221 protein-coding genes, 7 tRNA genes, 1 pseudogene and 2 riboswitches (1 of these 231 cut by a window edge) are annotated in these 210,715 nt (G+C 49.2%); of the genes and pseudogenes, 118 read left to right on the forward strand and 111 right to left on the reverse strand.

Going from position 1 to position 210,715, the window contains the following annotated elements; translation table 11 throughout:
• From ACTHTQ_RS00565 to ACTHTQ_RS00590, 6 genes are all read left to right on the forward strand, one after another.
• A protein-coding gene (locus tag ACTHTQ_RS00565; RefSeq protein ID WP_440362758.1) for a hypothetical protein crosses the window boundary here: on the forward strand, nucleotides 1–159 show its end. 300 nt of this gene lie to the left of the window's left edge; only the last 159 of its 459 coding nucleotides appear in the window; its start codon lies beyond the left edge, outside the window; the stop codon is at nucleotides 157–159.
• A 44-nt stretch (nucleotides 160–203) separates the two neighbouring features.
• Nucleotides 204–1,139: a surface lipoprotein assembly modifier gene (locus ACTHTQ_RS00570; RefSeq protein ID WP_440362759.1), complete on the forward strand. Its 936-nt coding sequence runs from the start codon at nucleotides 204–206 to the stop codon at nucleotides 1,137–1,139.
• 263 nt (nucleotides 1,140–1,402) lie between these two features.
• Nucleotides 1,403–2,617, forward strand: a complete 1,215-nt coding sequence (locus ACTHTQ_RS00575; RefSeq protein WP_440362760.1) for an MFS transporter — start codon at nucleotides 1,403–1,405, stop codon at nucleotides 2,615–2,617.
• A 284-nt stretch (nucleotides 2,618–2,901) separates the two neighbouring features.
• Complete coding sequence (locus ACTHTQ_RS00580; protein WP_224783472.1) at nucleotides 2,902–3,648, forward strand: hypothetical protein; 747 nt, start codon at nucleotides 2,902–2,904, stop codon at nucleotides 3,646–3,648.
• Between the two features lie 31 nt (nucleotides 3,649–3,679).
• Nucleotides 3,680–4,297 (forward strand): hypothetical protein, encoded by a 618-nt coding sequence (locus ACTHTQ_RS00585; protein ID WP_224783463.1) that lies wholly within the window; start codon nucleotides 3,680–3,682, stop codon nucleotides 4,295–4,297.
• 18 nt (nucleotides 4,298–4,315) lie between these two features.
• Complete coding sequence (locus tag ACTHTQ_RS00590) at nucleotides 4,316–5,503, forward strand: hypothetical protein (RefSeq protein WP_224783464.1); 1,188 nt, start codon at nucleotides 4,316–4,318, stop codon at nucleotides 5,501–5,503.
• 46 nt (nucleotides 5,504–5,549) lie between these two features.
• Here the strand turns inward: ACTHTQ_RS00590 and ACTHTQ_RS00595 are convergent, their stop codons facing one another.
• The 3 genes from ACTHTQ_RS00595 to ACTHTQ_RS00605 all read right to left on the reverse strand — a co-directional run bounded on the left by ACTHTQ_RS00595 (nucleotide 5,550) and on the right by ACTHTQ_RS00605 (nucleotide 9,286).
• Nucleotides 5,550–5,987, reverse strand: coding sequence for a hypothetical protein (locus ACTHTQ_RS00595; RefSeq protein ID WP_241479500.1), 438 nt, complete (start codon nucleotides 5,985–5,987; stop codon nucleotides 5,550–5,552).
• Nucleotides 5,988–6,824: a PHP domain-containing protein gene (locus ACTHTQ_RS00600; RefSeq protein WP_049328905.1), complete on the reverse strand. Its 837-nt coding sequence runs from the start codon at nucleotides 6,822–6,824 to the stop codon at nucleotides 5,988–5,990.
• Nucleotides 6,825–6,889: 65 nt separating this feature from the next.
• Nucleotides 6,890–9,286 carry a penicillin-binding protein 1A gene (locus ACTHTQ_RS00605; RefSeq protein ID WP_440362761.1) on the reverse strand — a complete coding sequence of 799 codons (2,397 nt, stop codon included), beginning with the start codon at nucleotides 9,284–9,286 and terminating at the stop codon, nucleotides 6,890–6,892.
• A 153-nt stretch (nucleotides 9,287–9,439) separates the two neighbouring features.
• Between ACTHTQ_RS00605 and pilM the strand changes: the two genes are divergently transcribed.
• From pilM to aroB, 7 genes are all read left to right on the forward strand, one after another.
• Nucleotides 9,440–10,531 (forward strand): type IV pilus assembly protein PilM, encoded by a 1,092-nt coding sequence (gene pilM / locus ACTHTQ_RS00610; protein ID WP_440362762.1) that lies wholly within the window; start codon nucleotides 9,440–9,442, stop codon nucleotides 10,529–10,531.
• A gap of 4 nt (nucleotides 10,532–10,535) precedes the next feature.
• Nucleotides 10,536–11,159 (forward strand): PilN domain-containing protein, encoded by a 624-nt coding sequence (locus ACTHTQ_RS00615; RefSeq protein ID WP_049328903.1) that lies wholly within the window; start codon nucleotides 10,536–10,538, stop codon nucleotides 11,157–11,159.
• Nucleotides 11,159–11,830 carry a type 4a pilus biogenesis protein PilO gene (locus ACTHTQ_RS00620; protein WP_003684514.1) on the forward strand — a complete coding sequence of 224 codons (672 nt, stop codon included), beginning with the start codon at nucleotides 11,159–11,161 and terminating at the stop codon, nucleotides 11,828–11,830. The genes ACTHTQ_RS00615 and ACTHTQ_RS00620 overlap by 1 nt, the downstream gene beginning before the upstream one ends.
• Nucleotides 11,831–11,845: 15 nt before the next feature.
• Complete coding sequence (locus ACTHTQ_RS00625; RefSeq protein ID WP_003684527.1) at nucleotides 11,846–12,388, forward strand: pilus assembly protein PilP; 543 nt, start codon at nucleotides 11,846–11,848, stop codon at nucleotides 12,386–12,388.
• A 20-nt stretch (nucleotides 12,389–12,408) separates the two neighbouring features.
• Nucleotides 12,409–14,541, forward strand: coding sequence for a type IV pilus secretin PilQ (gene pilQ, locus ACTHTQ_RS00630; RefSeq protein WP_440362763.1), 2,133 nt, complete (start codon nucleotides 12,409–12,411; stop codon nucleotides 14,539–14,541).
• Nucleotides 14,542–14,664: 123 nt separating this feature from the next.
• Nucleotides 14,665–15,186 (forward strand): shikimate kinase, encoded by a 522-nt coding sequence (locus tag ACTHTQ_RS00635; protein WP_003682215.1) that lies wholly within the window; start codon nucleotides 14,665–14,667, stop codon nucleotides 15,184–15,186.
• A gap of 22 nt (nucleotides 15,187–15,208) precedes the next feature.
• Complete coding sequence (gene aroB, locus ACTHTQ_RS00640; protein ID WP_440362764.1) at nucleotides 15,209–16,288, forward strand: 3-dehydroquinate synthase; 1,080 nt, start codon at nucleotides 15,209–15,211, stop codon at nucleotides 16,286–16,288.
• A 129-nt stretch (nucleotides 16,289–16,417) separates the two neighbouring features.
• On the opposite strand, the gene ACTHTQ_RS00645 is transcribed toward aroB, so the two are convergent.
• The 3 genes from ACTHTQ_RS00645 to ACTHTQ_RS00655 all read right to left on the reverse strand — a co-directional run bounded on the left by ACTHTQ_RS00645 (nucleotide 16,418) and on the right by ACTHTQ_RS00655 (nucleotide 19,151).
• Nucleotides 16,418–17,731 (reverse strand): sensor histidine kinase, encoded by a 1,314-nt coding sequence (locus ACTHTQ_RS00645; RefSeq protein ID WP_440362765.1) that lies wholly within the window; start codon nucleotides 17,729–17,731, stop codon nucleotides 16,418–16,420.
• A gap of 29 nt (nucleotides 17,732–17,760) precedes the next feature.
• Nucleotides 17,761–18,438: a response regulator gene (locus ACTHTQ_RS00650; protein WP_070460434.1), complete on the reverse strand. Its 678-nt coding sequence runs from the start codon at nucleotides 18,436–18,438 to the stop codon at nucleotides 17,761–17,763.
• A 146-nt stretch (nucleotides 18,439–18,584) separates the two neighbouring features.
• Nucleotides 18,585–19,151, reverse strand: coding sequence for an NADPH-dependent FMN reductase (locus ACTHTQ_RS00655; protein ID WP_070829674.1), 567 nt, complete (start codon nucleotides 19,149–19,151; stop codon nucleotides 18,585–18,587).
• 136 nt (nucleotides 19,152–19,287) lie between these two features.
• Between ACTHTQ_RS00655 and ACTHTQ_RS00660 the strand changes: the two genes are divergently transcribed.
• Together ACTHTQ_RS00660 and dacB are read left to right on the forward strand one after the other, a co-directional pair.
• Nucleotides 19,288–20,715: an MFS transporter gene (locus ACTHTQ_RS00660; protein WP_440362766.1), complete on the forward strand. Its 1,428-nt coding sequence runs from the start codon at nucleotides 19,288–19,290 to the stop codon at nucleotides 20,713–20,715.
• A gap of 69 nt (nucleotides 20,716–20,784) precedes the next feature.
• Nucleotides 20,785–22,197, forward strand: a complete 1,413-nt coding sequence (dacB, locus tag ACTHTQ_RS00665; RefSeq protein ID WP_440362767.1) for a D-alanyl-D-alanine carboxypeptidase/D-alanyl-D-alanine endopeptidase — start codon at nucleotides 20,785–20,787, stop codon at nucleotides 22,195–22,197.
• A 289-nt stretch (nucleotides 22,198–22,486) separates the two neighbouring features.
• Here the strand turns inward: dacB and ACTHTQ_RS00670 are convergent.
• From ACTHTQ_RS00670 to ACTHTQ_RS00745, 16 genes are all read right to left on the reverse strand, one after another.
• A tRNA-Asp gene (locus ACTHTQ_RS00670) sits at nucleotides 22,487–22,563 on the reverse strand.
• 32 nt (nucleotides 22,564–22,595) lie between these two features.
• Nucleotides 22,596–22,671: transfer RNA gene (locus ACTHTQ_RS00675), tRNA-Val, on the reverse strand.
• A 40-nt stretch (nucleotides 22,672–22,711) separates the two neighbouring features.
• Nucleotides 22,712–22,788 (reverse strand) — tRNA-Asp (locus tag ACTHTQ_RS00680).
• Nucleotides 22,789–22,821: 33 nt separating this feature from the next.
• Nucleotides 22,822–22,897 (reverse strand) — tRNA-Val (locus ACTHTQ_RS00685).
• Nucleotides 22,898–22,966: 69 nt separating this feature from the next.
• Nucleotides 22,967–24,949: a cation:proton antiporter domain-containing protein gene (locus ACTHTQ_RS00690; protein ID WP_440362768.1), complete on the reverse strand. Its 1,983-nt coding sequence runs from the start codon at nucleotides 24,947–24,949 to the stop codon at nucleotides 22,967–22,969.
• A 268-nt stretch (nucleotides 24,950–25,217) separates the two neighbouring features.
• Complete coding sequence (gene fabG / locus ACTHTQ_RS00695) at nucleotides 25,218–25,964, reverse strand: 3-oxoacyl-ACP reductase FabG (RefSeq protein ID WP_004520427.1); 747 nt, start codon at nucleotides 25,962–25,964, stop codon at nucleotides 25,218–25,220.
• Nucleotides 25,965–26,045: 81 nt separating this feature from the next.
• Nucleotides 26,046–26,870: a capsular polysaccharide synthesis protein gene (locus ACTHTQ_RS00700; protein ID WP_440362769.1), complete on the reverse strand. Its 825-nt coding sequence runs from the start codon at nucleotides 26,868–26,870 to the stop codon at nucleotides 26,046–26,048.
• A gap of 6 nt (nucleotides 26,871–26,876) precedes the next feature.
• A complete protein-coding gene (locus tag ACTHTQ_RS00705; protein WP_003684594.1) occupies nucleotides 26,877–27,725 on the reverse strand; it encodes a glycosyltransferase family 2 protein in 849 nt (282 codons plus the stop codon).
• A gap of 121 nt (nucleotides 27,726–27,846) precedes the next feature.
• On the reverse strand, nucleotides 27,847–28,896 hold the full coding sequence (locus ACTHTQ_RS00710) for a hypothetical protein (protein ID WP_049328892.1): 1,050 nt from the start codon (nucleotides 28,894–28,896) through the stop codon (nucleotides 27,847–27,849).
• Between the two features lie 297 nt (nucleotides 28,897–29,193).
• The gene (fabD, locus tag ACTHTQ_RS00715; RefSeq protein WP_440362770.1) at nucleotides 29,194–30,120 is read right to left on the reverse strand and encodes an ACP S-malonyltransferase; all 927 of its coding nucleotides are present in this window, start codon (nucleotides 30,118–30,120) and stop codon (nucleotides 29,194–29,196) included.
• A gap of 9 nt (nucleotides 30,121–30,129) precedes the next feature.
• Nucleotides 30,130–30,477 (reverse strand): DUF1294 domain-containing protein, encoded by a 348-nt coding sequence (locus ACTHTQ_RS00720; protein WP_440362771.1) that lies wholly within the window; start codon nucleotides 30,475–30,477, stop codon nucleotides 30,130–30,132.
• Between the two features lie 51 nt (nucleotides 30,478–30,528).
• A complete protein-coding gene (locus ACTHTQ_RS00725; RefSeq protein WP_440362772.1) occupies nucleotides 30,529–31,491 on the reverse strand; it encodes a beta-ketoacyl-ACP synthase III in 963 nt (320 codons plus the stop codon).
• A 152-nt stretch (nucleotides 31,492–31,643) separates the two neighbouring features.
• Nucleotides 31,644–32,705: a phosphate acyltransferase PlsX gene (gene plsX, locus ACTHTQ_RS00730; protein ID WP_440362773.1), complete on the reverse strand. Its 1,062-nt coding sequence runs from the start codon at nucleotides 32,703–32,705 to the stop codon at nucleotides 31,644–31,646.
• A 122-nt stretch (nucleotides 32,706–32,827) separates the two neighbouring features.
• Nucleotides 32,828–33,352 carry a phosphoribosyltransferase gene (locus ACTHTQ_RS00735; RefSeq protein ID WP_107737733.1) on the reverse strand — a complete coding sequence of 175 codons (525 nt, stop codon included), beginning with the start codon at nucleotides 33,350–33,352 and terminating at the stop codon, nucleotides 32,828–32,830.
• 92 nt (nucleotides 33,353–33,444) lie between these two features.
• On the reverse strand, nucleotides 33,445–33,624 hold the full coding sequence (rpmF, locus tag ACTHTQ_RS00740) for a 50S ribosomal protein L32 (RefSeq protein ID WP_002240035.1): 180 nt from the start codon (nucleotides 33,622–33,624) through the stop codon (nucleotides 33,445–33,447).
• Between the two features lie 33 nt (nucleotides 33,625–33,657).
• Complete coding sequence (locus ACTHTQ_RS00745; protein WP_004520416.1) at nucleotides 33,658–34,161, reverse strand: YceD family protein; 504 nt, start codon at nucleotides 34,159–34,161, stop codon at nucleotides 33,658–33,660.
• A gap of 55 nt (nucleotides 34,162–34,216) precedes the next feature.
• On the opposite strand from ACTHTQ_RS00745, the gene ACTHTQ_RS00750 reads away from it, so the two are divergent.
• Both ACTHTQ_RS00750 and ACTHTQ_RS00755 read left to right on the forward strand, forming a co-directional pair.
• A complete protein-coding gene (locus tag ACTHTQ_RS00750) occupies nucleotides 34,217–34,807 on the forward strand; it encodes a Maf family protein (protein ID WP_308888300.1) in 591 nt (196 codons plus the stop codon).
• A 53-nt stretch (nucleotides 34,808–34,860) separates the two neighbouring features.
• The gene (locus tag ACTHTQ_RS00755) at nucleotides 34,861–35,571 is read left to right on the forward strand and encodes an SAM-dependent methyltransferase (RefSeq protein WP_440362774.1); all 711 of its coding nucleotides are present in this window, start codon (nucleotides 34,861–34,863) and stop codon (nucleotides 35,569–35,571) included.
• A 91-nt stretch (nucleotides 35,572–35,662) separates the two neighbouring features.
• On the opposite strand, the gene yidC is transcribed toward ACTHTQ_RS00755, so the two are convergent.
• The 4 genes from yidC to rpmH form a co-directional block, all read right to left on the reverse strand.
• Nucleotides 35,663–37,309: a membrane protein insertase YidC gene (gene yidC / locus ACTHTQ_RS00760; RefSeq protein WP_440362775.1), complete on the reverse strand. Its 1,647-nt coding sequence runs from the start codon at nucleotides 37,307–37,309 to the stop codon at nucleotides 35,663–35,665.
• Nucleotides 37,310–37,427: 118 nt separating this feature from the next.
• Nucleotides 37,428–37,649, reverse strand: a complete 222-nt coding sequence (yidD, locus tag ACTHTQ_RS00765; protein WP_003684591.1) for a membrane protein insertion efficiency factor YidD — start codon at nucleotides 37,647–37,649, stop codon at nucleotides 37,428–37,430.
• Nucleotides 37,646–37,987 carry a ribonuclease P protein component gene (gene rnpA, locus ACTHTQ_RS00770; RefSeq protein ID WP_440362776.1) on the reverse strand — a complete coding sequence of 114 codons (342 nt, stop codon included), beginning with the start codon at nucleotides 37,985–37,987 and terminating at the stop codon, nucleotides 37,646–37,648. The genes yidD and rnpA overlap by 4 nt, the downstream gene beginning before the upstream one ends.
• A 2-nt stretch (nucleotides 37,988–37,989) precedes the next feature.
• On the reverse strand, nucleotides 37,990–38,124 hold the full coding sequence (gene rpmH, locus ACTHTQ_RS00775; protein WP_002214728.1) for a 50S ribosomal protein L34: 135 nt from the start codon (nucleotides 38,122–38,124) through the stop codon (nucleotides 37,990–37,992).
• 315 nt (nucleotides 38,125–38,439) lie between these two features.
• Between rpmH and dnaA the strand changes: the two genes are divergently transcribed.
• Nucleotides 38,440–40,008 (forward strand): chromosomal replication initiator protein DnaA, encoded by a 1,569-nt coding sequence (dnaA, locus tag ACTHTQ_RS00780; RefSeq protein ID WP_313971126.1) that lies wholly within the window; start codon nucleotides 38,440–38,442, stop codon nucleotides 40,006–40,008.
• 106 nt (nucleotides 40,009–40,114) lie between these two features.
• Nucleotides 40,115–41,218, forward strand: a complete 1,104-nt coding sequence (gene dnaN / locus ACTHTQ_RS00785; RefSeq protein WP_440362777.1) for a DNA polymerase III subunit beta — start codon at nucleotides 40,115–40,117, stop codon at nucleotides 41,216–41,218.
• Nucleotides 41,219–41,358: 140 nt separating this feature from the next.
• On the opposite strand, the gene ACTHTQ_RS00790 is transcribed toward dnaN, so the two are convergent.
• The 6 genes from ACTHTQ_RS00790 to orn all read right to left on the reverse strand — a co-directional run bounded on the left by ACTHTQ_RS00790 (nucleotide 41,359) and on the right by orn (nucleotide 46,168).
• Nucleotides 41,359–41,721 (reverse strand): ACP-like domain-containing protein, encoded by a 363-nt coding sequence (locus ACTHTQ_RS00790; RefSeq protein ID WP_440362778.1) that lies wholly within the window; start codon nucleotides 41,719–41,721, stop codon nucleotides 41,359–41,361.
• Nucleotides 41,722–42,018: 297 nt separating this feature from the next.
• On the reverse strand, nucleotides 42,019–43,605 hold the full coding sequence (locus tag ACTHTQ_RS00795) for an L-lactate permease (protein WP_003684590.1): 1,587 nt from the start codon (nucleotides 43,603–43,605) through the stop codon (nucleotides 42,019–42,021).
• Between the two features lie 332 nt (nucleotides 43,606–43,937).
• The gene (locus tag ACTHTQ_RS00800) at nucleotides 43,938–44,573 is read right to left on the reverse strand and encodes a 7-carboxy-7-deazaguanine synthase QueE (protein ID WP_440362779.1); all 636 of its coding nucleotides are present in this window, start codon (nucleotides 44,571–44,573) and stop codon (nucleotides 43,938–43,940) included.
• Nucleotides 44,574–44,679: 106 nt separating this feature from the next.
• Nucleotides 44,680–45,051, reverse strand: a complete 372-nt coding sequence (locus tag ACTHTQ_RS00805) for a DUF1304 domain-containing protein (RefSeq protein WP_440362780.1) — start codon at nucleotides 45,049–45,051, stop codon at nucleotides 44,680–44,682.
• Between the two features lie 73 nt (nucleotides 45,052–45,124).
• Entirely contained in the window at nucleotides 45,125–45,547 is a 423-nt protein-coding gene (gene queD, locus ACTHTQ_RS00810) for a 6-carboxytetrahydropterin synthase QueD (RefSeq protein WP_003748900.1), read from the reverse strand.
• Nucleotides 45,548–45,610: 63 nt separating this feature from the next.
• Entirely contained in the window at nucleotides 45,611–46,168 is a 558-nt protein-coding gene (gene orn / locus ACTHTQ_RS00815; protein WP_039862353.1) for an oligoribonuclease, read from the reverse strand.
• Nucleotides 46,169–46,301: 133 nt separating this feature from the next.
• On the opposite strand from orn, the gene dxs reads away from it, so the two are divergent.
• Both dxs and ACTHTQ_RS00825 read left to right on the forward strand, forming a co-directional pair.
• Nucleotides 46,302–48,191 (forward strand): 1-deoxy-D-xylulose-5-phosphate synthase, encoded by a 1,890-nt coding sequence (gene dxs / locus ACTHTQ_RS00820; protein ID WP_440362781.1) that lies wholly within the window; start codon nucleotides 46,302–46,304, stop codon nucleotides 48,189–48,191.
• A 65-nt stretch (nucleotides 48,192–48,256) separates the two neighbouring features.
• Nucleotides 48,257–49,657, forward strand: a complete 1,401-nt coding sequence (locus tag ACTHTQ_RS00825; RefSeq protein ID WP_049328547.1) for an L-serine ammonia-lyase — start codon at nucleotides 48,257–48,259, stop codon at nucleotides 49,655–49,657.
• Between the two features lie 78 nt (nucleotides 49,658–49,735).
• Here the strand turns inward: ACTHTQ_RS00825 and ACTHTQ_RS00830 are convergent, their stop codons facing one another.
• Nucleotides 49,736–49,957 (reverse strand): hypothetical protein, encoded by a 222-nt coding sequence (locus ACTHTQ_RS00830; RefSeq protein WP_004519529.1) that lies wholly within the window; start codon nucleotides 49,955–49,957, stop codon nucleotides 49,736–49,738.
• Between the two features lie 8 nt (nucleotides 49,958–49,965).
• A complete protein-coding gene (locus ACTHTQ_RS00835) occupies nucleotides 49,966–50,595 on the reverse strand; it encodes a C40 family peptidase (protein ID WP_003684586.1) in 630 nt (209 codons plus the stop codon).
• 260 nt (nucleotides 50,596–50,855) lie between these two features.
• On the opposite strand from ACTHTQ_RS00835, the gene hslO reads away from it, so the two are divergent.
• Nucleotides 50,856–51,752, forward strand: coding sequence for an Hsp33 family molecular chaperone HslO (gene hslO, locus ACTHTQ_RS00840; protein ID WP_440362782.1), 897 nt, complete (start codon nucleotides 50,856–50,858; stop codon nucleotides 51,750–51,752).
• A 172-nt stretch (nucleotides 51,753–51,924) separates the two neighbouring features.
• On the opposite strand, the gene tyrS is transcribed toward hslO, so the two are convergent.
• From tyrS to ppc, 6 genes are all read right to left on the reverse strand, one after another.
• On the reverse strand, nucleotides 51,925–53,223 hold the full coding sequence (tyrS, locus tag ACTHTQ_RS00845; protein WP_440362783.1) for a tyrosine--tRNA ligase: 1,299 nt from the start codon (nucleotides 53,221–53,223) through the stop codon (nucleotides 51,925–51,927).
• 19 nt (nucleotides 53,224–53,242) lie between these two features.
• Nucleotides 53,243–53,785, reverse strand: a complete 543-nt coding sequence (locus ACTHTQ_RS00850) for a hypothetical protein (RefSeq protein WP_440362784.1) — start codon at nucleotides 53,783–53,785, stop codon at nucleotides 53,243–53,245.
• Nucleotides 53,778–54,593, reverse strand: a complete 816-nt coding sequence (locus tag ACTHTQ_RS00855) for a DNA-methyltransferase (RefSeq protein ID WP_107814076.1) — start codon at nucleotides 54,591–54,593, stop codon at nucleotides 53,778–53,780. The genes ACTHTQ_RS00850 and ACTHTQ_RS00855 overlap by 8 nt, the downstream gene beginning before the upstream one ends.
• On the reverse strand, nucleotides 54,583–55,401 hold the full coding sequence (locus ACTHTQ_RS00860) for a Dam family site-specific DNA-(adenine-N6)-methyltransferase (protein ID WP_440362785.1): 819 nt from the start codon (nucleotides 55,399–55,401) through the stop codon (nucleotides 54,583–54,585). Before ACTHTQ_RS00860 ends, ACTHTQ_RS00855 begins: the two co-directional genes overlap by 11 nt.
• A 2-nt stretch (nucleotides 55,402–55,403) precedes the next feature.
• On the reverse strand, nucleotides 55,404–56,495 hold the full coding sequence (gene ychF, locus ACTHTQ_RS00865) for a redox-regulated ATPase YchF (protein WP_440362786.1): 1,092 nt from the start codon (nucleotides 56,493–56,495) through the stop codon (nucleotides 55,404–55,406).
• An 867-nt stretch (nucleotides 56,496–57,362) separates the two neighbouring features.
• On the reverse strand, nucleotides 57,363–60,065 hold the full coding sequence (ppc, locus tag ACTHTQ_RS00870) for a phosphoenolpyruvate carboxylase (RefSeq protein WP_440362787.1): 2,703 nt from the start codon (nucleotides 60,063–60,065) through the stop codon (nucleotides 57,363–57,365).
• 187 nt (nucleotides 60,066–60,252) lie between these two features.
• Here ppc and ACTHTQ_RS00875 point away from each other — a divergent pair, with 187 nt between their 5' ends.
• The 6 genes from ACTHTQ_RS00875 to ACTHTQ_RS00900 all read left to right on the forward strand — a co-directional run bounded on the left by ACTHTQ_RS00875 (nucleotide 60,253) and on the right by ACTHTQ_RS00900 (nucleotide 65,452).
• Nucleotides 60,253–60,717, forward strand: coding sequence for a cyclic pyranopterin monophosphate synthase MoaC (locus ACTHTQ_RS00875; protein WP_440362788.1), 465 nt, complete (start codon nucleotides 60,253–60,255; stop codon nucleotides 60,715–60,717).
• Nucleotides 60,718–60,766: 49 nt separating this feature from the next.
• A complete protein-coding gene (locus ACTHTQ_RS00880) occupies nucleotides 60,767–61,513 on the forward strand; it encodes a HesA/MoeB/ThiF family protein (protein ID WP_440362893.1) in 747 nt (248 codons plus the stop codon).
• Between the two features lie 185 nt (nucleotides 61,514–61,698).
• Entirely contained in the window at nucleotides 61,699–62,043 is a 345-nt protein-coding gene (locus ACTHTQ_RS00885) for a CidA/LrgA family protein (RefSeq protein ID WP_049328555.1), read from the forward strand.
• Nucleotides 62,043–62,741 (forward strand): LrgB family protein, encoded by a 699-nt coding sequence (locus tag ACTHTQ_RS00890; RefSeq protein ID WP_284675716.1) that lies wholly within the window; start codon nucleotides 62,043–62,045, stop codon nucleotides 62,739–62,741. The genes ACTHTQ_RS00885 and ACTHTQ_RS00890 overlap by 1 nt, the downstream gene beginning before the upstream one ends.
• A gap of 42 nt (nucleotides 62,742–62,783) precedes the next feature.
• A complete protein-coding gene (gene argJ, locus ACTHTQ_RS00895) occupies nucleotides 62,784–64,004 on the forward strand; it encodes a bifunctional glutamate N-acetyltransferase/amino-acid acetyltransferase ArgJ (RefSeq protein ID WP_063076667.1) in 1,221 nt (406 codons plus the stop codon).
• Between the two features lie 77 nt (nucleotides 64,005–64,081).
• Nucleotides 64,082–65,452 carry a chloride channel protein gene (locus ACTHTQ_RS00900; RefSeq protein ID WP_440362789.1) on the forward strand — a complete coding sequence of 457 codons (1,371 nt, stop codon included), beginning with the start codon at nucleotides 64,082–64,084 and terminating at the stop codon, nucleotides 65,450–65,452.
• Nucleotides 65,453–65,527: 75 nt separating this feature from the next.
• Here ACTHTQ_RS00900 and ubiB read toward each other — a convergent pair whose 3' ends face one another.
• Nucleotides 65,528–67,039, reverse strand: coding sequence for a ubiquinone biosynthesis regulatory protein kinase UbiB (gene ubiB, locus ACTHTQ_RS00905; RefSeq protein ID WP_070589717.1), 1,512 nt, complete (start codon nucleotides 67,037–67,039; stop codon nucleotides 65,528–65,530).
• A 207-nt stretch (nucleotides 67,040–67,246) separates the two neighbouring features.
• A riboswitch (glycine riboswitch) is annotated at nucleotides 67,247–67,344 on the forward strand.
• Nucleotides 67,345–67,552: 208 nt separating this feature from the next.
• Here ubiB and gcvT point away from each other — a divergent pair.
• From gcvT to ACTHTQ_RS00990, 17 genes are all read left to right on the forward strand, one after another.
• Entirely contained in the window at nucleotides 67,553–68,653 is a 1,101-nt protein-coding gene (gene gcvT, locus ACTHTQ_RS00910; protein ID WP_440362790.1) for a glycine cleavage system aminomethyltransferase GcvT, read from the forward strand.
• A 147-nt stretch (nucleotides 68,654–68,800) separates the two neighbouring features.
• On the forward strand, nucleotides 68,801–69,199 hold the full coding sequence (gene gcvH / locus ACTHTQ_RS00915) for a glycine cleavage system protein GcvH (protein WP_063068454.1): 399 nt from the start codon (nucleotides 68,801–68,803) through the stop codon (nucleotides 69,197–69,199).
• 106 nt (nucleotides 69,200–69,305) lie between these two features.
• Nucleotides 69,306–69,857 carry a DNA-3-methyladenine glycosylase I gene (locus ACTHTQ_RS00920; protein WP_063076670.1) on the forward strand — a complete coding sequence of 184 codons (552 nt, stop codon included), beginning with the start codon at nucleotides 69,306–69,308 and terminating at the stop codon, nucleotides 69,855–69,857.
• A 108-nt stretch (nucleotides 69,858–69,965) separates the two neighbouring features.
• Entirely contained in the window at nucleotides 69,966–70,439 is a 474-nt protein-coding gene (locus ACTHTQ_RS00925) for a hypothetical protein (RefSeq protein WP_254323261.1), read from the forward strand.
• Nucleotides 70,440–70,511: 72 nt separating this feature from the next.
• Nucleotides 70,512–71,636 carry a hypothetical protein gene (locus ACTHTQ_RS00930; protein ID WP_440362791.1) on the forward strand — a complete coding sequence of 375 codons (1,125 nt, stop codon included), beginning with the start codon at nucleotides 70,512–70,514 and terminating at the stop codon, nucleotides 71,634–71,636.
• Nucleotides 71,637–71,717: 81 nt separating this feature from the next.
• Nucleotides 71,718–74,570 (forward strand): aminomethyl-transferring glycine dehydrogenase, encoded by a 2,853-nt coding sequence (gene gcvP, locus ACTHTQ_RS00935; RefSeq protein ID WP_440362792.1) that lies wholly within the window; start codon nucleotides 71,718–71,720, stop codon nucleotides 74,568–74,570.
• Between the two features lie 224 nt (nucleotides 74,571–74,794).
• Nucleotides 74,795–75,604 (forward strand): bifunctional hydroxymethylpyrimidine kinase/phosphomethylpyrimidine kinase, encoded by an 810-nt coding sequence (thiD, locus tag ACTHTQ_RS00940; protein ID WP_049332169.1) that lies wholly within the window; start codon nucleotides 74,795–74,797, stop codon nucleotides 75,602–75,604.
• A 111-nt stretch (nucleotides 75,605–75,715) separates the two neighbouring features.
• Nucleotides 75,716–76,135: an OsmC family protein gene (locus ACTHTQ_RS00945; protein ID WP_003684499.1), complete on the forward strand. Its 420-nt coding sequence runs from the start codon at nucleotides 75,716–75,718 to the stop codon at nucleotides 76,133–76,135.
• A gap of 261 nt (nucleotides 76,136–76,396) precedes the next feature.
• Nucleotides 76,397–77,110: a GntR family transcriptional regulator gene (locus ACTHTQ_RS00950; protein ID WP_070589703.1), complete on the forward strand. Its 714-nt coding sequence runs from the start codon at nucleotides 76,397–76,399 to the stop codon at nucleotides 77,108–77,110.
• Between the two features lie 72 nt (nucleotides 77,111–77,182).
• Nucleotides 77,183–77,962 (forward strand): DeoR/GlpR family DNA-binding transcription regulator, encoded by a 780-nt coding sequence (locus ACTHTQ_RS00955; protein WP_440362793.1) that lies wholly within the window; start codon nucleotides 77,183–77,185, stop codon nucleotides 77,960–77,962.
• Between the two features lie 105 nt (nucleotides 77,963–78,067).
• Nucleotides 78,068–79,756, forward strand: a complete 1,689-nt coding sequence (locus tag ACTHTQ_RS00960; protein ID WP_440362794.1) for a glutamine--tRNA ligase/YqeY domain fusion protein — start codon at nucleotides 78,068–78,070, stop codon at nucleotides 79,754–79,756.
• Between the two features lie 83 nt (nucleotides 79,757–79,839).
• Nucleotides 79,840–80,742 carry a DMT family transporter gene (locus ACTHTQ_RS00965; RefSeq protein WP_440362795.1) on the forward strand — a complete coding sequence of 301 codons (903 nt, stop codon included), beginning with the start codon at nucleotides 79,840–79,842 and terminating at the stop codon, nucleotides 80,740–80,742.
• A 244-nt stretch (nucleotides 80,743–80,986) separates the two neighbouring features.
• Nucleotides 80,987–82,246, forward strand: a complete 1,260-nt coding sequence (rho, locus tag ACTHTQ_RS00970) for a transcription termination factor Rho (RefSeq protein ID WP_440362796.1) — start codon at nucleotides 80,987–80,989, stop codon at nucleotides 82,244–82,246.
• A 57-nt stretch (nucleotides 82,247–82,303) separates the two neighbouring features.
• Complete coding sequence (locus tag ACTHTQ_RS00975; RefSeq protein WP_440362797.1) at nucleotides 82,304–83,662, forward strand: deoxyguanosinetriphosphate triphosphohydrolase; 1,359 nt, start codon at nucleotides 82,304–82,306, stop codon at nucleotides 83,660–83,662.
• Nucleotides 83,663–83,794: 132 nt separating this feature from the next.
• A tRNA-Arg gene (locus ACTHTQ_RS00980) sits at nucleotides 83,795–83,871 on the forward strand.
• A gap of 12 nt (nucleotides 83,872–83,883) precedes the next feature.
• Nucleotides 83,884–83,958: transfer RNA gene (locus ACTHTQ_RS00985), tRNA-Glu, on the forward strand.
• 394 nt (nucleotides 83,959–84,352) lie between these two features.
• Nucleotides 84,353–84,910: a hypothetical protein gene (locus tag ACTHTQ_RS00990; RefSeq protein ID WP_003748832.1), complete on the forward strand. Its 558-nt coding sequence runs from the start codon at nucleotides 84,353–84,355 to the stop codon at nucleotides 84,908–84,910.
• A gap of 82 nt (nucleotides 84,911–84,992) precedes the next feature.
• On the opposite strand, the gene ACTHTQ_RS00995 is transcribed toward ACTHTQ_RS00990, so the two are convergent.
• The 3 genes from ACTHTQ_RS00995 to ACTHTQ_RS01005 all read right to left on the reverse strand — a co-directional run bounded on the left by ACTHTQ_RS00995 (nucleotide 84,993) and on the right by ACTHTQ_RS01005 (nucleotide 88,323).
• Nucleotides 84,993–86,303, reverse strand: a complete 1,311-nt coding sequence (locus ACTHTQ_RS00995) for an NCS2 family permease (RefSeq protein ID WP_128581961.1) — start codon at nucleotides 86,301–86,303, stop codon at nucleotides 84,993–84,995.
• Between the two features lie 228 nt (nucleotides 86,304–86,531).
• Nucleotides 86,532–87,854 carry a tRNA (N6-isopentenyl adenosine(37)-C2)-methylthiotransferase MiaB gene (gene miaB, locus ACTHTQ_RS01000; RefSeq protein WP_003684389.1) on the reverse strand — a complete coding sequence of 441 codons (1,323 nt, stop codon included), beginning with the start codon at nucleotides 87,852–87,854 and terminating at the stop codon, nucleotides 86,532–86,534.
• Between the two features lie 73 nt (nucleotides 87,855–87,927).
• Nucleotides 87,928–88,323, reverse strand: coding sequence for a hypothetical protein (locus ACTHTQ_RS01005; RefSeq protein WP_049352525.1), 396 nt, complete (start codon nucleotides 88,321–88,323; stop codon nucleotides 87,928–87,930).
• Nucleotides 88,324–88,521: 198 nt separating this feature from the next.
• Between ACTHTQ_RS01005 and hemL the strand changes: the two genes are divergently transcribed.
• On the forward strand, nucleotides 88,522–89,805 hold the full coding sequence (gene hemL, locus ACTHTQ_RS01010; RefSeq protein WP_440362798.1) for a glutamate-1-semialdehyde 2,1-aminomutase: 1,284 nt from the start codon (nucleotides 88,522–88,524) through the stop codon (nucleotides 89,803–89,805).
• A gap of 78 nt (nucleotides 89,806–89,883) precedes the next feature.
• Here hemL and ACTHTQ_RS01015 read toward each other — a convergent pair whose 3' ends face one another.
• The gene (locus tag ACTHTQ_RS01015; RefSeq protein ID WP_003684381.1) at nucleotides 89,884–90,348 is read right to left on the reverse strand and encodes a universal stress protein; all 465 of its coding nucleotides are present in this window, start codon (nucleotides 90,346–90,348) and stop codon (nucleotides 89,884–89,886) included.
• Between the two features lie 186 nt (nucleotides 90,349–90,534).
• Between ACTHTQ_RS01015 and ACTHTQ_RS01020 the strand changes: the two genes are divergently transcribed.
• From ACTHTQ_RS01020 to rpmG, 6 genes are all read left to right on the forward strand, one after another.
• A complete protein-coding gene (locus tag ACTHTQ_RS01020) occupies nucleotides 90,535–91,311 on the forward strand; it encodes a tRNA threonylcarbamoyladenosine dehydratase (RefSeq protein ID WP_440362799.1) in 777 nt (258 codons plus the stop codon).
• 1 nt (nucleotide 91,312) lies between these two features.
• Complete coding sequence (locus tag ACTHTQ_RS01025; protein WP_440362800.1) at nucleotides 91,313–91,774, forward strand: hypothetical protein; 462 nt, start codon at nucleotides 91,313–91,315, stop codon at nucleotides 91,772–91,774.
• A 92-nt stretch (nucleotides 91,775–91,866) separates the two neighbouring features.
• Nucleotides 91,867–92,763: a segregation and condensation protein A gene (locus tag ACTHTQ_RS01030; RefSeq protein WP_049323891.1), complete on the forward strand. Its 897-nt coding sequence runs from the start codon at nucleotides 91,867–91,869 to the stop codon at nucleotides 92,761–92,763.
• A gap of 1 nt (nucleotide 92,764) precedes the next feature.
• Complete coding sequence (gene brnQ / locus ACTHTQ_RS01035) at nucleotides 92,765–94,093, forward strand: branched-chain amino acid transport system II carrier protein (protein ID WP_440362801.1); 1,329 nt, start codon at nucleotides 92,765–92,767, stop codon at nucleotides 94,091–94,093.
• Between the two features lie 250 nt (nucleotides 94,094–94,343).
• Nucleotides 94,344–94,577 (forward strand): 50S ribosomal protein L28, encoded by a 234-nt coding sequence (gene rpmB, locus ACTHTQ_RS01040; protein WP_002216391.1) that lies wholly within the window; start codon nucleotides 94,344–94,346, stop codon nucleotides 94,575–94,577.
• A gap of 30 nt (nucleotides 94,578–94,607) precedes the next feature.
• A complete protein-coding gene (gene rpmG, locus ACTHTQ_RS01045; protein WP_003684373.1) occupies nucleotides 94,608–94,763 on the forward strand; it encodes a 50S ribosomal protein L33 in 156 nt (51 codons plus the stop codon).
• A 228-nt stretch (nucleotides 94,764–94,991) separates the two neighbouring features.
• Here rpmG and nqrM read toward each other — a convergent pair whose 3' ends face one another.
• From nqrM to ACTHTQ_RS01135, 18 genes are all read right to left on the reverse strand, one after another.
• The gene (gene nqrM / locus ACTHTQ_RS01050) at nucleotides 94,992–95,213 is read right to left on the reverse strand and encodes a (Na+)-NQR maturation NqrM (RefSeq protein ID WP_063069108.1); all 222 of its coding nucleotides are present in this window, start codon (nucleotides 95,211–95,213) and stop codon (nucleotides 94,992–94,994) included.
• Between the two features lie 17 nt (nucleotides 95,214–95,230).
• Entirely contained in the window at nucleotides 95,231–96,298 is a 1,068-nt protein-coding gene (locus tag ACTHTQ_RS01055) for an FAD:protein FMN transferase (protein WP_308887175.1), read from the reverse strand.
• A gap of 133 nt (nucleotides 96,299–96,431) precedes the next feature.
• Nucleotides 96,432–97,649 (reverse strand): NADH:ubiquinone reductase (Na(+)-transporting) subunit F, encoded by a 1,218-nt coding sequence (gene nqrF, locus ACTHTQ_RS01060; protein WP_004519569.1) that lies wholly within the window; start codon nucleotides 97,647–97,649, stop codon nucleotides 96,432–96,434.
• 13 nt (nucleotides 97,650–97,662) lie between these two features.
• Nucleotides 97,663–98,256: an NADH:ubiquinone reductase (Na(+)-transporting) subunit E gene (nqrE, locus tag ACTHTQ_RS01065; RefSeq protein ID WP_003684365.1), complete on the reverse strand. Its 594-nt coding sequence runs from the start codon at nucleotides 98,254–98,256 to the stop codon at nucleotides 97,663–97,665.
• 3 nt (nucleotides 98,257–98,259) lie between these two features.
• Entirely contained in the window at nucleotides 98,260–98,886 is a 627-nt protein-coding gene (locus ACTHTQ_RS01070) for an NADH:ubiquinone reductase (Na(+)-transporting) subunit D (RefSeq protein ID WP_003684313.1), read from the reverse strand.
• Complete coding sequence (locus tag ACTHTQ_RS01075; RefSeq protein ID WP_440362802.1) at nucleotides 98,886–99,662, reverse strand: Na(+)-translocating NADH-quinone reductase subunit C; 777 nt, start codon at nucleotides 99,660–99,662, stop codon at nucleotides 98,886–98,888. Before ACTHTQ_RS01075 ends, ACTHTQ_RS01070 begins: the two co-directional genes overlap by 1 nt.
• On the reverse strand, nucleotides 99,655–100,887 hold the full coding sequence (locus ACTHTQ_RS01080; protein ID WP_440362803.1) for an NADH:ubiquinone reductase (Na(+)-transporting) subunit B: 1,233 nt from the start codon (nucleotides 100,885–100,887) through the stop codon (nucleotides 99,655–99,657). The genes ACTHTQ_RS01075 and ACTHTQ_RS01080 overlap by 8 nt, the downstream gene beginning before the upstream one ends.
• A 2-nt stretch (nucleotides 100,888–100,889) precedes the next feature.
• A complete protein-coding gene (locus tag ACTHTQ_RS01085; protein ID WP_101755846.1) occupies nucleotides 100,890–102,233 on the reverse strand; it encodes a Na(+)-translocating NADH-quinone reductase subunit A in 1,344 nt (447 codons plus the stop codon).
• A 337-nt stretch (nucleotides 102,234–102,570) separates the two neighbouring features.
• Entirely contained in the window at nucleotides 102,571–103,989 is a 1,419-nt protein-coding gene (locus ACTHTQ_RS01090) for a sodium:proton antiporter (RefSeq protein ID WP_440362804.1), read from the reverse strand.
• 441 nt (nucleotides 103,990–104,430) lie between these two features.
• Nucleotides 104,431–104,790, reverse strand: a complete 360-nt coding sequence (locus ACTHTQ_RS01095) for a YbaN family protein (RefSeq protein ID WP_049323898.1) — start codon at nucleotides 104,788–104,790, stop codon at nucleotides 104,431–104,433.
• A gap of 13 nt (nucleotides 104,791–104,803) precedes the next feature.
• Nucleotides 104,804–105,400 (reverse strand): DUF1415 domain-containing protein, encoded by a 597-nt coding sequence (locus ACTHTQ_RS01100; RefSeq protein WP_440362805.1) that lies wholly within the window; start codon nucleotides 105,398–105,400, stop codon nucleotides 104,804–104,806.
• Nucleotides 105,401–105,517: 117 nt separating this feature from the next.
• Entirely contained in the window at nucleotides 105,518–106,000 is a 483-nt protein-coding gene (locus tag ACTHTQ_RS01105) for an Lrp/AsnC family transcriptional regulator (protein ID WP_003684427.1), read from the reverse strand.
• A 392-nt stretch (nucleotides 106,001–106,392) separates the two neighbouring features.
• Nucleotides 106,393–106,851, reverse strand: a complete 459-nt coding sequence (locus ACTHTQ_RS01110; RefSeq protein WP_440362806.1) for a pilin — start codon at nucleotides 106,849–106,851, stop codon at nucleotides 106,393–106,395.
• A gap of 113 nt (nucleotides 106,852–106,964) precedes the next feature.
• Nucleotides 106,965–107,498, reverse strand: a complete 534-nt coding sequence (locus ACTHTQ_RS01115) for a pilin (protein ID WP_440362807.1) — start codon at nucleotides 107,496–107,498, stop codon at nucleotides 106,965–106,967.
• An 810-nt stretch (nucleotides 107,499–108,308) separates the two neighbouring features.
• Nucleotides 108,309–110,867, reverse strand: coding sequence for a [protein-PII] uridylyltransferase (gene glnD, locus ACTHTQ_RS01120; RefSeq protein WP_440362808.1), 2,559 nt, complete (start codon nucleotides 110,865–110,867; stop codon nucleotides 108,309–108,311).
• A 19-nt stretch (nucleotides 110,868–110,886) separates the two neighbouring features.
• Nucleotides 110,887–111,183 carry a helix-turn-helix domain-containing protein gene (locus ACTHTQ_RS01125; RefSeq protein ID WP_440362809.1) on the reverse strand — a complete coding sequence of 99 codons (297 nt, stop codon included), beginning with the start codon at nucleotides 111,181–111,183 and terminating at the stop codon, nucleotides 110,887–110,889.
• A 435-nt stretch (nucleotides 111,184–111,618) separates the two neighbouring features.
• Nucleotides 111,619–112,059, reverse strand: a complete 441-nt coding sequence (locus ACTHTQ_RS01130) for a TIGR01244 family sulfur transferase (RefSeq protein WP_440362810.1) — start codon at nucleotides 112,057–112,059, stop codon at nucleotides 111,619–111,621.
• A 78-nt stretch (nucleotides 112,060–112,137) separates the two neighbouring features.
• Complete coding sequence (locus ACTHTQ_RS01135) at nucleotides 112,138–113,889, reverse strand: M61 family metallopeptidase (protein ID WP_440362811.1); 1,752 nt, start codon at nucleotides 113,887–113,889, stop codon at nucleotides 112,138–112,140.
• 331 nt (nucleotides 113,890–114,220) lie between these two features.
• Between ACTHTQ_RS01135 and ccoN the strand changes: the two genes are divergently transcribed.
• Genes ccoN through ccoP form a run of 4 tightly spaced genes read left to right on the forward strand, consistent with a single transcriptional unit; the run spans nucleotide 114,221 to nucleotide 117,824 of the window.
• Complete coding sequence (gene ccoN, locus ACTHTQ_RS01140) at nucleotides 114,221–115,654, forward strand: cytochrome-c oxidase, cbb3-type subunit I (protein WP_191620630.1); 1,434 nt, start codon at nucleotides 114,221–114,223, stop codon at nucleotides 115,652–115,654.
• A 24-nt stretch (nucleotides 115,655–115,678) separates the two neighbouring features.
• The gene (ccoO, locus tag ACTHTQ_RS01145) at nucleotides 115,679–116,290 is read left to right on the forward strand and encodes a cytochrome-c oxidase, cbb3-type subunit II (RefSeq protein WP_440362812.1); all 612 of its coding nucleotides are present in this window, start codon (nucleotides 115,679–115,681) and stop codon (nucleotides 116,288–116,290) included.
• Between the two features lie 4 nt (nucleotides 116,291–116,294).
• Complete coding sequence (locus ACTHTQ_RS01150; protein ID WP_250590641.1) at nucleotides 116,295–116,462, forward strand: cbb3-type cytochrome oxidase subunit 3; 168 nt, start codon at nucleotides 116,295–116,297, stop codon at nucleotides 116,460–116,462.
• 30 nt (nucleotides 116,463–116,492) lie between these two features.
• Complete coding sequence (ccoP, locus tag ACTHTQ_RS01155) at nucleotides 116,493–117,824, forward strand: cytochrome-c oxidase, cbb3-type subunit III (RefSeq protein WP_283120857.1); 1,332 nt, start codon at nucleotides 116,493–116,495, stop codon at nucleotides 117,822–117,824.
• A 530-nt stretch (nucleotides 117,825–118,354) separates the two neighbouring features.
• On the opposite strand, the gene ACTHTQ_RS01160 is transcribed toward ccoP, so the two are convergent.
• The 8 genes and pseudogenes from ACTHTQ_RS01160 to ACTHTQ_RS01195 form a co-directional block, all read right to left on the reverse strand.
• Nucleotides 118,355–118,975: a DUF2238 domain-containing protein gene (locus tag ACTHTQ_RS01160; RefSeq protein ID WP_440362813.1), complete on the reverse strand. Its 621-nt coding sequence runs from the start codon at nucleotides 118,973–118,975 to the stop codon at nucleotides 118,355–118,357.
• 107 nt (nucleotides 118,976–119,082) lie between these two features.
• Nucleotides 119,083–120,072: a phosphatidate cytidylyltransferase gene (locus ACTHTQ_RS01165; protein WP_440362814.1), complete on the reverse strand. Its 990-nt coding sequence runs from the start codon at nucleotides 120,070–120,072 to the stop codon at nucleotides 119,083–119,085.
• A complete protein-coding gene (locus ACTHTQ_RS01170) occupies nucleotides 120,069–120,776 on the reverse strand; it encodes a lysophospholipid acyltransferase family protein (protein WP_254343685.1) in 708 nt (235 codons plus the stop codon). Before ACTHTQ_RS01170 ends, ACTHTQ_RS01165 begins: the two co-directional genes overlap by 4 nt.
• A gap of 63 nt (nucleotides 120,777–120,839) precedes the next feature.
• A pseudogene (locus tag ACTHTQ_RS01175) lies at nucleotides 120,840–121,214 on the reverse strand (hypothetical protein).
• A gap of 2 nt (nucleotides 121,215–121,216) precedes the next feature.
• On the reverse strand, nucleotides 121,217–122,503 hold the full coding sequence (locus tag ACTHTQ_RS01180) for a phosphatase PAP2/dual specificity phosphatase family protein (RefSeq protein ID WP_440362815.1): 1,287 nt from the start codon (nucleotides 122,501–122,503) through the stop codon (nucleotides 121,217–121,219).
• Between the two features lie 4 nt (nucleotides 122,504–122,507).
• Entirely contained in the window at nucleotides 122,508–123,095 is a 588-nt protein-coding gene (locus ACTHTQ_RS01185; protein ID WP_440362816.1) for a hypothetical protein, read from the reverse strand.
• 389 nt (nucleotides 123,096–123,484) lie between these two features.
• On the reverse strand, nucleotides 123,485–125,227 hold the full coding sequence (locus ACTHTQ_RS01190) for a bifunctional alpha/beta hydrolase/class I SAM-dependent methyltransferase (protein ID WP_440362817.1): 1,743 nt from the start codon (nucleotides 125,225–125,227) through the stop codon (nucleotides 123,485–123,487).
• Nucleotides 125,228–125,353: 126 nt separating this feature from the next.
• Nucleotides 125,354–126,154: a PP2C family protein-serine/threonine phosphatase gene (locus tag ACTHTQ_RS01195; protein ID WP_440362818.1), complete on the reverse strand. Its 801-nt coding sequence runs from the start codon at nucleotides 126,152–126,154 to the stop codon at nucleotides 125,354–125,356.
• A gap of 231 nt (nucleotides 126,155–126,385) precedes the next feature.
• On the opposite strand from ACTHTQ_RS01195, the gene ACTHTQ_RS01200 reads away from it, so the two are divergent.
• Nucleotides 126,386–126,670 (forward strand): PepSY domain-containing protein, encoded by a 285-nt coding sequence (locus ACTHTQ_RS01200; RefSeq protein WP_036493072.1) that lies wholly within the window; start codon nucleotides 126,386–126,388, stop codon nucleotides 126,668–126,670.
• A gap of 166 nt (nucleotides 126,671–126,836) precedes the next feature.
• Nucleotides 126,837–128,699 carry a Pycsar system effector family protein gene (locus tag ACTHTQ_RS01205; RefSeq protein ID WP_440362819.1) on the forward strand — a complete coding sequence of 621 codons (1,863 nt, stop codon included), beginning with the start codon at nucleotides 126,837–126,839 and terminating at the stop codon, nucleotides 128,697–128,699.
• 129 nt (nucleotides 128,700–128,828) lie between these two features.
• Here ACTHTQ_RS01205 and ACTHTQ_RS01210 read toward each other — a convergent pair whose 3' ends face one another.
• The gene (locus ACTHTQ_RS01210) at nucleotides 128,829–129,428 is read right to left on the reverse strand and encodes a CDP-alcohol phosphatidyltransferase family protein (RefSeq protein ID WP_440362894.1); all 600 of its coding nucleotides are present in this window, start codon (nucleotides 129,426–129,428) and stop codon (nucleotides 128,829–128,831) included.
• A 71-nt stretch (nucleotides 129,429–129,499) separates the two neighbouring features.
• Nucleotides 129,500–129,545, forward strand: a riboswitch (PreQ1 riboswitch).
• Between the two features lie 3 nt (nucleotides 129,546–129,548).
• Here ACTHTQ_RS01210 and queC point away from each other — a divergent pair.
• Nucleotides 129,549–130,208, forward strand: a complete 660-nt coding sequence (gene queC / locus ACTHTQ_RS01215; RefSeq protein WP_440362820.1) for a 7-cyano-7-deazaguanine synthase QueC — start codon at nucleotides 129,549–129,551, stop codon at nucleotides 130,206–130,208.
• A gap of 94 nt (nucleotides 130,209–130,302) precedes the next feature.
• Here the strand turns inward: queC and ACTHTQ_RS01220 are convergent, their stop codons facing one another.
• Nucleotides 130,303–131,364: a L,D-transpeptidase gene (locus tag ACTHTQ_RS01220; protein WP_313971015.1), complete on the reverse strand. Its 1,062-nt coding sequence runs from the start codon at nucleotides 131,362–131,364 to the stop codon at nucleotides 130,303–130,305.
• A 139-nt stretch (nucleotides 131,365–131,503) separates the two neighbouring features.
• Between ACTHTQ_RS01220 and rlmD the strand changes: the two genes are divergently transcribed.
• From rlmD to ACTHTQ_RS01265, 9 genes are all read left to right on the forward strand, one after another.
• Complete coding sequence (rlmD, locus tag ACTHTQ_RS01225; RefSeq protein WP_440362821.1) at nucleotides 131,504–132,829, forward strand: 23S rRNA (uracil(1939)-C(5))-methyltransferase RlmD; 1,326 nt, start codon at nucleotides 131,504–131,506, stop codon at nucleotides 132,827–132,829.
• 124 nt (nucleotides 132,830–132,953) lie between these two features.
• On the forward strand, nucleotides 132,954–134,429 hold the full coding sequence (locus ACTHTQ_RS01230) for a 23S rRNA methyltransferase (RefSeq protein WP_440362822.1): 1,476 nt from the start codon (nucleotides 132,954–132,956) through the stop codon (nucleotides 134,427–134,429).
• A gap of 23 nt (nucleotides 134,430–134,452) precedes the next feature.
• Nucleotides 134,453–135,556 (forward strand): response regulator, encoded by a 1,104-nt coding sequence (locus ACTHTQ_RS01235; protein WP_440362823.1) that lies wholly within the window; start codon nucleotides 134,453–134,455, stop codon nucleotides 135,554–135,556.
• A gap of 10 nt (nucleotides 135,557–135,566) precedes the next feature.
• Nucleotides 135,567–136,103, forward strand: a complete 537-nt coding sequence (locus ACTHTQ_RS01240; protein WP_003684400.1) for a GTP-binding protein — start codon at nucleotides 135,567–135,569, stop codon at nucleotides 136,101–136,103.
• 1 nt (nucleotide 136,104) lies between these two features.
• Entirely contained in the window at nucleotides 136,105–136,746 is a 642-nt protein-coding gene (locus ACTHTQ_RS01245; protein ID WP_003679679.1) for a hypothetical protein, read from the forward strand.
• Nucleotides 136,747–136,785: 39 nt separating this feature from the next.
• Nucleotides 136,786–137,145: a roadblock/LC7 domain-containing protein gene (locus ACTHTQ_RS01250; protein ID WP_440362824.1), complete on the forward strand. Its 360-nt coding sequence runs from the start codon at nucleotides 136,786–136,788 to the stop codon at nucleotides 137,143–137,145.
• Between the two features lie 98 nt (nucleotides 137,146–137,243).
• Nucleotides 137,244–137,319, forward strand: a tRNA-Asn gene (locus tag ACTHTQ_RS01255).
• Nucleotides 137,320–137,516: 197 nt separating this feature from the next.
• The gene (locus ACTHTQ_RS01260; RefSeq protein WP_308186535.1) at nucleotides 137,517–138,308 is read left to right on the forward strand and encodes a fimb protein; all 792 of its coding nucleotides are present in this window, start codon (nucleotides 137,517–137,519) and stop codon (nucleotides 138,306–138,308) included.
• A 259-nt stretch (nucleotides 138,309–138,567) separates the two neighbouring features.
• Entirely contained in the window at nucleotides 138,568–140,127 is a 1,560-nt protein-coding gene (locus ACTHTQ_RS01265; RefSeq protein ID WP_440362825.1) for a TerC family protein, read from the forward strand.
• Nucleotides 140,128–140,190: 63 nt separating this feature from the next.
• On the opposite strand, the gene ACTHTQ_RS01270 is transcribed toward ACTHTQ_RS01265, so the two are convergent.
• Entirely contained in the window at nucleotides 140,191–141,294 is a 1,104-nt protein-coding gene (locus ACTHTQ_RS01270) for an anhydro-N-acetylmuramic acid kinase (RefSeq protein ID WP_440362826.1), read from the reverse strand.
• Nucleotides 141,295–141,447: 153 nt separating this feature from the next.
• On the opposite strand from ACTHTQ_RS01270, the gene ACTHTQ_RS01275 reads away from it, so the two are divergent.
• Nucleotides 141,448–143,022 carry an inorganic phosphate transporter gene (locus tag ACTHTQ_RS01275; RefSeq protein ID WP_003684438.1) on the forward strand — a complete coding sequence of 525 codons (1,575 nt, stop codon included), beginning with the start codon at nucleotides 141,448–141,450 and terminating at the stop codon, nucleotides 143,020–143,022.
• A 347-nt stretch (nucleotides 143,023–143,369) separates the two neighbouring features.
• On the opposite strand, the gene ACTHTQ_RS01280 is transcribed toward ACTHTQ_RS01275, so the two are convergent.
• The 3 genes from ACTHTQ_RS01280 to secA all read right to left on the reverse strand — a co-directional run bounded on the left by ACTHTQ_RS01280 (nucleotide 143,370) and on the right by secA (nucleotide 147,911).
• On the reverse strand, nucleotides 143,370–143,807 hold the full coding sequence (locus tag ACTHTQ_RS01280) for a ProQ/FINO family protein (RefSeq protein ID WP_440362827.1): 438 nt from the start codon (nucleotides 143,805–143,807) through the stop codon (nucleotides 143,370–143,372).
• A 117-nt stretch (nucleotides 143,808–143,924) separates the two neighbouring features.
• Nucleotides 143,925–145,025, reverse strand: coding sequence for a chorismate synthase (gene aroC / locus ACTHTQ_RS01285; protein ID WP_440362828.1), 1,101 nt, complete (start codon nucleotides 145,023–145,025; stop codon nucleotides 143,925–143,927).
• Between the two features lie 132 nt (nucleotides 145,026–145,157).
• Nucleotides 145,158–147,911, reverse strand: coding sequence for a preprotein translocase subunit SecA (gene secA / locus ACTHTQ_RS01290; RefSeq protein WP_440362829.1), 2,754 nt, complete (start codon nucleotides 147,909–147,911; stop codon nucleotides 145,158–145,160).
• 154 nt (nucleotides 147,912–148,065) lie between these two features.
• On the opposite strand from secA, the gene ACTHTQ_RS01295 reads away from it, so the two are divergent.
• The 7 genes from ACTHTQ_RS01295 to ACTHTQ_RS01325 all read left to right on the forward strand — a co-directional run bounded on the left by ACTHTQ_RS01295 (nucleotide 148,066) and on the right by ACTHTQ_RS01325 (nucleotide 153,936).
• Nucleotides 148,066–148,488, forward strand: a complete 423-nt coding sequence (locus ACTHTQ_RS01295) for a DciA family protein (protein ID WP_440362830.1) — start codon at nucleotides 148,066–148,068, stop codon at nucleotides 148,486–148,488.
• Nucleotides 148,489–148,779: 291 nt separating this feature from the next.
• On the forward strand, nucleotides 148,780–149,358 hold the full coding sequence (azu, locus tag ACTHTQ_RS01300; RefSeq protein ID WP_003684449.1) for an azurin: 579 nt from the start codon (nucleotides 148,780–148,782) through the stop codon (nucleotides 149,356–149,358).
• 85 nt (nucleotides 149,359–149,443) lie between these two features.
• Entirely contained in the window at nucleotides 149,444–149,953 is a 510-nt protein-coding gene (locus ACTHTQ_RS01305) for a hemerythrin domain-containing protein (protein WP_440362831.1), read from the forward strand.
• A gap of 34 nt (nucleotides 149,954–149,987) precedes the next feature.
• Complete coding sequence (locus ACTHTQ_RS01310; RefSeq protein ID WP_440362832.1) at nucleotides 149,988–150,608, forward strand: glucose-6-phosphate 1-dehydrogenase family protein; 621 nt, start codon at nucleotides 149,988–149,990, stop codon at nucleotides 150,606–150,608.
• A 112-nt stretch (nucleotides 150,609–150,720) separates the two neighbouring features.
• On the forward strand, nucleotides 150,721–151,866 hold the full coding sequence (gene dapE / locus ACTHTQ_RS01315; protein ID WP_440362833.1) for a succinyl-diaminopimelate desuccinylase: 1,146 nt from the start codon (nucleotides 150,721–150,723) through the stop codon (nucleotides 151,864–151,866).
• Nucleotides 151,867–151,944: 78 nt separating this feature from the next.
• A complete protein-coding gene (locus ACTHTQ_RS01320) occupies nucleotides 151,945–152,700 on the forward strand; it encodes a methylated-DNA--[protein]-cysteine S-methyltransferase (RefSeq protein ID WP_440362834.1) in 756 nt (251 codons plus the stop codon).
• A gap of 240 nt (nucleotides 152,701–152,940) precedes the next feature.
• Nucleotides 152,941–153,936, forward strand: a complete 996-nt coding sequence (locus ACTHTQ_RS01325) for an ornithine carbamoyltransferase (RefSeq protein WP_440362835.1) — start codon at nucleotides 152,941–152,943, stop codon at nucleotides 153,934–153,936.
• 99 nt (nucleotides 153,937–154,035) lie between these two features.
• Here the strand turns inward: ACTHTQ_RS01325 and ACTHTQ_RS01330 are convergent, their stop codons facing one another.
• The 4 genes from ACTHTQ_RS01330 to hemN form a co-directional block, all read right to left on the reverse strand.
• On the reverse strand, nucleotides 154,036–155,022 hold the full coding sequence (locus tag ACTHTQ_RS01330) for a TraB/GumN family protein (protein ID WP_440362836.1): 987 nt from the start codon (nucleotides 155,020–155,022) through the stop codon (nucleotides 154,036–154,038).
• Nucleotides 155,023–155,060: 38 nt separating this feature from the next.
• Nucleotides 155,061–155,306 (reverse strand): DUF1289 domain-containing protein, encoded by a 246-nt coding sequence (locus tag ACTHTQ_RS01335; RefSeq protein WP_036472649.1) that lies wholly within the window; start codon nucleotides 155,304–155,306, stop codon nucleotides 155,061–155,063.
• Between the two features lie 300 nt (nucleotides 155,307–155,606).
• Complete coding sequence (locus ACTHTQ_RS01340) at nucleotides 155,607–155,939, reverse strand: hypothetical protein (protein WP_003684426.1); 333 nt, start codon at nucleotides 155,937–155,939, stop codon at nucleotides 155,607–155,609.
• Nucleotides 155,940–156,070: 131 nt separating this feature from the next.
• Nucleotides 156,071–157,492, reverse strand: coding sequence for an oxygen-independent coproporphyrinogen III oxidase (gene hemN, locus ACTHTQ_RS01345; RefSeq protein WP_154953201.1), 1,422 nt, complete (start codon nucleotides 157,490–157,492; stop codon nucleotides 156,071–156,073).
• Between the two features lie 162 nt (nucleotides 157,493–157,654).
• Between hemN and fnr the strand changes: the two genes are divergently transcribed.
• Nucleotides 157,655–158,389, forward strand: coding sequence for a fumarate/nitrate reduction transcriptional regulator Fnr (gene fnr, locus ACTHTQ_RS01350; protein WP_039862092.1), 735 nt, complete (start codon nucleotides 157,655–157,657; stop codon nucleotides 158,387–158,389).
• Nucleotides 158,390–158,475: 86 nt separating this feature from the next.
• Here fnr and ACTHTQ_RS01355 read toward each other — a convergent pair whose 3' ends face one another.
• Complete coding sequence (locus ACTHTQ_RS01355) at nucleotides 158,476–159,426, reverse strand: CysB family HTH-type transcriptional regulator (RefSeq protein WP_036472646.1); 951 nt, start codon at nucleotides 159,424–159,426, stop codon at nucleotides 158,476–158,478.
• A 443-nt stretch (nucleotides 159,427–159,869) separates the two neighbouring features.
• Between ACTHTQ_RS01355 and ACTHTQ_RS01360 the strand changes: the two genes are divergently transcribed.
• Nucleotides 159,870–160,631 carry an OmpA family protein gene (locus ACTHTQ_RS01360; protein ID WP_049350983.1) on the forward strand — a complete coding sequence of 254 codons (762 nt, stop codon included), beginning with the start codon at nucleotides 159,870–159,872 and terminating at the stop codon, nucleotides 160,629–160,631.
• 135 nt (nucleotides 160,632–160,766) lie between these two features.
• Here ACTHTQ_RS01360 and ACTHTQ_RS01365 read toward each other — a convergent pair whose 3' ends face one another.
• Nucleotides 160,767–161,195: a DUF4149 domain-containing protein gene (locus tag ACTHTQ_RS01365; protein ID WP_250590574.1), complete on the reverse strand. Its 429-nt coding sequence runs from the start codon at nucleotides 161,193–161,195 to the stop codon at nucleotides 160,767–160,769.
• 98 nt (nucleotides 161,196–161,293) lie between these two features.
• Nucleotides 161,294–161,770, reverse strand: coding sequence for a transcription elongation factor GreA (gene greA / locus ACTHTQ_RS01370; protein WP_003684304.1), 477 nt, complete (start codon nucleotides 161,768–161,770; stop codon nucleotides 161,294–161,296).
• A gap of 344 nt (nucleotides 161,771–162,114) precedes the next feature.
• On the opposite strand from greA, the gene ACTHTQ_RS01375 reads away from it, so the two are divergent.
• Nucleotides 162,115–163,524, forward strand: coding sequence for a PepSY-associated TM helix domain-containing protein (locus ACTHTQ_RS01375; RefSeq protein ID WP_440362837.1), 1,410 nt, complete (start codon nucleotides 162,115–162,117; stop codon nucleotides 163,522–163,524).
• 211 nt (nucleotides 163,525–163,735) lie between these two features.
• On the opposite strand, the gene rplS is transcribed toward ACTHTQ_RS01375, so the two are convergent.
• The 9 genes from rplS to ACTHTQ_RS01420 all read right to left on the reverse strand — a co-directional run bounded on the left by rplS (nucleotide 163,736) and on the right by ACTHTQ_RS01420 (nucleotide 172,643).
• Nucleotides 163,736–164,101: a 50S ribosomal protein L19 gene (rplS, locus tag ACTHTQ_RS01380; RefSeq protein ID WP_003679470.1), complete on the reverse strand. Its 366-nt coding sequence runs from the start codon at nucleotides 164,099–164,101 to the stop codon at nucleotides 163,736–163,738.
• 14 nt (nucleotides 164,102–164,115) lie between these two features.
• The gene (trmD, locus tag ACTHTQ_RS01385; protein ID WP_308887852.1) at nucleotides 164,116–164,865 is read right to left on the reverse strand and encodes a tRNA (guanosine(37)-N1)-methyltransferase TrmD; all 750 of its coding nucleotides are present in this window, start codon (nucleotides 164,863–164,865) and stop codon (nucleotides 164,116–164,118) included.
• Nucleotides 164,865–165,374 carry a ribosome maturation factor RimM gene (gene rimM / locus ACTHTQ_RS01390; protein ID WP_440362838.1) on the reverse strand — a complete coding sequence of 170 codons (510 nt, stop codon included), beginning with the start codon at nucleotides 165,372–165,374 and terminating at the stop codon, nucleotides 164,865–164,867. Before rimM ends, trmD begins: the two co-directional genes overlap by 1 nt.
• Nucleotides 165,375–165,389: 15 nt before the next feature.
• A complete protein-coding gene (gene rpsP, locus ACTHTQ_RS01395) occupies nucleotides 165,390–165,638 on the reverse strand; it encodes a 30S ribosomal protein S16 (protein WP_003679465.1) in 249 nt (82 codons plus the stop codon).
• A gap of 75 nt (nucleotides 165,639–165,713) precedes the next feature.
• Entirely contained in the window at nucleotides 165,714–168,104 is a 2,391-nt protein-coding gene (locus ACTHTQ_RS01400; RefSeq protein WP_440362839.1) for a GNAT family N-acetyltransferase, read from the reverse strand.
• A gap of 55 nt (nucleotides 168,105–168,159) precedes the next feature.
• Entirely contained in the window at nucleotides 168,160–169,557 is a 1,398-nt protein-coding gene (locus ACTHTQ_RS01405) for an ATP-binding protein (protein WP_440362840.1), read from the reverse strand.
• 15 nt (nucleotides 169,558–169,572) lie between these two features.
• Nucleotides 169,573–170,250 carry a two-component system response regulator MisR gene (misR, locus tag ACTHTQ_RS01410; RefSeq protein ID WP_070632537.1) on the reverse strand — a complete coding sequence of 226 codons (678 nt, stop codon included), beginning with the start codon at nucleotides 170,248–170,250 and terminating at the stop codon, nucleotides 169,573–169,575.
• Between the two features lie 207 nt (nucleotides 170,251–170,457).
• Entirely contained in the window at nucleotides 170,458–172,290 is a 1,833-nt protein-coding gene (locus ACTHTQ_RS01415; protein WP_440362841.1) for a Wzy polymerase domain-containing protein, read from the reverse strand.
• Nucleotides 172,287–172,643 (reverse strand): DUF2069 domain-containing protein, encoded by a 357-nt coding sequence (locus ACTHTQ_RS01420; RefSeq protein ID WP_070632531.1) that lies wholly within the window; start codon nucleotides 172,641–172,643, stop codon nucleotides 172,287–172,289. The genes ACTHTQ_RS01415 and ACTHTQ_RS01420 overlap by 4 nt, the downstream gene beginning before the upstream one ends.
• 218 nt (nucleotides 172,644–172,861) lie before the next feature.
• Here ACTHTQ_RS01420 and hisC point away from each other — a divergent pair, with 218 nt between their 5' ends.
• Complete coding sequence (gene hisC / locus ACTHTQ_RS01425) at nucleotides 172,862–173,947, forward strand: histidinol-phosphate transaminase (protein WP_440362842.1); 1,086 nt, start codon at nucleotides 172,862–172,864, stop codon at nucleotides 173,945–173,947.
• Nucleotides 173,948–173,966: 19 nt separating this feature from the next.
• A complete protein-coding gene (gene hisB, locus ACTHTQ_RS01430; RefSeq protein ID WP_440362843.1) occupies nucleotides 173,967–174,923 on the forward strand; it encodes an imidazoleglycerol-phosphate dehydratase HisB in 957 nt (318 codons plus the stop codon).
• A 212-nt stretch (nucleotides 174,924–175,135) separates the two neighbouring features.
• Here hisB and ACTHTQ_RS01435 read toward each other — a convergent pair whose 3' ends face one another.
• From ACTHTQ_RS01435 to ACTHTQ_RS01515, 17 genes are all read right to left on the reverse strand, one after another.
• Nucleotides 175,136–175,576, reverse strand: coding sequence for a phage virion morphogenesis protein (locus tag ACTHTQ_RS01435; protein ID WP_440362844.1), 441 nt, complete (start codon nucleotides 175,574–175,576; stop codon nucleotides 175,136–175,138).
• Between the two features lie 2 nt (nucleotides 175,577–175,578).
• Nucleotides 175,579–176,484: a phage head morphogenesis protein gene (locus tag ACTHTQ_RS01440; protein WP_440362845.1), complete on the reverse strand. Its 906-nt coding sequence runs from the start codon at nucleotides 176,482–176,484 to the stop codon at nucleotides 175,579–175,581.
• Nucleotides 176,484–177,956, reverse strand: coding sequence for a DUF935 domain-containing protein (locus ACTHTQ_RS01445; protein ID WP_440362846.1), 1,473 nt, complete (start codon nucleotides 177,954–177,956; stop codon nucleotides 176,484–176,486). The genes ACTHTQ_RS01440 and ACTHTQ_RS01445 overlap by 1 nt, the downstream gene beginning before the upstream one ends.
• Before the next feature lie 21 nt (nucleotides 177,957–177,977).
• Entirely contained in the window at nucleotides 177,978–179,492 is a 1,515-nt protein-coding gene (locus tag ACTHTQ_RS01450) for a terminase large subunit domain-containing protein (RefSeq protein ID WP_440362847.1), read from the reverse strand.
• Nucleotides 179,489–180,040, reverse strand: a complete 552-nt coding sequence (locus ACTHTQ_RS01455; protein WP_440362848.1) for a DUF3486 family protein — start codon at nucleotides 180,038–180,040, stop codon at nucleotides 179,489–179,491. Before ACTHTQ_RS01455 ends, ACTHTQ_RS01450 begins: the two co-directional genes overlap by 4 nt.
• The gene (locus ACTHTQ_RS01460; protein ID WP_049322364.1) at nucleotides 180,031–180,348 is read right to left on the reverse strand and encodes a hypothetical protein; all 318 of its coding nucleotides are present in this window, start codon (nucleotides 180,346–180,348) and stop codon (nucleotides 180,031–180,033) included. Before ACTHTQ_RS01460 ends, ACTHTQ_RS01455 begins: the two co-directional genes overlap by 10 nt.
• On the reverse strand, nucleotides 180,345–180,665 hold the full coding sequence (locus tag ACTHTQ_RS01465) for a hypothetical protein (RefSeq protein WP_013448349.1): 321 nt from the start codon (nucleotides 180,663–180,665) through the stop codon (nucleotides 180,345–180,347). Before ACTHTQ_RS01465 ends, ACTHTQ_RS01460 begins: the two co-directional genes overlap by 4 nt.
• A 2-nt stretch (nucleotides 180,666–180,667) precedes the next feature.
• The gene (locus ACTHTQ_RS01470; protein WP_440362849.1) at nucleotides 180,668–180,877 is read right to left on the reverse strand and encodes a TraR/DksA family transcriptional regulator; all 210 of its coding nucleotides are present in this window, start codon (nucleotides 180,875–180,877) and stop codon (nucleotides 180,668–180,670) included.
• Complete coding sequence (locus ACTHTQ_RS01475; RefSeq protein WP_009426269.1) at nucleotides 180,870–181,091, reverse strand: hypothetical protein; 222 nt, start codon at nucleotides 181,089–181,091, stop codon at nucleotides 180,870–180,872. Before ACTHTQ_RS01475 ends, ACTHTQ_RS01470 begins: the two co-directional genes overlap by 8 nt.
• Nucleotides 181,069–181,458: a hypothetical protein gene (locus tag ACTHTQ_RS01480; protein WP_440362850.1), complete on the reverse strand. Its 390-nt coding sequence runs from the start codon at nucleotides 181,456–181,458 to the stop codon at nucleotides 181,069–181,071. The genes ACTHTQ_RS01475 and ACTHTQ_RS01480 overlap by 23 nt, the downstream gene beginning before the upstream one ends.
• Nucleotides 181,451–181,789, reverse strand: coding sequence for a hypothetical protein (locus ACTHTQ_RS01485; protein WP_440362851.1), 339 nt, complete (start codon nucleotides 181,787–181,789; stop codon nucleotides 181,451–181,453). Before ACTHTQ_RS01485 ends, ACTHTQ_RS01480 begins: the two co-directional genes overlap by 8 nt.
• A gap of 108 nt (nucleotides 181,790–181,897) precedes the next feature.
• The gene (locus tag ACTHTQ_RS01490; protein ID WP_440362852.1) at nucleotides 181,898–182,401 is read right to left on the reverse strand and encodes a glycoside hydrolase family 108 protein; all 504 of its coding nucleotides are present in this window, start codon (nucleotides 182,399–182,401) and stop codon (nucleotides 181,898–181,900) included.
• A 72-nt stretch (nucleotides 182,402–182,473) separates the two neighbouring features.
• On the reverse strand, nucleotides 182,474–183,481 hold the full coding sequence (locus ACTHTQ_RS01495; protein WP_440362853.1) for a GTP pyrophosphokinase: 1,008 nt from the start codon (nucleotides 183,479–183,481) through the stop codon (nucleotides 182,474–182,476).
• The gene (locus ACTHTQ_RS01500) at nucleotides 183,478–184,557 is read right to left on the reverse strand and encodes a nucleoid-associated protein (protein WP_440362854.1); all 1,080 of its coding nucleotides are present in this window, start codon (nucleotides 184,555–184,557) and stop codon (nucleotides 183,478–183,480) included. The genes ACTHTQ_RS01495 and ACTHTQ_RS01500 overlap by 4 nt, the downstream gene beginning before the upstream one ends.
• Before the next feature lie 61 nt (nucleotides 184,558–184,618).
• Nucleotides 184,619–185,233, reverse strand: a complete 615-nt coding sequence (locus ACTHTQ_RS01505; protein ID WP_440362855.1) for a hypothetical protein — start codon at nucleotides 185,231–185,233, stop codon at nucleotides 184,619–184,621.
• Between the two features lie 176 nt (nucleotides 185,234–185,409).
• Nucleotides 185,410–185,715, reverse strand: a complete 306-nt coding sequence (locus ACTHTQ_RS01510; RefSeq protein WP_440362856.1) for a phage protein Gp27 family protein — start codon at nucleotides 185,713–185,715, stop codon at nucleotides 185,410–185,412.
• On the reverse strand, nucleotides 185,715–186,086 hold the full coding sequence (locus ACTHTQ_RS01515; RefSeq protein WP_440362857.1) for a helix-turn-helix domain-containing protein: 372 nt from the start codon (nucleotides 186,084–186,086) through the stop codon (nucleotides 185,715–185,717). Before ACTHTQ_RS01515 ends, ACTHTQ_RS01510 begins: the two co-directional genes overlap by 1 nt.
• A 117-nt stretch (nucleotides 186,087–186,203) precedes the next feature.
• Here ACTHTQ_RS01515 and ACTHTQ_RS01520 point away from each other — a divergent pair, with 117 nt between their 5' ends.
• The 27 genes from ACTHTQ_RS01520 to ACTHTQ_RS01650 all read left to right on the forward strand — a co-directional run bounded on the left by ACTHTQ_RS01520 (nucleotide 186,204) and on the right by ACTHTQ_RS01650 (nucleotide 201,161).
• On the forward strand, nucleotides 186,204–186,380 hold the full coding sequence (locus tag ACTHTQ_RS01520; protein WP_074897824.1) for a DNA-binding protein: 177 nt from the start codon (nucleotides 186,204–186,206) through the stop codon (nucleotides 186,378–186,380).
• Nucleotides 186,381–186,391: 11 nt separating this feature from the next.
• Entirely contained in the window at nucleotides 186,392–186,676 is a 285-nt protein-coding gene (locus tag ACTHTQ_RS01525; protein ID WP_440362858.1) for a DNA-binding protein, read from the forward strand.
• 35 nt (nucleotides 186,677–186,711) lie between these two features.
• Nucleotides 186,712–187,548, forward strand: a complete 837-nt coding sequence (locus tag ACTHTQ_RS01530) for a hypothetical protein (RefSeq protein ID WP_049322375.1) — start codon at nucleotides 186,712–186,714, stop codon at nucleotides 187,546–187,548.
• A 3-nt stretch (nucleotides 187,549–187,551) separates the two neighbouring features.
• Nucleotides 187,552–189,330 carry a transposase gene (locus ACTHTQ_RS01535; RefSeq protein ID WP_440362859.1) on the forward strand — a complete coding sequence of 593 codons (1,779 nt, stop codon included), beginning with the start codon at nucleotides 187,552–187,554 and terminating at the stop codon, nucleotides 189,328–189,330.
• Between the two features lie 41 nt (nucleotides 189,331–189,371).
• Nucleotides 189,372–190,517: an ExeA family protein gene (locus ACTHTQ_RS01540; RefSeq protein ID WP_440362860.1), complete on the forward strand. Its 1,146-nt coding sequence runs from the start codon at nucleotides 189,372–189,374 to the stop codon at nucleotides 190,515–190,517.
• A 1-nt stretch (nucleotide 190,518) separates the two neighbouring features.
• Nucleotides 190,519–190,752 (forward strand): hypothetical protein, encoded by a 234-nt coding sequence (locus tag ACTHTQ_RS01545; protein ID WP_440362861.1) that lies wholly within the window; start codon nucleotides 190,519–190,521, stop codon nucleotides 190,750–190,752.
• A gap of 10 nt (nucleotides 190,753–190,762) precedes the next feature.
• Entirely contained in the window at nucleotides 190,763–190,903 is a 141-nt protein-coding gene (locus tag ACTHTQ_RS01550) for a hypothetical protein (protein ID WP_254321771.1), read from the forward strand.
• Nucleotides 190,900–191,076 (forward strand): hypothetical protein, encoded by a 177-nt coding sequence (locus ACTHTQ_RS01555; protein ID WP_440362862.1) that lies wholly within the window; start codon nucleotides 190,900–190,902, stop codon nucleotides 191,074–191,076. The genes ACTHTQ_RS01550 and ACTHTQ_RS01555 overlap by 4 nt, the downstream gene beginning before the upstream one ends.
• Entirely contained in the window at nucleotides 191,073–191,267 is a 195-nt protein-coding gene (locus tag ACTHTQ_RS01560; protein WP_049351483.1) for a hypothetical protein, read from the forward strand. Before ACTHTQ_RS01555 ends, ACTHTQ_RS01560 begins: the two co-directional genes overlap by 4 nt.
• Nucleotides 191,264–191,764, forward strand: a complete 501-nt coding sequence (locus tag ACTHTQ_RS01565) for a hypothetical protein (RefSeq protein ID WP_049351484.1) — start codon at nucleotides 191,264–191,266, stop codon at nucleotides 191,762–191,764. Before ACTHTQ_RS01560 ends, ACTHTQ_RS01565 begins: the two co-directional genes overlap by 4 nt.
• Nucleotides 191,748–192,386 carry a hypothetical protein gene (locus ACTHTQ_RS01570; RefSeq protein WP_318250525.1) on the forward strand — a complete coding sequence of 213 codons (639 nt, stop codon included), beginning with the start codon at nucleotides 191,748–191,750 and terminating at the stop codon, nucleotides 192,384–192,386. The genes ACTHTQ_RS01565 and ACTHTQ_RS01570 overlap by 17 nt, the downstream gene beginning before the upstream one ends.
• 11 nt (nucleotides 192,387–192,397) lie before the next feature.
• Nucleotides 192,398–193,006 (forward strand): DUF3164 family protein, encoded by a 609-nt coding sequence (locus ACTHTQ_RS01575; protein ID WP_314052486.1) that lies wholly within the window; start codon nucleotides 192,398–192,400, stop codon nucleotides 193,004–193,006.
• 2 nt (nucleotides 193,007–193,008) lie between these two features.
• On the forward strand, nucleotides 193,009–193,206 hold the full coding sequence (locus ACTHTQ_RS01580) for a hypothetical protein (protein WP_254321765.1): 198 nt from the start codon (nucleotides 193,009–193,011) through the stop codon (nucleotides 193,204–193,206).
• Nucleotides 193,207–193,255: 49 nt separating this feature from the next.
• The gene (locus tag ACTHTQ_RS01585; RefSeq protein WP_254321764.1) at nucleotides 193,256–193,531 is read left to right on the forward strand and encodes an HU family DNA-binding protein; all 276 of its coding nucleotides are present in this window, start codon (nucleotides 193,256–193,258) and stop codon (nucleotides 193,529–193,531) included.
• A 148-nt stretch (nucleotides 193,532–193,679) separates the two neighbouring features.
• The gene (locus ACTHTQ_RS01590) at nucleotides 193,680–194,159 is read left to right on the forward strand and encodes a gp16 family protein (protein WP_440362863.1); all 480 of its coding nucleotides are present in this window, start codon (nucleotides 193,680–193,682) and stop codon (nucleotides 194,157–194,159) included.
• Nucleotides 194,152–194,496 carry a Mor transcription activator family protein gene (locus ACTHTQ_RS01595; RefSeq protein WP_079453739.1) on the forward strand — a complete coding sequence of 115 codons (345 nt, stop codon included), beginning with the start codon at nucleotides 194,152–194,154 and terminating at the stop codon, nucleotides 194,494–194,496. Before ACTHTQ_RS01590 ends, ACTHTQ_RS01595 begins: the two co-directional genes overlap by 8 nt.
• Nucleotides 194,497–194,711: 215 nt before the next feature.
• Nucleotides 194,712–195,845, forward strand: a complete 1,134-nt coding sequence (locus ACTHTQ_RS01600; protein ID WP_440362864.1) for a 2-oxoacid:acceptor oxidoreductase — start codon at nucleotides 194,712–194,714, stop codon at nucleotides 195,843–195,845.
• A gap of 46 nt (nucleotides 195,846–195,891) precedes the next feature.
• A complete protein-coding gene (locus ACTHTQ_RS01605) occupies nucleotides 195,892–196,827 on the forward strand; it encodes a hypothetical protein (protein ID WP_440362865.1) in 936 nt (311 codons plus the stop codon).
• A 45-nt stretch (nucleotides 196,828–196,872) separates the two neighbouring features.
• Nucleotides 196,873–197,139 carry a Gp49 family protein gene (locus ACTHTQ_RS01610; protein ID WP_049322387.1) on the forward strand — a complete coding sequence of 89 codons (267 nt, stop codon included), beginning with the start codon at nucleotides 196,873–196,875 and terminating at the stop codon, nucleotides 197,137–197,139.
• Nucleotides 197,140–197,472: a capsid cement protein gene (locus ACTHTQ_RS01615; protein WP_440362866.1), complete on the forward strand. Its 333-nt coding sequence runs from the start codon at nucleotides 197,140–197,142 to the stop codon at nucleotides 197,470–197,472.
• A 2-nt stretch (nucleotides 197,473–197,474) separates the two neighbouring features.
• Nucleotides 197,475–197,741: a hypothetical protein gene (locus tag ACTHTQ_RS01620; RefSeq protein ID WP_440362867.1), complete on the forward strand. Its 267-nt coding sequence runs from the start codon at nucleotides 197,475–197,477 to the stop codon at nucleotides 197,739–197,741.
• Nucleotides 197,741–198,169 carry a gp436 family protein gene (locus tag ACTHTQ_RS01625; RefSeq protein ID WP_440362868.1) on the forward strand — a complete coding sequence of 143 codons (429 nt, stop codon included), beginning with the start codon at nucleotides 197,741–197,743 and terminating at the stop codon, nucleotides 198,167–198,169. The genes ACTHTQ_RS01620 and ACTHTQ_RS01625 overlap by 1 nt, the downstream gene beginning before the upstream one ends.
• Before the next feature lie 2 nt (nucleotides 198,170–198,171).
• A complete protein-coding gene (locus ACTHTQ_RS01630) occupies nucleotides 198,172–198,675 on the forward strand; it encodes a Gp37 family protein (protein ID WP_440362869.1) in 504 nt (167 codons plus the stop codon).
• Nucleotides 198,675–200,069 carry a phage tail sheath family protein gene (locus tag ACTHTQ_RS01635; RefSeq protein WP_440362870.1) on the forward strand — a complete coding sequence of 465 codons (1,395 nt, stop codon included), beginning with the start codon at nucleotides 198,675–198,677 and terminating at the stop codon, nucleotides 200,067–200,069. The genes ACTHTQ_RS01630 and ACTHTQ_RS01635 overlap by 1 nt, the downstream gene beginning before the upstream one ends.
• 11 nt (nucleotides 200,070–200,080) lie before the next feature.
• On the forward strand, nucleotides 200,081–200,596 hold the full coding sequence (locus ACTHTQ_RS01640) for a phage major tail tube protein (RefSeq protein ID WP_440362871.1): 516 nt from the start codon (nucleotides 200,081–200,083) through the stop codon (nucleotides 200,594–200,596).
• 102 nt (nucleotides 200,597–200,698) lie between these two features.
• Nucleotides 200,699–200,995, forward strand: coding sequence for a phage tail assembly protein (locus tag ACTHTQ_RS01645; protein WP_440362872.1), 297 nt, complete (start codon nucleotides 200,699–200,701; stop codon nucleotides 200,993–200,995).
• Between the two features lie 40 nt (nucleotides 200,996–201,035).
• The gene (locus ACTHTQ_RS01650; protein WP_440362873.1) at nucleotides 201,036–201,161 is read left to right on the forward strand and encodes a GpE family phage tail protein; all 126 of its coding nucleotides are present in this window, start codon (nucleotides 201,036–201,038) and stop codon (nucleotides 201,159–201,161) included.
• Here ACTHTQ_RS01650 and ACTHTQ_RS01655 read toward each other — a convergent pair.
• Complete coding sequence (locus ACTHTQ_RS01655; RefSeq protein ID WP_254321754.1) at nucleotides 201,158–201,433, reverse strand: hypothetical protein; 276 nt, start codon at nucleotides 201,431–201,433, stop codon at nucleotides 201,158–201,160. The two genes, ACTHTQ_RS01650 and ACTHTQ_RS01655, sit on opposite strands and share 4 nt — an antisense overlap.
• A 43-nt stretch (nucleotides 201,434–201,476) precedes the next feature.
• Between ACTHTQ_RS01655 and ACTHTQ_RS01660 the strand changes: the two genes are divergently transcribed.
• From ACTHTQ_RS01660 to ACTHTQ_RS01705, 10 genes are all read left to right on the forward strand, one after another.
• Nucleotides 201,477–203,906: a phage tail tape measure protein gene (locus ACTHTQ_RS01660; RefSeq protein ID WP_440362874.1), complete on the forward strand. Its 2,430-nt coding sequence runs from the start codon at nucleotides 201,477–201,479 to the stop codon at nucleotides 203,904–203,906.
• Nucleotides 203,906–204,802, forward strand: a complete 897-nt coding sequence (locus ACTHTQ_RS01665; protein WP_440362875.1) for a phage tail protein — start codon at nucleotides 203,906–203,908, stop codon at nucleotides 204,800–204,802. The genes ACTHTQ_RS01660 and ACTHTQ_RS01665 overlap by 1 nt, the downstream gene beginning before the upstream one ends.
• Nucleotides 204,799–205,020 carry a tail protein X gene (locus ACTHTQ_RS01670; RefSeq protein WP_440362876.1) on the forward strand — a complete coding sequence of 74 codons (222 nt, stop codon included), beginning with the start codon at nucleotides 204,799–204,801 and terminating at the stop codon, nucleotides 205,018–205,020. Before ACTHTQ_RS01665 ends, ACTHTQ_RS01670 begins: the two co-directional genes overlap by 4 nt.
• 10 nt (nucleotides 205,021–205,030) lie before the next feature.
• A complete protein-coding gene (locus ACTHTQ_RS01675) occupies nucleotides 205,031–206,131 on the forward strand; it encodes a phage late control D family protein (RefSeq protein WP_440362877.1) in 1,101 nt (366 codons plus the stop codon).
• The gene (locus tag ACTHTQ_RS01680; protein WP_440362878.1) at nucleotides 206,115–206,723 is read left to right on the forward strand and encodes a phage baseplate assembly protein V; all 609 of its coding nucleotides are present in this window, start codon (nucleotides 206,115–206,117) and stop codon (nucleotides 206,721–206,723) included. The genes ACTHTQ_RS01675 and ACTHTQ_RS01680 overlap by 17 nt, the downstream gene beginning before the upstream one ends.
• A gap of 78 nt (nucleotides 206,724–206,801) precedes the next feature.
• Complete coding sequence (locus ACTHTQ_RS01685; RefSeq protein WP_440362879.1) at nucleotides 206,802–207,179, forward strand: GPW/gp25 family protein; 378 nt, start codon at nucleotides 206,802–206,804, stop codon at nucleotides 207,177–207,179.
• Nucleotides 207,170–208,312: a baseplate assembly protein gene (locus ACTHTQ_RS01690; RefSeq protein ID WP_440362880.1), complete on the forward strand. Its 1,143-nt coding sequence runs from the start codon at nucleotides 207,170–207,172 to the stop codon at nucleotides 208,310–208,312. The genes ACTHTQ_RS01685 and ACTHTQ_RS01690 overlap by 10 nt, the downstream gene beginning before the upstream one ends.
• 3 nt (nucleotides 208,313–208,315) lie before the next feature.
• Nucleotides 208,316–208,894, forward strand: a complete 579-nt coding sequence (locus ACTHTQ_RS01695) for a phage tail protein (RefSeq protein WP_440362881.1) — start codon at nucleotides 208,316–208,318, stop codon at nucleotides 208,892–208,894.
• Nucleotides 208,895–208,897: 3 nt separating this feature from the next.
• Nucleotides 208,898–209,953 carry a phage tail protein gene (locus ACTHTQ_RS01700; protein ID WP_440362882.1) on the forward strand — a complete coding sequence of 352 codons (1,056 nt, stop codon included), beginning with the start codon at nucleotides 208,898–208,900 and terminating at the stop codon, nucleotides 209,951–209,953.
• A 22-nt stretch (nucleotides 209,954–209,975) separates the two neighbouring features.
• Nucleotides 209,976–210,715 (forward strand): DUF4376 domain-containing protein (locus tag ACTHTQ_RS01705; RefSeq protein ID WP_440362883.1); only part of this gene is annotated, 740 nt, incomplete at its 3' end.

Consider the following 210,715-nt stretch of genomic DNA (forward strand, 5'->3'; position numbering starts at 1 on the left):
TACGATCCCGACATCGCCCTCTTGCCCGCGCCTCGCTCGCCCGCGGCGAAGGCAGATGGAAAACCGCCAAACAAGAATACGAAACCCTGCTGCAACGCCATTCCGACTTCATACGCGGACGGCTTGATTACGCACGCCTGCTTTTTGAAGGCCGTCTGAACCGAGAAGCCTCTTCTGAATTTGCACACATTCAAAACGAAGACTTGCCCGAAGCCGTCAAAGAAAACATCGCCCATTTCCAAGATGCCTTGAACCAACGTCAAAGCTGGAAGGGCAGCCTTTCCATCGGCGCCGTCCACAACAGCAACATCAACGAAGCCAGCGGCAAAACGTGGTGTAAAACCGAAATCGACGGCGAATGCTGGGAAGAATTTTCCGGCGACAAACCCATTTCCGCCAACGGCATCAAATACGAAGCCGCCGCCGTCCGCCGCTGGCAGATTAAAGGACACCACGGCATCGCCGCCCGCGCGCTCGGCTACGGCCGCTTCTACCGCGACCATAAAGACTTCAACGAACACACGCTCAACCTCAGCGCAGGCTACCAATTTGAAAACCACCGCCACACTTTCGCCCTTGCCCCACTCGTCGAATGGAACGGCAGCGGCGGCAAAACCCTCAACCGCGCCTACGGCGTACGCAGCGAGTGGAACCTCGAAAAGGGCGGCTGGACGTGGAACACTGAAGCCGAGTGGAAACACCTCTCCTATTCCGACAAAACCCGCCTGCTCGACGGCAACCTCATCTCCGTTTACAACACCCTGTCCTACTTCCCGTGCAACGACCTCATGCTCTACGGCGGCATAGACTGGCAGCAGCGCAAAGCCAAAGAACCGGTGGACAGCTACCGCCTCATCTCCGCACGGCTGGGCGCGGCAAAAATGTTTGAAGCCGGCTTCAACGCCTCCGCTTCCACCACCTTCGGCATCCGCAGCCACCGCGAAGAAAACGCCGTACTCGAACAACGCCGCCGCGACAAAGAACAAACCTACCGCCTCAGCATAGGCGCGGACCGCTGGAAATTCGCCGGCCTCAAGCACGTCCTCAGCTACAAACACCGCCGCGTTAGCGGCAACACCGACTGGCTGTACAGCTACAAACAAAACGCAGTCAGTCTGTCGCTGGTCAAATCGTTCTAACGCAGGACGCAGAAACACAAAGGTCGTCTGAAAATCGGATTTCGGGTTTTCAGACGACCTTTGCCGTTTTTTATGTGCCGTATTTTTGCCCGTATCCCATTCCCTGCCTTGCGGATAGAAAGAAACTGAAAAACGGCGCGGATAGAGGTTTTGGCTATAATCAAAGCATTAGGAGTTATTTAGCCTGCGTCAGTCCGTTTGTTAAAATCCGTCGTTTTGCCGTTTGATTGAACGGCATTTTCCAATAGAAACAAATCATAACCATGACACACACACAGCAAAAATCCCCTGACCTTTGGCTGGTGACCGCCGCTGCCGCCGCCATCCTGCTGATTACCATCGGCATGCGCATGACTTTGGGACTGTTTGTCCGTCCCGTCGTCGACTCTACCGAGCTGAGTATCCAAGAGTTCAGCCTGATTATTGCCGTTTTCCAGTTGATGTGGGGCTTGTCCCAGCCGCTTTCTGGCGCGCTTGCCGACCGTTTCGGCGCGTTTAAGGTGTTGGGCGGCGGCGCGCTGTTGCTGGCATCTGCCTGTCTGATGGTGCCGCAGATGCCGACTTATTGGGGGCTGATGCTGGCAATCGGGCTGCTTTTTGCATTCGGCACTGGCGCGGGCGGTTTCTCCATCATCATGGGGCAGGTCGCGGCGAAAGTGCCGCCGCACAAACGCGGTTTGGCTTCGGGGCTGGTCAACGCGGGCGGTTCGGCGGGGCAGTTTCTGTTTGCGCCGCTGGTGCAGGGTTTGTTGATATTGCCCGCCGTCGGCTGGACGGGGACGTTTTATGTTTGGGGCGGGATTGCGCTTTTAATCCTGCCGATTTCGTGGTGGCTGGCGGGCGGCAAAAACGCTGTCGCCACACACCATACGTCGTCTGAAAACGGGCAATCGCTGGGGCAGGCAGTCAAAGCGGCGTTTAAAGACCGCAGCTACATCCTGCTGCACTTGGGCTTTTTTACCTGCGGTTTCCACATCGCGTTTCTGGTAACCCACCTGCCCAACGAAATCGCGCTCTGCGGTCTGCCCGCTTCGGTCGCTTCGACTTCGATTGCGATTATCGGCCTGGCGAACATCGCGGGCTGCATTTTTTCGGGCTGGTGTACGGGGCGGTTTTTGGGCAAATACGTTTTGTTCGGACTCTACGCCTCGCGCGTGGCGATGGTGTTGATCTACCTTGCCGCCCCGAGAACCGACGTCAATTTCTACATTTTCGCCGCCGCACTCGGCTTCACTTGGCTCGCCACCGTCGCCCCCACCGCTGCGATTACGGGCAAGCTGTTCGGCATGCGCTATCTGGCGACGCTGTTCGGACTGACGATGTTGAGCCACCAAATCGGCGGTTTTTTAGGCTCGTATATCGGCGGCATCGTGATTTATCAATTCAACGATTACGGCTGGATGTGGTATGCCGACGCGGTGTTGGCGGGGACGGCGGCTTTGCTGAACCTGCCGATACGCGAAAAGAAAACGGCGTAACCCGCTTGAACAAAGCAAAGAACAAAGGTCGTCTGAAAACGGAAAAGCGGTTTTCAGACGACCTTTTTCTATCATTAGTGGGAAACGGTCGATGTGTTTGGCAATCATGGCTTGGGCGGTTTGCTGAAAGAAGGTACTCATGAAAAATCCCCTAAATGTCTTGGTGGGAATTTAGGGGATTTTGGGGAATTTTGCAAAGGTCTCAATTAGCGTGCAAATGTGCTTGCAGTGAAAAAATATTGGAAATAATATCAATGCAAGTAATAATTTTTATCAAGAAGGAGATGAGTGTGAAATTTTTAGCTGCTTTGCTGTGGCCGGCCATGTTGCTGCCCATTTTGTCTCATGCCGATAGCGGCATTCAGACGGTCTCTGTTTCTCAAGCATATGCGGATGACGCAACGGGCTGCGGGCAGCTTTATCCTGTAGAGAGCTTCGAGAATTTGTTCAGACAGATGGCCGGCACGCTGCATAGTGCCTGTTTGCTTGATATGCCGCCTGAAGATTTAGCGAAAAAGTGGCAGATTCCCGTGTACCGGCGCTATCTGCGGCTTTCCGGCCGTTTGCGGCCTGACGGAGAAAAACAGGCGGTACTCAGATGGAAAGACAAGGCAGAGCGGCAGAAATGGCTCAAACACAGGCGGCGTAAGCTAAAACGGCCGACCGACGGCTTTATGGTAGTGCATCAGACCGACTACGACGGCAGTACTTTTTTAGAAATCGAAGCAACGCCTGATTATTTAAAGCATTACCGTTCGCTGTTTCCTGACAACCGTTATCCTGATGATTTGCCGAAACCCTATGTTTCATCTCATATCCTAAGCCCGGTCAGCGTATGCTTTAACAATGGAACAGAACAAGTTTTTCCTAGGTATACGGTAGTAAAACAAGTAGCAGTAGATGAAAACAACCATTTGATCGGGAGTGATAGACATTTGGTTATAAGGGAGGAGAAAGGTGCAGGAATATTATTTCAGCATCCAACAGACAAATGCATTAATGATATTTCCAGCATCTTTCTTATCAGATAGTCGATAGTATTTAATTTTAAAGGTATATGGTATGGCTACAACAGCACAAATCCGGCAGCATTTTTTAAAATTAGGGATGCCTGTTTCGGAAGTTAATCAGATTATTCGGGATTCAATTTTACTGGGGCAAACCCATAACTTTATCAATCAATGGGGGTTAGGGAGTATTCAAGCAAACACTAAATATTCCGGCATATTTTTCCAAAGCAAACTAATTGGCAGTAAAGAAAATAGAAGTATTGTATTCGGTACGGCAGACAAAAGATATCTGACTGCTTCTGATTGGGCTCATGAGTTAGGACATGGTTTGTCGAAAACAATTTCCAAGCTTGATCTTGATATTGATGGAAATCGCAATATAACAGCGAATGAATATGCACGAAGATTTGTTTATGAAGAAGGAAAAGCCGAATACAACCGTTTTCAGTTTGATTTGCGGAACAATCCCAAAGAAACCAAATACGGATCGGATACGGCAGCAATCAAGGCGATGAACCAACAACAGGCTGTTGATTATTTTGCCCATAAAATGAAAACCCAAAACCCCAGCGGCGAGCCCGGCGATACTTATTGGACATTGGCGAAATCAATATTCCTTAAGAAAATCAATCCAAACCTGCTAAACGGTAAAACTCCGGCCGAAAAGTAAAAAATCCTGCAATCAGGAATGGATGAAGCAGCGCCTGACCATCCCAGCAGACTGTTTGGCGTAGGTGACGAGCGGGTTCGCTTTCAGAAAACCGATCCAAATATGCCGCTTAGTCTGATGCCGATGATGACACGTGGAAATCCTATGTTGATGGTGGTATTTGTACCTGCCAACAGCCGTTTGGCAGACGGTACGGTAACGACGGCTGCAAGAACAGCGTTATATTATTCTTCAGGCGGAAAGCAGGGGGCGATTGAATTCGGTATCGGTAGCGCGGGCAAGAGTGTCAGCTTCAACGATAATTTAGTAAATTACTCAAAAAGTGCGTATGCGGCATTGATTACTTCAGCCAGCAGGCTTCATTCCAATGCAGTGAACCGCTTGGCTGCTTTGGTCGAACAGCAAAAATCCGAACAGGCATCAGGAAAAGGCAAAGAAATTCATAATGAAAACGAAGCTTTGAAAGCTTTGCAGGATTTACTGAACAAAGCCAATATTTCACTTGATTTGCAGGGCGGAGTGGATAATCTTCAGCAGAATTTTGACCAAATTGCCAAAAATTACCATACTCCTCTTGCTATCGAGCTGTATGGAGAAGAGTTGCTCACGACTTCGGTGGAGGATGGAGTGAGTTTTGATATGGATGGCGACGGGATGGTCGAACAGACGGCTTGGCTCAAAAAAGGCAGCGGTTTTTTGGTTTGGGATAAAAATGGAGACGGCATGGTAAACGACGGAACGGAGATGTTTGGTGAGGCAACAGTTATGTCTGACGGCAAGCGCGCAGAAAACGGCGTAGAAGCTTTGAAAGATTTGGACAGCGACAATAATAATATCATTAATCAATATGATGAATTGTGGGGCGAGCTAAGAATCTGGCATGACGAAAACAGTAACGGGAAAACGGAGGAAGGAGAGCTTTCTCTATTGTCCGACTGGGATATCCAGTCGATCTCTTTGGATTTTGCAGAAATCAATCTGAAAGATGAAGCCGATAATAAAATATTATTTGAATCAGAAGTGGTTTTGGAAAATGGGGAAAGGCGCAAGGTTGCCGATATTGATTTCCAAAACGACAAAGGAATTTACAATGAGTTGGCAGGTGAAATTTCAGCAGAGACAGCCGCTGATGTCGTGTATCCGACGGAAATTTCAACATCGGTTATACTGCCCGGAGAAAATACTGCATATATCCCGGCCGTATAAACACGTTATCAGATATGGCTTCCAAAGATATGCTGATTTTTTATTTTCAGGTAGCCTGAAAACGCTTGGCCGCCTCTTCCAGCATTTTCCATTCTCCGCCGCTGCCGTGGTAGGTTTCGGCATCAATCTCGAACACGGCTTTGCAGTGTGTGCATTGGAAATAGTGGGTCAGGAAATCGTACCAGCCGTGCAGGCGGCGGTTGCCCTGTGGGTCGGTGTCGATGATGTAACCGCTGCGGGCGAAGGTTTGAACATAGTCGGGACTGATACGCCGGACTTTGGCGTAGGCGAGGGTGATGTCGGCCAGCGTGCCGTCTGCCAGGCGGTCGGCGGCGCGCAGTAGCATTTGCGACAGTTTTTGCGGGGTTTTGATGCGGACGGTGGGACGAAGGTCGGCGCAGTAATCGCACATGGTTCGGGTCTTTCGGTGGGAGATGGGGTGCAGGCTGCTTTTTTGGCAGGATAATCCTTTTGCGTGAGGCATTCAGACGGCCTTAAAGTGTTTCCATACAGGGCGGCATTGTTCGGGTAAGTCGGGACAGGCGCCGAGTATGCCGCCGCTGAAGTCGTTGGGGCGGTGGAAGTCGCTGCCTGCGCTGGCGAGAAAGTCGAAGCGGTCGGCAAGCAGGGCATAGTTGAGGCGGTCGTTTTTACAGCAGTTGCCACTGTGCACTTCAATCCCTGCGCCGCCGAGATTTTTAAATTCTTGAAACAGGTTTCGTTTGGCGGTGGCGGATAATTCATAGCGCATCGGGTGGGCGATAATGGCCATGCCACCCGCGCCTGTAATCGCGGCTACGCAGTCTTCCAGTGTGGCCCATTCATGTCTGACGGAACAGGATTTGCCGTCTCCCAGATATTTGGTAAATGCCTGCTGTTTGTTTTTGACATGGCCTTCGCGGATGAGGAATTCGGCAATGTGGGTGCGGCTGGCCATTTCTTTGTTGGCGGCCAATGCCAGTGCGCCTTCATACGCGCCTGTTATGCCTTTTTTCTCCAGTTTGGCCGCAATGGATTCCAGTCGTTTCAGACGGCCTTTGCGGACTTCGGCAAGTAGATTTTGCAGGGCTTCGTTGTGTTCGTCAAAGTCCAAACCGACAATGTGGATGGTGCGGCCGTGCCAAGTGACGGATATCTCCACGCCGTTGACGAAGGGGAGGCCGAGGGTATCGGCTTCGGTGCGTGCTTCGGCAAGTCCGCCGGTATGGTCGTGGTCGGTCAGGGCGAGCAGGGTGCAACCGTTTTGACGGGCGAGTCGGACAACTTCGGTTGGGGACAACATGCCGTCTGAAACGGTCGAATGGCAGTGTAAATCAATCATGGTTTTGCTTTGAATTTTCTTAAAAAAGGCCGTCTGAACGTTTCAGACGGCCTTGCTTTAGAACATTAGAACAGAGAGTCCAGTTGTTGTCTGTTATTGTTGCCGGTATTGCTTGGCAGAACTGGGGTTTCGTCTGATTCTTCACGAGCTGGCGCAGTGTTGCTCTCGGCACTGCGGCGGTTTTCATTCGGAACGGCACGACGGGCAGGTTGAGCAGGACGCGGAGCAACGCCGCTGTTGTCCAAGGCCAGGTCGGAGCTGGTGGTCATGCGTTCGCGCATATACACTTCGCCGCCGTTTGTAACCACGCCTTCAGGTGCTTTCATCGGTTTGACGCTGGTGCCTTTCAGGGCGAAGCGCATGTATTCTACCCAAACCGGTACGGCGATTGTGCCACCGTAGCCTGCACTGCCCATGCTGCGCGGTTTGTCAAAGCCGATATAGACGGCAGTCACAACGCTAGGGGTGAAGCCGACAAACCATGCGTCTTTGTTGTCGTTGGTGGTACCGGTTTTACCGGCGATGTCGGAGCGGCCCAGTGCGGCTGCACCGCGCGCGGTACCGACACGGACAACGTCCTGCATGATTTTGTACATAATGTAGGCGTTGCGCGGGTCAATGGCTTGAGGTGCGTTTTCACCGGCCACTAACGGCTGCATTTGCGCTCTCAGACGGCCTTGGCTGTCGTAGATTTTGTCGATGACGTGGGCAGATACTTTGTAACCGCCGTTGGCAAAGACGCTGTAACCTTCTGCAATACGCAACGGAGTGGTTTCGCCTGTACCCAAAGCCATAGACAGGCTGGCAGGGATTTCAGATGGCTTGAAGCCGAAGCGTTGGATATATTGTTGCGCGTAGCCGATGCCGATCGACATCAGGATGCGGATGGATACCATGTTTTTCGACGCGGTCAAAGCCTGACGCAGCGTGATGTAACCGGCATAGCGGCCGTCAGAGTTTTTTGGGTTCCACGCTTTACCGTTTGCACCTTTGCCCGGCAGGGAAATCGGCGCATCGTTAATCATGGTGGAGGCAGTCATGCCTTTTGCCAAAGCGGCGGAATAAACAAACGGTTTGAACGTCGAGCCGGGTTGGCGCATGGCTTGAGTTGCGCGGTTGAAGGTTTTGCTGTGGTAGTCGTAGCCGCCGACCAATGCACGGACTGCACCGGTTTTCGCGTCTAAAGACACCAATGCGCCTTGCAACAAAGGCTCTTGAACGACGGTAAAAGTATCGCCACTGCCTTTAACGCGAATGACGGAGCCGCGACGGATGCGGTCATCTCCCATTTTTTCGTTGTTGACGGCACGGGCGGCAAAGCCTAAAGCGTGGCTGTTCAGCGTGACTTTACGGCCGCTTGGCAACTGAATCTGTACACCTTTGCGTGAGGCTTCCAATACAACCGCAGGAATCATTTTATCGACGGTGTAAAGTGTAGAAAGATATTGGCTGACAGTTTCTTCTACGTTATCGCTTTTGCTCAGGTCGATGTAGTTTTCTGCACCGCGGTAGCTGCTGCCGCGGTCGAAATTGCGCAGAACTTTACGCAGGGCTTCGGTGGCGACGCGCTGGTGTGCGGTATCGACGGTGGTATATACCTTGAAGCCTTGTGTGTAGGCATCTTCGCCGTATTTTTCAAACAGCTCTTGACGCACCATCTCGGCAACATACAGGGCATTTTGGTCGATGTTTTGTACAAAACGCTCGTAATGCAACTCTTCTTTCAAAGCCTGATCGCGTTGCTGCAGGGTGATCATGCCTTCTTCCAGCATATTGTTCAGAATATAAGCCTGGCGCAGTTTGGCACGCTCAGGGTTTACAATCGGATTGTAGGCGGAAGGTGCTTTAGGCAAGCCAGCCAACATGGCGGCTTCAGCCAATGTTAATTCATTAACATTTTTATTGAAATAAATTTGGGCGGCAGAGGCAAAACCATAAGCGCGTTGACCCAAATAGATTTGGTTGAAGTACAGCTCCAAAATCTTGTCTTTACTTAAAGACTGCTCGATTTTGTAGGCCAACAGGGCTTCGTTGAACTTACGGGTGAACGAACGCTCGCTGCTCAGGTAGAAGTTTTTGGCAACCTGTTGCGTAATCGTACTGGCACCGGATTGAACACCGCCGGCTATGACGTTGCCGATTGCGGCGCGCGCCACGCCCCAAACGTCCACACCCCAGTGGTCGTAGAAGCGTTTGTCTTCGGCGGCAATCACGGCGTCTTTTAAAATTTTCGGGAAGTCACCGATTTTGGTAAATTCACGCCGTTGTTCGCCGTAAACGCCAATGACTTGGCCGTCTGAAGAATAAATCGTCAGCGGCATTTTTGGTTTGTAGTGTTGTAAAGAGTCCAAAGACGGCAGTTTTGGATAGGTTACCAGAATTGCAATTGCAATCAGACCTATACCGAAAAGAGCCAGTCCTAATAAGAGACCCATACAGGTCGTTATAATCTTTTTAATCATGACTAAGTAATAATTTTGCCATTAATGGCGATAAATAAAGTAAAATGGGAAACGATTTCTATCAGCCACAGTCAATACTGTGTAAAGAATAAGAAGTCCTTTACGGATAACGAAACAGTTACTCACTCCTAAATGATACAGGGAAGTCAAATCATGCGCTTATTTAAAAGCACGAAAGATACCAAAACAGGCAAGGCTTCTAGCGGATTGAACAACCGCTCTGCCATCGGCGTCGACATCAGCCAACATGCCATTAAGATGGTACAACTGACAGGTCGTAGTTTAAACCAAATTCAGCTGGAAAAATACGTTATTACCAAATTGCCTAAAAATATTGTCAAAGGCAACAAAATTCAAGACTACGATCAGCTTGCCACTTACATCCAACATACTTACACACAATTACGCAGTTCTTGCAAAAATATTGTTGCGGCTGTGCCACAAAATTTGGCGACAGTCGAGCAAATTATTTACAACCCGCGTGATACCGATTTGGACTTGGAAGAGTTTGTCGAGGCGGAAGTCGGCCAATTTGCGCCTATTGAAGAAATGAACTACGACTTTCAAGCCGAAGAAGTCGGTTCGGGCCAGCATGTTTTAGCTGTTGCCGCTAAAAAAGACGATGTCGAACCGCGCATTGAAATGTTTGAAAATGCGGGCTTGCCTTTGTCCGCTTTGGATTTGGACTTACTGGCGCAACGCAATGCCTTCGTTTATTGGATGAATACGCATGCTCCCGAAATGGCAGAGGAAAAAGTTGCCGTGTTCGGCATTCATGCGACGCAAATGTATGCCCTGATTCTGCAAAACGGCCGCATTCTCTATAAACAAGAAACTCCGGTCAGCACAGAGCAGCTCAATCAGCTGATTCAGCGTACTTATCGGGTAACGGAAGAAAATGCCGCTCAAATGATGGCTTCCCAAAACAAGCCTTCCGACTACCAGTCTCAGATTGCCGACCGTTTTAATGTGCAGGTTGCGCAAGAAGTTCAGCGGGTTTTGCAATTTTACTATACCACGCAGGCCACTGATTCTTTCGCCAATATCAAACACATCCTGCTGACCGGCTTTACCGCTCAGCAGGCAGGTTTGGCGGAAAGCATTTTCTCGCAAACCAATACGGCAACAGAATACCTGCATCCGATTTCATATGTGGAACGCAGTGCAAAAGTAGAATTGCCGCAGTTTCAAATTGATGCGCCGTCACTGACGTTGGCGTTTGGATTGGCATTAAGGGGACTTTGAGAACATGATCGAATTAACCAGAATCAACCTTCTTCCGTATCGGGAAGAGATTAAACAGCGCAAGCAGCAGCAATTCAAAGTATTGATGCTTGGCGCTTTTGCAGTGGGTTTGGGCTTGGCAGCCGCTACCTATCTCGGTATTGATAGCGCCATCAGCAATCAAGAAGGCCGCAACAACTTCCTGCAAACCGAAATCGACAGACTTGATAGAGAATTGGGCGAAATCGATAAACTTCAGCAAGAAAAAGAAGCCTTCTTGGCCAAGAAGCTGAAAGTGGAAGAGTTGCAGGAAAAACGCTATCAAGCAGCTTATATCCTTGATTCTTTGAATGCGCTTACGCCCGATAATACTTATTTGACTGCGTTGGAAGCAGAAAGCCCGACCAGCTATAAAATTAGCGGCCATGCCGTCAGCGACAATAAAATCGCCGTTATGATGCGCTCCCTGCCAAGTACAGGTATTTTCTTGCAGCCTGAATTGTTGAGCATCAAAAAAGTAGATAACTACCAAGAATTTACTTTGAAATCTTCAATCAACCAAGTGAATACGCCGGCTCCTGCACCGACTGCACAAAGCAGCAGTGAAATAGCCGAACCTGTGGCAGAACCTGCTCCGGAGGCTCAATAATGGCATCTAAAAACCTGAAACAATTGGACGTACAAAACCTGTACCTGCTCAATATGCCTTCAAAACTTTTGCTGGGAGGTTTGTTGATTGTCGGTATGTTGGCGTTGGGCTATGTCGGCGTATTTAAAGATCAGATTGAAACCTTGAATACGCAGGAAGCCAAAGAAGCAGAACTGAAGGAAACCTTTACGCGTAAAAGCATTCAGGCGGCAAGCTTGAACAATTTGAAGGCTGAATTGGCTTCTATCCGTTCTGCATTTGACGTTTTGTTGAAACAACTGCCGACTGATGCGGAAATTCCGAACCTGATTCAAGAGCTGCATCAGGCAGGTTCAACCAACGGACTGCGTTTGGACAGCGTTGCACCGCTCCAACCTGAAAACGATGGTCCGATTCAAAAACTGCCGTATCAGATTTCCATCACGGGCAAATACTCTCAAATCAGCCAATTTACCCGTGATGTAGGCGATTTGTCGCGCATTATTACGTTAGATTCTTTGAAACTCGTGAACGCAGGCGAGGACAAAGAAGGCAAAGGCAATAAAGGCGAGTTGACATTGAGTGCGATTGCGACGACTTACAAAGCCCGTCCGGCCGAAGAGATTGCTGCCGAATTGGCTGCGCAACAGGCACAAGAAGAAGGCAAACCTGCCGAGAATGAGCAAAAATAAAAGAATAGGGAAATCATGAAAAAAATCATCTTACTCTTAAGTCTTCTTCCCTTGGCAGCCTGTACGCAAAGCTATGAAGATTTGACTCAATGGATGACGCAAACCCGTCAGGAAGCAAAATCCAAGATTATTCCGTTTGAAGAGCCGACGGTTACATTGCCTAAGCCATATAGCCCGCCGAACTTTAAAGGCATGAATGCGTTTGATTCACGCCGTTTGGACACTGCTCCTAAAGGCGGCAATGCGCCGGATGTGAACCGTCCGAAAGAAACATTGGAAGCCTTCAGTTTGGAAAACATGGCCTTTGTCGGAACGCTTCAAAGCGGCGGCAAAGTTTCCGGATTTATCAAGGTCAACGACCATGTTTATACCGTTTATCCCGGAAACTATATCGGTCAGAATTATGGCAGAATCCAAAGTATTACTGAAGATAAAATTATCTTGACCGAGCAAGTTGAAGACAGCTACGGCAACTGGGTGTACCGGAAGGCCGAATTGCCATTGAGCAGTAAAGAGGCGGATTCTTCCAATAGCTCAGATAGTTCGAATTCAAATTAATTTAGGGGTCTCACTCGATTATGAAAACCAAGCACATGACAAAATTATTTGCCGGCTTCAGCGTTGCCCTCGCTGTTCAGACGGCCTTTGCAGGCAATATTACCGATATTAACGTTTCTACTTTGCCTGACAACCAAAAAATCATCAAAATCCGTTTCGACAAAGATGTCACCACACCTCATGGTTTTGTAACATCTACTCCGGCGCGTATCGCATTGGATTTTGCCAACACCAATATCCGTTTGCCTCAGCCTGTTTTGGAATATGCCGACCCATTGCTGAATCAAATTACTGCGGCGCAAAACAATGACCGTGCACGCGTGGTTTTGGGTTTGAACAAAATCAGCCAATACAATACTGAGATTCGCGGCAACGAAGTTTGGGTATTTGTAAACGAATCTACTGATCAAACCAATGCGGCCGTTGCAAATGAACGTGCGGCTACTCCGTCTACCGCGCGCGCTGCTCAGACTTATCAAGCCGTTTCAGCAGCCAATATCGATTTCCGCAAAGGCGCACGCAATTCCGGCATTATTGAATTGTCCGCCCCTGGTTTCAGCGGACAGCCGGATATTAAACAGCAGCGCGACCGCGTGGTTGTGACATTGAAAAACCATACTTTGCCGACACAAGCGCAACGCAGTTTGGATGTGGCTGACTTTAATACACCTGTACAAAACGTTACGCTCAAACGTATCGGCAATTCTACCCAGCTTATTATCCGCAACAATAATGCGAATTGGGACATCAATACCAAAGCTTCTTCCGGACGCTTTGTATTTGAAGTATCGCCTAAAGCCGCCAATACCGAATCCGGCGGCTTAAACCACAATGCGAACAAATCGTTCAAAGGCCGTAAAATTTCTTTGGATTTCCAAGATGTAGAAGTTCGTACCATCTTGCAGATTTTGGCAAAAGAATCCGGCATGAATATTGTTGCCAGCGATACCGTCAAAGGCACTATGACTTTGTCCCTGAAAGATGTACCTTGGGATCAGGCTTTAGACTTGGTTATGCAGGCGCGCAATTTGGATATGCGCCGTCAAGGCAACATTATCAATATCGCACCTCGCGATGAATTGTTGGCAAAAGACAAAGCTTTCTTGCAGGCTGAAAAAGAGATTGCCGAATTGGGTCCGCTGTATTCTCAAACCTTCCAGTTGAAATACAAAAACGTGGATGAATTCCGCAAAATTCTGCGTTTGGAAGAATACGACAGCAATAATTCCAACACCCGCAACACTCTGTTGAGCAACCGAGGCAGCGCCTTAATCGATCCGGCCACCAATACGCTGATTGTGACCGACAACCGTGGCGTGATTGAGAAATTCCGCAAACTGATTGATGAATTGGACGTTCCAACCCGTCAAGTGATGGTGGAAGCGCGTATTGTGGAAGCTGAAGATACCTTCTTCCGCAACTTGGGCGTTAAATTCGGTTCCGGTGGTGCGATCGGCCGTACGGCATGGGGCAGCAACTGGAGCAATGCGCAAACCAACTACAATACCAATGCCTCGTTTAACCGTGGCGACGTAGGCTACCGCAAATGGACTTTGGATCCGAATGTCAGTCTGCCGACCGCAGCCGCAGTCAACAGCATTGCGCTGGTGCGTGCGTTCTCGTCCGGCGCATTGGGCTTGGAAATCAGTGCGTCTGAAGAACAAGGTAAGAGCAAAACCATTTCCAATCCGCGCGTGCTGACACAAGACCGTAAAGAAGCCAAAATTGAATCCGGTACGGAAATTCCTTACCAAGAGGCTTCTTCCAGCGGTGCGACTTCGATTACCTTCAAGAAAGCCGTTTTGGGCTTGACCGTAACGCCGAACATTACGCCTGACGGTCAAATTATCATGACTGTGAAGATTAATCGCGATACCCCGATCGACTGTACCGTAGATTCTCTGATGACCAAGTGTATCAACACCAAACACTTGAATACCCAAGCCATGGTTGAAGATGGCGGCACGCTGATTGTCGGCGGTATTTACGAGGAAGAAAGCACCAATGCGGTGAACAAAGTACCTGTTTTGGGCGATATCCCTGTTGTCGGCAATCTGTTCAAATCACGCGGCAAACGTGAAAACCGCCGTGAGCTGTTGATCTTCATCACGCCGCGCATTATGGATAATGTGGGTAACAATCTGCGTTACTGATTTTTAAAATGACAAACAGGCATATCTGCAAAGGTATGCCTGTTTTGGTTTTCAGACGGCCAGAGAAGAAAAGGCCGTCTGAAAAACGACGAACTTTTCCACGAAACCACCATATCGTATAAAATGACCCACATGGAAAAAATCAACGGCAATTTAATTTTAATCGGGCTGATGGGCGCGGGGAAAACCACTTTGGGCAAGCAGCTTGCCCAAATGTTTGAATGCCCGTTTTACGACAGCGACTACGAAATCTGCACTTCTTCGGGCGTATCCATTCCGACCATTTTTGAGATGGAAGGGGAGGAAGGCTTCCGCAACCGTGAAACCAATATGCTGAAGAAGCTCGCTTCCCGGCGCAACATCGTTTTATCGACCGGTGGCGGCTCCGTATTGCGCAGTGAAAACAGGCAGATTTTGCGCCAAAACGGTACGGTTGTTTATCTGCATGCCAGCCCCGAAACCTTGCTGGAGCGTACCCGTTACGACAGCAACCGGCCGCTGTTGCAAGTTGCCAACCCTTTGGCCAAACTGCAAGAGCTGTATGACCAACGCGATACGCTGTACCGTCAAACCGCACATCTCGTCATCGAATCCGACAGCTGTCACAAAACGCTCAAACGCCTGATACAGGCTTTAGGCGAGTAAATACGCTTTGCAAAGGAACCCCATGCGCACCCTGACTGTCCAAACCCCGTCCCATCAATACCCCATCTTTATCGGGCATAAACTGATTGAGCAGGCCGATACACTGCTTCAGCCCTATTTAGGCAAAAAAGCGGCCATCATTACCAACGAAACCGTTGCGCCGCTTTATCTCAAACAGCTTCAGACGGCCTTAGACAGACTGGGCGTGCCGCATTTCAGCATCATCCTTCCCGACGGCGAAGAATATAAAAACTGGCAGACGCTTAACCTGATTTACGATGGCTTGATGCAAAACCGTGCCGAGCGCAAAACCACTTTAATCGCTTTGGGCGGCGGCGTGATAGGCGACATGGTCGGCTTTGCCGCGGCGACTTATCAGCGCGGCGCACCTTTTATCCAAGTGCCGACCACATTGCTCAGTCAGGTCGATTCCTCGGTCGGCGGTAAAACCGCTATCAACCATCCGCTCGGTAAAAACATGATTGGTGCGTTCTACCAACCGCAAGCCGTGCTGGCCGATTTGACCGTCCTGCAAACACTGCCGCAACGCGAACTTTCCGCAGGCATGGCGGAAGTCATCAAATACGGCGCATTGGGCGATGCTGAATTTTTTGCCTGGTTGGAAGAAAATATGGCCGACCTGATGGCGCAACATCAAGAAAAAATGGCAGAAGCCGTTTATCATTGCTGCAAAATGAAGGCTGATATTGTTGCCCAAGACGAAACCGAGCAGGGCATCCGCGCATGGTTTAATCTCGGCCACACTTTCGGCCATGCCATCGAAGCCGAAATGGGCTACGGCGTATGGCTGCACGGTGAAGCCGTTGCCGCCGGTTGCGTCCTTGCTTCCCGTTTGTCGCAAATTTTGGGTAAAACCCAACAAGCCGATACCGACCGCATTGCCGCTTTAATGGAAGCCGCCTCCCTTCCGTCTGCGCCGCCTGTTTTCTCCTTTGAAAAATGGATTGAACACATGAGCCACGACAAAAAAGTCAGCAGCGGCATCATGCGTTTTGTCGGTTTGGAATACTTGGGCAAAGCCAATATCACCGAAATTACCGATATGGAAATCCTCCGCCAAACCTTGCAGCCGTATTTGTGAGGAATGAATGAGGGTTGCTTTAAAATATAAAAAGGCCGTCTGAAAGGTATTTTCAGACGGCCTTTGGTTTTAAAACGTTTTCATTTATCGGATTAAAGCTAGATAAACCAATTTGAGCGGGTCGATTATTTAAAGTGTCTTTTTATCCAACTCGGCAATAATCAGCAAGCCGCTGTCAAAGCGTCGGCTGTCGGCCAGTTTCAGACGGCCTTGATGGCGTTTGACAATGGTGTTTGCGATGGACAGCCCCAGGCCGGTGCCTTGTTGTTCGGTGCCGAGAATGCGGTAGAAGGGGTCGATAACGCGTTGGCGCTCGCTTGGGGGAATACCGGGGCCGTCGTCTTCCACCCAGATGTTGAGGTATTCGGCGGTTTCGTCAAAGCCCAAATCTATGCGGCCGCCTTTGGGGGTGTAGCGGATGGCGTTGTCGGTAAAGGTTTTGATAAGGGTGTAGATTTCGGTGTCGTCGGCGTGGATTTGGCAGTCGTTTTCAACGGCGACGCCGATGTCTTGACCTTTGGCCAGCGCCAGCGGCATGAGTTCCTGCAAGACGCGGCGGAACTGGTTTTGCAGGCTGATCAGGGTTTTGGGGCGTTGGGTTTCGGGGGCTTGGGCGCGTGCGAGGGAAAGGAGTTGCTCGAGCAGGTGGCGGTTGCGCTGTATGCTTTGTTGCAACAGGGCGGACTGCTCGCGCGCTTCGGCGGACAGCTGCATATTGTTGAGCCGTTCTGCCTGAAGGGAAAGGGCGGTCATGGGGCTGCGCAATTCGTGTGCGGCATCGGCAATAAAGCGTTGCTGTTGGCGGACGTTTTCATCGGTACGTTGCAACAGGTTGTTGATGGCGACGACAAAGCCTTGGATTTCGCTGGGAATGTCTTGCGTGTCCATCGGCGAGAGGTCGTTGATTTGGCGCTGTTCCAAATCGTTGGACAGGGTTTTGACGGAACGCATGGCGCGGTGGGTAATCCAGACGGTGAGCAGGATAATCAGGGGTAGGGCGAGGAGCATGGGGAGGATGCTCTGCACGGCGGCCATTTCGGCCAGTTCTTCGCGGTAGTCGCTTTCCTGCATGACGGCGATGCGGCCTTGCTTGGTGTTGCGGGTATAAACGCGGTAGTAATCGTCGTCGTCATCGGCCTGAATGGTGTGCAGGCCGTCTGAAATCTGCTCAGGCAGGCTGACAATGGGGTTGGGCGTATTGGGAAATTGAACGGAAATCTTGTTGTCGTTGTCGAGCGAGTGTTTCTCGTCATCGGCATCGCTCGGGTCGAGATAGTTCGCGACTTGGCGCAACAGGTCGTCTTGAACCTCTTGGGTTTCGTGATAAGTATCGTAATATGAAAATATGCCTGCAAGAATGGAGAGGGGCAGGAGCATACAGATCAGGGCGAGGCTGATCTTAACTTGCAGGGATTGTTTGATGGTGTGGATAAGGCGTTGCATGGTTTGTGTGTTGATATTGTTGTGGTTTTTCAGACGGCCTGGTTGTTTTGTGCAACCAGCCAGCCGACCCCGCGGACGTTTTGAATTGCTTCTTTGCCGAGTTTTTTGCGTAAGGCGTGAATCAGGAAGTCAACGGCGTTGCTTTCGACTTCTTCACCCCAGCCGTAGATTTTATCTTCCAAATCGCTGCGCGACAGAATCATGCCCGGACGCAGTAGCAGGGCTTGGAGGACGGCAAATTCTTTGTTGCTGAGCATGATGGCCTGTTCCTGCCCGACCACTTCTGCCTGATGGGTGGAAGGGTTGAGCGTGATGATGCCGTTGCTCAGTAGCGTTTGCGCCTGTCCGCCGTGTCGGCGCAATACGGCGCGCATACGGGCTTGCAGTTCTGCCATGTCGAAGGGTTTGACGATGTAGTCGTCTGCGCCGCCGTCTAGGCCGTTGAGGCGGCTGTGCAAATCGTCGCGCGCGGTCACGATTAAGACGGGAACGGTACAGCCGCCGTTGCGGATTTGCGCCAATACGTCCAAACCGTCTTTGCCGGGCAAACCCAAATCTAAGAGCAGCAAATCGTATGCTTGCGCCGCCACTGCTGCGGCAACTTCCGAACCGCGGCTGACCCAATCGACAGCGTAGCCGGTGTCTTTCAGGTTGGCACTGACGGCTTGGGCAATCATGGCATCGTCTTCAACCAATAATACGCGCATGGAAGTTCTCCGGAGGATGGGCGGATAGTGATTATAACCGCACTCAATTAGTAAAAATTTAGGAACTGTCGAAAAACTGATTTTTTGCAAAAGATGAGGCCGTCTGAAATTTTGTTTTTCAGACGGCCTGTATGCTTCAATCCCGATTATTTAGGGTTTTTCTCAATCAAGGCGACCAATTGGTCGATATAGCCTTGAACAAAGCCGCGCGCGGATTCGATGAGCTGGCCGTTGTCGTCAAACAGGGTAGGCGAGTTGCCGAGGAACACTTCCGGTTGGCCGGTCAGCGGCATATCGAAATACGAAAGGGCAAGGCGCAGATTTTTTTGCGCGCTATAGCCGCCCATTTTGCCGACTGAATGGCTGATGATACCGGCAGGTGTTTTTTTCCAGGCAACATCGGCATTGGGTTTGGAGCCGATATCGATGGCGTTTTTCAGGCAGGCCGGGACAGTACGGTTGTTTTCGGAAGTCACGAACAATACGCCGGCAGAGGCTTTGATGGTTTCACGGAATTCGGTATAGCTGGACGGAGTAGGGAAGTCGGTAACGGCAGGATCGTCGTAGTCGAAGTTGTACAAAGGCAAATGGCCGATTTCGACGATTTGCGCTTCGTAGCCTTCGGGGAACATGGGAATGACGTTTTGTGCGATTTTGCGTGCAAACGAGCCTTTACGCAGACTGCCGACCAAGATGCTGACTTTCTTTGACATGCTTTTCTCCTGTTTAATAATAAAAATGAAAACAATTCTAAATTTTAGTGTTATCTGGGGAAGCGGTCAAGGTTTCAGACGGCCTGTCAAAATGGTTTATGCTAAAATAACGGTCTCGCTGATATTTCAAATTATTATGCACGCTTCTGATTCACAAGAGGGCGAAACGGCACACGAATACTATGCCGACAATCCCGACTTTCCTGCTAAAACCATTGTCGCCACCTTATTCATCGGCGCATTTTTCGGCTATCTCAACGATACGCTGTTGAATGTCGCGCTCACGCCGATTATGAAGGATTTCGGTGTCGATAAGACCACAGTTCAATGGCTGACGACGGGCTTTTTGCTGGTGATGGGGGCATTTACGCCGATTACGGCAGGCGTGATTCAATGGTTTGAAACGCGCAAAATGGTGCTGTTTACGCAGGCAACGTTTTTAGCAGGATCGCTGATTTGCGCGTTTGCACCGACATTTGGCGTATTGGTGGTCGGTCGGATGGTGCAGGCAGTGTCTGCCGCGTTCTTTGTCCCGCTTCTGTTTAACGGCGTATTGTCGATTTTCCCTCCCAACAGGCGCGGAACGGCGATGGGTGTGATTACCATGATGTTTACCGCCGCGCCTGCAATGGGGCCGACGCTGTCGGGCATCATCATCGACCATACGCATTGGCGCGTGTTGTTCGGCTTTACTGCGCCGTTTATGTTGGCGGCGATGGTGCTGGTGGGCAAATATTTGACGGTCAATTTGAGCAACATCAGCCGTCCGAAAATCGATATGTTGTCGGCTGTGCTGTCGATTGCGGGCTTCGGCGGGCTGGTTTATGCGAGCAGTAATTTTGCCCATATGCCGTTGGTGGAATTTATCCTGCTCTTTGCCGCTTCCGTTGTGCTGGTGGGTTGGTTTGCGCACCGTCAATTCCGTTTGGCTACGCCGTTGTTGAACCTTCGTGCGTTTGAATACAAACAGTTCAGATATTGCGTTGTGATTTTAGCTGGTGCGGTATTCCTGTTCTTAGGCTTGGAACTGATGGTGCCGATGTACACGCAGCAAGTGTTAATGCTGACCGGTACGGCAACCGGCCTGATCCTGATGCCTGCCAGTATTGCCCAAGCGGTTGCCGCGCCGTTGTTTGGCAAATTGTTGGACAAAAAGGGCGGACGTTTTGTCGTCTTGCCGGCAACAGTGATGCTGGTGGTGTCGCTGGCGGTATTGTGGCTGTTTCTGCGGATTGATACGCAAGTGGTAATGTTGACGGCGATGTTTACGCTGTTGGCGCTTTCCGTGTCTGCTTGCGTAACCGGCGAAACCCATGGTCTGAATGCGTTGCCGAAAACGCTCAATCCGCACGGTGCGGCGATTCTGACTACCATCAACCCGATTGCCGGTGCCATCGGCGCGGCGTTTTTCGTCGGTGCAACCAATATCGGTGAGAAACTTTCCAGTGCAGATATGCCGCAACAGGCAATGCTGGACGGTATCCATTTGGCGATGGGTTGCGCTTTGGTTGTCGGTGTTGTGGTCGTCATGTTTGCTTTGCGTTTGAAAGCGCATCAGAAATAAATAAAAGGTCGTCTGAAACGTTCAGACGGCCTAAGTACCTCGTAAGAATTTATAAGATTTTGTAATGCAATGAAATTTAAAAGTATTTTATCAGTTGGCCTGATGATGGCGGTTTGTCCGTCATGGGCTTTGGATTTCGGGCGTATTCCTGAAAATGAAATTTCCGTTTATGTGCAGGAATTGGACAGCGGCAAAGTGATTGCCGAACACCGTGCCGATGAATTGCGCAATCCTGCTTCGACGATGAAGCTGGTAACGGCGTTTACCGCGTTTCGTATGCTGGGCGGCGATTATCGTTGGAAAACGGAGTTTAAAACCAACGGCCCAATCAAAGGCGATACGTTGAAAGGCAACGTGTATTGGGTGGGGAGCGGCGATCCTGTGTTTGACCAGCATGATCTGGTGCAAATGCAGCAACAGATGCGCGATAAGGGCATACGCCATATTGACGGACATCTGATACTCGACCGCAGCCTGTGGGGCGATGTGAAGAATCCGGATGATTTTGCTTCCGATTCTGCCGAAAGTTTTATGACTCCACCCGATCCCAATATGTTGGCGTATAAAACCGTTGAACTCCGTGCTGAAAAAGGGGAAGACGGAAACTTGGTCATCCGTACCAATCCGCCGCTGCCGAATCTGAATATTCAAAACAAATTGACGCTTGAGAATAAAGCAGGGAAGTGCAGTGTTTTAAAAAACCACATGAAGACTTCCTATAAAAACAATACGCTGACCGTGTCGGGCAAGCTGCCGGAAAGCTGCTTGGGTCAAGAGCTGTATCTGAATATGTACAGCATGAAAGAATATGTCGGCAAAAGTTTTGTGAACCAATGGCGTCAACAAGACGGTACGGTTTCAGACGGCCTGACGACAGGTGTTGCGCCTCATGACGCGCATGTGTTGGCAAGCCATCTCTCCAAACCGCTTGCCGATATCCTCACCGATATGAACAAGCATTCCAATAATCTGATTGCCCGTTCGGTTTTCCTTAAATTTGCCGGAAACATGTCTGATTACAAGCTGGCGCAGACTAAGGCAGCCTCTATCGTAAAAAGTGAGCTGGAGGTTGCCGGTATCAATACGGAAGGGCTGGTGTTGGAAAACGGCTCAGGCTTGTCTCGCGTAGAACGGCTCAATGCGCGAATGATGGCGCAAATGTTGGAAAAAGCCTACTTCAGCCCGTTTAAAAACGAGTTTATCAGTACGCTGCCGATTGCCGGTAAAGACGGCACGCTTAAAACACGCTTGAAACAGCCCGGTGAAAACCTGCGCCTCAAAACCGGTACGCTTAAAGATGTCCGTGCATTGGCAGGGTATTGGTTGGGCGAAAAGCCGTTGCTGGTTGTCGTCATTATCAACAGCCAAAAATCAACCGATTATTTACGCGACTTGGATAAGCTGGTGTCTAAAATTGTACAGCCCGGTGGTGAACATTGGATTGATGCTAAAGCTTCCTGTATGATCAGGTATCAGGCTTGATAAGCTAAAAAGGGCCGTCTGAAAATGTATTGACGTTTTCAGACGGCCTTTGTGTAAGAAGGGGAGGCAAGTATTGATGTCTATTTTGGAAGATGATTTAGGGATTTGATAAATAAGCGTTTGGTGTGAATCAGCTTGAGGCGGATGGTCTTTCAGGATTCAAACCATATGTCTGCTTTATTGTGTTGTCCTGTTTATACTATCTAAAAAGCTCGATTTTTTATAAAAAGGCATAGGATACAGACGAAAAAAATACCGGTAAAAACCGGTATTTTTATTTTTAACTTGATGGCGCGGCGGACGGGGCTCGAACCCGCGACCCCCGGCGTGACAGGCCGGTACTCTAACCAACTGAGCTACCACCGCGCATCCATTGTCAGAGACAATGAAAAGGAAAGTGGTGGGTGATGACGGAGTCGAACCGCCGACATTCTGCTTGTAAGGCAGACGCTCTACCAACTGAGCTAATCACCCGAAAAAAGGGAGATACTGAAGAATTAGTATTTTTAAATGATGGCGCGGCGGACGGGGCTCGAACCCGCGACCCCCGGCGTGACAGGCCGGTACTCTAACCAACTGAGCTACCACCGCGCATCCACTGTCAAAGACAATGAAAAAGAAACTTGGTGGGTGATGACGGAGTCGAACCGCCGACATTCTGCTTGTAAGGCAGACGCTCTACCAACTGAGCTAATCACCCATGCGCAAAATTGCGAAGACGCTATTAAACCAAAAAATCCTGATGCGCGCAAGATTTATTTGCCGATAATTAGATATCTCCCTGCAAGCACCAGTTTTCAAAGGAAATAATTTCTTCCTGCTTGCCTGCGACAACCAAAATATCACCGGCTTCCAGAACAAAATCAGGGTCAAGGTCTTGGATTTTTCCGGTATTGCGGCGGATAAACAATAGTTTCAGATAATGTGCTGCCAATGGCAATTCGCGGATGGTTTTGCCGATGGCGTGTGCTTCGCCTTGCAATGGGAAGGCATGGCGGCATACGGCCTTGCTGTCTTCGTCGGAAAAGCTGTCATCATCACTGCCGACAAACAAGTCTTGCAAAGATGCATAGCGGCTGTGACGGATGTGGGTTATGGTTTGATAAACATGGTTGTAGGAGAGGCCGTGGCCCAACATGGCATAGCTTGCCAGAACCAGGCTGGTTTCTTTGGTATCGGAGACGGTTTCTTCCGCACCCATTTCGGTAAAGGTTTTGACGTAATCGTCATTGGTGGCGCGAACATAAACTGGCATGCTCGGATGCATGGACATGATGTTGCCGAGAACATGTTGGGTCTCGTGCATATTGTTCAGCGTGATGACCACCATTTTGGCGCGCCCCAAGCCGGCGGCTTCCAAGACTTCACGGCGTTTGGCATCGCCAAAGGAAACCGGTTCGCCTGCGTTGCGTGCCACTTGTACGCGGGCAATGTCCAAGTCAAGGGCAAAGTAGGGGATGCCTTCTTGCGCCAATACACGGGCAACCGATTGACCGCCGCGTCCGAAACCGATAATCAGGACGTGTTCGGATTTGCTCATGGTTTCCACCAGCATGGAGTGTAAGTCCAAGGCTTTCATGTCCCAGTCGGATTTAACGAAGCGACTGACGATGGCATTGCTGCTGCCTAAAATGAATGGCGCGGCAATCATGGAGAGCAAGACGGCTGCAGTGGCTGCTTGTTCCAATTCGGGCGAAACCATATTGATTTTGCTGGAAATGGCCAGCATCACGAAGCCGAACTCGCCGCCTTGTGCCAAATAAAGCGCACTTTTGAGGCTGTCGCCCACAGGGTTTTTCATGCGTAAAGCGATGATGAAGACGACCAGTGCTTTCAAGACCAACAAGATTGCCAACAAAATCAGGATTTGCTGCCAGTTGCCGATCAGTGCCTGAATATCCAGCTTCATGCCGACGGTAATGAAGAAGAAGCCCAGCAGGATATCGCGGAATGGACGGATGTCGTCTTCTACCTGAATGCGGTATTCGGTTTCGGAAAGCAACATGCCGGCGACGAATGCGCCCAATGCCATAGACAGGCCTTCAAGCTCTGTCAGATAGGCCACGCCCAAAGTAACCAGCAAAACATTGATCATGAAGAGTTCGGACGATTTGCGTTTGGCAACCAGTCTGAACCAGCGCGACATCACTCGGCTGCCGATAACGAACAAAATGCCCAAGGTCAGCAACATTTTCAAACCGGCCAAGCCCAACTCTACCCACAAGTTGCCTTCGCTGCCGCCAGCAAGTGCCGGAATCAGAATCATCAGCGGTACAACGGCAATATCTTGCATCAGCAAAACGCCCATGGCCATTTGACCATGCGGCTGACCCAGCTCGGTTTTCTCCGACAGAATGCGACTGACGATGGCGGTGGACGACATGGTCAGTGCGCCCGCAGTGGCAAACGCCCAGTTAAACGGCGTGCCCATTGCCATCAAAATGCCCATAATCGAGAGCATGGTAATGATGACTTGCAAACCGCCCAAGCCGAATACGAGGCGGCGCATGGCTTTGAGTTTGGGTAGGGAGAATTCGAGACCGATGCTGAACATCAAGAACACAATGCCGATTTCTCCCAAATAGTCGGTAGCGTGGCTTTGCGGAATCAGTTTGAACATACCTGGACCGGCAATAAAACCGACCAAAAGATAACCGAGCATGGAAGGAATGTTGAACTTGCGACAGTAGATAACCGTAATGACGGAAACCAACAGGACAATGACAATCGGACCGAGGGAGAATTCGTGCATAGAGTGGGCGGCCTTTCGTTAAAAGTAGCTATTGTTATATAGGCCGTCTGAAACACGTCGAAAACCGACAGCAAACCCAAATAAAAACGCACAGAACGAACTTTATTTCTGCGATTTGATTTCCCGTATCATGCTTATTTGGACTTACTGTTTCGAGCGTTATCTAACGGATTATTAAGATTATATCAAGATAGAATGTAAAGTAGTGTTTTGGTTGACAAAAAGGGCCGTCTGAAATATTCAGACGGCCTTTAAATCAACAAACGGTTTAAGGCATCAACATGCCGCCGTTGACATGAAGTGTCTGACCGGTAATGTATTTTGCCTGATCAGAAGCCAAGAACAAGACTGCATCGGCAATATCTTGCGCTTCACCGAATTTGCCCAAAGAAGTTTGCGCTTCAAAGGTTTTGCGGGTTTCTTCCGGCAGGGCGCGGGTCATATCGGTGTCGATAAAGCCGGGGGCAACGCAGTTGACGGTAATGCCGCGGCTGCCGACTTCACGCGCCATAGATTTGGAGAAGCCGATTAAGCCTGCTTTTGCGGCCGCATAGTTGGTTTGACCGGCATTGCCCATCACGCCGACAACAGAAGTGATGTTGATGATGCGGCCGGTACGCTGTTTCATCATGCCGCGCAATACGGCTTTGGAGGCGCGGAAGACGGATTTGAGGTTAACCTGCATGATATCGTCCCATTCTTCCTCTTTCATGCGCATCAGGAGGTTGTCGCGGGTAATGCCGGCGTTGTTGACCAGAATATCCAGTTTGCCGAATTCTTTCTCGATGTCGGCAATCAGGTTTTCGATGGTTTCAGGTTCGGCAGAATTCAATGCACGGCCTTCGCCGCCCCATTGTGCCAAGCGTTCGCCGATTGCAGCCGCACCGCTCTCACTGGTGGCTGTGCCGATAACTTTTGCACCGGCCGCAGCCAAAGTATCGGCAATTGCCGCACCGATACCGCGCGATGCGCCGGTTACCAAAGCGATTTTGCCGCTCAAATCTTGTGTACTCATGCTGTTTCCTTTTTGATACTATTTATAACACATGCTGTATAAATAGTAGTTAAATGTTTGGATGTCAACCACGCTATTAATTTAACGATAGTTTTCCAAATTTGGACGTAAAGTATTATCAAGGAGAATTTTATCAGTATATTTCAAGCATAAAGGGTGAAATATATCTCCTAATATATTTGTCCAAGGGATAGGGTATCCGGGGTTATTACCTAGAACGTTACCAGGATTATTCTCCAGTTGCTCAGCGTAATTATCCATTCTATTTAATAGTTCGTTGTACCATTCTTGAGTAAAAGGGGTTTGTTTGCGAAAAATATAGGCGCAATTTCCAGCTATGATACTAAAATAACATTGCATATCTTCGCCAATCTTACCTTCAACAGGTGCTAAGTCTTCTGCTTTAATCTCAGGATAGCCAATAAAATATGCATTACTACAATCTAAAGTGTCAAAAACAGGACTCCAATTGTATTGAGCAGCTTTAATATCACTATAACCTCCACCGTAATGATGCATAAAATAGCAACGTAGATAATCAGCTTTATGTACTAAGGATAAGTATTTGAATGCGTGGTGCAGTGGATACTCAGGTAAAATATATTCTGATAAATTATTTGGAGTAATCAATACCACTTCTACTCCTGAAACTAGTTTCAGAAGCTCAAAATGCGATTGACGGGATTCTGACATTGGATTGTTACCAGTCCAAAAAGTGTAAATTTTTCTAGAAACGGGATCCTTGTCAATTATGAATGTTGTTTGCTTAATAACTTTACTTAGAAAACTATCTGGATAGTTTTCTGATTTATATATATAAGGATTACTTGAAATGAAACGATAATTTGTTTGAAGCTGACGTTGTATTTTCCAAGTATGAAATATTTTTTTTAATATTCGTCTCATTAGCTACTACTCCAAGTAGGGTTGGATTTTTTGATATCTTCTAGGGTTGAACCATTTGTAAAAATATTTTCTCAAAGGATTGTTATATTTTTTTCGTTTTAATTCATATTGTTTTAGTGTGTATGAAGTTAAAAGTTGTAGAAAAATCCCGTTTTCTTTGTAAAAATCATAGTGTTTGTTATAAATTTTTAGTAGGTTGTCTGAGACTTTTATATCAGAGGCTAAATTACTCACTGATGATTCGTCGAGTCGTTGTCGGTAGTAAAATAAAGGTTGATGAATTTGTTTGACTTTCCCACCATTTTTAATGATGGAAATAAACAGTTCCCAATCTTCAATAAAAGTCATGTTGCTATCAAAGCCACCCACTGCATCGTAATCTTTTTTTCGGATTAAGGCGGTAATATAGATGCAGTTCTGCAGTAAAAAGTCTGGTAAGGCAAATTTAGGTAACTTCCATGGTTCATTTCTCGCGCCAAAAAGAAAGGCATCAGTATATACAATTGCTAATTTCTTATCAGCTTCAGCTGCATCTACACATACTTTCAAATAGTCTATTCCCAAAAGATCATCTGAATCTAGACAAACAAGGTAATCGCCACGGGCATATTGAATAGCATGAATACGAGCTTTGACGCAGTAAGTATTTTCTTGTGAAAGTACTTTTAATCTAGATTCTTTTTTTGCTTCTTCATATAGAATTTCTAAGGTATTGTCGTTTGAACCATCATCAATAGCTATAATTTCAAAGTTTTGATAAGACTGGTGATAAATACTTGATAAAGTTTCCTTAATGTAATTAGCTGAGTTATAGCATGGAATAATAATGGATATAAGAGGTTGATGTTTATGCATTTTCGCCCTGTTTTTAATTTTCAGTTAAATTATAAGTTTAATTTCCATGTTAATAGAAATTTAAAAGACATTTATCCCAAAATATGATAGTAAGTTTTTGATTTTTTATATGGGCCTATCATTATGGTTTGACTTTTATATCTTCTATTGGATTTGGAAGCTTTATTTCTTTATATGGTTGAATTTGTAGTATATAACTAATCCAATTTTTAAAACTGTACTTTTGTCGAATTTTCTCATCAATATCAACGTAGGGTTTTGCTAAAAACTCATCTAGTTGTGCAAAATCATATCCATCCCAAACTAGGAAATTATTAGGGTGATAGAAATCATAGTATTTTACTTGTGTATTTGTGGTAATCAGCTTTTGTTTATTTCCTAGTGCTTCGAAAGTGCGAAAAGATAAGCCATTATGCTTATCAATAACAAAGTCAATTAATACTTTCGCATGTTGGGCACGTTTAATATTTTCCTCAAAGCTGATTGTTTTATCAATAAGTGTAATGCTCTCATCAGGGTATATTTTTCTGCCATCTGCGTATCTTTTCCAAAATATATTTATGTCAGTACTCTTATTCCTTGTTTTTGCATAGCGTCCAAAATTAGCAATTACTTTTGCTCGGGAGTCCATATGAACACCTGTGAAGTAGAAATCTACTGTTCTTTCGGGAAGGTTATCTAGCTCATAGTCAAAATAGAAATTTGTTGCAGGAAAGAGATGGTATTCTGAATAATATAAATCATTTGAATCAAAAACATAACATCTATTAAATTCATTTATTAAAGGATAAATTGAAGGAAATCGATGTAAACCGTCAAATTGATAATTAACTACACCATTTTGACTTATTTTATTAAGGAATTGAATAAAATCATTATTGTATATGTCGCCACTAATTAATAAAGCGTAGTCTAATTCGCCAATATTCTTAATTTTCTCTGTAATAATATTCTGTAATGTTGAACATTTCAAATTTTTTTTAGCAGATATATCTTTGTAAATAAATTTACTCCATTTTACTTTTAGCCAACTGGAAATAGAAGGATAACGGAAGTTTTCAAAGTCTTCTGTAATATTAATAACTTTAAAACCATGGTATTTTAAATTCTTATCAATTAGTTTATACAATCCGGATACAGTAGGCATTCCAAATAATATTGTTTTACTCATAACTATTTCTTATATTGATTAGGACTTGTTAAAGGTATTTTCGTAATCAAGTTGCCAATAAGTTAGGCGACTTAATTCCAGTATTTACAATTTTGATATTTATATTCATTCAGGCAGGAGTCTGGCAAAGTTACTTAGTTTGAAATATGCATTAAAAACGGTTATTAAGATGAATCTTCTTGTAAATGCCTATATTTCTGATTTAGGATTTCTTCCCCATCTTTTTTGTTGTTATTTTACTGGTTTATATTCAAGAATTAAAGACGGCCTTTTTGAGGAAGGCCGTCTAAAAACGTTTTAGTGGGCTTCGATAAATGTAGCCACTTGGTCGGCATTGGTCAATGCGCTGCACGCGGCTTCTTTGTTGATGCGTTTGGCGAGGCCAGCGAGGACTTTACCGGGGCCGCATTCGGCGGATTCGGTGATGCCTTCGGAAACAAGTGCGTTGACGGTTTCTGTCCAGCGCACAGGGCTGTACAGCTGGCGTACTAAGGCATCTTTGATTTTGTCGGCATCATCGTAAGAGGCAACGTCAGCGTTATGAATGACGCGGATTTGCGGTTGTTTGATGGTGATGTCTTTCAGTGCCTCGGCAAGTTTTTCCGCTGCAGGCTTCATGAGGCTGCAATGTGAGGGAACGGAAACAGGCAGCGGCAGGGCGCGTTTGGCTCCGGCTTCTTTGGCGGCGGCCATGGCGCGTTCGACTGCGGCGGTATTGCCGGCAATCACGACTTGGCCTGGGGAGTTGAAGTTGACGGCTTCAACGACTTCGCCTTGTGCAGCTTCGTCACAAATGGCTTTTACTTGTTCATCTTCCAAACCCAAAATAGCGGCCATTGCGCCTACGCCTTGTGGTACGGCAGATTGCATGAGTTCGGCGCGCAGGCGGACCAGTTTGACCGCGTCTGTGAAATCCAATGCGCCGGCAGCGACGAGCGCGGTGTATTCGCCGAGGCTGTGGCCTGCAACGACGGAAGGGATTTTACCGCCGGCTTCCAAGTAGGCGCGGTAGGTAGCAATGCCGGCAGCCAGCATGATGGGCTGGGTGTTGACGGTTTGTCCGATTAATTCGGCATCTTCGCCGTTAATCATTGCCCACAGGTCTTGACCCAATACGGCGGAAGCTTCGTCAAATGTGGCTTTAACGATGGCTTGCTCGGCAAAGCCGTTCATCATGCCTAGGCTTTGTGAGCCTTGTCCGGGGAAGAAGAATGCGAAAGACATGGTAATTCCTTATTGGTTTGAATGTTTGAGGGTGTCTGCTAGCAGAAGGAGGGTGGAGACAGTATTGGTTGCAGCGGTCAGCTGGAAGGTGCGGACAAATCCGGGTTTGCTGGTTTTATGCCTGAATGCGAGGCTGCCGCAATAACCACCCGGCCAGCCGCCAAGCAGGTTGAGCAGGTGTAATTTTGCTTCGGGTATGCGTCTGCCGTGGTTGCGTGCGCGCTGTTTGTCTAGGTAGTAAAGCAGGAAAACGTATGCACTCAGTGCGAGATAGGCGATTGCCAGTTTGGGTAATACCATAAACGTTACGCCTAAAAATAAGATGCTGATGCAGAGTGCAAACGTTAGGGATTTCATGGGTTGTGGCAGAAGAGGCCGTCTGAAAGGGATGTTCAGACGGCCCAATCGTTAGTATTTCACCAGAACTGCGCCCCAGGCAAAACCGCCGCCGATGCCTTCGAGCAAGAGGTTTTGTCCGCGTTTGATTTGGCCGTTTTTAATACCGACATCCAGTGCCAGTGGAATGGAGGCGGCGGACGTGTTGCCGTGGTCTTGGACGGTCAAGATGACTTTGTCCATGCTCAAGCCTAAGTGTTTGGCGGTAGAGTCGATAATGCGCTTATTGGCTTGGTGCGGCACAATCCAATCGATTTGATCGGCAGTGTAACCGGCTTCTTCGATAACGTCATCTGCGATTTTAGACAGCATTTTGACGGCAAATTTGAATACGCCGGGGCCGTCCATGCTGATGTAGGGTGAACCGCAAACCTGGCCGTTGGCGATTTGTCCGGGGACGTTCAAAAGGTTGAGGTAGTTGCCATCGGCTTTGAGTTTGCTGTGGATGATGCCCGGTTCGTCAGATGCGCTTAAGACAACCGCGCCCGCACCGTCACCAAAGAGGACACAGGTGGTGCGGTCGTTCCAATCGACGATGCGGCTGAAGGTTTCCGCACCGATAACCAAAGCGTTTTTCGCCATGTCGCTTTTGATGTAGGCATTGGCAGTGGTCAGGGCATACATAAAACCGGCGCACACGGCTTGTACGTCAAAGGCAGGACAGCCGTTGGCAATGCCCAATTTTTGCTGCACGATGGTTGCCGTAGAAGGGAACTGCATATCGGGAGTGGCTGTGGCGACGATAATCAGATCGATATCGTCAGCCTGCAAATTGGCATCTGCTAAGGCGCGGCGCGCTGACTCGGCGGCCAAGTCGCTGGTTTTTTCGTTGTCGTCTGCAATATGGCGAAATTTGATACCTGTACGCGTGGTAATCCACTCGTCGGAAGTGTCCACTTTTTTGGCAAGGTCGTCATTGCTGACGCGGTTGGCAGGAAGGTAGCTGCCTGTACCGGAAATTTTGGCATATTGCATGAGAACGGCCTTTTTAGAGAGTTGATTCAGATAGTCGGGTATTGTAAGCGAAAATGGGAAAATTCCCAATATTAAGAATGAAGTCGGTGATTAAAGATAAAAACAGGCCGTCTGAACATTTTGAAGTTTCAGACGGCCTGTGTATATCAGCCTTAAGCTTCCGTTGCTGGAGTGGCAGCTTCTAGTTCTGCTTTGGCGGCTTCCAAAGCAGTCAACTGGGTGGCTACGCCTTGTTCGATTTGAGCGAGGCCGGCGGATTTGGCTTCGTGATAGGCTTCTTCCAAAGCATAACGGAAGCCGACTTCGTCGGTTCCGCCGTGGCTCTTAATTACAATACCGCGTAAGCCAAGCAGGATAGCGCCGTTAAATTTGCGCGGATCCAATTTGCTTTTCAAACCTTTGAGCGCGGGCAGGGCAGCAATGGCGGCAAGTTTGTTGAACAGAGTGCTTTGGAATTCACGGCGGATGGCACCGCTCATGAATTTAACCGCGCCTTCGATGGTTTTGAGCATAACGTTGCCGACAAACCCATCTGCGACAACGACATCGGCTTCGCCATACAAAACGCTGTTGCTTTCGATATTGCCGATAAAGTTGAGTTTGCTGCTGCTCAACAGTTTAAAGGTTTGTTTGACGGCATCCGTACCCTTGATGTCTTCTGTACCGACGTTCAAAAGGGCGACACGCGGGCTGCCTTTTTCTGGGTGTAACGCGTGTACCAGCTCGCTGCCGATGATGGCAAATTGAACCAGTTGCTCGGGCGTGCAATCGACATTTGCACCTAAATCCAAAGCCAGGGTAACGTGTTCGCTGTCGGAAGGCAGGAATTTGGCGATGGCAGGGCGCTCAATGCCGGGAATGGTTTTGAGGATGAATCGGGCGGTCGCCATCAGTGCGCCGGTATTGCCTGCCGATACGGCGGCTTGCGCGTTGCCTTCTTTGACTTGGTTGATGGCGATGCGCATGGAAGATTCTTTTTTATTTTTCAGCGCGGATTGTGGCGCTTCATCCATTTCGACAACTTGCGTTGCATGGCAGACGGTAATGCGGTCCATAGGCGCGCCTGCCGAGCTTAATGCTTGGCGGACTGCTACTTCATCTCCGACCATAATCAGATGTACGTCGGATTGCTGTTTCAGGAAATCCACTGCACCGGGGACGGTAATCGCAAGGCCTGCATCTCCGCCCATGGCATCTACGGCCAGTGTAATCATGTTGTTCTCCGGTTTGTGTGTTTCAGACGGCCTCAAACAATCGGACAAGCACTCTCATCTGATTTTCAGGAGATTGAATTGAAAATCAGATGAAAAGGCTTGTTGCGACGGTCGTGCCAGATTTATTGGTTTTGCGCGGCCAATTTGTTGTGTTCGTCAATGTCCAGCGCGTCCCAAGGATAGTTGATCCACCAGTCTTCAACGGTAATGCCGCTGAAATAAGGGATACCTTCAGGAATTTTACCGGCTTTGGCTTTGATTTTTTCATGCAATACTGCCACGCCGACAGTGCCGAAATCTTCTTTCAACAATTCGTTCAGGCAGAATTCCATGGTAACGCGGCTGTCGTCCACTTCGTCAACAACCAGTACGTTTTTGCCTTTCAGGGCATCTGGAACGGGATCAAGCCATTGGACTTTTTTCACTTCCTCGGTAACTTGACCTTCGTTATCACTGTCGTAGTAGGCTGTGGTGACGGCGTAAATCGGAATTTCCAAGAAGCAGCGCAACATGCGGGCAGGGATAAAACCGCCGCCGCCAATGGCAATCATGGCATCGTATTTGGTGCCGGAGTTTTGGATTTTTTCCGCCAATCCTTTGATCACGCGGTGGATGTCGTCGTAGGTGTACCAGATTTTACGTTTCATGGTGTGCTTCCGAAGAGGAAAATACAGGGTGCAATGCAAAAAAGCCAGTCATTGCATGGCAATATTCTGGCTTTTTCAGTCAGACGAACGGATTATTCGCCTTTAGCTTTTACCACTTTACGGCCACGGTACATACCGTTTGGAGAAATGTGGTGTGGACGATGCACTTCGCCGGTTGCGCTGTCAACAGACAGAGAAGGCGCAGTCAGAGCGTCGTGTGAACGGTGCATACCGCGTTTAGAAGGGGATTTTTTGTTTTGTTGAACGGCCATTTCAAGCTCCTAGATAAATAAACTGTGTCCTAATTAACTGCTTTTCAAACCTGCTAAAACAGCAAAGGGGTTTGGTTTGTCCCGATTGACTTCGTCCAGTGTTCCATTGTTGCCGCAGTCTTCGTGTCGAGGGGAGAAAGGGAGCGACATCAGGATTTGGTCTTCAACCAGAGTCCGCACGTCAAGCTCTTTTTCGAGCAGCATGCCTTCCAATTCTTCATCGGCAAGCATGGCTTCGTCCAAACTCTCTTCATCGGCAAACAGGACGATACGGCTGGTTTCATCGAGTAGAAACGGCATGGGCGTAATGCAACGCTGGCAAATCAGGGGCATGTCGGCTTTGACGTTTAAATCGAGAAACAGACGTTGCAGCCGGTCGCGACCGCCTTGCAGCGTAAACGACACGCGTGTCTGTTTGTCGGCCGGATAATCGTGCGAACTGACTCGTTCATCCAATTCTTCGAGCAGGAAGCTGCCTTGCAGATTCTGCCCTTCGGCGGCGAAAACTTCTGGGTCAATCAAATTAGGGTATGACATAAACGGAGTATGATATAATTTCGGCAGTCTAACGTCAATGTTTTTAAGTAAAAATATGGAAGTAAAACTGCCTTTGGTTTTAGGGTCGAGTTCGGTTTTCCGCTGCGGACAGCTTCGCCGTTTGGGTATCGATTTTCAGACGGCATTGCCTGATTTTGACGAAACGCCTATTGCGGGCGAGCATGCGGGCGAAACGGCGCTGCGTTTGGCTGAAGGCAAAGCTCGTTCATTGGCGGCAGCTTTCCCTGCCGCGCTGATTATCGGTGCAGACCAAGTCGCATGGTGCGAAGGACGGCAGTTGGGCAAGCCGATGAACGTCGCAAATGCACAACAGATGCTGGCGGACTTAAGCGGAAAACGGATTGAATTTTACAGTGCAATCGTGCTTTTGAATACTGCTACGGGCAAGGTTCAGCATCATGTCGATCATACGGTGGTTGCCATGCGACAGTTGACGCAGGAACAAATCAGCCGATATTTGGAACGCGAGCCGGATGCGGTTTATTGTGCCGGGGCGGCGAAGAGCGAGGGTTTGGGCGCCGCTTTGTTGGAGCGGATTGAAAGTACGGATCCGAATGCTTTGATCGGCCTTCCGATTTTCCGTCTGATTGATTTTTTGAAAAACGAAGGTGTGGAAGTTTTATAGTTTGAGGCCGTCTGAATGTGTTCAGACGGCCTGAGATTTTTTGGAGTTGAAGAATGAAACCGATTTTGTATTTGATTCCTACCCCTTTGGGTGCGCCTGATACGCCATGCCTGTTGCCGCATGAACAACAGGCGATTGTCGGGCTGACGGATTTTGTTGTAGAAGCGGAAAAAACAGCGCGCGCGCATTTGAAGCATTTAGGCGTAACTACGCCTATCCGCGAGCTGAATTTGCAAACGCTGAATGAACACACGGATTTGAAGACTTTGCCGGAATTGCTGAAACCTTTGCAAGAAGGGCGCAGTATGGGCATTGTCAGCGAGGCGGGTTGTCCGGCTGTTGCCGATCCGGGCGCGAATTTAGTGGCGTTGGCGCATAAACACGGTTTTGAAGTACGGCCTTTGATCGGCCCGTCCAGCTTGTTGCTGGCGCTGATGGCTTCGGGTGCAAATGGTCAGAACTTTGCGTTTAAGGGTTATCTGCCGTCTGAAAAAAATGAGCGGATTCAGAGTTTGAAGGCTTTGGAGCAACGTTCGCGCCAGCAGAATGAAACGCAGCTGTTTATCGAAACGCCGTATCGCAACGATGCGTTGTTGGCTGATGCGGTGGAAAACCTGCATCCTGAAACGCGCTTATGTGTGGCTACGGACTTGACCTTGCCGACACAGGAAATCATCAGCCAGACGATTGCGCAGTGGCGAAAAAGAAAAGAAATGCCGAATTTGAAAAAACGCCCGACGATTTTTGTGTTGCATGCCGCTTAAAACTGGATTGGGTTCAATTTCAAACTGTATTTGAGGAAATAAAAAAAGGCCGTCTGAACAACAGACGGCCTTTGTATTGCCTAAACCTTTATCAAGAAACGACTTCGCCTTGTGCACGTTGTTTTTCGATGCTGCGGTTGATATGCCATTGTTGGGCAATGGTCAAGAGGTTGTTGACTACCCAGTACAGAACCAAGCCGGCAGGGAAGAAGAAGAACATGATGGAGAATACCAAAGGCATGATTTTCATCATTTTCGCCTGCATTGGGTCGGTTGACGGCGGATTCAGATAAGTTTGTGCAAACATGGTTGCCGCCATAATCAGGGGTAGGATGTAGTAGGGATCGGGACGGCTAAGGTCGGTAATCCAGCCCAGCCAAGGCGCTTGGCGCAATTCTACGGAGGCGAACAATGCCCAGTACAAGCCGATGAAGACGGGGATTTGCAACAGCATGGGCAGACAACCGCCCAGCGGATTAATTTTCTCGTCTTTGTAAAGCTGCATCATGGCTTGTTGTTGCGCCATGCGGTCATCACCGTATTTCTCTTTAATGGCTTGCAATTTAGGTGCGGCAGCACGCATTTTTGCCATAGAGCGGTAAGAGGCGTTGGTCAATGGATACAGTACGGCTTTGACGATGATGGTCAAAACGATGATTGCCCAGCCCCAGTTGCCGATGATGTTGTGCAGTTGGTTCAAGAGCCAGAAGAGCGGGGAGGCGAACCAGTGTACTTTGCCATAGTCTTTGGCCAGTTGCAGTTTGTCGGCGATGTTGGCGATAACGGAAGTGGTTTGCGGACCGGCATACAGGTTGATGGCGGTTTCGGCTTTTGCGCCGGCTTGGATCGCGGCTAAAGGCACGCTGACGCTTGCACTGTACAGGTTGTCATTGCGGCGTTTGATGTCGATACGGCAATTGCCAGCGGCGCAAACGCTTTGTCCGCCTTTAGGCTGGAGAATCCAAGTGGACATGAAGTGGTGTTCAATCATGCCGAGCCAGCCTGTCGGGGTTTTGCGGATGTATTCGGCTTCGGATTTGCCGGATTTGGCATCGTCGTCCAAATCAGAGAAGCTGACTTTTTGGAAGCCGCCTTCAGGGGTGTAAACCACCGGGCCGACGTAAGAGCGGGTGAAGTAGCCTTGGCCTTCAGGTTCGCTGTGGTCGCGGACGATGCGGTAGTCTGCGCTCAGGTTGACGGGTTGGCCGTTGCTGTTGGTAATGTCAAAGCGGACGTTGACCAAGTAGCTGCCTTTAGTAAAAGTATAAACTTTGTCGATTTTCAGGCCGTTGGTTTCAGGTGCGCTCAGGCGGACTTCAACTTTGTCGCCTTCCAAACTGTATTGTTTTTGCGGAGCGGTAAAGCTGATGCCTTTCAGAACGTTGTTGCCTTGTGCGTCTAAAAGCTCGGATTGGGCGACGTAGGTGTATTCCTTGCCGTCGTTAAACAGGACGAAAGGTTTGTGTTCGTCGCCGGTTGCTTTGTATTGCAAGAGGGTCAGCTGACGCAGGTCGCCGCTTTTCTCATCGATGACGGCTTTAACCGTGTCTGTGGTAACGGTAATAAGAGAGGCCGGGGCAAGCGCGGCTTCGGCAGCGGCTTTTGCCGGAGCGGCGGCCGTTTGCTGTTGCGCGGCTTGTTGCGCCGGATTAGGTTTGGGGCTGGGGAAAAAATGTTCCCAGCCGGCAAAGATTGCCACTGAAATGGCAAAAAACGCCATTAGTCTTTTAAAATCCATAAGAGATTCCTGGAATTGACGGATAGGTAATCGAGATGAAAACTGCTTCAGACGGCATTATATAGAAACCGACGGGAAATTAAAGGAAATCGTGTTCTTTAAATGGTTGACAGCAGCATTATGGAACAGGGTCATGTCCGTGTCCGCCGAAAGGATGGCATCGTGCGATGCGTTTGATTGCCAGCCATCCACCTTTGAATGCACCGTATTTTTTGACGGCTTCGACTGCGTATTGTGAACAGGTCGGGGTATAGCGGCAGCGCGGCGGAATGAGGGGACTGATGCAGTATTGGTAAAAGCGGATGAGTGCAAGGAAGAGCTTGGAAAGCAGGGTATTCATCGGCGTTTTTTCATCAGCTGGGCAAGTTGGTCTCGGGCTTCTGGGGCAGTTTCCCGATTAAACGCCTGACGCACACGCACAACAAAATCATGCGGCGGCAGCTGGTGTTGATTCAGTCTGAACCAGTCGCGGATGACGCGCTTCATATAATTGCGGTTATGGGCGCGTTTGGCAGTCTTTTTGCTGACGACCAAACCAAGGCGCGGATGGCCGAGCGCGTTGTCTGCGGACTGGGAGACTTGCAGCAAATCGCGGCTGCGTCGGTTTTTCAACGCAAAAACGGATGAAAAATCATCCGTTTTTAATAAGCGATACTGCTTCGAGAAGCCGTAATTCAAAATTATACAGCCAGGCGTTTGCGGCCTTTGGCGCGACGGGCAGCCAATACTGCGCGACCACCGCGGGTTTTGGAGCGAACCAAGAAGCCGTGGGTGCGTTTGCGTTTGGTAACGGAAGGTTGATAAGTGCGTTTCATGATGTTTCCTAAAAATTGGTAGATAATTAAACCATGAATTACACTCCAATTTGCCGCTTTTGTCAATCAATATAAAAACTTTTCGTTGGCTAAAGTGTGACAACGGGTTTTATGCATTGATAGAATTTGTGGATAAAATTTTGCGGCGGTTGTGGATAAAAAAGAGCGGAATGGGTATAATTGACCAACCTTGCTTTTCTCTGTGTGCAAGGCCGTCTGAAAGCGGGAGTATCGTAAAAATTTGATTTTTATCGGATTGCCTGTCTGCTCTGCCTTCTTGTATTTCCCAAATCTTCCATTTCCGAGCTTAATCTCATGACGTTAGCTGAATTTTGGCCGCTGTGCCTTCGCCGCCTTCACGAAATGTTGCCTGCCGGGCAGTTTGCGCAATGGATTGCGCCTTTGACCGTGGGCGAAGAAAACGGCGTATGGGTGGTGTATGGTAAAAACCAATTTGCCTGCAATATGCTCAAAAGCCAGTTTGCCGCCAAAATTGACGCCGTGCGTGCCGAGTTGGTGCCTCAGCAGGCTGCTTTCGCGTTTAAGCCGGGCGTAGGTGAGCATTATGAAATGGCGGCTCAGACTGTTGCGCCAGTGCAAGTGCAAGAGGTCATTGAAGTCGAAGAGTGTGTAGAGCCTGTTCAAATGCCTTTGCAAACTGCTGCTGCAATGGAAGAAGATAGGCCGTCTGAAACGGTTTCCAAACCTGCCGCTGCCATGACGGCTGCCGAGATTTTGGCGCAACGCATGAAAAACCTGCCGCATGAGCCTCAAGTGCAAACTGTCGCTCCGGCTGAGTCTAAAGCAGTTGCCAAAGCCAAAACCGACGCGCAACACGATGCGGAAGAAGCACGCTACGAACAGACCAATCTGTCGCGTGACTATACATTTGAAACTTTGGTGGAAGGTAAGGGCAACCGCCTTGCCGCCGCTGCCGCCCAAGCGATTGCTGAAAATCCGGGGCAGGGCTACAACCCGTTTTTCTTATATGGCAGTACCGGTTTGGGTAAAACCCACTTGGTGCAAGCCATCGGCAATGAATTGCTGAAAAACCGTCCTGATGCCAAAGTGCGTTATATGCACTCGGATGACTATATCCGCAGCTTTATGAAGGCTGTACGCAACAACACTTATGATGTGTTCAAGCAACAATACAAACAATATGACCTGCTGATTATCGACGATATTCAGTTCATTAAAGGCAAAGACCGTACGATGGAAGAGTTCTTCTATCTGTACAACCATTTCCACAACGAGAAAAAACAGCTGATCCTGACGTGCGACGTATTGCCTGCCAAGATCGAGGGTATGGACGACCGTCTCAAGTCCCGTTTTTCATGGGGTTTGACTTTGGAACTCGAACCGCCCGAATTGGAAATGCGCGTGGCGATTTTGCAGAAAAAGGCAGAAGCAGCCGGTATCAGTATCGAAGACGAAGCTGCTCTGTTTATCGCCAATCTGATCCGCTCCAATGTGCGTGAGCTGGAAGGCGCGTTCAACCGCGTCAGTGCCAGCAGCCGTTTTATGAACCGTCCTGTCATCGACATGGATTTGGCGCGTACGGCTTTGCAGGATATTATTGCCGAGAAACACAAAGTCATTACCGCCGACATCATCATCGATGCGACAGCCAAATACTACCGTATTAAAATCAGCGATATATTGGGCAAGAAACGCACGCGCAACATCGCCCGTCCGCGCCAAGTTGCCATGAGTCTGACCAAAGAGCTGACCACGCTCAGCCTGCCTTCTATCGGTGATGCCTTTGGCGGTCGCGATCACACGACCGTGATGCACGGTGTCAAAGCGGTGGCAAAACTGCGCGAAGAAGATCCCGAATTGGCACAAGACTACGAAAAACTGCTGATTTTGATTCAGAACTGACCCAATGCAATATTCAGACGGCCTGATGTCAATGTGAGGCCGTCTGAATACAAAAAATATTCTAAAATACCCCAATCAACCGATTTCAAATTCAAAGGAATGGAACATGCTGATTTTACAAGCCGATCGCGACAGTCTGCTCAAGCCGTTGCAAGCCGTTACCGGTATTGTCGAACGTCGCCATACTCTGCCGATTTTGTCTAATGTGTTGCTGGAAAGCAAAGACGGACAAACCAAACTTTTGGCAACCGACTTGGAAATCCAAATCAATACCGCCGGCCCTGAAAGTCAGGCAGGCGATTTCCGCATTACGACCAACGCTAAAAAATTCCAAGATATCTTGCGCGCCCTGCCTGACAGTGCGCTGGTGTCACTGGATTGGGCGGACAACCGTTTGACTCTGCGCGCGGGAAAATCCCGTTTTGCCCTGCAAACCTTGCCGGCTGAAGACTTTCCGTTGATGAGCGTCGGCAGCGACGTCAGTGCGACTTTCTCACTGACTCAAGAAACCTTCAAAACCATGCTTTCGCAAGTGCAATACAGCATGGCAGTTCAAGATATCCGCTATTACCTCAACGGCTTGCTGATGCAGGTCGAAGGAAACCAGCTGCGCCTTGTGGCAACCGACGGCCACCGCCTTGCTTATGCGGCCAGCCAAATTGAAGCAGAACTGCCGAAAACGGAAGTGATCCTGCCGCGCAAAACAGTATTGGAACTCTTCAAGCTGTTGAGCAATCCGTCCGAATCCATCACCGTTGAGCTTTTGGACAATCAAGTACGTTTCCAATGCAATGGCACAACCATTGTCAGCAAAGTCATCGACGGCAAGTTCCCTGACTTTAACCGCGTGATTCCTTTGGATAACGACAAGATTTTCCTCGTATCCCGTACCCAGCTTTTGGGTGCACTCGAGCGTGCCGCCATTCTTGCCAATGAAAAATTCCGCGGCGCGCGACTGTTCCTGCAGCCTGGTTTGCTGAGTGTCGTATGTAGCAACAACGAGCAGGAAGAAGCGCGCGAAGAGCTGGAAATCGCTTACCAAGGCGGAGAACTCGAAGTCGGTTTCAACATCGGCTACCTGATGGATGTGTTGCGTAACATACACTCCGACGATATGCAGCTTGCTTTCGGCGATGCCAACCGTTCAACGCTGTTTACCATGCCGAATAATCCGAACTTCAAATACATCGTAATGCCGATGCGTATTTAATTGGTGTGTGAACAAACAAAAAGAGCGTGTACGGTACACGCTCTTTTTTATAGGCTTGAATCAAAAGGCCGTCTGAAAATTGTTTTCCAGACGGCCTTTCTATCAAACCGAGATGATTCGGTTAAATAGGAAAACTGGGATTAACGTGGACGTGGTTCGCAGTTTTTCACCAGGAATGAGCCGTTAGGGGCGTTCACGCCAACTACTTCAGAAGTAGTGTGGGTGTTTTTGTCGATGAAACCGGCAGACATTACATAGCCTTTACGGTTGGTGAAAGTAGTGCCAGTGCTGTCAGAACGTTTTTTGTCGACAACCAAAGAGGCTTTTTTGCCACCGGCGTTTACGTCAGCAGTAACTGCACGGCCGCTACGGTCAAAGCCGTACATCACGTTCAGTGATTTGCCACCGTCACAACTGTAAGAAACGAAGCCGGCAGGTGCAGCGGCAGCGGAGAAGGAAACAGTAGCCAATGCGGCTGCAGTGATAACAGAAAGTAATTTCATGATCTAAGCTCCATATGAGTGTTGTGTGTTATCTTGCAAAGTGAGAAAGGGTTTCCGTTTGCAGATGAAGCGTATTTTAGGCGTTTTGTCGGTAGTGGCAATTGGGTAAATTGCAAAACAGTGTTTACTTATGGTTACCGGATTGTTTATTAATAGAAAGTTGTTTGTAATTTGGTGTTGCAAAGTGGTTATGCGGGTTGTTGCGGAATATATACATTAATGATTCTTTAAGAAATATAGCGAAAGAATACAAAAAAGGCCGTCTGAATATTCAGACGGCCTTTGATATGAAGCGGTTTAGAAGAAGAAAATTGCAGCCACAGTCACGGCGATGATGCCGTAGATGCTCATCGGGATCACAGTTTTCTTGATGATGGCGCCTTCGGCGTTGTTTACGTTCAACACGCTGCACACGGCGATGATGTTGTTGATGCAGACCATGTTGCCCATTGCGCCGCCGACAGATTGCAGGGCGAGGATGAGGGTAACGGACAGGCCGGTATCAAGCGCGATTTGTTGTTGAATCGGACCAAAGGTCAGGTTGGATACAGTGTTGGAGCCGGAGAAGAATGCACCGATTGCACCCAGGTATGGGGAGAAGTACACCCAGTGTTCGCCAGCCGCATTGGCAAATTCTTTACCGATGATTTTCACCATGGAGTCGTCGCCGCCAACCATCATCAGTTGAACCATAATCAACGCACCCATCAGGGCAAGCAGAGGTTTTTTGGTTTGGTTGAAGGTTGCAGCATAGAAAGACCACGCATCTTTGAATTTGGTTTTGTACAGCAGGATGCAAATCCAAACGGTGAAGACAAATGGAATCCAAGCCGGAACGTAGAGGGTTTGGTAGGAAGCGTTCACGCCTTGGCCGAAGATGTTGCCGAAGGTAATGGTCAGGGAGTCGCTGACGGTGATTTTGGATAAATCAAACGGCAGTTGGAAGCTGAACCATTCTTCTTTGCTGGTCAGCAGGCCTTTGATGCCCAGCTGTTTGATACGGGTGATCACCAGCATGCCGATCAGCATACCCAAAGGAGCCAGTGCTTTGGCAACTTGTGCGAAAGGTACTTTTTCTGCATTCGGGTCTTTGGCGTAATCTTTGCTCAAGCCCCAGCCGCGGTTTGCTGCGAATACGGACACCATCAGGCCGATTGCGCCGGCAACCAGAGATGGGAATTCTTCATTAACCATCGCCAAGGCAACGTAAGGAAGGGTACAGGAGAATACGGCGATACCGATGAAGCCCAAGTTTTTGCGGATTTCAGCCCAAGGTACGATGAAGCTCAAGCCGATCACAGGGATGATGAAACCAGCAAAGAAGTGCATTACGCCGGTTCTCATACCAATTTCCATAATGCTCTTTTGATCCAAGCCCAAAGGCGCGAAGCCGAACCAAGTCGGGGTACCTACTGCACCGAAGGACACGGGTACGGAGTTCATGACCAAAGTGAAGATGGCTACTTTTAATGGGTTGAAGCCCAAGCTCATCAGGATTGGCGCGGCAATGGCGGCAGGTGTGCCGAAACCGGATGCGCCTTCAATCATAAAGGCGAAAGACCAGCCGATAATCATCAACTGGGCAATCGGATTCGGGCTGATGGTAGCCAGCCATTTGCGGATGACGTCGATACAGCCGGTGGTTTCCATCATGCGGTTAAACATAATGGCACCGAAAATCACGGTAATCGGGGTCAGGGTAGAGACGAGGCCGGACGCGGCTGTTGCGTTGAGCAACATGGCGTCGTTGCCGAAATAAAACAGTTTGATGGCATAAATCAGCGCGGCGGTAATCGGCAGCGCGACGTAGGACGGCATACTGTTTTTCTTAACCATCAGCCAGATCAGCAGCACAATGGGAAAAATACTGAGAAAGAGAGCCATGGGATTATCCTTGGGGCAACGGGCACCATAACCGTCAATCAATGGCGGTTTGATGCGATGTGTTGAGTAATAGATGTTTTTCGAATAAGGATTGCCACTTTTTTAGATGCAACCAGTTATCAGGTAAATTGGTTTTACCAATTTATGAAAACTGTTGCACACTTTACGTAATCTTATGTAATCGGTCAAGAGGTTTGTAACAAAAAAGGCCGTCTGAAATTGGGTTTTCAGACGGCCTGAGAGCATTGCCAGTAGTGCATTTGGTCGAATATCGAATGGTATTTACATTCAATATTTTGTAAAGGATTTGTTTTTAATTGATTTCAAACGAATTATTCTATTCCTGCCCATTTATGCGTCTGTACGCTCAGTTGCCAATGGACGGGGGAGTCGGATCGGCTGTTTAATACGCCGATTTGGCGGATGGTGTCGTAGATATTCATCACACCGTCTTGTTCGCAAGGCGAGAGGTAGTAATGTTGGGCGCGGATTTTGCGTTCCATCTCTTGGCAAAACGCAATGACATCGCCGTCTGCAACAATACGCACTTCGTCGGCTTTCTCGATGCAATTAGATTCATATTTGGCGGCATAGCAGGCTTTAGGGCTGGTGGCAACGTAGTCGATTTGCGGCGGCGCGGGGTTGAGGCCGTTGGTTTCGATACACAGAAAATAGCCTTCGGCTTTGAGTGCATTGAGCAGGGTATCCAAATGCGGTTGGATGGTGGGTTCACCGCCGGTAATGATGATGTTGCGCGCCGTGTAGGTTTTCAGACGGTCGAAAATATTGGACAGGCTCATCATGCCGAATTTAAGGTAGTCGGTATCGCACCAGCTGCACGCGAGATTGCATTTGCCCAAACGGATGAAAACGGCGGACATACCTGTATTCCAGCCTTCGCCTTGCAGGCTTTCAAAGATTTCGACAATGCGGTATTGGGGATTGTTTGGTGTGATTTGAATGGTCATGAATGTCGGGTGTGCGGGATTTAATTGTTGTGGTAAAGCGTTTTGAGAAATCGGTTGAGGCAGCCATTCTTTCTGTTAGGTTGAGGGGAAAGAATGGCTGGTGTGTTTAAGCGGTAATGACGGCTGCGGCGGCCAAAAATGCCGGCAAGCCTTGTTTGAGCAAAATGCCTTTGTTGCCGGATGAAAACGCGCCCCATGCGGCGGCGATGAGGACGAAGCCGAGGAACAGAATCGTCGCGCCGTAAACGGCGTTGTCGGGTGCGGCAAAGCGCGCCCATACTAAGCCGATGGCGAGGAAGCCGTTGTACAGGCCTTGGTTGGAAAACAGGGTTTGCACGTGTTTTTGTTCCATAAATTCGTAAGGCATGTTGAACAGTTCCGACGCTTTTTCGCTTGGGATTTGCGTCATTTCGAGCCAGGCGATGTAGAAGTGTTCGACAGCGACGAAAAGGACGAGGAGGGTGGAGAGGAGTTTCATAAAGATTCCTTTTGATGTTTAGCGTATGAGGTATTGATGGGAACAGGCCGTCTGGAAAATAGAGGACAGCAGTTTATTCCCCTTCATATTCCGCACACGAAGTCGGCGTTTCCCATAATTTCACGCTGCACACTTTGACACCGGCGTTTTTCAGACGGCCATACATTTCTACGCTCATGTTTTCGGCTGTGGTACGGCAGGGCAGGCGCAGGGTTTTCATGTTCCAGCCTTCCAAAAGCGCGGCGATTTGGCTTTCGCGTTCGTTGTTGCCGTGATAGATGAAGGCATGGTCGAACGGGTCGGTAATGTGTTGTTTGACGATGGCTTTCAGGTCGGTAAAGTCCATCACCATGCCGTCTTTTGCGCCGCCTTGGATAACGGGCGCGGAGACGGTGATTTCAAGTTTGTAGGTGTGGCCGTGCAGGTTTTGGCATTTGCCGTCATGCCCGTCGAGCATATGCGAGGAATCGAAGGTAAAGATTTTGGTGATTTTCATGAGATGAAGGAAGCCGATGAGGCCGTCTGAACAGTGTAAAACCTGTTTCAGACGGCCTTGGGATTATTGTTCGGAAGGGAGTTTGAGGAAATGCTCGCGATAATGGCGCATTTCTTCGATGCTTTCGAGGATGTCGTCCAATGCCTTGTGCGAACCGCGTTTGACCACGCTTTTGGCGACTGCCGGATTCCAGCGTTTGGCCAATTCTTTCAGCGTGGACACGTCTAAGTTGCGGTAGTGGAAATAGGCTTCCAAACGCGGCATATATTTGACCATGAAACGGCGGTCTTGATGGATGGAGTTGCCGCACATGGGCGTGGATTTCTCAGGTATCCATGCGGACATGAAATCCAACAGGTTTTGCTCGACTTCGGCTTCGGTCAGTTTGGATTCGCGTACGCGTTGGGTCAGGCCGGTGCGGCCGTGGGTGGCGGTGTTCCACTCGTCCATGCCGTCGAGCAATTCGTCGCTTTGATGGATGACGTAAACGTCCGATTGCGCCAGTACGTTCAAATCGGAATCGGTAATGATCATGGCGACTTCGATGATGCGGTCGTGTTCCGGGTTGAGGCCGGTCATTTCCATATCGAGCCAGCAGAGATTGTTTGCGTTTTGGGTCATTTCAGACGACCTTGTGTTTTCAGTTGGCAGTATTATAAAGGATAAAGGTTCGGGCCGTCTGAAAGCATTTGTAACAAGTTGTGCAATCTCTTGATATAATCGTCCGTTACACAAAAAATCACCGCCAAAAATCATGAACCCAAGCCCTTTGCTCGATATTATCGATACGCCTCAGGATTTGCGCCGTCTGGAGAAAAAACAGCTGCCGCAAGTCGCCGCCGAATTGCGCGAATTTCTGTTGGATTCCGTCGGTAAGACGGGCGGCCATTTCGCCAGTAACTTGGGCGCGGTCGAGCTGACGGTGGCGCTGCATTATGTGTACGACACGCCCGAAGACCATCTGGTCTGGGATGTCGGCCATCAAAGCTATCCGCACAAAATCCTCACCGGCCGCAAAAATCAAATGCACACCATGCGCCAATACGGCGGTTTGGCGGGTTTCCCGAAACGCAGTGAGTCGGAATACGACGCCTTCGGCGTGGGGCATTCTTCCACATCCATCGGCGCGGCATTGGGCATGGCCGTTGCGGACAAACAGTTGGGCAACAACCGCCGCAGCGTCGCCATCATCGGCGACGGAGCCATGACGGCAGGTCAGGCGTTTGAAGCCTTGAACTGCGCAGGCGATATGGATGTCGATTTGCTGGTCATCCTCAACGACAACGAAATGTCGATTTCCCCCAATGTCGGCGCGCTGCCGAAATACCTTGCCAGCAACGTCGTGCGCGATATGCACGGCCTGTTGAGCACCATCAAAGCCCAATCGAGCAAAGTATTGGATAAATTGCCCGGTGCGATGGAGCTTGCCCAAAAAGTCGAAAATAAAATCAAAACCTTGGCAGGCGAAGCGGAACACGCCAAACAATCGCTGTCTTTGTTTGAAAACTTCGGTTTCCGTTATACCGGCCCGGTGGACGGCCACAACGTTGAAAATCTGGTGGACGTATTAAAAGACTTGCGCGGCCGCACAGGCCCTCAGTTGTTGCACGTCATCACCAAAAAAGGCAACGGCTACAAATTCGCTGAAAACGACCCTGTCAAATATCACGCTGTCGCCAAGCTGCCGAGCGAAGTACCTGCTCAGGAAGTCAAGCCTGCCGCGGCCAAACCGACTTATACGCAAGTGTTCGGCCAATGGCTGTGCGACCAAGCGGCGGCGGACGAGCGTTTGATTGCCATCACGCCTGCCATGCGCGAGGGCAGCGGCTTGGTTGAGTTTGAACAGCAATTCCCCGACCGCTATTTCGACGTCGGCATCGCCGAGCAACACGCCGTTACTTTTGCCGGCGGTTTGGCATGCGAAGGCATCAAGCCTGTCGTGGCGATTTACTCCACTTTCCTGCAACGCGCTTACGACCAGTTGGTACACGACGTTGCCTTGCAAAACCTGCCTGTTTTGTTTGCTATCGACCGTGCAGGTATTGTCGGTGCAGACGGCCCGACCCATGCCGGTTTGTACGATTTGAGCTTTTTGCGTTGCGTGCCGAACATGATTATTGCTGCACCAAGCGACGAAAACGAATGTCGCCTGCTGCTCTCAACCTGCTATCAGACAAACTCTCCATCTGCCGTCCGTTATCCGCGCGGTACAGGCACGGGTGCAACCGTTTCAGACGGCCTGGAAACCGTTGAAATCGGCAAAGGCATCATCCGTCGCGAAGGCGAGAAAATTGCCGTTATTGCCTTTGGCAGCATGGTTACCCCATCATTGACCGCCGCCGACAAGCTGAACGCCACTGTTGCCGATATGCGCTTTGTCAAACCGATAGATGAAGAGCTGATCGTCCGTCTTGCCCGAAGCCACGATTACATCGTTACCGCCGAAGAAAACGCCGAACAAGGCGGCGCAGGCAGCGCAGTGTTGGAAGTGTTGGCGAAACACGGCATCTGCAAACCGGTATTGCTGCTGGGTATAGAAGACAAAGTTACCGAACACGGCGATCCGAAAAAACTATTAGCCGATTTGGGGCTGAATGCCGAAGCCGTTGAAAAACGCATTGGCGGTTGGATAGAGACTGTTTAAGCTTTACAAACAACAGGCCGTCTGAAATCTTCAGACGGCCTTTTCAGACTATAAGGGAAAACCCCATGATCAGTATTTTCGATATTTTTAAAATCGGCATCGGCCCGTCCAGCTCGCATACCGTCGGCCCGATGAAGGCTGCGGCCGCTTTTGCCGATTTGCTGCATGCCGAAAACTTGGATACGCAAGTGGCGCGCATTGTCATTGAAGTGTACGGCTCGCTTGCCTTGACCGGCATCGGACACGGCACATTCGACGCATTATTGCTTGGTTTGGAAGGCAGCCTGCCGCACGATATTCCGCTTGCAGACATCCCCCAACGCTTGGAACGCATCCGCACGCAGCACGTTTTAAAACTCAACGGCCGTGAAATGGCATTCAATCCTGAAAAAGATTTGGATATCCGCGGCGACAAAGTGTTGCCCAAACATCCGAACGGTTTGAACTTTATCGCCTATAATTCAGACGGCCAGAAGCTGAAAGAGCAGATCTATTATTCGGTCGGCGGCGGTTTTATCGTAACAGACGAAGGGTTTGCACAAGAAGCGCAGGAAAATTCAGACGTGCCATATCCTTACAAAAACTGCGACGAGCTGCTGGCACAATGCCGTCTGAACCAGTTGAATATTTCCGAAGTCGTGTTGGCCAATGAAGCGGCGTTGGCAGGTTGCGATGAAGCGGAAGTACGCCGCCGTGTGGCTGCCGTGGCCGATGTGATGGAAAACTGCATCAAGCGCGGCTTGGGTGCGGAAGGGCAGCTGCCGGGCGGCTTGAACGTCCGCCGCCGCGCGCCGCAGTTGGCGGCCAAACTCAAAGTCCTGCGTGAGAGCGAAATCGTCAATACCCAACTTTGGCCGATGGTGTACGCCATGGCGGTCAATGAAGAAAACGCCGCCGGCGGCCGTGTTGTAACTGCACCCACCAACGGCGCGGCAGGCATCATTCCTGCCGTCTTGCACTATTTCCGCAAATTTAATCCGCACGCCAACCAATCGCGTGTCGAAGATTTCCTGCTGACTGCCGGTGCCATCGGTATTTTGTATAAAACCAACGCGTCGATTTCCGGCGCGGATGTAGGCTGCCAAGGTGAAGTCGGCGTGGCGTGTTCCATGGCGGCTGGCGCATACGCCGAAGTTATCGGCGGTACACCGAAACAAGTGGAAAATGCCGCCGAAATGGCCATGGAACACCACTTAGGCCTGACCTGTGACCCGGTCGGCGGCTTGGTGCAAATCCCCTGTATCGAGCGCAACGGCATCGCCGCCGAAAAAGCCCTCAAGCTCGCTACCCTTGCGCTTTTGGAAGACGGCACAGACAAAAAAGTCTCACTTGATGAAGTGATTCAAACCATGTTGCAAACCGGCCGCGATATGAAGGCAACCTACAAAGAAACCTCACTCGCAGGCCTGGCCATTACCTTGCAGAAAAAAGCCGTCCCAGTATCCGTGCGCGTGGTGGAATGTTAGCAATAGGGTAGGGTCTGGCCAATAAGAAAAGGCCGTCTGAAAAACTTTCAGACGGCCTTTTTTGTATGGATCGAATAACTAACCGTTTTTTTGATAAGGGTTTTCCAGTCCGGCCATTAAGTCGCGGAAGTATTCGCGTAGCTGTTTTTCGGAACAACCCATCAGCAGCGCGTCTTCAAATGCGTCCTGCGCTATTTGGTACAGTTCGTTCAAGTTTTCGGTCATGACTTTGACTTTTTCGGTGCAGGAAACAATCTGACCGTCATCGTCATACCATTTGGGCATTTGCGGCATTGCCATCATGCACCTCAATTCAAGAAACGGGATGGATCGTTTTTCTTCACGCGGCGGCCGAAGGCGTATTTCGCGCTCCAATATTTGTGGCCGAGGCTGGTAATTTCGATACGTTTGCCCGTTCTCGGCGCATGAATGAAATTGTTGTTGCCGATGTAAAGGCCGACGTGGGAAATACGGCCGGGACCCATGGTGCGGAAAAAGACCATGTCGCCCGGCTGCAATTCCGAACGGCTCACGGCAACGCCCATTTGCGCCTGTTCGGCAGAGGTGCGCGGCAGGTTTACACCCATGGCGCGTTTAAAGATGTGTTGCATGAAGCCGCTGCAGTCAAAGCCGGTAGAAGCCGATGTGCCGCCGTAGCGGTAGGCCACGCCGAGCAAACCCATGGCGCTGCCGATCAATTCGTCTGCATTGCCTGAAGGTGCGCGCGTATTGTTGCTTGGAGCGGGGTGTGTATTGACGGGGTGGACAGGGGTTGCCTGACGCGTATTGTCGTAAACGTTGGCGTTGTCGTTGAATTGGTTTAAAACATGCTGACGGGTGGTAATCAGGTTTTCCAAATCATCGGCGTAAGAAAAATTGACGCTCGCGAGCATGGCGACCGAAGTCCAAACTGCTGCGAGCCGGAGTAAAAAATTCATTATAAAAACTTCCGTTTCAGAAGGCATTCCCTGCCGATTGCAGGCACATTGCCGGTTTCTGAGATGTTATCCCGTATCATTCTCTTGTTATCTGCTTGATTGTATTCAAAAACTGTCTTTTTGGCAAAAAAACTGCTGTTATTTTGCGTTAAACCCTTGTTTCCAAACAAACTAGAAAAACATCAAACACGGTTTCGCTTGATTTATCCGCCGCTGCAACCATATAAGCGGCATTCATTGATTTATTTTCAGAGACTGACATGACACAAAATCACAGCGATATCCGTACACGCTTTATCTTCGACGATATGCCTATCCGCGGCATGCACATCCGCCTCGAAAAGGTTTGGCACCACATCGTCAACCAAAAACATTATCCTGTCGCCATCTGTCGCGCATTGGGTGAATTGTTGGCTGCCGGTTCTTTATTGTCTGCCAACCTTAAAAACGAAGGCACGCTGATTGTTCAGGTTCAAGGTCAGGGCCGTCTGAAAATGTTGGTGGTGGAAGCGACTTCTGAAAATACTGTCCGCGCTACCGCGCGTTGGGACGAAACTGCTGAAATCCATGATGACGAAAGCCTGACTGCGCTGTTGGGCGAAAACAGCGTGTTCGTTTTGACCCATCAGCCTAAAGATGCCGACCCATGGCAAGGTGTTGTCCCTCTGGAAGGCGACAGCATTGCGCAAATGTTGGTCAACTATATGAAACGTTCCGAGCAGCTCGATACCTATATTACGCTTGCCGCCGACGACCAAGCCGCAGGCGCATTATTGCTGCAACGTCTGCCGGAAGAAGAATTGGATGATGCCGCGTGGGAGCATGTGACTACGCTTGCGCAAACGCTTACTTCGCAAGAATTGACCGGTTTGGACGCTCATCACGCCCTTTACCGCCTTTACCATGAAACCCCGCCCCGCGTTTTTGAACCGGAGACTATTGAATTTGCCTGCACCTGCTCCCGCGGCAAAGTCAGCGATATGCTGTTGATGCTTGGCGGCCAAGAAGTTGGCGGCGTGGTGGCGGAACAAGGCAGCATTCAAATCGATTGCGATTTCTGCCATAGCAAGTATGTGTTTGATGAAACCGATGTCAACGCTTTGTTTGGCGCAGATGTGGTGAATGCCGTCCGTCAAGAAAATGAACGTTTGCAGTAAGCTGGGGATAAAAGTTTCTTAAGGAAATTGGCTTAATAGAAGGGCAGGTGCAAAACCTGCCCTTTCTTTTTGGAAAACTGAATATCATCAATAGAAAATGCCGTCTGAAAAAAAAGCGTGGCTGATTTCAGACGGCATGATTGTTTTAAACGATGTGTTTAATGTTTAAAGATTATTTCCAAACCAACAAAGCGTGGTTGCGTTTGCCGCGTCGTACGATGGTGTATTTGCCGAAGCGTTTGTGCGCGTCGGTCAGCAGATAGGCATCGTCGGGGCGTTCGGCGGCGTGGTTCGGGTTGTTCGATTCGGCGGCTTGGCCGTTGAGCAATACCGCTTTGCTGTTCACAAAACCGCGCGCTTCTTTGTTGGACGAGGCCAAGCCGGTTTTGACCAAGGCTTCGACGACGTTGAGGTCGTCTGAAACTTCAAATGCGGGCAGGCCGTCGAGTGCGAGCTGTTCGAAGTCGCTTTCCGTCAGGCTGCTTTGGTCTTCGGCAAACAGGCTTTCGGAAATGCGCTGCGCAGCTTGCAGGGCGGCTTCGCCGTGAATCAGGCGGGTCATTTCTTCGGCAAGGATGCGTTGCGCTTCGGGCTTGGTGCCGCTGGCTTGGTCTTTCGCTTCGATGGCGTCGATTTCTTCGATAGACAGGAAGGTGAAGTATTTCAGAAACTTATACACATCGGCATCGGCAACTTTCAGCCAGAACTGGTAGAACTGATACGGCGAGGTTTTCTTCGCGTTCAGCCATACCGCGCCGCCTTCGGTTTTGCCGAATTTGGTGCCGTCGGATTTGGTAACCAAAGGCAGGGTCAGGCCGAATACTTGTTTTTGGTTCAGACGACGTGTCAGATCGATACCGGCGGTGATGTTGCCCCATTGGTCGGAGCCGCCGATTTCCAAAACCGCGCCATGACGTTTGTTCAATTTGGCAAAGTCGTAGCCTTGCAGCAGGGAGTAGGCGAACTCGGTGAAGGAAATGCCCACATCGTCGCGCTCGATACGCTGTTTGACGGATTCTTTGTTTAACATGGCGTTGACGGAGAAATGCTTGCCGATGTCGCGCAGGAAGTCGAGGCAGTTCATGCTGCCAAACCAGTCGGCATTGTTCGCCATAATGGCGGCGTTTTCGCCTTCAAAGCTCAAAAACGGTTTCAGTTGGTTGCGGATGCTTTCTACCCAGCCGGCAACGGTTTCGGCGGAATTCAAGCTGCGCTCCACCGCTTTGAAGCTGGGGTCGCCGATCATACCGGTTGCGCCGCCCACCAAAGCAATCGGCGTATGACCCGCCTGTTGGAAACGGCGCAATGCCAACACGGGCAATAAGTGGCCGATATGCAGACTGTCGGCCGTCGGGTCGAAACCGCAGTAGAGGGCGATTTTTTGTTCGTTCAACAAAGCGTCTAAGGCTTCGATGTCGGTAGTTTGCGCGATAAGGCCGCGCGATTGTAGGTCTTTGATGACTGATTTCATTGTGGTTGTCCTGTGAGAGTTATTTGTGTGGTAATCCGAGCCACTTTAAAGGAATTTCATCAAATAGGTAATGACAGTTCATGGAATAGATGTAATCTAATGTATCTTTATAAACAGGATTTTTGAACCATTCATTCAATACATAAACATATTCGACACGCCAGCCTAAATTCCGTACTAATTTACTATATTGTTTACGTTTGAAATCACAGGTTTGCAGTTTTTCATCTACAGAACCCGGGACTTGCTGAAATTTGATTTCAATGATAAACAAGGTATCCCGCACTATGACAAATAGTGCATTGTCAGGTTCTAAACGTTTGGAAAGATGCTCTCGCCAATTAATATTATATGGTTCCTGTTCTAGAAAGCGATACAGTTCCTGTTTTTTAAAACAGTATGCTAATTTTTCATTTTTAAACCAAATTTCATATCCGGTTTTATTGGTGGAGTTTTTGATTTCATAGCCGTCAATTTGTTCAAATAACTGCTTAATATCTGTTCGTTGTTCAAAATGTAATCCGGTAGTGGTATTACCGCCACCTTTTCCGCCTTTAATCATTTTTCAATCTCTTTTTAGCTAATTCAAAATAATCCGGTTCCCATTCGCATCCGCAAAAATTCCGCCCATTCTTTAATGCCGCAACACCTGTCGTGCCGCTGCCCATAAATGGGTCGAAAATCAAATCTCCGATATTGGAAGCAGCCTGAATACAGCGTTCCGCCAACGCTGTCGGTTTCTGTGTTGGGTGTTTGCCAAATTGTTTCTCTGCTTTGTTCGGCGGAGCAATTTGCCAAACACTTTTCATTTGTTTGCCTCCGTTTTGTGCTTTCATCACTTCATAATGAAAAATATGTTTGGCTTTTTTGTTTTTCTTTGCCCAAAGCAGTGTTTCGGTGGAGTGGGTAAAAAAGCGGCAGGATAGATTGGGCGGTGGGTTGGTTTTTTCCCATGTGATGTTGTTTAAAAGATGGTAACCAATGACTTGCATCAGATAACCTGTTAAGTAAATATTATGCTGTGTGCCGCAAACCCAAATCGTACCGTTTGGTTTTAAAAGTGCGTAGCACAAACGTAGCCATTCTTCGTGAAATTCCAAATCTGCTGCCAAGCCCTTGGATTTGTCCCAGTCTCCTTTGTTTACAGAAACCATTTTTCCGTTTTGGCAAGAGAAACCGTTATTGGAAAGCAGATAAGGAGGATCGGCGAATATCATGTCAAAGCAACCTTCCGGATATTTGTCCAAAATCCGACGCATCACTTTGAAAGTGTCCTCGTTATAAATCACAATGCCGTTTGAAACGTATTTTTTCAGACAGGTATGGTAACGGGTGGCTTCTTCTTTCAGAATATTAAATTCATTTGCCATAAATTGCCAATAATTCGCCTACTTTTTGTCTGCTGCTGCCGTTTGCGGCAATATTTCTTTGTACATCAATGGTTTCTATTCGTGCGCCTTGATATATTTTTCGGGTGAATTCAGTGTCGTGATTGGAAATCAACACACCTTTGGTTTGCTCTGCGGTTTGTTGTGCGATGGTCGCCAAGCGGATTTGATCGTTAAAATCGAAGCCGCCTGTTGCATAAGCAGTAAATGAAGCAGTTTCACTTAAAGGTACATAAGGTGGATCACAATATACTATATCATCGCTGCCTGCCAGCATTAAGGTCGTCTGAAAATCTCCGTTCATCAATTCCATGCGATCAGCTTTACAGATAAACCCCTGCATTTCCGTTTCAGGAAAATAAGGAGATTTATATTTTCCAAACGGTACATTAAATCTGCCTTTGCTGTTGTAACGGCACAAGCCGTTAAAAGCATGACGGTTCAGATAGATAAATATTGCGGATCGTTCGGCAATATCATTGCTGTTGTTGAATTGCTCGCGCAGTTCATAAAAGCGGGCTTCTTGATTATTTGAAGGGGTAAAAAACGAATGAGCAAAGTCAATGAAACTTTGCTTTTCTGATTTCAAAATACGATACAGGTTAATCAAATCGGCATTGGTATCATTCAATATGTAGGCATCAAAATCCAAAGCCAGAGATACAGCCGCCGAACCGGCAAACGGCTCAATCAGACGTTTGCCGGTTCGGTTAGGCAGGTTCTTGTGAATAAAAGGAGCAAGTTTGAATTTGCCGCCTGCCCATTTTAAAAACGGTTTGAGTACTGCCATGTTTACACGTTAAACAAAAAGTGCATCACATCGCCGTCCTGCACGACATATTCCTTGCCTTCCACGCGCATTTTACCGGCTTCTTTGGCTTTGGCTTCGCCGCCGAGCGAGACAAAGTCGTCGTAGGAAATGACTTGAGCGCGGATGAAGCCGCGTTCGAAGTCGGTGTGGATGACGCCGGCGGCTTGCGGGGCGGTGTCGCCTTTGTGGATGGTCCAAGCGCGGACTTCTTTTACGCCGGCGGTGAAGTAGGTTTGCAGGCCTAACAGGTCGTAGCCCGCGCGGATCAGGCGGTTGAGGCCGGGTTCTTCCAAGCCCATTTCGGCGAGGAACTCGGCCTTTTCGTCGTCTTCCAATTCGGCGATTTCGCTCTCCATCGCGGCGCAAACGGCAACAACGGGGGCGTTTTCTTTTTCAGCCAATTCTTTCAGGCGGTCGAGGTGCGGATTGTTTTCAAAACCGTCTTCGGCAACGTTGCCGACATACATAGCGGGTTTGGCGGTCAGCAGGAACAGCGGCTTGAGCATGGCGAGTTTTTCCGCGTCCAAACCGAAGGAGCGGACGGGTTTGCCTTCGTCCAGATGCGGTAGCAGTTTTTTGCACAGCTCGACCAGTTTTTGCGCGTCTTTGTCGCCTGAGCGGGCGCGTTTTTCTTCGCGGACGATGGCTTTTTCGACGCTGGCGAGGTCGGCAAGTGCCAATTCGGTGCCGATGGTTTCGATGTCGGCAATCGGATCGACTTTGCCGGAAACGTGCACGATGTTGTCGTCGTCAAAGCAACGTACGACGTTAACAATCGCGTCAGTTTCGCGGATGTTGGCGAGGAACTGGTTGCCCAAGCCTTCGCCTTTGCTTGCACCTGCAACCAAACCGGCGATGTCGACAAATTCGACGATGGCGGGCTGCATTTTTTGCGGATTGACGATTTTTGCCAATTCGGCCATACGCGGATCGGGGACTTCAACGATGCCGACGTTGGGTTCGATGGTACAGAAAGGATAGTTTGCCGCTTCGATACCCGATTGGGTCAGCGCGTTAAAGAGGGTGGATTTGCCGACGTTGGGCAAACCGACGATGCCGCATTTCAAGCTCATGGTTTTTCCTGAAAAGATAAAAGTTTAACGGCGGATTATAGCATATTGTGGAAGTACTCAAAACAGCCGCAATGCTGGTGTGTTCTTATGATAAAAGGCCGTCTGAAAAAAGAGGCGCAGGCATTCAGCTTATTGTGCTTCCGAAGAATGAGAAAATGAATAAAGCCATTAAATAAAACAAATTTCCGGATAGGAGGCTTAAGATCAAACCCAAAAGAATGCCCAGTACCCAATAAATCATCTGACGGTGTTTCGGGTTGGATGCGGTACGTAACATTTTGAAATACAAAACCAGACAGCCGAACATGCAGATTGTTTGAAACAGAATGAGGGGGAGGCTGTCAATGGCTCCGGAAATCGAATCATGAAGGATGATTATCCCTATGCGTATGCATAAATAAATTAAAGCCGAGCCTGCCGCCGAATGCCCAAAAGGGACGGGCGTGTCGGATGAATCGGGTGTTTTGTGTGGCTGAAGCCTGCCGAATAACAAGATAAATACAATGTCAAACATAATGATATTTGCCTTGGCGTAAGATGTTTTCGTTTTTCAGACAGCCTCAGGAGTGTCTGAAAGCTTATTGTGCGGCGATATGGGGCAGTGTCGCGGTAAGGTATGTCAGTAGGTCGACCATCCATCATGCTGAAGTGCTTGCCATGCTTAAGTGAACACTTTGAATTAGCAGAGGGTTATCTGCTATTTCCCAAAATAGTCCGAAATACAGGACAAGCTTAATGAATAGGGGGAAGAGTGGCAAGCAGGTTGAGAAACGGTATGGGGTTTGCAGGTAAAACCTTTGCTGCGGTTCGCAGTTAGTTTAAAGGCCGTCTGAAAGCTGTTTCAGACGGCCTTTTTTCCGTGCTGCCTTAACCGGTATTGCGCAAACCTTGCGCCACGCCGTTGATGGTCAAGTGAACCATCAGCAGGGCGTGCGGATTGTCGGGCTCTTTGCGCAGGCGTTTGAGCATGGCGACTTGCAGGCCGTTGAGGGCGTTCAAATATGGAATCCTCAAGGCAAGCGAACGGGCGAGGCTGCGGTTGTCGCGCAGGAGCTCTTCGGTTTGCAGCAGGTCGAGCAGTGCTTTGCGGCTGCGTTGGTATTCTTCCTTGATCATGCCGAAGATGACTTTTGCTTTATCGGGCGATTCGCTCAAGCCGGCATAGTTTTCCGCCAAGGTGATGTCGGTTTTCGCCATCACTTGTTCCATGTTGGAGAGCATGGCTTGGAAGAACGGATTGCTTTGGGCATGTTCTCGCAGCGCGGCCAGTGTGTCGGGTTTGCCTTCGCACAAGGTTTCCACTGCGCTGCCGAAACCGTACCAAGCCGGCAGCATGAGGCGGTTTTGCATCCATGAGAATACCCACGGAATCGCGCGCAAGTCCTGAATCCGCGCCAAGGTTTTGCGGCTGGCGGGACGGCTGCCGAGGTTGAGGGTGGCGATTTCCTGAATCGGGCTGGTTTGCAGGAAGTAGTCGATGAAGTCGGGATGGGTAATCAGTTCGCGGTAGTATTTGAACGATACGTCCGACAAATCCTGCATCAGTTTGGCATCAGGGTCTTTTTTGTCCGGCAGGATGCTGGCTTCCAACGTCGCGGCAACCAAGGCTTCCAAGTTGCGTTGGGCATTGCCCGGGTCGGCGTATTTGGCGGTAATGACTTCGCCTTGCTCGGTAATACGGATTTGTCCGGCAACGCTGCCTGCAGGTTGCGCCAAGATGGCTTGGTAAGATGGGCCGCCGCCGCGACCTACGCTGCCGCCGCGGCCGTGGAACAGGCGCATGCGGACATCGTATTTTTTGAAGAGTTCGACCAAGCCCAACTCTGCCTGATACAGACACCATGAGCTGGTAACGTAGCCGCCGTCTTTGTTGGAGTCGGAGTAGCCCAGCATGATTTCTTGGATGTTGCCGCGGCTTTCGAGCAGGGCATCATACCAGTCGAGGCGGAACATGGTTTCCATGACCGGACAGGCGTTTTCGAGCGCTTCGATGGTTTCAAACAGAGGCACGATATTGATGCGGCTGTGCGGTTTGCCGTTTTCCACCACCAACAGGCCGCTTTCTTTCAGCAGCAATGCCAAGGCGAGCAGGTCGCTGGGTTGTTCGCAGTTGGAAATAATGCTTTGTGTAACGGCATCTTCACCAAATTCGTCTTTGATTTTGCGCGCTTCGTTGAAAATTGCCAGTTCGTGGCGGGCATGGTCACTGTATGTGATGAACGGGCTGTACAGCGGACGTTGATGGCTCAATTCGCGTAGCAGGGCGGTTTGTTTTTGCTCTTCGTTCAGGCTGTTGTAGTCTTCCAAGCCTGCGTGTTGGAAAAGCTCGGCAACTACATCGGCGTGTTTGCCTGCGTGTTGGCGCAGGTCGAGCGGCATCATGTGGAAGCCGAATACGGACACGCTGCGGATAATATTGGCCAGACGGCCTTCTGCCAGCAATTGGCTGCCGTTTTCCTGGAGCGAGCGTTGCAGTTTTTTCAGGTCGTTGAGGAACTCTTCGACCGTGGCATAAGGCTCGAGGAAGCCGAATTTGCAACCCATGCCCAAACCGAGTGAGCGTGCTTTGCCCATGGCGCGTGCCATGATGTAGGCGATGGCGCGGCGGTAGGGTTCTTCGGTGCGGGCGATTTCTTCGTCAGGCGAGAGGGTGGCTAATGCCATCACGTCGTCGTTGACTTTGACGCGGCGGATGGAGAGCGGCAATTCGCGGTAGAGTTTGTCGAGTTTGCCACGATAGAAGCGGAACACTGCATCGGCATGCCGTCTGAACGCAAAACGCAAGGTTTCGGCAGAAACGAACGGATTGCCGTCACGGTCGCCGCCGATCCAGCCGCCGATTTTAAGGATATTCGGAACGCGGACACCGGGATAGGCCGTCTGAAAATTGCGTTCCATTGTGCGGTAGAGTTTAGGCAGGGCTTCAAAGAAGCTCATTGGGAAGATGGATACACCGTTGTTAATTTCGTCGTTGACGCTCAATTTATATTGGCGTGTTTCGCTGGTCTGCCACAGGCCCAAAAGGACAGTGTCGATTTCGCGGCGCAACTGAGCCAGCGCTTCGGGGTTGGTGCAGCGTTCGCGTTGCGGCAGCAGCGCGCGGATGCGGCGGTTGAAGCTCAAGACGGTTTGACGTTGCACTTCGGTCGGGTGCGCGGTCAAAACGGCGGTAACGACCGTGTTGTCCAGTTGTTGTTGCACCGCTTTGCCGTTGACTTTTCCGGCTTTGAGCTTGCGCACGGTTTCCGTCAGGCTGCCTTCGGCACTGTTGTGTCCGGCCTCTTCGTGGATTTGGCGGCGGCGTTCGTGGTGTACGTCTTCGGCGATGTTCAAAATCTGCGCGAACAGGCCGCAGGCCAAGGTTAAATCGTGGGTTTGTTGTTCGTCCAATTGCGGCAACACCTTCTCAATCAGGGCAGCACTGTCGTCTGAGGTCGATAATAGCTTAACGGTTTCGACCACCAAAGGCGATGCTTCCTCATGCAGCAGATTGAAAAGAGACTGTTTTAAAAATTCCGCATCCGCTGCCAGAGCGGCATCTTTTGGATTATTCAAGATATGCAGTTGCATGATTTTTCTCTTATTTAAATGTTAATTTGGGTGTATCGTGAATCCATTGTATAGCAGATTTTTATAAACTGCCAATGGTAACACCCGATACATTTCAAACCGGAAAACGGCCGTCTGTATCCGCCGCGTGGTCGCTGTCTGTAAAATGCCGTAAAATATTGCCCATCAAAACAGAGGCGAGAAACCCATGATTGAATTTCCCAACCAACCCGATTTTCCTGAGCAACACACCGCCGTCGCCGTCGGCACTATCAACATGAGCCAGCAGGCGATAAGGATGTTGATAGAGAATGCCACCGAAAAGGCAAGTATCCTGACCATTGCCCGCGTTGCCGCCATTCAGAGCATCAAACAGACTGCCAACCTGATTCCGCTGCACCTGCCCGGCCGCATCATCGGCGTGCAGGTTGATTTCGATATTAACGTTGAGTTGGCCTGCCTGAAGGCCACGCTGACCGTCCAAGCGCACAGCAACGGCAGCATTGCCACCGAAGCCCTGACCGGCCTCAATTTGGCGCTCTTGAGCGTTTACGACATGATGAAAGACGTTGACCGCAATATGATGCTCAGCGGCATCCGCCTAGAATCCGAAACCAGCAGCGAAGGCCGTCCTTTCTTGTTTGACAACGCATACGAAAATATTAATTTCTAAACCATTCAGGCCGTCTGAACATTGGGTTTCAGACGGCCTTATTATTATGATGAACGATCAACAACTCTTGCGGTTCAGCCGCCATATCTTGCTTGACGAAATCGGTATCGAAGGCCAAGAAAAACTCTTGTCCGCCCATGTGCTCGTTGTCGGTTGCGGCGGGCTGGGTGCGGCGGCCTTGCCGTATCTTGCCGCCGCCGGTATCGGCAGCCTGACAATTGCCGATGCCGATACCATCGACGAGACCAATCTTCAACGCCAAATCACGTTTACCGAAGCCGACATCGGTAAAAACAAGGCTTTGGTGATGCAAGGCCGTCTGAAACAAATCAACAGCCAAACACACATTACAGCCATTGCCGAATTTCTCGATGAGGCCAGGCTTGTCGAATTGGCAAACGCCGCCGACATCATCCTTGATTGTTCCGACAATTATCCCACACGCCAAGCAGTCAACCGCGCCTCCGTTGCCACGCGCACGCCTTTGGTTTCCGCAGCGGCCGTCGGCTTTGACGGACAAATCGCCGTGTACCGTCCCGATCTTCCCGATACGCCCTGCTATGCCTGCCTGTTTGATGGCGAACAAGCCAGCGACGGCGCTTGTGCATTGTTCGGCGTTTTTTCGCCATTGGTCGGCGTTATCGGAACGACCCAAGCTGCCGAAGCGCTTAAAGTGCTGATCGGTATCGGTACGCCGTCGCACGGCAAACTTTCTACCTACAACGCGTTGAGCGGAAAATGGCAGCAATACGGGGTGAGACACAATCCCGAATGCCCGGTTTGCGGCGGCCGTTAAAGCCAAAAAGCAGGATAGGGGCTTCAACATTCCTAAGCCAATCCGCTAGAGTAATCATACTTATCTTTCATTAAACTTGAAGGAAGGCGTTTCTTCCCTTTTCAGACGGCCTGTGGCACGATATGATTCAATGATTAATAAATTTTTTAAGGCCGTCTGAAAAAGGATAAGGAGAAACCGGCTTAATGAATATTATTCGTGCCTTATTGGTGGTATTGGGTTGCCTGGCTTTGGGCGAGGCAACCGTTTGGATTTTGGGGTTGAAGCTGCCGGGCAGTATTGTCGGCATGGCTTTGCTGTTTGCCGCGCTTCAGGCGGGCTGGGTCAAATTGTCTTGGGTGGGCGAACTGGCAGACATTTTGATGGCAAACCTGACTTTGTTTTTGGTGCCGCCTTGCGTGGCCGTCATCAGCTATTTGGACGTGATTGCAAACGACTGGTTTTCAATTTTGACGGCCACAATCGGCAGTACGATCTGCGTATTATTGGTGACCGGCAAAGTGCATGAGTGGGTCAGGAGGCGGATGTGATGAATATAGACGGGCTGTTGCGCATGCCCTCGGTCATGCTGTTCCTGACTTTGGCCGTATATGCTTTGGCGGTGCAGATTCGGACGCGCACGGGGAATGTGCTGTGTAATCCGGTATTGATCAGTACGCTGGTGTTGATGGGGTATTTGAAGGTATTTTCCATCGATTACGAGCTGTACCATTCTGCCTCGCGCTTTATTGATTTTTGGTTGAAACCGGCAGTCGTGTTGCTGGCCGTGCCGCTTTATCGAAATTGGGACCGTATCCGCAGCCAGTGGTTGCCGGTGGTGTTGTCGCAGTTGGCGGGCAGCGTGACAGGCATTGTTACGGGTGTGTATTTTGCCAAATGGCTGGGCGCTTCGCGCGAAGTGATTTTGTCGCTGGCTTCCAAATCTGTGACCAACCCTATTGCGATTGAAATCACGGCGTCTATCGGCGGTATTCCGGCGATTACGGCGGCAACGGTGATTATTGCCGGACTTTTTGGACAGATGGCCGGATATAAAGTGTTGAAAGGGGCGTTGTATATGCCTTCTTCAGTGGGAATGTCTTTGGGTACGGCCTCACATGCGATGGGTATTGCGGCATCTTTGGAATACGGCCGCCGTATGGCCGCATATGCCGGCTTGGGCTTGACGCTCAACGGCGTGTTGACGGCGATATTGGTGCCTATCTTGATTCCCTTATTGGGCGTATAGCGTTTAGGCCGTCTGAAAATAGTGTAAACAGGAGAAAATGATATGGCTGTGAATTTGACTGAAAAACGTGCAGACGAATTGTTGGAAATCGACGGCATCCGTCTGTTTACAGGTCGTGCCGGCATCAAGCAACAAGACCGCGACGATTTGACGCTGATGGTGTTGGGCGGCGGACATACGGTGGGCGCAGTGTTTACGCAAAACCGTTTCTGCGCCGCGCCGGTGCATATCGCCAAGTCGCATTTGTTTGACCAAGACGGCGTGTGTGCCTTAGTCATCAATACGGGTAATGCCAATGCGGGCACCGGCGCACAAGGCCGTCTGGACGCGATTAAAGTGTGCGCGGCGGCGGCGGAACAGGTCGGCTGCCAATCCAATCAGATTATGCCGTTTTCGACCGGCGTGATTTTAGAGCCGCTGCCTGTGGATAAAATCGTGGCAGCTTTGCCGCAAGTTCGCCCTGCATTTTGGTCGGACGCGGCGCGTGCCATCATGACGACGGATACTGTACCGAAAGCCGCTTCACGCACAGGCTTGGTTGGCGAGAAACACACAGTCCGCGCCACCGGTATCGCCAAAGGCTCGGGCATGATTCATCCGAACATGGCGACCATGTTGTCGTTTATTGCCACCGATGCCAAAGTGTCCCAACCGATTTTGCAGCTGATGACGCAAGAAATCGCAGATGAGAGTTTCAATACGATTACCGTGGACGGCGATACCAGCACCAACGACAGCTTTGTCATTATGGCGACAGGCCGTTGCGGTCAGAGCGAAATCGACAATACCGCCGATCCGCGCTATGCGCAGCTCAAAGCCTTGCTCGGTTCGCTGGCTTTGGAATTGGCGCAGGCGATTGTCCGTGATGGCGAGGGTGCGACCAAGTTCATCACGGTTGAAGTGCAAAATGCGAAAAACCGCGAAGAGGCGCGCAAAGTGGCTTATGCCGTTGCCCATTCGCCTTTGGTGAAAACCGCTTTCTTTGCCTCCGACCCGAACTTGGGCCGTCTGTTGGCAGCCGTCGGCTATGCCGGTATTGAAGACTTGGATGTCGATGCTTTGAAAATGTGGCTGGATGACGTGTTGGTTGCCGAAAACGGCGGCCGCGCGGAAAGCTATACCGAAGAAGCAGGACAAGCGGTGATGAACCGTCCGGAAATCACCGTCCGCATCGATTTGCAACGCGGTGATACGACGGCGGCTGTCTATACCTGCGATTTGTCGCACGAATATGTGTCGATTAACGCGGATTACCGTTCTTAAAAACCTTTATCCTTGTGTTCAGACGGCCTTTGAGAAAAATATCAAGGCCGTCTGAACACATTGACTGCGTGTTTATTATGAAATTTCCCCAGACTTGGGCGACGCGCCTTGCCCACAAAATCCGCCAAACCAAACGCCTGTCGAAAAAGAGCATCGCCCTTCTGTTTTTGTTGGCAGGATCGGCACTGGTTGCCCTGACGGCTTTGATGTTTGCGTATTTAGCGGATTTGGCTTTGGAATGGAACGCTTTGCTGGTGGGAAAATATCCGTGGTTCGCATGGGTGGCTTTGCCGCTGGGTTTGCCGCTTTTGGCATGGTTTACGCGCAAATTTGCGCCGTACACTTCCGGCAGCGGTATTCCGCAGGTCATCGCTTCTTTGTCTTTGCCTTATGGTGCGCAGAAAACCCGTTTGATTCGTCTGGGCGAAACCTTTTTTAAGATTCCGCTGACGTTTTTGGGTATGATTTTGGGGGCGTCGATCGGCAGGGAAGGGCCGTCTGTACAAGTGGGTGCGGCGGTGATGAACGCTTGGGGCGCGTGGTGTAAAAAGCACGGGCTGGCGTTTAGGGGTATGCAGGAAAACGATTTGATTGCCGCAGGCGCGGCGGGCGGTTTGGCAGCGGCGTTTAACGCGCCTTTGGCCGGCGTGGTCTTTGCCATCGAAGAATTGGGGCGCGGCGTGCTTTTGCGTTGGGAACGTCAAATCCTGATGGGCGTGTTGGCGGCCGGTTTCATCCAAGTGGCGATACAGGGCAACAACCCGTATTTCTCAGGTTTTCAAGGGCATGAGCTGCCAAACATGCTGATGTGGGCCGCGGTGTCGGGCATCATCTGCGGCGTGGCTGGCGGATTGTTCAGTAGCTTTTTGTATCGCGGCGCGGCGGCATTCGCGCCGGTACGCTGGCGCAGTTTCATCCGCCGCCATTTGTTGGTGGTCGCCTTTGCAATGGGTATCTTGCTCGCGCTGCTCGGTACGTTTTATCAAGGCAAAACCTATGGCACGGGCTATCACGAAGCCGCTGCCGCACTCAAAGGCGCGTATGAAGCGCCGTTCGGTTTGGCCGCCGCAAAATGGGCGGCGACCGTGTTCAGCTATTGGGCAGGTATTCCCGGCGGTATCTTCACGCCGTCGTTAACCATCGGTGCGATGATAGGCGAACACATGGCTTCTTTCGCGCAACTGGGCGACGCGTCCAATGTCGCGGTTTTGCTCTGCATGGCCGCATTCCTTGCCGCCGCGACCCAATCACCGTTGACCGCCGCCGTGGTGGTAATGGAAATGACGGGCGGACAGAATTTACTGTTTTGGATGCTGTTGACTTGCATCTTCGCTTCGCAAGTCTCGCGCCAATTCTCGCCGCATCCGTTTTACCATGCCGCAGGCTTGCGCTTCAGACGGCATATTGAAGCCGAAAGCGGACATGTTCAGCATGAGAAAAAAGAATAGATCGGCATATAAAAGGCCGTCTGAAAACTAAATTTCAGACGGCCTTTGTTATGTCGTTTAAAGCTGTATTACGGTTTATTTAAACAGCAAAATCAGCAGCAAAACAACCGCAATCACACCCAGCCACAGGCTTTGGCGTTGCTGTACTTTGACCAGATGCACATAGGCATCGCGCATTTCCTGTTGGCGGTTTTCATCAATCAGCGCACTGATTTTGCGCGGCAGGGAGGGGATGATTTGCGCCCAGTCGGGGGCTTCGTTTTTGAGGTTGCGCCAAAGGGCTTTGGGGCCGACTTGTTCGTTCATCCAGCGCACCAAAAACGGTTTGGCGGTTTTCCACAAGTCCAAATCGGGATCAAGCTGGCGGCCCAAGCCTTCGATGTTGAGCAGCGTTTTTTGCAGCAATACCAGCTGCGGTTGGATTTCGACATTGAAGCGGCGGCTGACTTCAAACAGGCGCATCAGCACCAAGCCGAAGGAAATCTGCGAAATTGGTTTGTTGAACACAGGCTCGCACACGGCGCGGACGGCGGCTTCCAATTCTTCCGCACGCGTGTCGGCAGGCACCCAGCCCGATTCGATATGGGCGGTGGCGACGCGGTGGTAATCGCGGTTGAAGAAGGCGAGGAAGTTGATGGCGAGATAGCGTTTGTCGTAGTCGGTCAGTGTACCGACGATGCCGAAATCGAGGGCGATGTAGCGGTTGTCGGCGGCGACCAAAATATTGCCGGGGTGCATATCCGCATGGAAAAAGCCATCTCGGAAAACTTGCGTGAAGAAGATTTCCACGCCGTAATCGGCAAGTTTGTGCAAATCAATGCCGTCGGCTTTGAGTTTGGCAATATCGGATACCGGCGTGCCGTCCATCCATTCGATGGTCAGCACGTCGCTGGTGCAGTAATCGTAAAACACCTTCGGCACAATCAGCATATCGCTGTTTTGGAAATTACGTCCGAGTTGGCTGGCATTGGCGGCTTCGCGCATCAAGTCCAATTCGTCGTGCAGGTATTTGTCAAATTCGGCCACCACTTCGCGCGGCTTCAAACGCTTGCCGTCTGAAAACAAACGTTCCACCCAGCCTGCGCCAAAGCGCATCAGCGACAAATCCTGTTCGATAACGGGCAAAAGGTTGGGGCGCAAGACTTTCACTGCAACCTGTTCGCCTGAATGCAGGCGGGCTTTGTGTACTTGGGCGATGGATGCGCTGGCGACAGGCTCGGTTTCAAATTCCGCGTATAAAGTGTCGATGGATTGGCCCAAAGATTTTTCGATTTGTGAGCGCGAAAGCTGCGCGTCAAACGGAGGCACTTTGTCTTGCAGCCTTGCCAGTTCGACCGCGTAATCGTGCGGAATCAAATCGGGACGCGTGGACAATACCTGTCCGAATTTGATGAAAATCGGCCCCAGGCTTTCCAACGCCAAACGCAGGCGCACGGCAGGCGTCTCGTGTTTGAACTTGGACGACTGCGGCAGCATATTGAGGAAAGTCCGCGCCCAACCCGGACGGACCAGCGAGGCAATCAGCTCGGCAAGGCGGTAGCGGTAGAGCGTGCAGAGGATGGTTTTAATGCGTTTGAGGCGGTTCATGATGGACGCAGATAAATCGAAAAAAACAGAATTATATAGGAAAAACGGCCAAGGGCTTCAGACGGCCTGGGACTTTTGCAAAAACATTTGCCGCATGGCTAACAATTTTATAAAGGCTAAGGTTTTGCCGCCTCAATAAAAAGACGAATATTCACATCATAAATATTCGTCGGCTACTTGCCCAAACCGCCGATTCAAGACATAATCGGGAAATGTGCAGGAGAGTGTTACATCCAACTACAATGTAACCACCGAAGGCGCAGACACCCTTAAATCGCTCAGGTATCAGGGACTGCACATTGAAACAAACAATCTGGAGAGCGGCGTTGGAATAACGTCCACCGAAGGGGAGAAGGCCGTCTGAACCACCATTCAGACAACCGCGCAAAGCAGTGAGCAGACTGGTTTGCCGTCAAGCGGATACGGCCGAAAATCTCAGGTTCAAGGACAGATAGGGTCTTCCGCGCATCTTGTGCGGACGGCATCTGAACAATAAATCCGGAGAAGCTGAGAATGACTGCCCTGAAAACCACCCCGTTCCACCAAGCCCATCAAGATGCAGGCGCGAAGCTGGTCGATTTTGCCGGCTGGGAGCTGCCCATCCATTATGGTTCACAAATCGCCGAACACGAAGCCGTGCGCACCGACGCCGGTATGTTTGATGTATCCCATATGCTCGTTACCGACGTAGCGGGCGCAAATGCCAAAGCCTTTTTCCGCAAATTGATTGCCAACGATGTCGCCAAACTCGCTTTTGTCGGCAAAGCCCTTTATTCCGCTTTGCTCAACGACAACGGCGGCGTGATTGACGACTTAATCGTTTACCGCACCAATGAAGCCGAAACCCAATACCGCATCGTGTCCAACGGCGCGACCCGTGAAAAAGATACGGCGCAATTCCACAAAGTCGGACAAGAGTTCGGCGTTGCCTTCAATCCGCGCTACGACCTCGGCATGCTTGCCGTACAAGGCCCGAAAGCCATCGAAAAACTCCTGACCGTCAAACCTGAATGGGCAGACGTGATTCGCGGCCTCAAACCGTTCCAAGGTGCAGACTTGGGCAACGACTGGTTTGTCGCCCGCACCGGCTACACCGGTGAAGACGGCGTCGAAGTCATCCTGCCCGGCACTGAAGCCGTCGCATTCTTCAAAGCCCTGCAAGCAGCAGGCGTACAGCCTTGCGGCCTCGGCGCACGCGACACCCTGCGCATGGAAGCCGGTATGAACCTCTATGGCAACGATATGGACGACAATACCAGCCCGCTCGAAGCAGGCATGGGTTGGACCGTTGACTTGAAAGATGAAAGCCGCGACTTCGTCGGTAAAGCCGCCTTGCTGGCATTGAAAGAAAAAGGCGTTGCCGTCAAACAGGTCGGTTTGCTGCTCGACAAAGGCGGCATCCTGCGTGCGCATATGGAAGTGTTGACCGACAAAGGCCAAGGTGAAACCACCAGCGGCGTATTCTCTCCAAGCCTGAAACAATCCATCGCCATCGCGCGCGTACCGAAAGACTTTGACGGCGATACCGCCAAAGTGCTGATGCGCGGTAAAGAAGTGGACGTGCGCGTACTGAAGCTGCCGTTTGTCCGCAACGGTCAAAAACAGTTTGATTAATATCGGTTCAGACGGCCTTTATTTGTTAAAGGCCGTCTGAAAGCAGGTTTTAATTGTCGTCCGATACGGACGTTTGTAGAAAACATTGAACAAGGCATCTGTGGATATTGATTCATGCAGATGCCGTCTGAAAATAACCCTCTATCAATGGAGTATCAAACCATGAGCAACATCCCAGCAGAACTGAAATACGTTGCCAGCCACGAATGGCTGCGCCTTGAAGAAGACGGCACCATCACCGTCGGCATTACCCATCACGCGCAAGAGCTGTTGGGCGACATCGTGTTTGTCGAGCTGCCAGAAGTCGGCGCAAACCTGGCTGCCGAAGAGCAAGCCGGTGTGGTTGAGTCTGTAAAAGCCGCATCTGACGTATACGCGCCGATTGCAGGCGAAATCGTTGCCGTCAACGAAGATTTGCCAAGCGCGCCGGAAACTGCCAACAGCGACCCTTACGGCGCAGGCTGGTTCTTCAAAATCAAACCTGCCAACCCTGCCGATTACGACGGTCTGCTGACTGCCGAACAATACGCAGGCGAAGTAGCTTGATTTTTGCAAACATCCAAACAGGTTTTGCGCCTGTTTGATGGTGCAGGTCTTAGGTCGTCTGAAAATACTTTCAGACGGCCTTTGTTTCAATTTTTCCTCAATAAACATGAATTACTGCGAATTTGTCGCCACGCTACCCGACGATACGGACAACCCCAACCAACATTATCACGACACGCAATACGGTTTTCCGATTGAGGACGACAATGAATTGTTTGAGCGGCTGGTGTTGGAAATCAATCAGGCAGGATTGAGCTGGACGCTGATGCTGAAGAAGCAGCAGGCATTTCAGACGGCATTTAAAGGTTTCGACATCGAGACGGTCGCCGCATTTGACGAAGCCGATATTGAGCGGCTGCTTGCCGATGCAGGCATCGTCCGCAACCGCCTGAAAATCAATGCCGCCATCCACAACGCACAAAAAATCAAACAGTTGCAGCAGGAATACGGTTCGTTCAAAAACTGGCTCGACGCCCACCATCCGCGTGAAAAAAACGAATGGGTCAAACTTTTTAAAAAACACTTCAAATTCGTCGGCGGCGAAATCGTCGGCGAATTTCTGATGAGTACGGGCTACCTCAAAGGCGCGCACGTCGAAACCTGCCCCGTTTACCGTGAAATTTCGGCACTAAATCCGAAATGGGCAGAGGTCGTCTGAAACTTGTCAGCAGTGGGGGCAGGCAGTTAGAGTAGGGGTATCAGATTGCTATAACGTTCAATAAGCAAAGATTTTACTCTGTAAATAGAGAATAGGAGTTTAACGGTTATGATGGAATATAATCTTTCAAGTATGTATTATAAAAATAAAAGATTCTTAGGTATCTTAGTTTTAAATATTATTTCTTATTTTTTAATATGTTTGTGGCTTGATGGATTCGTTGATAAATATAGTATTGAATTGTCTTTTTTAAGTTATATCCCGATATTGATGGCTTTTCTTCCATATGTTTTTGCTGGATCTGCTCCAGCAATAGGTGCTATGTGGTCGGCAACAATGTGGTTTTTACTTATTCTTGGTTTGGCGGGAAGGGTAAATGATTTTTCAATATTTATTTATTGGTTTATGGGTGTATTGTTTTTTTTGAATTCCCTAATTGGAGTGTTTTTAATTAAACGGAAAACAAATCGGTTGTATAAAAGATGGCAGAAAATTCCTTTCGTAGGGAAAGTTATTATTTCATTTGCTTTCAACTTCTCAATACCTTTTTTGTTATTTTTGATTTATTTGGATATAAAATAAAAGTATTAAGTATTGATTTTGAGTTCTGTTCTATAGAATAGAATTATTCAACCAAACTCTAGGAGGATTATTATGAAGAAAAGATATACGGTAACAGTTTATGTAGCAGCTCCAGGTACTCCCTTAACTAAAGAAGACGGTAGTCCTTTGTTATTGCCAGGAAGTAATAAACAAGACCATTCCGTAGTTGGTCATCTATATTATAAAGTTAGTGACGGAACAGCGGCTGGTACAAAAGGTTTCGGTTTTGCTCCGAAAAAGGAGGGGGAGGCTTTCGGATTGGGAGAGGTCAAAAAAGATGAGTTTAAAAAATATCAAAATCCGATTTATGAACGAACTTTAGAAATATCGGAGCAGCAATATAAAAAACTGTTGAATTACGGTCAAAATCCTATGCTGGGTAAATTTGATGCAACCGACTACAACGGAGTAAATAACAGTTGTGTTGATTTCCTCTACGGAGGGTTGGCTTATGCTGAAATTTATAATCCCAAGCGGTCTATCTGGAATCCTAGAAGTTGGATTGGTAACAAGAATTATGAAGGAGAGGTAAAAGTCCGTCCGAATATGGACGAGTTGGATAAAATACCCAATCAGAAAGGATTTGAGAGCAGTGAATTGAATACACCTTTAAATAAACGGCGGAACAATCCAGAACCGAGCTGTGAAAAGGCATTTGGTAAACTGCCGACGACTAAGGAACTTTTAAATGATAAGAAAGCATGGGAAGGCATAAAGGAAAAAGTTGGGTGCAGGGTGGCGGAAAATGAGCAGGATTTACGGTATCAATACGCACAGTTGGAAAGTGTCAGCCCTTCCCTGCAAATTGAGGATATGCCCCAATTTGCGCAAAACATCTACCATCAGGGCAGACAGATTTTTACCGAGTTCTGTCAGATGAAGAATATCCCCTACGACGAAAAAAATTTGGACAACATCGCCATGTCGATGGCAGCGGTTGGTTACGCAAACCATATGCGTGGCGTATCGATGATAAACATCAAAGACGACGGTCAGATTCTTATCGGACACAAAGCCCTCGAATTGAGAAAGGCTGCGGTGGATATGGCTGAAGCCATATCTACACCGATAGAGGAGAGCCTTGCCAAAGTACAGGAAACGGCACGACAGTTTGAATACGAAGCGCAGCAAAGGCAGTTGGCGCAATCCCAATCGCGGGGCATGAGTTTGTCCTGATGGCTTTCAGGTCAAACGTCGTCTGAAACCCCAATCCGCCGTCCGAAGCGACGGCATAACGACAAACCCAAAGGAGTAGAAATGAAACTGTCAGAACTGTTCAACCCCAACGAATTTGCCGCGCGGCATTTGAGTTTTGGCGATGAGGCGGCGTTGCTGGACGCGCTGGGCGAGAAAAGCATGGACGATTTTGTTGCGAACACTGTGCCGCAAAGTATCCGTATGCCGTCCGAACTCGACCTGCCCGAAGCCCTGACCGAGGCGGACGCGTTGGCGAAATTGAAAGGCATTGCGTCGAAAAACGTAATCAACAAGTCCTATATCGGCTTGGGCTATTACCCGACCCGCGTGCCGAACGTGATTTTGCGCAACGTATTGGAAAATCCAGGCTGGTACACCGCCTATACGCCGTATCAGGCGGAAATCGCGCAGGGGCGTTTGGAAGCGTTGTTGAACTTCCAGCAGGTGTGCATCGATTTGACCGGTTTCCCTGTGGCAGGCGCGTCTTTGTTGGACGAGGCGACCGCCGCCGCCGAAGCGATGGCGATGGCGCATCGCGTGGGCAAAGTGAAATCCGAGCGTTTCTTTGTGGATGCGCGCGTGTATCCGCAAACTTTGGACGTGATGAAAACCCGCGCCAAATATTTCGGCTTTGAACTGGTGGTCGGCGATTTTGCCCAAGTGGATGAAGGCGAATACTTCGGCGCGCTGTTCCAATATGTCGGTAAAGACGGCGACGTACAAGACTTGCAGAATGTTATAGGTCGTCTGAAAACCAAAGGCACAATCGTGGCCGTTGCCGCCGACATCATGAGCTTGGTTTTGCTGAAATCACCTGCCGAATTGGGCGCGGACATTGCATTGGGCAACACCCAACGCTTCGGCGTGCCGATGGGTTTCGGCGGTCCGCACGCTGCTTATTTCGCGTTTAAAGACGAGTTCAAGCGTTCTGCTCCGGGTCGCATCATCGGCGTATCCAAAGACGCATCGGGCAAACCTGCCTTGCGCATGGCGTTGTCCACCCGCGAGCAACACATCCGCCGCGAAAAAGCGACATCCAATATTTGTACCGCACAGGCATTGCTGGCGAACTTGGCCGGTATGTATGCCGTTTACCACGGCCCTGAAGGTGTGAAACGCATTGCCAACCGCATTCATGCGCTGGCTTCTGCCTTTGCCGATGCGCTGGTTTCAGACGGCCTGAATGTGGTTCACAAAGTCTTCTTCGATACCGTTACCGTTGATTTCGGCAGCAAAGAGAAAGCAGACCAAGTGTTTGCCGCTGCTTTGGAGTCGGGTTACAACCTGCGCCGCGTCAACGATACTCAAGTTGCGGCTGCATTCCATGAAACGTCGGCATACGAAGATTTGGTCGATTTGTACCGCGCGTTTACCGGCAAGGATACATTCACATTTGCCGATGATGTCAAAGGCCGTCTGAACGTCGAATTGCTGCGTCAGGACGACATTCTGCAACATCCTGTGTTCAACAGTTACCACACCGAACACGAAATGTTGCGCTACCTGAAAAAACTCGAAGACCGCGACTTGGCGATGAACCGCAGCATGATTTCATTGGGCAGCTGCACCATGAAACTCAACGCGACTGCGGAAATGTTGCCGATTACTTGGGCTGAGTTCACCGACATCCATCCTTACGCTCCCGAAGCGCAAACTGCCGGCTACCGCGAATTGCTTGCCGATATGGAAAACAGCCTGAAAGCCATCACCGGTTTTGACGCGATTTCCTTCCAGCCCAACTCCGGCGCACAGGGCGAATACAGCGGTATGCTCTCCATCCGCCGTTACCAAGAAGCCAACGGCGAGGGACACCGCAACATCTGTCTGATTCCAAAATCAGCCCACGGTACCAACCCTGCGACTGCGGCCATGCTCGGTTTGAAAGTCGTCGTTGTCGACACCGACGAACACGGCAACGTCAACATTGACGATTTGAAAGCCAAAGCCGAGCAACACCGCGACGCCTTGTCCGCCATCATGATTACCTATCCGTCCACCCACGGCGTGTACGAAGAAGGCATCCGCGACATCTGCCGCATTATTCACGAAAACGGCGGACAGGTTTACATGGACGGCGCCAACCTCAACGCCCAAATCGGCATCATGCAGCCTGCCGAAGTCGGTGCGGACGTGTTGCACATGAACCTGCACAAAACCTTCTGTATCCCTCACGGCGGCGGCGGCCCGGGCATAGGTCCGATTGGCTTGAAAGCCCATTTGGCTCCGTTCGCACCAGGCCATGTGGTGACCGATATGCACAATGCCAGTGCCGATCAAACTGCCGTGGCTGCCGCAGCATATGGTTCTGCGTCCATCCTGCCGATTACCTGGATGTACCTGACCATGATGGGCAAACAAGGCATGGAGCAGGCAACGCGCTGGGCATTGCTCAACGCCAACTACGTCGCAAAACGTTTGAGCGAAGACTATCCGATTCTGTACACAGGCAAAAACGGCCGCGTTGCGCATGAATGTATCGTCGATTTGCGTCCGCTTAAAGCCGAAAGCGGCATTACCGAAACCGACATCGCCAAACGCCTGATGGACTATGGCTTCCACGCGCCGACGGTTTCCTTCCCCGTTGCCGGTACGCTGATGATTGAGCCGACCGAGAGCGAAAGCAAAGCCGAACTCGACCGCTTCATCGCCGCCCTGAAACAAATCAAACAGGAAGTGTTGAAAGTCGAGTGCGGCGAATGGCCAAAAGAAGACAATCCGCTGATCAACGCTCCGCATACTGCATCCGACGTAACCGGCGAATGGGCGCATCCGTACTCCCGCGAAGAAGCCGTCTTCCCGTTGCCGTTTGTCCGCGAACACAAATTCTGGCCGAGCGTGAAACGGGTAGATGAAGTGTATGGTGACCGCAATCTGGTTTGCTCCTGCTTGCCGATTGACGCATACGAAGATTAAGCCTGAATAGGTTTAAAATTGAACAGGCCGTCTGAAAATGAAAATAGTTTTCAGACGGCCTTTTGTTTGTTAAGATATTTCGCCCGAGAACATACATTTGTTTTTGGTAAAACAACGGATAAGGCATTCGGAAAGATAGACGGCGAATGCCTTTGCTTGCGAATAAGACCAAACGGCTTCTCATAACGATAAGCAAAAGGCCGTCTGAAAAACAGGAGGACACGATGGATGAACTTTTTATTCAAACGTTGACGATTGCCGGTTCAGATTCCGGCGGCGGCGCGGGCATACAGGCGGATTTGAAGACGTTTCAGATGCGGGGCGTGTTCGGTACCAGCGTACTGACAGCGGTTACCGCACAAAATACTTTGGGCGTATCGGCAGTGCATCCGATACCGACCGACATGATTGCCGCGCAAATTGCCGCGATTCAGGAGGATTTCCAAATCCGCGCTTATAAAATCGGCATGCTGGGTACGGCGGAAATCATCGAATGCGTGGCAGAACAAACCGCCGAATGCGATTTCGGTAAACGCGTGTTGGATCCGGTCATGATTGCCAAAGGTGGCGCGCCGTTGTTGGAAAATTCAGCCGTCGAAGCCATGAAACGCCTGCTGCTGCCGCATACGGACGTATTGACCCCCAATCTGCCCGAAGCACAGGCATTGACGGGTATCAATATTGAAAACCGCCAAGATGCGGAACGCGCCGCCAAAATTCTTCAGGATTGGGGCGTGAAAAATGTGGTGATTAAAGGCGGCCATCTTGCCGACAGCCAAAGCGAATATTGCACCGACTGGCTGTTTACGCCATACGAGACCATCGAACTGAACAGCAAACGTTTCCCAACGCCGCATACACATGGCACGGGCTGCACGTTTTCTGCCTGCATCACAGCCGAGTTGGCAAAAGGGTTTAGCGTACCCGAGGCGGTTCAAACGGCAAAAAACTATATTGCCGCCGCCATTTCCCATCCTTTGGGCATCGGGGCAGGGCACGGGCCGGTCAACCACTGGGCGTATCGGGACGAATAATGCGTTTAGGCCGATTGTAATTGATTGTATTTTTCAGACGGCCTGACTAGGTTTATCACTTGAAATTGTTTACAATATCAGATTAATGCTTTTACGGATAAAAAAGACATCATGCAAGTTACCTCAAAATGGATAGACGGAATGTGCTTCGTCGGTACAACGGCAAACGGACACAGCGTTGTGATGGAAGGCGCGGCGGCTGAAGGCGAAGTCAAACGCGGCCCCAGCCCGATGGAAATGCTGTTGTTGGGTGTAGCGGGCTGTTCCAGCATCGATGTCGTGATGATTGCCGAGAAACAACGCCAAAAAATCACCGACTGCCGTGCCGAAGTGACTGCCAAACGCGCCGACACTGCGCCGCGCGTGTTTACCGAAATCCATATCCATTTCAAAGTGTATGGTCGAGGTTTGCAAGAAAGCGCGATTGAACGCGCCGTACAGATGTCTGCCGAAAAATATTGTTCCGCATCGATTATGCTGGGCAAAGCGGCAAAAATGAGCCACAGCTTCGAGATAGTTGAAACAGAATAGGACAGTTTCAGGGTGGGCGTGTTGGAGCGTGAACCGGCTACCCACAAAAAAAGCAGATATATTCACGCATTAACATGAATATATCTGCTTGCTTTTTATTCCTTTTTCTCTCTCTCTATCAGCCTTTATAACTTGGCTTGTTGATCTCATTGTGCAAGTTTCGTTTAACATTGTCAACAATTTTTAATTATATTTTAAACAACCCCGAAAGATGCAGGTTTGTAAACGCTTGCGCCTTAATACGGATACTGGGGAAACATTATGGATTACGAAAATAATACCAACGTTGCGCCTGCAACTTCATCGCTTATTTTGGAAGAGCGTCACGATTCGGAACTCTTCCGCGTGTACGCATTGATTTTGGACGGCATTACCGACCATCTGCTGTTGCCGGGCAAAAAACTGACCGAGTCCGAGCTTTGCCGACAAATGGTTTGCTCGCGCAATACCGTGCGTGGCGCATTGTCGCTTTTGGCGCACGATAAAATCGTCGATTTGCAGCCCAACCGCGGCGCATTTGTCCATGTGCCGGACTTGAAAGAAATGAAAGACGTGTTCAACACGCGTATCGAAATGGAAAGCATGATTCTGAGCGTCCTCATTGATATGCCTGATTTGGAAACGCGTCTGCAACCGCTTTACGCCATGATTGAGCAAGAGGGCGCAGCCTCCGAAAGCGGCGACCGCGTGGGTTGGAACCGCCTGTCCAATGCCTTCCATGTCGAATTGGCGCGGCTGTTGGATAATAATGTCTTGTTTGAAATCATGAATACCTTGTGCGCGCGCTCTTCATTGATTGTGGCCGTTTCCGATCCGCTTCGCAAAGAAAAGCGCAACATCGATTCCAATTCGCACCATGAACACCGAGAAATCCTCGATTTGTTGCTGGCAGGCAAGCGCAACCGTGTGACCAAAGTTATGCGCCGCCATTTGGGCGCGTGTATGGAACGCTTGGAACAGAAACTCGAGATGTAATCGGTTTGACAATAACAAGGCCGTCTGAAATATTTAGACGGCCATTGGTTTATCCCTACAAAACGAAACTCCATGAAACCAAAAATCCAAAGACACGAACATATCCTCACCCTTGTCCGCGAACATAACTTTATGACGGTGGAAGCATTGGCGGTAAATTTGGATGTTACGCCGCAAACCATACGCCGCGATGTGCAGGAGTTGAGCGAGACCGGACAGCTTAAACGTTATCATGGCGGCGCATCTTTGGGCGACGTTTCAGTCGTAACGGCAGGGCAGGAGCGGCGTAACCATCAGCAGCAGGAAAAAAACGCCATTGCCCGTCTGATTGCTTCCACCATTCCCGACAATGCCTCGCTGTTTATCAGCATCGGCACCACCATGGAAGCCGTTGCCGCCGAGTTGGTCAGGCAGCGTAAAAACTTGCGGATTATCACCAACAACATCTACGCCGCCTCCATCACTGCGGCACGTACCGACTACACGGTCATCATCGCTTCTGGCGTGGTCCGTCCCTTGGATGGCGGTATTACCGGCGTGGCAACCGTCGATTTCATCAACCAATTCAAAGTCGACTATGCCATCATGAGTACCCACGGCATAGAAAACGACGGCTCGCTTTTGGATGACGATTACAAGGAAGTCAGCGTGATGCAGGCAATGGTGAACAATGCCCGCGTGCGCTATCTTGGCGTCGATCACAGCAAATTCAATAGCAATGCCTTGGTCAGACTGGGCGATATCGGCGCATTTGATAAGCTGTTTACCGACCGCCCACCATCCGCTGCCATGCAGAAAACCCTAAACGAGCGCGGCGTGGCGTGGCAGGTTGCCGACCCTGTATCAAAGTAGCCAAGTCGGGTACAATTGAGCCATCATTCCATTCCTTTCAGACGGCCTGATTGAATGCTCAGGCCGTCTGAAAACAGAAAATCATTTTCCCATCAAAGAAATATTATGTTGAATAAAGACCAATTCGCGGACAACCATTTCATCCGCACCATCATCGAAGAAGACCTCAAAAGCGGCAAGCACAAAGCCATCCAAACCCGCTTCCCGCCCGAACCCAACGGCTACCTGCACATCGGCCACGCCAAATCCATCTGCCTGAACTTCGGTTTGGCGTATATTTACGACGGCTTGTGCAACCTGCGTTTCGACGATACCAACCCCGAAAAGGAAAACGACGAATACGTCAACGCCATCAAAGAAGACGTCGAGTGGCTCGGTTTCCATTGGGCGGGCGAGCCGCGTTTCGCTTCCAACTATTTCGACCAGCTTTACGACTACGCCGTTGGTTTGATCAAAGACGGCAAAGCGTATGTCGATGATTTGACGCCCGAAGAAATGCGCGAATACCGCGGCACGCTGACCGAAGCGGGCAAAAACAGCCCTTACCGCGACCGCAGCGTCGAAGAAAACCTCAACCTGTTCACACGCATGAAAAACGGCGAGTTTCCCGACGGCAGCAAAACCCTGCGCCTGAAAATCGACATGGCATCAGGCAACATCAATATGCGTGACCCCGTCATCTACCGCATCCGCCGTGCCCATCACCACAACACCGGCGACAAATGGTGCATCTACCCGATGTACGACTACACGCATTGCATTTCCGATGCCATCGAAGGCATCACGCATTCCTTGTGTACGCTCGAATTTGAAGCCCATCGCCCGCTGTACGACTGGGTGTTGGACAACATCCCCGCGCCGCACGCCACCCGTCCGCGCCAATACGAGTTTTCCCGTTTGGAGCTTTTGTATTCCATCACCTCCAAACGCAAGCTGAACCAACTGGTTTCAGAAGGCCACGTTTCCGGCTGGGACGACCCGCGTATGCCGACCATTTCCGGTATGCGCCGCCGCGGCTACACGCCCGAAGGCCTGCGCCTGTTTGCCAAACGCGCCGGTATTTCCAAATCGGAAAACATCGTCGATATGAGCGTGTTGGAAGGTGCGGTTCGCGAAGAGCTGGAAAACTCCGCCCCGCGCATGATGGCCGTGCTCAATCCGCTCAAAGTAACGCTTACCAACTACGATGCAGCCCGAGCCGAAAGCCGCACCGCGCCCTATCATCCGAACCGCGAAGACATGGGCAGCCGCGAACTGCCGATTTCGTCCACGCTCTACATCGAAGCCGACGATTTCAGCGAAAACCCGCCCAAAGGCTTCAAACGCCTGATTCCCGGTGGCGAAGTGCGTTTGCGCCACGGCTATGTCATCAAGTGCGATGAAGTCGTAAAAGACGCGGCAGGCAATGTGGTTGAACTCAAATGCAGCATCGACCACGATACCTTGGGTAAAAATCCCGAAGGCCGCAAAGTTAAAGGCGTGATTCACTGGGTGTCTGCCGAACACGCCGCCGAAATCAAAGTCCGCCTGTACGACCGCCTCTTTACCGTCGAGCGTCCCGATGCCGTGCGCGGCGAAGACGGCGAATACCTGCCGTTTACCGATTTCCTCAACCCCGAGTCCGTCAAAGAAATCACCGCCTACGCCGAACCCGCAGCCAAAAACCTGCCCGCCGAAAGCCGTTGGCAGTTCGAGCGTCTGGGCTATTTTGTGACCGACCGCAAAGACCACAGCCCCGAGCATCCCGTGTTCAACCGCACGGTAACGCTGAAAGATTCTTGGCAGCCCAAGTAATCTGTTTACAGTAGCTGCACTGAAAGGCCGTCTGAAAACTTGAAATCCGGTTTTTAGACGGCCTTTGTCGATAAAGGGATGAGATGGAACGTTATTCTGTACATTTGAAACTGCTGGGAATGGCAGTGTTGTGGGGTGCGTCTTGGCCGATGGGGCGGATGCTGGGACAGTCGCTGCCGCCGCTGACGGGCGGGGCGGTTCGGTTTGTGCTGGCTTCGGTTTTGCTGTTGGGCTGGTTGTTTGCGCGCAGCAGGTTTGCGACTTTGGCGGCTTTGTCGGCACGGCAATGGCTGGGATTGACGGTGGCCGCTTCCGTCGGGGTATGCGGCTATGCGGTGTTTTTTATGTTGGGTTTGCAGGAGATGCCGGCGGGTAAGGCGGCGGTGGTCGTGGCGGTGAATCCCGTGCTGACGCTGCTGCTGGCGGCTTGGCTTTTCGGCGAACGTTTAAATGCGAAGATTTTGGCGGGTATGTTGCTGGCGGTCTGTGGCGCGATAACGGCGGTCACGCAAGGGCAGCCGTTGGCGGTATTGTCGGGCGGCATCAAGGCGGGGGAGTGGCTGATTTTCGGCTGTGTGGTCTGTTGGGCGGCTTATACTTTAATCGGTCGCGCGGTTTTGCGCGGTATAGACGCGCTGACGGTAACGGCGGCAACTTCGCTTATCGGCGCGTTGATGTTGTCGGTGGTGGCGTTGTGGGTCGATGGATTACCGTTTGAGGCAATGGCGGCAATGGATGGGCGCGGTTGGACGGCATTGGCGTGGCTGGTCATCGGCGCGACGGTATTGGCATATGCGTGGTATTTCGAAGGTGTGAAGATTTTGGGTGCAGGCAGTGCGGCGGCGTACATTACGCTCGTGCCGATTTTCGGTGTACTGTCTTCGGCGTGGTTTTTGGGCGAACCGTTGCATATTTCGCTGGTTGCAGGTTGTGTAGCGGCAGTCGGCGGCATGACGCTGATGCGGTACGGACAGAAGGCCGTCTGAAGTTGGGCAAATACTCGGATTTTTGATAATAAGATTGCGGTTGCCACTTTACTTCCAGCCGTAATCTTATTGAAGGATAAGACTAAGTTACGGCCTTAGTGTTCGATTTAAAAATTTGACACCCTGCCTCCAACTGCCTAAAATTCAACTTTCTCAAAAATCTATCGTATCCTGCGGCACGATTTCATACTTTCAGACGGCCTTTGTGCCATCTCTCTGATACCATTCAAAATATATCAATACTATGCACGTTTCAGAACTCCAAACCCTCCACATTTCCAAACTCTTGGAAATGGCAGAAGAACATGGCATTGAAAACGCCAACCGTTTCCGCAAACAAGACCTCGTTTTTGCCATCGTCCGCCAGATGATGAAGCAGAATGTCAGCTTTACCTGTTCCGGTACACTCGAAATCCTGCCCGACGGCTTCGGTTTCTTGCGCAGCGCAGATACTTCTTACCTTGCCGGCCCTGATGATATTTATGTTTCGCCCACGCAAATCCGCCGCTTCAATCTACACACCGGTGACACCATCGAAGGCAGCGTGCGCGTGCCTAAAGACAATGAGCGTTATTTCGCACTTGTCCGCCTTGATACCATCAACGGCGATCAGCCCGAAGTCTGCAAACACAAAATCCTTTTTGAAAACCTCACGCCTTTATTCCCAACCGAACAATTCAAACTCGAGCGCGACATCAAAGCCGAAGAGAATCTGACCGGCCGCGCTATCGACTTGGTTTCCCCAATCGGTAAAGGCCAACGTGCATTGTTGGTGGCGCCGCCTAAAACCGGTAAAACCGTGATGTTGCAAAACATTGCCCACGCCATTACCACCAATTATCCCGATGTCGAGCTGATTGTCCTGTTGATTGACGAGCGTCCGGAGGAAGTGACCGAAATGAGCCGTTCTGTACGCGGCGAAGTGGTTTCCTCTACGTTTGACGAGCCTGCGCAACGCCATGTACAAGTGGCCGAGATGGTGATTGAAAAAGCCAAACGTATGGTTGAACACAAAAAAGACGTGGTCATCCTGCTGGATTCGATTACCCGTTTGGCGCGCGCCTACAATACCGTTGTGCCGACTTCGGGCAAAATCTTGACCGGCGGTGTCGATGCCAACGCCTTGCACCGTCCGAAACGCTTCTTCGGCGCAGCGCGTAATGTGGAAGAGGGCGGTTCGCTTACCATTATTGCGACAGCGCTTGTTGAAACCGGCAGCCGCATGGACGACGTGATTTACGAAGAGTTCAAAGGCACGGGCAATATGGAATTGCACCTTGACCGCCGCATGGCAGAAAAACGCCTGTTCCCGGCCATCAGCATCAACAAATCCGGTACGCGCCGCGAAGAATTGCTGGTGCCGAACGATCAGTTGCAACGTATGTGGCTCTTGCGTAAATTCCTGCATCCTATGGACGAAATCGAAGCGACCGAGTTTTTGGTGGGCAAACTCAAAGACTCCAAAAACAATGACGATTTCTTTGAATTGATGCGCGGTAAATAAACATAAGGCCGTCTGAATATGTTTCAGACGGCCTTTGCTTCATTTTAGGAAACGCTTATGAATACCCGAATGAATTGGCAAAACTTATTGTCCACCCAACGCTTCCGTCCCAAAAACGGCGAAATCGTGCCGACCGTTACCCCTTCGACTCAGGAAGGTGCCGATGCCTTGCGTACGGATTTTCACATCGACTACGACCGAGTCGTTTTTTCCGGAGCCTTCCGCCGCCTTGGCCGTAAAACTCAGGTGCATCCGCTGGCGCAACATGACTTGACGCACAACCGCCTGACGCACAGCGTTGAAGTTGCCAGCGTGGGCAGGAGCTTGGGCAACCGCGTGGGCGTGATGTTGCACAACGGCGGTTTTCTGCCGCAGGGCAATACGCCCAGCGATATTGGTGCCGTGGTGCAGGTTGCCTGTTTGGCACATGATTTGGGCAATCCGCCGTTTGGCCATACAGGCGAAGATGCTTTGCGCGATTGGTTCAGACGGCCTGAACATCAAATTTATCTGAACACATTAAGCGAAGCGGAACGCAACGACATTCAAACCTATGAAGGCAATGCGCATAGCCTGCGTATCGTCGCCAGCCTTGAAATGTATCCGGAGGCAGGCGGAATGCGCCTGACTGCGGCAGCCATCGGCGCATTGCTGAAGTATCCGTGGACAACGCAACATCCAAACGGCAGAAAGAAATTCAATATTTATCAAACCGAGTTGCCGTTTATCCGTCAAGTTGCCGACGAATTGGGGCTGGTTTCCGCGGGAGTAGACAGCTGGGCGCGCCATCCTTTGTCTTATTTGATGGAGGCTGCCGACGATATTTGCTATGCCTTGCTGGATTTGGAAGATGCCGTCGAATTGGATTTGCTCACGGATACGGAAGTAGAAAGTATTTTGTCCGAGCTGACCTTCGCCGAAAGCGCATGGCACGCCAGCTCCAGCCGTCAGCGTTGCGCCATGTTGCGCGGCATTGCGATCGGCAAGGCGATTGATGATGTCGCGCAAACCTTTATGCTGCATCAGTCCGACTTGTTGGACGGAACATTCAAAGGCAAAGACCTGCTTGCTCTGTGCAGCCCGCAAGTGCAAAACACTTTGGCAAAAGCGAAAGAATTGGCACAAACACGGATTTTCCGCCATCACACCAAGCTCTTGACCGAGATTGCCACGTTCCCATGCTTAGGCTCCATCTTAGATTTGCTCGTCCCTGCCGCCTATGCCCTGATTGCAGAAAAACAGTTAGCAACGCGTCAGTCTTTGGCGTTGGAATTATTGAAAAAGCACAATCCGATTCTTCCTGAAGACAGTCTGTATCAGGCCTATATGAAGATTTTGGATTTTGTCGGCGGCATGACCGATAACTCCGCCGCTAAAATGGCGCAGGATTTGTCAGGAGTAGGGATTTTACGTTAATTTTATATTGTTTAACTTCAATTGGTTAAATAAAAATATAAAAAGTTTCTGTGAAAAGAGTAGACAGGCTTTAGTAAAGCCTATATCATTCGGTCTTCTTGATTCACAACGCACTTGCGAAGTGATGAGGATGCACCCGTAGCTCAGTTGGATAGAGTATCTGGCTACGAACCAGAGGGTCGGGCGTTCGAATCGCTCCGGGTGCGCCACAAGATTTATCCGCGCCCATCGTCTAGCGGTTAGGACATCGCCCTTTCACGGCGGTAACCGGGGTTCGATTCCCCGTGGGCGTGCCAGTTTTCAAAAAAAACGCAATCTGTTTCAGATTGCGTTTTTTTATTGCATTTACTGTTTGTGTTCTAAGGCCGTCTGAAATGCTCAGCAACTCAAGAGACAGAAGTGTGTAAAATCAATTGCCCTGAATTTTGTCATCTCTATGCGCTTTTCAATCTCATTTTACCATTGTCAAAACCCGATTTATTGACAACAGTATTCATCTTAAGAGTTCCTAAACCTGAATTTACATGATTTCATATTTATAATTTCTTGATTTTAGAAAATAAAAATATTTATTTGAACTTTTCTTAAAAAATGCCGTCTGAGATAAAGACAAGACGGAATATCTCTGTTAATGTGTAAATGTCAGCCGGCGTTTGCCGGTTTTTTATTGAAACCATTTGGGAGTCAATTATGAATATGAATGTTAAATTAATCGTTCCTGCCGTTTTGGCAGCTGTTGCCCTGACTGCATGTAGCAGCGGTTCTAAAGCCAAACCTGAAGCTAAAGCTGCGCCTACTGCGCAACAACAAACTCAAGCTCAGGCTCAACAAGCTCAAGCTCCAGTGCCTAATACTTTGAAAGTAGACTCTATCGACGGTACTAAAGAAGTTCACTACAAATGCGGTAAAGACGGCAAAGAGCCTCTGAGCGTAATGTACGGCTTCAAAGGCAACGAAGTTGTTGCCGCCCAAGTAAAATACAAAGGCCAAGTAACTGAAAACCTGTTCCGTATTACCGACAGCAGCAAAGATGTAAACGCATTCTGGGGCGGCAACGTTGCTTGGATTGCTGAAGCAGCCACTGCAGCCAACGTGGACAAAGTTGACGGCAACATGCTGACTATCCGCGGTACTACCGAAGTAAACGGTAAACAAGAAGTGGTTGACCAAATCGCTACCCGTTTCTGCGTATTGGATAAAGGCGCGAAAGCTGCCGCTAAACCAGCTGCTAAAAAAGTGAAAAAATAATCTTTGCCGACAGCTTTAAACGCTGGGTAAAATAAAACAGGCCGTCTGAAAACTTTTCAGACGGCCTGTTCTTTTGAACGGCTTAACCTAAGAACCAGAATTTCAGTGCCCACAACACGGCGACAATCCATACCATAGGCGGTACGTCTTGAGTGCGGTTGCACAAGAGTTTGATGAGTGCGTAGCTGATAAAGCCAAACGCAATACCGTCGGCAATCGAGTAGGTAAACGGCATGAAGACGATGGTCAGGAATGCCGGTGCGGCTTCGGTCATGTCGTCCCAATCGATTTCACGCGCGCTGCGCAACATTTGCGCGCCAACATAGAGCAGGGCGGGTGCGGTAGCGAATGCAGGAATGCTTTGAACCAGCGGGGAGAAAATCAGACAGGCAAGCATCAGTACGCCGACGGTAACGGCAGTCAGGCCGGTACGGCCGCCGGCAGAAACGCCTGCCGCGCTTTCAACGTAAGGGGTGGTAGAAGAAGTACCCAAGGCGGCGCCTGCGATAATGGCGGTTGAGTCGGCAAGCAGGGCGCGTTTCAAACGCGGCAGTTTGCCGTCTTGCAACAGGCCTGCGCGGTGGGAAACGCCGACCAATGTGCCGGTAGAGTCAAACAGGTCAACCAGGAAGAATACAAAAATCACGCTGACCATGCTGACGGTAAACAAGCCTTTGAAGTCCATCTGCATGAAAGTCGGCGCAATGCTTGGGACTTCGCCGACCACGCCTTTGAACTCGCTCAAGCCCAAGATGGTGGAGACGGCGGTCAGCGTCAGAATGGTAATGATGATAGAGCCTTTAACGCGGAAATGGCCAAGTGCAACTACCATCACAAAGCCTGCCATAGCCAGCAGGGCGGTAGGCTGGTGGATGTCGCCCAAGCCGACCAATGTGGCAGGATTGGCCACAATCACGCCTGCGCCTTTGAGTGCAATCAATGCCAAGAAGAGGCCGATACCTGCGGCAATCGACATTTTCAAGCCCATAGGCAGGGCGTTGACCAGCATTTCACGCACTTTAAAGAAGCTGAACAAGATAAAAATGATGCCTGAAATGAAAACGGCACCCAAAGCCACACGCCAGTCTACGCCCATGCCTTTGACGACGGCAAAGGTAAAGTAGGCGTTCAAACCCATGCCCGGAGCGAGGGCAATCGGGTAGTTGCCGACAAAGCCCATCACGAAACAGCCGATGGCGGAGGCGATACAGGTGGCCACAAATACTGCGCCCATATCCATGCCGGTTTCGCCCAAAATCAGGGGATTGACGATGATGATGTAGCACATGGCGAGGAAGGTGGTCACACCGGCCATAATTTCCGTGCGGACGTTGGTCTGATTGGCGTTGAGGTTGAATAATCTTTCCAAAACGCTTTGATTTGAAGAACTCATTCGAGATATTCCTTTGGGGAAAGCCGTTTTAAGGACGGCATCATCGGGTTTAACTGCCGGAAGCTCGGATTTTGGCCTTAACTTCTCAACAGATAAGGGAATTTTCGGGCGGTATTATACTGAAAAGCTTTTTGTTCGGGTAATAAAAATACATGAATCAGATAATGCTGGGCCGAACCAAGATAAAGGCCGTCTGAACAATTTCAGACGGCCTTTGTTTGTGTGTGCTTATACTGGTTTACCTTTCAGGGAGAAGGTGTAGGCTTCAGTGATTTCCAAATCGATCATTTGGTTGATCATGTCGGGTGTGCCGGTAAAGTTGACCACGCGGTTGTTGGCGGTACGGGCTTGCAGTTGGTCAGGGTCTTTTTTGGAGATACCTTCAACCAAGCAGCGTTGAACCGTGCCGATCATGGTTTGGTTGATGCGCGCGGTTTCGGCTTCGATGACTTCGTTCAAAGCTTCGAGGCGGCGCACTTTTTCTTCGTGCGGCGTGTCGTCGTGCAGGTTGGCGGCAGGTGTGCCAGGGCGCGGACTGTAAATAAAGACGAAGCTCAAGTCGAAGGCGATGTCTTTGACCAGTTTCAAGGTTTGCTCGAACTCGCGCTCGGTCTCGCCCGGGAAGCCGACGATAAAGTCGGAGCTGAGGCACAAATCAGGACGGATGGCACGCAGTTTGCGGATGATGGATTTGTATTCCAAGGCGGTGTAGCCGCGTTTCATCGCGCTCAATACGCGGTCGGAACCACTTTGAATCGGCAGGTGCAGGTGGGAAACCAGCTTCGGCAGGTCGCGGTAGCACTCGATAATCGCGTCGGTAAATTCGCGCGGATGGCTGGTGGTAAAGCGCAGGCGTTCGATGCCGGGGATTTCGTGGACGATGCGCAACAAGGTAGCAAAGTCGCAGATTTCGCCGTTTTCCATTTCGCCGCGATAGGCATTGACGTTTTGGCCTAAGAGGTTGATTTCTTTAACGCCTTGTTGTGCCAAACCGGCAATCTCGGTCAATACGTCGTTGAGCGGTCGGGAGAATTCTTCGCCGCGGGTATAAGGGACGACGCAATAAGAGCAGTATTTGGAACAGCCTTCCATGATGGAAATGAACGCCGAACCGCCTTCTACGCGTGCAGGCGGCAGGTGGTCGAATTTTTCGATTTCGGGGAAGGAAATGTCGATTTGAGACAGACCGGTGGTTTCTTTGTCGACGATGAGTTTGGGCAGGCGGTGCAGCGTTTGCGGGCCGAAAACCACGTCCACATACGGAGCACGTTTGACGATGTTTTCGCCTTCTTGAGAGGCAACGCAGCCGGCAACGCCGATGATGAGGTCGGGATTTTTTTCTTTGAGCGGACGTACGCGGCCTAAGTCGGAGAAGACTTTCTCTTGCGCTTTTTCACGTACGGAGCAGGTGTTGAACAAGATGATGTCGGCGTCGTCAGGTTGGGTGACCTGTTCGATGCCGCCGTGTTCTTCGGCGAGGACGGACAACATTTTTTCGCTGTCGTACTCGTTCATTTGGCACCCGAAGGTGCGGATAAATACTTTTTTCATGGTTTGTTTTGATTGGCTTGCTTGTTGTAAAAGGGTTCAGACGGCCTGTGAAATACTCGGGCCGTCTGAAAAATTATTCTTCCGCCTTTTTCTGCTTTTTAGCGTGTTCGATGAACCTGTCGGCTTCGGCGTCGGTCAAAATCCAGATTTCGCGGACGAGGCGGCTTTCTTCGTTGTATTTGAATGCAACGGCTTTGCCGGTTTGATTCAGCAGGCGGCCCATCGGAATGAAACGGTCGTTTTCATCGTGAATTTTAGTGAAGCGGGTGATTTGCAGTTTGGCCGCATTGCCGTCCACAATACCCAAGGTCAGCAGGCGCGTCCAAGAAAAACCGCCTTTGCTGACTTTCAGATAAGGCAAATCGACAGTCTTTAAAACGGCTACATCCATATCGTCAGGCAGGCTGCGTTGTGCATGGACGAAGGAGGACGACAAAAGGGCGAGGCTGAGTATGAATCCGCGTAACATGATGCTTTTCTTTTATTGTTTCAATAGGTCGCGGATTATAGCACAAGCAGGAAAAATGTGGATAGAGTGTTTGTTTTTAAAGAATAATTTTGATTTTGCGCCCGATTCTTATTTTGAAGCTTGGGCCGTCTGAAAAGGATTTGGTGTTAAAATGGCATCAATTTGATTTTCAGACGACCTCTTACGAAAGAATTTACCATGAACCGTAATGAAAGCTTGTTCAACCGCGCCAAAGCCATTATTCCCGGCGGCGTGAACTCTCCTGTGCGCGCATTCGGCAGCGTCGGCGGCGTGCCGCGCTTTATCAAAAAGGCAGAAGGCGCGTATGTTTGGGACGAAAACGGCACGCGTTATACCGACTATGTCGGCTCTTGGGGCCCTGCGATTGTCGGCCATGCCCATCCTGAAGTCATTGAAGCCGTGCGCGAAGCGGCATTGGGCGGTTTGTCGTTTGGTGCGCCAACTGAAGGCGAAATCGTCATTGCCGAAGAAATCGCCAAAATCATGCCGTCCGTCGAGCAGCTGCGCCTTGTCAGCTCCGGTACGGAAGCAACGATGACCGCCATCCGTTTGGCACGCGGTTTTACCGGCCGCGACAAAATCATCAAGTTTGAGGGCTGCTACCACGGCCATTCCGACAGCCTGTTGGTGAAAGCAGGCAGCGGTCTGCTGACGTTTGGCAATCCTTCTTCCGCCGGTGTGCCTGCCGATTTTACCAAACACACTTTGGTGCTCGAGTACAACAATATCGCCCAACTGGAAGAAGCCTTTACCCAAAGCGGCAATGACATTGCCTGCGTGATTTTGGAGCCTTTTGTCGGCAATATGAATCTGGTTAGGCCGTCTGAAGCCTTTGTCAAAGCCTTACGCGAATTGACTGAAAAACACGGTGCCGTATTGATTTACGACGAAGTGATGACCGGCTTCCGCGTGGCGCTGGGCGGCGCGCAATCTTTGCACGGCATCAAACCTGATTTGACCACCATGGGCAAAGTGATTGGCGGCGGTATGCCTTTGGCGGCGTTCGGCGGCCGTAAAGATATTATGGAATGTATTTCCCCGTTGGGCGGCGTGTATCAGGCAGGTACATTGTCCGGCAATCCGATTGCGGTTGCGGCCGGTTTGAAAACGCTGGAAATTATTCAGCGCGAAGGCTTCTATGAAAACCTGACTGCCTTGACCCAACGCCTTGCCAACGGTATTGCCGATGCGGCTAAAGCACATGGCGTTGAATTTACGGCGGACAGCGTGGGCGGCATGTTTGGTTTGTATTTTGCCAGCCATACGCCGCAAAACTATGCCGACATGGCGCGTTCTAATATCGACGGTTTCAAACATTTCTTCCACGGTATGCTCGACCGCAATGTCGCATTCGGCCCATCAGCTTACGAAGCTGGTTTTGTTTCCGCCGCGCATACGCCTGAGCTGATTGACGAAACCATTGCTGTGGCACACGAAGTGTTCAAAGAAATGGCGAAATAAAAGCTGAAGCTGTCATGTGAAAAAAGGCCGTCTGAAAAATATTCAGACGGCCTTTCGCTATTTTAAATCAATGCTTGATTATGCTTCTTCGGCTTTGCTGCGGATAATCAGCAGAGGCAGGTGGCTTTGACGCATTACGGTCTCGGCGAAGCTGCCCATCAGCAGGTGCATCAGGCCGGTGCGGCCGTGTGTGCCGAGTACCAACAGGTCTGCGCCGTTTTTGTCGGCGTAGTCAACCAAGTCTTGCGCCATTTCGCGTGCGCCTTTGTTGGCAACCAACAGGTGTTTCACGATGTTTTCAACGCCGCTTTCACGCGCTGTTTTTTCTGCGAAATCCAAAACTTCGTTACCTTGAGCCACTGCGGCGGCTTCGTAGCTTTCGTGTTGCAGGAATTCAGGAGCCAAAGCCATGTATTCGGCAGGGTTGGCAACGTGAACCAAAGTCAGTTGGGCTTTGTTGAGGCTTGCCAGTTCGGCGGCGTGTTTCAATGCATTGAGGGAAGTCTCGCTACCGTCAACGGCTACAACCAGATGTTTGTACATATTTATTCTCCTTTTGCGCCGAGTAGCGGCACTTTCGTTTAATATGAAATCAGAACTTGTCTGAATGTGAAACGATTATAAACTCTTTCGGGCGGGTACAACAGCCCATCTGCTTTCAAGTATAATATCGGTCCGATTCGCCTGTGGCGTTTTTCATTAATTTATTGATATATCACAAGGTTACTTATGCAGGACGCCGCTTTTCTTTCGTCGCGCCGCTTTGGCGGCATTGCCAGACTTTACGGAGACGAAGCACTGGCGCGCTTTTCGCGTGCGCATGTGTGCGTGGTCGGCGTCGGCGGCGTCGGCTCGTGGGCGGTGGAGGCTTTGGCGAGGAGCGGTATCGGTCGTTTAACGCTGATTGATTTGGACAACGTTGCCGAGTCCAATGTCAACCGCCAGTTGCACGCTTTGACCGATGATTTCGGTAAGGCAAAAGTTACTGCTTTGCGCGAACGCATCGCCCAAATCAATCCGCAATGCGAAGTGACGGAAATCGAAGATTTTGTTACCGAAGACAATCTGGACGAGTTTTTCAGACGGCCTTTTGACTTCGTTATCGACGCCATTGACCAAATCCGTGTCAAAGCGGCTATGGCGGCGTATTTTGTACAACATAAACAACCGTTTATTATCAGCGGAGGCGCGGGCGGACAGAAAAATCCGGCTTTGATTCAAACCGCCGATTTGAGCCGCGTTACCCACGATCCGCTGCTTTCCAATTTGCGCTACACCTTGCGCAAACGCTACGGCTTCAGCCGCGATACCAAAGAAAAAATGCGCGTGCCTTGCGTTTATTCAACCGAGAATATCACGCCACCGCAATCCGGTGAAGCGTGTTCGACCGATGTCGCGCCGCAAGGTTTGTCCTGCGCGGGCTATGGCGCGAGTATGCTGGTGACGGCTTCGTTTGGGCTGTATTGTGCGCAGGCGGCGGTGGAGCATATCGCGGGGCGGAAATGAGATGAATCGATTTTTTAAAGCCTACTTTATTGCCAGTCTGATTTATGCGGTATGGTTCGGCGTATTGATGTATGCTGTCGATCCGATGTTTCTCGATGTGATGGAATGCAATACGCTGCCGGGCGATTATTTATGTGTGCAAAGCGGTTATGACCGCCCATTCACCACTTTTCTTTATCCGTTTCTGTCCGTCGTGATATTCAGTCTTTTGCACGCCGGTATTATGAAATGGCGCAACCGCCGTTCGGTTAAAATGATTTGGTTTTTGGTCGGCTGCGAAAGTTTGCTGCTGTTGGCTTTGATAGTGGCGATGCTTGCGAGGGATGGTTTTGTGTTGTCCCGAGATATCGGCTCGGTACTGACGGGTACGGTTTTCGCCAGCCTGCCGCTGTTGGGTATGGCCTTGGCCCAGACCTTTGCCGTCGCCATTGTTTCTTTACAAATCAATCGTAAAAACCGCTGATTTTTATATTAAAAACGGGTTGTCCTCGTTTCAGACGGCCTTTTGTTGATGAAATTTCTTACTAAACTTAAAAAGAAAAAGACCCTTTAACCATGCCTTCAGAACACCTTATTTCTTCCACTGCCGCAACGCCGTCTGAACATACTGTTGCGTGGGTGTTCGGTCAGCCTGTTACCGATGTGCCGCAGGATTTGTTTATTCCGCCTGATGCGTTGAAGGTGGTATTGAGCAGCTTCCAAGGGCCGTTGGATTTGTTGCTGTACCTCATCCGCAAGCAAAATATTGATGTCCTCGATATTCCGATGGTGAAGATTACCGAGCAGTATCTGCACTATATTGCCCAAATGGAAGCGTATCAGTTTGATTTGGCGGCGGAATACCTACTGATGGCGGCGATGTTGATTGAAATTAAATCGCGCCTGCTTCTGCCGCGTCCTGAAGAAGTTGAGGATGAAGAGGCGGATCCGCGTGCCGAGTTGGTGCGCCGTCTGTTGGCTTACGAGCAGATGAAACTGGCGGCTCAGGGCTTGGATGCGTTGCCGCGTGCCGGACGTGATTTTGCTTGGGCGTATTTGCCGTTGGAAATTGCGGTTGAAGCGAAGTTGCCGGAAGTGTACGTTGCTGATTTAACGCAGGCTTGGTTGGGTATTTTGTCGCGTGCCAAGCATACGCGCAGCCATGAAGTGGTGCGGGAAACCATATCTGTGCGCGCGCAGATGACGGCGATTTTGCGTCGCTTGAACGAAAGCGGTATCAGCAAGTTTAGCGATTTGTTTAAGCCGGAGCAGGGCGCGACATATGTAGTGGTCAATTTTATTGCATTGCTGGAATTGGCTAAAGAAGGCTTGGTGCGTATCGTGCAGCCTGAAAATTATGGGGAAATTGAAATCAGCCTGAAAGACGGTTTGGAAACAAACGAAGCTGAAATGTTTTCAGATGGCCTTGAAGCCGATGAAACCGATAACGAAAATTTAAAAAAAGAGAACTAAAATGGATTCGACAACAAGTCATACCAAAGCTTCTTTATGGGCAGTGGGCTTAATGTTGTTTGCCCTGTTTTTTGGGGCGGGGAACCTGATTTTTCCGGCTTTTTTGGGACAGCAGGCCGGTGAAAACTGGCTTTCGGCGATGTTTGGCTTTTTGCTGACCGGGGCGGGTTTGCCATTGTTGGGCGTGATTGCCGTCGGCTATTCCGGTTCGCGTGATGTGGAGGCATTGGCTTCCCGTGTTGCGCCTTGGTACGGCGTGACTTTTGCCACGGCGCTCTATCTGGCAATCGGCCCTCTATTTGCCATGCCGCGTACGGCAACAGTGTCTTTTGAAACCGCGATTTCCCCGTTCATTGACGAATCTTGGAAAAACATCGCATTGGCCGTATTCAGCCTGGTGTTTTTTGGCATAACTTATTGGCTGTCAATTTCTCCGGGGAAGCTGGTTGACCGTATCGGTAAAATCCTCACGCCTGTTTTGTTGCTGTCAATTGCGATATTGGTCGGCTATGCCGCCATTAATCCGATGGGCGTGCCGCAGGCGGCGCAAGGCGATTTTGCCACTCATCCGTTGATTAAAGGCATTTTGGAAGGCTACGGCACCATGGATGCGCTGGCTTCGCTGGTGTTTGCCATTATCGTCATCGATGCCGTTCGCGCCATGGGCGTGGACAACCGCGCGGACTTGCTGAAGACCACGACGATTTCGGGCGTGTTGGCGGCTTCTTGTTTGGCAGTGGTTTACCTGTTTATCGGCTATATGGGCGCGACAGGTGTGGCCGGTATCGGCTTGCAGGAAAACGGCGCGTCGGTTTTGTCTAAAACTGCACAACACTATTTCGGTACGGCCGGTATTGTGCTGCTGGGCGTTATGGTGCTGCTTGCCTGTCTGAGCACGGCGGTTGGCTTGATTACTTCATGCGCCGAATATTTCAACCGTCTCTGCCCGGGTATTTCTTATAAAGCCTTTGTGATACTGAATACTGTGGTGTCTATCCTGCTGGCCAACAAAGGCCTGTCAGCGATTTTGCAGTTTTCCATCCCTATGTTGATGCTGTTGTATCCACTGACCATCGTCATCATTCTGCTTGCTTTGACGGATAAATTGTTTGGCGGCGGCCGTATTGTCTATTTCTGCACCATGATGGCGGCCCTTGTGGTCGGTTTGCTCGATGCCTATAAGGCCGCGTTTGGATTTAATGCCGACACCGCTGCTGCCATCGAGCGCGCATTGCCGTTTTACAATATCGGTTTGGGATGGGTTGTCCCCTCTTTAGCCTGCTTTATACTCGGCTGCATTTTGAATGCGGCGTTGAAGAAAAAAGCATGATGACAAACAGGCCGTCTGAAATGTTCAGACGGCCTGTTTATTTCGCCAACTACGCAAACGACAGATGATTTTTTTAAAGAAATCCGTTATAATTGAAAAGTTAAGGCTTTGCGAAATACCGTTTCGCAGATGCAACATATTGAGAAGATTTATTTCCACAAATCCCGTTTTTTGAGCAAACGACTTGAACTGAAGGCGGATTTCGTGGTATAAATCGCGTTTTACTATTTTAGAAGTTTGGAGACTAACCATGGCACGAGTTTGCAAAGTGACCGGTAAGCGCCCGATGTCTGGCAATAACGTATCACACGCCAACAACAAAACCAAACGTCGTTTTTTGCCTAACTTGCAATCACGTCGTTTCTGGGTAGAAAGTGAAAACCGCTGGGTTCGCCTGCGCGTTTCTAACGCTGCATTGCGCACCATCGATAAAGTAGGCATTGATGTCGTATTGGCTGATTTGCGTGCTCGCGGCGAAGCTTAATTTAAACACCATTAATTAAGGATTACTGCAATGCGCGATAAAATCAAACTGGAGTCCAGTGCTGGTACTGGTCACTTCTACACAACTACTAAAAACAAACGTACTATGCCTGGCAAACTGGAAATCAAAAAATTTGACCCGGTAGCCCGTAAACACGTTATTTACAAAGAAACTAAATTGAAATAATCCGGTTTCTTCCAAGAAAAAGCTCCTGTTTTGCAGGAGCTTTTCTTTTTTATTTCCCGATTGGTTTGGAGGCTTGTTTCAAATGTGTATGCAAGATATTTTTGAATTGCTTTAATAAGAGGCAAAATAAAAGAGCGTGTATCCATTGGGGTCACGCTCTTTTATTTTTCAGACGGCCTGATAGGGGATAAGCGGTCTTAAATCATGAATAAATATTCAACAACGACTTTAATGATCGACCTTGATGCCTTGATTGTCGGAATGTTGTTTTTTATCCAGCTCTTTTTGCAAGGTATCGCATGGCGTATCGCAATCGCACATTTTCTTCATACCGAGAGAGGAAATGCCGCCGCAGCTGCCTTTAATGGTGCGTTTGGAGAAAATATAGCCGACTGCCATGCCGAGGATGACAAGGATAAAGATACCGAAAGTAAGGAGGAGGGTTTTCATGTGTGTATTCCTAGAGGTTAGTTTAATAATTTCTTGAATGCGCTGGACATTTCAGTATGGTAGCCGCCTTGCGGAGTTCGGATGATAAGGAAAACGGCGAGATTTTCTTGCTCGGCAAGTTTAAGTGCTTCGGTTTCTCCGAGGACGAATAAGCCGGTTGAAAGGCCGTCTGCAAGTGTGGCGTTTTCAGCTACTACGCTGATGGAAGCAAGGTTGTGGCTGATGGGTTGTTTGGTTTTAGGGTTGATGATATGGGAAAGGCGGCGGCCTGACTTATCAACATGGAAAATGCGGTAGTCGCCGGACGTAGCCAGTGATTTATTGTCCAATGGAATGGTAATTTGGGTGGCGCCTCCTTGAACGATATTGGGCTGCTCGATGCCGATACGCCAAGGGTTGCCTTGCGCATTGTGGCCTTTGCCATGCAACTCACCCCCGATTTCTACCAAATAATTGCCGATATTGAGTTTTTCAAGTTCGGCGGCGGTTTTATCCACGCCAAAGCCTTTGGCGATAGAAGATAGGTCTAAATAGACTTCGGGATGGGTTTTGGCAAGTGTAGGCTGCTGTCCGTCTTGGGAAAGTTTGATTTTGTCTGTGCCGACCATTTCTGAAGCATGTTGGATTTCTTGCGCAGTCGGTTCGTGCGTGATTTCTTTTTGCGGGCCGAATCCCCAGAGGTTGACCAAAGGACCGACGGTTACGTCCAGTGCGCCGTGCGTTAGTTTGTTTAAACGCAAGGCTTCGCCGGTCACATAGGCAAAGTCTAGGGAAATGGGCATGGCCTGATTGACGGTGCGCAGCTGGTTGAATTGGCTGATTTCGGAATCGGTCTGGTAGGTAGACATTTGCCGATTGACTTCTTTAAGCGCGTCATCAATGCGTTTTTGTATTTCGGCAGGGGAGGGGAGTTTGTCTTGGCCGTCTGAAAGATATTTGACGGTATAGGTCGTGCCCATGGTCTCGCCTTGCAGGGTAATGGTTTGTTGTTTTTCAGGTTGGCAGGCAGAGAGTGTGAGCGCGGAAAGGATGGCAACGGTGCAACCGATTATCAGACGGTAAAACGAATTTGAAAGAAACGGCATAAGGGATTTGCGGATTATTTTTTGAAGCCTTTATTGTATCGTAAAAGAAAGGGTCAGGCCGTCTGAAAGTATAGTTTTCAGACGGCCTAGAAATAAAAAAAGGAAGAAACCGTAGTTTCTTCCTTTTTGTCTGTTAGCCGCCGAAATCGTCCAAGAGGATGTTTTCGTCTTCCACGCCCAAGTCTTTGAGCATTTTGATTACAGACTGGTTCATGATTGGAGGGCCGCACATGTAGAATTCGCAGTCTTCCGGTGCCTCATGGTTTTTCAGGTGGTTTTCGTAAACCACGTTGTGAATGAAGCCTGTGTAACCATCCCAGTTGTCTTCAGGCAATGGGTCGGACAGGGCGACGTGCCATGTGAAGTTCGGGAATTCTGCTGCGAGTTGGTCGAAGTCTTCAACATAGAACATCTCGCGTTTAGAACGTGCACCATACCAGAAGGTAATCTTACGTTTGGAGTTCAAACGTTTCAGCTGGTCGAAAATGTGGGAACGCATCGGAGCCATACCCGCACCACCGCCGATAAATACCATTTCGGCATCGGTGTCTTTGGCGAAGAATTCGCCGAACGGACCGGAAATCGTTACTTTATCACCGGGTTTAAGCGACCAGATGTAAGAAGACATTTGTCCCGGAGGCGCATCGGGTACGCGCGGAGGCGGCGTAGCGATACGCACGTTCAGCATAATGATGCCTTTTTCTTCAGGGTATGAAGCCATAGAGTAGGCACGCAAAATCGGCTCGTCCACTTTGGAAACGTATTGCCACAGATTGTATTTATCCCAGTCTTCGTGATATTCCTTAGGAATGTCGAAGTCTTTGTAGGCAACGGTATGCGGCGGGGCTTCGATTTGGATGTAGCCGCCGGCACGGAAGGGGACTTCTTCTCCTTCGGGAATGGCAAGCTTGAGTTCTTTAATGAACGTGGCTTTGTTGTCGTTGGAGATGACGGTGCATTCCCATTTTTTCACGCCGAACACTTCTTCCGGCACTTCGATGTCCATGTCAGTTTTGACGTTGACTTGGCAGGACAAACGGCAGCCTTCGCGTGCTTCGCGTTTGCTGATGTGGGACAACTCGGTCGGCAGAATGTCGCCGCCACCGCTTTTCACGACAACGCGACACTGACCGCATGAGCCGCCGCCACCGCAGGCGGAAGGAACGAAGATACCTTGGCTGGCAAGCGCACCCAGCAGTTTGCCGCCGGCAGGCATCGTCAGCTCTTTTTCGTTATTGACTTTGATGGTGATGTCGCCTTCGCTCACCAACTTGGATTTGGCAAACAGAATCATCAGTGCCAAAACCAAGACGATGAGGGTAAACATCACGATACCTAAAATAATCTCCATGCCGATTCCTTTCTTATAACTGGATGCCGGAGAACGACATAAACGCCATTGCCATCAGGCCAGCGGCGATAAAGGTAATGCCCAAGCCTTTGAGGCCTTTAGGGACATCCGAATATTTCATTTTTTCGGTAATGCCCGCCAAAGCGACAATAGCCAAAAGCCAGCCTAAACCTGCACCGAAACCGTATACGACGGACTCGCCGAAGTTGTATTCGCGTTGCGCCATAAACGATACGGCACCGAAAATCGCGCAGTTTACGGTAATCAGAGGCAGGTAGATACCCAATGCGTTGTAGAGGGCAGGGACGAATTTATCCAAGAACATTTCCAAAATTTGCACCAAAGCGGCAATCACGCCGATGAAGGTGATGAATTTCAGGAAGGTCAGGTCCACGCCTTCAACCAGCGCGCCGTCTTTCAACAGCGAGTAAACAAGTTGGTTGGCAGGGACGGACAGGCCGAGTACGAAAGTTACAGCCACGCCCAAACCGAATGCAGTGGATACTTTTTTAGATACCGCCAAAAATGTACACATCCCCAAGAAGAAGGAAAGTGCCATGTTTTCCAGAAAGACGGATTTTACAAAGAGGCTTAAGTAATGTTCCATGTGTTATTTCTCCGCCTGTTCAGGTTTCCAAGTGCGCAGACCCCATACCAAGAAGCCGATGATGAAGAACGCGCTAGGGGCAAGCAGAAACAAGCCGTTGGTTTGATACCAGCCGCCATCTTGTACGGTTTGGAAAATGGTGTAGCCAAAGAGCTTACCTGAGCCGATCAGTTCGCGGATGGTTGCGATGATGATTAACATCATGCCGTAACCTGCGCCGTTACCGATACCGTCAACCAAGCTTTCCAAAGGAGGCTCTTTCATGGCGAATGCTTCGGCGCGGCCCATCACGATACAGTTGGTAATAATCAGGCCGACGAATACGGACAGCTGTTTGGACAGCTCATAGGCAAAGGCTTGGAGCAGTTGGTCAACCAGCGTTACCAAGGAAGCAACAATCGCCATTTGCACAATAATACGGATGCTGTTGGGGATGTAGTTGCGTACCAATGAGATGAAGAAGCTGGAAAAACCGGTTACCAAAGCTACGGAAATACCCATTACGATGGCCGTCTGAAGTTTGGTGGTAACCGCCAAAGCCGAACAAATACCCAAAACCTGCAAGGCAATCGGGTTGTTGTCGATAAAGGGTGAGAACATCAAATATTTCAAGCGTTTCATGTCAGCCATTATTGTGCTCCTGCTGATTTCAATTTGTTCAGGTAGGGGATATAGCCGTTTTCGCCGAACCAGTAGTCGAACGAACCTTGCACACCTTTAGACGTCAGCGATGCGCCGGAGAGGGCATCTACGCCGTGTTCTTTGTCTGAGCTTGCGCCTTTGCCGACGTGCAGGGCAAGTTTGCCTTGTTCGTCAAAGAGTTTTTTGCCGACGAATTTTTGTTGCCACAACGGATTGCCGATTTCGCCGCCCAAGCCTGGAGTCTCGCCTTGGTCGTAGTAGGTAATGCCGTTGATGGTATTGCCGTCAGGTTGGATGGCGACGAAGCCGTACATGACTGACCACAGACCGTTACCGTGCATAGGCAGGATGATTTGGCTGACTTTGCCGTCATCGCCTTTTACCAAATAAACTTCGGTGTATTTGGCGCGGCTCTTGATGCCTGCCAAATCGTCTTCAGGTTTGATTTGGATGCTTTGGGCAGGGTCTTTGCCGGCAACGCGTGCGCTGAAGTCTTTAGGCGCATCGGCGACGTATTCGCCGGTTGCCAAGTCCACGACACGTTGCTCGATACGCTCGGCAAAGGTTTTGCTGATGTCGGTGTTTTTATCCATCAAACCGGCTACGCTCAAGATATAGCCTTGTTTGTCTTGGAGTTTTTGTTTCTCTTGGATTGGTTTCAAGCCGACGACCGCACCAGCAACGATGATGGAACAAATCAGGCTGACAACCAATACCACAATCAGCGTGCCGCTGAAGCTGTCTTTATCGAATTTCTTAGCCATTGCTGCGCGCCTTTCTGCGTTTGATATTCGCTTGTGCAACGAAATAGTCGAAAATCGGGGCAAACAGGTTGGCAAACAGAATCGCCAACATCATGCCTTCGGGGTAAGCAGGGTTGACCACGCGGATCAACACGCACATCACACCGATAAGCGCGCCGTACCACCATTTGCCGACATTGGTAAAGGAAGCGGAAACCGGGTCGGTCGCCATAAACAGCATACCGATGGCGAAGCCGCCGACTACCAAGTGCCAGTACCAAGGCATGGAGAACATGGCGTTGGTGTCTGAACCGATGAAGTTAAACAGAGAAGACATGGCAATCATACCGATCATCACACCGGCAATAATGCGCCAAGAGGCAATGCGGGCAAACACGATAAACGCGCCGCCGATTAAGAGCGCCAAAGTGGATACTTCGCCGATTGAGCCGGGCACGTTACCGATAAACGCATCCATCCAAGAGATGTTTTGACCGGTTACAGCGTTTTTCAGGCCGTCTGCACCGTGAGCCGCCCATTGTGCCAAAGCAGTGGCACCGGAATAGCCGTCAACCGCAGTCCAAACGGTGTCGCCGGTAATGTTGGCAGGGTAGGCGAAGAACAGGAACGCACGGCCTGCAAGCGCAGGGTTCATGAAGTTTTTACCTGTACCGCCGAATACTTCTTTCGCAACCACAACGCCGAAAGAAATACCTAAAGCCGCTTGCCACAAAGGCAGGGTAGGAGGAACGATCAAAGCAAACAGAATCGAAGTCACGAAGAAACCTTCGTTGATTTCGTGTTTGCGTACAGTGGCGAACAAGACTTCCCAGAAGCCGCCCACAACAAATACAGTCGCGTAAATCGGCAGGAAGAAAATCGCACCGAAGAGCATTTTGCTCAATACGCCCGCTTCAGACGACATATTGATGCCCAAAGCGTTGGCAAGGGCGTAATGCCAGTCGTTGGCGATATTTTGTTGCAACAAATCAGGCGTTAACGCACCAAATGCCTGCACGCCGACGTTGTACATACCGTAGAACATGGCAGGGAACAAAGCCAGCCACACCAAAATCATCATGCGCTTGGAGTCGAGCGCGTCGCGGACGTGGGCCGCTTTGCGTGTTACCGCGCCGGATGTATAAAAAATCGTTGCCGCAGCTTCGTAGAGGGCAAACCATTTTTCATGTTTGCCGCCCGGTAGGAAGTGCGGTTCGATTTTTTCAAGAAAATGTTTCAAGCCCATAATCAGCCTTCCTTCTCAATGGTTTCCAGCACCTTGCGCAACAGCGGGCCGTATTCGTATTTACCCGGGCAGACGAAGCTGCACAAAGCGAGGTCTTCTTCGTCCAATTCCAAGCAACCCAAAGCCTGCGCGCTGTCGGTATCGCCGACGATTAAATCGCGCAAAAGCAAGGTAGGCAGGATGTCCAGCGGCATCACGCGCTCGTAAGTGCCGATGGGAACCATGGCGCGGTCGCCGCCGTTGACGGCTGTCGTGAACTTGAAGAGTTTGTTTTTCAGGAAATGACCGAGGGTCGTACGCGTAATCGAGTATTTGTCCGGCTGCGGCGCAACCCAGCCGAACAGCTCTTTGCTGCGGCCTTCTTCGATAACGGAAATCTGATTGTGGTAGCGTCCCAAATAATCATGCGCACCTTGCGCAATCGCGCCGTTCAATACCGAACCGGAAATCACGCGATTGTCCGCGTCAACCAATTCGCCGGCGGTAATTTGCGACACCTTCGCGCCCAAAACGGTACGCAAGAGGCGCGGTTTGTTGACTTGCGGACCGCCCAAGGCAACCACGCGCTCGGTATTCAGACGACCTGTTACGAACAAACGTCCGATGGCAATCACGTCTTGATAATTAATGGTCCACACGGTTTTATTCGCGCCGACAGGCTCGATGAAATGAATGTGCGTGCCACTCAAACCGGCAGGATGAGGACCACCAAATTCATGCGTTTCGATGTTGGCAGCGTTTTCAGACGGCACGTCTGCGCCTGCTGCTTTACACACATGGATTTTACGTTCGGTCAGGCGGCTCAATACCAACAGGCCGCGTTTGAAGTCTTCGGCGGCTTCTTTGATGATGACCGTAGGATCGGCAGCCAGCGGGTTGGTGTCCATCGCATTGACGAAGATGGCGAACGGCTCGGCATCGACGGCAGGGATTTTGCTGAATGGACGGGTGCGCAGCGCAGTCCACAAACCGGATTGGATCAGATTGCGGCGCACTTCTTCGCTGCTCAATTTTGCCAGCGCTTCAGGTGCGTAGCGTTCGAACTCGATTTCGTCGTTGCCTTCAACGGCAATCACGACTGACTGAAGTACGCGCTTTTCGCCACGGTGAATCGCGGCGATTTTGCCTGAAGCCGGAGCAGTAAATACTACGCCCGGATTCTTTTTGTCTTCAAACAGCACTTGGCCTTTTTTGACGGCTTCGCCTTCCTTGATTTTCATCGAGGGGCGCATGCCGACATATTCTTCGCCAAGCAACGCGACTTCGGTAATGGCCGGGCCGTCATAAATGACTTGCTCCGGTCTGCCTGCGATAGGCAGGTCTAAGCCTTTTTTTATCTTAATCATAAGGATGCGTTACTTTTTGGTGGGTTGAGATTCGGATGTCGGATTGTTTTTTTCAGACGGCATGTAATGTTTTGAAACAACGGATGGGCCGTCTGAAAAAGCAGAGGTTTGCTATAAAAACAACGAATAAACGCAAACAACAAAGCTTTAGATTTTATCAGGTATAGGCTGCTTTATGTCAGTTTTACGCTTATTTTTACGGGAAAAGTGGGAAAAAAGTAGGAATGTGTAATCGAGTGTTAAGGGAAATAATTTTTAACTGATTGATATTTAAACGCTATATTTGATGATATAGCTAAAAATAAAAGGCCGTCTGAATTTCAGACGGCCTCTAAGTTTAAAAGAGCTGCCAAACGAAGAAAACCATCGTATGCAGGGCAAACAGCGGTACCAATACAATCACCGACCATGCCATATAGCCGAAGAAGGAAGGCATCGGTACGCCGCGTTGTTCGGCAATGGCTTTGACCATGAAGTTCGGCGCATTACCGATATAAGTGAGCGCACCCATAAATACAGAGCCCATGGATACTGCCAGCAACGAATGGAACAGATGGCCTGTCATCAAGGCGTGGGCATCGCCACCGGCCATATTGAAGAACACCAAATAAGTCGGCGCGTTATCCAAGAATGCCGACAAAATGCCGCTCATCCAGAAATACATCACATTAATCGGATTGCCTGCCGCGTCGTGAACCAAAGAAACCACGGAAGCCAATGCGCCTGTTTCGCCGGCTTTCAAAATCGCCAAAACAGGTGAAATCGTAATGAAAATACCCAAAAACAGTTTGCCCACTTCGGCAATCGGCTCGAAGTTGAACTCATTACCTGCGCGTACCTGTTTGGGCGTAATAATCCAAGATACGGCGGTCAAAGCCAGCAAAATGCCATCGCGCATCAGGTTTTGCAAGGCGTAATGGCTGCCCAAGATTTCAAAGCCCGGATGATTTGGTTTCCACAAACCGGACAGCAAAACCGCGCCGACTACAGCGGCCAGTAACAGGAAATTCCATTTGCCGTAAATTTTGACTTTTTCTTCTTTATCGGAAGGAGTAGGAGCAAGGTGCTCGCTTTGTTCACGGTTGAAGTGTCGGCTGTCGATGATGTAGAAAATGGCCAGCAAAACCACAGAACTGATCAATACAGGCATCAGCATGTGTTTGACGGTCCACATGAAATCTACGCCTTTCAGGAAACCCAAAAACAACGGAGGATCGCCCAACGGCGTCAAGCCGCCGCCGATATTCGCTACCAAGAAAATGAAGAAAATCACGATGTGAACGCGGTAATGGCGATTATGGTTGGCTTTTAAAAGCGGGCGAATCATCAACATCGCCGCGCCTGTCGTGCCCATGACGGATGACAAAGCCGTGCCGACTGCCAACAGGGTGGTGTTTAATTTCGGCGAGCCGTGCAAGTCGCCGCTGACAAAAATACCGCCCGAAATGGTATAGAGCGCCAAAAGCAGCAGGATAAACGGAATGTATTCTTCAACTAACGCATGGGCAACGGTATGTACGCCGGCGCTGAAACCAAAGGTTACGATAAACGGCGTCAAAAACAGCAGCGTCCAAAACGCGGTAATTTTGCCGAAATGGTGGTGCCAAATACGGGAGAAAAACAGAGGCCCGAGTGCGATAGACAATAGAATCAGGGCAAACGGCAGCCCCCAAAGCAGGCTGGCGGACGAGCCGTCAAAATCGGATGCCGCTGCCGGGAAGGCGGCAAGCAGCAGTAAAAACGAGAGGTAGCGCATAGTATTTCCTTTTTATTCTGTTGCGCCGTTAGGAACTTTGTTGAGAAAGTACGGCGGTGAAATATTCAGGCCGTCTGAAATATCCAGACGAACTGCGCGGTTGTGTCAGGGGAAAGTATAACGCAAAGCAAGTGTTAAGGGACGGTTTAGAATATTGGAATCAAAAGAAATGTTGATACAAATAAAGAAATAAAAGGGAGGGAAGTAGTCGAAAGTAGTAGAAAAGTGGTTTTGAAACAGGGGTTTGAATTATCAATAATAATCCTATCAGAAAAACACTTTAGATTAATTTTAGCTAAAATTTACATTTGATTGAATAAATAAAGGCCGTCTGAAAAAATGAGGGTTGAATAGGGTGTTTTAGGTGTTACTGATTGTTTTGACAGATAAATTGGGTATGAAAACAAAAACAGGTGAGCGAAAATGCCCACCTGCTTTATTTTATGCTTCCGGCCGCAGCCACATCCACACGGCCACGCAGCTGCAACAGATTGACGATATGACACCGATCCACCAGCGTTCCGGAAACCGCCAAAACATCAACAGGCAGGAAAAGGTCATCATGCCGATAGCGAAAAACTTTGCCTTGCGCGGCACGGCGCCGTTGTTTTCCCAGTTTTGTATGATTGGGCCGAAATAGCGGTGATGATAGAGCCAATTGTGAAAGCGCGGCGAAGCCTGTGCCCAGCAAGTAGCGGTCAATAAAATAAAAGGCGTAGTCGGCAGAAATGGCAGGAAAATACCGATAATGCCCAAAACGAGCGACAATGCGCCGCAAAAGATCAATAGATGACGAACCATCTTCCATCACCAATTATTTGTTTTCAGACGGCTTGTGATGCGGAAATGGACAACGCGGAATATCCAACTTATCCCAGCCCTCATGCCCCATTTTTTCCAGCAACGCAATATTGCGGTCAAAAATTGCCGAGGCATCGGGAAATGCTTCAGCCGCTTTGGCAATACTGTCTTCACGAATCAGGTGTAAAGTCGGGTAGGGCGAGCGGTTGGTGTAGTTGCTGATGTCGTTGGCTTCTGTGCCTTCAAATTGGAAATCAGGATGGAACGGTGCAATTTGGACAATGCCTTCCAATTCGTTTTCTACAACGGCATCATCGGCGATTTCCAACATTTGGTTGAAAGTTTCAAAATCAGGGAACAGCGTTGGATGAACCAGTAAAGTGGTTTCCAATTCCGAAGCAGGCGTATTGCCCAGAAGCTGCAATTCACGATCCAAGTCTTCAAGGAAACCGTCCAAATGACGGGCTTCGCTGACAACGATGCGAACCAGATTTTTAACGTGCGGCGCTTTGGCAAACGGGCAGAGATTCAGCCCGATAACGGCTTTTTCCAGCCATTGTTTGGTATGTTCTGCAACAGTATGGGCGTCGAGATGGGCGGTGTCAGTCATGGTAAAAGCTTATGTGAATTATTCTTAAAAAGTATACAAGTGTATGGATGTGAACGCAAACCATAGAAATTTAAAAGGCCGTCTGAACAACAGACGGCCTTTATCAGTTTCAAATCATTAATCCTGAACCAAATGAACCAAAGGCAGAGCGGTCGTGTTTTTAATTTCTTTCAACACAAAACTCGATTGCGCATCTTGCACGCCGTGGTGAGAAAGCAGCGTATCCAAAACAAAATGGGAAAACGCGTTCATATCGGTAAAAAAGGCATGGAGCAGATAGTCGGTTTCACCTGTTAACGCAAAGCAGCTCAATACTTCCGGCCAAGCGCGGACAGATTCGGAAAAATCCTCGCGCGCATCTTTTGCCTTGCTAATCGATACACGGATAAAAGCCTGCAAACCCAAGCCCAAAGATACGGGAGAAAGCTGGGCCGCGTATTTTTGAATAATGCCCGCATCTTCAAGCTGTTTGAGACGGCGCAGACAGGGAGAAGGGGAGAGCGCCACCTTTTCAGAAAGCTCAACATTGCTCAACCGCCCATTTTCCTGCAAAACCTGCAGAATCTTTAAATCCGTTTTATCTAAATTCAGATGAGGCATGATGTTTCTCCCAATGTAGGCAATGTATGTTTTAAAAATGAAAAATGCTTAAAAATAAAGACTTGTATGGTTAAATTATATATTGAGTTCAGATGTGCGACAAATTGTCTTATCAGGAGTGTTGCGAATTTGTTTTATGTAGTGGTGAAAAGATGAAGGCCGTCTGAAACTAATCAAGATCAAAGTTTTATGTCATATTGTGATTAGGTATAAAGAGGCCGTCTGAAAATGAATTTCAGACGGCATTTATTTTCGTAATGTGATATTCAGGCTCTTAATGACCTTGTTTTGGAGAGTTTTGTTCTTTTGTTTTGATTCGTTTTCCGCGTTTGTATTTGGCTTTGTTTGGGGTGTTTTCTTCGCAATGTATTTTTGTGTTTTGGGAAATAAGCTTACAGGCTCTGTTTGCAGGATACAGGAAGGAAGTGTGTATCCATGGTGCCACCGCAAGACCAAACTGTTGTGCCTTTAGTACTACCTGTTTTTGCAAAACTTGGTGTCAGGTGGATTTCGGTATTCTTCACAGGAACAGCAGCTTGATTACCGATGGCGACAACAATAGTGCCGTTATCTTCAATACGGACAATCTTGACATAGTTACCGACTTTATTGTCGTCTGAAGCGAGTTGCTTGATATTTAGGTCAAGCGGTAAGCTACCTTTATCTGCATAGGCTTCTTCGACGTAGCTTTTCATACTGGCTGCCAGCATGATGCCTTCTGCTACTTGTGCTCTGGCAACATAGTTTTGGTATGCAGGAAGAGCCGCTACTGCCAAAATGCCGATAATGCCGATAACAATCATCAACTCAATCAGGCTAAAGCCGGTTTGGGCGTTGCGTAGTTTTTTCATTTTTTTGAGTATGTCGTTTTCTTATTTTTATTTTATAAAGCAAATCCCATAATTCTTATGGGATTTGCTTTTAGTCGAATATCTTTTGTTAGATATTTAAATTAACCACCTGTTCAAGAACCACCTGTTCCAGAACCACCTGTAGTAGCGGTAGTAGCAGGACGGCAAGAGGAAGGCAAGAATTTTGTAGCTACGCCATCAGTTGCACCTGGAGTACAAGTCCAAGTAAAGGAGCCGTTAGCAGTTGCAGTTGCAGTTCCACCAGGAGTAGCACTGGCAGTGGTAGTAGTGGCCGTAGGGGTAAGTGATACGGTTTTGCCTACAATTTCCTTATTCACGTCAGTAGTTTTCATTTTGGCAGTAATAACACCGTTACCACCAACATCTACTTGTGCAACATATTTACCCTGAATGCTTGTATTAGTTGCAATACCTGCTTCGGTATTGCTAGCAGGCCATTTGCCTTTATCTGCATAGTATTCAACAACAGCAGACTTTTGACCTTCCATCAATAAGATGGCTTCAGAAACTTGGGCACGTGCAGTGTAGTCTTGGTATGCAGGCAGGGCGATAACTGCCAAGATGCCTAGAATCGCGATGACGATCATCAATTCGATCAGGGAGAAACCTTTTTGGATTGCTTTCATTGTTTAAAATTCCAGTTTTAAAGTGTGAATAATTGTGTTTAAGTAAAAAGTCCGTAATGTGCTTGGCACTATGTATTACTTGGTACTATGTATTATGAGTAAACCATAAAGTAAGAAGGAATATACAGCTTCCGTCGGGCTTGCTGCTTTGAGGCTTGAGCCTTATCGGACGTGTTGTTTCAAGCAGTCGGTGTGCCAAGTGTGCAAAACTGATTAAAAAAATTATTTTTTATTTTTTGTTTATTGTTTTTATTGAAATTTTTTTTAAATTTTTAAATTTTGTGAGGTTTTGTTTGAAAGTTTCAGGATTTTTGGGAAATTAGGGGGTTGACGTTTTTTGTCAGTTTTGTGTTTTTTGTGACAGAGAGTGTGTGCGAGTTTGGTCATGTGACGTTTTTTGTCAGAAATTAAGCTTGGTTCAATAATATGTTAATTGATTTGGATGGGCGGTATTTTTATGGATTAATCGGCGAGTTTAATATTTTGTGATTTTATTTTTTTGTTTTTTATGGGTTTTATTTTTTATGCGTATTTTGTTTGAATACGGATAAGGAGAAAATTTGGAAGGAAGGATTTTTGAAGAGGGTTTGGCGTAATAGGTGAATGAAATTTTCCCATTAGAATTATATTCATATGGATTATGATTTTTGAATGTAGTTTTATGTCAGAAGGAAGTTCTGGTTTCGAATTTTAAGGCTTTGGATTTCTTGAGTGTTTTAGAAGGGTATATTCAGGATGTTTATATTTTTGGGTGCGATTAGGGTGAGCAAAAAATGCTCACCCTATGTTTTTAAGATGTTCAGACGGCCTTTATGGGGTCAAGACTTCGATCAATGCCTGTTTTAGGGTGTTTTGGGTTTGCGGGTCTTGTAGGGATGGGCTGTAGGTAATGAAGCTGTCCTCAATGCGCTGATCCAAGGTGGTGATTTTGGCGTAGCGCAGGCTGATGTTGTGTGCAAAGAAGGTCTCGGCGATATCGGCGAGGAGATGGGGGCGGTTGACGGCGGTGATGTCTATGGTGTGCCAGCCGGGATAATCTTCTTCGGGGGTGATGATTACGGTAGGCGGAATGGGAATGTGGCGGATGCGGCGGCTGATGTGCGGGCGGCCGCTTTGTTTTTGGACGGTGGTATTGCCGTGGATGAAGCTGTTGAGTTCGGCTTCGAGTGCGCTTTGACGGTCGGGATATTCTTCGGGCGGGAGATTGTCGGGAAGTTGCAGGATAAAGGTGTCAAGGATGTAGTCGTGCTCGGTAATGAAGGCACGGGCGGCTTGGATGTCGAAGCGGTGGCTGCTGAAGATGCGGCAGAGGCGTGCGAAGAGGCGGTCGCCATTGGGCATGAATACCATGACTTGAAGGCTGTTGCTTTGGGGGAGGATACGGCTGCGGACGGCCGGACTTTGGGTGTCATAGGCGAGGTTTGCGGTGTGCCAGAGGATTTCCCGCGTCTGATGGCGGACGTAGTATGCGCTGCCGAGGATGCGGCGGAGTTTTTGTTGGTTTTTGAGGGGAACGGCCGCGCGTGTGAGCTGATCGGTCGAGGCTTGTTCGCGTCGGTTGGGGAGGCGTTCGGGATCGTGGTGTTTGCTGTTTAAAACGGCGGCGGTGCTGTGGTAGAGGGTTTGGAGCAGGCTGGCGCGCCATGTGTTCCAAAGTTTGGGGTTGGTGCCGCGGATGTCGGCAATGGTAAGCAGGTAGAGTGCGTCTAGGTATTCGCGCGTGGGAATACGGCGGCAAAAGGCTTGGAGGACATGGGGATCTTGGATGTCTTCTTTTTGGGCAACGGTGGACATGAGCAGGTGGTTTTCAACCAGCCATGCGAGGAGGTGGCTTTCTTCTTCGGTGTAGTAGTGGTTGGCGGCGAATTGTTGTGCGTCTTTGATGCCTTCTTTGGCGTGATCGCCGCCACGGCCTTTGGCGATGTCGTGCAGCAGGGCGGCGGTGTAGAGGACATGTGGTCGTGGGTAGGCCTGCATGATGGCGCTGGCCTCGGGCATTTCGTGGCTGTGGGTTTCGATGGCGAGACGGCGCATATTGCGGACGACGGTCAGGATGTGGTCGTCTACGGGGTAAATATGGAAGAGGTCGTGTTGGAGCAGGCCGGTGATTTTTTCCCATGCGGGGAGATAGCGGCCAAGTACGCCGTAGAGGTTGAGAAAACGGAGGGTTTGGGTAAGGCCGGTGCCGTGTTTGAAGAATTGGATAAAGCGGCGGCGGTTTTCTGGATTTTGGGTGAAACGGGCATTGATTTTTCGTGTGGATGCCCACCATGCACGCAGGGTTTGCGGCTCGATGGTGGTGATGTTTTGCTCCTGCATGGTTTGAATGATGGTGAAGATGTGTTCGGGATTTTGCTCGAACAGGGCAAGGTCGTTGGCGGCGATTTGGTGGCCGATGCGTTTGTAGTGGCTGTCGATGGGGTGGATATGTTGGGGACGGCTGGAGGTTTGATGGTTTTTGAGAACCGGAATGAGGATGCCGTTGAGTTGTTTGATGGCTTTGGTGGCACGGTAGAAGGTGTGCATTAGGGCTTCGCTTCGGCCGCGGATGTCGGGTTGGGTATAGCCTAAGCTTTCGGCAACTTGGGACTGGTAGTCGAAAAGCAGCCTGTCTTCGGGGCTGTCGGCAGTAAGGTGGAGATAAATGCGGATGTTGGCGAGCCGGCGGTAGCCATGGGCCAACATACCGGCTTCGGTGCGTGTGAGGACGCCGGCGGTAACGAGGGCGGTAGGGTTGCTGTCTATGCCTTGTGCTTTGGCTGTCCAGATAAGGGTGTGGATGTCGCGCAGGCCGCCGGGGCAGGTTTTGATGTTGGGTTCGAGTTGTGCGCCTGTGCCTTGGGATTTGGTATGGCGTTGCTCCATTTCGAGGAGTTTGGCTTCGATAAAGGCGGCTGTGTCGCGGCGTGTGTTGAGTTTGTTTAGAAGTTGGGCGGTAAGGTCGGCATTGCCTTGTAGGTGGCGTGCTTCTAGAAAGGCGGTTTCGCCGGTAATGTCGTTTTGGGTGCTTTGGAGGATTTCTTCTATGCTGCCGCTTTTGATGGCCGGATTGAGGCGTGCGTCCCAAAGGGTTTGGATAAATTGGGCGGTTTGCTGTTGCAGGCCGTCTGAAAAAGGAGTGGAGGAAATAATTGCTAAGTCCCAGTCGGAATGGGGATAGAGTTCGCAACGCCCAAAGCCGCCGATGGCAATCAGGCTGATGTCGTTGCTGTCGGGGAAGTGGATTTGCCAGAGGGTTTGCAGCAGGGTTTCGGCAGCGGCGATATGGTCGCGGAAATAAACGGTAGGGCGGTTGTTTTGGCGGTAGGCAGTTTCTGCTGCGGCTTTTTGCTGCTGGTAGGTTTGGATGGCTTGTTGGGCGGCGGTCATGATGGTATCTGGCTGTGAATTAGGCTTGGGTATCGGCAGGCTCGGTCATTTGACGGAGCATTTCTTGTGGCGGAAGGAGGAGTTTGTAAGGAGCAATTTTAAGCGCGGATGCGATTTTTTCGATGTTGGAAAGGGCGATATTCCAGCGTTTGCGCTCGACGGCGGAGACGTAGGTACGGTCAAGTCCGCATTGGCGTGCCAGTTCTTCTTGCGACCAGCCGTGATTGACGCGATAGAGGCGCATGTTGTAAGCGATAACGGCGCGGAGGTCTTGCGGATCGGGCAGGCTGGGAGGGAGAGTGAGTTTATTGACCATGGTATTTTGAGTTTGTGGTTTGAACGATAAGGGGATTTTATACTATTTTTGTGAGGGGAAAGGAAAGGCCGTCTGAAAGTTTTCAGACGGCCTTAAAGGGGGTAGGTATAAAAAAAAGGGGGTGGCTTTCGGCCACACCCAAACACACACACATCAAGAGGAAAGAAAAATCATTTAATAAGAGAGCTGGCTCTTATAGAGGAAAACTGGATGATTAGGGCTTGGCCCTGAAGCATTGAAAGGCATTATAAATGAAAATAGGGTTGGGGTATTGATACAGGTCAATTCGGGCTTGATTTAGAAAATATATTTTTAGGATAGTGGAAATAAATTAAAAATAAGGTTTGATTGTGAATAAAAGTCATTAGGCCGTCTGAAAAATGGGTTTCAGACGGCCTGATTGGTTTAAAGGCTGCTACTTATATAAATTAAGTATTAAGCCAAACCTTTATCTTTGGCTTCTTGCAGGTGGGCTTCAAAGTTGCTGAGGTTGACACCTGCCTGTTCGGCTGCGGCAACTACTTCGGCTACGGATACACCGTGTTGCACTTGATGATAACCCCAAAGCAGAGAGCAGCGAGTGCCGGTACGGCAGAAGGCAAGGATAGGAGCCGGAGATTGTTGCAACAGATTTTGGAAGGCTGCAACATCAGCTGCGTTGATTTGAGGCGCAACGACGGGCTGGTGTGAGAATTGGTTGATGCCGGCCTCTTTAAACCAGTTTTGCACTTCGGCAAAAGCCGGTTGGTTTTCTTCTTCACCGTCCGGGCGGTTGCAGATGACGGTTTGGATGCCGAGGCATACGGCTTCTTGGACATTGGCTTCGGTCAGTTGGGGGGCGATATAGAGGGTGTCGGTCAGTTTACGGATGGGCATAGTTTTTCCTTTCTTTATATTGAGCGGACATGTTGATTTCAGACGGCCTAGGAAGTGGCAGGCCGTTTGAAGTTTTATTTAATGATTGTACAACCAGTTTTCGAGTTTTTGGCGATCGGTAATGTGTAGCAGGGCGGTATTGGCTTCTGCTGCTTGAACTGTGATGCTGGTCTCGCGCAACAGGCCTTGGCGGAAGAAATGGATGGTGGTGCGCGTGCCGATAGGCAGTTTGCTCCACTGCGCTGCAAGGTCGTTGCAGGCATAGCCGCCTAAGGCGATGATTTTGTCTTGCGGGCAGAGTCCGGCATTTTCTGCGCTGCCACCATTAAATACATGAGTCAGGACGGCATGGTCGCTGTTTTGTTTAAAACGTGCGCCCAAATCATTGGCGGGGGCAACCGATTGGGGTTCGCTTGCAAATGCTCCGCCGTGCTGGCGTGGCAGGGGGATAAAGTCGAGTTTGACACCTACGCTTTGCAGGCATTCTGCGAGCGGAAGGTCTTCGGTGCTGTATAAGGCCGTCTGAAAGAAGGCTTCTAAATCTAAACCGGTCATTTCTTGGCAACGGGATTGCCAGTGTTTTTCGGGTATGCCTTGATGAGTATTGCGCCAGTCGCGATAGTGTTGCTGCATTACGCTGTCGAGGGTGTATTTGCCTTGGCTTTTTTCACGGATGATAAGGTCGAGGCAAAGTGCGGCCAGTGCGCCTTTTTGATAGTAGCTGACGATGGCGTTGGGGCTGTTTTCGTCTTGTTTGTAGAACTTGTCCCATGCGCTGAAACTGGATTGGGCAAGTGTTTGTTTCAGACGGCCTTGTGGTTGCTGTACGCGTGTGATGCTTTGTGCAAGCAGGGTAAGGTAGGCTTCGGGACTGATGGTTTTGCTTCGGGCAAGAAAGAGGTCGTCGTAGTAGGAAGTAATGCCTTCAAATGCCCAAAGTTGCTCGGTGTAGTTTTCTTGGTCGAGATTGTAAGGTGCGAAGACGGCCGGTTTGATGGATTTAACATTCCATGCGTGGAAGTATTCATGGGAGAAGAGGCCGAGTAATTCGGTATAGGCTTTGTCGGCTTCGCCCATATCGTAAGATGGCAGACTGTGGCGGTCGGCAAGAAGGGCGGTGCTGCTGATGTGTTCCAGTCCGCCGTAGAGGTTGTCGCCCAGATGTAGTAGGAAAAGGTATTCGGTAAACGGGGCAGGGGAGGGGAACATCGCCAACTCGGTTTCGCAGATTTTTTGAATATCGGCGAGGAAGCGGGCGCGGTCGAAATCGGGGTAAATACCACTTAATGCAATACGGTGGGGAATGCCTTGTGCTGCAAAGTCGAGGAATTCGATGATGCCTGTTTCAACGGGGTGATCAATCAGCTCGGCATATGAGGCCGTCTGAAAAGTGGTTGTCGAAATTTTGGGCAGGGTTGTGGCTATCTGCCATGTGTGTGGCAGGGTAGGAAATTCGACTTGGTGCGGTTGTTCCTCTTGTCCGTGTACTTTTAAGAATAGGCATGCGCCGTCGAAAAAGCCGCGCTCTGTACTGAGGAATGAGCCGCGTACAGACAAGTCGAATGCGTAGACGGTGTAGTAAATTTCCCACGCTCCACTGAGGGTAGGGGTTTGCCAATGGTTTTTGCTGGTTTGTGTCAGCGGCTGGGCTTTGCCGTTGCAGCGCGCGCTGATGTGTGTGATGTGGCGGGCAAAGTCACGGATGAGGTAGCTGCCGGGAACCCAGTTGGGCAGGCTGATTTCTGTTTCAGAATCATTGGTTTGAGTGAATGATAAGGTGATGTGCCATTCATGAGACAGAAAGTTGGGGGTAATTTTGTAATTAATCATGGCTATTGTATAGTTTGCTAAAATTTATTAAGGATAAGTGTTTTAAAAGGTTAGGTTTAATCTATATCAATAAATCTGTACGAAAAAGGGGCTTGAAAAAATGCTGTGTCCGATTTATTGGATATGTTTAAATAATTTATTGATTATAAAAGAAATGAGATGATGTCTCACTAAAGGTTTTATGCAATATGGAATGTAATTTTGCTTGGCATGTCTTGGTGTCTATGTTAAATTTAGAAAAATTTGAGCCTTAGCCGTATTGCGCTTTTTATAAACGTAAGGGTTGGGGTGAGATAAAAATTTTTTATACCCATAATTTATGGAGACTTCCATGGACACACAAACTTATAACTACAAAGTGGTGCGCCAGTTCGCCATCATGACTGTAGTTTGGGGTATTGTGGGCATGTTGGTCGGTGTAATTGTAGCCGCCCAATTATTTGCTCCATCCCTTGATTTATCTGAAATTGGACCTTGGTTCCACTTTGGTCGCCTGCGTCCGCTGCATACCAATGCGGTTATTTTTGCATTCGGTGGTTGCGGTCTGATCGGTACATCATACTACGTTGTTCAACGTACATGTAATACCCGTCTGTTTGGCGGTTGGTTGCCTGCATTTACCTTCTGGGGTTGGCAGGCTGTCATCGTGGCTGCGGCTATCAGCTTGCCTATGGGTTACACCCAAGGTAAAGAATACGCCGAGTTGGAATGGCCTATCGACATTTTGATTACGCTGGTGTGGGTTGCCTACGCTATCGTATTCTTCGGTACGATTGCCAAACGTAAAATCAAACATATTTACGTTGCCAACTGGTTCTACGGCGGCTTCATCTTGGCTGTTGCGCTGTTGCACATCGTCAATAATATCAGCATCCCTGCCGGTTTGATGAAATCTTACCCGGTTTACGCTGGTGCGATTGATGCGATGGTTCAATGGTGGTACGGCCACAATGCAGTAGGCTTTTTCCTGACAGCCGGCTTCTTGGGTATGATGTATTACTTCGTACCAAAACAAGCAGGCCGTCCTATTTATTCTTACCGCTTGTCCGTTGTTCACTTCTGGGCTTTGATTTTCACTTATATGTGGGCAGGTTCTCACCACTTGCACTACACCGCATTGCCTGACTGGACTCAATCTTTGGGTATGGTATTGTCTTTGATCCTGTTCGCACCTTCTTGGGGCGGTATGATCAACGGTATCATGACTCTGTCTGGTGCATGGGACAAACTGCGTACCGACCCGATTTTGAAATTCCTGATCGTATCTCTGTCCTTCTACGGTATGTCTACCTTCGAAGGCCCGATGATGTCTATCAAAACTGTTAACGCTCTGAGCCACTACACTGACTGGACTGTTGCACACGTTCACGCCGGTGCATTGGGTTGGGTAGGCTTCGTAACCATCGGTTCCGTTTACTATATGATCCCACGCCTCTTCGGTAAAAACGAAATGTACAGCACCAAATTGGTTGAAGCGCATTTCTGGATTGCAACCATCGGTGTGGTTCTGTATATCGCCGCGATGTGGATTGCCGGTGTGATGCAAGGCCTGATGTGGGGTTCTCTGAATGCTGACGGTACTTTGACTTATTCGTTTGTAGAGTCAGTTAAACGTACCATGCCTTACTACATGATTCGTTTCACCGGCGGTCTTCTGTACCTGAGCGGTATGTGCATCATGGCATACAACGTTTACCGTACAGCTATCAGTGGTAAAGCAGTTGATGCTGAGATTCCTGCGGTTTCTCAAACTCAGCACCACTAATGATAAGAAAGATAGGCTACCAAAATGAAATTACAACAATTAGCTGAAGAAAAAGTCGGTGTACTGATTGTATTCACCCTGCTTGTAGTCAGCGTCGGCCTTCTGATCGAGGCCGTCCCGCTGTTCTTCTCCAAGGCAGTTACTGAACCTGCGCCAGGCGTGAAACCATACAACGCCTTGCAAGTGGCCGGTCGTGATATTTACGTACGCGAAGGCTGCTACAACTGCCATTCTCAAATGATTCGTCCATTCCGTGCAGAAACTGAACGTTACGGCCACTACTCCGTTGCCGGTGAGTCTGTTTATGACCATCCGTTCCAATGGGGTTCTAAACGTACCGGTCCGGATTTGGCTCGTGTCGGCGGCCGTTATTCCGATGAATGGCACCGCATCCACCTGCTGAACCCGCGCGACGTTGTGCCAGAGTCCAATATGCCTGCTTTCCCATGGCTTGCCCGCAACAAAGTCGATGCCGAAGCAACAGTGGCACATATGAAAGCCCTGCGTAAAGTCGGTACGCCTTACAGCGATGAAGAAATTGAAAAAGCTCCTGAAGCTTTGGCAAACAAATCAGAGCTGGATGCGGTGATTGCATACCTGCAAGGCTTAGGCTTGGCATTGAAAAACGTAAGGTAACATCATGGACGTGAACTGGGCTCGCTCGCTCTTTACTGTTTGGGTTTTTATCAGTTTCATCTTAGTACTTTATATTGTTTTTAATCGACGTAATAAAAAGAACTACGATGATGCTGCGAGCAGTATTTTTGACAATGATGATAAAGGGTCGTCTGAAAAAGACGGGCGATAACAGTTTAGTCCGTGATCACGGAGCAAAAGAATGAACACAACATCCCAATTTACCAGTAATTTCTGGAATATATACATTGCAGTTATTGTCGTGCTCAGCTTTATCGGCTTGGCATGGCTGCTGCTTTCCCAAAACGTTGTGAAGCGCCCTAAAAAGGGCGAAGAAGTCAAAACGACAGGTCATGAATGGGACGGTATTGAAGAATACAACAACCCGCTGCCGCGTTGGTGGTTTTGGCTGTATGTCTGCACTTGGACCTTCGGTATCGGCTATCTGGTCATGTATCCGGGTGTCGGTGACTTTAAAGGTATCTGGGGCTGGACTAGCCACGGTCAGTATGAAGAAGAGGTTGCCAAAGCCGAACAGAAATACAGCCAAGTGTATGCTAAGTTTGCCAAAATGCCGATTGATCAAGTGGCTAAAAATCCTGAAGCACAAGCTATCGGTCAAAACCTTTTCAATACCTACTGTATCCAATGTCACGGTTCAGATGCCAAAGGCTCTAAAGGCTTCCCAAATCTGACTGACGACGACTGGCTGTGGGGTGGCGAACCTGAAAAAATTCAGGAAACTATTGAAAAAGGCCGTACTGCCGCCATGCCTGCATGGGGTCCTGCTTTGGGTGAAGAAGGAGTGAAAAACGTAACACAGTATGTTATGTCTCTTTCTAAACCTAAAGGTCAATACGACGAAGAACGTGCAGAACGCGGTAAAGCCCTGTTTAGCGGCCCACCTGCCAACTGTTTCACTTGTCACGGCGACAAAGGTCAAGGTATCCAAGGTCTTGGTCCGAACCTGACTGACGATGTATGGTTGTGGGGCGGTACTCAAAAAGCGATTACCGAAACCATTACCAACGGCCGCAGCAGCCAAATGCCTGCTTGGGGTCACTTCCTCGACAAAGACAAGCTGCACATCATGACTGCTTACGTTTGGGGTATGTCTAACAAAGACGGTAAAAAAGCTCCTGCTAAAAAAGCCGAGCCTGCTCAAGCTGCTCCAGCAGCCGAAGCATCAGCCCCTGCAGCTGACAGCGCAGCATCTGCCGCTCCTGCATCAGATGCCAAAGCAGCTCCAGCAGCTGAAGCTAAACCTGAAGAGGCTTCTGCCAAAGTTGATGGTAAAGCTGTTTTTGAAGCCAACTGTAAAACATGTCATGGCGGTTTGATTCCAGGTGCTCCTGTCGTAGGTAAAAAAGAAGACTGGGCTCCTCGTATCAAACAAGGTAAAGACACTCTGCACAAACATGCTATCGAAGGCTTTAATTCTATGCCGGCTAAAGGCGGTAATGGCAGCCTGAGTGATGATGAAGTTAAAGCAGCTGTAGACTTTATGGCAAACGAGTCTGGCGCGAAATTCTAATTTTGAGTCAGATTGAAAAAAAGCGTACCTAGAAAGGTACGCTTTTTTATATTTGATAAAACCGTATGGAAAAAACATACAAAAGGCCGTCTGAAACATTCAGACGGCCTTTTGTTTTAAACCTAGATTATTCAATTTAAAGTAGATGTACTACGGTTCAGGAACTACTCACTGAAAGATTATTCGACGCTGTCGAGTAGTTTTGGGTGATTGTTCCCAATTTCGTATTACTTTCAATTTGCGGTTAAAAAAGGTGTCATGATCTTCTATGCGCATCATCATACGCATAGAGTCTATACCGTTGGCGGCAAATCTTAGATCAGGCTTGCCGACAAAATTGTTTCTAATGAAGCTTTCTATATTGGCAGTAGCCGCACTTTGATATTGGTATCTAAACCATTATATTCAAATGGGTGACCGACAACCTGCTCCAATTATTGTCAACCAATGTTCCAACATACCAATAGAAAAATGAAAAAGGCCGTCTGAAAATCTGGTTTCAGACGGCCTTTTGCTGTAAAGGGGTAGATTTAAGAGAAACCCAAGCGTTTATCGGGTCGGGTAAATACAAAAATAAACAGAGCAGTTAACGCGCCCAAAGTATCGGCAAGCATGTCTTTTTGCGCGTCCCAAATATCGCCTTGAGAGCCCAAGAACTCCAGTCCGGCCTCTCCACCATCGATGACGGCATATTGCCATTCGATGATTTCATAGGCGGCAGCCACGCTCATAATGAAGAACAGGGAGAAAAATAAGGCCAACGGCAAATTGCACAGCTTGCGGCGCAGCAGCCATTCAGCCATCGGGTAGGCATAAAAGCCGATGATGTAATGGGCAATACGGTCGTAATGATTGCGGTTTTCGCCCAAAATTGGTTCGATAAAGCGGTTGATGGATTCAAATGGCACATCGGCAAAAGTGTAGTATGCACCGATGGAATGCATGATGAGCCAGAAACTCATGAATAAGTAGGCCAGGTTGCTGAAGCGGAAAATGCGGTAGGTGGCAACCAGAAGGAAGAATACGGATGCGACGGGAATGATTTCGGCGTACCAGACCGCGCGGTCATGGGGATTGATGCCTGACCAAACAATGAGGGCGAAGATAATCGTAGCAAGAAAAATGGGAAAGATTGGAGAGGGTTTATTCATGTTGTGTGTATGTAATAACAATGTCGCGTATTGTATAACGAATCGGCAGGGCTGGCAGTTTCATGCATTAAAGGCTGTCTGAAAACAGCTTTCAGACGGCCTGAAGTTTAGCCGTTCCAGAAATAACGGGTGATGTGGAAAAACACGGGTGCGGCAAAACAAATCGAATCCACGCGGTCAAGCATCCCGCCGTGGCCGCGTATCATATTGCCCCAGTCTTTGACACCGTAATCGCGTTTGATGGCAGACATAACCAGGCCGCCAAAGAAGCCCATTAGGCAGACGATAAAGCCGATAATGGCCGCTTGGTCGTGGGAGAACGGCGTAATCGGCGCCATCAGCGCGGCAATGGCTGTGGCCGACAAAATGCCGCCGACTGTGCCGGAAATGGTTTTAGACGGGGAAAGTGAAGGCATGATTTTTGCACCGCCAATCAGTTTGCCCCAAACGTATTGCAACACATCTGATACTTGCACCACGCCAATCAGGAAGATCAGCAACAGGATATTATTGCTGTTATCGAAGCCGTCCAAATCTAGAAACATCAGCGCCGGAACATGGGACAGACAGAAGATGCAAATCATCGCCATCCATTGCGTTTTGGCGGCGCGTTCCAAAAAGTGCGCGGTTTGGCCGCTGAGGCTGGCAATAATCGGCAGTATCAAAAAGCCGTAAACCGGAATAAAAATGCTGAACATGCCGTACCAGCCGTCATAGACGAAATAGTATTGCACCGGCAGCAGCAGGTAAAAGCAGACCACCATGCTGTAATAGTCGCTGCGGCGGCGATAGACGAGGGTCATAAATTCGCGCAGTGCGGCAAATGAAATCAAGAAAAACAGTACAACCGTCCCGATTTTGCCGAACCAAAACGCGCCCAGCAACACCAGCGTCATCAGCCACCATGCGTAAATACGGGCGTTGAGGTTGGCGATGGTGGCATTATCTGCGCCGTTTTTGCGCTTAAGCCATTGTCCGATGATGCTGGCAAAACACAATACGGCAAACACGCCGACAAAAATATAGCTGGCTTGCGGAGTCAGATGAGCGGCGGCTTGTTCGACAATGATTTGTTGGGAATTCGTAGAAAGGCTCATGCTTGTCCTCCTTTGTTTTGATGAACTTCAGGTTCATTTTGGCGAAGCTCGCTGCGGTCGTTTTCAGACGGCCTGAGTGCCAGCAGCGCTTCACGGCTGCGTGTCAAAAAGCTGTCTTTGTCTTCGTTTTCCTGCAAAGTAAGCGGCTGTCCGATATGGACTTCACACAAAAGCGGTATAGGCAGGATTTTGCCTTTGGGCAGTACGCGGCTGATGTTGTCTATCCAAATCGGCACAAATTCGGTATTGGGTTTGCTTTTCGCCAGATGATAAATGCCGGACTTGAACGGCAGTAGGATGGTGTTGTCGTCAGTATTACGCGTGCCTTCAGGGAAAATAATCAAGGAGTCGCCTGCGTTTAGCGCGTCTTTCATCTGTTCGGTAATCGCTTGCGGATTATCGCTATGGCGCGGAATCAGCAAGGCGTTGAAAACATTTTGAATGATGAAGCGTTTGAGTTTGCTCGTCAGCCAGTAATCCGAACCGGCGACAGGGCGCGTGGACAAGCGCCAGCGTCGGGGCAGGGAAATCCATACCAATACAAAATCGCCATGGCTGCCGTGATTGGCGTAATAGACCTTTTGGTGCTGATTGAATGTCAGCTCGCGCGGGCTTTTGGGGCGCACGCCCGTAAGAAAAGAGACCGACAGGCACAAGGCTTGGTCGGTCAGCCAGGCAAGTTGTTTTTTGAGGAAGTTTTTCATTGTTTCTGCCTTTGGGAGTGAGATACCGCTAAGGATTTGGTTTGTGTAAATCGGCAAAAATAATTAAATGTTTTGGATAAGCAAAATTAAAAATTGTGCGGCGGTCAGGTATAAGCTTTTGCGCCATAAGGAAAGTGCGCCGTTTATCCGTTGGGGTAAAGTACGGCTGCCTGAAATTTGACGTAAACCGTTTTGCTGTAAGGCGTAGTCAAAGTCTTCAGGAGAGTAGCGGTTGTCGGCAAAGTCTTGGAACACGCGACGATCGAAGTGAATACGGATATGGCAGTACAACAAAACTGCTGCCAAGACAAGTTGCACCGCAAACTATGCGCCGCCATATTTTGCCGACAAGGCGAGCAGCAAGGCGTTGCAGGCGGCAACATAATGTGTGGTAGAGAGCAGGTGGGCAGTAATACGGCTGTCGGTTGCGTTGTTCATCATTATCCTTGTTTTAAACGGTTGGCCGCAGCTTCGACTGCTTGGGCGGTGGTTGGCGATAATACCATTTGCGGTCGAGCCTGTTGGAGTTCGGCCTTCGCTTGCGCCAAGTCTTTGCAGCCACCATAGACCAGCAGCCACGTCAGCATCACTGCGGCACTTCTTCCATAACCCAAAGCGCAGCATATCAGCACTTTGCCGTGTTTTTGGCGCAAGGTTTCCAATATCAAGGCCGTCTGAACCAAATCGTTTTCAGACGGCGTTACCATATCCAGTAAAGGCAGGGAGCGATATTCTCCTTGATAGCTACGGCAGGGATATTCGGCGCATACATCCAATACGGCAGGCAGATGGTTTGAAATCCCCAAAACGCTGCCAATCCATACATCATTGCGGACTTGTGCCGTTTTCGCCTTACCGCGTAACCAATACGCCATGTTTAGCCGTGCGCCCACCAGATAAGGCAACAGTAAAACCGTCGCTGCCGCCGATAATTTACCGTTAGCCTGTTTTTGGAAGAAGGCCACATTTCCAGTCAAATAGGCAAAAGCCACCATCAGCAAAGACACGCTAATCCATATAAACCACAGCCACGCGCCACCCAGCAGCGCAGGCAAAGCCATTAAACACGCACCAAGCAAATATAGCAGCGCAATCTTTCTTGAGTGTACATCACTCGAGCCCAGTTTTAACGGCGAAGTCATCTGACGCGGGAAAGCCCACAACACCAGCCAGCCAAGCAATGCTCCGGTCGGCACGTCAATAAAATGATGTTGATAAGTCGTCAGTACCGACAAGGCAATCAGGCTTTGCCATAAGAAAAGCAGCAGGCGGATTTTGGGAAAGCGCGTCCAATAAAATGCACCCACGATAATCGCCAACGCGATATGCAAAGATGGTGCTTGGTTGTACGGTAAATCAAATGCAGCCAATGAATCAAACAGCCAGCCTGACAGCCCATCGGCAGGCGGTTTAGGCCACCCGAAACGCAGCGGAAACAGCACAAAGTAAACAGTCGCAATCAGTTGGGCGGCTACAAGGTGCGCTACATATCGGTTTTGTTCATGTGTATCACGGCAAAGAAAAAATGCCGCGGCATACATCAGGTTCAGCGACCAATAAGGCACAATCGCCCATGCCCAAAACGGAATATTGCTCTCCCATGCAAAAGCGATTTCAGGCACATAGTCTAGCGACGCCGCGTAATGGTTGGAGAGGCCGTAGCTGGTGTAAAACAGGATACCGACTAAAATCAGCTTGAGCAGGGAGGTTTTGAGGGAGGGTTTCATGGACTTATTTTGGACATCTCAATTCATCGCCGTATTGATCGGAACGCAAACAGGATAAAGCGTTTTCTTTTGGATGGTAGCGGAATTCCTGCCATGGGCCATCAGAAGAAACAACACGCCAGTGATGAGGTGAAGATTGGTATTGTTTCAACGTGCCGTGCACGCCTTTGATACAAAAATTCTGTACCTTGCCTGCTGCCAATATTCCGCGTTGTCTATTGATCGGTGTTGTAAATAAGGTAATAAGCTTAGGCACATCAGCATTTGGGGAAAATTTCATTTTGACGTAGCCGTATCCTTCATTCGATTCAATGATCAAAGCAGATAAGGGTTGTCCGAAAGCAACAGAATTTTTCAATTCGATAGTTAATACTTCATTTCCTGATGCCGTCTGCTTGTTATGGCTACGGAGAACGGATGTACGGTATTTCGTAGGTAGTCTGTCTATTTCAGACTTTTCATAAGGCAGGGCTTCTAAATCAAAAGCACAATCTCGTTTCATAGATTGCAATAACGGTGTCCAGTCAACCGTAGCAGCATGGCAGATAGCTGAAAATGTGGAAACAAGCAGTAATGTAAGTAACTTTAGCATTATGGGATTTCAACTTATTGAAATTTGAGCAAGCGCTCCCGAAAATTTCTTTGTATATTGGTATATCGTAGATTTTTTCGGAATAGGTAAGATATATGTTCTACTTTAAAAGTGATGTAATGATGGCTCTGGATAGTCTATTCCAAAAATCACTTTTTTTATTTTGTGGAGTAATACCAAATAAAACTCATATTTGGCAGTTATTTCAATAGAAATAACTACACTACTTCTGAAGTCATAGGTATTGACAAAACATAACCACTTCATCATGAAAAACGACGAATCTGTTTACACCAATCTTTCATTCAAAGCGAACGATTTAAGCATCATTGAGGCCGTCTGAAAACCGGAACAAGGTTCAGACGGCCTTCTTTTTGCTATTATCTTTATTATTTCTTCACTGCCAAGCTCACGGTGAAAATACCGTCTTCGTCTATCCATTGATGGATTTTTTCAAAACCGGCTTTTTCAACCAGCTGATCCATTTCCTGCTGACTGCGGCGGCGCATTACCCAGTTTGGGCTGCCTGCTTTGTGGCTGGTTAGGGCGCGGGCAATCATTTCCAGTTGCGGATGCCACGGCTGGCCGGTGTAGATCAGGTAGCCGCCGGTTTCAATGACTTCGCCGAAACCGTAGAGTGAGTTCAAAATCAAATCATTGTCGGCAAACAATTCGTGCAGGCCGGAGACGATGCCCAGGGTAGGACGCGGCTGTAAATCGTGATAATTGGCGCGGTCATAGGCATTGACCTCATTGAAGGTAACCGTGTCTTGCAAGCCGCGCTCGGCAATCAGCTTGCGACCGGCTTCGACATTAATCGGACTGTAATCGCGCAAGCGTACGGAATTAGGCAATGTGTCGGCAGTCAGGGCATCCAATACATAGCGGCCATGACCGGACGCAATATCCAAAACGTGTACAGGTTTGCCTGCTTCACGCAGTTTGGCTGAGGCCGTCTGAATGGCTTTGCCGATATTGACTTTGCGTTGGCGGATACCGCGCCAGCCAATGGCGTTGAGATAGTATTTATCCACCCATACACCGAAAGCATTGCTGCCTTGCGGTTGATTGCGGTAGACGTAATCCAGCGTGCTGCCTGAATCAAAACCTGTTTCTTGACCGATTCTCAAGCCTTCACTCCAGCGCGAACCCAGTTTGAGCGAGGCGCGATATGTTGCCCAGAATGCGCCGCGAGGCGTACAAACAGGCAAAGGCGTCGCCAGTTCGTCAGCTTCTCGACGACTGTCTCCAAATAAGTGTGCTTGAGTCAGATCGACTTGTTGCAAAGGCTGATTGAAACGCTCGCGGATAAAACGGCGCATTTCAACAAACGCGATTTCACGGTTTTGCTCGCCTAAGGTGTCGTGGTAGAAACCGGGCAGGATATGGCGTTCTTTAATATGGCTGCCCAAACGGTTGTAGAAATCGTGTTGCGGTTTGTGATGAACAACCCAATCGCTGCCTGAAATCAACAGTTGTACAGGCGTAGTAATCGCTTGTGCATCGGTAACCACACGTTCAGCCGCTTCATATAAACCCAGCAGGATGCGCACAGAAATAGCGCGGGCAATCAGCGGATCATTGTCGTAGCTTTTTTGACGTTCGACATTGTGGGTCAGATAGTGGGCTTTGACATAGCTATTGACAAAGAAATTGCCACGCCATTTTTGCATCATTTTCAAACCGGTACGGGCAAACGGAACATAGAGTTTGACTTTGAACGCAGGCGAAGCCAATACGGCGCAACGGATTTTCGGCGCGTAATCGTGCAACCAAGTAGAAACCAATACCGCTCCGACACTTTGCGCAATCACGCAAATGTTTTCAGGTTTGATGCCGTATTCGCTTTGAATGTGTCGGATAAAATCATCTACGTCTGCAACCGAAGTGCCGATGCTCGGACTATCGCCACGTTCACCGGGGCTGTAACCATGACCGCGCGCGTCCCAAGCGAAATAGGAAAAATCATCAAAACCCAGCTCATCCGCCACAAACATCATTCGGCCGGAATGCTCATGTCCGCGATGGAACAGCACAATGGCTTTATCGGAAGAACCGTCGGCAGCAGGGCGATAGCGGTAGAAAAGCGAAGTCCCGTCTTGGGTAGAAAAGAATTTTTGCTGTTCGGACATGAGAATCTCCCAATAGTCATATTTTTTGAACAGTATCATGACATATCGAATAAATGCAATGATTATCCGATAGATGGACGAATGCAATGATGGAGAGAAATGGTAAAAGATGGTTTCAAATTTCACTTAAAACTGATGACAGTGATTGTTAAAAGGTTGGATAGAGGGTGTTTGGATAATCTTACAAACTACTACCGACATATCATCATAAACTCTTTGTTTCGCAATTAATTTACGAAACACAGTCAGACGGGACTTATCATTATCATATTGTTGCCAAATTTTTTCTCTTATTTCTTCTGAAAGAGCGTCACTTAGGCCGTCTGAACAAAGCAGCAGGCTTTCTCCTGCTTTAAGCGTAAGCTCGACATGGCACATTTTGTCTTGGAAATCGGAATAATCTGCTACTAGATAAGAAGAAACGCCGCCATATATGGTGGCAAACCCTTCTTCTTTTTTATCCGACAAACCATCCAGCAATTCGGAGAGTATCGAGTGATCTTGGGTCAGTTGCTTCCATTTTCCTTGTGTATCAATCAAATAGGCGCGGCTGTCGCCTACGCTGATGATTTTGGTTTTGCCGGTGGTTTGGTCGATTTCGGCGGCAACAAAAGTGGTTGAGGAACCAAAATAATCCTCTGCCAACTCTTTAGATAAAGCGGTTTGTACATGATTGATGGTTTGACGGCTGAGTCTGGCTGTACGGCTTAATAGGTGCATGGCTGATTTGCTGGCTTTTTCGGGACGATTGCTATTGGAAATGCCGTCGGCTATCCCGATGATAAAGCGTGGACGGGTTTCAAGACGTGTTTCAGCGGTTTTGAGTTTATATTGAAACACTTGCTCGCCGTTAAAAAGGGCATCTTGGTTGTGTTGTTTGTTGCTGCCGATTTGTTGGCAAAAGGTGATTTCGCAAAAGTTGTTCATGGTTTTTCCATTTGTTGGGTGAATATTCGCTGCAGGCTTTTCATCGTTTCTAACCCTCCAGATTTACACTTGGGCAATACGTTTAAAATTTGATGATTAAGGATCAAGGCCGTCTGAACAGTTTTCAGACGGCCTTTACTGCGTTTAACCAAGCACTAATTAACTGCTAATTTTGTCATGTTTTAATACATCCATCGAAACCCGAATACACATTTAAAAAGGAAATCAAACATGAAAAAATTCTTATTGACCGCCATCGTTGCTTTGTCTGCCGCTACTGCCGGTGCCAGTGATTATATCGAACACAAAATCTACAGCGACAAAAACTTCGAGCAAAATCGTACTAAAGCCGTAAAAATGTTGGAGCAACGCGGCTATCAAGTTCACGATGTTGAAGCCGATAGCCGTCGAGGTCAGCCTGTGTTGGATATCGAGGCTTTTAAAGATGGTCGTGAGTACGACATTGTTTTGTCTTACCCTGATTTGAAAATTATTAAAGAACGCATCGACTATTAATATTTTGATGCAAAGCGGATTGTCGCAGGACTTTGGGGTTCTGCGGCAGTTTGCTATTTAGGTATTTAAAGAGTGTAAGCGGTATGTAAATTACCTAAAATAAATGAACTAAATATGCTTTTTATTTTCCATTTAATTCAAAGTGTTTGATGTTGTGAGTCATGATATGAGTTTGAATGATTGGAAGGAAGATGGTCAGCCGAAGCAGATGGGCAACCAAGAAAAACCTTTAAACGACGGCGTATCTGCCGATTCCCAACAGGACGTTGATTTTTGGGAGCGCAATCGAAACAATACTGTTGAAAACGAAGTTAGTGTTGCGGCTGAAACGGTAGAAATTCAGGAGGCGGTAGAAGGTCAGGAAGCAGTTGAACATCCTGAGATGCCGTCTGAAAAAAGTGAAAAGAAAGCCAAACGCAAAAAAGACAAGGCGAAAAAGAAAAAAAATAAAGCCGAGGATTTGAATGCGCCTGATTTGTTAGGTACGAATAAGGGCGTGGAAACCATGTTTCGCAACGCCGTACGCTCGGAGATGGAATTGTTGGCACTGGCGGCAACCAAAGCGAATATTATGATTTCGCTGAATGGTTTTATTGTTTCTGCACTGATGATTTCGGGTGCGTTTATTTTTTCATCGTCGCCCGAATTTCTGATTCCGGCCAGTACGTTTATGATTACTGCCGCCGCGTCTATCGTGTTTGCGTTGCTTTCTGCTTCGCCGGAACGTATCGGCAAAATGCAGGCGGCGCGGACATGGTTTAAGGATTTTATCCGCGGCCGTTCTAAGCTGAAGGATTTGAAAACCCGCCTCAGTAGTACCGAAACACGCTTTTTTGGCGGCAGCCAACCCAATATTTTGATTTATGAAGACCGTGTGAAACTGCAAAAAGATCAATATTGGGAAATGATGCAGGAGATTATGGGCGACCGTAAACAAATCTATGAAAAGATGAGCGACCATCTTTATTGGCTTGGTTTGTTGGCGGACAAACAGTTCAAATACATCAATTTGTCTTACGCGGTATTCCGCTGGGGCTTGCTGGCTTCACTGGTGGCATTTATTGGCGTGAAAACATTGCCGTCATTGCTGATACCGCCGGCCAACAATGCGGCAGAGCTGCGTTCGCTGGGAATCAATATGTTTAACGGTGTGTACGAGCCTTCCGCCGTACAACAGCTTCCGGACGGCAATTTGTTGATTGCGGAAGACGAACCCAACCATGCGTTCAGTATTGTCAGCATTGATAAAACCGGCAGGTTTGTGGAAGACGAGGCATTGGATACGCGCGTGATTACCGGTTTCAAACGCCGTCTCAGCGACTTGGAGGCTTTGGCGCGCGACGATGAAGGCTTTATCTACGCTCTGACTTCACACTCGCGCACCCGTAAAGGCAACCGCTCGCCTGACCGTGAACATCTGATGCGCTTTAAAATCCAAGACGGCAATGTGTTGGGGCTGACCAGCTACGACAATCTGACGCAGGTTTTGGAAACCGATCACAAGCTGCATGATTTGATTCGTGAGCGAACCAAGGCAGAGGTTTCTTTTGAAGAAATCAATATTGAGGGCATGGCGTTTGATCCGGTGAAAAAACGTCTTGTTTTGGGCTTCCGTGATCCTGAGTTCAACAACATGGCTTTAGTTGCGTTTATCAGCAATCCGAAAGATGTATTTGAGCGCAATGCCAAACCTGAGTTTGATGAAGTGGCCGTGATTGATATTGATGGCGGCGGTATCCGTTCCCTCAACTATGATCCTGTGTTGAAAACCTACGTGATTGCCAATGAAGTGAAGGATGAGAATGGACAGAAATTCTCACAACTGTGGACTTGGAGCGGTAATCCGACCGATGAACCGCAAAAAATCTCTCTGCCTAATCTGCAACACATCACCAACGTTGAGGCCGTCGATTCAATTACTATTAACGGCAAGCCGCAGATGATTCTGATGGGCGATGAAGGCAATGCTTCGCAGAAAATTACTGCCAAGTATATGTTGGTAGATTATAGCCAACTGGGTAAACAGTAAGTTATCTTGGCGGATGGATAAAAGGCCGTCTGAAACCGATAGTTTATGGTTTCAGACGGCCTTTTTGTTTTCAGTAAAACAGGTTGATGGTTTAATCAATGATGATTAACCCAAGAACGTGGATAAGTTTCAGACGGCCTTCAAGCCATTGATGACACGTTTGTAGCAGGTATAAACCAATGCCACGCAGGCCAGCCACATAAGGATATAGAAAATCGAATGGAAGCTGCCGGCGATTGCATACCATACGGCCAATGCGCCGATAAAGAATGCACGATCGCTTTTGCCGAATGGCCCGTCATAACGCCGGCCGTTGCCATGAACTTGTCCCAAAACGCCGCAAAATTCAGTCATTGCCGCCAGCCAAATAAACAGGGCAATTTGTACGCCGCCGAAGGGCGCGATAAAGGCAAAAGGCAGATACAAAGCAGCATCGGCAACAATATCGGTGATTTCATTCAAATAGCCGCCCAATGCCGATTGTTGACCGAACTCCCGTGCCAGCATACCGTCCATCGCATTCAGCGCCATGCGGACAAACAACCAGATCGGCAAAAGCCAGAATAATGTGGATATACCTGCAAACAATGCTAAAAGCAAACCGATCAAAATGGAAACGGCGCAGGCAAACAGGGTGACCTGATTGGCAGTAATGCCTTTTTGATACAGTCTCTTAACGATGGGGCGCAACAGGTTTTGGAATTTTGGTTTCAGGGCGTAGATGCTCATCATTATGCCGAATAAAAGAAAACGAAGTGCCGTGATTATAGACGAAATCCGTTATAATCCGTCAATCTTCGAATCACGCGGTTCGCAAACCTCCCGCGTTAACAAAACTAGGAATTTACAATGGAAAAACAGCAAGCCCTCGTTATTTTTTCGGGTGGGCAGGATTCAGCGACCTGCCTGATTCAGGCAATTCAAACCTATGGCCGTGAAAATGTACAGGCCATCACTTTTCAATATGGGCAACGCCACGCCATCGAATTGGAGCGAGCGCGTTGGATTGCCCAAGATTTGGGCGTGAAGCAGACGGTACTCGATTTGAGCCTGATGCAACAGATTACACACAATGCCTTGATGGATGATACGGCATACATTGAAACAGCTCCAGACGGCCTGCCCAATACATTTGTAGATGGACGCAATGCTTTGTTTTTGCTTTACGCAGCTATTTACGCCAAAGGGCAGGGGATACGCCATATCATTGCTGGCGTGTGCGAAACCGATTTTTCCGGTTATCCCGACTGCCGCGATGTGTTCGTCAAGTCGATGAATGTTACGCTGAATCTGGCCATGGATTACGCTTTTCAAATCCATACGCCCTTGATGTATTTAACCAAAGCGCAAACTTGGGCATTGGCGGATGAAATGGGTGCGTTGGATTATATCTGCGAGCATACGCATACCTGTTATAACGGCGTGGTCGGTGGTTGTCATGAATGCCCAAGCTGTATTTTGCGCGAGCGCGGTTTGTCGGAATATTTGGGAAGTAAAAAGGCCGTCTGAATTAAGAGAGCATATATTTTCAATATCCAGTTGTACGAAAAGGCCGTCTGAAAAATTCATTTCAGACGGCCTTTGGCTATGTATTTTGTTCTGCTTAGAACAACAAATCTACCGGTTCGCTGCTTGCCGGAGCATCTTTCACAGGAGAAGAGGCTGGGGCAGTAGCCGGTTCGGAAGCGGCTTTAGGCGCGGAAGCAGGAGCATCGGCCGGAGTGGTTACCGGTTTGGCAGCAGGTTTTGCCGGTTTCACCGGAGTCGGACGAACGCTTTGTTTCGGTTCGGATGCAGCCTTGTTTGTATCGTCGGTAGCATCGACTTCGATTTCAGTTCCTTGAGGCAATACCACATCTTTAGCAGGAGCCAGTTTCGGCATGACTTTAGGTTTGCTGTAAGCATCCGTGCCGCTGGTCCATGCCAAAGACTTCAAAGGCGATTTGAGTTTCACACCTTTGGCGCAGGTCAGACAGTTTGCTGCGCCGGTGCGTCCTTTCAGGATTGCATCCACACGTGCGGCAGGAATGGTTTTGCCGTGCGCTTTTGCCCAGGCGGCAATGCTTTTTTTCAGGGCAGCCGTATCAAGGTTTTTCTTGTCGTATGGGTCACGATAGGCAGCCAGCCACAAGTTTTGGTTGGCATCTTCGTTCAGGCTTGCCATTTGGTAGATAACGGAGGCAGGAGAACCTGTTGCAATGGTTTTGGCGAATTCCAATGCGTCAGGCGATTTCATGCGCACGCAACCATGGCTGCGGACGCCGGGTACGCTGGCAGGGGCATTGGTGCCGTGAATGCCAAGGCTTAATTTAGGGTCGCCAAGACGGACAAATACGGGGCCCAGCGGATTATTTGGACCAGCCGGTACGCTTTTTACGCCGTCATTGCGTTCTTTTTGAATGGATTTAGGGATATGCCAAACTGGGTTGTAGGCTTTTGCGCCGATTTTATGTTCGCCCAGATTGGTTTGGGTCATGGCTTTGCCGACGGCAACAGGATAAATTTTGCTCAGTTTGCCGTTGTCGTAGAGGAACAAACGCTGTTGCGTAATATTGATAACGACGTGTTGTCCGGAAGAGGCGGGGGAGACGTCTGGAATAAGCGTGTTTGCAGCAGCGGCTGAAGTTAAAAGGGCGGCTGTCAGGCCGAACAGTATTTTTTTCATGTCGTCTTTTTTTGTAGGGTTTGAAATGAAAGTTTTTGGCGCATGATACCTGAAACTCTGTGTTTTTGTGAGAAAATATGCGCTTTCGGTATTGGAAGACAGTTAAATGGTCGGGGAGCGGCTGAGTGACGGAAACGGTATGGGTGTGAAAGAACAGTATCAAGAAACGGAAGTTTTTTCTTTGGATTATGAGGGCAGGGGTGTTGCCAGAGTTGATGGGAAGGCCGTATTTATCGGCGGTGCGCTGCCTGGAGAGCGTGTAACGTTTGTCATACATAAAGAGAAAAAGCAGTTTGCCGAGGCTCAAGTTGAAAAGGTTTTGAAGGCTTCTTCCGAACGTGTCGAGCCCGCATGTTGCTATTTTGATACATGTGGCGGCTGTTCGCTTCAACATGTTTCTTTCGGAGCGCAAGTTGCGTTAAAGCAACGGATTTTGGAAGAACAGTTGGAATGGATAGGTAAGGTCAAGCCGGAGATAATTTTACCCCCTTTATATGGTTACTCCTGGTATTATCGCGATAGGGCGCGTTTAAGTGTTTCGGTGGATAAGCAAGGCCGTCTGAAACTCGGTTTTCAGGCCAAAAAAAGCCATGATGTCGTCAATATCCGCCATTGCCATATTTTGCCTAAGCATGTGTCCGATAGATTGCCTGATGTCCGCAATTTGCTGCAAAAGCTGCATGATGACGGTGTAAAAGTGAAATTTGTTGAGTTTTATTGCGGGAAAAATGTGACGGTACTCAACATTCGTTTCGTAAATCAACCGTTTGAACAAATATTAAGCGAATTGTGTAATTGGTTTGATAAGATATTGTCGGGTGCTGAAAAGGCATGGCAAATATGGTTGCAGGATCATGCTGAGTCCTTGCCGTTTTACCCTGAGAATGCGCCTGCCCTGAACTATACTTTTGCTCAATTTGATGTGGAAATGCCTTATAAGCCTGGTGATTTTACGCAGATTAATGCTCAGCTGAACGAAGTGATGGTGGCAAGGGCCGTCAGGCTTTTAAACCCTCAAAAAGGGGAGCGGATTGCCGATCTGTTTTGCGGTTTGGGCAATTTCAGTTTGCCACTGGCAAAAAGTGGCGCATCGGTTGTCGGTATTGAAGGTGCCGATTATCTGGTAGATAGGGCAAGGGAAAATACTCGTCTGAATCGTTGTGCCGAGAATGTGACGTTTTCTGTTGCAGACTTATTCGATACCGATGAAAAGACTGTTGAGTCGTGGGGACGATTTGACAAGATGTTGCTGGATCCGCCGAGAAACGGGGCTTATGCTGTTGTCAAATCGCTACACAAGCCGTTTTTGCCTCAGAAGATAGTGTATGTTTCGTGTAATCCATCAACATTTGCACGAGATGCCGGTGTCTTGGTTGATAAGGGCTATAAGTTTAAGGCGGCAGGAATCATGAATATGTTTGCGCAAACCTCGCATGTTGAATCCATCGGTGTGTTTGAGTTGTAAATTGGTATCAAGTCCTTTATGTGAGTAGGGTTTTTAATGTAAAAATGAGTGCATTCATGTTATCATCATTCGTTTGGGGAATTAATAACGTTGAAGTTGCGTGTAAAGCAACAGATGTTAATAAATGCAGTTTGCAGCACAAGACCGGGAGGTGTTCTTGAACTATCAACTTTTAACTATTTTTTTGCTGGTGCTTTTTTTGCTGGTGTTGGTTTTTGTTCGTCATAAACAAAGTAACAATTCAGACAAACAAAGCGCACATGCATCAAAAAGCGGCCGTACGTCTGCTGCTCATACAGCCTCCTCTGAGGATGGAAACGACTGGATTGAGAAAGTCAACCAGACAGTTTCCAATGTGGATAATCAAGACTGGGAATGGGGTGGAAGCGGCTCAAACGATGCAACAGCTTCTGTTTCCGCACAAGAAGTCGATCCGTTGACCGAATATCAGGTTTATAAACAGTTCGGCTATGAGAGCAAAGCAGCGGAGTCTTTGGCCGGTTATCTCAATACTTTGGAAGACGGTGCTCCGGAAAAGCTGGTTCATGAATTAATCGGTTTGAATCTGCGTGTCGGCAATATCGACATGCTGGCGGATACGCTTGAGCGTCATAGTGCCTCCCTTTCTGAAGACAGCGTAGCCGAATACCTGAAAGCCGGTCTGGCTTTGGATTCTACTAACCTGCGCCTGCGTGTTTTTGCCGAGCATCATCTTGGTTGGAATATGCAGGAAGTGGACCGTCAAATTGGCGAACAAAGCGGTTTGGAAGTTGCTTCCGACGAGCATATTGCCTTTGAGAACGACTCGGTTGAGCGCATTGTCGTTCCAGGCATGGGCAAACGTGCGCCTATCGTATTAGGCAAGAAAGATTTTGGCGAAATCAGCCCTGAAGAGATGGGCGCGGTTATTGGTTTTGCCAAACCGGAGCGTAGTGCAAAAATCTTGAAAGACAAGATTAGCTACGAGACTGCTTTGCATCAATACAACAAAGCAATCCAAACTTCTGCGAAGCCTGCTGGTCTCATTATCGATGCCTTGCGTCTGGATTATCAGAATGAAGAAGTAGGGCAGTTTGCCAAGCATCTGTGGAAGCTTTACCACTCTTTGGGTCAATATGGCCGTCAAGTAAAAGAACGTATGCTTGGTTGGGGTTATAACCTTGGTTATCACGAAATTTTTGATGATTTGGAAAAAGGGCCGTCTGAACAGCAAATTAAAGAGATTGGCTTGAAACGCGGTTACATTCAGCCAAGTTCTTTGCAGATGAAAGCCAAATATCGTGAGTTGGTTCAAAAAGACTCTTCAGTTATCAGCGCCAGCTCTTCACCAGCTGATGAGGCTCTGAAAGAAGTGGAATCTTTGTTGGCTTATGGTCAATTGGATTTGGCCATCGGTACTTTGGAACAGGCTGTTTTGCAGTATCCTCAAGAATCGCAGTTGTACATTATCTTGTTTGATTTGTACGAACGCGTTGAAGATTGGGGACGTTTAGAACAATTTCTGCGCTTGTTGCGTGAGCGTGTTGTCAGCCTGCCTGAAGAGGTTGTCTTGGCAATGAGCCGTCTCTTGCAACGAATGAACCAATATTCAAAAAAATAAGATAATCGTAGAAAGTACGAGTGATGAATAATCATTTACCAAAAATTAAAACCATACGGGTTATGTTACAGGAGATGGGCGAGCAACAGCAGGCGGTATTCCGTATGGCATTTAAAATGCACAATACGACGAATTACGTCATCGTTTCCCCTGACTCTGATGAAAAACCGGATTTGGTATTGGTTGATACCGATACTCCGGCAGGTTTAGAAGCTTGGAAAGAGTCGAAGAAAACTTATCCGGAAGTACCTGTGGCTATGTTTTCTTCCGAGTTGCCGACAGTAACGACTCCTTATTTGGCTAAGCCGGTCAAATTCGATACCTTGTTTCCTGTTTTGCGCAGCCTGGCTCAAGGCGGCAATGTTTTTGAGCCGTCTGAACAACAAGCGGCTGAAGAGAATAAAAGACAATCAAATTCAGATGGCACAAGAAAAGCAACCATTCGCCGATTTAATCCAAATAAAGGCTTGTTGGGCGCGCTAAAATTTGCCAGTCAAGGACACCAAGATATTGCTGTCTTGCATGAAGGCAAGCCGATATTAATCGTGTTTCCTAGCATCCAGCGAGTACTGTTGACAGTCAGTGCCAACGAGTTGGAGAAATTGTGTAAGAACGATAACTTGGCTGTCGTGTGTAAGGCTGTTCCTGATAATCCTCAATGGAAAGAAAAAGCCAAAGTTACCATTATGTCATGCTTGTGGCAAATAGCTATTTGGACTGCATCAGGCCGTCTGATTTATCCGATGACGCCGCAAACTGTCTTTACACTCAAGCGGTGGCCAAACTTAACCCGTTTGGCACATGTTCCAGAATCTATGCGTTTGTCGGCATTTCTGACGAAAACGTCTGTTAATCTGAACATCCTCTATAAAGTCATGCCTTTAGAAATGCCTGATATTTTGAACTATTTATCGGCAACATATATGACAGGCTTTTTGGCGACAGATACAGAGTTTGCAACTGATGCGAACAATACGCCTTCATTGAACGAACAGATTGATGTGAATAGCAAAGACGTACCTGAAACAGCAATGAGCAAAGAGGCTCAAAAAATTGCCGGTCCGTCGAAAGAACAACCTCGCGGCCTGTTGCAACGCCTGATGCGTAAGTTGCTGGGTAAATCGTAAAGGACACGTCATGAAAGAAAATAAAATTATCTTTACCGGTCCTGTTGGCGTAGGTAAAACCACTGCAATTTCAGCTTTATCTGATGAACCTCCGGTTCAAACCGATGCATCCGCATCCGATATTACACTTGTCCGTAAGGGGTACACGACTGTGGCGATGGACTACGGTGTCATTCATTTGGATGAGGAAACTAAGGTTCACCTGTATGGTACGCCTGGTCAGGAGCGTTTTAATTTCATGTGGGAAATTCTGAGCCAAGGCAGTATGGGCTTGGTGCTTCTTTTGGATAATACAAGAAGCAATCCATTGAAAGACTTGCAATTCTTCTTGGATGCATTCCGGGAGTTGCTGAAAAAAGCGCCTCTGGTTGTAGGGGTAACGAAGATGGATATCCGATCCTTACCAAGCGTGGATGTTTATCAAAAATATTTAGCACAGAATAATTTTAATGTACCGGTTTTTGAGATTGATGCACGTCGAAAAGACGATGTAAGACAATTGGTTACTGCCATGTTGTTCTCAATTGACCCCGGATTAGAGGTATAAGATGGAAGCGACACTCTCTTTACAAGCAAATTTATATCCTAAGATTACACCGGCGGGTGCGTATTATGCTGTTTCAAGTGATACGCCCAGTGCCAGCAGAACTTTATTGTATGGTCTGTTGCGTGCAGAGCCGTCTGAAACCATCAGCAGCGAAAAAATCTTGGCATGGGCGGATACCAGCGACATCAATACCGCTTTGAACCTGCTGTACCGCCTGCAACGCTTGGAATTTTTGTATGGTGATGAGGAAATTAGCACAGACGATATCCATTTGACTGACGAGCAATTGCCTACATTGTTGGAACAGTTGTCTAATTCTGGCAAAGCTTTATTGGCTGATGAAAACGGTTTGTATTTTGCCAATGCTAATTTCCATCATGAGGCTGCGGAAGAGTTAGGCCTTTTGGCGAGCGAAGTGGCCAAAATGGAAGACAATCACCGTCTTTTGATTCGCAATAACCTGCATATCAATAATAGTGCATGGGGTATTTGTGATCCTTCAGGCCAAAGTGAATTGACCTTTTTCCCTCTGTATATTGGCATGACCAAGCTGATTTTGGTAATTGGCGGAATGCCTGACTTAAATAAAGAGGCTTTTGTTACTTTGGTTAAAGTGCTGTACCACCGATACGGCAGCCGTTGATTTTTGCCTGACCGATATTTATTTTAGAATGGAGCGACTATGCAACAACTATTAATCTCTGTATTAAGCGATTTGAACAATACCTCTGCTGATATCACTGCTTCTGCAGTTATTTCTACAGACGGCCTGCCGATCGCAACCATGCTGCCTTCCCACATGAATGCAGACCGTGTAGGCGCGATGTCGGCAACGCTTTTGGCATTGGGCAATCGTTCCGTGCGTGAGTTGGCTTGCGGTGAGTTGGATCAGGTAATGGTTAAAGGTAAAAACGGCTATATTCTGTTGAGTCAAGCAGGTGAAAATGCAGTATTGGCATTGATGGCAAAAGAAAGCGGTAAATTGGGCTTGATTTTGTTGGATGCGAAACGTGCGGCCAAACAAATTGCTGAAATCTTATAAAAATTTTATAAATTAAAAAGATATAAAAATATTTTTGTTTTTATATAGATTGTTGCTTGACAGATTTCTGATATTTTCTATATAATTCCATCTTTAATTCCCCGATAGCTCAGTCGGTAGAGCGACGGACTGTTAATCCGCAGGTCCCTGGTTCGAGCCCAGGTCGGGGAGCCAAATTTTAAAACCACCATGTTGCATGGTGGTTTTTATTTTATCTATTTATTAGTATTTTTAACATATTGATAATGCGTGGTGAGATGGTTGTACTTAATGCTTCAATTTTCAGACGGCCTACCAGCATATTTAAATATCTCATTTATTTTTTAAGCTATACATAATATTTATAGAAAAATAATATCTTATTGTTATCTATGGAAAACTCACATACATTACATTCTTCATCACGCTTTCGGTTCGCATTAAAAAATGCGGCATGGCACTTGTTGATTAGTCTGATTTTGGCAGGATTGGCCGCTTTGTTGGTATTTGGAGTTTGGTATCCTTATCCGTATGCCGAGCTGACAGGTGGATTGGCTTTGTATAAACTAGTCATTTCAGTAGATATTGTTTGCGGCCCGTTGCTGACTTTGATTCTTGCCAGTCCGAGCAAGAAATTTAAAGAAAGGATTGTTGATTTTTCCTTAATCGGCATGATTCAGCTGGCTGCTTTAATTTATGGTTTGTACAGCGTATCTTTGGCGCGTCCAGTGGTTGTCGCATTTGAAACCGATAGGATGAATGTGGTAACTGCTGCAGAAATTGATGTAAATGATTTGAGCCATGCTCCGAAGGATTTGCAGGATTTATCTTGGTTTGGCGCGCGTCGTGTTGGGTTGCGTGAAGCAACGGGTCCGGATGAGGCTAACCAAAGTCTTGATTTGTCTTTGAAAGGTGTTGAACCGAGTATGAGGCCTTCTTGGTGGTTGCCAGATTCGCAGCAGGAACGTGAGAAAATTCGTAAGGCAATGAAACCGTTATTTGTCTTGGCAAAAGCCCGTGGCATGAGTGAGGAGTCAATTTTTAAACAGGCTTCGCTGGAAAACGATGGGAAAGAATTGTATTTCTTGCCATTTACCAGTGCGCGAAGTAAAGAATGGGTTGTGATATTGAATGATCAGGCAGATTTCTTGGGTTATGCGCCGATTGATGGTTTTATCAAGTAGAAAAGGCCGTCTGAAAGCTGGCAAGTGATGGTATAGGCTGTTTTTAAAAGAAGATATGCTGTCAGACTTTGCCTTTCTTTCGTCAAACTGATAAACTGTTTGCCATTATTTTTGACCGAGGCATAAATTTTTCATGAAAGACGCAGAGCAGAGTAGTTGTTATACCGCTTCTTTCCCTTTATTTATGTCCGAACTTTGGCAGTCTGTCCGTTTTAAGCGGAACGGCTGCCTTTTTGTATTTTAAAGGAACACAATCATTATGGATTTCAGTTGGTTGGCGGAGCCGCATACTTGGATAGGCTTTGCCACGCTTCTGGTTTTGGAAGTTGTTTTAGGTATTGATAACCTTGTTTTTGTAGCGATTTTGGCAAACAAGGTTAAACCGTCGCAACGTGATAAGGCGCGGATAACGGGCTTGGGTTTGGCCGTGATTATTCGGATTTTTATGCTGGGCTTTATGGCGCACATCATGACGCTGACGCGTCCTTTGTTTGAGTTGGGCGGCCTGGAGATTTCCGGTAAAGACATGATTATGTTTGCCGGCGGTATTTTCCTGCTTTATAAAGCGACTACTGAGTTGCACGAACGCCTTGAAGGCCACAATCAATTTGCTGTTGCTGAAGGGCAGAAGAAGCATTCTGCTTTTTGGGGCGTTGTGGCGCAAATCTTGATTTTGGATGCGGTTTTCTCTATCGATTCTGTTATTACGGCAGTGGCGATGGTGGATCATATTGTGGTGGCAATGGGTGCGGTTGTTGTGGCGATGACGGTGATGATTTCCGCCAGTAAACCGTTGACTGCCTTTGTCGACAAGCATCCGACCGTCGTGATGTTGTGTTTGGGTTTCTTGTTGATGATTGGTTTCAGTCTGATTGCGGAAGCCTTCCATTTCCATATTCCGAAAGGCTATTTGTATGCGGCGATCGGCTTCTCGATTTTGATCGAACTGTTTAATCAGGTTTCGCAAAAGAATGCCCGCAAAAATGACTACATCAGCACTTCTTGGCGTAAGCGCACCGCTGAAAATGTGTTGGGTATGATGGGTATCCGCGAAAGCATTTTGGCAAAAGCAGGCGATAATGGCGGCGATGACGAGCATTTTGAAGAAAACGAAAAATCCATGATTCGCAGCGTGCTGACTTTGGCGGAGCGTCCGATTATGGGCGTGATGATTCCGCGTCGGGAGATCGAGAAATTGGATATTTCCCAAAGTCGGGAAGAGCAAAATGCGCAGTTGAAAAATACGCCGTATAGCCGTTTGTTGGTTGTCGGTAAGGCAGGTGTAGATGAGCCTTTGGGCTATATCAGTAAAAAAGATTTGCTGAACCAGCTACTTGAATCGGGAGAAATCAATATTCAGACGGCCTTGCGCCAACCATTGATTTTGCCGGATAGTACGACGGCGTTGAATGCGATTGAATTGTTCCGTCAAAGCAGCGCGGATTATGCGTTGGTGGTGGATGAATTTGGCGCGGTCTTGGGCATGGTGACCATGAAAGATTTGTTGGAAACCATCGCTGGTGAATTCCCCGAGGAATTCGAGCGTGAGGAAGAAGAAGCTGCTCCAGCCAGTCAGGATGAAACGCTGTCTGTGGATGGTGCATTGGAGTATGTGGAATTGGCTTCTCAGCTAAATCTGCCTACTCAAGAGGAAGACGCGGACTTCCATACCGTTGCCGGCTTGATTATGGAAGAATTGCAAAGTATTCCTGATGTGGGCGACTTCATTGATTATCATGGCTGGCGTTTTGAAGTGGTTGAGAAGGATGGGCAACGGATTGCCCGTGTGAAAATCAACCGTTTGCCGGAAGAAGAATAAGTAAAGGCTAATATAGTAAAGGCCGTCTGAAAATGTTCAGACGGCCTTTTTATTTGTTCAACTTTAGTTGCCGTAATGTCCTGAGCCTAAGATTCGGTGTGAATGTGCGCCGGTTGCATGGTGGGGATTGCTCGGAACTTGATTGCACCAACAGGCTGCAAGCCAGGCAAAAGCGGCTGCTTCGACCCATTGCGGGTCAAGATGGAGCTTGGCTGTGCTGTACAATTTGGTGTCGGGAGAAAACAGGGTTTCCAAGTCTTGCATCAAAATCGGATTGCGGATGCCGCCGCCGCAGATATAAAGATTATGAATCGCCGGAGCAGCTTGTTTGGTCGCATCAAAAATGGTTTGTGCGGTATAAAAAACCAATGTGCGTATCACATCTTCTGGCTTTTCATCACCTTTCAGACGGCCTTGAAGCCAGCTTAGGGAAAACAACTCTCGGCCTGTACTTTTCGGATAAGGGCGGCTGAAGTAAGGATGGTCGAGCAGGGAAACGAGCAGGTCAGGGAGGATTTCGCCTTGTGCGGCTTTTTCCCCATTTTTGTCGTAAGGCTGCTGCCAAATATGTTGCATCCATGCATCCATCAACATATTGCCGGGGCCGGTATCGAAGCCGAAAGAAGGGTTGTCGGGCGGGAGGATGCTGATATTGGAAATGCCGCCAATGTTGAGTACGGCACGGGTTTCATTCGCATCTTGAAACAGCGCTTCGTGAAAAGCAGGGACGAGGGGCGCACCTTGACCGCTGCAGGCAAGGTCACGGCTGCGGAAGTCGCCGATCGTGAAAATGCCGGTCAGTTCGGCCAATAGTGGGAGGTTGACCAGTTGAATGCTGTAACCGTGTTCAGGCGCATGGCGGATGGTTTGTCCGTGGCAGCCGATTGCGGCAATGTCTTTGGCCGACAGGTTTTGTTCTGCCAGCAGTTGCTGGACGGTTTGGGCGTATAGGCGGCTGAGTGTTTGCGCCAGGATATTGCTTCTGTGTAATTCATTTTCGCCTATGTTTTGCAGTGCCAACAATTCTTGGCGCAGGCCGTCTGAATAGGGTAGAAAGCTGTGAGCAACGGCTCGTTGCCATTGCTTGCCTTGCATTTGAATCAGTACGGCATCGGCACCGTCCATGCTGGTTCCGGACATGATGCCGATATAGTATTGGGGTTGCATTTCGGTTACAGAAAGAGAAGGTAAAACGACATTTTAACGCCTTTTGACGTTTTTACGGGAATTTCGGCATTTAATGTAAATAGTTGGTGCAAGAAAGATTACAAAAAGGTTAAAATAACGCGACTCAACATGTTTTCCAAAAGGAAACTTTCCATGGCTCAAACTCAGTCGAGTGCGAACTTGAAGCTGATTAATACGGTTTTTGCCGCTATGCTTGTGAGCATGGTCGGCTATTTTATTTATTGGGGCTTGGGTTATACCCACTACAACCACTCCGGCCTGTTTATCCTTGCTACCTTTTTCGGCGTCTTCATGGCGTTTAATGTGGGTGGCAACGATATTGCCAACTCTTTCGGTACAAGTGTCGGCTCCGGCACTTTGACCATTCCGCAAGCCTTGCTGATTGCGGCAGTATTTGAAGTCAGCGGCGCAGTGATTGCTGGCGGCGAGGTAACAGATACTATCCGTAAGGGTATTGTCGATTTGAATGGCATGCATCTGGATCCGATGCAGTTTGTCTTCATTATGATGTCTGCGCTTTTGGCTGCGGCATTGTGGCTGCTTTTCGCATCGCACAAAGGTCTGCCGGTTTCCACTACACATGCCATTATCGGCGGTATCGTCGGTAGTGCTCTGTGTATGGCGGCATTGAACGGTGTGGATTCTGTTGCGTTGATTCAATGGGACAAGTTGGGCGAAATTGCCTTGTCTTGGATATTGTCTCCGGTTTTGGGCGGCATCGTTTCCTATCTGTTGTTTTCACGAATTAAGAAAAACGTTTTGGACTACAACTCTTGGGCCGATAATACGCTCAAAGGCATCAAGCTGGAGAAGAAAACCTATAAAGAAGAGCACCGCCTGTTTTTTGAAGCCTTGAGTGAATCTGAAAAAGTCGAATACGCCACCAAAATGGCGCATGATGCCCAAATCTATGATGAGCCGGACTTTGATCCTGAAGAATTGCAGTCTGAGTATTATCGCGGTCTGCACCGCTTTGACAGCCGTAAGGGTGAAGTAGATTCTTACAAAGCCCTGCATTCCTGGGTGCCGTTTATTGCTTCTGTCGGTGGCATGATGATTGCGGCAATGTTGATTTTCAAAGGTCTGAAAAATCTGCATTTAGGTATGAGCAACGTCAACAGCTTCCTGACCATTTTCATGATTGGCGCGGCTATTTGGATGGGTACGTTTGTATTTGCCAAAAGTTTAAAACGCAAAGATTTGGATAAATCGACTTTTCAAATGTTCTCATGGATGCAGGTATTTACCGCTTGCGGTTTTGCATTCAGCCATGGTGCGAACGATATTGCCAATGCGATTGGTCCGTTTGCCGCAATTATGGATGTGTTGCGTACCAACAGCATTACTGCTCAAAACGCCGTGCCGCCGATTGCCATGTTGACTTTCGGTATCGCTTTGATTGTCGGCTTGTGGTTTGTCGGCAAAGAAGTGATTAAAACCGTAGGCACCAGCTTGGCAGAAATGCACCCCGCGTCAGGTTTTTCTGCTGAGCTTTCTGCTGCTGCCGTCGTGATGGCCGCATCATTTATGGGCTTGCCTGTTTCCAGTACCCATATCTTGGTGGGTGCAGTTTTGGGTATCGGCTTGGTTAACCGCAATGCCAACTGGAAATTGATGAAACCGATCGGCCTTGCTTGGGTTATTACCTTGCCTGCTGCTGCCATTTTGTCTGTTGTCAGCTATTTGATTTTGCAAGCAGTGTTTTAATTGATTATTTGATTTAAAAGGGCTGTCTGAAAGATCGATTTCAGACGGCCTTTGCTTATTTTTGTAAGGGGTAGATTTTAGTTTATTTTAACGAGGCATAAATCATGCTGTTCAATGTTTGAACTGATACAAGAATAACCAAGGTAATAGAGAAATACCTTATTGGGAATAGCTTAGAAAAGATTTTGGTTTCAAAACTTGGCTTGGTGAGGATATAAACAAAGCTATTTTTAATCAGCCTACTATAAGGTTAAGGCAATAAAAAGCCCCAATCCATCGACGTTTAAGTGTCGTATTGAACTGGGGTTTTTTCTATTTAGTATGAGCCTTATCAGGCCGTCTGAACATTATTCAGCAGCTTCGTTGATCTCAGCTTGTGCAGGAGCCGCTTCTGCTTCAGTGGTAGCCTTAGCGACTTGGCGTTCGGCTTGTGCAGCCAATGCCTGTTGAACGGCTGGGTGCTGTTGGGCGATGGTTTGTTCTTCTGCGCTGACTTCGCCTTTGAAGCGGTTGTTCAAGTCAAAACGTTTGCCGCCGCGAGCCAGGGCTTTCAGATAGCGTGGACGGCGGCAGTGGTTGGCCAGTACGCGTGCAATCAGTGCAGGGTCGTATTGGGGCAGGGCGGCAACCAAGTCTTGGTCGATACCAACGGCCAACGGTTTGAATCGTTTGAATACATCATATTTGCCGTAAATGTGGTCGGCAATCATGTCTGTCTGTTTTTTCTTGCTCATGGTTTGGACGGCAGATTTCAGCGCAGCGCCCAAAGCGGTTTCTTGTGCCATTGCGGTTGTATTCCTCTAATATAAATCCGTATTTTCGTCATACGGCAATAAGCTGCTATTGTAGTATAAAGACTGTGATTTGGCTAAATTTTTCTGAGAATATTCAGAAATAAACGGTTATTTCCCCAGTTTGGCAATGTCCGGTGTATTAACTTGAACATCGGCATTTTGCGCACGATGGCGTAAGGCGTGGTCAATCAATACCAAGGCCAGCATGGCTTCTGCAATCGGAGCGGCGCGTAATCCGACGCAGGGGTCGTGGCGGCCGTGTGTGGCAAGCTCGACAGGGTTGCCTTCTATGTCAATACTGCGGCGCGGTGTAGCGATGGAACTGGTCGGTTTGATGGCAATATTCACATGAATGTCTTGTCCGGTGCTGATGCCGCCCAAGATGCCGCCTGAGTGGTTGGATAGAAAGCCTTGAGGTGTGAGCTCGTCGCCATGCTCGCTGCCGCGTTGCGTTATGCTATCAAAACCTGCACCGATTTCCACGCCTTTGACAGCATTGATGCCCATCATGGCGTAGGCAATTTCTGCATCGAGGCGGTCAAAAACCGGTTCTCCCAAGCCGACAGGGACGTTGGCTGCTTCGATATGAAGTTTTGCGCCGACAGAATCCAATGATTTGCGCACGCTGTCCATATAGTTTTCCAAGTCCTCAATTTGGCTTTGGTTGGCGGCAAAAAAAGGATTTTGGGAAATATATTCGTAGCCTTCAAACTGGATTTCTTTTTCACCGACTTGGGTAACGTAGGCGGTAATTTCAGTACCGAATTTTTCTTTCAGCCATTTTTTTGCAACTGCTCCGGCTGCAACGCGGGCAGCGGTTTCGCGAGCGGAACTTCTACCGCCGCCGCGATAGTCGCGTGTACCGTATTTGTGCCAGTAGGTGTAATCGGCATGTCCGGGGCGGAAACTGGTGGCGATATTGCCATAGTCTTTGCTGCGTTGGTCGGTATTGCGGATTAGGAGGGCGATGGGTGTGCCGGTGGTTTTGCCTTCGAATACGCCGGAGAGGATTTCGACTTGGTCGGCTTCGCGGCGTTGGGTAACGTGGCGGCTGGTGCCGGGTTTGCGGCGGTCAAGGTCAAATTGGATATCCGCTTCGCTCAATTCTAATCCGGGCGGGCAGCCGTCAATGATGCAGCCCAAGCCTGCACCGTGGCTTTCGCCGAAAGTGGTAACGGTAAAGATTTGTCCGAAGGTATTGCCTGCCATAGGGATACTCTTTTGAAATTGGGTTTGGAAATTTTTTGCTTGTTTGGATAATTCTCAGGCCGTCTGAACGGTGAAACGAGAATCTTTGATTTCGTTTTTACACTTCTTCAGACGGCCTTTTGATATGACTGCTTAGTTCAGTTTACCGTGGCACTGTTTGTATTTCAGGCCGCTGCCGCAAGGGCAAGGATCGTTGCGGTGAACAATCAGGCCATTTTGTGCAAGCGCTTCGGGGCTGAAGTCTGTGCCGTCAGGGTCGAACGCTTCGGTAACCAAATCGGTTTGCGATTGACCGAGCAATTCTTCCATATCAGGCGCATCGGAGTGGACGGTTTGAACATCGCTGACACTTTGTGCGGCAGTGTGGTCGTATTCGCTGTTGCGCTCGATTTGAACGGCGGTCAGCAAAGCGGCAATGTTTTGTTTGATACTGCGCCACAGGTTTTCAAACATGGCGAAAGCTTCGCGTTTGTATTCCTGTTTCGGATTTTTTTGAGCATAGCTGCGCAGATGGATACCTTGGCGCAAGTAGTCCATAGCGGCGAGGTGTTCGCGCCATTGGTTGTCGATAACTTGCAACATAACATTGCGTTCGAAGTCTGACATAGCCTGTTTGCCGACCAATTCGACTTTTTCGGCATATTCGTCTTCGATGCGCTTGATGAGGCGTTCTTTAATGTCTTGGTTATCCAAAGTGCTGTCTTCTTTTAGCCAACCTTTAATATCGACATGCAGGCGAAAATCGGCGGCAAGTTGGTGCTCCAGTGCCGGAATGTCCCATTGCTCTTCCATGCTGTCAGGCGGGATGTAGTAATCAACCAAGTCGCTGATAACGTCGGCGCGGATTTCGCGGGTCAAATCGCTGACGTCTTTTCTGGTCAGGATTTCGTTACGTTGATGGTAAATCACTTTACGTTGGTCATTGGCAACGTCATCGTATTCCAAAACTTGTTTACGCATATCGAAGTTGCGGCCTTCGACTTTACGTTGTGCGCCTTCGATTTGACGGGTCAGCAGACCGTGTTCGATGGCAACACCGCGTTCAGGAGCCAAGCGGTTGAGGATGGCGGCGGCACGGTCGAGTGCAAAGAGGCGTAACAATGGGTCTTCAAACGACAGATAGAAACGGCTGGAACCGGGGTCGCCCTGACGGCCCGCGCGACCGCGCAACTGGTTGTCGATACGGCGGCTTTCATGGCGTTCTGTACCGATAATGTGCAAACCGCCTGCGGCCACAACTTGGTCGTGTTCGGCTTGCCAACCGCTTTCAAGGGCGGAAATTTGCGCTTGTTTTTGCTGTTCGCTCAAGGTTTCATCGGCACGGATGGCTTCGATTTGATGTTTGAGGTTGCCGCCCAAGACAATATCGGTACCGCGGCCGGCCATGTTGGTGGCAACGGTAATTGCGCCGACTTTACCGGCTTGAGCGACAATTAATGCCTCGCGCTCGTGTTCTTTGGCGTTCAGAACGTTATGCGGCAGACCTGCTTTATGTAATAAGTTAGAAACCAGTTCAGAGTTTTCGATGCTGGTTGTGCCGACCAAAACCGGTTGGCCGTTTTTGTGGCATTCGGCGATGTCTTTGACGACGGCTTCAAATTTTTCTTCGGCTGAGCGGAAGATTTGGTCGTTGAAGTCTTTACGTTGTACAGGACGGTTGGTCGGAATGATGACGGTTTCGAGGTTGTAAATGCTTTGGAACTCGAAGGCTTCGGTGTCGGCCGTACCGGTCATGCCAGACAGTTTGCTGTACAGACGGAAGTAGTTTTGGAAGGTAATGGACGCGAGCGTTTGGTTTTCGCGTTTGATTTCTACGCCTTCTTTGGCCTCAACAGCTTGGTGCAAGCCTTCGGACCAGCGGCGGCCGGCCATCAGACGGCCTGTAAATTCGTCCACAATCACGATTTCGCCGTCTTGGATAACGTAGTGTTGGTCTTTGTGGAACAGGGTGTGCGCGCGCAATGCAGCCATAAGGTGGTGCATCAGGGAAATATTGGCGGCAGAGTAGAGCGAATCGTTTTCCTGCAATAAGCCCATTTGGGTCAGGATTTGCTCGGCGTGTTCGTGACCGGCTTCGCTCAGGATAACTTGGTGTGCTTTTTCATCTACCCAGTAATCGCCTTCGCCTTCTTCGGTTTCTTGGCGGATAAGGTGGGCAGGAACGGCGTTCATCACGCGGTAGAGCTGGATGTTGTCATCCGCCTGGCCGGAAATAATCAGTGGCGTACGCGCTTCGTCAATCAGAATGGAGTCCACTTCGTCGACTACGGCAAAGTTCAATTCGCGCTGAACTTTGTCGTATTGGTCGGTAACCATATTGTCGCGCAGGTAGTCGAAACCGAATTCGTTGTTTGTACCGTAAGTAATGTCGGCACCGTAAGCAGTTTGGCGTTCGAAAGGTTGCAAATCGGCGACGATCACGCCGACGTTCAAGCCTAAGAAATTGTACAACGGCTCCATAATGCTTGCGTCACGGGAGGCGAGGTAGTCGTTGACGGTAACGACGTGTACGCCTTTTCCTGACAATGCATTCAGGTAAACGGCAAGGGTGGCCACCAGAGTTTTACCTTCACCGGTACGCATTTCGGCGATTTTGCCGTTGTGCAGGACCATACCGCCGATCAGCTGTACATCAAAGTGGCGCATGCCCAATACACGGCTCGATGCTTCGCGGCAGACAGCAAAGGCTTCGACCAAAATGTCGTCCAGGCTTTGTCCGTCGGCGAGACGTTGTTTGAATTCGGCTGTTTTAGCTTGCAATTCTGCATCGCTCAAGGCCTGCATTTGTTTCTCAAGCGCGTTGATTTTGGCAACGGATTTACGATATTGTTTCAGCAGGCGGTCGTTGCGGCTGCCGAAGATTTTCTTAGCAATGTTTGTCAGCATGAATAATTCCTGCGCCTTGATATAATAGTGGGCTAAACTGGGATTTTAACACAAGCGCTTGTATAACGCGGTAATGCTGTTTGAAATAAAGGCGGTTTTGCTGTATTTCAATTGTAATTGTTTGGTTAATTTACTGAGAGGCCGTCTGAAACATATGGATTTAGCACAATTAGGCAAGCGCGATCATTTATTGGCAGGCTTGTTGCAACAATCGCAACAATGGCGGAAATTGGATGCAAAAATCAAAACGGTTTTGCCGGCCAACCTGCATCCGCATTTTCAGACAGCCTGCGTAGAAGACGGAAGATTGGTCTTGCTTGCCACCAATAATATGGCTGCTTCGCGTTTGAAAATGATCCTGCCTGCCATGTTGCCCAAATTGCAAACATTGCATGCAGGCGTCAGGGAAGTGGTGGTCAGGGTAGTTCCCAAGCCTCCGACTCAACCGAAAACCAATAGTTTGAGATTGAGCGAGGCAGCTTTAAACAGTTTCGATGAGGCGGCAGCTAAATTGGAAGGCAAGCATCCCGAATTGGCGGCGGCATTGGCAGAATTGGTATGCAAGCATAGCCGTTAAAATTATGTTAGATGAGATTACAGTTAATAAATGTTAAAACTTATATCGTTCGGCTGATAGCATCTAATACTAAAGAAATACGACCTAGAAAGTATCTGTTTTCTTTTAGGTAAACTGATGTAAACTTGGCTTGAAACTTTGATTTCGTGTGAAGTTTGTAGCAAAATAACGCCTGAATTTCACATCACGCTATGCGGATAAATTTTAGTTTGGCGTTTGCCTTTTATTAATATATTCGTGTGGTGCTATTAATAGAACTTAACAAAACTCTCATCATTAGGAGATACATCAATGAAAGCTTATCTGGCTCTGATTTCCGCTGCCGTTATCGGCTTGGCTGCATGCTCTCAAGAAGCTGCAAAACCTGCTGAAGCCCCTGCTGCTTCTGCCGCTTCCGAAGCTGCCCCTGCAGAAACTACTGCACCTGCTGATGCAGCTCCTGCTTCTGAAGCCGCTCCGGCCGACGCTGCCGCTGCTCCTGCTGCCGGCAACTGCGCGACTACTGTTGAAGCCAACGACGCTATGCAGTTCAACACTAAAGAAATCCAAGTAAGCAAAGCTTGTAAAGAATTCACCATCACCCTGAAACACACCGGTACCCAACCTAAAACCAGCATGGGTCACAACATTGTCATCGGTAAAGCTGAAGACATGGACGGTATTTTCAAAGATGGCGTTGGCGCAGCTGACACTGACTACGTTAAACCTGATGATGCACGCGTTGTTGCCCACACCAAACTGATCGGTGGCGGCGAAGAATCTTCTTTGACTCTGGATCCAGCCAAACTGGCTGACGGAGAATACAAATTCGCTTGCACCTTCCCAGGTCACGGCGCTTTGATGAACGGTAAAGTTACTTTGGTTGACTAATCCGCCTAAAGCTCGAAAACAGACAGCCTGCCTTGCGCAGGCTGTTTTGTTATAATCTGGAAACATTAATTTAAGAATAAATCCTATGAATCCGTTTGAAACCAAAAGCGTTACTTTTGCCGAACCTATTGAAATGCTGTATGCCTGCCACGGCAAAGTGCGCCGTTTCTGCAATCAGGTTGCCATGTTGTCGGACTATATCGCCGAAAACGGCTGCAATCAGATTGTTTTGCAAACCATCCGCCAAATTGCCCAGTATTTCAACGTTGCCGCGCCCTTGCATCATGAAGATGAAGAAGAAAACTTCTTTCCGCTTTTGTTGCAATATGCGCCGCAAGCCAAAGAAAGCGTTGACGAGCTGCTACGCCAACATGTCAGCCTGCATGGCAACTGGGACGGCGTAGCGGCTGAATTTGCCAAGCTTGAAGCAGACAACGCCTATATCCCTGATGCCGAAGCATTCAAACGTTTTGTCGCAGGATATGATGTTCATCTGGCGATTGAAGAGCCGCTGTTTGATATGGGCAAAACCTTTATCCCCAAAGAAAAATTGACCGAAATCGGCGAAATTATGGCCGCACGCCGCCGTAAATAAGGCCGTCTGAAACAATCGTCTCAAGGAATACACTATGCTGACCCCAAAAAGTTGCGATTTGTTCAATATCCCTTTTTTCCAGTTTTCCCAGCTTAAAAAATACCAGCCTGAAAGCATTCCGCAAATCAAGGCAGACTATAAAGAAAACTGGCAGGTATGGCAGCAGCTGATCCAGCAGGTTGCCGCCGAATTGTGTGCGCCGTTTGCGCCGCCGCATATCGAACGCTGGTGTAACGGCTGGCAGGTGCGCGCTCATTTCTTTGCCTATTTCAAATACGAACAATATAAAAATTCCGCAGCGATTTTATCGATTTTGCTAAATCGCCGCCGTCTGAGCGTCAGCTTGGATTGGCACTGCTATAAAGCCGATGTTTCCCCCATCGCGCTGCCTGATTACAACCGCTGGCTGGATAATTTTGATACTGAAAAATACGCTTCCTTCGATATGTGGCATGGTGCGGAAAGCGAATATGACGATTATCGTATCGTCGCCCAACAAAGCGACGGCGATAGAAAGCTTCGAGACGACAAAGATTTCTTCTGTATCGGGAAACACATCGAACGTGATGATTTGGGCAAGCAGGATGTCGTGAAATGGATAGTGGAAACAGTGGAAGAATTACTGCCGCTGTATGAAGCTTGCCATGGAAAATAACTCAGAATACTGAAAGGTAGACTGCCTATTCAGTATCTTCAAATAAACTCAAGGCTGTCTGAAAATCATATTCAGAACGTTTCAGACGGCCTGTTTCTCAAAGTGAACAAATATGACCGAAACTCAATCCCTAGAGCTTGCCAAAGAGCTGATTTCTCGCCCGTCCGTGACGCCGGATGACCAAAACTGCCAACAACTGCTGGCCGAACGCCTGCAAAAAATCGGTTTTGCCATAGAAGAGCTTCATTTTGGCGACACTAAAAATGTCTGGTTGCGCCGCGGTACACAGGCTCCGGTGTTCTGTTTTGCCGGACATACCGACGTTGTACCGACAGGCCCTGTTGAAAAATGGGATTCGCCTCCGTTTGAACCGACCGAGCGTGAAGGCCGTCTGTATGGCCGCGGCGCGGCGGATATGAAAACCAGCATTGCCTGTTTCGTTACCGCCTGCGAGCGTTTCGTTGCCGAACATCCCGATCATCAAGGCAGTATCGCGCTCCTGATTACTTCGGACGAAGAGGGCGATGCGCTGGACGGCACGACCAAAGTCGTCGATGTGTTGAAAGCGCGCGGAGAGTTGATTGATTACTGTATCGTCGGCGAACCGACTGCCGTGGATAAATTGGGCGATATGTTGAAAAACGGCCGTCGCGGCTCGCTGTCAGGCAACCTGAACGTCAAAGGCAAGCAAGGCCATATTGCCTATCCGCATTTAGCAATCAATCCCGTGCATACTTTTGCCCCGGCCTTGTTGGAGCTGACGCAGGAAGTTTGGGACGAGGGCAACGAATACTTTCCGCCGACCAGTTTCCAAATTTCCAATATCAACGGCGGCACAGGTGCGACCAATGTGATTCCGGGCGAGCTGAACGTCAAATTCAATTTCCGCTTTTCTACCGAGTCCACCGAAGAAGGGCTAAAACAACGCGTCCACGCCATTTTGGACAAACACGGCGTGCAATACGATTTGCAGTGGTCTTGTTCAGGCCAACCTTTCCTGACTCAGGCAGGAAAACTGACCGATGTGGCACGTGAAGCCATTGCCGAGATTTGTGGCGTTGAGGCCGAATTGTCCACCACCGGCGGTACTTCGGACGGACGCTTCATCAAGGCCATTGCCAAAGAACTCATCGAGTTAGGCCCGTCCAATGCCACCATCCACCAAATCAACGAAAACGTGCGGCTGGACGACATTCCGAAGCTGTCTGCGGTGTATGAGGGGATATTGGCGCGGTTGTTGGCTGAAAAGGTCGTCTGAAAACGGTAGGGCAGTGGCAGTATTGCTATACTGCTATTTTGGTTTGATTTCGATACCTGGTGAGATAAAAGGTAAAACATGATTACCCTACCTTCTTTAAACAGCCTTCCTTCAAAATGGAATGAAATCCGTGAGCGACTGGAAGCAGACTTCTCCGCCGACCTCGAAGCCCTGCTGCATGAACGTTTTACGGAATACGAAGCCAAGCAGTTCGAGCAGGATTTTATCGACCGTATCGGCTGCGCACCCGAAGAATATGTCCGTATCCGCCGTGCCATCCGTCTGTTGGAAGCACGTTATCCTGACAGCTTGAACGAACTGACCGCTGCCGCCATTGCCACGCCTTTGGGCGAGATGCTGGCGGTGTTCGGCGGTAAAGGCTTGTGTTTGCTGGAGTTTGTCGGGCAGAAGCATATGGAGCAGGAAATTACCGCCGTCCAAAAAGCCTTGCGCGGGCGGTTTGTGTTTCGGGAAGATGATCGAACGCAACTTCTGCGGCAGGAATTAGACTTATACTTCAAGGGTCGTCTGAAAACCTTTGCCACGCCTTTGGAGCAGATTGGTACCGAATTTCAAAAACAGGCATGGGATGCGCTCTTGGCGATTCCTTATGGCGAAACGCGCAGCTACAAGGAGCAGGCGCAGCGTTTGGGCAATCCTAAAGCCGTCCGCGCCGTTGCCGCCGCCAACGGGCAGAACAAAGTGTCCATCTTGATTCCCTGCCACCGCGTCATCGGCAGTGATGGCAAGCTGACCGGCTACGCAGGCGGCTTGAACCGCAAACAATCGCTGCTTGCTTTGGAACGCGGCGAAGTTCAGACGACCTTGTTTTGATTTTGAGGTAAGTCGGATACTGGTATCCGACAACGCCGATTGAAATTACCGGATTCGAAAATCCGACCTGACTATAGTGGATTAACTTTAAATCAGGACAAGGCGACGAAGCCGCAGACAGTACAGATAGTACGGCAAGGCGAGGCAACGCCGTACTGGTTTAAAATTAATCCACTATAAAATAGAGCAGCGGCAGATTGTTCATCAATGCCCGACCTGCCGGAAAGGAGAAATACGAATATGAACCTGAAAAACCGCCATTTCCTGAAACTTTTAGACTTCACGCCTGAAGAAATTACCGCCTATCTCGACCTTGCCGCCGAATTGAAAGCTGCTAAAAAAGCAGGGCGCGAGGTGCAGCGGATGCAGGGAAAAAACATTGCCCTGATTTTCGAGAAAACATCGACCCGCACCCGTTGCGCGTTTGAAGTGGCCGCACGCGACCAAGGAGCAGGGGTGACTTATCTGGAGCCTTCTGCCAGCCAAATCGGGCATAAGGAAAGCATTAAGGATACCGCGCGTGTTTTAGGGCGGATGTTTGACGGTATCGAGTATCGCGGCTTTGGGCAGGATGTGGTGGAAGAGCTGGCCAAATATGCAGGCGTGCCTGTGTTCAATGGTTTGACCAACGAGTTCCACCCGACCCAAATGCTCGCCGATGCGCTGACGATGCGCGAACATAGCGACAAACCTTTGAATCAAATAGCGTTTGCCTATGTAGGCGATGCGCGTTACAACATGGCCAATTCGTTGCTGGTGTTGGCTGCGAAACTGGGCATGGACGTGCGTATCGGTGCGCCAAAAAGTTTGTGGCCGTCTGAAAACATTATCGAGACGGTGCAGGCTGTTGCCAAAGAGACCGGCGGACGGATTCTGTTGACGGAGAATGCGCAGAAAGCCGTGAAAGGCGTGGATTTTATCCATACCGATGTGTGGGTCAGCATGGGCGAGCCTAAAGAGGCTTGGCAAGAGCGTATCGATTTGCTGAAAGATTACCGCGTTACCCCCGAATTGATGGCGGTGGCGGAAAATCCGCAAGTCAAGTTTATGCATTGCCTGCCTGCTTTCCATAATCGCGAAACCAAGGTCGGCGAATGGATTTATGAGACATTCGGCCTGAATGGTGTGGAAGTAACGGAAGAAGTCTTTGAAAGCGAAGCCAGCATTGTGTTTGATCAGGCAGAAAACCGGATGCATACGATTAAAGCGGTGATGGTAGCGGCATTGGGCGATTGATTGTTACGCTCAACATTGCTTACTGCTTCATTTAATAGAGATTAAATAAAGGCCGTCTGAAAGAAAGACTTTCAGACGGCCTTGTCGTTTGATTGGGGTTTATTGCCAAATCAGGACTTTGGGTTCGGGCGTTACTTGATAGCCTTCTTGACGCAATAGTTCGATTAAGCCTTTTTTGCTGGGTAAATGGGCAATACCGACGGCAAAGAGGGTGCTTTGTTTGGCGGATTGCTTGCGGATTTCAGGCAGCCATGCCAAGTTGCGGCGGATCAGGAGGTCGTTTTTCAGCCAATTGGACATGGCTTTGGCGTATTTGGTATCAACAAGTTTGAGGGTGCGCTGTTCGGTTTCTTCCAAAAGTGGGATGAGTTCTTCAAAGCGGCCGTCTGAATAGGCTTGATGGAGTTTTTTGATATCTTCGGTTTCTTCTTTATTGGTTTTAATGCTGGCTTTCAGAAAGTTGAGCATGGTTTCTTCAGGCTGGGCTTTGAAGATCGCGGTAACATCGTCCAAGCTTTCTAATGAACCACGCGACTTATTGATGTCGGCGGCCGCGTTGGTCAGCAACATATCTGCGCCGGTTTCTGAACTATACCCTTTGGGAAATGTACTGCCGGCAAAAATGAATGCCGCCCACGGATGGAGTTTGTCGGCAATTTGGGCGATGGGTTGGCTTTCTTCATTTTGCGAATAGATTTCTTGTAAAAGACGGAAATCTGTTTTGCCGAGCTTGCGGCTGAGTGGTTCGGTACTCATGACTTCCTTGAAGTATTTTTGATACATTTTTTTCGTTTCCGGACTGCTGTCCGGCAGTGGGTCAACTTCTGTGGTCAGTTGGTCGGTGGATTGCAATAGTTTGACTGCATCGGAAGACAAGGTTTGATTGGTTTGCCCCATGTGGATGGTGCCGAGCAGGTAGGAATCGGGTTGGCCTTCTTTGCTGATTTTCCAAACATTGCTGGTCAGTTTAGGCTGATGCCAGTTAAATTCGACAGGTTTGTTGTCGGATGAAGTTGCGGCGGGTTTGCAGGCACCCAAGGCAAGGGCGGTCAATGGTGCAAGCAGGCAGGCAAGCAGTTTTTTCATGTTTTTCCTTATTGTGGTGTGCGGTAGGTAAGGGGAATTTAGAAATCGAGCAGGTTTTGAACCGGATGTTCGCCTGTTTCAGGTTTTTCCAGTTTGCGGTTGCGGATTTTGGCCTTCCTGAGGGACAGGAGGTGCATGACTTGATGCTTTTGGCTGTCGGTCATCTGGAGCCAGTACAAGCGCTCTTCCCGGCTGCGCAGGCAGCCTTTGCAATAACCTTTGGCATTGGCTTCGCAGACACCTATACAGGGACTGGGTATGGGGAAAAAATCGGGTTGTTCCATATTTTAAAAGCGTTTGAGATAAGGGACCGGACAAACCAAAATTGCAGACTGCATTCATATTTGTCTAAACACGGCAAGTGTATCCGGTAGGATTCCTACCAATATCCAATTGAGTTGTTCATTTTAAACCCAATTACTGCAATGGTATCGTATCGATTCAAATGGGGGAGCAAAGTGGACAGTAAGGTCTCCAAGATCAATTACGGTATGTTTGGCAGAATCATGTTTTAATACAAATCTGGAGTTCCTCTATATTTTGATTTTCAGACGACCTTATGCCTAGCTCCAACTATTTGCACTTTATGACTTAATCAGTTTACGCAAAGACTGATTGTTGTATTTGATATCGGCAATCATTCGGTCGTATTGATGCATTCTACGGAGTGAGCGGGTAATCAGATAGATCGAGAAAATAATCAAACTGATGTTCATCAGACTGACCAGTGCGAGCAAAGGCCAAACATCGACGGCCTCGTACCATTTCGATGTCGCAATCAGCGCACTGAAAATAGACAAAGGGAGTGCGAAAACGGCAATGCCCGTACGCATGATAGCAAGTGCCGTGCGTTTTTCAGCAAGGAGAAGCTGCACTTGATTGATGCTGAGGATATCGTTTTGCTGTTCGGTAATCATAGGATACGCGCCTATACAAATTAACTTTGAATCCTGATAAAGCGGAAAATATGGTTTTATGTTACCCGAAAGTATTGAAAATAAAAACAAAGGTCGTCTGAAAATTTTCAGACGACCTTTTCTATCCCTATTTATACAGTTTGCGAGTATTTGGCTTTGGTTTCTTTATGGCGCAGATGGTAGTCGAACACCATGGCGATGTTGCGGATCAGGAAACGGCCCTTTGGCGTAACGGTCAGGCTGTGCGGTTTGAGACGAACCAGACCGAGGGTTTCTAGTTGCTTCATATCTTCCAGTTCGGCTGCAAAATAGCGGCTAAACGGAATGCCGAACACGCTTTCGTAAATTTGATAATCAAGCGAGAAGCGGCACATCAAATCCTGAATGATGTTGCGGCGCAAAATGTCGTCTTGATTGAGTTGGTAGCCGCGCATAATCGGCAGATGTCCGGCATCGAGTGCGGCGTAATAGGCATCGATGTCACGCTCGTTTTGGGAGTAGGTGCTGCCGATTTTGCCGATAGAGGAGACGCCGATCGCTACCAAGTCGCAGTCGGCATAGGTCGAATAGCCTTGGAAGTTGCGTTGCAGGAAACCTTCTTTGAGGGCGATGGAGAGCTCGTCGTCAGGTTTGGCAAAGTGGTCCATGCCGATGAAAACGTAGCCGCGCTCAGTCAGGGTTTGGACGCAATATTGCAGCATATCGAGTTTTTCTTCGCTGCCGGGGACAACATTGGTGTCGATACGGCGTTGCGGTTTGAAGATATGTGGCAGGTGGGCGTAGTGGTAGAGGGCAAGGCGGTCGGGATCGAGGGATAAAACCGTATCGATGGTGGTTTTGATGCTTTCGGTGTTTTGGTGCGGCAGGCCGTAAATCAAATCGACGCTGACCGATTTAAAACCGGCTTCACGCGCGGCATCAATCACTTCTTTGGTTTCTTCATAACTTTGAATGCGGTTGACGGCTTCCTGCACTTTAGGGTCAAAGTCTTGAATACCGACACTCATGCGGTTGAAGCCGAGTTTGCCGAGCATGAGGACAGTTTCGCGACTGACTTTGCGCGGGTCGATTTCGATGGAGTATTCGCCGTTGGGAATCAGCTGGAAGTATTTACGAATCATGTCGAAGACGCGTTCGAGTTGGTCGTCGCTCAGGAATGTGGGCGTGCCGCCGCCAAAGTGGAGCTGCGCGAGCTGGTGTCTTCCGCCCAAATGCGGTGCCAGCAATTCCATTTCTTTTTCCAGATACTGGATATAGGCATCGGCACGGCTTTTATCTTTGGTAATGATTTTGTTGCAGCCGCAGTAGTAGCAGATGGTATTGCAGAAGGGGATGTGGATGTAGAGCGAAAGGGGTTTGTTGAGCGCTCCCGTATTGCGCAGGCTTAAAGCTTGGATATATTCGGCTTCTTTAAAGCCTTCATGGAAGCGGTCGGCAGTCGGATAGGATGTATAACGGGGACCGCTTGATGGCAAACTGGCAATCAAGTCACGGTCAAATTCCGGTAATTCATTGTTTGTGTTGGTGTTATTTGATATGGGGATGATTTTCATGGTAGGGGCTTGTAGTATAAAGTAGGGGAATTAGGGAAAATTTTAGTCAAAATTTCGATAGTTTGGTAGAATGCCTGATAATGATATGTCGACTTTGACTTGGGTCAATAGTTATTCGGCTTCATCAGGGATTTATAGAACTATGCAGATTAAGGGTGCGTTATGGCTACACACAATGCAACACATCAAATGAAAACCTTGTGTTCCACATGTTCTTTACGCGAGCTGTGTTTGCCTGTCGGACTAATGCCTAACGAATTTTCACAATTAGATGCGGTTATTCGTCAAAGCCGCCGTCTGAAAAAAGGTGAATACCTGTTCCGTGCCGGCGAGCCGTTTACCTCTTTGTTTGCCATCCGTGCGGGCTTCTTTAAGACAACAGTCGCCAGCCAAGATGGACGAGATCAGGTAACCGGCTTTTTTATGTCGGGTGAGCTGATCGGTATGGACGGGATTTGTTCCCATATTCACAGCTGTGATGCTGTGGCTTTGGAAGACAGCGAGGTATGCGAGCTTCCGTTTACACATATTGAAGAACTCGGTCAGGATATTCCCAGCCTTCGTTCTCACTTTTTCCGCTTGATGAGCCGCGAAATTGTCCGAGATCAGGGCGTTATGCTGCTTTTAGGCAATATGCGCGCCGAAGAGCGATTGGCAGCATTCTTGCTTAACCTGTCTCAGCGTCTCTATTCACGAGGTTTTGCCGCCAATGATTTTATCTTACGGATGTCGCGTGAGGAAATCGGCAGCTATTTGGGGCTGAAACTGGAAACAGTCAGCCGCACCTTGTCTAAATTCCATCATGAAGGCTTGATTTCGGTTGAACACAAGCACATCAAAATCTTAGATGCGACAACCTTGAAGAAAATGGTTTCCGGTTGTTCGCACGCTATCTGAATCTTAGGCCGTCTGAAATATTTCAGACGGCCTTTTTAACAAGAATTAAAGAATAATTGTTAAGTTACGAAAGTGATAGTCAGATATTAAATTGAAAAATCTTCAACAACCGGTGTGTACAGAATACGGTCGACTACTTCTCTGGTCAGTTTTGGTGCAAACATCTGGATAAAGTCATACGCGTAGCCGCGCAGGTAGGTATCAGTGCGTAAGGCTATCCATGTAGGCGACGGTTCAAATAAGTGTGCCGCATCAATAAGTTGTAAATCTTGATCGACAATGGGATCGTACGCCATTTTAGCCATCAAACCAACGCCCAAGCCTAAGCGGACATACGTCTTCAGTACATCCGTATCGGCAGCCGATAAGGCAACATCAGGTTGCTCAATATGCGCTTTATTAAATGTACGCGCGATACTGCTGCCGGAATTAAAAGCAAATTCGTAAGTAACCAGCGGAAAAGAAGCCAAATCTTCAAGGCTTAAAGGATTGCGGCAGTCCAAAAGAGGGTGGTCGTGCGGAACAATGACGGCATGGTTCCATTCATAGCAGGGCAGTTTCCCCAACTCAGGATGATCGTCAATGCGTTCAGTAATAATTGCTAAATCAGCTTCGCCGCTGCTGACCATTTGCGCAATGGCAGAAGGGCTGCCTTGTTTGATGGTCAAATTGACTTTAGGGTAGTTTTTGACAAATTCCGCAACGATTTTAGGCAAAGCATAACGCGCCTGGGTATGCGTTGTCGCGATGGTCAGCGAGCCGCTGTCATGATCGGTAAACTCGCTGCCGATATTTTTAATGTTTTGCACATCACGCAAAATCCGTTCCGAAATCTCTAATACGGCTTTGCCCGGTTGCGAAACGGAAACCACACGTTTGCCGCTGCGGATAAAAATTTGAATACCCAATTCTTCTTCAAGCAGGCGGATTTGTTTGGAAATGCCGGGCTGGGATGTGAAAAGCGCATCGGCGGCTTCGGAGACATTCAGATTGTGTCGGTAAACCTCAAGGGCATAACGTAATTGTTGCAGTTTCATGGTAGCAGTACCGAATACGTTGTTAATGTGGATTTTGTGCGACAAACGGCATGTAATTTAACATATTTTGCCCAGTTTTGCCCCGAGTTTTGAAAATGGTTGTTTTTAATGAAAATATCTTTTAACGATATGAAAACGGGAAATTCAGGAAAGAAGAGGGAAAGGGGTTTTGTTGTTTTTGTACAACTTAAGGTGGATGAATTGTCTGATTTTGCCCTAAATTAATGACACAAGATTGATTTTTCGGCATGATTAACTACTAGGAAGCAGGCACTTCATGATTGTTTGAAGGCATCGAGTATTGACAGTTTGCCTTGCGCTTCTTTATAGTGCAACCTGATATATCCGATTTGCCGCTGTTTTGATACTGCGGCCTGTATATTGGTAATTTGCTGCGGCTGCTTCCTGTATCCGCCGCATAACAATTTTGATGAGGGAATAAAATGACCAAACAGCTGAAATTAAGCGCATTGTTCGTTGCATTGGTTGCTTCAGGCACTGCAATGGCAAGTGAAGCGCACACCAAACACGGCTACGTCGTAAGCAGCCAATCTCAAGAAATCGTCCGTAACAATTACGGCGAATGCTGGAAAAACAGCTACTTCGACAAAGCTACCCAAGGCCGTGTTGAATGTGGTGATCGTGAAGCAGTTGCTCCCGTACAACAAGATCCTGAGTATGTTGATGAAACTGTTTCCCTGTCTACTAAAACTCTGTTCGGCTTCGACAAAGACAACCTGCGTCCTGAAGCTCAAGAAAAACTGGACGCTTTGGCTCAACGCCTGAGCAACGAAAGCGTACAAACTGTACGTGTTGAAGGTCACACTGACTTCATGGGTTCTGAAGAATACAACCAAGCTCTGTCTGAGCGTCGTGCTAACGTAGTTGCTAACTACTTGGTAGGCCGTGGCGTTGCTTCTAGCAAAATCTCTGCAGTAGGTCTGGGCGAGTCTCAAGCTCAAATGACTGCTACTTGTGAAGCTGAAGTTGCTAAACTGGGCAAAAAAGTTTCTAAAGCTAAGAAACGTGCTGCTCTTATCGCTTGTATCGAACCTGACCGTCGCGTTGATGTTAAAATTCGCAGCGTTGTTACTCGTCAAGTTGCTCCAGGCCAAACTATCGAAGGTCAAGGCGAATTGCCTGCTACTGATGAAGGTTGGATCCCAGCTCCTTACAATGGCGTTCACGGTTACGCTAAACCTTAATCGGTTTGTGAAAAATGCCCTGCAATATGCAGGGCATTTTTTTATAGTTTATATTTGAAGAGTCGGGGAATTTATGATTCAAAATAAAAGGCCGTCTGAAAAATTTATTTTCAGACGGCCTTTTATTAAGACGGATTAGTTTGGCTTGGGCCATTTCCATACGCAGATGGCTGCCAGTATCGTACAAATCAAAAAGATGATATTGGATAAGCCGTGCCAAACGCCGAATGTTCCGCCTACTAGGGACAGCAGCCAGTTATCCAGACCATACTTGTGTGCCTCGATAACCGGTGTAACCAAAAGATGGTTGCAGGCTAAGAGTAACCAAAGGACCAATATCCACCAAGAAAGTGAGGCCAGTTGCCGTCTGAAAAAGGCATAGGCTGCGCCAAAAATAACTAAGCCACATAGTGCTGTAATGGCAAACAAAATGCCGGCAATTTCTCCCGCCTGCATTTTGGGCAGGAGGCGAAACAGGATAGGGGCGGTAACATAGCCTGCTGTCAACTGCATACCGAGCCACATGGCGGCAGCGGTTTGGATAATTTTGTACAGTAGATTCATTATGTTTCTCCTGGGAAGATTTCACTTTCTTTGATTATGGTGTTTTTAGATACAGCAAAAGGCCGTCTGAAAATGTTTTCAGACGGCCTTTTGTTTATTTAAATATATTGCACGGCAATGATGTCATATTCACGTACGCCGCCGGGTGCTTGAACTTCTGCAACGTCGCCTTCTTCTTTGCCGATCAGGGCTCGGGCAATTGGGGAGCCAACGTAGATTTTGCGTTCTTTGATGTCTGCTTCATCTTCACCGACGATTTGGTAGGTAACTTGTTCTTCAGTTTCCAAATCTTCCAGTGTCACAGTTGTGCCGAACACGATTTTGCCTTCTGCATGGATTTCGGCAGGGTTGATGATGTGCGCCATAGAGAGTTTGTGTTCCAACTCGGCGATGCGGCCTTCGATAAAGCCTTGACGCTCTTTGGCGGCTTCGTATTCTGCGTTTTCAGACAAGTCGCCGTGCGAACGTGCTTCGGCGATGGCTTCGATAACTTCTGGGCGTGCTACGCTTTTGAGGTGTTGAAGTTCTTGTTTCAACAATTCTGCACCACGGACGGTCAAAGGGATTTTTTGCATTGAGTTCTCCATGAAAGCATGATGATGCTTTTAAAATTTTATCCGGCCACGCGCGGTAGCCGGATTGGAAATAAAAATACAAGCCGCCAAAGCTTGGCGGCTTGATGAATAAATAAGTAATGTCTGTATTCTACCAAATTCTGCCGAAACCGCAATGATTAAAACGGATTTTCAGTAAAGTGTTGTTTTCTGTCTATTTTGTTTTTTCAGACGGCCTAAAAACTAAATATTGAAGTATTTCAAAGCTGCATTGGAAAAACGGTTTCTTAAATGAATGTTTTTGATTAAAATACCTGTTGCTAATTCGTAGTAATTAGTCTGCTTTAACTATATGAAGAGAAAATATGGAAACAAAACCAACTTCCCAAAATGAACAACAGGCTAACCGCCGTTATTTGACTGTTTGGCGATGGCATTTTTATGCCGGACTTTTGGTTGCGCCGTTTTTAACCCTGCTGGCTGTTACAGGGTTGGGAATGCTGCTATTCGCCAATATTACCGGTAAAGAAGGCGAACGCATACATATTACGCCGCAGGCAGTGGTGCAGCCTTTGTCGGCTCAGGCTGAGGCCGCCAGACAGTTTGTGAATCCGGAAACTGCTTCTGTAGTGCAGTATATTGCGCCACGCGCAGATGATATGGTTGCCGTATTCCGCGTGAACAATGATGATAAAGCCACTATGGTTGCCGTTGATCCCTATACAGCAAAAGTTGTGAATACGATGCCGCGTGGTCAAGGCTGGTATCACACGATGGACGAAATCCACGGCGATATGATGATCGGCCCGGTGGGCGACTATCTGCTGGAAACTGCCGCGTCACTGACCATCCTGATGATAATCACGGGGATTTATTTGAGGTGGGCGAAACAACGCAGCCTGAAATCCATGCTTGTGCCGAAAGCAGGCAAAGGACGCACATGGTGGCGTAGCATGCACGGAGCATTTGGCACTTGGGTTTCTTTGATTTTGTTGCTGTTCTGTCTGTCAGGTATTGCTTGGGCAGGTATTTGGGGCGGTAAAGTGGTTCAGGCGTGGAGTCAATTTCCTGCCGGTAAATGGGGTGTGGAGCCTAATCCGGTATCTTCTGTGCCAACCCATGGTGATGTGCTGAATGACGGTAAATCTAAAGAAGTGCCATGGATTTTGGAGTTGACGCCTATGCCGGTTTCCGGTACGACAATGGGTGAAAACGGTATTAATCCAAGTGAGCCGATGACTTTGGAGACGGTTGACCGCTTTGCCCGCGAAATCGGTTTCAAAGGCCGCTACCAACTCAACCTGCCCAAAGGCGAAACGGGCGTGTGGACGCTGTCGCAGGATTCGATGAGCTACGACATGGTCAGCCCGACCGCCGACCGCACGGTGCACATCGACCAATACGGCGGCAAAATCCTGGCCGACATCCGTTTCGACGATTACAACTTCTTCGGCAAATTCATGGCGGCCAGCATCGCGCTGCACATGGGGACGCTGGGCTGGTGGAGCGTGTTGGCGAACGTCTTGTTCTGCCTGGCGGTTATTTTCATCTGCGTCAGCGGCTGTGTAATGTGGTGGAAACGCCGTCCTTCGGAAGCACGTGGTTTGGTTCCTCCTGCACAGAAAATCAAATTGCCGGTATGGTGGGCAATGGCTGTGCCACTTCTGATTTTGGCTGTGATTTTCCCGACAGCCATTGCTGCAATCGCTGTTATTTGGATTTTGGATACACTGTTGTTGTCGCGTATCCCGGCATTGGCAAGATGGTTTAAATAACCGCCCGATGTGATTAAAGGCCGTCTGAATCTTTTGTTTCAGACGGCCTTTTGTATAAAGGTTAAAAGAGGTAGGGGGGTTACGATTCTGTTTAAGTTTATATGTGAAATGGAGATGATGGTTGGCTTGCAGGGTTGTGTAAGAAAGACGAGGAGTTTTTGTATAAAAACAAAAAACCCACTTCAATGAAGTGGGTTTTTGATGAAAGCTATTAACCTTTGCGAGCAGGCAATTTTTCTTTAATGCGAGCTGCTTTACCGGTCAGGCCGCGCAAGTAGTACAGTTTGGCACGACGTACGTCACCACGGCGTTTAACTTCGATTTTTTCTACGGTAGGAGAGTACAGTTGGAAAGTACGTTCTACACCTTCGCCGCTAGAGATTTTGCGAACGATGAAGTTGCTGTTCAGGCCACGGTTGCGGCGAGCGATAACAACACCTTCGTATGCTTGCAGACGGCTGCGAGAACCCTCAACTACGCGTACAGATACGACAACGGTGTCGCCTGGAGCGAATTCAGGGATTTCTTTGTTCAAGCGAGCGATTTCTTCTTGCTCTAATTGTTGAATCAAGTTCATTTGTTTTTCCTAAGTTATGATTGGATTTCCTGTTGCTCTTGCAAGATTTCTTTTAAGAGGCGGGATTCCTTTGGGATTAAACTGCGCTTTTCCAATAAATCAGGCCGGCGCTCTAAAGTGCGTCGCAGCGATTGTTTCAATCGCCACTCGGCAATCAAGCCATGATTTCCTGAGCGTAAGACTTCGGGAACCATCATGCCTTGGAATTCTACGGGTTTGGTGTAATGAGGACAGTCTAAAAGGCCGTCTGAAAACGAGTCTTGTTCGGCTGACTGTATATCGCCCAACACACCCGGAACCAATCTTAAGACGGCATCCATCAACATCATGGCGGGTAATTCGCCACCCGAGACGACAAAGTCACCAATGCTGATTTCTTCGTCTACACTGCTTTGCAGCAGTCTTTCATCTATGCCTTCATAGCGTCCGCATAGAAGAACAAGATGAGGCAGTTCGGCAAGTTCTGCAGCTTTTTTATGTGTCAGCGGCTGACCTTGCGGACTGAGATAAATTACTTTGGCAGGTTTTTGCGAGTTCGCTTTGGCTTCTTCAATTGCCGCTTGAAGCGGCGGCGCCATCATAATCATTCCCGGACCACCTCCGAAGGGGCGATCATCGATATAGCCAAGTTTGTTATCGGCAAATTTTCGGGGATTTGTGGCTTGAAACTGCCAAAGATTTTGTTTTCTTGCTCTGCCTGTAACGCCATATTCGACAATGCTGTCGAACATCTCCGGGAAAATGGTGATGGCTTGAATCAGCATCAGTAGTCCAAACCCCAGTCGGCAATAATGGTTTTGCTGTCGGTATCGACAGATTCGATATAGTTGGAGACAAAGGGAATCAGGATTTGTCCGTGTTCGCCTTTAATCATCAAAACATCATTTGCACCGGTTTCCATCAGGTTGCTGACTTTGCCGAGGACGATGTTTTCTTTATTGATGACGGTCATGCCGACTAAATCTGCCCAGTAGTATTCGTTTTCCTCAGTAGGGGCGAATGACTCTCTGGGGATTTCGATGGTATAGCCACGCAAGGTAAATGCTTGATCGCGATCGTCTATACCTTCAAATTTGACCTGAAGTTCGCCATTGACAATTTTACCTGCCTCAAGCACAACATTCAGGGTTTTGCCATCCTTGCACAACTGCCACTCGGGGTAGTCCAGCAGGCTGTCGGTATATTCGGTATTGGCGGCAATTTTAAGCCAGCCTTTAATGCCGAATACGCCTTTGATGTAGCCCATGGCTACCCGTTTTTGAGTGTCTGTCATGGTCGTTTCGGCTGATTAAGCAGCGATTTTTTGCTCTTTAATCAGTTTGGCAACTGCGTCGCTAACTTTCGCGCCTTGAGCAACCCAGTGGTTGATGCGGTCTGCGTCGAAACGTACGCGTTCTTGTTTTTCGTTGGCAACGGGGTTGTAGAAACCTACGCGCTCGATGAAGCGGCCGTCACGACGGTTGCGAGAGTCAGTTACGACTACGTTGTAGAAAGGGCGGTGTTTTGAGCCGCCGCGAGCCAAACGGATAACTACCATTTTGAGTCCTTTTGAAAAATGCGGATATATAGAAACCGCTAATTTTAGGATATTTCACACGGGTTATGCAAGTTTTTATTTGTTTTTGTTGCTGTTTTGCCATTCGTTCAAATCGAGGCTGGCTTGATATAGGCCGCGGTCGGTTTCAGATGGGGTGACGGTAAATCCTGATTTTTCAGCGAGTTTGAGCATCGGTGTGTTTTCTTTGAGGATTTCCGCATTCATGGTTTGGTAACCTTGCTGTGTGGCAGTTTGGATAATCAGACTCATCATTTTGCAGGCTAAGCCGGTTCTGCGTGCTTCTGGTGCCAGAGTAATGCCGAACTCGCACTCATTGCGATTGATGCGGCTATAGCGGCTGACTGCGACGATACGGCCGTCTGAAGTGAAGGCTGCCCATACGCATTCGGTATGGAAATCGGGACGGGTCAGCCGTGCAAGTGTGGGCAGCGGCAACTCGTTGGTATGGGTCATGAAGCGCGTATAGCGGTCGGCCGCGGGTAATTGGCGGACAAATTTTTGTTTGGCTTCGGCATCTTCAGGCTCTAGTGCGCGGATGTGCAGTGTGTTGCCGTCGGGCAGGGCAAAGGTATCGGTTTGGCTCGGATAGGGTGCAAGTACGTTTTGTATCTTGGGCGTTTCGGTTTTAGGGTGAAGCAGTTCGGAAGCGGCTTCACCGGTGTTGCGTAGGAATTCGGCTGCGGCCGGATTTTTTTGTTGGAGGTAGGCGGCGGCGCTTTGCATTTTGGCGGCGGCCTGTTCCAAGGTTTGAACGGCTTTTTTGGGGATTTTGGTTGTTGGTGCAACAGGTTTTTCTACGATTTCGGGAATGATGGTGCTGTTGTATTGGCTGCCGTTGTAGTTGAGGATAATGTCGCCGATATGCTGGTTATTGTGGATAAGCGTGTTTAGGGAATGCAGGAATTGATTGAGAACAGAAGTGTTGTCGAGTTCTGCAAATTGGCTTAAACGCTGGATATCGAGTGTGGTAAAGGGAGGTAATGCGGCTTCGGTTTGGCCGTTGTAATGGGCGGTAAGGGTATTGCCGTAAATGGCATGGCGGCTGAATCGAAATTGGACGGCATTGTGTTTTTGGATTTGGCACGGAGGTAGGTATAGGGCTTCCGCCATCAGTTCGGTTTGGCCGGATGCAATGGCTTTATCGATATTTTTGCTTTTAGGTGTTTTCAGACGGCCTGTTTTGGCTTGGGCAGGGGTATTTTGCACTTGTTGCAAATAGGCTGTTTGATTGCGGAAATAAAGTGTCAGTAAGGCTTCTTCCGGCGTGTTAAACCGAGTCAGGCCGTCTGAAAAACGATAGCTGACGAGAATGGGCTTGCTGGTTTTTTGTGCCAAATTATCCAGAGTTTGATGAATGCTGTACGCATCCGGCGTATCTGGCGAAATAATGCCAAGCAGGGCTTGAATATGCGGATTTTGTAATTGTTCGAGTGCCAAGCGGTGGATGCGTGCAGGCGTGGGGTTGCTGCCGATGCAGCCTTGTCGGACGGATGGTACATCAGTTGGGAGGTCAAGGGTCAATTCGCAGGCATCGGCGGTACTTCGCAGCCATTCTATCGGCGTGTCGGATAGAATGGTGGGGTTGGTAATGACGGGAATGCCGGAAAGGTGGGCTTTTAGGGTTGCTTCCAGTTCGGCGGTATTGAATACCGGTTGGAAATTGCAGTGGCGGCTGAGGCTGCGCAGGATGGCTTTGTCTGTGTCGTCGGTGTAGTGTGTGGACAACAGGATAAGCGGGGTGTGGCGTGTAAAGTGGCGGATGGCACTGAACAGCTCGCGTTGGTTTTCGGCCGGATTGTAGTGGATCACGGCAACTTTGGTATGGCGGTTGTGGCCGAAGCGGTTGAGCCAGTCGGCGGATGTAGTAGGGCTTAGGTCATAATTGAGGCTGATGTGGCGTGATACGCCTTGGTGCAGCGTGTTCAGCAGGTGGTTGATGTTGCGGCTGACGGTGCTGTGGCCGGTTAGTAACGCGATATGGCCGGCCGGATAGTCGGCTTGGGTGCCGATGTTGAGGTTGAGCGAGGGGAGTTGGATGCCTGCGCTGTTGCACACGGTGATGTTCAATTCGTCGCCGTGATGTTTTTGAATGATGGAGCGGGCGTTTTTACAGGATTCGGGCGGCAGGTTTTCCCAATCTTGAATCAGGATAATGTGGCGCAGGTCTTTTTTACGGCAGGCTTTGAACAGCGAGTCGTAATGGTCGGGCGGGATAACGGCAACAACCAAATCGGCTTGACCCGGGATTTTGCTGAGGCTGGAGTAGGAGGGAATGCCTGCTACACTGCTGTGTCGAAGATTGACGGGGGTGATTTTGCCTTGATATGAGGAACCGAGCAGGTGGCTGAAAATGCGTTCGCCAAGGCTGTGCGGACGTTCGCTGGCACCGACGAGGATGATGTGTTCAGGCATGAAGAAGTAGCCAGTTTGGGCAGTTGCACTCATGATGGTTCCTTATTTGTGTTTTTGGCCGTCTGAAAAGTTTCAGACGGCCTTATTTTTAGACTTCTTTTTTGTCTCCGGCTTTCTTTTTGGGAAGGATAAAACGCATTCTCAGGCCGTTGGGTTTGACATTTTCAGCGATGATTTTACCGCAGTGTTGTTCCATAATGTGCTGCGTCAAAGCAAGCCCTAAACCTGTACCGGGCTTGTGTGCGCTGGAGTCGGCGCGATAAAAGGCAGTGAAAATATGCGGAAGCTGCATTTCATCTACGCCAGGCCCGTTGTCGGTAACATCGATAATCCAGTTTTTGCCGTCTTGTCCGATATGGGTTTGAATGGTACTGCCTTCAGGACTGTAATTGATGGCATTGCGGATTACGTTGTCAAAGGCGCGGTATAGATAGCCTTCGTTGGCGCTGACCACGGCATTTTCAGGGATTTTTGGGTCAATGCTCAGGGTAACGCTTTGGTTGTTTTGGTGGGCAATGCTTTGGTTGTCCTCAATCAAGTTGGTTAAGAACGGAACGAGTTTGAGGTTTTCTTTTTCCAAAGGAATATTGGAAGTTTCCAAGCGGGAGAGGGTCAACAATTCGCCGACCAAAGTATCCATGCGCACCAGTTCGCCTTCAAGTCGCTTGAGGTATTGCTCTTGTTTTTGCGGCTGAGATTGAATCAGGCCGACAATCGCCTGCATACGCGCCAGCGGCGAGCGCATTTCATGAGAAACATGGTGGAGCAGGTGGCGCTCTTTGGCAACAAGTTTTTCAAGTTTCTCGGCCATTTTGTCGAACTGTACGGCAAGATGGGACAATTCGTCGTCACGGTCGTCAACTTGTTGGGAAATGCGGGTTTCGAGTTCGCCGTTGGCTACTCTGTCCATGCCGCCACCAAGAATTTTAATAGGCTTGGTAATATTGTTAGCAAGGATGTATGCCATCAGCAGGCCGACGATGATGATGAAAGACAGAATGATAAATTCGTGCCAAATAGGTGAAAGCGGCAGGCCGGGAATGAAGAGCGGGCTAGGTAGGCGTTGGGCTTGATGATTGTCCCAGCCTTTAATGAAGAAGAGGTATTCTTCGCCGAAACGGTCGTATTCGATGTGTGCCAAATCGGATTCGGGGTTGTTGATGGCAAAGATACGGGCGCGCTCAATGGAAAGGCTGTCAATGTCGCGGCCTAAAATATCTTTTTTATCGTCGCCGGTAATCACATAAACGGCATTGGAAACCGGATTGTTTTTCCATTCAGAAAGAATTTCGCGCGCACCGCTGTCTCCGCGTGAGTTGAAGGCAGAAACGATGCTGCTCATCAATGTGGTTTCGATGGTGCGGCGTTGGTTGAATTGGTTTTCGGCAAGGGTGTTTTGTACCAGCCAAAATGAAAAACTCGCCACAAAGATTGCGCAGACGATGACTGCGCAAAATGTGGCGAAGATGCGTTGAAACAGTTTCATTGATCTGTTTAATCTTTAGTTTTTAACAAACAGGTAGCCTAAGCCGCGTACAGTTTGAATCAGGGAAGCATCGCCCAATTTGTGGCGGATGCTGGAGATGTGTACGTCGATGCTGCGGTCAAATTTAGCCAGTTTGCGGTCGAGTGCCTCGATAGACAGAGTTTCTTTGCTGACAACTTGTCCGGCGTGGCGCATCAAAACTTCAAGCAGATTAAACTCGGTGCTGGTCAATTCAAGCGGAGTGTCTTTGATGCTGGCTTGGCGTTTGGCAGGGTAGAGGACAACGTCGCTGACAGAAATGCTGTTCGGCGCGTTGTTTTGTTCGTTGCTGTGTTGTGCACGGCGCAAGATGGCGTTGATACGTGCCAAGAGTTCGCGCGGTGTGCATGGTTTCGGTACGTAATCGTCCGCACCCATTTCTAAACCGATAATGCGGTCGATGTCGTCACCTTTTGCGGTCAGCATGATGATGGGCACAGTGCTTTGGGTACGTACGTTTTTCAGTACGTCCAAACCGTTCATTTTAGGCATCATGGAGTCTAATACGATGACATCGTATTGTCCGGTCAGAATTTCTTGAACGCCGGCTTCGCCGTCAGGAACGCTGTGAACGTTGAGGCCTTCGGCAGTCAGGTATTCGGTCAGCAATTCGGTCAAGAGGGCATCGTCATCTACGAGTAATACGCGACTCATGGAATTTCCTTTTCGTGATTGTATGCGCCGTGGCACTAAATAGGCGGTGCGGCGATTAAAATAGAGTTGTATTCAATCTTAACATGCAATCTGCTTTTGTTGATAGCGTAATTTTCTGTGCTTTTGCGCTTTTTTGCATAGAAACTTGTCGCTCTTTACATTTCCAGACGGCCTGTAAGGATAAACTGACAATTGAGTGAGTTTTGTTTAGGGTTTATCACAAGATTTGGCAGTTTGGTGTTTCGGTGCATTGATGAAATCTTTGCAATCAGACAAAAGTTTGGGTAGCAGTGGGGCGAATGCCGGATGGCTGCGTATTTTGTCGGCGTAGAAATACATCATATACGGATAATAATATTGCACTGCCTGCATCCATTGCGCACCTTCTTCTTTTTTGCCTTGTCGGTAGAGGTAGAGGCCAACTTGATAGGCATTGGAGTAGGGGCGGTAGGTCAGGGCTTTAAGTGCGGCCTCTTCTGCCCATGGGCGGATGTAGGCATCGGTCGGGTCGGCACGTTTGCTCAAACTTAAATCGGCGTAATAGGCAAGCATAGGGCTTTCTTTGGAAAGCTGCTGCAAACCGTCGATTTTGTTTTGGACTGTTTGCGGATCGTCGGTTTTCCCTACACGGCTATATTGGGTCAGATTTTGATATTCCCAGCTGAGGTTTGCCATGCCGATTAAAATCGATAAAGCGGCTATACCGCCTGCCCACTGTCTGATTCGGGTAGATAAAGGGCCGTCTGAAACATCTTTTGGATAAGAAAGTGTCAGCGACAGAATCAGGCTGAATACGGTGAGAAAATAAATATACCAAAGCGGATATTCGAGCATGCTGTGGCAGAGACTGACGGCGGCGGCGGTCAGCAAAAACAGGGAAGCCGGCGTTTGGTTGCGGCCCGACAGTCGCCATACGGCTGCAAGCAGGGTTAAGGTTGCAAGCAAGGTACCGGCAATGCCCATTTCAGACAATAACTGCATGACGATATTGTGCGAATGGGTAAACAGTACGCCGAGAATATTGTTGGGGAAGTATTGTTGTTGGGCATTGATCAGGAAGGTTTGCTGGGCAAAGCTGTTCCAGCCATGTCCGAACCAAGGTGCGGATTGAAAGGCAATCCATGCCTTGCTCCATTCGATTTGGCGCATGGAGCCTTCAAAACCGCTGGTGCCTGCGCGTTCGACAGCGGTTTCGTATTTGATGTTGCCAAACAAATCTAACAGGCTGCCCATGCCGAATTGGAAAGCGGCAGCCAGGATGGCGGTCAGAAGGAAAATGCACAGTGCGCGTTTGTGTTGGAAACGGGTACGCCAAAACCATAACGGCGTAATCAGGAATAGGGCGACAATGTAGCCCAAGATGGTGCGCGAGTTGACAAGGCCGAGGGTCGCAGTCAATGCCAATACGAACAGAAAACCTGCTGCATTGGACATTTTGCGCGCCGTCCATAAATAGGATGCCGCTAAAATACCCCACATCAAATAATGTCCCAAATGATTGCGCTGGCCGAGTTGGCCGTTTACGGTGCCGTTGCTTCGGGCGACGATGCCGTTCAACCACTCTACGTTGGACCAACCTTTAAATTGCAACCAAACGATGGCAGCCTGTATGGTTGCACCTATCAATAAAGACCAAGCAAAGATGCTGACGACACGTTCCTGTCCGTAAGCTGCTATCCAGCCACGCACCGACCATGCGCCCAGTGCCAAAATGACAAAGGTCCAGGCGGTGATGTCGCTCATACCGGGGTAGATGGAATGCATGAGGCGCACTTGGAGCGACCAAAATGCGGCCATGGCAAACAAGCCGATACTGAGTGCAGGAAGGCGGATATTCAGCAGGCCTTTGTGTGCGCTAATCAATGTCAGTACCAATGAGCCGCTCAATGAGATGGCTTCCAAATAAAAGCTGGGCAGAGGGCCGACTCGGTAGAGTGAGAGAAAAGGGACGGCGCAAATCCAAAGAAAACTGAGCCATAAAGGCCAAAAGGTTTTCACTGAAGATTCAGTCAGGCCGTCTGAAAGTGTGTGGTAGGTCATTTTGATGTGTGTTTTTGTTGTTTAATAAATGCAAGGCAGCCGAGGAAAAAGGCAATGCACAATAATACGGAAACGGCGGCGCAAATCCGGCTGGCGACGGTTGTGTCAGCCAGGCGCATACAGGCTTCGGCAAAGTAAATCAGAATCAGCATGGAGCTGTATTGATAAGTGTAGATGCGTTTTTTCAAAATACCGGTCAACGGCAGGCACAGCGGCAGGGCTTTCAGTGCCAGCCATGAGCCGCCTTCGCGCAATGGTGCGATCCACAATTCCCATGACAAGGAAAGCAGAATCAGCAGGATAAGGCTTATGGAAGTTGCAAGATAAGGTAATGGGGAGCGTGTATTGTTCACAATATTGAGGGCGTAAAGCCGTACTGGAAAACTTAAAATTATACCGCTAAAAAGGCAGGGTAAGCCAAGAATATTGCTTAAAGATGCTGAAGAAAGGATTTATTGTTTTTTCTTCAAACGAATGAAACTTTATCTTGTTTTATAGTCTTATCAATATATATATCTAGTAAAGATTGTGCTACTATTATAAACACTTTATCTCAGGAGGATAGAAAACCATGAATCGCGTTGCTGATGTTATCCGTGATGACATTAAAGTAATGACAGCCTATCAGGTTGCCGATTTGCCGGAAGGTTTTATTAAGTTGGACGCCATGGAGTGTCCGCATCATCCTTTCGCCGGGTATGAATCTTTATTGTCAGAATGGGCGGATTTGGCAAAGCAGGCACCGATTCATTTGTATCCTCATGCTGCCAAGAGCGGTATTTATGAAGAATTGAGGGAGGTTTTCGGTATTCCCGATAAGGCGGAAATCGCGTTAGGCAACGGCTCCGACGAGCTTATCCAATTTTTGACTATGCTGGTTGCCAAACCAAATGCGCGTGTATTGGGTATTGAGCCAAGTTTCGTTATGTATCGTCATAATGCCGCGCTTTATGGCATGGAATATGTCGGCGTTCCCTTAAATCCAGATTTTTCTTTAAATCTCCCTGCCGTTTTGACCGCTATCGAGCAACATCAGCCATCATTAATTTTTATTGCCTATCCCAATAACCCTACTGGTGTGTGCTTTAAGCGGGAAGAAGTAGAGGCAATCATTCGCGCGGCTACCGGCATTGTGGTTGTCGATGAGGCATATGGTGCGTTTCATCATGACAGTTTCCTTCCGTGGGCGGGCGAAGTCGAAAATCTGGTCGTAATGCGCACCATCAGTAAAATCGGCTTTGCAGGCTTGCGGATGGGATATGCGGCGGCAAGTCCAAGCATTATGGGTGAACTGGCTAAAATTCTTCCTCCTTATAATATGAATCAATTAAGCTTGGCGGCGGCAAAATTCTCATTGAAACATCATCAAATCATTCAGCAAAACATTGATACATTAAAAAATGAGCGTTCGCGCGTGATGAATGAATTGCTGAAATTAAACCGTTTGCAAGTTTTTCCGAGCGAAGCCAACTTTATTACCGTTCGTGTCCCTGATGCGAACGAGCTGTTTGAAACATTGAAGCAAAACCGCATACTGATTAAAAAACTGCATGGCAGTCATCCGCTTTTGGATCAGTGTGTCCGCATAACCATAGGCTCGGCAGCGCAAAATGATGCCGTTTTGGCCGTTATTAAAAACCTTTACCCTAATCTTTGATTCCAAGGAAACTACCATTATGAATAAAGCTCAATTGCATTTGACCAATTTTCTGTTACTGGTTGAAGAAGCCGGCTCATTAACCAAGCTTGCACGCGCATGCGGTTATGAAAACTCCGCCTCTTTGTCTCAGCTCAAACGCCGTTTGGAACAACAAGCAGGCGATGAGTCTGCTCGCGGCATTCGTCCGAGCCTGGCTGCGAAGTTGGAATCTGGCATGCACAAACGCAAAGGCTGGTTGAACCGTGATCACAGCAAAGACCAAGAAAAAGCAGCAGCGGTTGAAGCGGCGCGTTTGGAAAAACAAACTGTCGAAGCAGCCGAAGCTGGTGTTTCAACCGAAGGCCGTTTTGTTACCGTTACCCGTAATACCAGCGAAACCCAAATTACCGTCAGCCTCAATCTTGACGGTACCGGCAAATACCGCTTGGATACCGGCGTTCCTTTCCTTGAACACATGCTTGCCCAAGTAGCGCGTCATGGTTTGATTGACTTGGATATTACCTGCAAAGGCGATTTGCACATTGACGACCATCACACGGTTGAAGACATCGGTATCGTGGTGGGTCAGGCCTTGAAACAAGCGCTTGGCAATAAAGCCGGCATTACTCGTTATGGCCATGCCTATGTTCCGCTGGATGAAGCGTTGAGCCGTGTAGTCATCGACCTTTCTGGCCGCCCTGGCTTGGTGTACAACATCGACTTTACCCGCGCCCTGATCGGCCGTTTTGATGTCGATTTGTTTGAAGAATTTTTCCACGGCCTTGTGAACCATAGCATGATGACCTTGCACATCGATAACTTGAGCGGCCGTAATGCACATCATCAAGCCGAGACCGTTTTCAAAGCCTTCGGCCGCGCCCTGCGCATGGCAGTCGAATACGATCCGCGCATGATGGGTCAAACGCCTTCTACCAAAGGCACGCTGAGCGAAGAATCTGTTCAAGAAGAAGCGGAAGCCGCATCTGAAAAATAAGGCATCGTGTGAATGAATAAAGACCGTCTGAAACCCTAATTGGTTTCAGACGGTCTTTATTATTTGTTGAAACCCAATGAGATAAATATATAGAGTCTCTGAGATAATTGGGATTATTTTGGATGAAGCGGGATTTGGTGGGATTGGTTTTGTGAAAAGTAGTTTCATAGAGTGCAATAAAAAGACGAGCATAATTTGCTCGTCTTTTTTGTTTACAGGCCTGAGCGGAGTGACTCGATTGCAATGTCAAGGACACGTTTATCTGCTCCGTTTTGAAGTTGACCACTGCCGTTGATTGGTAGATAGGGTCGGGCTGGAAGTTGGATGCTATGGTTTCTGCCTGCGGAGCCACCCAAGTGGTGGATTGCCGCATATGGTTTGTTGCTTCCGATACGTGCAAAGTCGTTGCCTGCCTGTGTGGAGATGCTGGCTGCAAGTTGGCCGGTCAGTTGCAGAGTCTGCCCGCCTTGAGCTGCGCGTTGGCTTTGTTTCCATCTGTTGCCACCGAAACTTTCGCTTTCGAAGTTTTCTTCGGTTAATGAAGTCATTTCGGTCGCGATGGCTTTCATCATTTTGCGCGGATGGCTTACGTTTTGTAGAAGCTGGCTCAAGCCACGATCTAGTGATGAAGTATCAAGATTAATTTCGAGCATATCTAACCTCTGATTAATTTTAGTACCCATGCCAAATCGACTGCGGATAATGAGGATTTGAATTTGCTGTTGGTCATCATTGTTTTTAAGGCTACGCGTGCAATATCGGGATGAACGGATTGTGCTTTTTGGACGGCCACGGAAGCCATGCGCGAGAGCATGGCTTTTCCTTGGTTGGCATTGAAGCCTGCGCTAGGGGCGACAAACTTTCCGTCAATCCGCAAGCCGGTGCGTTGGGCGTAGCGGGCTTCTCCGGTGTATTCGTTGCTACCGATGTCGACGGTTTGAGTCTCAAGTGTCGGACTGGGTAAGGCACGGCTTTCGCCTGCGGCGCGTGATAATGGACGCACGCGGCAGCGGCAGCGGAAATCCAACGGTGGATACATGGTGTCCCAAACCGGGTCGGCTGCTGCATAGACACGGCCGTGCATTCTACGGTGGCTGTCACGGGTACGGCCGTCGTTTATAGCGACGTATTGCCAATACGGGTGGGTGTCGACAGAATCCATCATTTCAGCGTAGCGTCCGGCCATGTAGGCTGACTGCATATTGGTCAGGTAGATGGTTTTCAGGCGGTGCGGGCTACCAAGCTGAACGGTTTGGGCTTCGCCGGTGTCCGGATTGGTTGCTTGGGTGCGTCCCCACCAGCCCTTGCTTTGTAATACCGGCGTGAGTGTTTTCTGGAACTGCTCCAGCGTTTGGCCGGTCTCGGCGGCGTTGACAACGGCGCGATAAATATCATTGGCAACGTCCATGCCTGCGGTTTTGGCCACGGTGAACGCGGTAGCGTGTGCGTCGTCGAGCATATCTTGCCAATCCCACGAAACGGCTACACCTTTCTGCTTCAAATATTCGACCGCTGCTTCCGGCTCTAGGCCGAAAATTGCCTTGATGTCTTCCGGATTCATCAGCTCATCTCCTGCGCCGCTTCAATGCGGCCGACCAAACCGGACAGGAAAATCACACGCGCCAGCTCGTTTTGCAAGGCGGTGTCATCCATATTCGGGAACTGCTCGGCCAAGCGGTCGAGAATATTGTCTTCGGTTTCGCCGCGCTGCAAATCCTGCACCAATAAGGCAGTCAGGTCGCGGCCTTGTTGGTTCAGACGGTCTGCATTGGGCGCAAGCGTATCTAAAATCAAACCTGCATCGGTTTCTGTGCCATCCCAACCTTCGGCAAAGTCAGCAGCGGTCGGGATAATGGCATCTTCTTCAACGATATCGCCGTCTTCCAAACCATAAGTGCGTTTCCAATATTGCGGGGTGAATTTCACACCCGCACTGAACAGCATACTGTCACGCTCGGCACGCTCTTTCGTGCCTGCCTCCTCGTTTTCAAACAGCTCGAATTTCGGACAAGCCACATCGCCGAAATTCAGTTCCACCACCCATTCAATCAATTCGTTAAACGCCGCTTCAACAATACGGCGGTCGCCGTCACGGATATCGTCGGCAATTTCCAAGCCCGCGCTGGCACTGGCATGGTTGGTTTCTTTGTCGGTGGTTTGGTCTTGGCCAAGCAAGGCAATGTTGATGCCGGACTTGCACTCTTTCAGCAGCTTGTCGAATGCATCTACTGATGATGACTTGCCGCTGGCTTCATGGATTTCGACGCTGGAATCATTCGGAATCGTGCCGACCGAATTGCTTATTAAGGCTTCCAATGCGTCGAGCAACTTTTCGGTGTCGCTATGGGTATTGGAGCGTGGCTCTTTGCCAATCAGCCAAGGTGCGCCGTATTTTTCGGTGAAACTTACCCAAAATTTCATGCCGCCGCGTTTGAAAGTTACCAGCCAAAACACCAAACCCAAATCACCTAGGCCGTAAGGGTTAAGATAGTCGTCTTCATGGCGCGGACACAGAAATTTATAAGGCGGTAGCGGCTCTTGGCTCAAGCCGTTTTCGGTAAAAACCAACTCACGCTCATCATTGAATCCGAACCATTCCTGCGGCTTGGCCACAATTTCAGACGGCAGCCATTGACTGCCTTTTTGCCAGATAATTTCGATAGGTTGATAGCCGAAAAATGCGGCATTCATGATGTCTTTGCAGATCTTATAAACATCGACATCAGCGGCCAGCCAATTTTCGACAAAATCCAATACACGATCTTCGACTTCATCGCCGCTGAGTTTCCAATCCAGCCGTGCCACAGCGGCTTTTCGGCGGCGCACGAAGCTACCGACCAGCTCGTCACGCAATAATTCGCGGTAAACATGGATTTGCTTGCCCATCTTGCGCAAAATCGGGTCAGGATTAGGCAACCAACCGCCGAAACCGCCTAAAAATTGGTGTGAGACGGCGATATGGCCGGTCAGGTCATCGGGTTTGAAGGTGATGTTGCCATGATTGGTTTTGAGTTTGAAATGCGGTTTTTTCATGGGATTCTCTTTTCGGACGGACTAAAAGCCATGCGTTGTTCTGCTAATTCGACGCACGCGGCGGCTGGCCACGCGTACCGGTCCGGCATTGAGTTCGCGGCTGGCGTAATGGGCAAGGACAAAGGCAATCGCTGCGTCGCCGTGGCGTTTTTTGCCGTCTTGACCTTTGGTTCGTGTGTCCGGAATACGAGGCACGCCTTTGACTAATTCGAACGCACGTAAATCGGTGAGGATGTCTTCATCTCGCGGCAGGCCGTCGAGTGTGCCGTCTTCGAGGGCGGCTTTGAACGGAGCGGTATGGCTGCGGTACCAGTTTTCCGACAGCATCACAGCTTCCACCACTTCTGCGCCGAACGCATCGCGCATGGCTTCGGCCAAAGATTGACCGTTGCCTCGCGCATCCAAAGCCGCGCCGCGCAGATTGGGTAGCTTGGCCAACAGGTGCTGCATAATTTGCTCCTGCTGGGCAAACGGCATATTGCCCAGCTCCAAAACAAACGGCGGTTTTAAAATCAGGTCTTTGCTTTGTAAGAGCGGCACAATCACGGTGCGGTCGCCCGAGCGGGCAAAGTCTTCGCCTATAAAAGAAACGAGGGTTTTGTCCAAACTGTCGAGCAGCGGCTGCAGAGTATCGGCTATCCAGTCTGCTACTTCGGCAGCACGGCGCGGTTCGGACAGCAAGCCGAAGTCGTCGGTCTGGTCGTAGCGGATAACCGGCGTGTATGGGGTCATACGGCTTTCGATTAAGGCACGGTTCAGCCATTTGCCGCCGCCGTTTTTCGGAATACAGTCCAACTCTTCGCTGGCATCTTCGCCGTAGAAATCGCGGATTTCCTTACACCACGAGGCTTCGCCTTGGGGTGTCCAATCCTTGCCCAAACGCAGACAGATGCGGCGGTACAAGCCTTGTTCGACCGCTTCGTCAAAGGTGATACGGTGGACGGAATAAGGTTTTTTCCCTGCACGCACATCGTTAATCAACTCATTGAACGGGTTGTCTACGCCGTCATGCGTAGAGATGATATGCACCTGGCCGCCCCACATCAGCAAGGCCATTGCCGCTTTAAGCAACTCGCCAAGCTGTTCGTGGAACGCTGCTTCATCAATAATCACGCGGCCTTGTTTACCGCGTAGGTTGGACGGCCGGCTGGATAAGGCGGTAATGCGAAAGCCGGAAGCAAAGCGGATAACGAAGGCTAACACGGCCTGGCGGTCGTCGCCTTCGACAAACACTTCCTCGGTTTCTTCGATTTCACCTGCCGCCAGCTGGTAATGCTTCGCCCAGCCTGCACAGTCGCGGATAAACTCCAAGGCCATGTCTTTGTTATAGCCGATGTACCATGCGTCCATGCCTTTAGCGGATGCGGCCAGCAAGGCGGTATCGGCAGCTTCTCCCCAGCTCAAACCGATACGGCGCGATTTTTCGCACAGCTTCACAGGCGACTGGTCGGCACACCAAGCCTGCTGATACGGCAATAAGACCGTAGGGGTACGGTCTTCTGATGGGCGGGTATTTCGGATTTCAGACGGCGTCATGATGCAATCCCTAAAATATGCTTGCGGATGGCCTCGACCGATTCTTCAGACAAGCCGCCTTTCTTGGCCTGCTTGGCTACATCTTCGGCGGCAGCCTGTACTTTGGCTTTGACCTTGGCCTGATACTCTTTCAGGCGAGTGCTGGCTGATGTTAGAGTAGCGATATTTTTGGCCGCTTTCGCAACCATGCTAAACCTGTCTACAGCCGATAAGTCTTCCATTTCACCAATTTCCAACATGGCTTCAAATAATTCGGACTGCACCATTGCAACCAATGCTTCGCTACGGGTGTCACCTTCATCGGCCGCGCCTTCGGCAATCAGTCGCGCGGCTTCGGTGCTGGACTTGATGGCGGCGAAACGACGTTGCACTTTTTGGCCGTAACGGTGTGCGGCTGAACGGCTGATTTCATAGCCTTGGTCTTGCAGCCATTCGGCAATGGCTTGGTAGTCTGAAAAACCGTTTTCTACCAGCTTCCGTTCAAATTCATGTCGGACGGCTTCGGGGAGTTTTTCAATACTGCTGCGTTGCGCCATGCCTAGCTCCATACTTTCTCAGGCCGTGCAATACCGGCACGACACTCCACCGTATATTCGGCAATATCGACACCCAAACTGGTCAAGTCGGCAAACCACAGGCCGTGCGGGGCTTTATTGAGGTCTACCATTTTGCGGTCAGCCAGATAATCAAGTTGTTGGCGCAGCTCTAATGCGGTGGTTTGCGGGTAAATCGCGTTCATGATGTCCAACAAGAAGGTTTCGCTGGTGGTGTGCGGGCGGGCTTTATTAAGGGTGTTGATGATGTTCCAACGCATCCCCTCGCGGCGTTGTTTGGCGATCAGTTCCTGGCTAATCATTTTTTTACGCTTTCCATTTTGTAGATTTCAGTGAGTTTCTCGGCGACGTTGTCGAGCTTGGCTTCGAGGACGACTTGATTGCGGATGTAGTCTTCGCGCAGGACGTATGTGAGCGGCAGGCCGGCATTGAATTCCGCCAGTTTGTTTTCCATGATTTCGACTTTACCCTGTAGGCGTTCCTGCTGTTTTTGGCGTTCGTCCTGCTGCTCGCGGAATTGCGCCAGCAGCATTTTGCCGAAGGTAAAACAGATGCCGAGGAAGGAGAGAAGAAATCCGACCAACTGCCAAAATTCGATATGTATAAAGGTTTTTTCCATTTTTAAGGCCATCCGTGTTCAAAATATTCTTGGCAAACGATGCAGCGGGTGCAGCCTTTGACTGCTTTTCGCCTTGCGTCCGGTATTGGGCTGCCGCAATCTTCGCAATGGCTCAGGCTGTCGGCGCGTTCCGGTGTGATTTGATGTTTCGCCAGGGACTCTTCCAAAAATATGGCTTCACGCTCTGATGCGCGGTCGGCAAAATCAGTCATTTTTCAGACGGCCTTTCGTGTACCAGTCCTGCCACCCGGAGACTTGGACTTCCAACTTTTGGCAGTATTCGCCGTAACGTACGGCATGGTTTAAGAGTTGTTCGGGTGAGCCGCCGGTCGGACGCTCGGGGCGTTCGTATTTGACCAGCAGCCCGGTAGATACAGGCGGCAAATCCACTGTCGGTACGGTTTTAATCGGGGTATCCGAAGGCACGGTTGTAGAGGTGCAGGCTGTTAGAACCGATACCGTTAAAACCATTGCCGTCTTTTTTAATCGCGTCATGCGTTTGCTCCTGTAAGGTGTTTTTGGTTTTATCCAGCTCGCTCAGGGCGGATGCCAGCTCGATGCTTTGACGCTGCGCGAAGTCATGCCAACGCTTCGTTTCCACCTGCGCTTTTTTAAGCTCGTCGGCGTATTGTTTGGCTGCCGCCATTGACGAGTTTTGGTAGGCGGTAATCAGGGCGGTTTGCTTGGCATCGGCTTTGTCGGCGGCATAGTGATAGCCGCTTAGCCAGATGCATAACACAATCAATGCACGCCATGCCAATGCTGATTTGTTTTTGTACAAAAAATCAATCATTGCCGCTCCATTCTTCCGGATTCGCGGATTTTTTGATTTCCGCCAACTGCGGTACGGCGGCAATGCCGCGTTTGATTAAGGCGTAGCCGCCGACCATTGCTCCGTATGCCCACCAAAGCCATTCGGGGGCATCAGGCGAGAGCGAGAATTTATAGGTCATCGCTGCGGCGGCAACGTTTGCCCATAATTTGGTATGGCTGATTTTTCCGGTTGCGGGATTGGAGACTAAGCCGCCCAGCCATAGGAAAAAGCCGGTCATTTTTGACGGTTTTTCTTCGCGGCGCGTTTCGCTGCCGCCACCCCGCTTGGACGGTGAGGCATCGTCCGGCATCCCTGAGAAGGTATAGCTGAACGAATGCCCAGATCGACGCTGAAACTGGGAGACATCACGGCGGCCATTAGGGCGAGTAAAGACTTTTTTGACATGATTGCTCCTTTTTTAATCAATGTTGTCCGCTGATGCGTGGATCAGGTTTTGCGCGACGCGGCGAATCCAGCCTTTGCCGAAAGACGTGAACGTACCGAGCTTGGTATAAAAGACCAGACGCTCGGCGTTGAACCGCAATAAAAGGTCGTTTTCGGGGAGGGAATTGATGGCTTTGAGGCTGATTTCGCCGATGATGCCGTCGTCCGGCACGCCTGCGGCGCGTTGGAGCATACGGGCGGCATTGCCGTAACCGTGGTTGACGCAGGCATCAAAAAATTGGAAAGCGACCGCTTCGGGCATTTTGTCAGCGTGGTAACGATCCCAAAACGCTTTACGGTAAATGCCGATCGCCTGTTCGCGGGTCATGGCACGCATGGAGCCGTTGTAGCCGTTTGCCTGTGCGGTGCGCTTGGTGATGCCCCAGTTGGTTTCGCCTCCGGGGTCTTTGTGATGGTTGACGTAACCGCCCTCGTGGGAGAGGACGCGCTCAATGAATTGGTTGAATTTGGTGGACATAAAAAATCCCTGTATCTATTGATAGGTACAGGGATTTTAGAAAAGGCCGTCTGAATGGGCTTTTAAAGGGGGTTAAAAGAGTTCATGGGATGGTTGCTTATCCAAATCAGTACAAATAAATTGCAGGTTTTTGTTGTATGCAGGCAAAGGCCAGTTTTTACATACTTCATCTGCACCAACTTTCTCAATCAGCCAATAGACCAACAAAGCTGCTGGCTGACTGAAAAAATACATTTCTTTAGCATTTTCTTTTATCCGATTGGCAATATATTTCTTCTCATTCAAAAGTGAACGGATGTCAGAAAGAATACTTGATTGGGAAATGCTGGATTGAAATGTTTCTAGAAAAATCATATTGGTTTTTTTATCAACTTTAGGAATAAGCCCTATTTCCTCTTGATAAAGCTGTGATAATTGGGGAAGAAGTTCTTCTTGTGGTTGATTTGCTTCTTTCAAAATTGCCAGAGTACGACTAAATAAGTCATCTGTAGTTTCCATCAAAGCCATGCTTTTTGCGACTTCGCGTTCTGCTTGCTTTGGAACATTACCGTCTGGTTTGTAGATATTGTCATGAACTAGCTCTGCATAAGCATGTTGGAGTAAAGAACGAACCTGAACTTCACAGCACAAATCAGCAGGGATGCTGACATTTTCGGGTGTAATGAATGCTTGTTTAGGACGAATCTCGTAATGTTTGGATTGATAGTCAAATGCTTTGGGATTTTGCTGAATTTCATCTGCAAAATCTTTCGAAACTTTAGCATCCCACTGAGATGAGGATTCAATGATTTCACAAACTATTTGAATATGTTCCGCAAGCAATACCACAAAACGTACGCCGACCAAGTCAGTCATTTGAGTTTGAGGTGAAGTGTAATTTTTTCGGCCAATCTTGGCTAGAGCTGAAGAAATCTCTTTGACTCTAGGCTTTGCTTCAATTTTTAGAAAATTGGTAACCGGAACAGGAGAAATGACATTGGATAATTGATTTTGAATTTCTTCAGCCACAAATCTACCCCAAGCGGCAAATGCCGCTTGGTGGCTTTCTAAATAGCTTTTGAAATCATCAATATCACTCATTTTTGTTGTTGTAACTGTCCTTTAATTGTGACAACAGTATATCCCCCATCTTCTGTTGGAGCAATTTCCATATAGTCTTGAGTATGCTCGGGAGGAGTCAAGATAACTACACCGTTACTAAATCCATAAGACCTCCGTTTGCGTAAACGAGTTTTAATATATTCAATATCCTTACTTACAGCATTTTGAGGAAAATCCTTAGCTATCATAAATTCTGTATAAGCTGTTCGTTTTTCTTGAGGTAAATGATTTTGGGCAAAATTATTTACACTAATGGTTGCTTCCGCACTTTTCAATGTAACGCGCAATGCTTCATGCGCATCCAATTTTGCATCATCACTTAAATCAGAGTTATCGATAAAATTGCGTGTCCACTCAAAAAAATTCTGCGTCAATTTACGGGAAGAAGCAGCTATATTCATACCCAAGAATACTTGATAGAAATAGGAAGCTGCCGGTCTAGTTTCCGTTTGTGTCATCAGATGGTCATACAAAAAAGCTCGATAATTCTCAGATTGTATTTGCTCTAGCGGCCTTACTGTTTCAGCCACCAAAAAACCTATCTTGAATAATCTTGCTGAATCGGTCAGTAATAATTCTTCTAAGAATTCAATCGTGATAAAGTCATCCTCTTCTTGGGTTCGGAATCCATCTTGAGGTTCAGCCTTAATTACACATAAAAACGGCTTATCGGTATCTCCAACCCTACCTTTTAAAACCAACAAAATACCACCCGGTGCATTTGTATTCAGTTGTGCATCGGTCAACATGTGGGCAAATTGTGCGGAATCCTCAATAAACTCTGCTTCCTCTTTGAGTTGTATGGCTGCAGCTATCTGAAAAAAACTATTTTCAGCCGTATTGGCAATAGACATTTCAATGCCATGAGATTTATTACCCAAAGCTTTGGTCAGCCTGTTTTCCAATGTTCTTCTTGCCGTAATAGGCAAATCAATCAACTGTGTACTGATTTTAGGTTCTACACGCTCTCTATTTTCATTTTTCGGATAAATACGATGGGTAATAATTTTTTCAATTGTTAAACCCTCAAAAGAATAGCTCGCTGTTTCAGTCATAATTTCCCTTTCTGTTTCAATCAAGCCGTCTGAAACCCTTTCGACGGCCTTACTTATCGGTCTATTTGTTTTCAGCTGGCTCTGCAAACATCATCACCGGCATGTTGCCGCTGACGAAAATGCCATATTTCACGCCGTTTTCGACAAAGCTTTTATTGACGTTGGCAGTGCTGTCTTTTTCGGCTTGCTTGGCAAATTCGTTGATAGCGTCTCCGGCCATTTTGATAATTTTGCCGCCGACAGTTTTGTTGCCGTCATCGCCATCGGCCGCACTCAGCATTAAGGCAGCTGAGCTGAAGTTTTTCAGGTTTTCGGCGGCATCTTCGTTTGCACCTACGGTGGCGGTAATGCTGGTCAATTTGCCGGTGGCCGGGTCGGAGGCGATATTGCCGACCAAGTTGTCATTAATTGGCAGCATGACCGTCAATCGGGCGGCATTGGCATCGCCTTCGGGTTTCATGCTGGCAGGGATTTTGGCAAAACCGAAACCGGCCGATTCGAAATCTTCATCGACCCTTTTGCGGAAGGTATCCCAATCAAGATTTAAGGTTAACACCGGCGCGGCAGGTTGAACCGCCAAAGCCTGTGTGGTTGCTTGCTCGGCAGTTGCTTCAGGCTGGCCACCACACGCAGACAAAGCAAAAGCAGCGGCGATTAATAAAGTGAGTGTTTTCATTTTTGTCCTTTGTTAGCTCAGGTCTTTTGAGATTTGGATCACTTGTCCGATGACCTGAATATCGGGGTAGTTTTTAATGCGCTTTAAAATGCAGGGCCGCTTCAATTGCTTAATATCCGTTTCAGAACACCAGCGCAGCCAAAATGCCGGAGTGTCCTAAATGCCGTCTGAAAATTTCAGACGGCATTTTTTTCTTTATCGGCCAGAGTTGACAATATTTGTGCGAAGCGTTGTAAAGCGTGGCGGTCGGCTGTTTCCAATTTTCTGAAAATATCCAGCAAATCCTGCTCTTCAGGAGTGGCGGTCAGTTTTTGAAGCTGTTGGCCGTAGCGGTGTACGGAAGACCTACCGATTTCATAACCCTGATGTTTCAACCATTCGCTGTGTTGTGTGTAGCCGCTAAAACGGCTTTTCCGAATCTCATCATCAAGCTGCCTGCGGACATCATCGGGCAGCATTTCTACCGCACTGCGTTTCCCCATTATCCGTTGCTCACTTTACTAGGCGCAGTTTGGGCTTTTTTCTCTGCCCTGCGCGCAACCATCAGAATCATTTCACGGTCGGCAGCTGCCGCTTCGCGGAACAAGGCCAGCAGCTCCTGCTCTTCTTTGTTTAATTTTTCAGATGGCATTTTTACTGATTTTTCTCGCCGTCCAGTCAAGATATAGCCCCAATCAGCATTTAATTCCGGATGTTCAAATGCTGCTGCGCGTACTGCATCTACTGGTATCGAGTCGCGTTTTTTTCGAATTGAGAACGCTTTCGGCTCTAGTCCTAAAAATTCAGCGACATCCTTATCCTTTTTTAAATCAAGCTCTTGCTTAATTCTTTCTAAAAAACCCACAAAAAGCATACAAAATCTCTTGAAATAATCTACAAAAGTAGATTAATATTCTGTTCATGGAGCGCACTAGTAAATATCTGGTGCATAAATAGTTCACTATTTTATCACAATGAGAAAGGGCTATCTATGGCTATAACTATTGAAAAATTAAAAGAAAATTTTGCCAAAAACGGCCAGACGCTGGCGCAGTGGGCAAGAGAGAACGGCTTTAAGCCGCGCGATGTGTATCTGGTGGTCGGCGGACAGCGCAAAGGCAATTACGGCAAGGGGCACGAAATTGCCAAGAAACTGGGACTGAAATAAGGAGGATACGGATGGCGACCAGTAAAAAGGGCTGCCGGGTGTTGAAGGTCTTTAAGGCATTGGAGGGACATCCGATTATCGGCATCAGCAACAAGGAAATTTCAGACGGCCTCGGTATTTCGCCGGTACATGTCAGCCGGGACTTGGAAGACCTGATTGCGGAGGGTTTGGTGGTCAAGCTGGATAACGGCAATTTTGCGTACAGCATTAAAACCTTGCAAATCGCGGAACGTTTCAGACAGCAACAAGAACGTTTGACTGCACGTTTGCAGGAAATTGAACAACGAGTTTATTAAATGCGACGACGTCGTCGCATTTGCAGGAGACAAAAATGGAAGTATTAGGACACGCAGTTGGCGCAACAGCAAACGAACTGGCAATACACAGCATGGCGGTTATGGATCGTTTTTCAAATGGCGAGGCTTACAACGAGGCTGTTTGGATTGAACGTGGACGTTTTGCGGTACGCCAAACAATGGAAGGTATGTTTGAGCTGGGTCGCGCACTCATCATCATCAAAGAGCATACGCCGCATGGCCGTTTTGCTGAGATTGCCGAGAAAGAGTTTGGCTTAGGCCGCCGTGAATCGCAACGTTTGATGAATGCCACGCTGCGCTTTATCGACCCAAAAATGAAACAGGCGCAGCCACAGCTGATGAAACTTGGAAAGTCCAAACTGCTGGAGCTGCTGGTGGAAGATGACGACACCTTGCTGGAGTTTGCCGAAGGCGGCGAAATCAACGGTAATACGCTTGATGATGTCGACCGCATGACTGTTAAGGAGTTACGTGTCGCCTTGCGCGAGAGCCGCGAAACGGCTGAAGCGAAAGACAAGGTCATTGCCGACAAGAACAAGAAGGTCGACGAGCTGGCCGAAAAGCTGGCTAAGAAGCAAACCGGTGTAAGAGAGCCGAAGGCGGAAGATGTGGGCAGTGAATTGACGATGCAGTTATCCAGCCTTGAGGTCGGTATCCGCAGTCAAGTGAGCCGTCTGAAAGATTTGTTTGACCAACTTAATGCGCACAGTGAGGCACATGGGATCAGCCATCAGGCAAAAATGGTCGGGGCGTTGAATCAGATTATTTTGGATTGCAACGGCATCCGCGAGAGCTACGCTCTACCGATGGAAGCCCCTCAAGATGAGACGCCGGAGTGGTTGGGAGAATAGATCATGAACGCCGGATTGGTAGAAAGACTGACTGAAATCGAGGCTCAAGCCGCTTTGCTTGGACGGGGAGAACGGTCGGAGTATCTGAAACGGTCGGCACAGGATTTAGGGGTATCGCTCGCTACGCTCTATCGGAAATTGGAGTCTGTGAGTGTTAAGCCAAGCCGAAAACGGCGAAGCGATGCCGGTAAAACGGAACTGAAGCTGGAAGAAGCCAAACTGATTTCGGCTGTACTGGTGGAGGCCATGAGGCGCAACGGCAAGCGGTTGATGTCGGTGCGGCAGGCGGTGGAAATGCTGCGCGCCAACGGCAAAATCGAGGCGGCGCGGATTGATGAGGAAACCGGCGAAGTGCTGCCTCTATCGGAAAGCACCATTATCCGCGCCCTGCGTGAATACAAGTTGCACCCCGACCAGCTTTTGCAGCCTGACCCCGTCAGCCGCATGAAATCGGAACACCCGAACCATTGTTGGCAAATCGACCCGAGTTTGTGCGTTTTGTATTACCTGCCACGTCAGGGCAAGGATACGGGGCTGCGGGTGATGAAGGAAGAGGAGTTTTATAAAAACAAGCCGAAAAACGTCGTCAAAATCGAAAACGACCGCGTCTGGCGGTACACGGGGACAGACCATGCCTCCGGCACGATTGCGGTGCGTTATTACTTCGGCGGCGAGACCAGCGCGAACCTTTGCGACTTTTTTATTTACATGATGCAGCAAAAGGCAGACCCGTTAAAAGACCCGTTTCGCGGCGTACCGCGCATGGTCATGCTTGACCCGGGAAGTGCGAATACGTCGTCTGCTTTTAAAACGCTGTGCAAGTCGCTTGATGTGCGTGTGCAGATCAATAAACCCGGTAACCCCCGTGCCAAAGGTCAGGTAGAGAAAGCCAATGACATTGTGGAAACATCTTTTGAAAGCGGTTTGCGCTTTACCGAGGTGCACGATATCGACCAACTGAATGCCCTGGCAGAGCGTTGGATGCGTTACTACAACGGTACGCAAAAGCACAGTCGCCACGGCATGACCCGCTATCAGGCCTGGAACAAAATCAAACCCGAGCAGCTCATCCTGCCGCCGCCTGCGGATTATTGCCGAGAGCTTGCCATCAGCGCGCCGAAAGAGGCGAAAGTCTCGGCGGATTTGGAAATCCGCTTCGGCGGACGGGTATATAGCGTGAAAGGCATCAAGGGGATTTTGGTCGGTCAGAAGGTTTTGGTCGGTAAGAATCCTTGGGAGGTAAACGGGGCGCGGGTCGCCACTTATGACGAGGAGGGTAATGAGGTTTGGGTATCCGTACCCGAAGTGGTGTTTAACGAGATGGGCTTCCGCTCCGATGCGGTAGTCATCGGGGCGGAATACAAAGCCCCTGCCGATACGGACGCGCAACAGCATCGCAAAGAGCTGGACAAGCTGGCGATGGGGTCGGAAACGCTGGAGGCGGCAGCCGCCAAACGCAAAGGCAAAGCAGTCCCATTCGGCGGCGAAATCGACCCGTACAAACATCAGGAAAATACGCTTGCCGCGCGAAATACGCTCTTTATGCCCAAACAGGGACAGCAGATGGCGTACAACCGGATGGAGGTCTCTGAGCAGGTATTGAGCAAGGTCGAAATCGCCAAACGCTTAAAACCCCGCGTCGAGGCAGACGGCGGCGACTGGAAACAGGCGATGGCGGTCATCCTCAAGCACTACCCGGAAGGCGTGGTCGAGAGCAAATTGGACGAGGTTTACGACAGGCTTAAGACGATGGGTCGTCTGAAACTGCATAAAACCGGTTAGGCAAATGCGACGACGTCGTCGCATTTGAAAAAAGGGAAAGCATGAAACAGACCTTTAAGCAAATCGGCAAATCCTATGCCGCCGCGGCAGCCGAAATCGGATGCAGCAAGCCGATGCTAGTGGCGGTAGTCAATCACGGGCAATGGCCGAAAAAAAACGCAGCCGAGCTGCGAAGGAAATTGAAACAATTTTTTGAAACGAATGGTGCGGAAATCCCAGCGAGCCTGAGAAACGAGCCGGAAGCCGCACCTGCCCAAGCAACTTACGAAGACAAGGACAATGAGATGTTACTACGAAAAGCAACTTTAAACCAAGCGGCAAAACAACATTTTAGCCTATTCCGCGATCCGTTTAATGACGAAATCCAGTCTGCGGACGATGTGTATATGACACCGGATGTGCGCTATGTGCGCGAGGCGATGTTTCAGACGGCCTGCCACGGCGGTTTTGTGGCGGTGGTCGGTGAAAGCGGCGCGGGTAAATCTACACTGCGCGAAGACCTGCAAGACCGTATCAACCGCGAAGGCCGACAAATCATCCTGATCGAGCCTTATGTCTTGGCAATGGAAGACAACGACCAAAAAGGCAAAACGCTTAAGGCGGTACATATTGCCGAGGCAATTTTGGAGGCGGTGTCGCCGGGAACCAGTCCTAAACGCAGCCCGGAAGCACGTTTTAGACAAATCCACCGCGCTTTGGCAGAAAGCGCGAAAGCAGGCAACAAACACCTGCTTTTGATTGAGGAGGCGCACGGTCTGCCGCTGCCGACCCTGAAACACCTGAAACGCTTTTTTGAGCTGAAAAACGGGTTTGAACGCCTGCTCGGGATTGTCTTAATCGGTCAGACGGAGTTGGCGCAAAAACTTAGCGAAAACAATCCTGCGGTGCGCGAGGTGGTGCAACGCTGCGAGGTGGTCACACTCTTGCCGCTGACCGACGGCAAACTAGAAGGCTATCTCAAGCACAAATTTGACCGCGTCAATGCGGACATGGCGAAGATTTTAGACCAAAGCGCGATTGATGCGGTTGCCGAGCGTCTGACAGTCAAAAGCCGCACGAGTAAGGGATTGGAAACCAACAGCCTGCTCTATCCGCTGGCGGTCAACAACTTGGTGGCTGCAGCGATGAATCAGGCGGCGGAACTTGGTTTTGAGATGGTTGACGGCGATGTGGTACGGGGGGTGTGAGATGGATAACAAATTCGGAAAAATTATTGACCCCAATCACTTGCTGCTCTCATTTAGACAACAGGTAGCTACCGGGAAAGTCGGCAGCATGGAATACACGATGGAAATCTCTGTGGGATGTGAGCCGATGGTCGTCAGTAAAGCTACTGGGAAGCGGTTTGTATTGACTTGGCAGGACATAGTGGAGTTAGCCGTCCTGGCCGGTATCGACGAATCGGAAGAGTCTGAAAAATAAAGGGGAAATAATGAAAAAATATGAAATCGAATTTGCCATTGTAATTGTGCTGCTGTCCATCGTCGTAGCCATACAGGCAATGCTGACCGAGCCTTGCCGCCAAAAACAGCCTATGCAGATCAACGTCTATGACAGGGGGCAGTACAAATGAGGGGGTTATGGATACTGACCGCCATGCTTGCCGCCTGCCAGCCGGTCGCGGCAACGGCAGATCAAAGAGATGCTCTGGAAGCCGATAAAAACTGGGAAGCGGTTTATGGCGGGATGAGCGAGACAGACAAAATAACAGGCGTAGTTTTGGAGCCTGCGGGAGCGGAAAAATGAACAGGGATTACAGCAAAATCAAAGTATCGGTTTGGCGCGAGAAAGGCGGACATCTTGTCACTGAGCTGACAACGGTGTCGGGTAAGTTTGTGATGATGTATGTGTCATCTCGGCTATCGGATGAAATTGAGGATGTGGTTCAGACGGCATTGCGGTGTTTGAGCCGTAAGGATTTGGAGGCGGCGCGATGAAAGTACGCTGCCCCACCTGCGGCGCGGTGATGAGCTTGGATGTCTTAATCGCCCATGACGATGCCCGTGAAGCCCTGATTGCCCTGACCGGCATTTCAGACGACCTTTTTAAGGCGGTATTGCGGTATCTGACGCTGTTTCGCCCCGCCGAAAAGGATTTAAGTTTTAACCGGGTTTCAAAGCTTATTGGCGAGATTGCGCCGATGATACGGGAGGGCGAAATCGTCCGTAATCGTAAAACTTACCCGGCTCCGCGTGAGGCTTGGATTTGGGCGGCAACACGATGCCTTGAGGCACGGGACGCAGGAAAGCTGACGCCGCCGCTGACCAGCCACGGTTATTTGTTGGAAAACATTACGTTTTGGTCGCCTGAAAAGACGGCGGGAACGGCGGTTTTGCCCTCTCCCCAACCCTCTCCCGCAGGAGAGGTGGCAAACACCAAATTGAGGAGCGGGTTGGGCGGTTTGATGGAGTGGTCAAATGGAGGCGAACAATAACTGGCTTAAAAAAGCAATCGCGCAGGGTTTTATGATGCTCGCCGCCCTAAACCTCAAAGGCCGCCCTGCCTCGGCGGATTTGACGGCAGTCGCCGAACTTTGGTTGGGCATACTGAGCGGCCGGTCGTGGCAACCGGAACAGGACGGAATCAGGATACAGGCAGCCTTTAGGGCTATCGCGGCATCCTCGTCAGAGTGGCCAAACCCTGCCGACCTTATCAAACACCTGCCGCCGCCCGAAATCAGAATGGTGCCGAGGCTGGAAAAGAAGCACCAGCCGACGGAATACGGCAAGGCGCAGTCCGCCGAGCTGAAAAAGATTGTCGGCAGATTGAAAAACGCACCCTGCATGAACAGGGATTGGATACACGGGCCGAGGCACCGGTCGGTGGACGAATGTCAAAGGATTTATGCCGAAAGGCAGAAAGGTAAAGAAATGAATGATTGGAAAAATCTAAACGATGAACTCCCGTGTATCGGGTGGATTTGCGACGTACTACTACCCGATGGAACGATCATCGAGAACGTGGAGGCAGTAGAAGTTGATGACGATAACGCTTTTATGCCCGAAGTTGGTTTTAAAAAATACCCCGAGGCCACGCATTTTCGAAAATCAAAATGAAAGGGAAACAAATGAACATTGATAAAACCCAATACAAACAGGATGCCAAAGGTAATCTCGTGCCGCTGGCCAATATTAAAGAAATCGACCTGCTGCGCGATGAGCTGGTGCAGGAAATCGCCGCCAAAGCCCGCGCGGTACAGGATAAACTGATGGCGTTCAAACGCGAGGCGATGGACGATATTGCAGCGTTTGTACAGTTGAGTGCCGACCGCTATGACGTGAATGTCGGCGGTAAGAAAGGCAATATCAGCCTGCACAGCTTTGACGGCGCATACCGCGTCAACCTTGCCATGCAGGACACGCTGGTATTTGACGAGGGATTGATTGCCGCCAAAGCCCTGATTGACGAGTGCATCAACGAATGGACGGAAGGCAGCCGCACGGAATTGAAAACACTGATTAACGCGGCGTTTCAGGTGGATAAAGAAGGCAATATCAGCACCGCCCGCGTACTTGGTCTGCGCCGCCTGCAAATCACGGATGAAAAATGGCAACGGGCGATGGATGCGCTCTCCGACAGTTTGCAGGTGCATATCAGCAAGCCGTTTGTGCGGGTGTATCAGCGCGGCGAGGATGGGGAGTATCAGTTGATGAATTTGGATGTGGCGAAGGTGTGAAAATGGCGACGGTAAATATCCTCATCAGCGATCAGTCGGGCGGCCTGTTTGTCAAGCTGACTTCGGACGAACCGATGCCGAAGGATGATGAAGACGGTGGCAGCATCGCCCAAAGTGCAGGCCTTTTGTGTCTGGCCATCCTTAACCGAGAAATTCGACAGGTAACCGGCAAAGAGCTGGAGTTAGCCAATATCCAATAAACCGCGCGGCACGGTCTGCCGCATTTAAATCTTAAATAGGAGTCAAAAAGTGAATAAATCTGAATTAATCCAAGCCATCGCCGATGAGGCGGAATTGAACAAACGCGATGCGGCAGAATTTGTCGATGCGTTTGTCAGCGTGGTAACGCAGGCGATGAAGGACGGCAAAGACGTTACGTTGGTCGGCTTCGGCTCGTTCCACACCGCCCAATCTGCCGAGCGTAAAGGCCGCAATCCGAAAACGGGCGAACCGCTGACCATCGCTGCACGTAAAACGCCTAAATTCCGCCCTGGAAAGGCGTTGAAAAAAGCAGTTAATCCATAGCCAGGCTATAAAAAAAGGCCGTCTGAAAGTTTCAGACAGCCTTTTTTATTTGCCAAATGACTACCGGCAAATGTAGAATCAGGCATAATATATTGATTTATTTAAATATATGAAACAGCGTTTCAGTATGTGAAAAGAAAGGATTAGCATGGAAACGGCAAAAGCGAAAAAACAGCGTTTAATCCGTCTGATTCACGTCGGTAAAACGCAGTTGATGATGGCCGATAGCGAGTACCGTACGCTATTGGCCAATATTTCGCGCGGGAAAACGAGCAGCACTAAGTTGTCGGTCGATGAGTTAGAACTGGTGGTAACGGCTCTGAAGGCGCGTGGTTTTGTAGTAACGACAAAAGCGCAGGCTAAAAGTGACAAGCCGGATATTAAAGTCCGGCCTGCCCATCCTGCGGTTGATGGCCAAATTAAAAAAATACGTGCGTTATGGCTTGGGCTACACGGTATCGGTGCAGTAAGAAATCCGTCCGAGCTGGCTTTGGGTAGGTTTGTAAAGCGTATGGTCGGCGTTGATTATCATGGCTGGCTTGATATTGATAATGCACAGAAGGTCATTGAACACTTGAAACAATGGTTGTTACGCGAGGAAAGAAAACTGGAGGTGCTAAGTGGCTGATGAACGCGTACCCGAGCTGGTGACCGATTTAGAAGACCAAATGTCTGCCTGTTTATGTTCTGAGCTGCCGATGTTGGATAAAACTCAGGCGAAGGTGGTAAGTAAGAAGGTGGCAAGATTCATTACGGACAACTGGGGAGGCCAATTGATTTATATCCCGAAGAACCATATCGGCAAGGTATCGGAAAGAGACCAACAGGTATATCGGGAATTTAATGGTAAGAATCATGCGGCGTTAAGTAAGAAATTTGATTTAACTGTTCAACAAATCTATCGCATTGTGAAAGCAGTCGGAGATGCGGAAAGGTCGAAAAGACAGACTGATTTGTTTGGATAAGTCTCGTAATAAAACGGAATGGCGGTCAGGTTTTATCCTGACCGCTTTTATATTGCGTTTCTCGTCTTGGTCGGGGGTTTGCCTACCTTGAGCTATAAACTCGCTAAAAATGCCGTTTTTGCGCATTTTGAGTAAAACATGTTTTAAACCGCATTAAAAGCCGTTTCAGACGGCCTTTGTCAAAATAGCCTCATCAATCCGATGGGGCTTTTTTTGTGAAAAAGTTGTTTGAAATTTTTAAATCCGGCACGCGTACTGACAATAACGGCCGAAAAGTGACGATTACCGATGCGGATGTGGCTCAGGCAGCTGCTGCATATGATCCAAAGCTGCATGAAGCACCGCTGGTTATCGGCCATCCGAAGACCGATGCTCCGGCCTATGGCTGGGTGGGCAGTTTGCAAGCCGATGGTGGTGTGCTGTCGGCCGATTTTGCGCAAATGGACGATGATTTTATTGGCTTGGTGAAAGACGGCCGCTACAAAAAGGTGTCAGCGAGCTTCTATCCGCCCGACAGCCCGAGCAATCCGAAGCCAGGCTCTTGGTATCTGCGCCATGTCGGTTTTCTCGGTGCGCAACCACCTGCGGTAAAAGGTTTATCCGCCATTAATTTTGCTGAAGACGATGAGTATGTCGAGTTTTCCGAATATGCACACCGCCGCACGGCCTCGATTTTCCGTCGTCTGCGTGAGTGGTTGATTGAGCAGTACGACGCGGCCACCGCCGATAAAGTCGTTGCTGATTGGGAAATTCGCGACATTGAAGAATCGGCAGACTGGCAGCCCGAACCGCCCACACCGGCATTTGCCGACCCTGTAACCCCAAACGAATCTCAAACCCATGAAAACAAGGAGACCTCTATGTCGCCCGAAGAACAACTGGCAGCCGAAAAAGCCGCCCGTGAACAAGCCGAAGCTAAGGCAGCCGCTGCGGAAGCAGAGTTGAAACGCTTGCAAGACGAGCAAGACCAAGCCTTGCGTGAAGGTCAACATGAACAGAATGCCGAATTTGCCGAAGCCTTGGTAAAAGAAGGCCGTCTGAAACCCGCTGATAAGGATTTGGTGGTGCAGGTATTGGACTTCGCAGAATACCCCGAACATACCAGCGTCGATTTTGGCGAAGGCAGCACCATTGGCGAAGCGTTGCGCCAGTTTTTGCGCAACCTGCCGGAAGTATTGCCAAGCGGCCACTATGCCAAAGGGACTACTCCTATGGCCGCCGCTGGACTGCCAGCCGATTTTGCCGAAGCGGCTAATCCTGATGCGCTGAGCCATCACGAACGTGCTGTGGCTTTGGCAGCCAAAGAAGGCATCAGCTACGAAGAAGCGGCACGCCGTACCGCCGTTTAACCTAAAAGCGACGATGTTGTCGCATTTCAATTTGAAAGGATGAACGATGAGTTCTCATTTGCGCCGCCTGCGCGGTCAGGTCGATCCAGTTTTAACCAATCTGGCAGTCGGTTATAAAAACGCGGAATTTATTGCCGAGAAAATTTTCCCTCAAGTATTCACTGATAAAGAAGGCGTACAGGTGCCGGTGTTCGGTAAAGGCTCTTTTGTCGAATACGACACCAAGCGTGCCGTCGGCGCAGCGTCTAACGTGATTACTTTGGATGCTCCGAACTATCTGCCGATTGTGTTGGAAGAACACGATTTAGCGATTGGCGTGGATTACCGTGAGCAAGCGGAATCGTTGTTTAACGAGCAAGCCAAAGCTACCCGTCGCGCTACCAAGGGTGTGCAACTGCGACAAGAAATCGAAACGGCTGCTTTGCTGCAGGCGAAATCTGCTTATCAGAGTGGCCACACTAAAGATTTGGCGGCCACGAAAAAGTGGAGTGCCGATGATTCAGACCCGTTGGCCGATATTGAAAGTGCACGTGAAACCGTCCGTGCAGCTTGCGGTGTGCGCCCCGGTGTATTGGTAGTAGGTGCCAGCGTGTTGTCTCAACTCAAGCGCAATAAGGCTCTCCTCGCCTCTCTGTCCGCCAATGACCGTAAATCTCTGTTGACTGTCGAGCAGTTGAAAAACCTGCTGGAACTGGATGACATCATTGTCGGTCAGGCTGTTTCATCTGTTGCAACCGGCAAACCCACCAAGGATGTTTGGGGTAAATTTGCCAGCTTGATTGTTCGCCCCGATTTGGTTTCAGACGGTAATGACGAAGGCGAACCTGCATTCGGCTATACCATCCGCCGCCGCGGCATGCCTGTGGTCGACCGTTATGAAGAAGTTGGTGGCAAAGTCGAATATGCCCGTTATACCGATATCCGCAAAGCGGCTGTGGTGGGCAGTGCGTGCGGTTTCTTATTTGAAAACGCAGTAGATTAATTGACAAGGCCGTCTGGAGTGCCTAGACGGCTAGGGAGAAAAAATATGAGCTTAAAGATTACACCTCAAGAAATCGAAAACAAGATTGATAAGGCTGATTATCACCGTGTGGGTGAGACAACTGCAATCGTTTGCTCGTTGACCCTGAAATCAGGTTTTGTCGTGATTGGTAAGGCAGCTTGTTTTAGCCACGATATTTTTGACGAACAGATGGGCTGTGAATTGGCATACCAAGATGCTATTCGCCATCTGTGGGAATTGGAAGCTTATCGTTTGAAAGAAAATGCAGTTATGCAGAAAGTAGAGGTTTAAATGGCTCAAACCAAACAAGTGGTACTGGTAACTACTATTACCGCAACAGGCGCGATTGTGAAAAACCGCTTTGTTAATTTTAAAGGCGCACAGGCTAAAGCCGGCGAGACCGTTTTGGGTGTTGCTCCATATGATGTTGAAACTGGTGATACTGCTGCAGTCGATGTGGTCGGTATTGCTGTTGTCGAATCAGGTGGCGCAGTGGCTATCGGTGCGGAAGTAGGCGCAGACGCACAAGGCTGTGCAGTATCCTGGGCGTCAAAAATTGCCGGTACGGCTCTGACTGCTGCAACCGCCGCAGGTGAAACTGTTCGTGTATTGTTGAAAGGTTAATCATGGCTAAGGTTTATATCGCAAACACTGCATTGATTCTTGAAGACGAAGCCGGTAAGCAATTCCGTGTGGAAGCAGGCGAAGCTATTGAGCTGACACCTGAACAATACGAATCAGTGGCCGCTCATGTGATGCCGACGGCAACTACAGGCGAAGAGCTGGATGCACAACAGGCAGAAGCTCAAGAGAAAACGCCGTCTAAATCTACTCCAACTAAAGAGCCTGAGTCTCAAACCAAAACGCAACGCAAAACAAAGGCGGACGCGTAATGTACTACATCAACGCCGAGAATATGCTCAAGGCTATGAGTAAGCCGGAATTGGTGCAGTTGACCAATGATGAGCCGCGTGCGGCTGAGCCGGATATGGCGGTAGTGGATGAAGCCATCCGCTATGCCAGCGACTTGGTTGACGGCTATTTGCGTGGGCGCTATCCGCTGCCTCTCAAGTCGGTGCCGACGGTGTTGCCGCCATTGTGTATCAACATTGCCCGCCATTTCCTGCACTCGCGCCGCATCAATCGGGCGGATTTTCCGAAGACGTTGGAGACTGCCTACAACGCGACTCTGAAAACGTTGGAAGCCATCCGCGACGGCAAAATCCATATCGGCGTTGATACTTTGGACAAAGAGGCGCAGCCGGAGCCAGGTGCGTATCACACGCGTGGCGGTTCGCGTATTGACATGACGGGGTATTGATTGTGAGTGCGACACGTCCTGTTATTGACGCGGTAGTTGAGCATTTGCAGACGGCCATTCCATGGGTCATCGTGGAAGCGTTTCCCGAAAGGCCGTCTGAATACCAGTTTATCCACCCGACCGGTGCGATTTTGGTTGGCTACGGTGGCAGTAAGTTCACTGATTTGGAACATTTGGGCAACATTGCCCAGCAGCGCGACATGACGCTGGTGTTAACCGTTATCGGCAGCAATCTGCACGGCGATGAAGGCACGCTGGCGATTTTAGACGAAGCCCGGTTGGCGATTGTCGGCTTCCGCCCTCCAAACTGTCTGCCGTGTCATTTATTGCAAGAGCGTTTTTTAAACGAAGATGCCGGTGCATGGCAGTATGAGCTGACCATTCAGACGGAAACTCAACAAGTCGAAGTGTGTAAGCCCAATACCAATCCCTTGCTCATTAAGGTGCATGGCCGATTGCATGGAAATGCATTAAACCCTGATTTAAAAACTAAGGAGAATTCATAATGGCAGCAGCCTATCATCATGGTACGGAGACCATCCGTATTGACGGTGGTTCTAATCCTGTCTATACCGTTGACGGTGCGATTACGGCTATTGTCGGTACTGCACCAGTCGGTGCAGTCAACGAATTGACTGTGTGTCAAACCAAGAAAGACTTTGCACAATTTGGCGGTGAGCTGACCGGTAAAGGCTTTACTTTGCCTGACGCGGCCAATATTTGGACACGTTATGCTTCTGGTGTGGCTTATGTGATTAACGTGTGCGATCCCGCACGCCATAAGACCCAAGTACAGAACGAAGTATTGACCGTCGACAGCAATACCTTGACGGCCTATACCGCCAAACCTGCACTGCTTGCCGGTTATGCCCTGACTGACGGGGCAGCCGCACTGACCGAAGGCCAGCACTACACCATCAACACGCTAACCGGCGAGATTGTGTATAAAACCAAACCGACCGCCCCGAAAATCAGTTACAGCTACGTCGACCCGACCAAAGTAACAGAGGCTGACATCATTGGTGCATATGTCGCGGCTACCGGAAAGCGCACGGGCTTGGAGCTGCTCTCAGAAGGCTACAATCGCCAAGGCGCAGATGCCAAAATCATTATTGTGCCGAAGTACGACAAAACGGCTACCGTTGCCGCCAAAATGATTACCGTGGCCGACAACCTGAATGCAATTGCCTATATCAACGCACCTGAAGGCACGACCTTGAGCAAAGCTCTCGAAGGCCGTGGGCCATTGGGTACGATTAATTTTCAGACATCAAGCGACCGTGCCGAGCTGTTTTTCCCGCATGTGATCGGTCTACTGGGTATAGAATCACTGGCTACCCACGCTGCCGGTCTGCGCATGAAGACTGATGTTGAGCAGGGTTATTGGTTCAGCAAATCCAACCGCGAACTCTTGGGTGTAACCGGCGTGGAAATCGGTCTGACTGCTCGCGCCGACGACCCGCAGTCCGAAACCAACCGCCTCAACGAAAAAGGCATTACGACTGTCTTCAATTCCTACGGTACAGGCTATCGTATGTGGGGTAACCGCCTTGCCTGTTTCCCAACTACTTCTCACATCAAGAACTTTGAGGTAGCCCAACGTACCGGCGACTTGATTGACGAGTCCATCCGTCGCGCCGAGCTGCAATATGTCGACCGCCCGATTGATGAAGCCTTGCTCGACAGCCTGCTGGAAACCGTCCGTACCTACATGAGTACGTTGCCGTCCATCGTCGGTTTCTCTCTGAGTTTGGACTACGACTACGATTTGGTCGACGCATTCAGCAAAGGTCAAGTCCCCATCGTTTATGAATACACGCCGAAAATTCCGGCCGAACGCCTGACCAATACTTCGGTAATGACCCGAAAATATCTGGCCAACTTGGTCAGCGGCAATTAAGGAGCTGAAACATGGCGCAATTAAATGCAATTTACAATGCCAACGTCTATATCGACGGCAACAATCTACTGGGCAAGGCGGCAGAAATTACCGCGCCTGAAGTCGAGTTCACTATGGATGAAGTCACCGGCTTGGGTCTTTTCGGTACGATCAAGCTGCCAAGCGGCATGGAGGCTTTGGAATCCGAAATCAAATGGAACAGCTTTTATCCCGAAGTGGCCGCACGCAGCAAGAATCCGTTTAAAGCGGTGCAGCTGATGATTCGTTCCAACCTGCAAACATTCGATGCAGCAGGTTTGCAGAAAGAAGTGCCGATGGTCACTACCATGACCGGCACATTCGGCAAAGATGCGTTGGGTGGTTTTAAACCAAAAGAAAAGGCAGAGTTTCCCAGCACCTTCCAGGTAAATGAAGTACGCCAAGTCGCTGATGGCCGAGAGCTCTTCTACTACAACTCCTTCAATAATATTCTGCGCGTCGACGGCGTAGATATATTGGCACAGATGCGTAAAAACATCGGCGCATAAGTATTAAAACACATTAAAAGCCGGTTCAGACGGCCTTTGGCAGAATTGCTGTATCTTTCTTGGGTACAGCAATTTTTTATTGATTTTCAAAAGGATTAAATGATGACTGAAGCGCAAAAACTGCAAGAAAACTTGGGTGCAACCAAAACCGTAAAGCTGAAATATCCTGTACGTTTAGCGACGGGCGAAACCCTGACCGAACTGAAACTGCGCCGTCCGCGTGTGGGTGATTTGCGTGCTGTGGCGCACTTGAGCAGCGATGCCGAACAGGAGTTGACGATTTTCGCGCGCATCACAGGTTTGGTACCTGAAGATTTGGACGAGCTTGATTTGTATGATTACAAACAGGTGCAAGACTGGTTTCGTCGCTCACAAGAAGACGAAGCCGCTGCTGAGTAATAAAGAAGCAGATGAGCAGCTTTTGAAGGCTGTTGCCGATTTGGCTTGGTGGTTTGGCTGGAGTGTGAAAGAGGTGTATGCCTTGCCGCTTGATGAGTTTGAAGACTGGCAAAAAGAAGCAGCCCGCCAAATCAAGGCGGGCTACGGAAGAATCGGAGGTATTTAAGAAGTCAGTTTGTCTTTGATGAAGACACATCCAGCGACCAAGCCACCAACGGCCAAACTGATAAGTAGAACTGGTAATCCGCCAAGTAGCAAATAAAGTACAACGGCAGCAGTTAAGACAACAATCAGTGGCACTATCAATTCAATGATAGGCGCAGATGAATAAGCGACTACTGTAAAGGCTACTGCAGTCAAATACAAAACAAAGCAGGCATTAAAAGTAGTATCGCTGACGTGATTGAAAATTTGTTCGTATTTTTTAGTTGCGTACATAGCCCTCTCCTTAACGCTTATATCATAAAGGTTGGTAATAAAAATGGCAAACGGTTTAACGCTGGGTATTACCGTCGGCGCATCCGTCGGTGCGGCGGTGGCCGGAATAAAATCTGTCAAATCTTCTTTAGATGTACTGGATAAAGCCAGTGCGAATTTGGCTAAGCGTCAAAAAATGCTTGGACAAACCTTGGAAAACCCGTTGCGTATGACTCGTAGTCGTGTTGGAGAGTTAAAACGGGAATACGATCAACTTGGACGCGCTATTGCCAAAATTGATGCCAAGCGTACCGATGTTGCTCTTTTGCAGCAAAAACGCCAGCAGCATTACGATAAGCGTAATAGCTTTAAAGATGAAATCTTAGGTGCAGCTACTGCTGCTGGTTCAATCGCCGTCCCAGTAAAGTTGGCAGTAGAGTTTGAGTCATCGATGGCTGATGTACGAAAAGTCATTGATTTTGACACGCCGCAGCAATTCAAGGAAATGGAGCAGGACATCTTAAGGCTGACCAGAACCATTCCGATGGCTGGCAGTGAACTGGCCAAAATCGCAGCATCGGGAGGTCAGTTAGGGATTGCGCGTAAAGACATTTCCTCTTTTACTGAAACCATTGCCAAAATGTCGGTAGCTTTCGATATGTCTGCCGAACAAGCTGGCGAGAGCATGGCCAAGCTGGCGAATGTTTACCAAATACCAATTACCCAAATAGGGAAACTTGGTGACGCCATCAACCATTTATCCAACAGCAGCCCGGCCAAAGCTTCGGAAATTGTCAATGCACTCGGTCGGGTGGGCGGCGTGGCTAAGCAGTTCGGCCTGACCGAGCTTCAGACGGCCTCGCTTTCTAGTGCTTTTATCGCTTTGGGTAGGACGCCGGAAGTAGCAGGTACAGCCATCAACGGTATGTTGACCAAGTTGATGACAGCTGATAAGCAGGGCAAGAAATTCCAGGCGGTTCTGGAAGGCATGGGTACTGATTCCAAAGCCTTGAAAAAAGCGATTGCCGAAAATGGCGAACAAGCCTTGATAGATTTTTTGAAGCAAATTGAAAAGCTGCCTAAAGAAAATCAAATGGGTGCATTGGTTGATTTGTTCGGTTTGGAATATGCCGATGATGTGGCTGCGCTTGTGGGTGGTTTGGACACATATAAGAAGTCTATCGAAGAGCTAAAAAAAACGGGTAAAGGCGGAACTCCTGAATTCATGGGCAGTATGGAAAAGGAGTTCGCTGCACGTTCGGCCACAACAGCCAATAACTGGCAACTTTTAAAAAACGGTTTGGTAGAAATTGGCATCACCATTGGCAGCGTTCTGCTGCCTGCTCTGAATCAAGGAATGAACGCTATCAAGCCGCTTGTAAACGGTTTTGCTGATTGGGCAGCTAAGAATCCTGAATTTGCAAATTCTCTTTTTTATGTGGTTGCAGGTTTGGCTTCACTCAAAGCCGGCAGTTTTGTTTTCCGTTTTCTCGGCAATGAAATTGGCGGCTTAATGACATCATTTCGTTTGGCTAAAACCTTGCTTGGTGCAGACTGGATGGCAACGGTCTTGAGATTTAAATCAGGTGTTGGTTTTTTAGCTAAAGGCTTTGGCTTATTAAAAACAGTTTTTTCTGTTTTCGGCTCCGGCATCATGTCTGTTCTTCGCTTCCTTCCTATGTTGGCTTCCGGCTTCCTTAAGTTGGGTATGGCTTTAATGGCCAATCCGATTTTTCTTGCGCTTGGCCTGTTAGCCGTTGCCGCCTATCTGCTCTACAACAATTGGTCAGAGGTGGTTGGTGGCGCAAAGGCATTATGGCAAAGCTTAGTAACATTTTTCAGTGGACTTTGGGCAAAAATCACAGCCTTCTTCAGTAGTGGTATAGGCAATATTGCAGAAACCATTCTCAATTTTTCACCACTCGGTTTGTTCTATCAGGCATTTGCTGGTGTGATGAGCTGGTTTGGAGTAACCCTACCGTCAACCTTTTCCGGCTTTGGTCGGATGCTGATTCAGGGATTGATCAATGGCATTAAATCAGCGGCGGCAGCGGTATATGACACTATTGCATCTATCGGTAATTCGATTAAGGCTAAATTCCAAGCGGTAATGGATATCCATTCTCCAAGCCGTGAGTTTCGCCGTTTCGGTGGTTTTATCACCCAAGGTTTGGATATCGGTATCCGCCGTACGGCCAGTCGGCCAATCGGTACTATCGGCACATGGGCAGGCCGTCTGAAAGACAGTTTTACGAACCGTGTCGGTCAGTTACGTGCTGATGTTGCTTCGCGTGTATCCGGTCATCGTGCAGATTTTGAGCAGGCACGGCAGGCTGCGTCCGCCCCTGGTGGTGTGACCATTAATTTTAATCCGACCATCAACGCGCCAGGTGGCAACCCTGCACAAATTCAGACGGCCTTACAAATGGGTTTGCGCGAATTTGAAACGCTGTTTCAACGTATGATGGCCGACCGTGAACGGAGGGCTCTCTGATGTATGCAATGTTGGGCGATGTACGGTTTGAAACCTTGCAAAGTTTTTCCAGTCTGGAAGCGCAGCACTCGGCCAAGTTTGCCAAGCATGAAGTGCTTAAGGGAAGACCACGCCTGCAGGCGATGGAAAATGAGCTGACCACGCTGAGATTTGGGTTAAAGCTGCATTGGATGTTGGGTAATCCCGACACGGCCTACAAGGGCTTGCTGGCTGCTCTGGAGGCGCAGCAGGCGGTGTCGTTGGTTTATGGTTCAGGGCGATTTGTCGGCTGGTTTGTAATTGAAAGCCTGACCGAGCGCACATTGATTCAGGACGCGCAAGGACGGACAGCGGCGCGTGAATTGGATGTGGAGCTGACCCAGTTTGTCGGCGACCCGAATAACCCGCTCCCGACCCCGGCAGTCAAGTCGGGCGGGCAAAATCCGCTCCTGTCCTTATTGCCGGAGAGCGTGCAGGCAAAAGCGGGCAAATTGATTTCGGCGGTGGAAAAAGGTGTGAAAATTTACCGAGCAGCCGAAGCGGGCATCAGCGATATGCAGAATCTGATACAGGCTGCCAAAAACATGAAAAACGACCCGTCAGGGGCATTAAACCTGTTGGGGGACGCACTCAATATCGGTGGCAGCACTTTAGGACGGCTCAATGCCTTGCCCGAAGTAACGGCGATTTTCGGCGACCTTAAAGGCGCGGCTGAGTTTGCATTACAGGCAGGGCAAGCGGCCAACAGGCTTGGCGGTGCCGTCGGTGCATTGCGTGCCGGGTATGAGAGTGGCTCTGTCGGTAGCTGGCTAACTGCAGTCGGGGACGGTGTTGCCGAGGCATCTGATGCGCTGGCAAACGGCTCTGCTGCTGCCCAGGCTTTGACCGGCTGGCTGGCGGCAAGAAAGGATAAATGATGAGTGCGCTAATACGCTACACCACCCAAGACGGCGACCGTTGGGATTTGATTGCGCACAAGCATTACGGCAATGCGCTGTTGATTGACGGCCTGATTGCGGCAAATCCGCATTTGCCGTTGGCCGAGGAGTTTGTCAGCGGCTTGACGGTGTTTGTGCCGGTGCTGGAAAGCAAACCGAAAAACAGTCAGGCCGATTTGCCGCCTTGGATGCGCTGAAGGGGTTGGGATGGATATTAAGGGTTTCTTTTCCGGCTTAGTCGCTCAGGGCAATACAGACGGCACACACCCGGTAACCAAGCCGGATTTCACGCTGAGCTATGAAAACAAGGACATCACCGGGGATATTGCCCCCTACCTGATTTCCTTTGTTTATACGGATTATCTCGAAGGTCAATCTGATGAGTTACAGGTCGAGTTTGAAGATGTGGATGGCCGTTGGTTACGTGGTTGGTATCCCGAGCAAGGCGATGCACTTGCGTTGAGTTTGGGCAACCAATTTACCGGTTTGGTGGCTTTGGGCAGCTTTGAGATCGCTGAGATTGAGTATAACCATCCTCCGTCAACGGTAAGCATGAAGGCTTTGTCTGCAGGTATCAGTAAAGCAAGCCGTACCTTAAAAGGTCGTGCGTATGAAAATACCACGCTTGCAGAGATTGTTCGTCAAGTGGCAGGCCGTTTGAAATTGCAGCTTACCGTGCAAGTTAAAGACATCAAAATAAAACGCGTAACTCAGTATCAGGAACGCGACGTTGAGTTTTTAAGCCGGTTGGCCAAAGAGTATGGCCACACCTTCAAAATTGTCGGGGATAAGCTGGTGTTTGCCGATAATGCTGCCCTGAAAGAGCGTGAAGCCGTGGTGGTTTTGAGTCCGGAAGATATGATGAGAATTCGTTTACGTGACTTGATTAAAGGCGTGCCAACCCAGGTTGAGATGCGCGGTTATGACCCGAAAACCAAAAAAACGGTGTCTGCTAAGCGGAAAACAAAACCTTTACGCCCAAAATCTAAACGTGGCCACACTGGTGACACCTTGAAAATAGTGCCGAATAAAGGAGAGAGCCAAGCGCAGCTTAATGCTCGTGCCGATGCCAAACTGGCTGAAGCACAAGACGATCAATGTGCCGGGAACATTACCTTGTTCGGCAACGCGCTGCTGGTTGCAGGGCAAACCGTTAGGCTGAAAAACATGGGTAAGTTTTCCGGTAAGTATTTGGTTAAACAGGCACGGCATGAATATCGCAGCAGTAGCGGCTATACGACCGAACTGGAGGTTAAGATGATTGAGTATATTGAAGACGAGGAGAAAGTAGATGTCTCAAACGCATGATTTTACGGCGACTCTACAATTTGGCATGGTATCGGCGGTAGATGAAGCCGGTCATAATCTGCGCGTTAAAATTCCTGCATTGGAAGATATGGAAACCGACTGGCTACCGATGAGCACACCAGCCGCCGGCGGTAATCAGTTTTACAGCTTGCCCGACGAAGGTGAGCAAGTTGTCTGCTTGCTGGACGCTCGCGGCGAAAACGGCTGTGTGATTGGCGCAATTTACAGCACGGCCGACAAGCCTCCTGCAAGCAGTAAAGACAAATGGATACGCCGATTTAAAAATGGCACTGTGATTGAGCATGACCGTGCCAGCGGGGATATTTCTGTTCAGACTGACGGAGTGGTTAAAATTAAAGCTGGAGCCAAAGTGTCTATCGAAACTCCAGAAACGATGGTTAGCGGAAATACGACAGTCAATGGATTGTTGACTTATACAGCTGGTCTGTCAGCAGTTAATTCAGGTGGTGGTGATGCTGCAAATATTGAGGGTACTATGGTAGTGGATGGTGAGATTATCCTTAATGGGATTCCTTTGTCCCAACATAAACATCCCGGGGACTCTGGTGGTAAAACTGGTTTACCTGAATAGTCTTTAATCCGTTTTAAAATCAGTTTTAGACGGCCTTTCATAAAATCCCTGTATTCATTACGGATACAGGGATTTCTTATGCAATTCGACACGCCGATTTCCAAACACTGGCAGCTCGCACCTGGTGACAGCGGCTTGGCTCAGGGCGTGGACGATATTGATCTGTGTATTCATAACATTTTGTCTACGAGAAAAGGCTCGGATGTAACTCGTCCGGACTTTGGCAGCAACCATTTCGATTACATCGACACGCCGGAAGACGTGTTTGTGCCAAATATCGTACGTGAAGTCGTATTGGCTATTCAGACATGGGAAAAACGCGCTGACGTCGAAGACGTAACCTTTAGCGGCTACGCCCCACACATCACCATGACCGTACGCTGGCGTGTGGCCGATGATGTATCGGGCGAGGTCTATAGCACGGCTGTGAATTTGGAGAATGCAACGTGGATTTAAGCAATTTAAAGCGTGAAGACGTCAAGGTCGTAGATGATGATTTGCAGACGATTTTGGCCGATACCATTGCTAGATATGAGCGCGACAGTGGCAAAACCTTGCAACCGGCTCATATCGAACGTTTGCTGATTAATGTGTACGCCTACCGTGAAGCATTGACTCGTCAGCAGGTGAATGAAGCCTACCGCCAGCAGCACCCGCGCTTTGCCACCGGCCTGATGCTGGATTTGTGCGGCGATGATGTGTCCACCCCGCGCCTGCAGGCGCAGCCGGCTTTGACCACTTTGCGCTTTAGAGCCGCCCTGAGCGGTTTGGAACAAATTGCCGTACCCAAGGGCACGCGGGTCAATGCCGGGCAGACCGGCTTTGTTACCACCGAGGCCGCCCTGCTGACTGCCGCCCAAAGCAGCACCGAAGTGGCCGCCGAATGCACCGAAACCGGCACAGTCGGCAACGGCTGGTCGGTCGGACAAATCAACAGCCTGGTCGAGCGGCTGCATCCGACGATTGATGTGGCCGTCAGCAACACTACCGTTTCCGCCGGCGGGGTGGAAATTGAAGACGACGAAGCCTACCGCGAGCGCGTGTTGCTGGCACCGGAGAGCTTTAGCGTAGCCGGGCCGGTGGGTGCCTACCAATATTGGGCGCGGCAGGCCAGCCCGGCGGTGGTGGACGTACACGTGGCCAACGATACCGACGGCGGCGGCCAGCCTATAGGCGGTCGGGTGGCGGTGACCGTGCTGGCCAAAGACGGCCTGCCCAATGCCGAGCTGATTGGCAAGATTCAGGCTGCCTTATCAGCCGAGAAACGCCGCCCACTGTGCGATACAGTGGTGGTTAAAGCCCCGACCGCCGTCGATTACACGCTGGACGCCGAGCTGACCCTGTTTACCGGCACCGATGCCCGCACCGCCAAAGCAGCGGCTGAACAGGCATGGGCTGTGTATGAAGCCGTCCGCCGCAGCCGGCTCGGCTTGGACATCGTGCCGCTGGACATTCAGACAGCCTTGAAAGTGGCCGGCGTTTATAACGTGGTACTGCATAACCTGCCGCTGACTGTGGTCAAGCCCGACCAGTGGGCACGCTGCACCAGTACCACCATCCGCATTGCCGCACAAACGGCGGAGGGTTAGGCGATGGCCAAGCTAACCTACGCCGCCGTCATCGAACGCGACCAACGCGCCCGCGCGCTGGCCGAATTGGGACTGCGTTTGGATTTGGCCGAGCTGCCGCAGCTGATGCCGCGCCTGGTCGATCTGGTTGCCCCTGAACACCTGCCGCTGTTGGCCGAAAGTCGTAGCATCTTGGGTGCCGACGGCTACTGGTTGGCCGAATCCGACGACGCGCAGCGCAAGCTGATTAAGGGTGCCTACGAGCTGCACCGCTACAAAGGCACGCCGTGGGCAATCCGCGAGATCGTGCGGCGGCTCGGGTTTGGTGAGGTACGGATTATCGAGGGGCTGAACGGCCAAACCTACGACGGCAGCATCAACTACAACGGCAGCCATGTTTACGGTGCAGGCAGCTACTGGGCGTACTACCGCATCATCATGAACAACGTGATTACCAACGACCAGGCCGCGCTGTTGCGCAAAACGCTGGCCGCCTTCGCACCGGCACGCTGCCTGTTGGCAGCCTTGGATTATCAGGCCGTCCCTCTGCGTTACAACGGGCGTGCAGCCTACGACGGCAACTTTAACTTTGGAGCAGCTTAAAAAATGGCGAATATCACGGAAGAACTGAACAACCCGCAATGGGCGGAAGGTATCTACCAGCTGGAAACCACCGACCCGGTATTGGGCGGGCCGAACGGCATTGCCAACCGGCAGGCCATGCAACTCGCGGCGCGGACGCAGTATTTGAAGAAGAAGCAGGAGAAGGACAAACCAGGTGCGGCCAGCACTACCGAGGCCGGCCTCGTACAGCTCTCGTCTGCCACTGACAGCGACAGCGAAGAGCTGGCAGCCACACCGAAGGCGGTGAAGGATGCCTACGACAAAGCCGTCGCCGCTACAGAAGCAGCAGACGGAGCCGTCAAAACCACCGACAGCCAAGAAATCGCCGGCGACAAAACCTTTACCGGCCTTACCACCCTGAAAAAGGGCGCGATTGTGGCCGACAGCGAAGGCGACTTTGCTGCCAACCAATACCTGCAAATCGGCGCAAACAACGTAAACACTTATTTTTACAACAAACGCAGCGGCAAATATTTGTCCATGCGCAACGACGGCGAGCTGCGTTATGACGGCAAGCGCCTGCTCAATGTGGACGACCTCGCCGGCATGATACCCAGCGGCGCCGTGATGTACTTTGCCGGGCAGACCGCACCGACCGGCTGGCTTAAAGCCAACGGTGCCGCCGTATCCCGCACCACCTATGCCGCCCTGTTTGCCGCTATCGGCACGACTTACGGCGCTGGCGACGGCCGCAGCACGTTTAATTTGCCCGATTTGCGCGGTGAGTTCATCCGCGGCTGGGACGACGGCAGGGGTGTGGATACGGGGCGCGTGTTTGGCTCGGCGCAAGGAGACGCCATCCGCAACATCACTGGCCAATTTGTCTCAGATGACTACAATCGTTCTTTAGTTAATGAGATTCTTGGTGTATTTACAATGACCAAACGCAATAGTTCTCTATCCTATGATGCTGCGTCTACCGTAACTACAGGAGGCGAATATCTGAACGCAATCAAATTTGACGCCTCGCGTGTCGTCCCTACGGCCGCCGAAAACCGCCCACGCAACATTGCATTATTGCCCTGCATCAAAATTTAAGGCCGTCTGAAAAGGAAAAATCATGAGCGAAAACCAATACCCGCCAACCAAGCCCGTCTGCCAGTTGAATGCCGACAACCTTTACCTGCACCAAACCGTGGCCGACCTCGACCCGTTGGCCGAAGATGGCAGCTACCTGTTGCCAGCAGGCTGCATCGACGCCGAACCTCCCGAAACCCGCGCAGGTTTCGCCGCCCGCTGGCTACCTGAAAGAGCCGAATGGCAATACCTACCAGACCATCGTGGCAAGACTGCCTATCAGTCCAGCGATGGCACGGCAGTAGTGATTGAGCAGGTGGGCGAATTGCCCGCTGGGTTGACCCTGCTGCCACGAGAGAATGAATATCAAACATGGGATGATAAAGCTAAAGCCTGGGTATTGCTCCCAGCTGTTGCAGTGCAAATCAAAGAGCAACAACAAGATGAGATGTGGAAGCGTATTAAAGATAAGAGGTATGACAACCTGCGGCATGGGGTATTTGTCAAAAGCGTGGGTAAGTGGTTTCACACCAACGATGAGAGCCGCACCCAATACATCCTACTGCGCACCATGAAAGAGTTGCCGGTGGGGTTACGCTGGAAAACGATGGAAAACGATTTCGTCCTCATGACCCGCGAGCTACTGGATGAGATGACTACGCAGATGGTATTGGATGAGCAGGCCGACTTTGCCAACGCCGAACGCCATAAAGCCGCCATGTTAAAGGCCGAAAATCCGCTGGAATACGATTATTCGGACGGCTGGACAGCTAACTACGAGCA

The organism is Neisseria sp. P0020.S003 (genome assembly GCF_051957095.1).
In the GTDB taxonomy this organism is placed as follows: Bacteria; Pseudomonadota; Gammaproteobacteria; order Burkholderiales; family Neisseriaceae; genus Neisseria; species Neisseria subflava.

Bases quoted from the DNA above. Each gene is read 5' to 3' on its own strand.
- ACTHTQ_RS00575 (WP_440362760.1), top strand. From the start codon at position 1,403: ATGACACACACACAGCAAAAATCCCCTGACCTTTGGCTGGTGACCGCC.
- ACTHTQ_RS00580 (WP_224783472.1), top strand. From the start codon at position 2,902: ATGAGTGTGAAATTTTTAGCTGCTTTGCTGTGGCCGGCCATGTTGCTG.
- ACTHTQ_RS00585 (WP_224783463.1), top strand. From the start codon at position 3,680: ATGGCTACAACAGCACAAATCCGGCAGCATTTTTTAAAATTAGGGATG.
- ACTHTQ_RS00590 (WP_224783464.1), top strand. From the start codon at position 4,316: ATGGATGAAGCAGCGCCTGACCATCCCAGCAGACTGTTTGGCGTAGGT.
- ACTHTQ_RS00595 (WP_241479500.1), bottom strand. From the start codon at position 5,987: ATGCCTCACGCAAAAGGATTATCCTGCCAAAAAAGCAGCCTGCACCCC.
- ACTHTQ_RS00600 (WP_049328905.1), bottom strand. From the start codon at position 6,824: ATGATTGATTTACACTGCCATTCGACCGTTTCAGACGGCATGTTGTCC.
- ACTHTQ_RS00605 (WP_440362761.1), bottom strand. From the start codon at position 9,286: ATGATTAAAAAGATTATAACGACCTGTATGGGTCTCTTATTAGGACTG.
- pilM (WP_440362762.1), top strand. From the start codon at position 9,440: ATGCGCTTATTTAAAAGCACGAAAGATACCAAAACAGGCAAGGCTTCT.
- ACTHTQ_RS00615 (WP_049328903.1), top strand. From the start codon at position 10,536: ATGATCGAATTAACCAGAATCAACCTTCTTCCGTATCGGGAAGAGATT.
- ACTHTQ_RS00620 (WP_003684514.1), top strand. From the start codon at position 11,159: ATGGCATCTAAAAACCTGAAACAATTGGACGTACAAAACCTGTACCTG.
- ACTHTQ_RS00625 (WP_003684527.1), top strand. From the start codon at position 11,846: ATGAAAAAAATCATCTTACTCTTAAGTCTTCTTCCCTTGGCAGCCTGT.
- pilQ (WP_440362763.1), top strand. From the start codon at position 12,409: ATGAAAACCAAGCACATGACAAAATTATTTGCCGGCTTCAGCGTTGCC.
- ACTHTQ_RS00635 (WP_003682215.1), top strand. From the start codon at position 14,665: ATGACCCACATGGAAAAAATCAACGGCAATTTAATTTTAATCGGGCTG.
- aroB (WP_440362764.1), top strand. From the start codon at position 15,209: ATGCGCACCCTGACTGTCCAAACCCCGTCCCATCAATACCCCATCTTT.
- ACTHTQ_RS00645 (WP_440362765.1), bottom strand. From the start codon at position 17,731: ATGCAACGCCTTATCCACACCATCAAACAATCCCTGCAAGTTAAGATC.
- ACTHTQ_RS00650 (WP_070460434.1), bottom strand. From the start codon at position 18,438: ATGCGCGTATTATTGGTTGAAGACGATGCCATGATTGCCCAAGCCGTC.
- ACTHTQ_RS00655 (WP_070829674.1), bottom strand. From the start codon at position 19,151: ATGTCAAAGAAAGTCAGCATCTTGGTCGGCAGTCTGCGTAAAGGCTCG.
- ACTHTQ_RS00660 (WP_440362766.1), top strand. From the start codon at position 19,288: ATGCACGCTTCTGATTCACAAGAGGGCGAAACGGCACACGAATACTAT.
- dacB (WP_440362767.1), top strand. From the start codon at position 20,785: ATGAAATTTAAAAGTATTTTATCAGTTGGCCTGATGATGGCGGTTTGT.
- ACTHTQ_RS00690 (WP_440362768.1), bottom strand. From the start codon at position 24,949: ATGCACGAATTCTCCCTCGGTCCGATTGTCATTGTCCTGTTGGTTTCC.
- fabG (WP_004520427.1), bottom strand. From the start codon at position 25,964: ATGAGTACACAAGATTTGAGCGGCAAAATCGCTTTGGTAACCGGCGCA.
- ACTHTQ_RS00700 (WP_440362769.1), bottom strand. From the start codon at position 26,870: ATGAGACGAATATTAAAAAAAATATTTCATACTTGGAAAATACAACGT.
- ACTHTQ_RS00705 (WP_003684594.1), bottom strand. From the start codon at position 27,725: ATGCATAAACATCAACCTCTTATATCCATTATTATTCCATGCTATAAC.
- ACTHTQ_RS00710 (WP_049328892.1), bottom strand. From the start codon at position 28,896: ATGAGTAAAACAATATTATTTGGAATGCCTACTGTATCCGGATTGTAT.
- fabD (WP_440362770.1), bottom strand. From the start codon at position 30,120: ATGTCTTTCGCATTCTTCTTCCCCGGACAAGGCTCACAAAGCCTAGGC.
- ACTHTQ_RS00720 (WP_440362771.1), bottom strand. From the start codon at position 30,477: ATGAAATCCCTAACGTTTGCACTCTGCATCAGCATCTTATTTTTAGGC.
- ACTHTQ_RS00725 (WP_440362772.1), bottom strand. From the start codon at position 31,491: ATGCAATATGCCAAAATTTCCGGTACAGGCAGCTACCTTCCTGCCAAC.
- plsX (WP_440362773.1), bottom strand. From the start codon at position 32,705: ATGATTACACTGGCCGTAGATGCCATGGGCGGAGATGCAGGCCTTGCG.
- ACTHTQ_RS00735 (WP_107737733.1), bottom strand. From the start codon at position 33,352: ATGAAACGTAAAATCTGGTACACCTACGACGACATCCACCGCGTGATC.
- rpmF (WP_002240035.1), bottom strand. From the start codon at position 33,624: ATGGCCGTTCAACAAAACAAAAAATCCCCTTCTAAACGCGGTATGCAC.
- ACTHTQ_RS00745 (WP_004520416.1), bottom strand. From the start codon at position 34,161: ATGTCATACCCTAATTTGATTGACCCAGAAGTTTTCGCCGCCGAAGGG.
- ACTHTQ_RS00750 (WP_308888300.1), top strand. From the start codon at position 34,217: ATGGAAGTAAAACTGCCTTTGGTTTTAGGGTCGAGTTCGGTTTTCCGC.
- ACTHTQ_RS00755 (WP_440362774.1), top strand. From the start codon at position 34,861: ATGAAACCGATTTTGTATTTGATTCCTACCCCTTTGGGTGCGCCTGAT.
- yidC (WP_440362775.1), bottom strand. From the start codon at position 37,309: ATGGATTTTAAAAGACTAATGGCGTTTTTTGCCATTTCAGTGGCAATC.
- yidD (WP_003684591.1), bottom strand. From the start codon at position 37,649: ATGAATACCCTGCTTTCCAAGCTCTTCCTTGCACTCATCCGCTTTTAC.
- rpmH (WP_002214728.1), bottom strand. From the start codon at position 38,124: ATGAAACGCACTTATCAACCTTCCGTTACCAAACGCAAACGCACCCAC.
- dnaA (WP_313971126.1), top strand. From the start codon at position 38,440: ATGACGTTAGCTGAATTTTGGCCGCTGTGCCTTCGCCGCCTTCACGAA.
- dnaN (WP_440362777.1), top strand. From the start codon at position 40,115: ATGCTGATTTTACAAGCCGATCGCGACAGTCTGCTCAAGCCGTTGCAA.
- ACTHTQ_RS00790 (WP_440362778.1), bottom strand. From the start codon at position 41,721: ATGAAATTACTTTCTGTTATCACTGCAGCCGCATTGGCTACTGTTTCC.
- ACTHTQ_RS00795 (WP_003684590.1), bottom strand. From the start codon at position 43,605: ATGGCTCTCTTTCTCAGTATTTTTCCCATTGTGCTGCTGATCTGGCTG.
- ACTHTQ_RS00800 (WP_440362779.1), bottom strand. From the start codon at position 44,573: ATGACCATTCAAATCACACCAAACAATCCCCAATACCGCATTGTCGAA.
- ACTHTQ_RS00805 (WP_440362780.1), bottom strand. From the start codon at position 45,051: ATGAAACTCCTCTCCACCCTCCTCGTCCTTTTCGTCGCTGTCGAACAC.
- queD (WP_003748900.1), bottom strand. From the start codon at position 45,547: ATGAAAATCACCAAAATCTTTACCTTCGATTCCTCGCATATGCTCGAC.
- orn (WP_039862353.1), bottom strand. From the start codon at position 46,168: ATGACCCAAAACGCAAACAATCTCTGCTGGCTCGATATGGAAATGACC.
- dxs (WP_440362781.1), top strand. From the start codon at position 46,302: ATGAACCCAAGCCCTTTGCTCGATATTATCGATACGCCTCAGGATTTG.
- ACTHTQ_RS00825 (WP_049328547.1), top strand. From the start codon at position 48,257: ATGATCAGTATTTTCGATATTTTTAAAATCGGCATCGGCCCGTCCAGC.
- ACTHTQ_RS00830 (WP_004519529.1), bottom strand. From the start codon at position 49,957: ATGGCAATGCCGCAAATGCCCAAATGGTATGACGATGACGGTCAGATT.
- ACTHTQ_RS00835 (WP_003684586.1), bottom strand. From the start codon at position 50,595: ATGAATTTTTTACTCCGGCTCGCAGCAGTTTGGACTTCGGTCGCCATG.
- hslO (WP_440362782.1), top strand. From the start codon at position 50,856: ATGACACAAAATCACAGCGATATCCGTACACGCTTTATCTTCGACGAT.
- tyrS (WP_440362783.1), bottom strand. From the start codon at position 53,223: ATGAAATCAGTCATCAAAGACCTACAATCGCGCGGCCTTATCGCGCAA.
- ACTHTQ_RS00850 (WP_440362784.1), bottom strand. From the start codon at position 53,785: ATGATTAAAGGCGGAAAAGGTGGCGGTAATACCACTACCGGATTACAT.
- ACTHTQ_RS00855 (WP_107814076.1), bottom strand. From the start codon at position 54,593: ATGGCAAATGAATTTAATATTCTGAAAGAAGAAGCCACCCGTTACCAT.
- ACTHTQ_RS00860 (WP_440362785.1), bottom strand. From the start codon at position 55,401: ATGGCAGTACTCAAACCGTTTTTAAAATGGGCAGGCGGCAAATTCAAA.
- ychF (WP_440362786.1), bottom strand. From the start codon at position 56,495: ATGAGCTTGAAATGCGGCATCGTCGGTTTGCCCAACGTCGGCAAATCC.
- ppc (WP_440362787.1), bottom strand. From the start codon at position 60,065: ATGCAACTGCATATCTTGAATAATCCAAAAGATGCCGCTCTGGCAGCG.
- ACTHTQ_RS00875 (WP_440362788.1), top strand. From the start codon at position 60,253: ATGATTGAATTTCCCAACCAACCCGATTTTCCTGAGCAACACACCGCC.
- ACTHTQ_RS00880 (WP_440362893.1), top strand. From the start codon at position 60,767: ATGAACGATCAACAACTCTTGCGGTTCAGCCGCCATATCTTGCTTGAC.
- ACTHTQ_RS00885 (WP_049328555.1), top strand. From the start codon at position 61,699: ATGAATATTATTCGTGCCTTATTGGTGGTATTGGGTTGCCTGGCTTTG.
- ACTHTQ_RS00890 (WP_284675716.1), top strand. From the start codon at position 62,043: ATGAATATAGACGGGCTGTTGCGCATGCCCTCGGTCATGCTGTTCCTG.
- argJ (WP_063076667.1), top strand. From the start codon at position 62,784: ATGGCTGTGAATTTGACTGAAAAACGTGCAGACGAATTGTTGGAAATC.
- ACTHTQ_RS00900 (WP_440362789.1), top strand. From the start codon at position 64,082: ATGAAATTTCCCCAGACTTGGGCGACGCGCCTTGCCCACAAAATCCGC.
- ubiB (WP_070589717.1), bottom strand. From the start codon at position 67,039: ATGAACCGCCTCAAACGCATTAAAACCATCCTCTGCACGCTCTACCGC.
- gcvT (WP_440362790.1), top strand. From the start codon at position 67,553: ATGACTGCCCTGAAAACCACCCCGTTCCACCAAGCCCATCAAGATGCA.
- gcvH (WP_063068454.1), top strand. From the start codon at position 68,801: ATGGAGTATCAAACCATGAGCAACATCCCAGCAGAACTGAAATACGTT.
- ACTHTQ_RS00920 (WP_063076670.1), top strand. From the start codon at position 69,306: ATGAATTACTGCGAATTTGTCGCCACGCTACCCGACGATACGGACAAC.
- ACTHTQ_RS00925 (WP_254323261.1), top strand. From the start codon at position 69,966: ATGATGGAATATAATCTTTCAAGTATGTATTATAAAAATAAAAGATTC.
- ACTHTQ_RS00930 (WP_440362791.1), top strand. From the start codon at position 70,512: ATGAAGAAAAGATATACGGTAACAGTTTATGTAGCAGCTCCAGGTACT.
- gcvP (WP_440362792.1), top strand. From the start codon at position 71,718: ATGAAACTGTCAGAACTGTTCAACCCCAACGAATTTGCCGCGCGGCAT.
- thiD (WP_049332169.1), top strand. From the start codon at position 74,795: ATGGATGAACTTTTTATTCAAACGTTGACGATTGCCGGTTCAGATTCC.
- ACTHTQ_RS00945 (WP_003684499.1), top strand. From the start codon at position 75,716: ATGCAAGTTACCTCAAAATGGATAGACGGAATGTGCTTCGTCGGTACA.
- ACTHTQ_RS00950 (WP_070589703.1), top strand. From the start codon at position 76,397: ATGGATTACGAAAATAATACCAACGTTGCGCCTGCAACTTCATCGCTT.
- ACTHTQ_RS00955 (WP_440362793.1), top strand. From the start codon at position 77,183: ATGAAACCAAAAATCCAAAGACACGAACATATCCTCACCCTTGTCCGC.
- ACTHTQ_RS00960 (WP_440362794.1), top strand. From the start codon at position 78,068: ATGTTGAATAAAGACCAATTCGCGGACAACCATTTCATCCGCACCATC.
- ACTHTQ_RS00965 (WP_440362795.1), top strand. From the start codon at position 79,840: ATGGAACGTTATTCTGTACATTTGAAACTGCTGGGAATGGCAGTGTTG.
- rho (WP_440362796.1), top strand. From the start codon at position 80,987: ATGCACGTTTCAGAACTCCAAACCCTCCACATTTCCAAACTCTTGGAA.
- ACTHTQ_RS00975 (WP_440362797.1), top strand. From the start codon at position 82,304: ATGAATACCCGAATGAATTGGCAAAACTTATTGTCCACCCAACGCTTC.
- ACTHTQ_RS00990 (WP_003748832.1), top strand. From the start codon at position 84,353: ATGAATATGAATGTTAAATTAATCGTTCCTGCCGTTTTGGCAGCTGTT.
- ACTHTQ_RS00995 (WP_128581961.1), bottom strand. From the start codon at position 86,303: ATGAGTTCTTCAAATCAAAGCGTTTTGGAAAGATTATTCAACCTCAAC.
- miaB (WP_003684389.1), bottom strand. From the start codon at position 87,854: ATGAAAAAAGTATTTATCCGCACCTTCGGGTGCCAAATGAACGAGTAC.
- ACTHTQ_RS01005 (WP_049352525.1), bottom strand. From the start codon at position 88,323: ATGTTACGCGGATTCATACTCAGCCTCGCCCTTTTGTCGTCCTCCTTC.
- hemL (WP_440362798.1), top strand. From the start codon at position 88,522: ATGAACCGTAATGAAAGCTTGTTCAACCGCGCCAAAGCCATTATTCCC.
- ACTHTQ_RS01015 (WP_003684381.1), bottom strand. From the start codon at position 90,348: ATGTACAAACATCTGGTTGTAGCCGTTGACGGTAGCGAGACTTCCCTC.
- ACTHTQ_RS01020 (WP_440362799.1), top strand. From the start codon at position 90,535: ATGCAGGACGCCGCTTTTCTTTCGTCGCGCCGCTTTGGCGGCATTGCC.
- ACTHTQ_RS01025 (WP_440362800.1), top strand. From the start codon at position 91,313: ATGAATCGATTTTTTAAAGCCTACTTTATTGCCAGTCTGATTTATGCG.
- ACTHTQ_RS01030 (WP_049323891.1), top strand. From the start codon at position 91,867: ATGCCTTCAGAACACCTTATTTCTTCCACTGCCGCAACGCCGTCTGAA.
- brnQ (WP_440362801.1), top strand. From the start codon at position 92,765: ATGGATTCGACAACAAGTCATACCAAAGCTTCTTTATGGGCAGTGGGC.
- rpmB (WP_002216391.1), top strand. From the start codon at position 94,344: ATGGCACGAGTTTGCAAAGTGACCGGTAAGCGCCCGATGTCTGGCAAT.
- rpmG (WP_003684373.1), top strand. From the start codon at position 94,608: ATGCGCGATAAAATCAAACTGGAGTCCAGTGCTGGTACTGGTCACTTC.
- nqrM (WP_063069108.1), bottom strand. From the start codon at position 95,213: ATGAAAACCCTCCTCCTTACTTTCGGTATCTTTATCCTTGTCATCCTC.
- ACTHTQ_RS01055 (WP_308887175.1), bottom strand. From the start codon at position 96,298: ATGCCGTTTCTTTCAAATTCGTTTTACCGTCTGATAATCGGTTGCACC.
- nqrF (WP_004519569.1), bottom strand. From the start codon at position 97,649: ATGGAGATTATTTTAGGTATCGTGATGTTTACCCTCATCGTCTTGGTT.
- nqrE (WP_003684365.1), bottom strand. From the start codon at position 98,256: ATGGAACATTACTTAAGCCTCTTTGTAAAATCCGTCTTTCTGGAAAAC.
- ACTHTQ_RS01070 (WP_003684313.1), bottom strand. From the start codon at position 98,886: ATGGCTGACATGAAACGCTTGAAATATTTGATGTTCTCACCCTTTATC.
- ACTHTQ_RS01075 (WP_440362802.1), bottom strand. From the start codon at position 99,662: ATGGCTAAGAAATTCGATAAAGACAGCTTCAGCGGCACGCTGATTGTG.
- ACTHTQ_RS01080 (WP_440362803.1), bottom strand. From the start codon at position 100,887: ATGGGCTTGAAACATTTTCTTGAAAAAATCGAACCGCACTTCCTACCG.
- ACTHTQ_RS01085 (WP_101755846.1), bottom strand. From the start codon at position 102,233: ATGATTAAGATAAAAAAAGGCTTAGACCTGCCTATCGCAGGCAGACCG.
- ACTHTQ_RS01090 (WP_440362804.1), bottom strand. From the start codon at position 103,989: ATGCGCTACCTCTCGTTTTTACTGCTGCTTGCCGCCTTCCCGGCAGCG.
- ACTHTQ_RS01095 (WP_049323898.1), bottom strand. From the start codon at position 104,790: ATGGTTCGTCATCTATTGATCTTTTGCGGCGCATTGTCGCTCGTTTTG.
- ACTHTQ_RS01100 (WP_440362805.1), bottom strand. From the start codon at position 105,400: ATGACTGACACCGCCCATCTCGACGCCCATACTGTTGCAGAACATACC.
- ACTHTQ_RS01105 (WP_003684427.1), bottom strand. From the start codon at position 106,000: ATGCCTCATCTGAATTTAGATAAAACGGATTTAAAGATTCTGCAGGTT.
- ACTHTQ_RS01110 (WP_440362806.1), bottom strand. From the start codon at position 106,851: ATGAAAAAACTACGCAACGCCCAAACCGGCTTTAGCCTGATTGAGTTG.
- ACTHTQ_RS01115 (WP_440362807.1), bottom strand. From the start codon at position 107,498: ATGAAAGCAATCCAAAAAGGTTTCTCCCTGATCGAATTGATGATCGTC.
- glnD (WP_440362808.1), bottom strand. From the start codon at position 110,867: ATGACCGCCGCCCAACAAGCCATCCAAACCTACCAGCAGCAAAAAGCC.
- ACTHTQ_RS01125 (WP_440362809.1), bottom strand. From the start codon at position 111,183: ATGGTCAATAAACTCACTCTCCCTCCCAGCCTGCCCGATCCGCAAGAC.
- ACTHTQ_RS01130 (WP_440362810.1), bottom strand. From the start codon at position 112,059: ATGCCCATCCGTAAACTGACCGACACCCTCTATATCGCCCCCCAACTG.
- ACTHTQ_RS01135 (WP_440362811.1), bottom strand. From the start codon at position 113,889: ATGATTAATTACAAAATTACCCCCAACTTTCTGTCTCATGAATGGCAC.
- ccoN (WP_191620630.1), top strand. From the start codon at position 114,221: ATGGACACACAAACTTATAACTACAAAGTGGTGCGCCAGTTCGCCATC.
- ccoO (WP_440362812.1), top strand. From the start codon at position 115,679: ATGAAATTACAACAATTAGCTGAAGAAAAAGTCGGTGTACTGATTGTA.
- ACTHTQ_RS01150 (WP_250590641.1), top strand. From the start codon at position 116,295: ATGGACGTGAACTGGGCTCGCTCGCTCTTTACTGTTTGGGTTTTTATC.
- ccoP (WP_283120857.1), top strand. From the start codon at position 116,493: ATGAACACAACATCCCAATTTACCAGTAATTTCTGGAATATATACATT.
- ACTHTQ_RS01160 (WP_440362813.1), bottom strand. From the start codon at position 118,975: ATGAATAAACCCTCTCCAATCTTTCCCATTTTTCTTGCTACGATTATC.
- ACTHTQ_RS01165 (WP_440362814.1), bottom strand. From the start codon at position 120,072: ATGAGCCTTTCTACGAATTCCCAACAAATCATTGTCGAACAAGCCGCC.
- ACTHTQ_RS01170 (WP_254343685.1), bottom strand. From the start codon at position 120,776: ATGAAAAACTTCCTCAAAAAACAACTTGCCTGGCTGACCGACCAAGCC.
- ACTHTQ_RS01180 (WP_440362815.1), bottom strand. From the start codon at position 122,503: ATGAAACCCTCCCTCAAAACCTCCCTGCTCAAGCTGATTTTAGTCGGT.
- ACTHTQ_RS01185 (WP_440362816.1), bottom strand. From the start codon at position 123,095: ATGCTAAAGTTACTTACATTACTGCTTGTTTCCACATTTTCAGCTATC.
- ACTHTQ_RS01190 (WP_440362817.1), bottom strand. From the start codon at position 125,227: ATGTCCGAACAGCAAAAATTCTTTTCTACCCAAGACGGGACTTCGCTT.
- ACTHTQ_RS01195 (WP_440362818.1), bottom strand. From the start codon at position 126,154: ATGAACAACTTTTGCGAAATCACCTTTTGCCAACAAATCGGCAGCAAC.
- ACTHTQ_RS01200 (WP_036493072.1), top strand. From the start codon at position 126,386: ATGAAAAAATTCTTATTGACCGCCATCGTTGCTTTGTCTGCCGCTACT.
- ACTHTQ_RS01205 (WP_440362819.1), top strand. From the start codon at position 126,837: ATGAGTTTGAATGATTGGAAGGAAGATGGTCAGCCGAAGCAGATGGGC.
- ACTHTQ_RS01210 (WP_440362894.1), bottom strand. From the start codon at position 129,428: ATGAGCATCTACGCCCTGAAACCAAAATTCCAAAACCTGTTGCGCCCC.
- queC (WP_440362820.1), top strand. From the start codon at position 129,549: ATGGAAAAACAGCAAGCCCTCGTTATTTTTTCGGGTGGGCAGGATTCA.
- ACTHTQ_RS01220 (WP_313971015.1), bottom strand. From the start codon at position 131,364: ATGAAAAAAATACTGTTCGGCCTGACAGCCGCCCTTTTAACTTCAGCC.
- rlmD (WP_440362821.1), top strand. From the start codon at position 131,504: ATGGGTGTGAAAGAACAGTATCAAGAAACGGAAGTTTTTTCTTTGGAT.
- ACTHTQ_RS01230 (WP_440362822.1), top strand. From the start codon at position 132,954: ATGCAGTTTGCAGCACAAGACCGGGAGGTGTTCTTGAACTATCAACTT.
- ACTHTQ_RS01235 (WP_440362823.1), top strand. From the start codon at position 134,453: ATGAATAATCATTTACCAAAAATTAAAACCATACGGGTTATGTTACAG.
- ACTHTQ_RS01240 (WP_003684400.1), top strand. From the start codon at position 135,567: ATGAAAGAAAATAAAATTATCTTTACCGGTCCTGTTGGCGTAGGTAAA.
- ACTHTQ_RS01245 (WP_003679679.1), top strand. From the start codon at position 136,105: ATGGAAGCGACACTCTCTTTACAAGCAAATTTATATCCTAAGATTACA.
- ACTHTQ_RS01250 (WP_440362824.1), top strand. From the start codon at position 136,786: ATGCAACAACTATTAATCTCTGTATTAAGCGATTTGAACAATACCTCT.
- ACTHTQ_RS01260 (WP_308186535.1), top strand. From the start codon at position 137,517: ATGGAAAACTCACATACATTACATTCTTCATCACGCTTTCGGTTCGCA.
- ACTHTQ_RS01265 (WP_440362825.1), top strand. From the start codon at position 138,568: ATGGATTTCAGTTGGTTGGCGGAGCCGCATACTTGGATAGGCTTTGCC.
- ACTHTQ_RS01270 (WP_440362826.1), bottom strand. From the start codon at position 141,294: ATGCAACCCCAATACTATATCGGCATCATGTCCGGAACCAGCATGGAC.
- ACTHTQ_RS01275 (WP_003684438.1), top strand. From the start codon at position 141,448: ATGGCTCAAACTCAGTCGAGTGCGAACTTGAAGCTGATTAATACGGTT.
- ACTHTQ_RS01280 (WP_440362827.1), bottom strand. From the start codon at position 143,807: ATGGCACAAGAAACCGCTTTGGGCGCTGCGCTGAAATCTGCCGTCCAA.
- aroC (WP_440362828.1), bottom strand. From the start codon at position 145,025: ATGGCAGGCAATACCTTCGGACAAATCTTTACCGTTACCACTTTCGGC.
- secA (WP_440362829.1), bottom strand. From the start codon at position 147,911: ATGCTGACAAACATTGCTAAGAAAATCTTCGGCAGCCGCAACGACCGC.
- ACTHTQ_RS01295 (WP_440362830.1), top strand. From the start codon at position 148,066: ATGGATTTAGCACAATTAGGCAAGCGCGATCATTTATTGGCAGGCTTG.
- azu (WP_003684449.1), top strand. From the start codon at position 148,780: ATGAAAGCTTATCTGGCTCTGATTTCCGCTGCCGTTATCGGCTTGGCT.
- ACTHTQ_RS01305 (WP_440362831.1), top strand. From the start codon at position 149,444: ATGAATCCGTTTGAAACCAAAAGCGTTACTTTTGCCGAACCTATTGAA.
- ACTHTQ_RS01310 (WP_440362832.1), top strand. From the start codon at position 149,988: ATGCTGACCCCAAAAAGTTGCGATTTGTTCAATATCCCTTTTTTCCAG.
- dapE (WP_440362833.1), top strand. From the start codon at position 150,721: ATGACCGAAACTCAATCCCTAGAGCTTGCCAAAGAGCTGATTTCTCGC.
- ACTHTQ_RS01320 (WP_440362834.1), top strand. From the start codon at position 151,945: ATGATTACCCTACCTTCTTTAAACAGCCTTCCTTCAAAATGGAATGAA.
- ACTHTQ_RS01325 (WP_440362835.1), top strand. From the start codon at position 152,941: ATGAACCTGAAAAACCGCCATTTCCTGAAACTTTTAGACTTCACGCCT.
- ACTHTQ_RS01330 (WP_440362836.1), bottom strand. From the start codon at position 155,022: ATGAAAAAACTGCTTGCCTGCCTGCTTGCACCATTGACCGCCCTTGCC.
- ACTHTQ_RS01335 (WP_036472649.1), bottom strand. From the start codon at position 155,306: ATGGAACAACCCGATTTTTTCCCCATACCCAGTCCCTGTATAGGTGTC.
- ACTHTQ_RS01340 (WP_003684426.1), bottom strand. From the start codon at position 155,939: ATGATTACCGAACAGCAAAACGATATCCTCAGCATCAATCAAGTGCAG.
- hemN (WP_154953201.1), bottom strand. From the start codon at position 157,492: ATGAAAATCATCCCCATATCAAATAACACCAACACAAACAATGAATTA.
- fnr (WP_039862092.1), top strand. From the start codon at position 157,655: ATGGCTACACACAATGCAACACATCAAATGAAAACCTTGTGTTCCACA.
- ACTHTQ_RS01355 (WP_036472646.1), bottom strand. From the start codon at position 159,426: ATGAAACTGCAACAATTACGTTATGCCCTTGAGGTTTACCGACACAAT.
- ACTHTQ_RS01360 (WP_049350983.1), top strand. From the start codon at position 159,870: ATGACCAAACAGCTGAAATTAAGCGCATTGTTCGTTGCATTGGTTGCT.
- ACTHTQ_RS01365 (WP_250590574.1), bottom strand. From the start codon at position 161,195: ATGAATCTACTGTACAAAATTATCCAAACCGCTGCCGCCATGTGGCTC.
- greA (WP_003684304.1), bottom strand. From the start codon at position 161,770: ATGCAAAAAATCCCTTTGACCGTCCGTGGTGCAGAATTGTTGAAACAA.
- ACTHTQ_RS01375 (WP_440362837.1), top strand. From the start codon at position 162,115: ATGGAAACAAAACCAACTTCCCAAAATGAACAACAGGCTAACCGCCGT.
- rplS (WP_003679470.1), bottom strand. From the start codon at position 164,101: ATGAACTTGATTCAACAATTAGAGCAAGAAGAAATCGCTCGCTTGAAC.
- trmD (WP_308887852.1), bottom strand. From the start codon at position 164,865: ATGCTGATTCAAGCCATCACCATTTTCCCGGAGATGTTCGACAGCATT.
- rimM (WP_440362838.1), bottom strand. From the start codon at position 165,374: ATGACAGACACTCAAAAACGGGTAGCCATGGGCTACATCAAAGGCGTA.
- rpsP (WP_003679465.1), bottom strand. From the start codon at position 165,638: ATGGTAGTTATCCGTTTGGCTCGCGGCGGCTCAAAACACCGCCCTTTC.
- ACTHTQ_RS01400 (WP_440362839.1), bottom strand. From the start codon at position 168,104: ATGAGTGCAACTGCCCAAACTGGCTACTTCTTCATGCCTGAACACATC.
- ACTHTQ_RS01405 (WP_440362840.1), bottom strand. From the start codon at position 169,557: ATGAAACTGTTTCAACGCATCTTCGCCACATTTTGCGCAGTCATCGTC.
- misR (WP_070632537.1), bottom strand. From the start codon at position 170,250: ATGAGTCGCGTATTACTCGTAGATGACGATGCCCTCTTGACCGAATTG.
- ACTHTQ_RS01415 (WP_440362841.1), bottom strand. From the start codon at position 172,290: ATGACCTACCACACACTTTCAGACGGCCTGACTGAATCTTCAGTGAAA.
- hisC (WP_440362842.1), top strand. From the start codon at position 172,862: ATGAATCGCGTTGCTGATGTTATCCGTGATGACATTAAAGTAATGACA.
- hisB (WP_440362843.1), top strand. From the start codon at position 173,967: ATGAATAAAGCTCAATTGCATTTGACCAATTTTCTGTTACTGGTTGAA.
- ACTHTQ_RS01435 (WP_440362844.1), bottom strand. From the start codon at position 175,576: ATGCTCGAAATTAATCTTGATACTTCATCACTAGATCGTGGCTTGAGC.
- ACTHTQ_RS01440 (WP_440362845.1), bottom strand. From the start codon at position 176,484: ATGAATCCGGAAGACATCAAGGCAATTTTCGGCCTAGAGCCGGAAGCA.
- ACTHTQ_RS01445 (WP_440362846.1), bottom strand. From the start codon at position 177,956: ATGAAAAAACCGCATTTCAAACTCAAAACCAATCATGGCAACATCACC.
- ACTHTQ_RS01450 (WP_440362847.1), bottom strand. From the start codon at position 179,492: ATGACGCCGTCTGAAATCCGAAATACCCGCCCATCAGAAGACCGTACC.
- ACTHTQ_RS01455 (WP_440362848.1), bottom strand. From the start codon at position 180,040: ATGGAGCTAGGCATGGCGCAACGCAGCAGTATTGAAAAACTCCCCGAA.
- ACTHTQ_RS01460 (WP_049322364.1), bottom strand. From the start codon at position 180,348: ATGATTAGCCAGGAACTGATCGCCAAACAACGCCGCGAGGGGATGCGT.
- ACTHTQ_RS01465 (WP_013448349.1), bottom strand. From the start codon at position 180,665: ATGGAAAAAACCTTTATACATATCGAATTTTGGCAGTTGGTCGGATTT.
- ACTHTQ_RS01470 (WP_440362849.1), bottom strand. From the start codon at position 180,877: ATGACTGATTTTGCCGACCGCGCATCAGAGCGTGAAGCCATATTTTTG.
- ACTHTQ_RS01480 (WP_440362850.1), bottom strand. From the start codon at position 181,458: ATGATTGATTTTTTGTACAAAAACAAATCAGCATTGGCATGGCGTGCA.
- ACTHTQ_RS01485 (WP_440362851.1), bottom strand. From the start codon at position 181,789: ATGCCGGACGATGCCTCACCGTCCAAGCGGGGTGGCGGCAGCGAAACG.
- ACTHTQ_RS01490 (WP_440362852.1), bottom strand. From the start codon at position 182,401: ATGTCCACCAAATTCAACCAATTCATTGAGCGCGTCCTCTCCCACGAG.
- ACTHTQ_RS01495 (WP_440362853.1), bottom strand. From the start codon at position 183,481: ATGAGTGATATTGATGATTTCAAAAGCTATTTAGAAAGCCACCAAGCG.
- ACTHTQ_RS01500 (WP_440362854.1), bottom strand. From the start codon at position 184,557: ATGACTGAAACAGCGAGCTATTCTTTTGAGGGTTTAACAATTGAAAAA.
- ACTHTQ_RS01505 (WP_440362855.1), bottom strand. From the start codon at position 185,233: ATGAAAACACTCACTTTATTAATCGCCGCTGCTTTTGCTTTGTCTGCG.
- ACTHTQ_RS01510 (WP_440362856.1), bottom strand. From the start codon at position 185,715: ATGGGGAAACGCAGTGCGGTAGAAATGCTGCCCGATGATGTCCGCAGG.
- ACTHTQ_RS01515 (WP_440362857.1), bottom strand. From the start codon at position 186,086: ATGCTTTTTGTGGGTTTTTTAGAAAGAATTAAGCAAGAGCTTGATTTA.
- ACTHTQ_RS01520 (WP_074897824.1), top strand. From the start codon at position 186,204: ATGGCTATAACTATTGAAAAATTAAAAGAAAATTTTGCCAAAAACGGC.
- ACTHTQ_RS01525 (WP_440362858.1), top strand. From the start codon at position 186,392: ATGGCGACCAGTAAAAAGGGCTGCCGGGTGTTGAAGGTCTTTAAGGCA.
- ACTHTQ_RS01530 (WP_049322375.1), top strand. From the start codon at position 186,712: ATGGAAGTATTAGGACACGCAGTTGGCGCAACAGCAAACGAACTGGCA.
- ACTHTQ_RS01535 (WP_440362859.1), top strand. From the start codon at position 187,552: ATGAACGCCGGATTGGTAGAAAGACTGACTGAAATCGAGGCTCAAGCC.
- ACTHTQ_RS01540 (WP_440362860.1), top strand. From the start codon at position 189,372: ATGAAACAGACCTTTAAGCAAATCGGCAAATCCTATGCCGCCGCGGCA.
- ACTHTQ_RS01545 (WP_440362861.1), top strand. From the start codon at position 190,519: ATGGATAACAAATTCGGAAAAATTATTGACCCCAATCACTTGCTGCTC.
- ACTHTQ_RS01550 (WP_254321771.1), top strand. From the start codon at position 190,763: ATGAAAAAATATGAAATCGAATTTGCCATTGTAATTGTGCTGCTGTCC.
- ACTHTQ_RS01555 (WP_440362862.1), top strand. From the start codon at position 190,900: ATGAGGGGGTTATGGATACTGACCGCCATGCTTGCCGCCTGCCAGCCG.
- ACTHTQ_RS01560 (WP_049351483.1), top strand. From the start codon at position 191,073: ATGAACAGGGATTACAGCAAAATCAAAGTATCGGTTTGGCGCGAGAAA.
- ACTHTQ_RS01565 (WP_049351484.1), top strand. From the start codon at position 191,264: ATGAAAGTACGCTGCCCCACCTGCGGCGCGGTGATGAGCTTGGATGTC.
- ACTHTQ_RS01570 (WP_318250525.1), top strand. From the start codon at position 191,748: ATGGAGGCGAACAATAACTGGCTTAAAAAAGCAATCGCGCAGGGTTTT.
- ACTHTQ_RS01575 (WP_314052486.1), top strand. From the start codon at position 192,398: ATGAACATTGATAAAACCCAATACAAACAGGATGCCAAAGGTAATCTC.
- ACTHTQ_RS01580 (WP_254321765.1), top strand. From the start codon at position 193,009: ATGGCGACGGTAAATATCCTCATCAGCGATCAGTCGGGCGGCCTGTTT.
- ACTHTQ_RS01590 (WP_440362863.1), top strand. From the start codon at position 193,680: ATGGAAACGGCAAAAGCGAAAAAACAGCGTTTAATCCGTCTGATTCAC.
- ACTHTQ_RS01605 (WP_440362865.1), top strand. From the start codon at position 195,892: ATGAGTTCTCATTTGCGCCGCCTGCGCGGTCAGGTCGATCCAGTTTTA.
- ACTHTQ_RS01610 (WP_049322387.1), top strand. From the start codon at position 196,873: ATGAGCTTAAAGATTACACCTCAAGAAATCGAAAACAAGATTGATAAG.
- ACTHTQ_RS01615 (WP_440362866.1), top strand. From the start codon at position 197,140: ATGGCTCAAACCAAACAAGTGGTACTGGTAACTACTATTACCGCAACA.
- ACTHTQ_RS01620 (WP_440362867.1), top strand. From the start codon at position 197,475: ATGGCTAAGGTTTATATCGCAAACACTGCATTGATTCTTGAAGACGAA.
- ACTHTQ_RS01625 (WP_440362868.1), top strand. From the start codon at position 197,741: ATGTACTACATCAACGCCGAGAATATGCTCAAGGCTATGAGTAAGCCG.
- ACTHTQ_RS01635 (WP_440362870.1), top strand. From the start codon at position 198,675: ATGGCAGCAGCCTATCATCATGGTACGGAGACCATCCGTATTGACGGT.
- ACTHTQ_RS01640 (WP_440362871.1), top strand. From the start codon at position 200,081: ATGGCGCAATTAAATGCAATTTACAATGCCAACGTCTATATCGACGGC.
- ACTHTQ_RS01645 (WP_440362872.1), top strand. From the start codon at position 200,699: ATGACTGAAGCGCAAAAACTGCAAGAAAACTTGGGTGCAACCAAAACC.
- ACTHTQ_RS01655 (WP_254321754.1), bottom strand. From the start codon at position 201,433: ATGTACGCAACTAAAAAATACGAACAAATTTTCAATCACGTCAGCGAT.
- ACTHTQ_RS01660 (WP_440362874.1), top strand. From the start codon at position 201,477: ATGGCAAACGGTTTAACGCTGGGTATTACCGTCGGCGCATCCGTCGGT.
- ACTHTQ_RS01665 (WP_440362875.1), top strand. From the start codon at position 203,906: ATGTATGCAATGTTGGGCGATGTACGGTTTGAAACCTTGCAAAGTTTT.
- ACTHTQ_RS01670 (WP_440362876.1), top strand. From the start codon at position 204,799: ATGATGAGTGCGCTAATACGCTACACCACCCAAGACGGCGACCGTTGG.
- ACTHTQ_RS01675 (WP_440362877.1), top strand. From the start codon at position 205,031: ATGGATATTAAGGGTTTCTTTTCCGGCTTAGTCGCTCAGGGCAATACA.
- ACTHTQ_RS01680 (WP_440362878.1), top strand. From the start codon at position 206,115: ATGTCTCAAACGCATGATTTTACGGCGACTCTACAATTTGGCATGGTA.
- ACTHTQ_RS01685 (WP_440362879.1), top strand. From the start codon at position 206,802: ATGCAATTCGACACGCCGATTTCCAAACACTGGCAGCTCGCACCTGGT.
- ACTHTQ_RS01695 (WP_440362881.1), top strand. From the start codon at position 208,316: ATGGCCAAGCTAACCTACGCCGCCGTCATCGAACGCGACCAACGCGCC.
- ACTHTQ_RS01700 (WP_440362882.1), top strand. From the start codon at position 208,898: ATGGCGAATATCACGGAAGAACTGAACAACCCGCAATGGGCGGAAGGT.